Source organism: Pseudomonas palleroniana (assembly GCF_003031675.1).
Taxonomy (GTDB): domain Bacteria; phylum Pseudomonadota; class Gammaproteobacteria; order Pseudomonadales; family Pseudomonadaceae; genus Aquipseudomonas; species Aquipseudomonas palleroniana.
This window is the reverse complement of sequence record NZ_PYWX01000061.1, coordinates 167096-338243: the sequence shown is the minus strand read 5'-3', so window position 1 is coordinate 338243 and position 171148 is coordinate 167096. Positions and strand designations below refer to the sequence as shown.

General features: G+C 60.4%; 149 protein-coding genes, 3 tRNA genes and 2 pseudogenes (1 of these 154 only partly in view). 89 read left to right on the top strand and 65 right to left on the bottom strand.

Annotation, left to right across the window (positions count from 1 at the left end; genetic code table 11):
- The 3 genes from C9383_RS21480 to C9383_RS21470 form a co-directional block, all read left to right on the top strand.
- Nucleotides 1-215 (top strand): integrase core domain-containing protein (locus C9383_RS21480; protein WP_146164705.1); only part of this gene is annotated, 215 nt, incomplete at its 5' end.
- A gap of 597 nt (nt 216-812) precedes the next feature.
- Complete coding sequence (gene hyoA, locus C9383_RS21475; RefSeq protein WP_143038192.1) at nt 813-5198, top strand: NACHT domain-containing antiphage protein HyoA; 4386 nt, start codon at nt 813-815, stop codon at nt 5196-5198.
- Nucleotides 5199-5751: 553 nt separating this feature from the next.
- Entirely contained in the window at nt 5752-6060 is a 309-nt protein-coding gene (locus C9383_RS21470; protein ID WP_090368699.1) for a DUF3077 domain-containing protein, read from the top strand.
- 165 nt (nt 6061-6225) lie between these two features.
- On the opposite strand, the gene C9383_RS21465 is transcribed toward C9383_RS21470, so the two are convergent.
- Nucleotides 6226-6310 (bottom strand) — tRNA-Leu (locus tag C9383_RS21465).
- A 108-nt stretch (nt 6311-6418) separates the two neighbouring features.
- On the opposite strand from C9383_RS21465, the gene queA reads away from it, so the two are divergent.
- The 6 genes from queA (at nt 6419) to C9383_RS21435 (ending at nt 12508) form a co-directional block, all read left to right on the top strand.
- On the top strand, nt 6419-7483 hold the full coding sequence (gene queA, locus C9383_RS21460; protein ID WP_060754329.1) for a tRNA preQ1(34) S-adenosylmethionine ribosyltransferase-isomerase QueA: 1065 nt from the start codon (nt 6419-6421) through the stop codon (nt 7481-7483).
- Nucleotides 7484-7488: 5 nt separating this feature from the next.
- The gene (gene tgt / locus C9383_RS21455) at nt 7489-8604 is read left to right on the top strand and encodes a tRNA guanosine(34) transglycosylase Tgt (protein ID WP_162493821.1); all 1116 of its coding nucleotides are present in this window, start codon (nt 7489-7491) and stop codon (nt 8602-8604) included.
- A gap of 43 nt (nt 8605-8647) precedes the next feature.
- On the top strand, nt 8648-8986 hold the full coding sequence (gene yajC, locus C9383_RS21450; RefSeq protein WP_003175975.1) for a preprotein translocase subunit YajC: 339 nt from the start codon (nt 8648-8650) through the stop codon (nt 8984-8986).
- 62 nt (nt 8987-9048) lie between these two features.
- Nucleotides 9049-10917, top strand: coding sequence for a protein translocase subunit SecD (gene secD, locus C9383_RS21445; RefSeq protein WP_090368703.1), 1869 nt, complete (start codon nt 9049-9051; stop codon nt 10915-10917).
- A gap of 9 nt (nt 10918-10926) precedes the next feature.
- Nucleotides 10927-11841, top strand: a complete 915-nt coding sequence (secF, locus tag C9383_RS21440; RefSeq protein ID WP_090368705.1) for a protein translocase subunit SecF — start codon at nt 10927-10929, stop codon at nt 11839-11841.
- 124 nt (nt 11842-11965) lie between these two features.
- A complete protein-coding gene (locus tag C9383_RS21435) occupies nt 11966-12508 on the top strand; it encodes a glycine zipper 2TM domain-containing protein (RefSeq protein ID WP_090368706.1) in 543 nt (180 codons plus the stop codon).
- Between the two features lie 205 nt (nt 12509-12713).
- Here C9383_RS21435 and suhB read toward each other — a convergent pair whose 3' ends face one another.
- On the bottom strand, nt 12714-13529 hold the full coding sequence (gene suhB, locus C9383_RS21430) for a type III secretion system regulator SuhB (RefSeq protein WP_005791195.1): 816 nt from the start codon (nt 13527-13529) through the stop codon (nt 12714-12716).
- Between the two features lie 145 nt (nt 13530-13674).
- Between suhB and trmJ the strand changes: the two genes are divergently transcribed.
- From trmJ to C9383_RS21325, 21 genes are all read left to right on the top strand, one after another.
- The gene (gene trmJ / locus C9383_RS21425) at nt 13675-14445 is read left to right on the top strand and encodes a tRNA (cytosine(32)/uridine(32)-2'-O)-methyltransferase TrmJ (protein WP_090368708.1); all 771 of its coding nucleotides are present in this window, start codon (nt 13675-13677) and stop codon (nt 14443-14445) included.
- Nucleotides 14446-14447: 2 nt separating this feature from the next.
- Nucleotides 14448-15230, top strand: a complete 783-nt coding sequence (gene cysE, locus C9383_RS21420) for a serine O-acetyltransferase (protein ID WP_060754324.1) — start codon at nt 14448-14450, stop codon at nt 15228-15230.
- A 302-nt stretch (nt 15231-15532) separates the two neighbouring features.
- A complete protein-coding gene (gene iscR, locus C9383_RS21415) occupies nt 15533-16024 on the top strand; it encodes a Fe-S cluster assembly transcriptional regulator IscR (RefSeq protein WP_003194020.1) in 492 nt (163 codons plus the stop codon).
- Between the two features lie 50 nt (nt 16025-16074).
- Nucleotides 16075-17289: an IscS subfamily cysteine desulfurase gene (locus C9383_RS21410; protein ID WP_060754323.1), complete on the top strand. Its 1215-nt coding sequence runs from the start codon at nt 16075-16077 to the stop codon at nt 17287-17289.
- A gap of 99 nt (nt 17290-17388) precedes the next feature.
- Nucleotides 17389-17775 (top strand): Fe-S cluster assembly scaffold IscU, encoded by a 387-nt coding sequence (iscU, locus tag C9383_RS21405; RefSeq protein WP_007929523.1) that lies wholly within the window; start codon nt 17389-17391, stop codon nt 17773-17775.
- A gap of 28 nt (nt 17776-17803) precedes the next feature.
- On the top strand, nt 17804-18127 hold the full coding sequence (iscA, locus tag C9383_RS21400) for an iron-sulfur cluster assembly protein IscA (RefSeq protein ID WP_010565230.1): 324 nt from the start codon (nt 17804-17806) through the stop codon (nt 18125-18127).
- 8 nt (nt 18128-18135) lie between these two features.
- Nucleotides 18136-18657, top strand: a complete 522-nt coding sequence (gene hscB / locus C9383_RS21395) for a co-chaperone HscB (protein ID WP_090368710.1) — start codon at nt 18136-18138, stop codon at nt 18655-18657.
- Nucleotides 18658-18708: 51 nt separating this feature from the next.
- Nucleotides 18709-20571, top strand: a complete 1863-nt coding sequence (gene hscA / locus C9383_RS21390; protein ID WP_090368712.1) for a Fe-S protein assembly chaperone HscA — start codon at nt 18709-18711, stop codon at nt 20569-20571.
- 3 nt (nt 20572-20574) lie between these two features.
- Nucleotides 20575-20916, top strand: coding sequence for an ISC system 2Fe-2S type ferredoxin (fdx, locus tag C9383_RS21385; protein ID WP_032890689.1), 342 nt, complete (start codon nt 20575-20577; stop codon nt 20914-20916).
- Nucleotides 20917-20930: 14 nt separating this feature from the next.
- On the top strand, nt 20931-21131 hold the full coding sequence (iscX, locus tag C9383_RS21380) for a Fe-S cluster assembly protein IscX (protein WP_060754320.1): 201 nt from the start codon (nt 20931-20933) through the stop codon (nt 21129-21131).
- A gap of 91 nt (nt 21132-21222) precedes the next feature.
- On the top strand, nt 21223-21648 hold the full coding sequence (gene ndk / locus C9383_RS21375) for a nucleoside-diphosphate kinase (RefSeq protein ID WP_060754319.1): 426 nt from the start codon (nt 21223-21225) through the stop codon (nt 21646-21648).
- Nucleotides 21649-21677: 29 nt separating this feature from the next.
- Nucleotides 21678-22826 (top strand): dual-specificity RNA methyltransferase RlmN, encoded by a 1149-nt coding sequence (gene rlmN, locus C9383_RS21370; protein WP_060754318.1) that lies wholly within the window; start codon nt 21678-21680, stop codon nt 22824-22826.
- A gap of 12 nt (nt 22827-22838) precedes the next feature.
- Nucleotides 22839-23594, top strand: a complete 756-nt coding sequence (gene pilW / locus C9383_RS21365) for a type IV pilus biogenesis/stability protein PilW (protein WP_090368714.1) — start codon at nt 22839-22841, stop codon at nt 23592-23594.
- Nucleotides 23595-23596: 2 nt separating this feature from the next.
- Nucleotides 23597-24598 carry a RodZ domain-containing protein gene (locus tag C9383_RS21360; RefSeq protein ID WP_090368716.1) on the top strand — a complete coding sequence of 334 codons (1002 nt, stop codon included), beginning with the start codon at nt 23597-23599 and terminating at the stop codon, nt 24596-24598.
- A 2-nt stretch (nt 24599-24600) separates the two neighbouring features.
- Entirely contained in the window at nt 24601-25710 is a 1110-nt protein-coding gene (gene ispG, locus C9383_RS21355) for a flavodoxin-dependent (E)-4-hydroxy-3-methylbut-2-enyl-diphosphate synthase (protein ID WP_060754315.1), read from the top strand.
- Nucleotides 25711-25731: 21 nt separating this feature from the next.
- Entirely contained in the window at nt 25732-27021 is a 1290-nt protein-coding gene (hisS, locus tag C9383_RS21350) for a histidine--tRNA ligase (protein WP_090368718.1), read from the top strand.
- Between the two features lie 40 nt (nt 27022-27061).
- The gene (locus C9383_RS21345; protein ID WP_060754313.1) at nt 27062-27703 is read left to right on the top strand and encodes a YfgM family protein; all 642 of its coding nucleotides are present in this window, start codon (nt 27062-27064) and stop codon (nt 27701-27703) included.
- Nucleotides 27696-28847: an outer membrane protein assembly factor BamB gene (gene bamB, locus C9383_RS21340; protein ID WP_090368721.1), complete on the top strand. Its 1152-nt coding sequence runs from the start codon at nt 27696-27698 to the stop codon at nt 28845-28847. The genes C9383_RS21345 and bamB overlap by 8 nt, the downstream gene beginning before the upstream one ends.
- Nucleotides 28848-28979: 132 nt before the next feature.
- Entirely contained in the window at nt 28980-30449 is a 1470-nt protein-coding gene (gene der, locus C9383_RS21335; protein WP_090368723.1) for a ribosome biogenesis GTPase Der, read from the top strand.
- A gap of 115 nt (nt 30450-30564) precedes the next feature.
- Nucleotides 30565-31713: a pyridoxal phosphate-dependent aminotransferase gene (locus C9383_RS21330; protein ID WP_090368725.1), complete on the top strand. Its 1149-nt coding sequence runs from the start codon at nt 30565-30567 to the stop codon at nt 31711-31713.
- Nucleotides 31701-32492: an amidohydrolase gene (locus C9383_RS21325; protein WP_090372311.1), complete on the top strand. Its 792-nt coding sequence runs from the start codon at nt 31701-31703 to the stop codon at nt 32490-32492. The genes C9383_RS21330 and C9383_RS21325 overlap by 13 nt, the downstream gene beginning before the upstream one ends.
- Before the next feature lie 180 nt (nt 32493-32672).
- Here the strand turns inward: C9383_RS21325 and leuA are convergent, their stop codons facing one another.
- The 4 genes from leuA to C9383_RS21300 form a co-directional block, all read right to left on the bottom strand.
- Complete coding sequence (gene leuA, locus C9383_RS21320) at nt 32673-34352, bottom strand: 2-isopropylmalate synthase (RefSeq protein ID WP_090368728.1); 1680 nt, start codon at nt 34350-34352, stop codon at nt 32673-32675.
- A gap of 322 nt (nt 34353-34674) precedes the next feature.
- Entirely contained in the window at nt 34675-35496 is an 822-nt protein-coding gene (locus C9383_RS21310; protein ID WP_090368730.1) for a peptidoglycan DD-metalloendopeptidase family protein, read from the bottom strand.
- A gap of 3 nt (nt 35497-35499) precedes the next feature.
- Nucleotides 35500-36879: an exodeoxyribonuclease VII large subunit gene (xseA, locus tag C9383_RS21305; protein WP_090368733.1), complete on the bottom strand. Its 1380-nt coding sequence runs from the start codon at nt 36877-36879 to the stop codon at nt 35500-35502.
- Nucleotides 36880-36888: 9 nt separating this feature from the next.
- Complete coding sequence (locus C9383_RS21300) at nt 36889-37779, bottom strand: LysR family transcriptional regulator (RefSeq protein WP_090368735.1); 891 nt, start codon at nt 37777-37779, stop codon at nt 36889-36891.
- A gap of 99 nt (nt 37780-37878) precedes the next feature.
- On the opposite strand from C9383_RS21300, the gene C9383_RS21295 reads away from it, so the two are divergent.
- The 4 genes from C9383_RS21295 to guaA all read left to right on the top strand — a co-directional run bounded on the left by C9383_RS21295 (nt 37879) and on the right by guaA (nt 42543).
- Nucleotides 37879-38646, top strand: coding sequence for a sulfite exporter TauE/SafE family protein (locus C9383_RS21295; protein ID WP_090368737.1), 768 nt, complete (start codon nt 37879-37881; stop codon nt 38644-38646).
- Between the two features lie 91 nt (nt 38647-38737).
- Nucleotides 38738-39286, top strand: a complete 549-nt coding sequence (locus C9383_RS21290) for a hypothetical protein (RefSeq protein ID WP_060754303.1) — start codon at nt 38738-38740, stop codon at nt 39284-39286.
- 129 nt (nt 39287-39415) lie between these two features.
- Nucleotides 39416-40885, top strand: a complete 1470-nt coding sequence (gene guaB, locus C9383_RS21285) for an IMP dehydrogenase (protein WP_060754302.1) — start codon at nt 39416-39418, stop codon at nt 40883-40885.
- 80 nt (nt 40886-40965) lie between these two features.
- Nucleotides 40966-42543: a glutamine-hydrolyzing GMP synthase gene (gene guaA, locus C9383_RS21280; protein ID WP_060754301.1), complete on the top strand. Its 1578-nt coding sequence runs from the start codon at nt 40966-40968 to the stop codon at nt 42541-42543.
- Between the two features lie 79 nt (nt 42544-42622).
- On the opposite strand, the gene C9383_RS21275 is transcribed toward guaA, so the two are convergent.
- Together C9383_RS21275 and treR are read right to left on the bottom strand one after the other, a co-directional pair.
- A complete protein-coding gene (locus C9383_RS21275; RefSeq protein ID WP_090368739.1) occupies nt 42623-43393 on the bottom strand; it encodes an APH(3')-II family aminoglycoside O-phosphotransferase in 771 nt (256 codons plus the stop codon).
- 13 nt (nt 43394-43406) lie between these two features.
- Entirely contained in the window at nt 43407-44111 is a 705-nt protein-coding gene (gene treR / locus C9383_RS21270) for a trehalose operon repressor (protein WP_060754299.1), read from the bottom strand.
- 249 nt (nt 44112-44360) lie between these two features.
- On the opposite strand from treR, the gene treP reads away from it, so the two are divergent.
- From treP to C9383_RS21245, 5 genes are all read left to right on the top strand, one after another.
- Entirely contained in the window at nt 44361-45803 is a 1443-nt protein-coding gene (treP, locus tag C9383_RS21265; RefSeq protein WP_060754298.1) for a PTS system trehalose-specific EIIBC component, read from the top strand.
- 123 nt (nt 45804-45926) lie between these two features.
- Entirely contained in the window at nt 45927-47573 is a 1647-nt protein-coding gene (gene treC / locus C9383_RS21260; RefSeq protein ID WP_090368741.1) for an alpha,alpha-phosphotrehalase, read from the top strand.
- A 70-nt stretch (nt 47574-47643) separates the two neighbouring features.
- Nucleotides 47644-48864 carry a maltoporin gene (locus tag C9383_RS21255; protein WP_090372312.1) on the top strand — a complete coding sequence of 407 codons (1221 nt, stop codon included), beginning with the start codon at nt 47644-47646 and terminating at the stop codon, nt 48862-48864.
- A 109-nt stretch (nt 48865-48973) separates the two neighbouring features.
- Nucleotides 48974-51499 (top strand): phosphoenolpyruvate--protein phosphotransferase, encoded by a 2526-nt coding sequence (gene ptsP / locus C9383_RS21250; protein ID WP_090368743.1) that lies wholly within the window; start codon nt 48974-48976, stop codon nt 51497-51499.
- Between the two features lie 2 nt (nt 51500-51501).
- The gene (locus C9383_RS21245) at nt 51502-51780 is read left to right on the top strand and encodes a PTS sugar transporter subunit IIB (protein WP_090368745.1); all 279 of its coding nucleotides are present in this window, start codon (nt 51502-51504) and stop codon (nt 51778-51780) included.
- Nucleotides 51781-51903: 123 nt separating this feature from the next.
- Here the strand turns inward: C9383_RS21245 and mltF are convergent, their stop codons facing one another.
- On the bottom strand, nt 51904-53364 hold the full coding sequence (gene mltF / locus C9383_RS21240; protein WP_060754293.1) for a membrane-bound lytic murein transglycosylase MltF: 1461 nt from the start codon (nt 53362-53364) through the stop codon (nt 51904-51906).
- 287 nt (nt 53365-53651) lie between these two features.
- Between mltF and purL the strand changes: the two genes are divergently transcribed.
- The 3 genes from purL to C9383_RS28050 all read left to right on the top strand — a co-directional run bounded on the left by purL (nt 53652) and on the right by C9383_RS28050 (nt 58339).
- The gene (purL, locus tag C9383_RS21235; RefSeq protein ID WP_060754292.1) at nt 53652-57548 is read left to right on the top strand and encodes a phosphoribosylformylglycinamidine synthase; all 3897 of its coding nucleotides are present in this window, start codon (nt 53652-53654) and stop codon (nt 57546-57548) included.
- Between the two features lie 4 nt (nt 57549-57552).
- Nucleotides 57553-57864 carry a YqfO family protein gene (locus C9383_RS21230; RefSeq protein WP_090368747.1) on the top strand — a complete coding sequence of 104 codons (312 nt, stop codon included), beginning with the start codon at nt 57553-57555 and terminating at the stop codon, nt 57862-57864.
- A gap of 187 nt (nt 57865-58051) precedes the next feature.
- Entirely contained in the window at nt 58052-58339 is a 288-nt protein-coding gene (locus C9383_RS28050) for a hypothetical protein (RefSeq protein ID WP_143038193.1), read from the top strand.
- A 151-nt stretch (nt 58340-58490) separates the two neighbouring features.
- On the opposite strand, the gene nagE is transcribed toward C9383_RS28050, so the two are convergent.
- The 7 genes from nagE to C9383_RS21195 all read right to left on the bottom strand — a co-directional run bounded on the left by nagE (nt 58491) and on the right by C9383_RS21195 (nt 67004).
- Nucleotides 58491-60197, bottom strand: a complete 1707-nt coding sequence (gene nagE / locus C9383_RS21225; RefSeq protein WP_090368750.1) for an N-acetylglucosamine-specific PTS transporter subunit IIBC — start codon at nt 60195-60197, stop codon at nt 58491-58493.
- 27 nt (nt 60198-60224) lie between these two features.
- On the bottom strand, nt 60225-62735 hold the full coding sequence (gene ptsP / locus C9383_RS21220; protein WP_090368752.1) for a phosphoenolpyruvate--protein phosphotransferase: 2511 nt from the start codon (nt 62733-62735) through the stop codon (nt 60225-60227).
- A 36-nt stretch (nt 62736-62771) separates the two neighbouring features.
- Nucleotides 62772-63794, bottom strand: a complete 1023-nt coding sequence (locus C9383_RS21215) for an SIS domain-containing protein (protein WP_090368754.1) — start codon at nt 63792-63794, stop codon at nt 62772-62774.
- Nucleotides 63775-64881 carry an N-acetylglucosamine-6-phosphate deacetylase gene (gene nagA, locus C9383_RS21210; protein ID WP_060754286.1) on the bottom strand — a complete coding sequence of 369 codons (1107 nt, stop codon included), beginning with the start codon at nt 64879-64881 and terminating at the stop codon, nt 63775-63777. Before nagA ends, C9383_RS21215 begins: the two co-directional genes overlap by 20 nt.
- A gap of 10 nt (nt 64882-64891) precedes the next feature.
- Nucleotides 64892-65650 carry a GntR family transcriptional regulator gene (locus C9383_RS21205; protein ID WP_060754285.1) on the bottom strand — a complete coding sequence of 253 codons (759 nt, stop codon included), beginning with the start codon at nt 65648-65650 and terminating at the stop codon, nt 64892-64894.
- Between the two features lie 263 nt (nt 65651-65913).
- Nucleotides 65914-66417 carry a L,D-transpeptidase family protein gene (locus C9383_RS21200; protein ID WP_060754284.1) on the bottom strand — a complete coding sequence of 168 codons (504 nt, stop codon included), beginning with the start codon at nt 66415-66417 and terminating at the stop codon, nt 65914-65916.
- 38 nt (nt 66418-66455) lie between these two features.
- Nucleotides 66456-67004, bottom strand: coding sequence for an NUDIX hydrolase (locus C9383_RS21195; protein ID WP_090368756.1), 549 nt, complete (start codon nt 67002-67004; stop codon nt 66456-66458).
- Nucleotides 67005-67150: 146 nt separating this feature from the next.
- Between C9383_RS21195 and C9383_RS21190 the strand changes: the two genes are divergently transcribed.
- The 5 genes from C9383_RS21190 to purT all read left to right on the top strand — a co-directional run bounded on the left by C9383_RS21190 (nt 67151) and on the right by purT (nt 70406).
- The gene (locus C9383_RS21190) at nt 67151-67753 is read left to right on the top strand and encodes a CoA pyrophosphatase (RefSeq protein ID WP_090368758.1); all 603 of its coding nucleotides are present in this window, start codon (nt 67151-67153) and stop codon (nt 67751-67753) included.
- A gap of 36 nt (nt 67754-67789) precedes the next feature.
- The gene (locus C9383_RS21185; RefSeq protein WP_060754281.1) at nt 67790-68314 is read left to right on the top strand and encodes a gamma carbonic anhydrase family protein; all 525 of its coding nucleotides are present in this window, start codon (nt 67790-67792) and stop codon (nt 68312-68314) included.
- A complete protein-coding gene (locus C9383_RS21180; protein WP_090368760.1) occupies nt 68311-68526 on the top strand; it encodes a DUF1289 domain-containing protein in 216 nt (71 codons plus the stop codon). The genes C9383_RS21185 and C9383_RS21180 overlap by 4 nt, the downstream gene beginning before the upstream one ends.
- A 160-nt stretch (nt 68527-68686) precedes the next feature.
- The gene (locus C9383_RS21175; protein ID WP_090368762.1) at nt 68687-69154 is read left to right on the top strand and encodes a VUT family protein; all 468 of its coding nucleotides are present in this window, start codon (nt 68687-68689) and stop codon (nt 69152-69154) included.
- A gap of 70 nt (nt 69155-69224) precedes the next feature.
- Nucleotides 69225-70406, top strand: coding sequence for a formate-dependent phosphoribosylglycinamide formyltransferase (purT, locus tag C9383_RS21170; protein WP_019817237.1), 1182 nt, complete (start codon nt 69225-69227; stop codon nt 70404-70406).
- A 117-nt stretch (nt 70407-70523) separates the two neighbouring features.
- Here purT and C9383_RS21165 read toward each other — a convergent pair whose 3' ends face one another.
- The 3 genes from C9383_RS21165 to C9383_RS21155 form a co-directional block, all read right to left on the bottom strand.
- Nucleotides 70524-71834, bottom strand: a complete 1311-nt coding sequence (locus C9383_RS21165; protein ID WP_060754278.1) for an MFS transporter — start codon at nt 71832-71834, stop codon at nt 70524-70526.
- A gap of 221 nt (nt 71835-72055) precedes the next feature.
- Nucleotides 72056-73294, bottom strand: a complete 1239-nt coding sequence (locus C9383_RS21160) for a transporter associated domain-containing protein (RefSeq protein ID WP_090368765.1) — start codon at nt 73292-73294, stop codon at nt 72056-72058.
- A 12-nt stretch (nt 73295-73306) separates the two neighbouring features.
- Nucleotides 73307-74119 carry a cytochrome C assembly family protein gene (locus tag C9383_RS21155; RefSeq protein ID WP_060754276.1) on the bottom strand — a complete coding sequence of 271 codons (813 nt, stop codon included), beginning with the start codon at nt 74117-74119 and terminating at the stop codon, nt 73307-73309.
- 234 nt (nt 74120-74353) lie between these two features.
- Here C9383_RS21155 and ffh point away from each other — a divergent pair, with 234 nt between their 5' ends.
- The 6 genes from ffh to C9383_RS21125 all read left to right on the top strand — a co-directional run bounded on the left by ffh (nt 74354) and on the right by C9383_RS21125 (nt 78420).
- On the top strand, nt 74354-75730 hold the full coding sequence (ffh, locus tag C9383_RS21150) for a signal recognition particle protein (RefSeq protein ID WP_060754275.1): 1377 nt from the start codon (nt 74354-74356) through the stop codon (nt 75728-75730).
- A 250-nt stretch (nt 75731-75980) separates the two neighbouring features.
- Entirely contained in the window at nt 75981-76232 is a 252-nt protein-coding gene (gene rpsP / locus C9383_RS21145) for a 30S ribosomal protein S16 (protein ID WP_025854836.1), read from the top strand.
- Nucleotides 76233-76237: 5 nt separating this feature from the next.
- A complete protein-coding gene (gene rimM, locus C9383_RS21140) occupies nt 76238-76774 on the top strand; it encodes a ribosome maturation factor RimM (protein WP_060754274.1) in 537 nt (178 codons plus the stop codon).
- Nucleotides 76756-77529, top strand: coding sequence for a tRNA (guanosine(37)-N1)-methyltransferase TrmD (gene trmD / locus C9383_RS21135; protein ID WP_174554031.1), 774 nt, complete (start codon nt 76756-76758; stop codon nt 77527-77529). Before rimM ends, trmD begins: the two co-directional genes overlap by 19 nt.
- A 45-nt stretch (nt 77530-77574) precedes the next feature.
- Nucleotides 77575-77925 carry a 50S ribosomal protein L19 gene (gene rplS / locus C9383_RS21130; protein WP_003175895.1) on the top strand — a complete coding sequence of 117 codons (351 nt, stop codon included), beginning with the start codon at nt 77575-77577 and terminating at the stop codon, nt 77923-77925.
- A gap of 81 nt (nt 77926-78006) precedes the next feature.
- A complete protein-coding gene (locus C9383_RS21125; RefSeq protein WP_003193963.1) occupies nt 78007-78420 on the top strand; it encodes an acyl-CoA thioesterase in 414 nt (137 codons plus the stop codon).
- 1 nt (nt 78421) lies between these two features.
- Here C9383_RS21125 and C9383_RS21120 read toward each other — a convergent pair whose 3' ends face one another.
- Nucleotides 78422-80230, bottom strand: a complete 1809-nt coding sequence (locus tag C9383_RS21120) for a cation:proton antiporter (protein WP_090368767.1) — start codon at nt 80228-80230, stop codon at nt 78422-78424.
- A gap of 107 nt (nt 80231-80337) precedes the next feature.
- Between C9383_RS21120 and xerD the strand changes: the two genes are divergently transcribed.
- From xerD to C9383_RS21095, 5 genes are all read left to right on the top strand, one after another.
- Nucleotides 80338-81234: a site-specific tyrosine recombinase XerD gene (gene xerD / locus C9383_RS21115; RefSeq protein ID WP_090368769.1), complete on the top strand. Its 897-nt coding sequence runs from the start codon at nt 80338-80340 to the stop codon at nt 81232-81234.
- Between the two features lie 150 nt (nt 81235-81384).
- A complete protein-coding gene (locus tag C9383_RS21110; RefSeq protein ID WP_090368772.1) occupies nt 81385-82116 on the top strand; it encodes a thioredoxin fold domain-containing protein in 732 nt (243 codons plus the stop codon).
- 130 nt (nt 82117-82246) lie between these two features.
- On the top strand, nt 82247-83551 hold the full coding sequence (locus C9383_RS21105; RefSeq protein WP_060754270.1) for a homoserine dehydrogenase: 1305 nt from the start codon (nt 82247-82249) through the stop codon (nt 83549-83551).
- A 67-nt stretch (nt 83552-83618) separates the two neighbouring features.
- Entirely contained in the window at nt 83619-85028 is a 1410-nt protein-coding gene (gene thrC / locus C9383_RS21100; protein WP_090368774.1) for a threonine synthase, read from the top strand.
- A 281-nt stretch (nt 85029-85309) separates the two neighbouring features.
- Entirely contained in the window at nt 85310-85594 is a 285-nt protein-coding gene (locus C9383_RS21095; RefSeq protein WP_060754268.1) for a DUF3509 domain-containing protein, read from the top strand.
- Between the two features lie 170 nt (nt 85595-85764).
- Here C9383_RS21095 and C9383_RS21090 read toward each other — a convergent pair whose 3' ends face one another.
- Both C9383_RS21090 and C9383_RS21085 read right to left on the bottom strand, forming a co-directional pair.
- Nucleotides 85765-86649 (bottom strand): TIGR02285 family protein, encoded by an 885-nt coding sequence (locus C9383_RS21090; RefSeq protein WP_090368777.1) that lies wholly within the window; start codon nt 86647-86649, stop codon nt 85765-85767.
- Nucleotides 86649-87848: a CaiB/BaiF CoA transferase family protein gene (locus tag C9383_RS21085; RefSeq protein ID WP_090368779.1), complete on the bottom strand. Its 1200-nt coding sequence runs from the start codon at nt 87846-87848 to the stop codon at nt 86649-86651. The genes C9383_RS21090 and C9383_RS21085 overlap by 1 nt, the downstream gene beginning before the upstream one ends.
- A 149-nt stretch (nt 87849-87997) precedes the next feature.
- Between C9383_RS21085 and C9383_RS21080 the strand changes: the two genes are divergently transcribed.
- Nucleotides 87998-88540: a YaeQ family protein gene (locus C9383_RS21080; RefSeq protein WP_090368781.1), complete on the top strand. Its 543-nt coding sequence runs from the start codon at nt 87998-88000 to the stop codon at nt 88538-88540.
- 51 nt (nt 88541-88591) lie between these two features.
- Nucleotides 88592-90301 carry a single-stranded-DNA-specific exonuclease RecJ gene (recJ, locus tag C9383_RS21075; protein ID WP_060754264.1) on the top strand — a complete coding sequence of 570 codons (1710 nt, stop codon included), beginning with the start codon at nt 88592-88594 and terminating at the stop codon, nt 90299-90301.
- 131 nt (nt 90302-90432) lie between these two features.
- Here the strand turns inward: recJ and C9383_RS21070 are convergent, their stop codons facing one another.
- The 4 genes from C9383_RS21070 to C9383_RS21055 form a co-directional block, all read right to left on the bottom strand.
- The gene (locus C9383_RS21070) at nt 90433-91719 is read right to left on the bottom strand and encodes a virulence factor family protein (protein ID WP_060754263.1); all 1287 of its coding nucleotides are present in this window, start codon (nt 91717-91719) and stop codon (nt 90433-90435) included.
- The gene (mprF, locus tag C9383_RS21065; RefSeq protein ID WP_090368783.1) at nt 91719-94361 is read right to left on the bottom strand and encodes a bifunctional lysylphosphatidylglycerol flippase/synthetase MprF; all 2643 of its coding nucleotides are present in this window, start codon (nt 94359-94361) and stop codon (nt 91719-91721) included. Before mprF ends, C9383_RS21070 begins: the two co-directional genes overlap by 1 nt.
- 279 nt (nt 94362-94640) lie before the next feature.
- A tRNA-Met gene (locus C9383_RS21060) sits at nt 94641-94717 on the bottom strand.
- Between the two features lie 359 nt (nt 94718-95076).
- A tRNA-Met gene (locus C9383_RS21055) sits at nt 95077-95153 on the bottom strand.
- Between the two features lie 279 nt (nt 95154-95432).
- Here C9383_RS21055 and dinB point away from each other — a divergent pair.
- Nucleotides 95433-96491 (top strand): DNA polymerase IV, encoded by a 1059-nt coding sequence (dinB, locus tag C9383_RS21050; protein WP_090368785.1) that lies wholly within the window; start codon nt 95433-95435, stop codon nt 96489-96491.
- Nucleotides 96492-96621: 130 nt separating this feature from the next.
- On the opposite strand, the gene C9383_RS21045 is transcribed toward dinB, so the two are convergent.
- From C9383_RS21045 to C9383_RS21030, 4 genes are all read right to left on the bottom strand, one after another.
- A complete protein-coding gene (locus C9383_RS21045; RefSeq protein WP_060754260.1) occupies nt 96622-97575 on the bottom strand; it encodes a hypothetical protein in 954 nt (317 codons plus the stop codon).
- 20 nt (nt 97576-97595) lie between these two features.
- On the bottom strand, nt 97596-99311 hold the full coding sequence (locus C9383_RS21040) for a proline--tRNA ligase (protein WP_090368787.1): 1716 nt from the start codon (nt 99309-99311) through the stop codon (nt 97596-97598).
- Nucleotides 99312-99510: 199 nt separating this feature from the next.
- On the bottom strand, nt 99511-101043 hold the full coding sequence (locus C9383_RS21035; protein ID WP_060754258.1) for an AmpG family muropeptide MFS transporter: 1533 nt from the start codon (nt 101041-101043) through the stop codon (nt 99511-99513).
- Between the two features lie 43 nt (nt 101044-101086).
- A complete protein-coding gene (locus C9383_RS21030; RefSeq protein ID WP_232965689.1) occupies nt 101087-101401 on the bottom strand; it encodes an MGMT family protein in 315 nt (104 codons plus the stop codon).
- Between the two features lie 192 nt (nt 101402-101593).
- On the opposite strand from C9383_RS21030, the gene C9383_RS21025 reads away from it, so the two are divergent.
- From C9383_RS21025 to groL, 5 genes are all read left to right on the top strand, one after another.
- Nucleotides 101594-102601: a DUF481 domain-containing protein gene (locus tag C9383_RS21025; RefSeq protein ID WP_090368791.1), complete on the top strand. Its 1008-nt coding sequence runs from the start codon at nt 101594-101596 to the stop codon at nt 102599-102601.
- A gap of 115 nt (nt 102602-102716) precedes the next feature.
- A complete protein-coding gene (locus tag C9383_RS21020; RefSeq protein WP_090368793.1) occupies nt 102717-103448 on the top strand; it encodes a HugZ family pyridoxamine 5'-phosphate oxidase in 732 nt (243 codons plus the stop codon).
- Between the two features lie 66 nt (nt 103449-103514).
- On the top strand, nt 103515-103991 hold the full coding sequence (locus C9383_RS21015) for an FxsA family protein (protein WP_060754254.1): 477 nt from the start codon (nt 103515-103517) through the stop codon (nt 103989-103991).
- 247 nt (nt 103992-104238) lie between these two features.
- Nucleotides 104239-104532 (top strand): co-chaperone GroES, encoded by a 294-nt coding sequence (locus tag C9383_RS21010; RefSeq protein ID WP_003227685.1) that lies wholly within the window; start codon nt 104239-104241, stop codon nt 104530-104532.
- A gap of 50 nt (nt 104533-104582) precedes the next feature.
- A complete protein-coding gene (gene groL, locus C9383_RS21005) occupies nt 104583-106229 on the top strand; it encodes a chaperonin GroEL (RefSeq protein ID WP_060754252.1) in 1647 nt (548 codons plus the stop codon).
- 74 nt (nt 106230-106303) lie between these two features.
- Here the strand turns inward: groL and C9383_RS21000 are convergent, their stop codons facing one another.
- The 4 genes from C9383_RS21000 to C9383_RS20985 form a co-directional block, all read right to left on the bottom strand.
- Nucleotides 106304-107731 (bottom strand): family 8 glycosyl hydrolase, encoded by a 1428-nt coding sequence (locus C9383_RS21000; RefSeq protein ID WP_090368795.1) that lies wholly within the window; start codon nt 107729-107731, stop codon nt 106304-106306.
- Nucleotides 107732-107817: 86 nt separating this feature from the next.
- Entirely contained in the window at nt 107818-109119 is a 1302-nt protein-coding gene (locus C9383_RS20995) for a sensor histidine kinase (protein WP_090368797.1), read from the bottom strand.
- Nucleotides 109109-109807 (bottom strand): response regulator, encoded by a 699-nt coding sequence (locus tag C9383_RS20990; RefSeq protein WP_090368799.1) that lies wholly within the window; start codon nt 109805-109807, stop codon nt 109109-109111. The genes C9383_RS20995 and C9383_RS20990 overlap by 11 nt, the downstream gene beginning before the upstream one ends.
- An 88-nt stretch (nt 109808-109895) precedes the next feature.
- Entirely contained in the window at nt 109896-111845 is a 1950-nt protein-coding gene (locus C9383_RS20985; RefSeq protein WP_090372314.1) for an LTA synthase family protein, read from the bottom strand.
- A gap of 205 nt (nt 111846-112050) precedes the next feature.
- Between C9383_RS20985 and colR the strand changes: the two genes are divergently transcribed.
- The 5 genes from colR (at nt 112051) to C9383_RS20960 (ending at nt 115822) form a co-directional block, all read left to right on the top strand.
- Nucleotides 112051-112734, top strand: coding sequence for a two-component system response regulator ColR (gene colR, locus C9383_RS20980; RefSeq protein WP_060754248.1), 684 nt, complete (start codon nt 112051-112053; stop codon nt 112732-112734).
- Complete coding sequence (locus C9383_RS20975) at nt 112724-114004, top strand: sensor histidine kinase (RefSeq protein WP_060754247.1); 1281 nt, start codon at nt 112724-112726, stop codon at nt 114002-114004. The genes colR and C9383_RS20975 overlap by 11 nt, the downstream gene beginning before the upstream one ends.
- A 189-nt stretch (nt 114005-114193) precedes the next feature.
- Nucleotides 114194-114874 (top strand): class I SAM-dependent methyltransferase, encoded by a 681-nt coding sequence (locus C9383_RS20970; RefSeq protein WP_060754246.1) that lies wholly within the window; start codon nt 114194-114196, stop codon nt 114872-114874.
- Between the two features lie 4 nt (nt 114875-114878).
- Nucleotides 114879-115598 carry a lipopolysaccharide kinase InaA family protein gene (locus C9383_RS20965; RefSeq protein WP_060754245.1) on the top strand — a complete coding sequence of 240 codons (720 nt, stop codon included), beginning with the start codon at nt 114879-114881 and terminating at the stop codon, nt 115596-115598.
- Nucleotides 115595-115822, top strand: coding sequence for a hypothetical protein (locus C9383_RS20960; RefSeq protein WP_090368801.1), 228 nt, complete (start codon nt 115595-115597; stop codon nt 115820-115822). Before C9383_RS20965 ends, C9383_RS20960 begins: the two co-directional genes overlap by 4 nt.
- Nucleotides 115823-115888: 66 nt before the next feature.
- Here C9383_RS20960 and C9383_RS20955 read toward each other — a convergent pair whose 3' ends face one another.
- The 3 genes from C9383_RS20955 to C9383_RS20945 are packed head-to-tail and all read right to left on the bottom strand — an operon-like array spanning nt 115889 to nt 119512.
- Nucleotides 115889-116986, bottom strand: a complete 1098-nt coding sequence (locus C9383_RS20955; RefSeq protein WP_090368803.1) for a DUF1513 domain-containing protein — start codon at nt 116984-116986, stop codon at nt 115889-115891.
- Nucleotides 116987-116988: 2 nt separating this feature from the next.
- Entirely contained in the window at nt 116989-118053 is a 1065-nt protein-coding gene (locus C9383_RS20950; protein ID WP_060754242.1) for an imelysin family protein, read from the bottom strand.
- A 31-nt stretch (nt 118054-118084) separates the two neighbouring features.
- Nucleotides 118085-119512, bottom strand: coding sequence for a di-heme oxidoreductase family protein (locus tag C9383_RS20945; protein ID WP_090368805.1), 1428 nt, complete (start codon nt 119510-119512; stop codon nt 118085-118087).
- A 139-nt stretch (nt 119513-119651) separates the two neighbouring features.
- Between C9383_RS20945 and C9383_RS20940 the strand changes: the two genes are divergently transcribed.
- On the top strand, nt 119652-120215 hold the full coding sequence (locus C9383_RS20940; protein ID WP_090368808.1) for an NAD(P)H nitroreductase: 564 nt from the start codon (nt 119652-119654) through the stop codon (nt 120213-120215).
- A 111-nt stretch (nt 120216-120326) separates the two neighbouring features.
- On the opposite strand, the gene C9383_RS28795 is transcribed toward C9383_RS20940, so the two are convergent.
- The 8 genes and pseudogenes from C9383_RS28795 to gap form a co-directional block, all read right to left on the bottom strand.
- Nucleotides 120327-121082 (bottom strand): methyl-accepting chemotaxis protein, encoded by a 756-nt coding sequence (locus C9383_RS28795; RefSeq protein WP_413037844.1) that lies wholly within the window; start codon nt 121080-121082, stop codon nt 120327-120329.
- Nucleotides 121083-121184: 102 nt separating this feature from the next.
- A pseudogene (locus C9383_RS28790) lies at nt 121185-122324 on the bottom strand (methyl-accepting chemotaxis protein); the annotation flags it as partial.
- Nucleotides 122325-122604: 280 nt separating this feature from the next.
- Nucleotides 122605-123006 carry a YbaN family protein gene (locus C9383_RS20930; protein WP_060754238.1) on the bottom strand — a complete coding sequence of 134 codons (402 nt, stop codon included), beginning with the start codon at nt 123004-123006 and terminating at the stop codon, nt 122605-122607.
- Between the two features lie 95 nt (nt 123007-123101).
- Nucleotides 123102-123710, bottom strand: coding sequence for a biliverdin-producing heme oxygenase (locus tag C9383_RS20925; RefSeq protein ID WP_060754237.1), 609 nt, complete (start codon nt 123708-123710; stop codon nt 123102-123104).
- A gap of 135 nt (nt 123711-123845) precedes the next feature.
- On the bottom strand, nt 123846-126404 hold the full coding sequence (locus C9383_RS20920) for a TonB-dependent receptor (RefSeq protein ID WP_090368812.1): 2559 nt from the start codon (nt 126402-126404) through the stop codon (nt 123846-123848).
- Nucleotides 126405-126520: 116 nt separating this feature from the next.
- Nucleotides 126521-127489, bottom strand: a complete 969-nt coding sequence (locus tag C9383_RS20915; protein ID WP_090368814.1) for a FecR family protein — start codon at nt 127487-127489, stop codon at nt 126521-126523.
- 74 nt (nt 127490-127563) lie between these two features.
- Entirely contained in the window at nt 127564-128082 is a 519-nt protein-coding gene (locus tag C9383_RS20910) for an RNA polymerase sigma factor (RefSeq protein ID WP_060754234.1), read from the bottom strand.
- Nucleotides 128083-128246: 164 nt separating this feature from the next.
- The gene (gene gap, locus C9383_RS20905; protein ID WP_090368816.1) at nt 128247-129248 is read right to left on the bottom strand and encodes a type I glyceraldehyde-3-phosphate dehydrogenase; all 1002 of its coding nucleotides are present in this window, start codon (nt 129246-129248) and stop codon (nt 128247-128249) included.
- A 221-nt stretch (nt 129249-129469) separates the two neighbouring features.
- Here gap and edd point away from each other — a divergent pair, with 221 nt between their 5' ends.
- The 4 genes from edd to C9383_RS20885 all read left to right on the top strand — a co-directional run bounded on the left by edd (nt 129470) and on the right by C9383_RS20885 (nt 134585).
- Nucleotides 129470-131296, top strand: coding sequence for a phosphogluconate dehydratase (gene edd / locus C9383_RS20900; protein WP_090368818.1), 1827 nt, complete (start codon nt 129470-129472; stop codon nt 131294-131296).
- Nucleotides 131293-132249, top strand: coding sequence for a glucokinase (locus C9383_RS20895; RefSeq protein ID WP_060754231.1), 957 nt, complete (start codon nt 131293-131295; stop codon nt 132247-132249). Before edd ends, C9383_RS20895 begins: the two co-directional genes overlap by 4 nt.
- 142 nt (nt 132250-132391) lie before the next feature.
- Nucleotides 132392-133126 (top strand): response regulator, encoded by a 735-nt coding sequence (locus C9383_RS20890; RefSeq protein WP_060754230.1) that lies wholly within the window; start codon nt 132392-132394, stop codon nt 133124-133126.
- A 31-nt stretch (nt 133127-133157) separates the two neighbouring features.
- A complete protein-coding gene (locus tag C9383_RS20885; protein WP_199777944.1) occupies nt 133158-134585 on the top strand; it encodes an ATP-binding protein in 1428 nt (475 codons plus the stop codon).
- Between the two features lie 123 nt (nt 134586-134708).
- Here the strand turns inward: C9383_RS20885 and C9383_RS20880 are convergent, their stop codons facing one another.
- The gene (locus C9383_RS20880; RefSeq protein ID WP_060754228.1) at nt 134709-135638 is read right to left on the bottom strand and encodes an AraC family transcriptional regulator; all 930 of its coding nucleotides are present in this window, start codon (nt 135636-135638) and stop codon (nt 134709-134711) included.
- Nucleotides 135639-135966: 328 nt separating this feature from the next.
- Between C9383_RS20880 and C9383_RS20875 the strand changes: the two genes are divergently transcribed.
- Nucleotides 135967-136308, top strand: coding sequence for an antibiotic biosynthesis monooxygenase family protein (locus C9383_RS20875; protein WP_071484314.1), 342 nt, complete (start codon nt 135967-135969; stop codon nt 136306-136308).
- 8 nt (nt 136309-136316) lie between these two features.
- Nucleotides 136317-136595 carry a hypothetical protein gene (locus tag C9383_RS20870; protein WP_060754226.1) on the top strand — a complete coding sequence of 93 codons (279 nt, stop codon included), beginning with the start codon at nt 136317-136319 and terminating at the stop codon, nt 136593-136595.
- A gap of 115 nt (nt 136596-136710) precedes the next feature.
- On the opposite strand, the gene C9383_RS20865 is transcribed toward C9383_RS20870, so the two are convergent.
- Entirely contained in the window at nt 136711-137343 is a 633-nt protein-coding gene (locus tag C9383_RS20865) for a flavin reductase family protein (RefSeq protein ID WP_090368820.1), read from the bottom strand.
- Nucleotides 137344-137536: 193 nt separating this feature from the next.
- Here C9383_RS20865 and C9383_RS20860 point away from each other — a divergent pair, with 193 nt between their 5' ends.
- Nucleotides 137537-138292, top strand: a complete 756-nt coding sequence (locus tag C9383_RS20860; protein ID WP_060754224.1) for a COG4705 family protein — start codon at nt 137537-137539, stop codon at nt 138290-138292.
- Nucleotides 138293-138413: 121 nt separating this feature from the next.
- On the opposite strand, the gene C9383_RS20855 is transcribed toward C9383_RS20860, so the two are convergent.
- The 4 genes from C9383_RS20855 to C9383_RS20840 form a co-directional block, all read right to left on the bottom strand.
- On the bottom strand, nt 138414-139733 hold the full coding sequence (locus C9383_RS20855; protein WP_060754223.1) for an MFS transporter: 1320 nt from the start codon (nt 139731-139733) through the stop codon (nt 138414-138416).
- 284 nt (nt 139734-140017) lie between these two features.
- The gene (locus C9383_RS20850; protein ID WP_090368822.1) at nt 140018-141343 is read right to left on the bottom strand and encodes a sigma-54-dependent transcriptional regulator; all 1326 of its coding nucleotides are present in this window, start codon (nt 141341-141343) and stop codon (nt 140018-140020) included.
- Complete coding sequence (locus C9383_RS20845; protein WP_090368824.1) at nt 141337-143103, bottom strand: ATP-binding protein; 1767 nt, start codon at nt 143101-143103, stop codon at nt 141337-141339. Before C9383_RS20845 ends, C9383_RS20850 begins: the two co-directional genes overlap by 7 nt.
- A gap of 190 nt (nt 143104-143293) precedes the next feature.
- Nucleotides 143294-144817, bottom strand: coding sequence for a fumarate hydratase (locus C9383_RS20840; RefSeq protein WP_090368826.1), 1524 nt, complete (start codon nt 144815-144817; stop codon nt 143294-143296).
- 214 nt (nt 144818-145031) lie between these two features.
- On the opposite strand from C9383_RS20840, the gene C9383_RS20835 reads away from it, so the two are divergent.
- Complete coding sequence (locus C9383_RS20835; RefSeq protein ID WP_090368827.1) at nt 145032-145964, top strand: iron-sulfur-binding ferredoxin reductase; 933 nt, start codon at nt 145032-145034, stop codon at nt 145962-145964.
- 173 nt (nt 145965-146137) lie between these two features.
- Here the strand turns inward: C9383_RS20835 and pyk are convergent, their stop codons facing one another.
- Nucleotides 146138-147589, bottom strand: a complete 1452-nt coding sequence (gene pyk / locus C9383_RS20830) for a pyruvate kinase (RefSeq protein ID WP_060754218.1) — start codon at nt 147587-147589, stop codon at nt 146138-146140.
- A 175-nt stretch (nt 147590-147764) separates the two neighbouring features.
- On the opposite strand from pyk, the gene C9383_RS20825 reads away from it, so the two are divergent.
- Together C9383_RS20825 and C9383_RS20820 are read left to right on the top strand one after the other, a co-directional pair.
- Complete coding sequence (locus C9383_RS20825; protein WP_060754217.1) at nt 147765-148139, top strand: tetratricopeptide repeat protein; 375 nt, start codon at nt 147765-147767, stop codon at nt 148137-148139.
- A gap of 222 nt (nt 148140-148361) precedes the next feature.
- The gene (locus C9383_RS20820; RefSeq protein WP_090368830.1) at nt 148362-148721 is read left to right on the top strand and encodes a PilZ domain-containing protein; all 360 of its coding nucleotides are present in this window, start codon (nt 148362-148364) and stop codon (nt 148719-148721) included.
- A gap of 57 nt (nt 148722-148778) precedes the next feature.
- Here C9383_RS20820 and C9383_RS20815 read toward each other — a convergent pair whose 3' ends face one another.
- From C9383_RS20815 to C9383_RS20790, 6 genes are read right to left on the bottom strand one after another with little or no spacing between them, the layout of a single operon-like run.
- Nucleotides 148779-150110, bottom strand: coding sequence for a DUF58 domain-containing protein (locus tag C9383_RS20815; RefSeq protein ID WP_090368832.1), 1332 nt, complete (start codon nt 150108-150110; stop codon nt 148779-148781).
- 7 nt (nt 150111-150117) lie between these two features.
- Nucleotides 150118-151113 (bottom strand): AAA family ATPase, encoded by a 996-nt coding sequence (locus C9383_RS20810; protein WP_090368834.1) that lies wholly within the window; start codon nt 151111-151113, stop codon nt 150118-150120.
- A complete protein-coding gene (locus C9383_RS20805) occupies nt 151110-152267 on the bottom strand; it encodes a DUF4350 domain-containing protein (RefSeq protein WP_090368836.1) in 1158 nt (385 codons plus the stop codon). Before C9383_RS20805 ends, C9383_RS20810 begins: the two co-directional genes overlap by 4 nt.
- Nucleotides 152264-153793, bottom strand: a complete 1530-nt coding sequence (locus C9383_RS20800; protein WP_090368837.1) for a DUF4129 domain-containing protein — start codon at nt 153791-153793, stop codon at nt 152264-152266. Before C9383_RS20800 ends, C9383_RS20805 begins: the two co-directional genes overlap by 4 nt.
- Nucleotides 153780-154760, bottom strand: a complete 981-nt coding sequence (locus C9383_RS20795; protein WP_090368839.1) for a stage II sporulation protein M — start codon at nt 154758-154760, stop codon at nt 153780-153782. The genes C9383_RS20800 and C9383_RS20795 overlap by 14 nt, the downstream gene beginning before the upstream one ends.
- Nucleotides 154757-155449 carry an RDD family protein gene (locus C9383_RS20790; protein ID WP_060754210.1) on the bottom strand — a complete coding sequence of 231 codons (693 nt, stop codon included), beginning with the start codon at nt 155447-155449 and terminating at the stop codon, nt 154757-154759. The genes C9383_RS20795 and C9383_RS20790 overlap by 4 nt, the downstream gene beginning before the upstream one ends.
- A gap of 167 nt (nt 155450-155616) precedes the next feature.
- Between C9383_RS20790 and sbcB the strand changes: the two genes are divergently transcribed.
- Nucleotides 155617-157044, top strand: coding sequence for an exodeoxyribonuclease I (sbcB, locus tag C9383_RS20785; protein ID WP_090368841.1), 1428 nt, complete (start codon nt 155617-155619; stop codon nt 157042-157044).
- Nucleotides 157045-157132: 88 nt separating this feature from the next.
- Here the strand turns inward: sbcB and mvaT are convergent, their stop codons facing one another.
- Entirely contained in the window at nt 157133-157507 is a 375-nt protein-coding gene (gene mvaT, locus C9383_RS20780; protein ID WP_003175830.1) for a histone-like nucleoid-structuring protein MvaT, read from the bottom strand.
- Nucleotides 157508-157857: 350 nt separating this feature from the next.
- Between mvaT and purU the strand changes: the two genes are divergently transcribed.
- Together purU and C9383_RS28220 are read left to right on the top strand one after the other, a co-directional pair.
- Nucleotides 157858-158706, top strand: coding sequence for a formyltetrahydrofolate deformylase (purU, locus tag C9383_RS20775; RefSeq protein ID WP_005790961.1), 849 nt, complete (start codon nt 157858-157860; stop codon nt 158704-158706).
- An 80-nt stretch (nt 158707-158786) separates the two neighbouring features.
- Nucleotides 158787-158957 carry a hypothetical protein gene (locus tag C9383_RS28220; protein ID WP_162843520.1) on the top strand — a complete coding sequence of 57 codons (171 nt, stop codon included), beginning with the start codon at nt 158787-158789 and terminating at the stop codon, nt 158955-158957.
- Between the two features lie 34 nt (nt 158958-158991).
- Here C9383_RS28220 and C9383_RS28730 read toward each other — a convergent pair whose 3' ends face one another.
- Both C9383_RS28730 and C9383_RS28725 read right to left on the bottom strand, forming a co-directional pair.
- On the bottom strand, nt 158992-159756 hold the full coding sequence (locus tag C9383_RS28730; protein ID WP_372241681.1) for a methyl-accepting chemotaxis protein: 765 nt from the start codon (nt 159754-159756) through the stop codon (nt 158992-158994).
- Between the two features lie 93 nt (nt 159757-159849).
- Nucleotides 159850-160881 (bottom strand): annotated as a pseudogene (locus C9383_RS28725) (HAMP domain-containing protein); the annotation flags it as partial.
- 205 nt (nt 160882-161086) lie between these two features.
- Here C9383_RS28725 and C9383_RS20765 point away from each other — a divergent pair.
- Nucleotides 161087-162565: a helicase HerA-like domain-containing protein gene (locus C9383_RS20765; protein ID WP_090368843.1), complete on the top strand. Its 1479-nt coding sequence runs from the start codon at nt 161087-161089 to the stop codon at nt 162563-162565.
- 3 nt (nt 162566-162568) lie between these two features.
- On the opposite strand, the gene C9383_RS20760 is transcribed toward C9383_RS20765, so the two are convergent.
- Nucleotides 162569-163024, bottom strand: a complete 456-nt coding sequence (locus C9383_RS20760; protein WP_090368845.1) for a DUF721 domain-containing protein — start codon at nt 163022-163024, stop codon at nt 162569-162571.
- A gap of 304 nt (nt 163025-163328) precedes the next feature.
- Between C9383_RS20760 and secA the strand changes: the two genes are divergently transcribed.
- The 3 genes from secA to C9383_RS20745 all read left to right on the top strand — a co-directional run bounded on the left by secA (nt 163329) and on the right by C9383_RS20745 (nt 168370).
- The gene (secA, locus tag C9383_RS20755) at nt 163329-166064 is read left to right on the top strand and encodes a preprotein translocase subunit SecA (protein WP_090368847.1); all 2736 of its coding nucleotides are present in this window, start codon (nt 163329-163331) and stop codon (nt 166062-166064) included.
- A gap of 123 nt (nt 166065-166187) precedes the next feature.
- The gene (gene argJ / locus C9383_RS20750; RefSeq protein WP_060754204.1) at nt 166188-167405 is read left to right on the top strand and encodes a bifunctional glutamate N-acetyltransferase/amino-acid acetyltransferase ArgJ; all 1218 of its coding nucleotides are present in this window, start codon (nt 166188-166190) and stop codon (nt 167403-167405) included.
- 20 nt (nt 167406-167425) lie between these two features.
- A complete protein-coding gene (locus C9383_RS20745) occupies nt 167426-168370 on the top strand; it encodes a Nudix family hydrolase (protein ID WP_060754203.1) in 945 nt (314 codons plus the stop codon).
- 110 nt (nt 168371-168480) lie between these two features.
- Here C9383_RS20745 and C9383_RS20740 read toward each other — a convergent pair whose 3' ends face one another.
- The 3 genes in view from C9383_RS20740 to C9383_RS20730 are tightly spaced (at most 46 nt apart) and all read right to left on the bottom strand, a layout consistent with a single transcriptional unit that may run on beyond the window.
- The gene (locus C9383_RS20740) at nt 168481-169059 is read right to left on the bottom strand and encodes a cob(I)yrinic acid a,c-diamide adenosyltransferase (protein ID WP_060754202.1); all 579 of its coding nucleotides are present in this window, start codon (nt 169057-169059) and stop codon (nt 168481-168483) included.
- 2 nt (nt 169060-169061) lie between these two features.
- Nucleotides 169062-171095 (bottom strand): sensor histidine kinase, encoded by a 2034-nt coding sequence (locus tag C9383_RS20735; RefSeq protein ID WP_090368849.1) that lies wholly within the window; start codon nt 171093-171095, stop codon nt 169062-169064.
- Nucleotides 171096-171141: 46 nt separating this feature from the next.
- On the bottom strand, nt 171142-171148 hold the 3' portion of the coding sequence (locus tag C9383_RS20730) for a putative 2-dehydropantoate 2-reductase (RefSeq protein ID WP_090368851.1). 911 nt of this gene lie beyond the right edge of the window; only the last 7 of its 918 coding nucleotides appear in the window; its start codon lies off the right edge, out of view; the stop codon is at nt 171142-171144.

Below are 171148 nucleotides of genomic sequence, written 5' to 3'. Positions count from 1 at the left end.
AAAGTATGAGCCGTAAAGGCGAGTGCTGGGACAATGCCCCGATGGAGCGTTTCTTTGGTAGTTTGAAGTCCGAGTGGGTGCCTGAAGCGGGCTACCAACTGGAGCATGAGGCCCGGGCAGATGTGCAGCGCTATGTCTCGCGCTACAACATCAGCAGGCCTCACAGCTATAACGACTACAGGTCGCCGGTCGTGAAGGAAAGGTTGGCGGCGTGAACCGTAATCAGTGTCCAAGATTACTTGACCAGTTCACCCCGCTGTCTAATCAAAGCCAAGAACATGATCGATCTCCTATCGCTGGAGGAGCAATACTGATGGGGCTCGGGGGGATACCCTAATAAAACCGTGTTACGGGTGTGACGATATTTTTTAAGTATATGTTTTTAAATGATTTATTGTGCATCACACAGCTGTGTTTCGTTTGCCGATAGACGTGTTATAGGGCAAATAGGTGTTACATCAAGAACTGCTCTGCGAGGAGCGGCTTATGATGATCGGACTAGAGTCTTTAGCTTAGAAGGGCCGCTACCGGCCGAGGCTGTGTAAAAACGTTTTTGAGTAGGTCTCTCGGTGTGAACCGGAACAAAAACCGCACTCCTACTCAAATTTCAGGTCAGCTGACTAACCAAATGCGGGCAGATTTTGCGTAGCAACGCACACGTCAAAACGGAGTTTGCGTTTTTACACTGCCTCGGCCACAAGCGGTCATTTAGCCTATCTACCAAAACGATGGGGCGCTCAGTCTGCAATTTTGCAGACACCGTTTGAGAAATGAACTACAAAAGCCCTATTTCGTCCCTCGGCGTTCTCTCTATGAGCTCAATCACTACTCAGTCCTCACGTATTCGACGCGCCTTTGGCACCCTCTCTCAAGAAAAGGCCGCAGACATTGAGAATCTGATACTGCGCGACCAGCTTGGTTTGACTCCAACCATCGACTGGGACGAGCTACTGAAGTCCATGCGCGTGTTGATTGTTTCTGAGGCAGGGACGGGCAAAACATTTGAGTGTCGGGCTCAACACCAGCAGCTCTGGAAAGGAGGTGAGCCGACGTTTTTCCTAGAATTATCAGACCTGGCGCAGTCTCCATTCGAGGATCTCCTGTCTCAGGAGGAAGAAAGCCGGTTCCATGCTTGGCAGATAAGCCAGTCCGACGTCGCTACATTTTTTTTGGATTCAATCGATGAGCTACAGCTCACGCTGGGTTCATTCAAGGTCGTATTAAACAAGCTGAGCAAAAAGCTTCAGGGGAACCTGGACAGGGTTCGCATCGTCATTACGACCCGGCCGATTCCCGTGGATCAACATTTGATTCGTCGATATTTTCCGTGCCAGATCAGCCTCGAAGATACCGCTTCGCCAAGCGCAGAGCGATTTGCTGAGGTCGCATCAGGCCAAGGGAAACAAAAAGATACAGAAGAGGACGGGGATCGCGCAGCAGAGCTTCTTATCGTCATGCTACACCCATTGTCTGACACGCAAATTCGAGAAATGGCTGCCACTCAACTAGTGACGGATATCGATAGTTTTGTCGCCTCCATTCGTGAGAAGAACGCTCAGGATTTTGCCAGGCGCCCGCAAGACCTGATTGAGCTCTGCGCTGACTGGCGAGCCTCAAGAAGCATCCGAACCCATCGGGAGCAGGTTTCACAAAACGTCCAGGTGAAGCTCAAAGCACGCATTGATCGACCTGACGAGATATCTCCTGCGCGTGCGCTGGAGGGCGCTAGCCGACTTGCCCTCGCCGCTCTGCTGGCCCGTAAGTTGACGATCCGTCACAACACGGAATCCGATTTGGAGGCCAACCCGCAGTCAATCGCATTAGATCCTGGTCGGGTACTGAGCGACTGGAGTGCCAAAGATATCCAGATTCTTTTGGAACGTAGTATTTTTGGGTTTGCAAACTATGGGCGCGTCCGGTTCCACCATCGATCGGTAGCGGAGTACCTGGCGGCTTATCGCCTCAACAATCGCTTATCTGCTGGCATGTCGCTTAAAGCCGTCAAGCGCCTCTTGTTTGCTGAGACATCACACAACATCAAAGTCATCAAACCATCCATGCGACCAATAGCCGGGTGGTTAGCGGAGTCGAACCCCAGTATTTTCGAAGAAATTCGAGATCGAGAACCGGAGGTTCTGCTTTCTGAGGGTGATCCAGAGTCTCTGAGCCCAGAGCGGCGAGTCGAGGCGCTTCAAGCTTTTGTCTCTCGGTACGGCGATGGGGGCTGGCGCGGACTGAAAATACCGTCGTTGCAGGTTAGCCGTTTCGCTTCACAAGATTTGTCCTCAACGGTTAGGGAGATGCTGGAGCGGGGGATTGAGAATACTGAAGTTCGACAGCTACTGCTTCAGCTCGTTGCATACGCAGAGATGCGTGATTGCAGTGACCTTGTGTATGCGATCGCCACGGATCCGTCAGTAGAAGATGACGAGCGTCTGACTGCGATCGACGCCCTCGTGCAGTTGACTGATCCGCGCTTATCAACGCTCGCACGAGAAATGCAGGAGCCTTCTGAGCGTTGGTCAGAGCGACTCATTCGTGGGGCTATAAATGAGCTTTTCCCAGTCTATTTGGAACCCGAAGTGCTGGTGCAATTGCTAGCCAGCTTATCGGTGGTGACGAATCCGGCAAGCGGGCGAATGGGGTATTTAACACGAACGGTACGGGACGCCAACCTCAGCGCCGATGAGCTCCAGCGACTCTTTGACGCGCTCTCGATCCAGCTTAATGAAAACGTATCTTGGTCAGAAGATTGGCCGCATATCTGCGTATTACGTCCTGATTTTGTACCGTTGCTCGCTATCGCGGGGCTGCGGCTCTCTATACTGGGGCTGGCCACTCAGAGGGTAGTCGAAGGACTTGTTCTCGCCTTGGCGATAGCCTCATCACTTCACCTTCGCGGTGAACACTTCAAATCGATCAGGGCGATGTTTGCCAGTGCGCCTTCGCAGATAAGAGAGCTTGTGTTTTCCAGCGAGGATAACCTACGGCAACGACTTAAAGCTAAAAACGAACCCTGGCCACGGTTATACGCATCGAATTCTAGCGGAGCGATATACCTGAATCATGCCCAGGATTCTGAATGGATTCATGCGGCCCTGGCCGACCGTCAGAGCCCTCTCGACATGCGCCAACTTATGTTGGAAGCATCACTCATGCATGCGGCTGATCATTCTCAGGAATGGACGAGCTACGTTGAGACGCTCAGGCCTCTAGTTACTGACAATCCGACCTTACTGGCGAGGATAGATGCAGCGTTGCAGCCACCAAGCAAGTCTGCGCAGATGTTGGAATATGAGAGGCGTGATGCGGAGCGTGAGCTTGTAGCCGCGCGTCGTGCCAGCGACGAGAGCCAGTACTGGATGGACTTCTGGCAACAACTGATTGACGATCCAGAGGGGGTGCTGGATTCTCCTGTTGGCGAGCGTACGTTGGAAGAGCTGTGGGACATCATGGAAAGGGCACCTGGGTCGAACCAGGTATCTAGCTGGAACAGACGTTTTCTGGAGCAGCACTTTGGCACTTTGGTCACCAAACATTTGCGCGCCAGGATGCGTACGCTATGGCCGACACAATGCCCGACCTTACCCATGGATCGAACGCAAGACGAAGTCCATGTTGTTCAGGTTCGCTGGCAACTTGGACTGACGGCGCTATGGGCGGAAGCCGAAGATCCGCTTTGGGCAACAAAAATCAGCGAAGCACAGGCTTGGACTGCTGCACATTACATCCCACTGGAGTATCTGGGCTGCCCTGCGTGGATAGAGCAGCTCGCAAAAGCGTTTCCTGATGTCGTTCAGAGCGTCCTTGGCAGGCAATTGCGATGGGAGCTCGAAAAGGTTAGCGGACATGGTGATTATTTCAACGTATTAAACGTCGTCAAAAATTCCTCATCATTCGTCGCACAGCTTTTCATCGTCGATTTGCAAAGCTGGATGAGCTTTTTTATAGAGCCGGTTCAGACTGAAGACAGTGGCCCTGCTATATGGGAGCGGCCAAAGTCGGTCTTGGCAATACTCATGAGCCAAAACGTCGAGGGCGACCGAGTCTTACTTCGCGATACTGTATTGGAAAAATTGCGAGTGGCCGGCAAACCAACGTTCGTCCACCTGTGGCTGTCTGCGCTTTTCGCCTTGGACCCTGAAGCGGCTACCCTCGAGTTGGCACGACTTCTTCTACAAATAGTCCCAGCGGCCGAGGGGCCCGGAGTCGACTTTTTTTCCAGTGTATTTGGAGGCCGATGGAGCAGATGGTCTTTTGATCTGGGGGGCGAAAATTTCACTGTCAGCCAGCGCGTACGGCTCTTGCGACTCGCCTACCAGCATGTCCGTCCCAGAGATGATCTGCACAGGGAAGGGACGTTTACGCCTACAACGCGAGACCATGCAGAGCAGGCGCGTAATACTCTGTTAAGTGCTGTGCTCGCGCTGACGGGGCCCGAAGCCTGGGCTGCAAAGATGGAGTTGGTTGTCGATCCACTCTTTGCGCATTTCAGAGATAGACTCGCACTTTTGGCGAAGCAAAAAGCAGCGGAGGAAATGGATAAGGCCGAGATGACTGAGGACGAAATTTCTCTTCTGGACGACATCGGCGAAGCACCTCCCAAGACCCGCGATGAAATGTTTGGTTTGATGCAGGACAGGTTGGACGATATCGATGACCTGCTACTGCAGGATGTGTCCCCTCGTGAAAATTGGGCGAATATAAAATCAGAAAAACTCATGCGCCGGGAAATTGCTCGGCGGTTGAGGGATACAGCGAACGAACTTTACACCGTTGATCAAGAGGCTGTGACTGCCGATGAGAAAGAGACGGACGTACGAATGCGCTCTTCGTCCGGCCAGCAAGCGACAATTGAATTAAAAGTAGGTGAGAACGGCTGGTCTGGTGCAGTGTTGAAACGCACCTTGCGCGATCAGCTGTTGACTAAATATATGGCGGCTGACAGCTGCAAAACTGGCTGTTTGATGCTGACCGTAGCGTCCTCGCGACAATGGGAGCACCCTGATACTGGCGCAAGGATCGACCTTGGACAGTTAAGGACCATGTTAGAAGAAGAAGCCGGTCAAATTATGGAAGAGGTGGGCCACGAAGTCCGGATTCTTGTAAAAATACTGGATCTTCGACCTCGGCTTAATACCGAGTCGGCCACAGAGGTCAATGACGACGCCCCTGATCAACAGGGAATTGGTGATTAGTAGGCACCTTAGAGCGGTCGCGTCTAGCCGATAGCAGCCGCGCACGAATGAATGCTATTGGCCGATTGCTACTCGTCACAAACGGCAAAAAACGGCCAAAAGCTGCCACTCAGTCCTTCATGTAATCGGGGTCATACCACGTTTCTTCCTCCAAACCCTCGCAACCCTCAAGCAGTCCACCGGAAATCTCTAGCCACAGATACTAACTTTCATCTCCCGTCGTTCCCGCGCTACCTTCTCCCCGTCGCTACCAACCCAGCGACCGGACTTGAGAATCCGAGAAACAATAGGCGCATAGGCGCCACCATCCATTAGACTGTTGGCGCTTTTTTGTGCTCGCATGTCTGTGTCATGGCGGCTATGCGTGGGAGACCTTCGGGTCTGCCGGGTTCCTATTGTCCCGGTTTCTCAGCCCGCGCATAGCTGCCACCCATTCGCATGAGAAACGAACGTGGCAGCTCTCTACATTAGGAGCTCAAACAATGAACGTTTCTGACAGGTCGTACCCGCGCAGTACCGTAATCGACACCGCCGCTCAGGTCGGAGGTGGCCAATGATCAACCCACCCCCAAACAAAACTCTCGGCATCATCACCTTCTCCACCTGCGGCAAACACCCCAACCTCCACCGCCTATTCCGCGTCAATTCCGGTGTACCCATCCGCGATGCCCTGGAGCACGCTTCCGAACTGCTCCACTGTTCAAAAATGCTCGCCTTGGATGCCGCCATGGACACAGGCGCCGATCGCTTTGCCTGGGCGGCGCATTATTTGGGGGAGATGGCGAAGGCGGTGGTGGATGATTTGGCGAATGGGATGTTGCCGAATGGAGTGGCGGAGGAGGGGGATGCGGGTGGTGTGTAGACGGGGAATTTGAGGTGTTGGGGCGGGTGTCTTCGCAGGCAAGCCAGCTCCTACAAAGGGATTGTGTTTCAGGTTGATTGTGGGCGGTGAATAGTCATTCCGGTGGCCGCGCACTTTTCTGCAGACGAAAAAAAAGACCTTGAATTTCAAGGTCTTTTTTTAAGATGGTGCCCCGAGGGAGACTCGAACTCCCACTCCTTTCGAAAACGGATTTTGAATCCGCCGCGTCTACCAATTCCGCCATCAGGGCTCAATGGCGGCGAAGTATAGAGATGAGATTACCGTTGGTCAATCACGTTTCATGGTCTATTTTCACTATTTCCGCTAGACTTCCCGGCCCTGCTAGACGAACCCCATCATGCGCGTTGCTGACTTTACTTTTGAACTCCCGGATTCGCTGATTGCTCGCCACCCTTTGGCCGAGCGTCGCGCCAGCCGACTGCTGACCCTGGACGGGGTCAGTGGTGCCCTCGCACACCGTCAATTCACTGATTTGCTTGAGCATTTGCGCCCAGGCGATCTGATGGTGTTCAACAATACCCGGGTGATTCCGGCGCGGCTGTTTGGCCAGAAAGCTTCCGGCGGCAAGCTGGAAATTCTGGTGGAGCGGGTGCTGGACAGCCATCGCGTGCTGGCCCATGTGCGCTCCAGCAAGTCGCCGAAACCGGGCTCGGCCATCTTGATTGATGGCGGTGGCGAAGCCGAGATGGTGGCGCGTCATGATGCGCTGTTCGAACTCAAGTTCGCCGAGGAAGTGTTGCCGTTGCTGGAACGTGTCGGCCACATGCCGCTGCCTCCTTATATAGACCGCCCCGACGAAGACGCGGACCGCGAGCGCTATCAGACGGTTTACTCCCAGCGCCCGGGCGCGGTCGCCGCGCCCACGGCCGGGCTGCATTTCGACCAGCCGCTGCTGGAGGCGATTGCCGCCAAGGGCGTCGAGACCGCCTATGTGACCCTGCACGTGGGGGCCGGCACGTTTCAGCCGGTGCGTGTGGATAACATCGAAGACCACCATATGCACAGCGAGTGGCTGGAAGTCGGCCAGGATGTGGTGGATGCGGTCAACGCCTGCAAGGCCCGTGGCGGGCGCGTCGTGGCGGTGGGCACCACCAGTGTGCGGTCGCTGGAGAGCGCGGCGCGTGATGGCGTGCTCAAGCCGTTCAGCGGCGACACCGATATCTTTATCTACCCAGGCCGGCCGTTCCATGTGGTCGATTGCCTGGTCACCAACTTTCATTTGCCGGAATCCACGCTGTTGATGCTGGTGTCGGCATTTGCCGGTTACCCGGAAACCATGGCCGCTTATCAAGCCGCCATCGCCAACGAGTACCGTTTTTTCAGCTACGGTGATGCGATGTTCATCACCCGCAACCCGGCGCCGACTGCTCCTGGAGAAGCCGGCCCTGAGGAACAGCCATGAGTCGTATGTCGTTTGAATTGCTCGCCACCGACGGCAAGGCCCGTCGCGGGCGCCTGACCTTCCCGCTTGGCACGGTGGAGACCCCGGCCTTCATGCCGGTCGGCACCTACGGCACCGTCAAGGGCATGCTGCCGCGCGATATCGTCGCCACCGGCGCCGAGATTATCCTGGGCAACACCTTCCACCTATGGCTGCGCCCGGGCACGGAAGTGATCAAGAAGCATGGCGACCTGCACGATTTCATGAAGTGGCAAGGCCCGATCCTCACCGACTCCGGTGGTTTCCAGGTGTTCAGCCTGGGTGCCATGCGCAAGATCAAGGAGGAGGGCGTGACCTTCGCCTCGCCGGTGGATGGCTCCAAGGTGTTCATGGGCCCGGAAGAGTCGATGCAGGTGCAGCGTGACCTGGGCTCCGACATCGTGATGATTTTCGACGAATGCACGCCGTACCCGGCCGACGAAGACGTGGCGCGGGTGTCCATGGAGCTGTCGTTGCGTTGGGCCCAGCGCTCGAAGAATGCCCATGGCGACAACACTGCGGCGCTGTTCGGTATCGTGCAGGGCGGCATGCATGAAAACCTGCGCAAACGCTCGCTGGAAGGCCTGGACAAGATCGGCTTTGACGGCCTGGCCATCGGCGGTCTGTCGGTGGGCGAGCCCAAGCACGAGATGATCAAGGTGCTGGATTACCTGCCGGGCCTGATGCCGACTGACAAACCTCGTTACCTTATGGGCGTTGGCAAACCGGAGGATCTCGTAGAGGGTGTGCGCCGCGGGGTGGACATGTTCGATTGCGTGATGCCAACCCGTAATGCCCGCAATGGGCATCTGTTCATCGACACCGGCGTGCTGAAGATCCGTAACGCGTTCCATCGCCATGATGATTCGCCGCTGGATCCCACCTGTGATTGCTACACCTGCCAGAACTTCTCCCGTGCTTATCTGCACCATCTGGACAAGTGCGGAGAAATGCTGGGTAGCATGTTGAATACCATCCACAATTTGCGTCATTACCAAGTCCTGATGGCTGGTTTGCGCGAGGCTATTCAACAGGGTACATTGGCCGCCTTCGTCGATGCCTTCTATGCCAAGCGCGGGCTGCCTGTGCCGCCCTTGGACTGAGTTTTCCGACCCTAAGATTCACTATTTGCAACTGGAGTGCTAAATGAGCTTTTTTATCTCTAACGCCATGGCTGACGCCGCTGCGCCTGCCGCTGCCGGCCCTATGGGCGGTGGTTTCGAGTGGATTTTCCTGGTCGGCTTCCTGGTCATCTTCTACCTGATGATCTGGCGTCCACAGGCCAAGCGTGCCAAAGAGCAGAAAAACCTGCTGGGCAGCCTGCAGAAAGGTGACGAAGTGGTGACCACTGGCGGTATCGCCGGCAAGATCACCAAGGTTTCCGATGCTTTCGTGGTACTGGAAGTCTCCGACACCGTAGAAATGAAGTTCCAGAAGGGCGCTATCGCCGCCACGCTGCCAAAAGGCACGCTCAAAGCGATCTAAGTAACAACCTTTACCAATCGACGGGGCGCGCAAGGCGCCCCGCGTTATAAGCGGGCGGCGTGATGCTGAACAAATACCCTCTGTGGAAATACGTACTGATCCTGGCGGTGCTGGCGATCGGTTTTATTTATTCCGCTCCCAATCTCTATCCTGATGACCCGGCGATCCAGATCACCGGTGCCAGCACTTCGCTGCAAGTCAATCAGGCTGACCTGGAACGCGCGAGCAAAGCGCTCACCGACGCTGGTATCCAGGTCAAGGCGGCAACACTGTCGGCTGATGCGAAGGGCGGCTTGCTGCGCCTGACCAAGGCCGAAGACCAATTGCCGGCCAAAGACGTGGTGCGCAAGGCCATGGGTGACGACTACGTTGTCGCGCTCAACCTGGCACAGACCACGCCTACCTGGCTGCGCAAGATCGGCGCGCATCCGATGAAGCTGGGCCTGGACTTGTCCGGTGGGGTGCACTTCCTGCTGGAAGTCGACATGGACAAAGCCCTCGACGCTCGCCTGAAAGTCTACGAAGGCGACGTGAAGAGCCTGCTGCGCAAAGAGAAGTTGCGTTATCGCAGCCTGCCGCAGCTCAACGGTGCCATCCAGCTGGGCTTCTCTGACGAAGCTTCCCGCGAACAGGCCCGTGCGCTGATCCGCAAGAACTTCAACGATTTCGACATCGTACCGGCCGACCTGAACGGTCAACCTGTACTGCGTCTGGCGATGACCCCGGCCAAGCTGGCGGAAATCCGCGAATACTCCATCAAGCAGAACTTGACCACGGTACGTAACCGCGTCAACGAGCTGGGCGTGGCCGAGCCGATCGTTCAACGCCAGGGCGCCAACCGCATCGTGGTTGAGCTGCCGGGCGTACAGGACACCGCTGAAGCCAAGCGTATCCTGGGTAAAACTGCCAACCTGGAATTCCGTCTGGCCGCTGAGCCGGGGGCTTCCCGCGCCACTGCCGAGGAATTCGAGTTCCGTGAAGGCAACCGTCCTCCGGCTCTGATCGAGCGTAGCCTGATCATTACCGGTGACCAGGTGACCGACGCCAAGGCCGGTTTCGGCGAGCACGGTACTCCTGAAGTGAACATCCGCCTGGATGGCCACGGCGGCGAACTGATGAGTCGCGCCACGCGCAGCAACGTCGGTCGCAGCATGGCGGTGATCTTCATCGAGCAGCGCCCGGTGACCACCTACACCAAGCAAGTGGTCAACGGTGTCGAGAAAGACGTACCGGTGCAGAGCTTCAAGGAAGAGAAGAAGATCATCAGCCTGGCGACCATCCAGTCGCCGCTGGGTGCTCAATTCCGCATCACCGGCCTGAACGGCCAGGGCGAGTCGTCCGAACTGGCACTGCTGCTGCGTGCCGGTGGCCTGGCTGCACCGATGTACTTCGCTGAAGAGCGCACCATCGGCCCGAGCCTGGGTGCCGACAACATCACCAAAGGTATCGACGCCGCCTTGTGGGGCATGCTGTTCGTGTCGCTGTTCATCATCGCCATCTACCGCTTCTTCGGCATCATCGCCACCGTGGCCCTGGCGGGCAACATGGTGATGCTGCTGGCGCTGATGTCGTTGCTGGGCGCTACGCTGACCCTGCCGGGTATCGCCGGTATCGTGCTCACCATGGGTATGGCGGTAGACGCCAACGTGCTGATCTTCTCGCGGATTCGTGAAGAGATCGCGGCGGGCATGAGCGTACAGCGTGCAATCAACGAAGGCTTCGGCCGGGCATTTACCGCGATTCTCGACTCCAACCTGACCACCTTGCTGGTCGGCGGGATTCTCTTTGCCATGGGCACCGGCCCGGTCAAGGGTTTTGCGGTCACCATGTCCCTCGGTATCTTTACCTCGATGTTCACGGCCATCATGGTGACCCGCGCAATGGTCAACCTGATCTTTGGCGGGCGTGACTTCAAGAAGTTGTGGATTTAAGGGGCTGCCATGTTACGTACAATCAACTTCATGGGCGTTCGCAACGTTGCGTTCGGCTTCACCATGCTCCTTACCGTTCTGGCGTTGTTCAGCTGGTTCCATAAGGGCCTGAACTACGGTCTGGACTTCACCGGCGGTACGCTCATCGAGCTGACCTACGAGAAGCCGGCCGACGTCACCCTGGTGCGCAACGAGCTGGTCAAAGCCGGCTATCACGAAGCCATCGTGCAGAGCTTCGGTGCTACGACCGACCTGCTGGTGCGTATGCCGGGCGAAGACCCGCAACTGGGTCACCAGGTTGCCGATGCCTTGCAGAAGGTCGGTGGCGACAACCCGGCTTCGGTCAAGCGCGTCGAGTTCGTAGGCCCGCAGGTGGGTGAAGAGCTGCGCGACCAGGGCGGCCTCGGCATGCTGATGGCGCTGGTCGGCATCATGATCTACCTGGCCTTCCGCTTTCAGTGGAAGTTCGGTGTCGGCGCCATTGTGTCGCTGATCCACGACGTGATCGTGACCGTGGGTATCCTGGCGTACTTCCAGGTGACCTTCGACCTGACCGTACTGGCCGCCGTACTGGCGATCATCGGCTACTCGCTCAACGACACCATCGTGGTATTCGACCGGGTTCGTGAGAACTTCCGCGTACTGCGCAAGGCGTCGTTGATCGAGAACATCAACGTCTCCACCACCCAGACGCTGCTGCGGACCATGGCGACATCGATCTCCACCTTGCTGGCGATCGCTGCGCTGATGATCTTCGGTGGTGACAACCTGTGGGGCTTCTCCCTGGCGCTGTTCATCGGCGTCCTGGCGGGTACCTACTCGTCGATCTACATCGCCAACGTGGTGTTGATCTGGCTGAACCTCAACAGCGAAGACTTGATCCCTCCGGCCGCTACCGGCAAGGAGGTCGACGACCGCCCTTGATGGGTACTCGTTGATCTGCTGTTACAAAGAAGGCGTGAGTATTGAACTCGCGCCTTTTTTTTTGCTCCAAGGCTGGGTATAGCGCGGACGTTTCGGTCCGCTTGTGATGGTCAGGAGGTTCAACGTGAACAAGTCGTTGCTGGTTGGTGCGGTACTGGGTGCTGTCGGTGTGACTGCCGGGGGCGCTGTTGCCACCTACAGCCTGGTTAAAAGCGGCCCTGAGTATGCGCAAGTGTTGGCGGTGCAGCCGGTCAAAACCCAGATCAAAACGCCTCGCGAAGTGTGCAAGGACGTTGCAGTGACCCGGCAGCGGCCGGTACAGGATCAGCACCAGATCGTCGGTACCGTGGTCGGTGCCTTGGCCGGTGGCCTGTTGGGTAACCAGGTCGGTGGCGGTAATGGTAAGAAGCTGGCCACCGTGGCCGGTGCGGTCGGTGGCGGTTATGCCGGTAACAAGGTTCAGGAAGGCATGCAGAACCGTGATACCTACACGACTACGCAGACTCGCTGTAACACCGTCAACGACATCAGCGACAAGGTTGTCGGGTATGACGTGCGTTACAACCTGGATGGCAAGGAAGGCACCGTGCGTATGGATCGCGATCCAGGTGGCCAGATTCCGGTCGACAAAGAAGGTCGCCTGATCCTGGGTCAGAACCAGCAGTAATTCCAAGCCTGGTTCAATTCCAGTGTGGGAGGGGGCTTGCTCCCGATAGCGGTGCATCAGTCACAAATGTGGCAACTGGCACCCTGCTATCGGGAGCAAGCCCCCTCCCACATTTGCTATTTGGTTGTTGCTGGTCGTCAGGTGTGGGTCAAACGCAGTGCATAAAAAAAGCACCCCGAGGGGTGCTTTTTTTGTGCTCGCTCGCTTAGCGCTTCAGCGAAGCCGGCAGGTGCGGCTGGATCGCCGTCAGTACTGCCTTGAAGCATTTGGTGTTGCCGGCAACGACGTGGCCTTTTTCCAGGAAGTCGTGACCGCCGGTGAAGTCGCTCACCAGGCCGCCGGCCTCTTGGATCAGCAGGGCGCCTGCGGCCATGTCCCACTCGGACAGGCCCGATTCCCAGAATGCATCAAAACGACCGGCTGCGACGTATGCCAGGTCCAGGCTGGCGGCACCGGCGCGGCGGATGCCGGCGGTCTGGCCAACCAGGGCGCGGAACATGCCCAGGTAGTTTTCCAGGTTGTCCATCTGGTCATCGCGGAACGGGAAGCCGGTGCCCAGCAGAGCGCCTTCCAGGCTGGTGCGGCCGCTGACGCGCAGGCGACGACCGTTCAGTTGGGCGCCACGGCCACGGCTGGCGGTGAATTCTTCCTGGCGCACTGGGTCCAGCACAACGGCGTGTTCCAGGCGGCCACGGTATTTGCAGGCAATGCTCACGGCAAAGTGCGGGATGCCGCGCAGGAAGTTGGTGGTACCGTCCAGTGGGTCGATGATCCACAGGTAGTCTTCACCTTCGCCGCTACCTTTGTGCAGGCCGGTTTCTTCGCCGAGGATGCCGTGGGTAGGGTAGGCCTTGCGCAGAGCGTCGATGATTTTCTGTTCGGCGGCGCGATCCACCTCGGATACATAATCCTTGGCGTCTTTTTCGTCGACCTTGATGGTATCCAGGCGCTCGATGGAGCGGAAGATCAATTCACTGGCGCTGCGGGCGGCGCGCAGCGCGATATTCAGCATGGGCTGCATGGATGTGTCACCTAAGGTTGTTAAAGAAAGCCGCGCATTCTAGCAGAAACTTTCTTCAGGTGAAGGACGACGTTCGCTTTCGTGGCATAACCTTAGGCTGTTCTGTAAGATTTGCTCCCCTTTCCTGTGTCCGAGAGCGCCTCCCTTGCTGCAAAACATTCGTGTCGTCTTGGTCAATACCAGTCATCCCGGCAACATCGGCGGGGTGGCGCGAGCCATGAAAAACATGGGGCTGACGCGCCTGGTGCTGGTCGAACCGCGTGTGTTCCCGCACCACGAGGCCGATGCTCGCGCTTCGGGCGCCAATGACATTCTTGAGAAGGCCCAGGTTGTTGCCACCTTGGAAGACGCCTTGGTCGGCTGCAACCTGGTGCTCGGCACCAGTGCGCGTGACCGTCGTATCCCATGGCCACTGCTGGACCCGCGTGAATGCGGCACCAAAGTGGTGGAGGAGGCGGCCGGTGGCGCTGAAATTGCCTTGGTGTTCGGCCGTGAAGACTCCGGCCTGACCAATGAAGAGCTGCAGCGATGTCATTACCACGTGCACATTCCATCAGACCCCGGGTTCAGTTCGCTGAACCTTGGGGCGGCCGTGCAGGTGTTGACCTATGAAGTGCGCATGGCTTGGCTGGCGGCTGCCGGCCAGCCGAGCAAAGTGGAAAAGGAAGAGGTTGCCTCGACCAAAAGTGGCGAACTGGCCACCATGGACGAGCTGGAACGATTCTATGAGCACCTGGAGCAAACCCTGGTAGCCATCGAGTTCCTCGATCCTGAAAAACCACGGCACTTGATGGCGCGCCTGCGCCGCCTGTACGGGCGTAGCTCGGTGAGCCGGGCAGAAATGAATATATTGCGTGGCATCCTCACGGAAACCCAGAAAGCGGCCCGTGGTGAGCTTCTTAAGCGGAAGGATTAAAAATGTTCGAGCGTTTGCGAGAAGATATCCAGAGTGTTTTCCACCGTGACCCGGCGGCGCGCAACGCCTTTGAAGTGCTGACCTGCTATCCGGGCATGCACGCGATCTGGCTTCACCGCCTGTCCGGTGCCTTGTGGGGCGCGGGCTGGAAGTGGCTGGCGCGACTGGTCTCGAACTTCGGGCGCTGGCTGACCGGTATCGAGATTCACCCGGGGGCCAAGGTAGGGCGCCGCTTCTTCATCGACCATGGCATGGGCATCGTGATTGGCGAGACGGCCGAGATTGGTGATGACGTCACTCTCTATCAGGGCGTGACGCTCGGCGGTACCAGTTGGAATAAAGGCAAGCGCCACCCGACGCTGGGTGATGGCGTGGTGGTCGGGGCTGGGGCCAAGGTGCTCGGGCCGTTTACCGTCGGTGCCGGTGCCAAGGTCGGCTCCAACGCGGTGGTGACCAAGGCTGTCCCACCGGGGGCTACCGTTGTTGGCATTCCGGGCCGAATTATCGTCAAGCCGCAGGCTGACGACGAGCAGGAAGCCAAGCGCAAGGCCATGGCCGAGAAGATCGGCTTCGATGCCTACGGCGTCAGCGAAGACATGCCTGACCCGGTGGCGCGTGCCATTGGTCAGTTGCTCGACCACCTGCAGGCGGTCGATGGCAAGTTGGATGGCATGTGTGGTGCGCTGAAGGAGCTGGGTAGCAGCTACTGTGCGAAAGATCTTCCTGAGCTGCGCGAAGAAGACTTCGCCGAGATCAAGAGCGAAGCCGCTACCAAGGCCAGCTGAGGCTCTATGAGCCCCAAAAATCCAGTGTGGGAGGGGGCTTGCTCCCGATAGCGGAGTGTCAGTCACTACATTTATGACTGATGCATCGCTATCGGGAGCAAGCCCCCTCCCACATTTTGATCTCCATTGGTCCCTGGGTTTCTACGCGGCCTTGTTCGCGCTGTTCGTCCCCAGCCCATCCTGCTATGATTCGCGCGCCCTTTTTACGGGTAATCCTGACTAAAGTACTAGGTCTTATAGTTGACTTAAATACTCGGGAATCGCATACTTGCTCCCATTCTGAAACACCTTGGTACTTGTCCATGAGACTGACTACAAAAGGCCGATACGCGGTGACCGCCATGCTCGACTTGGCCTTGCACGCGCAAACTGGGCCGGTGTCCCTGGCCGATATCTCCGAGCGCCAAGGCATTTCCCTGTCCTACCTCGAGCAACTGTTCGCCAAATTGCGTCGCAGTAACTTGGTTTCCAGCGTGCGTGGGCCGGGTGGCGGCTACCAACTGTCCCGCGATATGCAGGGCATCCAGGTAGCCCAGGTGATCGATGCGGTCAACGAATCCGTCGACGCAACCAAATGCCAGGGCCTGGGTGATTGCCATGCCGGCGACACCTGCCTGACGCACCACCTGTGGTGCGACTTGAGCCTGCAGATCCATGAGTTTTTGAGTGGTATCAGCTTGGCTGATCTTGTGACTCGCCGTGAGGTGCAAGAAGTAGCCCAGCGTCAGGACCAGCGCCGTTGCAACACCAAGGCGCCGCGTCTGGACAAGATTGAAGCGTCCGCCGTCGAGTGACAGCCGAAGAGCTAACGGTGCGCCAGCCAGCCTGATTTAGGAGAAAGTCCATGAAATTGCCGATTTACCTTGATTATTCAGCGACCACCCCGGTTGATCCGCGTGTCGCGCAAAAGATGAGCGAATGCCTGCTGGTTGACGGAAACTTCGGCAACCCAGCCTCCCGTTCCCACGTTTTCGGCTGGAAAGCCGAGGAAGCGGTCGAGAACGCTCGTCGTCAGGTCGCGGACCTGGTTGGCGCCGACCCTCGTGAAATCGTCTGGACTTCCGGTGCTACCGAGTCCGACAACCTGGCAATCAAGGGCGCCGCGCATTTCTACGCGACCAAAGGCAAGCACCTGATCACCACCAAGATTGAGCACAAGGCTGTCCTGGACACCATGCGCCAACTGGAGCGTGAAGGTTTCGAGGTCACCTACCTTGAGCCAACCACCGACGGTATCGTCACCCCGGCCATGATCGAAGCCGCGCTGCGTGAAGACACCATCCTGGTTTCCGTGATCCACGTGAACAACGAAATCGGCACCATCAACGACATCGCGGCCATCGGCGAGCTCACCCGCTCCAAAGGTATCCTGCTGCACGTCGACGCTGCCCAGTCCACTGGCAAAGTCGATATCGACCTGTCGAAGCTGAAAGTCGACCTGATGTCGTTCTCTGCCCACAAGACCTACGGCCCTAAAGGCATCGGCGCGCTGTACGTGAGCCGCAAGCCCCGCGTGCGCATCGAAGCCACCATGCACGGTGGCGGTCACGAGCGCGGCATGCGTTCCGGTACCCTGGCGACCCACCAGATCGTCGGCATGGGCGAAGCGTTCCGTGTGGCCAAGGAAGACATGGCTGCCGAAAACGTGCGCATCAAGGCTTTGAGCGATCGCTTCTACAAGCAGGTCGAAAACCTTGAAGAGCTGTACATCAACGGCAGCATGACCGCTCGTGTACCGCATAACCTGAATTTGAGCTTCAACTACGTCGAAGGCGAGTCGCTGATTATGGCGCTCAAGGACCTGGCGGTTTCGTCCGGTTCGGCCTGCACCTCGGCCTCCCTTGAGCCGTCCTACGTGCTGCGCGCCCTGGGCCGCAACGACGAACTGGCACATAGCTCGATCCGCTTTACCTTCGGCCGCTTCACCACTGAAGAACAAGTCGACTACGCCGCGCAGAAAGTCTGCGAAGCCGTCAACAAGCTGCGCACCCTGTCGCCGCTGTGGGACATGTTCAAAGACGGTGTCGATATCTCCAAGATCGAGTGGGCGGCACACTAAATATAGAAGCCGCCACCCAAGCTCTGTAGGAACGTGGCGGAAAACGCAGGCGTTTCTACAGGGTTCCAGAGCGGCCCTGATGAGTGAGGATTCAGTACCATGGCTTACAGCGAAAAGGTCATCGACCACTACGAAAACCCGCGCAACGTCGGCAAGATGAACGCGGAAGACCCTGATGTCGGCACCGGCATGGTCGGCGCTCCGGCGTGCGGCGACGTGATGCGCCTGCAGATCAAGGTCAACGAGCAGGGCATCATCGAAGATGCCAAGTTCAAGACTTATGGCTGCGGTTCGGCCATCGCTTCCAGCTCCCTGGCGACCGAGTGGATGAAAGGCAAGACTCTGGATGAAGCAGAGACCATCAAGAACACTCAGCTGGCCGAAGAACTGGCCCTGCCGCCCGTGAAAATCCACTGCTCGGTACTCGCGGAAGACGCCATCAAGGCGGCCGTTCGCGACTACAAGCAGAAGAAAGGCTTGATCTAAGCATTTGGCGACGAGTAAGGAGTCAACGATGGCTATCAGCATGACAGAAGCGGCTGCACGGCACGTGCGACGCTCCCTGGATGGGCGCGGTAAAGGTGAGGGGATTCGTCTGGGTGTGCGCACCACGGGCTGTTCCGGCCTTGCCTATGTGCTGGAGTTTGTCGACGAGGTGGTTGCGGAAGACCAGGTGTTCGAAAGTCACGGCGAGAAAGTGATCATCGACCCTAAAAGCCTGACTTACCTGGACGGCACCGAACTCGATTTCGTCAAGGAAGGGTTGAACGAAGGCTTCAAGTTCAACAACCCCAACGTGCGCGGTGAGTGTGGCTGCGGCGAAAGCTTCAACATCTGAGGCTATTCGTGGGTACTCCTTGTCATTTCGCTTTATTCGAGCTGCAGCCGAGCTTTCGGCTGGACCTTGAGCAGCTTGCCACGCGCTACCGAGAATTGGCGCGCGGCGTACATCCGGACCGCTTCGCTGACGCTTCCGAGCGTGAGCAACGCCTGGCGCTGGAGCAGTCTGCCAGACTCAATGAAGCCTATCAGACGCTCAAGAGCCCGCCCAAGCGCGCGCGTTACCTGCTTGCGATGAAGGGGGGCGAGTTGCCTCTGGAAGTGACGGTGCACGATCCGGACTTCCTGATGCAGCAGATGCAGTGGCGCGAAGAGCTTGAAGACTTGCAGGACGAAGCCGATCTGGCTGGTGTCGCGGTCTTCAAGCGTCGTCTGAAAGCGGCCCAGGATGAGCTCAACGAAAGCTTCGCAGCCTGTTGGGATGATGCCGCGCAACGTGAGCAGGCCGAACGCCTGATGCGGCGCATGCAGTTCCTCGACAAGCTCACCTACGAAGTGCGCCAGCTAGAAGAGCGCCTCGACGATTAACCCAGTGCTGCCCGTGTCGCACGCCTGATAGACAGATAAGACCTGATTACCATGGCTCTACTGCAGATCGCCGAACCCGGCCAAAGCCCTCAACCGCACCAGCGTCGCCTGGCGGTCGGGATTGACCTGGGCACTACCAATTCCCTGGTCGCTGCCTTGCGCAGCGGCCTGTCCGAGCCGCTGCCCGACGCTGACGGCCAGGTTATCCTGCCGTCCGCCGTGCGCTACCACGTCGATCGCACCGAAGTCGGTGAGTCGGCCAAGTTGGCAGCGTCTACCGATCCTTTGAATACCGTACTGTCGGTCAAGCGCTTGATGGGTCGTGGTCTGTCCGACGTCAAGCAATTGGGCGACCAGCTGCCTTACCGCTTTGTCGGCGGCGAGTCGCACATGCCGTTCATCGACACCGTGCAGGGCCCGAAAAGTCCTGTGGAAGTGTCGGCCGATATCCTCAAGGTGCTGCGCCAGCGTGCGGAACACACCTTGGGCGGCGAACTGGTCGGTGCGGTGATCACGGTTCCCGCTTATTTCGATGATGCCCAGCGCCAGGCCACCAAGGATGCGGCCAAGCTCGCCGGCCTGAACGTGCTGCGCCTGCTCAACGAACCGACCGCTGCGGCTGTGGCCTATGGCCTGGACCAGCACGCCGAGGGCCTGGTTGCGATCTATGACCTGGGCGGCGGCACCTTTGATATCTCGATCCTGCGCCTGACCGGCGGTGTCTTCGAAGTGCTGGCCACCGGTGGCGACAGCGCCCTGGGCGGCGATGACTTCGATCACGCTATCGCTGGCTGGATCATCACCAGTGCCGGTTTGTCCGTCGATCTGGACCCGGGCGCGCAGCGCAACCTGCTGCAAGCTGCCTGCGCGGCCAAGGAAGCGCTGACGGATGCGGCCTCTGTGCAAGTGTCCTACGGCGACTGGTCGGCCGAGCTGACTCGCGAAGCCTTCGATGCGTTGATCGAGCCGATGGTGGCCCGTAGCTTGAAAGCCTGCCGTCGCGCGGTGCGTGACTCCGGTGTCGAGCTTGAAGACGTCGGTGCTGTGGTGATGGTCGGCGGTTCCACGCGCGTGCCGCGTGTCCGCGAGGCGGTGGCCGAAGCTTTTGGTCGTCAGCCGTTGACTGAAATCGACCCGGACCAGGTCGTCGCTATCGGCGCAGCGATCCAGGCCGACACGTTGGCGGGTAACAAGCGTGACGGCGGCGAACTGCTGTTGCTTGACGTGATTCCGCTGTCCCTGGGGCTGGAAACCATGGGTGGCCTGATGGAGAAGGTGATTCCACGCAACACCACCATCCCGGTCGCCCGCGCTCAAGACTTCACCACTTACAAAGATGGCCAGACGGCCATGATGATTCATGTGCTGCAAGGCGAGCGCGAGCTGATCAGCGACTGCCGCTCCCTGGCGCGCTTTGAATTGCGCGGCATCCCGGCGATGGTGGCGGGTGCGGCGAAGATTCGCGTGACCTTCCAGGTCGACGCCGACGGCTTGCTGAATGTGGCCGCGCGTGAGCTGGGGTCTGGGGTTGAAGCCAGTATCCAGGTCAAGCCGTCCTACGGCCTGACTGACGGCGAAATCGCCAAGATGCTCAAGGATTCGTTCCAATATGCCGGTGATGACAAGGTCGCCCGTGTCTTGCGTGAGCAGCAGGTGGATGCCCAACGTCTGCTCGAAGCGGTGCAGGGCGCCCTCGATGCGGATGGCGAACGCCTGCTGGATGCCGAAGAGCGCATGGTCATCGACCTGCAGATGCAGGAATTGGCCGAACTGATGAAAGGCTCCGATGGGTACGCCATCGAGCAACAGACCAAGCGCCTGTCGCAAGTGACCGATGCTTTTGCCGCCCGCCGCATGGATCAGACGGTGAAAGCCGCACTGGCCGGGCGCAACCTGAATGAAATCGAGGAATAATTAATGCCGCAGGTCATTTTTCTGCCACACGCCGAGCATTGCCCGGACGGTATGGTCGTGGAGGCTGAGACCGGCAAGTCCATCCTCGAAGTTGCCCATGACAACCACATCGAGATCGAGAGTGCCTGTGGCGGTGTCTGCGCCTGCACCACCTGCCACTGCATCATCCGCGAGGGTTTCAACTCCCTTGAAGAAGCCGATGAGCTGGAAGAAGACTTTCTTGATCGTGCGTGGGGCCTTGAGGCGCAATCGCGCCTAAGCTGTCAGGCAAAGGTCGGGACTGAAGACATCACTGTCGAAATTCCGAAGTATTCGCTCAACCATGCGGCCGAAGCGCCGCATTGATTCAAGGAAATGTCATGAGCCTGAAATGGGTTGATGTACAAGAAATCGCCATTCTGCTGGCTGATGGTTATCCGGATCTGGACCCTTATTCGCTGAACTTTGTCGCTTTGCGTGACATGGTCATGGCTTTGCCGGGGTTTGAGGATGAGCGGGACCGTGGCGGCGAAAAGGTCCTGGAAGCTATCCAGACCGCCTGGAAAGAAGAACAGGACTGACGCCTTCCTCACGCAGTTAGGCAATACCCAATAACCCGCGTATAATTCGCGGGTTTAATTTTTCGTAAATTACCGTTTCTGGAGTTACACCATGGCTGTTCAACGTACTTTCTCCATCATCAAGCCTGACGCTGTTGCAAAAAACGTCATCGGCGAGATCACCACTCGTTTCGAAAAAGCCGGCCTGAAGGTTGTAGCTTCGAAACTCAAGCAACTGTCCAAGGCTGAAGCTGAAGGCTTCTACGCTGAGCACAGTGCTCGTGGTTTCTTCGGCGACCTGGTTGCCTTCATGATCTCCGGTCCTGTTGTTGTTCAGGTTCTGGAAGGTGAAAACGCTATCGCTCTGAACCGTGAGCTGATGGGCGCTACCAACCCTAAAGAAGCCGCTGCCGGCACCATCCGTGCTGACTTCGCCGAGTCCATCGACGCCAACGCTGTTCACGGTTCGGACTCCGAAGCCGCTGCTGCTCGCGAAATCGCTTACTTTTTCGCTGCTACTGAAGTAACCGCTCGCTAAGCATCGGCTTAAAGAGTGAGGGTGAATCCATGACTACATCGACTGTTAAAACCAACCTGCTGGGGCTGACTCAACAGGAAATGGAAAAATTCTTCGACTCAATCGGGGAGAAGCGTTTCCGTGCCGGTCAGGTAATGAAGTGGATTCACCACTTTGGCGTCGACGATTTCGATGCCATGACGAACGTCAGCAAGGCCCTGCGCGACAAGCTCAAGGCCATTGCCGAAGTCCGTGGTCCTGAAGTGGTCAGCGAGGACATCTCCAGCGACGGCACCCGCAAGTGGGTGGTGCGCGTGGCGTCCGGCAGCTGCGTCGAGACCGTATACATTCCCCAGGGCAAGCGCGGCACCTTGTGCGTTTCGTCCCAGGCAGGCTGTGCCCTGGACTGCAGTTTCTGCTCCACCGGCAAGCAAGGCTTCAATAGCAACCTCACCGCCGCCGAAGTCATCGGCCAGGTGTGGATTGCCAACAAATCCTTTGGCAGCGTCCCGGCGACCGTCGACCGTGCCATCACCAACGTGGTGATGATGGGCATGGGTGAGCCGCTGCTGAACTTCGACAACGTTGTTTCGGCCATGCACCTGATGATGGACGACCTGGGCTACGGCATCTCCAAGCGCCGTGTGACCCTGTCGACCTCCGGCGTGGTACCGATGATCGATGAGCTGTCCAAGCACATCGACGTCTCCCTGGCGTTGTCGCTGCACGCACCCAATGACGCATTGCGTAACCAATTGGTGCCGATCAACAAGAAGTATCCGCTTAAGATGCTGCTCGAATCTTGCCAGCGCTACATGTCGTCCCTGGGCGAAAAGCGCGTGCTGACCATCGAGTACACCTTGCTCAAAGACATCAACGACAAGGTTGAACACGCGGTCGAGATGATCGAGTTGCTCAAGAACATTCCGTGCAAGATCAACCTGATTCCGTTTAACCCGTTTCCTCATTCTGGCTACGAACGGCCGAGCAATAACGCCATCCGTCGTTTCCAGGATCAACTGCACCAGGCCGGTTACAACGTCACCGTACGCACCACGCGTGGCGAGGACATCGACGCCGCCTGTGGCCAATTGGTAGGGCAGGTGATGGACCGCACCCGCCGCAGCGAGCGCTACATCGCGGTGCGTGAATTGAACGCCGCCGACGATTTGCCGCAAATTGCTGTGAATCGAATCTGAGAGAGGATCTCTATGCCCTTGCGCCTTGCGCTGCTCTTGCTTGTTGCCGGCCTGGTGGCCGGTTGTGTTTCATCGGGCCATGAGCGCCCGTTGCAGACCGGTAAAGGCCGTGATGAGGCGCGAGTTGCCTATGTGCAATTGGGCTTGGGTTACCTGCGCCAAGGCATGAGCGAGCAGGCCAAGGTGCCCTTGAAAAAGGCCCTTGAACTGGACGGTGGCGATGCCGACGCGAATGCCGCCCTGGCCCTGGTGTTCCAGGCCCAGGCCGAGCCTGAATTGGCCGAACAGTATTTTCTCAAGGCCCTGGCCTCCCGACCTGCTGACCCACGGTTGCTGAACAATTACGGCAGCTTCCTGTTCGAGCAGAAGCGCTATGACCAGGCCGCCCGTTATTTCCAGCAGGCATCCGCCGATACCCTTTACCCGGAGCGGTCGCGGGTATTCGAGAACCTGGGTGTCACTTCGGTGCGTCTCGGCCAGCGCGACAATGCCCGCCAGCAACTGGAAAAAGCCCTGCATTTGAATAGTCGCCAGCCACGGGCCTTGCTCGAAATGGCTGAGTTGTCTTACGAAGACAGGCATTATGTGCCGGCACGTGACTATTACGAGCGCTTTAGCCTGCTCAGCGGGCAAAATGCACGTAGTCTATTGCTCGGTGTGCGCTTGGCGACGGTTCATGACGAACCTGATACCGCCGCACGTTTTGGCCAGCAACTCGAACGACTCTATCCCGGTACGCCGGAATATCAGCAATACCTGTCGGAGTAATGATGAAAGCGGCGCCCCCGGAAGTTGTAGCAGCTAATCGCGTAAACCCAGGCGAGACCTTGCGTCAGGCCCGCGAAAGCAATGGCTGGTCGCTGGCAGAAGTGGCCCTCAAGCTCAATTTGACCAGCACGTCCCTGGCCAACCTGGAGGCCGGCGCGTTCGACAAGTTGCCGGGGCATACCTTCGCCCGCGGCTATATCCGTGCCTACGCCAAGTTGCTGGGCATCGACCAGGCCGTGCTGGTCCAGGAATTCGACCAGTTCACCGGTACCGACTCCCAGGGCAGCAATGTCCATGGCCTGGGGCGTATCGAAGAGCCCGTGCGTGTATCCCACACTATTTTGCGTATTGTCAGCCTGTTGCTGCTGGTCGCCGTGATCGGCGGTGGTTTCGTCTGGTGGCAGGACCAGACCTCCCAGCGCAACAAGGATTTGACCAGTAACGCCCTGGAGCACGTCGAAGTCGAAAGTGCTGACGGCACCACCCAGATTCATCCGTTGGATGAGCCGGAAGACCAGGCCGTTACCGAAGCCCAGGCTGCGCCTCAAGCGCCGGCTGTCGCCGATCAGCCGGCCCAGCAAGAGCAAACCCCGCCTGCTGCGACGGCGGCCGTACCGACGCCAGCCGTACCTGCTGCGCCTGCCGCTCCAGCTGCCCAGGCTCATGTGCCGGTCGCACCGGTGCCGGCCCCAGCCGCCTCCGTGCCGGTTACTCCATCTGCTCCGGCGATTTCCGCGCCGACCACGCCTGCGCTGATCGCCGGCGATGGCCACGTCCAGATTACCTTCATCGCTGACTGCTGGACGCAAGTCACCGATGGCAATGGCAAAGTGCTGTTTAGCGGTCTGAAGCGTAAGGGAGATACGCTCGACCAAGGCGGCAAGCCTCCTTTGACGCTGCGTCTGGGCTATGCCCGTGGCGCGCAAGTGGCCTACAACGGCCAGCCTGTGGACGTGGCGCCGTTCACCAGTGGCGAGACTGCTCGCCTCAAGTTGGGACAATAGTCATGCACGGCGAATCTCCAATCAAACGTCGCGTATCGCGCAAGATCTGGGTCGGCTCGGTGCCGGTGGGTGGTGATGCCCCCATCGCGGTACAAAGCATGACCAACAGCGACACCAACGATGTGGCTGCCACCGTTGCCCAGATCAACCGTCTGGAAGCCGCCGGCGTCGACATCGTGCGGGTTTCCGTGCCGGATATGGACGCTGCCGAAGCGTTCGGCCGCATCAAGCAGTTGGTCAAGGTGCCCTTGGTCGCCGACATTCACTTCGACTACAGGATCGCCTTGCGTGTCGCCGAGCTGGGCGTGGACTGCCTGCGCATCAACCCGGGCAACATCGGTCGCGAAGACCGGGTGCGTGCCGTGGTGGATGCGGCCCGTGACCGTGGCATTCCGATCCGTATCGGCGTCAACGCCGGTTCGCTGGAAAAAGACCTGCAAAAGAAATACGGCGAGCCTACCCCGGCGGCGCTGGTTGAATCGGCGTTGCGCCACGTTGAACACCTCGAGCGCCTGAATTTCCAGGACTTCAAGGTCAGCGTAAAGGCTTCCGACGTATTCATGGCGGTCGAAGCCTACCGCTTGCTGGCCAAGGAAATCGTGCAGCCGCTGCACCTGGGTATCACTGAAGCGGGCGGTTTGCGTTCAGGCACAGTGAAATCTGCGGTGGGTCTCGGTATGCTGCTCGCCGAAGGGATTGGCGATACTATCCGCATCTCCCTGGCGGCAGACCCGGTAGAGGAAGTGAAGGTCGGTTACGACATTCTCAAATCCCTGCATTTGCGTTCCCGTGGCATCAACTTCATTGCCTGCCCGAGCTGCTCGCGGCAGAACTTCGACGTGGTGAAAACCATGAACGATCTTGAAGGGCGCCTCGAAGACCTGCTGGTGCCGCTGGATGTTGCGGTGATCGGTTGTGTGGTCAACGGCCCCGGTGAAGCCAAAGAGGCGCACATCGGTTTGACCGGTGGCACACCGAACCTGATCTACATCGACGGCAAGCCGGCGCAGAAGTTGACGAATGACAATCTGGTGGATGAGCTTGAAAGGCTGATCCGCGAGAAAGCGGCCGAGAAGGTCGCGGCTGACGCAGCGCTGATCGCGCGCGGCTAAGAACGAATTTAAGGATTAGATGTGAGCAAGTCTCTGCAAGCCATCCGTGGCATGAACGACATCCTGCCGGAGCAGACGCCACTGTGGCGTTACTTCGAGAGCACGGTCGCGCGTCTGTTGGATAACTACGGTTACAAGCAGATCCGCATGCCGATCGTCGAGTTTACCGAGCTGTTCAAGCGCTCCATCGGTGAAGTAACCGACATCGTTGAAAAAGAGATGTACACCTTTGAAGACCGCAATGGCGACTCCCTGACCCTGCGTCCGGAAGGTACCGCCGCGTGCGTGCGCGCCGTGCTCGAACATGGCATCACCGGTGGTGGCCAGACCCAGAAGCTCTGGTACATCGGCCCGATGTTCCGCCACGAGCGTCCACAGAAAGGGCGTTATCGCCAGTTCCACCAGATCGGGTGCGAAGTCTTCAACCTGGACGGCCCGGACATCGACGCCGAGCTGATCGTGCTGACCTGGCGCCTGTGGGGCCAGTTGGGCATCCGCGATGCGGTCAAGCTCGAACTCAACAGCCTGGGCACCAGCGAATCCCGCGGCCGCTATCGCGAAGCCCTGGTCGAGTACCTGTCCGCTCACCTGGACAAGTTGGATGAAGACAGCCAGCGCCGCCTGAAAACCAACCCGTTGCGCGTACTGGATACCAAGAACGCCGACACCCAGGCCGTACTGGTCGACGCGCCGAAAATGGCCGACTACCTGGACGACGAGTCCCGTGCGCACTTCGAGGGCCTCAAGGCTCGCCTGGATGCCGCCGGTATTCCCTACGTGATCAACCCGAAACTGGTTCGCGGCCTCGATTACTACAGCAAGACCGTGTTTGAGTGGGTCACCGACAAGCTTGGCGCCCAAGGCACCGTGTGTGCCGGTGGTCGCTACGACGGCCTGGTTGAGCAGATGGGCGGCAAGCCGACTACGGGCGTGGGTTTCGCCATGGGTATCGAGCGGCTGATCCTGCTGCTGGAAACCCTGGAGCAGATCCCTGAAGAGATTTCCCGTCAGGTGGACGTGTACCTGTGCGCCTTTGGCGAGGCCGCCGAACTGGCGGCCCTGGCCTTGAGCGAAAAAGTACGCGACCAACTGCCGAACCTGCGCCTGCAGATCAATGCCGGTGCCGGCAGCTTCAAGAGCCAGTTCAAGAAGGCTGACAAGAGCGGTGCACTGTATGCGCTGATCCTCGGCGATGACGAGCTGGCCCAGCAAGTGATAGGTTTCAAACCCCTGCGTGGCCAGGGCGAACAACAAAACATTGCCTTTGATGCGCTCGCCGCGCACTTGGCCACCTGCGTCGTGCAGGGTTGAGCTGTCGAACAGCCGAATTTAGCGATTAAGGAGTATTGGGGTGTCGAGTACTGATGATGAGCAACTGGCCGAGTTCAAGGACTGGTGGCAGCGTAACGGCAAGCCCCTGGTTACTGGCGGTCTGCTGGCGTTAGTGGTGGTGTTCGGCTGGCAAGCCTGGCACAAGTATCAGGCCAACCAGTCCCAAGGCGCCTCGATCCTCTATCAGCAATTGCTGGAAACCACGCTGACCCCGAATGGCAAGCCTGACCCGGCGCAGGTTGCCGACCTGGCCGGCAAGCTGAAAAGCGAATTTGGCGGTAGCACCTACGCCCAGTACGGTAGCCTGTTCGTCGCGAAAGTCGCGGTCGACACCGGCAAGCTGGATGATGCAGCCGTTGAGCTGAAGGCTATCGCCGACAAGCCGACCAACCCGACCCTGGGTGAGATCGCACGTCAGCGCCTGGCACAGGTATTGGCGGCACAGAACAAGGCTGACGAAGCACTCAAACTGCTCGACGGCGATGCTGACAAGGCATTTGTGGCCACTCGTGAAGAGCTCAAGGGCGACCTGTTGGTCCAATTGGGTCGTACCGACGAAGCCCATGCTGCGTACCAAAAAGCCAAGGCGGCGCTGTCTGATGAAGCGGCGGTCGGTGGCTTACAAATCAAGCTGGACGACTTGGCCAAAGGGGATGCGTGACGTGATCCGTTGGAAACATGCAGCATTGCTGGCTCTGGCCGTTCTGGCCGCGGGTTGCAGCAGCAACAGCAAAAAAGAACTGCCTCCGGCCGAGCTGACCAGCTTCAAGGAAGAAGTGGTCCTGCAAAAGCAGTGGAGCCGCTCCGTCGGTGACGGCCAGGGTGATCTCTACAACCTGTTGCAGCCGGCAATCGACGGCGACAACATTGTGGCCACTGACTCCACTGGCGTCGTTATGTCCATGGACCGCATGAACGGCGACGTCAAATGGAAGAAAGACCTCGACCTGCCGGTTTCCGGTGGTGTGGGCGTCGGCTACGGCATGGTGTTGATCGGTACGCTCAAAGGCGAAGTGGTCGCCCTGGACTCGAGCAACGGTGAAGAGAAATGGCGCGCTCGCGTGACCAGTGAAGTCCTCGCCGCGCCTGCCACCAACGGCGATATCGTCGTGGTGCAGACCCAGGATGACCGTCTGATCGGCCTGGATGCCGCCACCGGCAACCAGCGCTGGTTGTATGACAGCACCCCGGCGGTGTTGACCTTGCGCGGTACCAGTGGTCCGATTGTGACCAATAACCTGGCCGTTGCGGGCCTGTCCACCGGTAAAGTGGTCGCCCTGGATACCCAGAACGGCGTGCCGGCCTGGGAAACCCGTGTTGCCATCCCGCAAGGTCGCTCCGAGCTGGATCGCGTGGTCGACATCGACGGCGGCTTGCTGCTGTCGGGCGAGACGATCTACGTGGCCACTTATCAGGGGCGCGTTGCTGCGCTGGACCTGCAAAGCGGCCGGATCAACTGGCAGCGTGATGCTTCCAGCTACGCCGGTGTCGCCCAAGGTTTTGGCAGCGTCTACGTAAGCCTGGCGTCCGGCACCGTTGAAAGTGTCGACGAGCGTTCCACTACTGCACTTTGGAGCAATGACTCGCTGGCTCGCCGTCAACTGTCGGCGCCGGAAGTGTTCTCCAGCTACGTGGCGGTAGGTGACTTCGAAGGTTACCTGCATCTGCTGAGCCAGGTGGATGGTCGTTTTGTCGGTCGCGAGCGTATCGACAGCGACGGCCTGCGTGTTCGTCCGCTGGTCGTGGGTAACATGCTTTATGTGTACGGCAACAGTGGCAAGCTGGAAGCCCTGACCATCAAGTAAGAACTATGCTTGGGGCTAGCCCCTCAAGCAGCTTCACCTGTAGGAGCTAGCAAGCTCGCCCCTACAGTCGAGCACCAGCCGCTGCCTTGCAGCGGCTTTTGTATTTTCTGAAATAACGAAGTGGAGAGCCGCATGGTTCCCGTAATCGCCCTGGTGGGCCGACCTAACGTCGGCAAGTCCACCTTGTTCAACCGCCTGACCAGGACTCGCGACGCCATCGTCGGCGACTTGTCCGGTCTGACCCGTGATCGCCAATACGGTGAGGCAAAGTGGCAAGGGCGCTCCTACATTATTGTCGACACCGGTGGTATTTCCGGTGACGAGCATGGCATGGACGAAAAAATGGCCGAGCAGTCGCTGCTGGCCATCGAAGAAGCCGATGTCGTGTTGTTCCTGGTGGATGCCCGTGCGGGCTATACCGCTGCCGACCAGATGATTGGCGAGCACCTGCGCAAGCGCAACAAGCGTTCCTATGTGGTCGCCAACAAGATCGACAACATCGATCCTGAGTTGGCCCGAGCCGAATTCAGCCCGATGGGCCTGGGTGATGCGATCCCGATCGCCGGTGCCCACGGTCGCGGCATCAGCCAGATGCTGGAAATTGCCCTGAGCAGTTTCCCCAAGGATGATGTCGAGGAAGAAGAGGGTGAGGAAGAGATCGTCGCCGAAGGTGAGGAAGCCAAGCGCATTCCAGGCCCGAGCGAGAAAGACGGTATCAAGATCGCCATCATCGGCCGTCCGAACGTCGGCAAGTCGACACTGGTCAACCGCATGCTCGGTGAAGACCGGGTTATCGTGTACGACCAACCCGGCACCACCCGCGACAGCATCTACATCCCGTTCGAACGTAACGAGGAAAAGTACACGCTGATCGACACCGCCGGTGTGCGCAAGCGCGGCAAGATCCACGAGGAAGTTGAAAAGTTCTCCGTGGTGAAAACCCTGCAGGCCATCAAGGACGCCAACGTGGTGATCTTTGTGATGGACGCCCGCGAAGGCGTGGTAGACCACGACCTCAACCTGCTGGGCTTTGCCCTGGAGGCCGGTCGCGCACTGGTCATCGCGATCAACAAGTGGGACGGCATGACGCCGAGCGAGCGCGATTTCGTCAAGACCGAGCTGCAGCGTCGCCTGTTCTTCGTCGAGTTCGCCGATATCCACTTTATTTCGGCATTGCACGGCACCGGCGTGGGTAACCTCTACGCGTCCGTACAGAACTCGTTCAGGTCTGCGGTTACCCGCTGGCCCACAAGTCGCCTGACCCAGATCCTGGAAGACGCCGTTGGCGAGCACGCGCCGCCGATGGTCAACAACCGCCGGATCAAACTGCGTTACGCCCACTTGGGCGGTGCCAACCCGCCGATTATCGTGATCCACGGCAACCAGATCGAGAAGGTGCCGAAGTCCTATGTGCGTTACCTGGAAAACACCTACCGTCGTGTCTTGAAGCTGGTCGGTACGCCGATCCGTATCGAGTTCAAAGGTGGCGAGAACCCATACGAAGGCAACAAGAACACCTTGACTGACCGTCAGGTGAACAAGAAGCGTCGTTTGATGAGCCACCATAAGAAGGCCGACAAGAAGCGCCGCGATAAGCGCTGATTTCGATCTTGCAAAAAGGGCTCTTGATGAGCCCTTTTTTGTGCGCGGTGGTTTGTGCCTTGACCCGATGCAACCAGCAGCTTAAAACTTGAGGCTTACCTGCAGGGGCCTTTCGATGATCACCAGCAAGCTGCCGAATGTCGGCACGACCATTTTCACCACCATGTCGCAACTCGCTGCCGAAACCGGCGCGCTCAACCTGTCCCAAGGGTTTCCGGACTTCAACGGCCCCCAGGGTTTGCTCGACGCGGTGGGCAAGCACATCGCCCTGGGCCACAACCAATATGCGCCAATGACCGGCCTGCCGGTGCTGCGTCAGCAGGTGGCCGCCAAGATCGCCCGCAGTTATGGCGCCACGGTCAATGCTGACACTGAGGTGACCATCACACCCGGCGCCACTGAGGCGATTTTCTGCGCGATCCAGGCGGTGATTCGCCAGGGTGATGAAGTCATCGTGTTCGACCCTTGCTATGACAGCTACGAGCCCTCCGTCGAACTCGCCGGCGGTCGGTGCATCCATGTGCAGTTGAGCCTGCAAGGTTTTGCCCTGGATTTTGAACAGATCAAGGCTGCACTTTCGCCGCGCACGCGCATGATTATCCTCAACACCCCGCACAACCCTACTGGCGCACTGATCAGCCGTGCCGAGCTGGACCAGTTGGCCGAACTGATCCGCGACCGTGATATTTATCTGGTCAGTGATGAGGTTTACGAACACCTGGTATTCGATGGCGTGCCCCACGTCAGCGTATTGGCCCATGCAGAGCTGTACTCGCGTGCGTTCGTGGTCAGTTCTTTTGGCAAGACCTACCACGTCACCGGCTGGAAAACCGGCTACGTCGTCGCGCCACCGGCCCTGACGACCGAACTGCGCAAGGTGCATCAATATGTCAACTTCTGCGGAGTGACCCCGCTGCAGTATGCTTTGGCCGACTTCATGGCCGAACATCCGGAGCACGTCGACGAACTGCCGGCGTTCTATCAAGCCAAGCGTGATCTGTTCTGCGACCTGCTGACCCCGTCGCGCTTGAGCTTTACCCGGGTGAGCGGTACTTACTTTCAACTGGTGGATTACTCGCAGATTCGCCCGGACCTGGATGACGTCGCCATGTCACTGTGGATGACCCGCGAACACGGTGTGGCGACCATCCCGGTCTCGGTGTTCTATCAGCAGCCACCCCAAGGCCAGCGCCTGGTGCGCCTGTGCTTTGCCAAACGCGAGGAGACGCTGCGACAAGCGGCCGAAAAACTATGCGTGATCTGAGTACATTGCCGAATCTGAATATTGCCCTGGTCCAGACCCACTTGGCCTGGCATGACCGCCAGGCCAACCTTGAACACTTCGAGCTGTTGCTGGAGCAGGTGACAGGGGCTGACCTGATCGTGTTACCGGAAATGTTCACCACCGGTTTTTCGATGGAGTCGGCCACGCTCGCCGAGCCGGAACAGGGGCCTACCCATCAATGGCTCCAGGCCCAGGCAGCGAAGCACAACGCGGTAATCACCGGCAGCGTCATCATCCAGGCGGCGGACGGCAGCCACCGCAACCGCCTGCTGTGGGCGCGCCCGGATGGCGAGGTGCTGCATTACGATAAACGCCACCTGTTCCGTATGGCGGGCGAGCATGACCATTACACGCCGGGCGAGCGCCAGGTACAGTTTGAATTGAAAGGCTGGCGTATTCGCCCGCTGATTTGCTACGACCTGCGCTTCCCGGTGTGGAGCCGCGACGCCCAGGACACCGATCTGCTGCTGTACACCGCCAACTGGCCGGGTGCCCGCCGTCTGCATTGGAACCGCCTGCTGCCGGCGCGAGCCATCGAAAACCTGTGTTACGTGGCTGCAGTGAACCGGGTGGGCACCGATGGCAAAGGCTTTGCCTATACCGGTGACAGCCAGGTGCTGGATTTCCAGGGCGAGACCTTGCTGAGTGCCGGCGAGGCGGATGGGGTGTTCCAGGTGTGCCTGGTCGCGGCGGAGCTGGCGGATTATCGCACTCGGTTCCCAGCGAACCTGGATGCCGATAGCTTTCAGTTTGTCTGATCGGTTCTTGCTGTGGGTAATGTCGCCATCGGGAGCAAGCCCCCTCCCACCATTTGGAATGCATTCCAAGTGTGGGAGGGGGCTTGCTCCCGATGAGGCCAGACCGAACGCCCTGATATCTCAAACAAAAAAGGCCCCTGGATTCTCACCCAGGGGCCTTTTGCATTGCAGCGATGAAGCTTACGCCGCTTTCGCTTCCAGCTGGCTCAACGAACGGTTCAGCGCACTGAACACCGCCTTGAAGCTCGCCGTAGTGATGTTTTCGTCAATGCCCACGCCGTGCACCGGGCGCTCGCCGTTCACACGCAGTTCAATGTAGGCCGCCGCCTTGGCATTGGTACCTGCACCGATGGCGTGTTCGTTGTAGTCCATGATCTCCACCTTGATCGGCAGGGCGGCGACCAGGGCTTCCAGGGTACCGTAGCCCTTGCCGTGCCAGCGCAGGTTGGTTTCACCCTGGCCCTTGCCCGAGACTTCGACTTCTACCGAACTGTTGCCGTTCTCTTCCTGCAGGCGGTGGCTGACCAGCGCGTACGGGGTGTTGGCTTGCAGGTACTCACGTTGCAGCAAGGCGTAGATCTGCTGTGCGGTCATCTCCAGGCCGATGCGGTCGGTTTCGGCCTGCACAACCTGGCTGAATTCGATCTGCATGCGGCGCGGCAAGCTGATGTCGTATTCCTGCTCCAGCAGGTAGGCGATACCGCCTTTGCCCGACTGGCTGTTCACCCGAATCACGGCCTCGTAGCTGCGGCCGATGTCGGCCGGGTCGATCGGCAAGTACGGCACTTCCCACAGCGCATCGTCCTTCTGCTGGGCGAAACCCTTGCGGATTGCGTCCTGGTGGGAGCCGGAGAAGGCGGTGTGCACCAGGTCGCCGACGTAGGGGTGACGTGGATGCACCTGGATCTGGTTGCACTCCTCGACCACTTTGCGCACGCCGTCGATGTCGGAGAAGTCCAACTGCGGGTCGAGGCCCTGGGTGTACATGTTCAGTGCCACGGTGACCAGGTCGACGTTACCGGTACGCTCGCCGTTGCCGAACAGGCAGCCTTCGACACGGTCGGCGCCGGCCATCAGGCCCAGCTCGGTGGCGGCAACGCCCGTGCCACGGTCGTTGTGGGTGTGCAGGCTGATGATCACGCTGTCACGACGGTTGATATGGCGACCGAACCACTCGATCTGGTCGGCATAGATGTTCGGCGTCGCGCATTCAACGGTGGCCGGCAGGTTGAGGATCATCTTGTGCTCAGGTGTCGGGTTCCACACCTCGATCACGGCATCACACACTTCCTTGGCGAACTCCAGCTCGGTGGCGCTGAAGGTCTCCGGCGAGTATTCGAAGGTCCAATGGGTTTCAGGCTGCTGGGCGGCGTATTTGACGAACAGCTTGGCGGCGTTGACCGCGATGGCCTTGATGCCTTCCTTATCCTGATTGAACACGATGCGACGGAACGACGGCGACGTGGCGTTATACAGGTGCACGATGGCCTTCTTGGCACCGCGCAGGGATTCGAAGGTCCGCGCAATCAGGTCTTCACGACCCTGGGTCAGCACCTGGATGGTGGTGTCCTCGGGGATGTGGTTGTCTTCGATCAGGGTGCGTACAAAGTCGAAGTCGGTTTGCGAGGCCGCCGGGAACGAAGCCTCGATTTCCTTCACGCCGACCGCCACCAGGGTCTTCCAGAAACGCAGCTTTTTAACCGCGTCCATTGGCTCGATCAGCGACTGGTTGCCATCACGCAGGTCGGAACTGCACCAGATCGGCGCGCTGGTGATGGTTTTCGAAGGCCAGGTGCGGTCCGGGATATCGATAGTCGGGAACGCACGGTACTTGGAAGACGGGTCTTTGAGCATGCTCATCAGAAAAATCCTTGTTGTAGGGCCGAGAAGAGGCGGCCTGCCGGAAAGCGTTTATTAGGGATAAAACCGGGGACGAGACAGATCGATTCAGCCTGGCAGTCGTGCGCTGACGAGGCACAGGCTGCGGTGCTGGCGGAGCTGAATGAGGGTGTGAGAGGTTTTCATAAGCTCAACCCTAACCGCCGAGGTGAAAGATGGCAAGCAGTCGAGAAAAATTGAGAGAAGTTCTGCTATTGCTGCAGAAAACGAGATTTTATAGTGGGTAATTATCTGCGCGCTGGTATTTATTGCGCGCCCTTTGGCGAGCGCGCAATCGAGCCGATCAAGGTTGGAAGGCGCCGATAAAGATCGCCGGGTCCACTCGCGCATCATTGAGACTGACGTTCCAATGCATATGCGGCCCGGTCGCGCGGCCTGTCGAGCCGACCTTGCCGACCACGGCGCCGCGTGCCAGCTGATCGCCGGTTTTCACGTCGATCTTCGACATATGGCAGAACATGCTGATAAAGCCCTGGCCATGGTCAACGAACACAGTGTTGCCGTTGAAGAAGTAGTTGCCGGTCAGGATCACTTTGCCCGCTGCCGGGGTTTTGATCGGGGTGCCGGCACCGACGGCGAAGTCCAGGCCGGAATGCGGGTTGCGTTCCTCGCCATTGAAGAAGCGGCGCACGCCGAACTTGCTCGACAGCGGCCCATTCACCGGTTTATCCAGTACGAGGTTGCTCGGCAGGTTGGGGCTGAAGGTGCGGTAGGCCTTGATCTGCACCGCCAGTTCGCCCTCGATGCGCTTGAGCTGGGCCGGGTCGGGGTTGACCTGGCTTTTGTTTTTCAAGGTGATGCGTTGTTCCGGGTATTTCTTGTAACCGACGATAAATGGCAGGTTGCGCCCGCCGCTGAGGATGCGCTCGTTGCCCGGCTTGACGGTCAGCGGGATACCCACAATCGCCAGCCAGTTGTCCTGCTCCTTGACCACCAGCACCGGTTTGCCTTGGTAAGTGGCTTTGGGCGCCGTCGCCGAAGGGCCGAGATCGACCACCGCAACGCCGCCGGGCACCGGTTTGTTCAGGGTGCGGGTGATGTAGCTGTCGGCGTGGGCATTAAAGGCAAGGCACAGCAGCATTAACAGGCTGAGTAAACGTGGCATCGATCAATCCAATAACGAAAGGGTGACGGGTGTCAGGTGGTTGTCTTCCACCCGCACCTGCAATTGGCCTTCACCAAGACGCGCGGTCAGCCGCTGGCCGGTGTGGGTCTGTGCGGCGTTGCGGATGGCCTGGCCGCGTTCGTCCAGCAGAATGCTGTAACCCCGGCCCAGGGTCGCCAGCGGGCTGACCACCTGCAGCGTCTGCACCTGGCTTTGCAGTTGCAGGCGGCGGGCCTTGAGGCCTTCGCGCATGGCGCGGGGCAGGCGTTCGGCGAGGCTGTCCAGGCGCTGGCGCAACAAGGCCAGTTGGCGCCCCGGGTGTTGGCCGGCGAGGCGGGTTTCCAGGCGGATCAGACGTTCGCGGCGGGTATTGAGGCTGCGTTCGAACGCACGACGCAGGCGCATGTCCAGGTCATCCAGGCGCTGGGCTTGCTGGCGCAGGCGTTCGCCGGGGTGGCGCAGGCGGCGGGCCATGCCTTCCAGGCGCAGGCGGTCGTGGGTGAGGCGGTTGCGCATCAGCATCACCAGCCTTCGGTGCAGGCTTTCGACCTGGCGCACCAGGTGGCTGGCATCCGGGGCCAGCAATTCAGCAGCGGCCGAGGGCGTTGGGGCGCGAACGTCCGCGACAAAGTCGCTGATCGATAAATCGGTTTCATGGCCGACGGCACTGACGATCGGTGTGACGCAGGCATCCACCGCCCGGGCCACCGCTTCTTCGTTGAAGCACCAGAGGTCTTCCAGTGAGCCGCCGCCACGGGCCAGGATCAACGCATCAAAGCCGCGGGCGTCGGCCAGTTTCAGCGCCCGCACGATCTGCGGGATCGCTTCGCGGCCTTGTACGGCAGTGGGGATCAACGTCAATTGCACCTGTGGTGCACGGCGGCGGAACACGCTGATGATGTCGCGGATCACCGCACCGGTTGGTGAGCTGATAATGCCAATACGCCGAGGGTGCGCCGGCAGCGGTACTTTGCGTTCGGCACTGAACAGGCCCTCGGCGCTGAGTTTTTCCTTCAGGGCATCGAAAGCCAGGCGCAGCGCACCATCACCGGCCGGCTCCACCGTGTCGAGGATCAACTGATAGTCACCGCGGCCCTCGAACAGTGAGACCTTGCCACGCACCTTGACCGCCAAGCCATCCTTCAACGCCTGGCGCACCCGTGCGGCATTGTTGCGAAACAGTGCGCAACGCACTTGGGCGCCACTGTCCTTGAGGGTGAAGTACACGTGGCCGGAGGCTGGGCGGGCGAGGTTGGAGATCTCGCCTTCCACCCAGATATTGGTGAACACGTCTTCCAGCAACACCCGCGCGCGGCCGTTGAGCTGGCTGACAGTCAGGACTTCGCGGTCCAGGCCCAGACGGGCAAAGGGATCTTTAATCATGGCGGCAGTTTATAGGCATTCGTGCAGGGTTTGGCAGAATTGCTCCACCAGCGCGCTGGGCGCCTGTGCTCGGGCCAGGGCTACGGTGCTCAGGCAATCCGGTTCGGCGAGGGGCAAAAAGTGCAGGTTGGGTGGCGCAATGTCCTGCATGGATTTTGGTAACAAGGCAATGCCGAAACCGGCCTGGATCAGTTGCAGTTGGGTGGTCTTGCGCGACATCACCCGCGCCGCCCTGGGGAAAAAACCAGCACGCATGCACAGTTCCGCCGACAGGTAACTCAGACCGCCACGCTGGGGATGAGGGATCGAGATAAACGCTTCATCCTTGAGCTGCGCCCAATCGATCGGCCCGTCTGTGCGGGCGAGTGGATGGTTCGGCGGCACCGCCAGCAGCAGTTGCTCACTATATAAAGGCTCCACCTGCACGCCTTCACGTTGGCGCAGCACCGGCAGGCGTAACAGGCCAACATCCAGGCGGCCGTTGGCGATTTCCTCCAACTGCGCTTCGGAGGAAAGTTTGGCGATATCCACCGACACGCCGGGGCAGCGCTCCAGCCAGGTGCTGATGCCCTGTAACAATGGGCCGCTCATCGGCACGGTACTTGAGTGGCTCAGGCGCAACGTGCCAAGTTGACCGTGACCCACTTGCGTCGCCATTTCGCTGGCTTTGAGTAGCTCATTCAGCAGGTTGCGCGCCCGTGGATAGAACGCTTCGCCGGCGGCGGTGAGTCGAGGTTGGCGTGCAGTGCGTTCGAACAGTGGCGTTTGCAGCTGGGTTTCCAGCTCCTTGATCTGTCGGCTCAGGGCCGATTGCGCTACAAACAGGCGTTCGGCAGCGGCGCTGAAGCTGCCGCTGTCGGCGATTTCGACGAAGTAGCGCAGTTGGCGGGTGGAGATCACACGTCATGCCTTTTAGAGATAGGTGAAGGGCTTTGAAGATATTAGTCGCATCTCTCAGCGATGGCTAAAGTGATGACCTTCTCTTTAAAGGAATAACCCATGAGCCCGGTCGAGTTGATGAGCCAGTGGTCGTTTGTTGGGATCGATTGGGCGGTGATCGGCCTGGGCGTGGTCGTGGCCTATATCGTGTTCGGTATTGCCGGTTTCGGTACGGCGCTGGTGGCGGGGCCGATCCTGATTGTGTTTATGCCGCTGTCGAAGATCATCCCGCTGCTGGTGCTGCTGGATTTCGTCGCGGCGTTTGGCAATCTGCTGCAGTCACGGCGTGATGTTAACCCGCCTGAGCTGTTGCGCTTGCTGCCGTGCATGGCCGTGGGCTGCACACTCGGGGTGGTGTTTCTGCTCAATCTGCATTCGGATCTGTTGCTGCTGTTGATGGGGCTGTTCATCAGCGCCTATGCGATCTACAGCCTGGCCGTGAAGGTCCGGCCCACTCAGTTGGCGGCGGGTTGGTCGGTGCCCATGGGCACTGTCGGCGGTCTGTTTGGCGCGCTGTTCGGCAGTGGCGGCTTTTTATACGCGATCTACTTGAACAGTCGTTTGCCCAAGGACGCGGCGCGCGCCACACAAAGCGCGTTGATCAGTTGCAGCACGGTGGTGCGCCTGAGCCTGTTCCTGATCGCCGGGGTGTACGCCGACGGGCCGTTGCTGATGTTGGCGCTGTGCTTGTTGCCGGCGATGGCCCTCGGGCTGTGGTGTGGGCGCAGGCTGACGATGCGCATGTCCCGCGAGGCTTTTGTGCGGTTGGTGACTTGGCTGGTGCTGGCCAGCGGTATTGCCTTGATCGGGCGGTATTTGAGTACTTGACCTGTGTGAGGCAGGGATTAAGCTGCCTGCCTTTAGAGCCTCATCGGGGGCAAGCCCCCGATGAGGCCAGTGGCCATACCGCAGGACTCCCATGAACTCCCAAAGCATCCTTGTCCCGAAAATCTCCACCTTGCCCGTCCACGAACCCCGCGCCCGGGCGATCGTGCGCTGGCTGGTGCGTAAGAACATCATCAAGGAAGAGCTGAGCACCTGCGGGCGTACCGGCAACCGCATGGCTTACGCGCTGGCCGATGGCGCCCGCGCCGTGGTGCTGCACCCCGAGGCGCTGCCGTTCAACGAGCCGGTCAACGGCCTGGAGATCATCTACAAGCGTTGCATCTATACGCCAGCCAAAGGTTTTCTCGAAGAAGCCGGCTGCCCGGAATGCCTTAAGGAGGTCGGCGAGGCATTGTTCGAAAGCCTGGAAGACTGGATGCCTGGCCACACTGACAACTTCACTTGCCCGCTGTGTGGGCATGAGGATGACATCAACGGTTTTCTGTTCCTGCAGGAATGCGGGTTTTCCAACCTGGGATTCATTTTCAACAATTGGGCGGAGGCCGGGTTCAAGCAAAGCTTTATCGACGAATTTGCCGACTGGCTGGACCAGAAGATCAGTTGGGTCAAAGTCGAGCTGTAACCCACCTGAAAAGCTGCAGGTTTTCTCCATCTATCAGTATTACCAAGTTTGTCAGAGTTTTACATTGAGCCCGGCAGGGTGCGTGTATATAATGGCGCGCTTCCATTTTCCCGCTCGGGAGCCCCCGCGATGCTGCGTATCAGCCAAGAAGCTCTGACATTCGACGACATTCTCCTAGTGCCTGGTTATTCCGAGGTGCTTCCTAACGAAGTCAGTCTCAAGACCCGCCTAACCCGTGGCATCGAGCTGAATATTCCTCTGATTTCCGCTGCCATGGACACCGTCACTGAAGCCCGTCTGGCCATCGCCATGGCTCAGGAAGGCGGCATTGGCATCATCCACAAGAACATGACCATCGAGCAGCAAGCTGCCGAAGTGCGCAAGGTCAAGCGTTACGAAGCCGGTGTGGTGAAAGATCCCATCACCATCGAAGCCGACGCTACCGTGCGTGACTTGTTCGACCTCACTCGCACGCACAACATCTCCGGTGTTCCGGTGCTGCACGATGGCGACCTGGTCGGCATCGTCACTTCCCGTGACGTGCGTTTCGAGAACCGTCTTGAAGTCACCGTGCGCGAAGTGATGACGCCTAAAGAGCGTCTGGTCACCGTCAAGGAAGGCGCCGACAAGAACGATGTGCGCGAACTGCTGCACAAGCACCGCATCGAGCGCGTGCTGATCGTCGACGACAAGTTCGCCCTCAAAGGCATGATGACCGTCAACGACATCGAAAAAGCCAAGGCTTACCCGCTGGCCAGCAAGGATGACCAAGGTCGTCTGCGCGTGGGCGCCGCCGTCGGTACCGGTAAAGATACCGGCGACCGCGTTTCGGCTCTGGTCGCCGCCGGTGTTGACGTGGTGGTGGTCGACACTGCCCACGGTCACTCCAAAGGTGTGATCGACCGCGTCCGCTGGGTCAAAGAGAATTTCCCGGAAGTGCAGGTGATCGGTGGCAACATCGCTACCGGTGCAGCCGCCAAGGCCCTGGCCGAAGCGGGCGCCGACGCCGTCAAGGTCGGTATCGGCCCTGGCTCGATCTGCACCACCCGTATCGTCGCCGGTGTCGGCGTGCCGCAAATCAGCGCCATCGCCAACGTCGCCGCCGCTCTTGAAGGCACTGGCGTGCCGTTGATCGCCGACGGCGGCATCCGCTTCTCCGGTGACCTGTCCAAGGCCATCGTTGCCGGTGCCTCCTGCGTGATGATGGGCTCGATGTTCGCCGGTACCGAAGAGGCCCCGGGTGAAGTCGAACTGTTCCAGGGCCGTTCGTACAAGGCTTACCGTGGCATGGGTTCGCTGGGCGCCATGTCCCAGGCACAAGGCTCTTCCGACCGTTACTTCCAGGACTCCTCGGCAGGCGCCGAGAAGCTCGTGCCGGAAGGGATCGAAGGCCGTGTACCGTACAAAGGCCCGCTGAGCGCCATCATCCATCAACTGATGGGCGGCCTGCGTTCCTCGATGGGCTACACCGGTAGCGCCAACATCGAAGAAATGCGCACCAAGCCAGAGTTCGTAAGGATCACCGGCGCCGGCATGGCTGAATCCCATGTCCACGACGTGCAGATCACCAAGGAAGCGCCAAACTACCGCGTAGGTTGAGGCTTCCAGCAAAACGTTAAGTAACCGGGGCTGTTCTTCAGCCCCGAGTTGTTTCTGATTCATTAGACGAGACTGACTTCATGGCCCTCGACATTCACGCCCACCGCATCCTGATCCTCGACTTCGGTTCCCAGTACACTCAGCTGATTGCCCGCCGCGTGCGTGAAATCGGCGTGTACTGCGAACTGCATCCGTTCGACATGGACGACGCAGCGATCCGCGAATTCGCCCCCAAGGGTGTCATCCTCGCCGGCGGCCCCGAGTCCGTGCACGAAGCCAACAGCCCGCGCTGCCCGCAAGCGGTATTTGACCTGGGCGTGCCGGTGTTCGGTATCTGCTACGGCATGCAGACCATGGCCGAGCAACTGGGCGGCAAGGTTGAAGGTTCCGAGCTGCGTGAATTCGGTTATGCCCGTGTGGACGTGGTCGGCAAGAGCCGCCTGCTGGACGGCATCGAAGATCACATCGACGCCGACGGCCTGTTCGGCCTCGATGTGTGGATGAGCCACGGTGACAAGGTCACCAAGATGCCGGAAGACTTCCACATCCTGGCCAGCACCCCGAGCTGCCCGATCGCCGGCATGTTCAACGACGAGCGTCGTTACTACGGCGTGCAGTTCCACCCGGAAGTGACCCACACCAAGCAGGGCGGTCGCATCCTGTCGCGCTTCATCCTCGACATCTGCGGCTGTGAAGCCCTGTGGACGCCGTCGAAGATCGCTGAAGACGCCATCGCCCAGGTTCGCGCCCAGGTCGGCACCGACAACGTGCTGCTCGGCCTGTCCGGCGGCGTAGACTCCTCCGTGGTTGCAGCACTGCTGCACAAGGCCATCGGCGACCAACTGACTTGCGTGTTCGTCGACAACGGGCTGCTGCGCTTGCATGAAGGCGAGCAAGTGATGGCCATGTTCGCCGAGAACATGGGCGTCAAGGTGATCCGCGCCAACGCCGAAGAGCAGTTCCTGAACAACCTGGCCGGCGAGTCCGACCCTGAGAAGAAGCGCAAGATCATCGGTCGCACCTTCATCGACGTGTTTGATGCCGAGTCCAACAAACTGGACAACATCAAGTACCTCGCCCAGGGCACCATCTACCCCGACGTGATCGAGTCGGCCGGCGCCAAGAGCGGCAAGGCCCACGTGATCAAGTCCCACCACAACGTGGGTGGCCTGCCTGAGGAAATGAACCTCAAGCTGGTAGAACCGTTGCGCGAACTGTTCAAGGACGAAGTCCGCCGTCTGGGCCTGGAGCTGGGCCTGCCGTACGACATGGTCTACCGCCACCCATTCCCGGGCCCGGGCCTGGGCGTGCGCATCCTGGGTGAAGTGAAGAAGGAATACGCCGACCTGCTGCGTCGCGCCGACCACATCTTCATCGAAGAACTGCGCAAGGCCGACTGGTATCACAAAGTCAGCCAGGCGTTCGTGGTGTTCCAGCCGGTGAAATCGGTGGGTGTTGTAGGCGATGGCCGCCGTTACGCGTGGGTCGTGGCCCTGCGTGCCGTGGAAACCATCGACTTCATGACCGCCCGTTGGGCACACCTGCCATACGAACTGCTGGAAACGGTCAGCGGCCGTATCATCAATGAAATCGAAGGCATCTCGCGCGTTACGTATGACGTGTCGAGCAAGCCGCCGGCGACGATTGAGTGGGAGTGATCCTGCAATAGCAGGTGAGTGCTGAATAACAAAACCCCGGCCATATGCCGGGGTTTTGTGTTTCAGGTGGCAGGCGAGGTCAGAAAAACTCGTCCAGCAAACAATAGAACTTCATGCGCTGTTCATCGGGTTCAACACCATAAAGCTCAAAAAAGGCTTTCACCCATGCCTGCCCCAGGTTGCGTTCAATACTTCGCGCTGCCAGGGCCAGGTCTTGATAACGGTCACTGATTCCCAGGCGGCCGCAGTCGATGAAGCCGCTGAAGCGAGCGTCTGCCGTCATGAAGTTCGGTAGGCAGGCATCGCCATGGGTGACAACCTGATCTTGGACCTTTGGCCGAGTCGACAGCAGTTCGGCAAACACGTCCTCTGCACTTCGTCCCAGTCGCTCATCGTCGAAGTCCGCCTCGTCCACGAGCCCGGCACTGACATGCTTCTGGGCGCGTGCGATACGTTGCTCAACTGAATGGTCGAAGGGGCAAAGCGCGACGGGGACTTGATGCAAAGTCCGCAGCGCCGTCGCCAGTATGTTGATGACCTGCGCGGCAGAAAGCCCGGTGGCACTGGCCAGGTCCTGTCCCGGCACGGCGGTCATCAGCAGCCAATGGCGATGGTCGTCTTGCACTTCATCCAGGACCACAGGTGCAGGCAGATCCATTTGCCGCAGCCAACGAAGCCGTTCGACTTCGTCTGCCAGCTCGCTGTGTTCATCGAGCCGCTCTGATTTCAGGAACAGATCCGTGCGGCCGTCCTGGCGCAGGCGAAAGACGTCTGCCCGCGACTCGCCGATGGCTTGCTGCTCGATGAGTGCATGGGGGTATTGTCTATGCCATTTGCTTGGGATTTTCATGTTTGTTTCCGGCTTATCGACGTGCAATATCCGAAAAATAAAACTTATCCAACGTATGCCGCGACTCGGTGTACTCGAACTGCCGCCCGTCCTGTAAAAACGTCTGGTTACTCACCACGATCACATGGCTCTGGCCTTCGAGGTCGAGGTGGGTCTGGTCGTCTTTGCCGCGCGGCAGGGCTTCGATGGTGCGTTGGGCGTAGGCAATCTGCAACTGCAGGGTCTGTTCGATAAACGCGTAGATCGATTGTTCGGCAATGTCGCGATCCAGCCCCGGGATCACGTCCGCGACGAAGTGGTTGATGTCCAGGATCACGCGTTTGCCGCCGATGCGCCGTACCCGTTTGATGCGGGTGATCAGGGTGCCGGGCTCTGCTTCGATGTGTTGCAGCAGTGTGCCTTCCAATGGGAACTGGGTGAACTCGACGACTTCGGTGCGTACGTCATCGCCCAGGTCGGCGTGGGTTTCGTGGAAGCTGACGATACCGCCCAGTTGGAACTCGATCGGGTTGGGCGACAGCACGAAGGTGCCTTTGCCGTGGATCTTTTGTGCAAAACCACGTTCCTGCAACTGCTCGATGGCCCGGCGCACGGTGCCTCGGCTGGCCTGGTAGCTGTCCATCAATTCGGTTTCGGAGGGAAGGCGCGTGCCGCGTTGCAGGCGTTCAGTGGTGATGCTGGCAAGCAGATCCGTATAGATCTGGTTGTATTTGCTCATGGAGATGGCTCTGTGCCCGACTGATGAAGGTGACTGCGCGTTCAGGCAGGAACCTTAGTGGCAGAGGTGGGGTTTGTCCATTGCAGGCCGGCGTAAGAGCTGAAATGTCTGACTCAAGGTTCGGAAAAGTAAACAATTTGTAACTCGTCTGTACGAGTTGTTGCTTTAACTCGTACAGACGAGTACTTTTGCTCTCGGCGTGCTGCCAATGACTGCCCTCCAATAAAAAAATCAAAGTGGAAACCAAGCATGAGCCACGACTATTCGACGATTGCCCGCGAGATTCTCGAAAACCTCGGGGGCAGCGAAAACCTTGAGCAAGCTGCCCACTGCGTGACCCGCCTGCGCCTGGCGCTCAAGGACCCAAGCCTGGTCAAGAGCAGCGCGTTGAACCAGGTCGATCTGGTCAAGGGCTCGTTCTTCACCGGCGGTCTGTTCCAGGTGGTGATCGGCCCCGGTGAAGTGGAAAAGGTCTACGCCGCCTTGCGCGAGCAGACCGGTCTTGCGGCCGCCACCATCGCCGACGTGAAGAAGAAGGGCGCCGACAAGACCAACGCCATGCAGCGCCTGGTGCGGGTGTTCTCCGACGTGTTCATGCCGATCCTGCCCGCGTTGATCATCGCCGGCCTGTTGATGGGCGTGAACAACCTGATGGGCGCCAAGGGCATGTTCATCGAGGGCAAGACGCTGCTGGAGGCCTATCCGAACCTGGATGGCTTGTGGAGCCTGATCAACCTGATGGCCAACACCTCGTTCGTGTTCCTGCCGGCGCTGGTGGGCTGGTCAGCGGCCAAGCGCTTTGGCGGCAGTGAAATCCTCGGCATCGTGCTCGGCCTGATGCTGGTACACCCGGACCTGCTCAATGCCTGGAACTACGGCAAGGCAGTGGCCGGGCTCGACGGCCAGAGCCTGCCGTACTTCGATATTTTCGGCTGGTTCAAGATTGAGAAGGTGGGCTACCAGGGGCAGATCCTGCCGATCCTGATGGCGGCGTATGTGATGAGCGTCATCGAGAAATGGCTGCGGGCGCGGGTGCCGAATGCGATTCAACTGCTCGTGGTGCCGATCACCACCATCGTCGTGACCGGTGTGCTGGCGCTGGCGATCATCGGCCCGGTGACCCGTCACCTGGGCATCCTGATCACTGAAGGCGTGGTGACGCTGTTTGATCTGGCACCGATGATCGGCGGGGCGATTTTCGGCCTGCTGTATGCGCCGTTGGTCATCACCGGCATGCATCACATGTTTCTCGCCGTGGACTTGCAACTGATCGCCACCCAGGGCGGCACCTTTATCTGGCCGATGATCGTCATGTCCAACCTGGCCCAGGGCAGCGCCGCACTCGCGGTGTTCTACACCACCCGCAATGCGCGGGACAAAAGCATGGCGTCCACCTCGGCGATTTCCGCGTACTTCGGCATCACCGAACCGGCGATGTTCGGGGTCAATCTGCGCTTCAAGTTTCCGTTCTATGCCGCCCTGGTGGGCTCGGCGCTGGGCAGCATTTTCCTGTCGCTGAACAAGGTGCAGGCGTCGGCCATTGGGGTAGGGGGATTGCCTGGTTTTATCTCGATCGTACCGAGCGCCATTCCGATGTTTGTGATCGGGATGGTCGTCGCGATCGTGGTGCCGTTTGTTTTGACCTGTGCGTTGAGCATGAAGATTGTTCGGCCCGGGTATCGCGTCGCCTGATCAACCGCTATCGGGGCAAGCCCCTCTCACTTTTTGATGTGTGAATGCATTCAAGTGTGGGAGGGGGCTTGCCCCCGATGAGGCCCGAGAGGCCAGTCCCCCAATCAACTGAAGGAACCCACCATGCAAGACTGGCAACACTCGGTGATCTACCAGGTCTACCCCAAAAGCTTCCACAGCCACGCGGGTAACGCCACCGGTGACCTGCTGGGCATCGTGGACAAACTCGACTACCTCCAATGGCTGGGCGTGGATTGCCTGTGGATCACTCCGTTCCTGCGTTCGCCGCAACGCGACAACGGCTACGACATCAGCGACTACTACGCCATCGACCCCAGCTACGGCACCATGGCCGACTGCGACCTGCTGATCAGCGAAGCGGCCAAGCGCGGCATCAAGCTGATGCTGGATATTGTGGTCAACCACACCTCCATCGAACATGAGTGGTTCCAGCAAGCGCGCAGCAGCCTCGACAATCCGTACCGCGACTTCTACATCTGGCGCGACCAGCCGAACAACTGGGAGTCCAAGTTCGGCGGCTCGGCCTGGGAATACGAAGCGCAAACCGGGCAGTACTTCCTGCACCTGTTCGACCACACCCAGGCCGATCTCAATTGGGATAACCCCCAGGTGCGCGCCGAGGTGTTCAAGTTGATGCGCTTCTGGCGCGACAAGGGCGTGGGCGGTTTCCGCCTGGACGTGATCAACCTGATCTCCAAGCCTGCCGATTTTCCCGAAGACAACAGCGATGGCCGGCGCTTCTACACCGACGGCCCGAACGTACACGAATACCTGCAGGAAATGCACCGCGAAGTCTTCGAAGGGCACGACCTGATCAATGTCGGCGAGATGTCCTCCACCAGCCTGGAGCACTGCGTGCGCTACTCACGGCCGGAGTCGAAAGAGCTGTCGATGACCTTCAACTTTCATCACCTGAAAGTCGATTATCCGAACTTGCAGAAGTGGGTGAAGGCCGACTTCGATTTCCTGCAACTCAAGCAGATCTTTTCCGACTGGCAACTGGGCATGCAGGCCGGTGGTGGCTGGAACGCATTGTTCTGGTGTAACCACGACCAGCCCCGTGTGGTCTCGCGCTTTGGCGATGACGGCGAGCACCGCGTGGTCTCGGCCAAGATGCTCGGTACTGCGTTGCACTTTCTGCAGGGCACGCCGTTTGTGTACCAGGGTGAAGAACTCGGCATGACCAATCCGGGTTTCGACAACATCTCGCAGTACCGCGATGTGGAGACCCTGAACATCTTCCGTCTCAAGCGCGATGCCGGAGAGTCCGAGGCTTCGAGCATGGCGGCGATCATGCAGAAGTCCCGCGACAACAGCCGCACACCGATGCAGTGGAGCAACGAAGCGAATGCCGGTTTCAGCACGGGTGAACCGTGGATCGGCATTCCGGCCAACGCGGCGCACATCAACGTTGCCAACCAGCTGGATGATCCGGATTCGGTGCTGCATCACTACCGTGCGCTGATCGCTCTGCGGCGCCACGAGCCGCTGATTCAGCAAGGCGTTTACCGCCAACTGCTGCAAGACCATCCGCAAGTCTGGGCCTATGTGCGCGAAGGCCATGGCGAGCGCTTGCTGGTGCTCAACAACTTCTACGGCGAGCGCTGCGAAATCCAGTTGCCGGAAACGCTCATCACCGCAGCGACTGAGCAACGCCTGCTGATCAGCAACTACCCGGACTGCCCGCGTCGTTCGAACCGGGTGGTGTTACGCCCCTATGAATCGTTCGTGCTGCACCTCAAGGATTGAGACCGGCTGGAACCCCTGTATGGGAGTGCAGGGGCGCTTCAAAAAACATAATAAAAAAGTGGAGTGCTTCATGAAAACAACAATCAAGCTGGGCCTTATTGCGTCGTGTCTCACTGCCCCCTTTGCCGCTCAGGCCCTGGAGTTCGCCGGCTACCTGCGCAGCGGCGCGGGCACTTCGACCGGCAGTGGTAAACAGCAGTGCTTTCAATTGCCGGGGGCGCAAACGAAATATCGTTTGGGCAATGAATGTGAGCAGTACGCCGAGTTGGAATTGCGCCAGGACCTGCTCACCCTGGATGACGGTTCGGTGTTGAGCGTCGATGCCATGGCGTCCCTCTACAACCGGTACGACCGTGCCCTGAAGTTCCAGGGCGAGGATAACGGCTCGGCACGTATGCCGCAGATGTATGCGCAGTGGTCCAAGCTGCCCAGCCTCAATGGCGGTTCGCTGTGGGCGGGGCGGCGTTACTACAAGCGTAACGATATCCATATCTCCGATTTCTACTACTGGAACCAGAGCGCTACGGGCGGTGGCGTCGAGGACGTATTGATCGGCGACCTCAAATACAGCTACGCGATTTCCCGCAAGGACAATCTGTACCAGAAGGAATACGCCACCCGTCACGACTTCAACGTGGCGGGCTTCAAGACCAACCCGGGCGGTGAGCTGGAGTTCGGCTTGAGCTACATCGACAAAGCGGGCGGCCGCGACGCTCACAGCGGATGGGCGATCACGGCGCAGCATGTGCAAAAACCTTTCCTGGGTGGCAAGAACAAATTCGCCCTGCAATACGGTGAAGGCCCCGGCACCGGCCTCGGTTATACCGGCGATACGGCGCTGGACAAAAGCAGCAAGAGCTACCGTGCCGTGGAGTTTTTCGACTGGCAGGTGACCCCGCGCTTCGGCGGGCAGGTCGAAGCGGTGTACCAGAAAGACATCCGTCCCGGCAGCCAGGACCAGACCTGGATGTCCATCGGCGTGCGCCCGGCGTATGCGATCAGCGAACAATTCAAACTGGTCACCGAGCTTGGCCATGATCAGGTCGAGGCCAGTGGTGGCACGCGCAAACTGAGCAAATTCACGTTTGCCCCGACCTGGTCGCCTAAAGGCCCGGACTTCTGGGCGCGACCGGAGGTGCGCTTGTACTACACCTATGCAAGCTGGAACGAGGCGGCCAAGCGTGCGGCGAATGAACTGGCGGCGGGTTCGGCGTTGTCCGACACCGGCGCCTACGGCACGGCACGGCATGGCTCGAATGTGGGTGTGCAAGTCGAATACTGGTGGAAATAGCGTGGCCCCATGTGAGAGGGGGCAAGCCCCCTCCCACATTTGATTCCTGTCACTGATGGGATTAGCTCCCACCTAATGATTTTTAAAGAACAAGACAGCAGGTGAAGTCATGACCACAACTCAACCCCTGGAACTGCTGGCGCCCTTGTCCGGTGTCCTGCTGGCGCTGGATCAGGTGCCCGATCCGGTGTTTGCCAGTCGCCTGATCGGCGACGGCCTGTGCATCGACCCGACCTCGCAGACCCTTTGCGCGCCGTTGGCCGGGGTGATCAGCAATATCCAGGACAGTGGGCATGCCGTCAGCGTGACCGACGACAATGGTGTCCAGGTGCTGCTGCATATTGGCCTGGATACCGTAAACCTGGCGGGGCAGGGCTTCACCCGACTGGTGCAGGAAGGCCAGCGGGTGCTGCTGGGGCAGCCGCTGATCGAATTCGATGCCGACTACTTGGCGCTCAATGCGCGTAGTTTGCTGACCCTGATGTTGGTGGTCAGCGGCGAACCCTTTACGCTCCTGGCTAACGGACAAGTGGAGGTGGGCCAGCCGCTGCTGCGGGTTTCAGCCTTTCAACCCGCTGATGAGGAGGTTGAAGAGGAGGGCGAGGCGCTGTTCTCCAAGCCGTTGACCTTGCCCAATGCCAACGGCCTGCACGCCCGCCCTGCGGCGGTGTTGGCCCAGGCGGCGAAAGGGTTCAAGGCGAGCATTTACTTGCACAAGCAAACCCAGAGCGCCAATGCCAAGTCATTGGTGGCGATCATGGCGCTGCAAACCGTACAGGGCGATACCTTGCAGGTGAGCGCCGCTGGCGAAGATGCCGAGGCAGCGATCAAGGCGCTGGTGACGTTGTTGAATGAGGGCTGTGGTGAGGCGGGCGTGGCGACGGTCGAGGTGGCTGAGCCGTCGGCGCCTGCGGCGTCATCGACAGTGCTGCGCGGCGTTTGTGCCTCGCCAGGGTCGGCGTTTGGCCAAGTGGTGCAGGTGGCCGAGCCTGAACTGACGATCACCGAAGCCGGCGCTGGCGACGCGCTCGAGCGCGCGGCCCTGGACCGTGGCCTGCTGGCGGCGACCGTCGCCCTGCAAAGGTTGCAAGACAACGCGACAGGCAGTGCCCAGGCCGAGATTTTCCGCGCCCACCAGGAGTTGCTCGAAGACCCGAGCTTGCTGGAACAAGCCCACGACCTGCTGGTGCAAGGCAAGAGCGCTGCGTTTGCCTGGCACAGTGCCACGGTGACCACCGGCAAATTATTCCAGGGCCTGGGCAGCACATTGCTCGCCGAGCGTGCGGCTGACCTGGCCGATGTCGGCCAGCGCGTCTTGAAGTTGATCCTCGGCATTCAGGACCGCGCCTGGGATTTACCCGAGCGCACGATCCTGATCGCCGAACAACTGACCCCCTCGCAAACCGCCAGCCTGGACACGCACAAGGTGCTCGGCTTTGTCACCGTCGGCGGTGGTGCGACCAGCCACGTCGCAATTCTTGCGCGGGCGTTGGGGTTGCCGGCGATCTGCGGCGTGCCGGTGCAGGTGCTGGCGCTGGCCAACGGCAAGCAGGTGCTGCTCGACGCCGACCAAGGCGAACTGCACCTGGAGCCGAACCTGGCTGAAATCGAACAGTTGGAAGCGGCGCGCCAGCAGCAAGTGCTCAGGCGTCAGCGTGACGTGGCGCAGGCGGCTTTGCCGGCCACTACCCGCGATGGCCATCACGTCGAAGTCACGGCTAACGTCGCCTCGTTGCAGGAGGTAGAACAATCCCTGGCCCTCGGTGGTGAGGGCGTCGGGCTGCTGCGTTCGGAGTTTCTGTACCTGGACCGCAACCGTGCACCTAGCCCGCACGAACAAGCCGGCACCTACGCCGCCATTGCCTGTGCCTTGGGCACCGAGCGCAATCTGGTGGTCCGCACTCTGGATGTGGGCGGCGACAAACCATTGGCCTATGTACCGATGGACAGCGAGGCCAACCCCTTTCTCGGCTTGCGCGGTATTCGCCTATGCCTGGAGCGCCCGCAGTTGTTGCGTGAACAGTTGCGCGCGATCCTTGCCAGTGCCGGTTTCGCACGCCTGCACATCATGTTGCCGATGGTCAGCCTGCTGTCGGAGTTGCACCTGGCCCGCACGATGCTTCAGGAAGAAGCGCTGGCGCTCGGGCTCACCGAGCTGCCGAAGCTGGGCATCATGATCGAAGTGCCGTCTGCCGCCTTGATGGCTGATGTGTTTGCGCCGCATGTGGATTTCTTCTCCATCGGCACCAACGACTTGACCCAATACACCCTGGCCATGGACCGTGACCACCCGCGCCTGGCCAGCCAGGCCGACAGCTTTCACCCAGCGGTATTGCGTTTGATCGCCACCACCGTCAAGGCCGCCCACGCCCACGGCAAGTGGGTAGGGGTGTGCGGCGCGTTGGCGTCCGAGGCGCTGGCGGTGCCGGTGTTGATTGGCCTGGGGGTGGATGAGCTGTCGGTCAGCGTGCCGTTGATCCCGACGATCAAGGCCACTGTGCGCGATCTGGACCTGGCTGACTGCCAGCTCATCGCCCGTCAGGTACTGGGCCTGGAAGAAGCCGCCCAAGTACGTGAAGCCCTGCGCCTGTACCACGCGGCTACCGTTGAAACCTCACCTGTTGTGGAGCACTGAGCATGTTCGAGAAAATACAGCGGGCGTTCTGGAAAGCCCTGACCCCGGATCTGGTTGCCGAGACGGCCACTGCGCCGACGCAGAGTCTGTTGTCGGCCGAAGTGCTGAGCGCATTGGGTGGGGCGGATAACCTCAAGTCGCAGCAGCGTGTGGCGCTGACGCGGGTGCGGGTACGGTTGCAGGATGTGGGACGCCTGGATGAGATGAGGTTGAAGGCGGCGGGTGTGCCCGCCGTGATGGTGTTGGCGGGTGGGGTGGTGCATCTGCTCACCGGCTTATAACCAAGTGAAGACCACCTGTGGGAGGGGGCTTGCTCCCGATAGCGGTGTGTCAGCCAGCCTATTCAAAGCTGATTCACCGCCATCGGGAGCAAGCCCCCTCCCACATGGCAGTTTGCAACGTTCTTATAGCTGCGGGGTGTCTTCCGGCGGCTTGGTTTTGTCGATACCCGGCACGTGCAGGTTGCCCTCGACCACCTGGTTGCCCTCCAACTGCGGCTGGGTTACCCAGGTCAGGATGTCGTAGTAACGGCGGATGTTCGCCACAAAATGCACGGGCTCACCGCCGCGGGCGTAGCCGTAGCGGGTCTTGCTGTACCACTGCTTCTGCGAGAGGCGCGGCAGCATCTTTTTCACATCCAGCCACTTGTTCGGGTTCAGGCCGTCGCGCTTGGCCAGGGTGCGCGCATCTTCCAGGTGGCCGGTGCCGACGTTGTAGGCGGCGAGGGCGAACCAGGTGCGATCGGGCTCGGCGATGCTGTCGTCCAATTCATCCTTGATTCTCGCCAGGTACTTGGCACCGCCCATGATGCTTTGCTTGGCGTCCAGCCGGTTGGACACGCCCATGGCCTGGGCGGTGTTCTGGGTCAGCATCATCAGGCCGCGCACGCCGGTCTTGGAGGTGACGGCCGGTTGCCACAGGGATTCCTGATAGCCGATGGCCGCCAACAGACGCCAATCGACTTTTTCTTCCTTGGCGTAGGTGCGAAAGTGTTTTTCGTACTTGGGCAGGCGCTGCTGCAGATGCTGCGCGAAGGTGTAGGCGCCGACATAGCCGAGCACATCGACATGCCCGTAGTAGCGGTCTTTCAGGCGCTGCAGGGTGCCGTTCTTCTCGACCTTGTCCAGGTAGCTGTTGATCTCGTTGAGCAGGCTGTTGTCATCACCCGCCGCCACGGCCCAGCTCTGGTTGCTGGCGTTGCCCAGGTCAAACGCCACGCGCACATTGGGGAAATACACCTGGTTCATCGCCACTTCGTTGGAGTCCACGAGGGTCAGGTCGATCTGACCCTCGTCCACCATGCGCAGCAGGTCGACCACTTCAACGGCGTCGGATTCTTCGTATTCGATTGCAGGATTTTGCTTTTTAAGCGCCGCCAGTTGTTCGGCGTGGGTGCTGCCCTTGAGCACCATGATCTTCTTGCCGACCAGGTCCGCCGCGTTGGTCGGGCGCGACTGGCCGTTGCGGTAGATGATCTGCGGGGTCACTTCGAGATAAGGATGGGAGAACCGCACCTGTCGCTGGCGCTGTTCACTGCTGACCAGGCCGGCGGCGGCGAGCACCGGGCCTTTGGGTTTGCCCAGCTGGCCGAACAGGTCGTCGAGATTGTCGGCGGTCTCGATTTCCAGCTTCACCCCCAGTTCGTCGGCAAAGCGCTTGACCAGTTCGTACTCGAAACCGGTTTCACCGTTGCGATCCTGGAAATAAGTCGCCGGGCTGTTTCGGGTAACCACCCGCAACACACCATCCTCCTTGATTCGCTCGAGCGTGCTGGGTTTATCAACACAGGCGCTGAGCAGCAGGAAGAGTCCGGTGACGAAGAGCCATTTGGCGCATCGCTGGCGCAAAGCAGTTGGGGAGAACATTGGCGCAGTATACGCAAACGGCCCTCGGCGCCATATCTCGACAGCAGGGGACTTGTCTGCTAGCGCCCGTAAAACCGGGCTGCAGCCCGCAGAAACGCGGGTTGGCAAAGGTTTATGACGGTTAAAATAACTGCATGCGCGGCCCGGCAAAACGCCCCGGGAGCGTGCATTACCTGCCAACTGACGTTCGGCAGCGGCCGGCCGTAGCGTTTCGGGTGCCGTTGGCGGCGGTTTACGCTAGAATGCACGGCCTCAAAGCACACCCCCTTCCCGAGGCTGTCCCGAAGATGTTGATCCTGCGCGGCGCTCCTGCCCTTTCTGCCTTTCGCCACAGCAAACTCCTTGAGCAACTGAGCCAGAAGGTTCCAGCTGTTACAGGCCTGTATGCTGAATTTGCTCACTTCGCCGACGTTACCGGCGTCTTGACCGCCGACGAACAGCAAGTGCTCGCACGCCTTCTGAAGTACGGCCCCAGCGTTCCCGTTCAAGAGCCGACCGGCCGCTTGTTCCTGGTTCTGCCACGGTTCGGCACCATCTCGCCCTGGTCGAGCAAGGCCAGCGATATCGCCCGCAACTGCGGCCTTTCGAACATCCAGCGCCTGGAGCGCGGTATCGCTTTCTACGTCGCCGGCCAGTTCAGCGAGGCCGAAGCCGAGCTGATCGCCAGCAGCCTGCACGACCGCATGACCCAGATCATCGTCAGCCAGCTGGAACAGGCTGCCGGCCTGTTCAGCCATGCCGAACCCAAGCCGCTGACCGCGATCGACGTGCTCGGCGGTGGCCGTGCCGCCCTCGAGAAGGCCAACACCGAACTGGGCCTGGCCCTGGCCGAAGACGAGATCGACTACCTGGTCAACGCCTTCAACGGCTTGAAGCGCAACCCGCACGACATCGAACTGATGATGTTTGCCCAGGCCAACTCCGAGCACTGCCGTCACAAGATCTTCAACGCCAGTTGGGACATCGACGGCGAAAGCCAGGAAAAAAGCCTGTTCGGCATGATCAAGAACACCTACGTGATGCACAGCGAAGGCGTTCTGTCGGCTTACAAGGACAACGCCTCGGTGATCGTCGGCTCCGTCGCCGGCCGTTTCTTCCCGGACCCTGAAACCCGCCAGTACGGCGCGGTGCAGGAGCCGGTGCACATCCTGATGAAGGTTGAAACCCACAACCACCCGACCGCGATTGCCCCGTTCCCGGGCGCAGCCACCGGTTCCGGCGGCGAGATCCGCGACGAAGGCGCCACCGGCCGTGGCGCCAAGCCAAAGGCGGGCCTCACCGGTTTCACCGTGTCGAACCTGCAGATCCCGGGCTTCGAACAGCCGTGGGAAGTGCCGTACGGCAAGCCTGAGCGCATCGTCAACGCACTGGACATCATGATCGAAGGCCCGCTGGGCGGCGCGGCGTTCAACAACGAGTTCGGGCGTCCGGCGCTGACCGGCTATTTCCGTACCTTCGAACAATCCATCACCACCCCGCGTGGCGATGAAGTGCGCGGTTACCACAAGCCGATCATGTTGGCCGGCGGCATGGGCAACATCCGTGAAGAACACGTCAAGAAAGGCGAGATCCTGGTCGGCTCCAAGCTGATCGTGCTCGGTGGCCCGGCGATGCTGATCGGCCTGGGCGGCGGCGCCGCTTCCTCCATGGCCACCGGCACCAGCTCGGCGGACCTGGACTTCGCTTCCGTACAGCGTGAAAACCCGGAGATGGAGCGCCGCTGCCAGGAAGTCATCGACCGTTGCTGGCAGTTGGGTGACAAGAACCCGATCAGCTTCATCCACGACGTCGGCGCGGGTGGTCTGTCCAACGCCTTCCCGGAACTGGTCAACGACGGCGACCGGGGTGGTCGTTTCGAATTGCGCAATATTCCAAACGACGAGCCGGGCATGGCCCCGCACGAAATCTGGAGCAACGAATCCCAGGAACGTTACGTGCTGGCCGTTGGCGCTGAAGACTTCGCGCGCTTCCAGGCCATCTGCGAACGCGAGCGTTGCCCGTTTGCCGTGGTCGGTGAAGCCACTGCCGAACCGCAGTTGACCGTGACTGATAGCCACTTCGGCAACAGCCCGGTGGACATGCCGCTGGAAGTGCTGCTGGGCAAGGCCCCGCGCATGCACCGTTCGGCCGTGCGTGAAACCGAGCTGGGCGACGATTTCGACCCAAGCCCCCTGGACCTGGCCGACAGCATCGAACGCGTGCTGCACCACCCGTCCGTGGCAAGCAAGAGCTTCCTGATCACCATCGGCGACCGCACCATCACCGGCCTGGTTGCGCGTGACCAGATGGTCGGCCCTTGGCAAGTTCCGGTGGCCGACGTTGCCGTCACTGCCACCAGCTTCGACGTCTACACCGGTGAAGCCATGGCCATGGGCGAGCGTACCCCGTTGGCCCTGCTGGACGCTCCGGCGTCGGGGCGCATGGCCATTGGCGAAACCCTGACCAACCTTGCCGCGTCGCGCATCGGCAAGCTGTCCGACATCAAATTGTCGGCCAACTGGATGTCCGCTGCCGGTCACCCGGGTGAAGATGCACGTCTGTACGACACGGTTAAAGCGGTCGGCATGGAACTGTGCCCTGAGCTGGGCATCACCATCCCGGTGGGCAAGGACTCCATGTCCATGGCCACCCGCTGGAACGAGAACGGTACGGACAAGAGCGTCACCTCGCCGTTGTCGCTGATTGTCACCGGTTTCGCACCCGTGACCGACATCCGCCAGACCCTGACCCCGCAACTGCGCATGGACAAGGGCACCACCGATCTGATCCTGATCGACCTGGGCCGTGGCCAGAACCGCATGGGTGCCTCCATCCTGGCACAAACCCATGGCAAACTCGGCAAGCAGGCCCCGGACGTCGATGACGCCGAAGACCTGAAAGCCTTCTTCGCCGTGATCCAGGGCCTCAACGCCGACGGCCACTTGCTGGCTTACCACGACCGTTCCGACGGTGGCCTGCTGACCAGCGTTGTCGAGATGGCCTTCGCCGGCCACTGCGGCCTGAACATCGTGCTCGACAGCGTTGCCGAGGCGGCGGCTGAAATCAACGGCATCCTGTTCAACGAAGAATTGGGCGCGGTGATCCAGGTTCGCCAGGACGCTACCCCGGATGTCCTCGCACAGTTCAGCGCCGCCGGCCTGGACGACTGCGTGGCGGTGATTGGCCAGCCGGTCAACAACGGCGAAATCAATATCTCCTTTGATGGCGACACGGTGTTCTCGGGTCAGCGCCGCTTGCTGCAGCGCCAGTGGGCCGAGACCAGCTACCAGATCCAGCGCCTGCGTGATAACGCCGACTGCGCCCAGCAGGAATTCGACGTGATCCTGGAAGAAGACAACCCGGGCCTGAGCACCAAGCTCAGCTTCGACGTCAACCAGGACATCGCCGCGCCTTACATCAAGAAAGGCATCCGCCCACAAGTTGCCGTACTGCGTGAGCAAGGCGTCAACGGCCAGGTGGAAATGGCGGCTGCGTTCGACCGTGCCGGCTTCAATGCGATCGACGTGCACATGAGCGACATCCTCGCCGGTCGCGTTGACCTCAATGAGTTCAAGGGTCTGGTCGCCTGCGGCGGTTTCTCCTACGGCGACGTGCTGGGTGCCGGTGAAGGCTGGGCCAAGTCGGCCTTGTTCAACAGCCGTGCCCGCGATGCGTTCCAGGGCTTCTTCGAACGCAACGACAGCTTCACCCTGGGTGTGTGCAACGGTTGCCAGATGATGTCCAACCTGCACGAACTGATCCCGGGCAGCGAGTTCTGGCCGCACTTCGTGCGCAACCGTTCCGAGCAGTTCGAAGCCCGTGTCGCCATGGTGCAGGTGCAGGAATCCAACTCGATCTTCCTGCAAGGCATGGCCGGTTCGCGTATGCCGATCGCCATCGCTCACGGTGAAGGCCATGCCGAGTTCGCCAGCGAAGAAGCCTTGCTTGAAGCCGACCTGTCCGGTTGCGTGGCCATGCGTTTCGTCGACAACCACGGCAAGGTCACCGAGGCCTACCCGGCCAACCCGAACGGCTCGCCGCGCGGGATCACCGGCCTCACCAGCCGCGACGGTCGCGTCACCATCATGATGCCGCACCCGGAGCGTGTGTTCCGCGCCGTGCAGAACTCGTGGCGTCCGGAAGAGTGGAACGAAGACGGCGCCTGGATGCGCATGTTCCGCAACGCCCGCGTGTGGGTGAACTAAGGCTGTGTACAAGCTCGCCTTCTTTGTGCCCGCCAGCCACGTGGAGACGGTAAAAACCGCCGTCTTCGCCGCGGGTGGCGGGCGCATCGGCAACTACGACAGCTGCGCCTGGCAAGTGCCGGGTCAGGGCCAGTTCCGCGCGTTGGACGGCAGCCAGCCGTTTATCGGGCAGGTGGGCCAGGTTGAAGTGGTTGAAGAGTGGAAGGTTGAGCTGGTGGTGGCGGATGAGTTGATCGTGGCTGTCGTGGCTGCGCTCAAACTCAGCCACCCGTACGAAACGCCGGCGTATGAGGTGTGGCAGTTAGCGGATTTTTGATTCGCACGCTGCATAAACAAGAAACCCGCTGGGCCAGTTTGGTCAGCGGGTTTTTTGTTGTGTAGGAGGGAGCTTGATCAGGCATCAGGACGGCGATTTTGTAGCGTCAACTGTCAATCTTCACAGTTACGGTAAACACAGGGGAGGTGTTTACTTGGAGTCCTACTTCGCTTCAGAGGGTAAAGTCATGGCACTGCAGATCACTAGCGTAGAGGATTCACAAGGAAATACGATTCCTGATCGCGGGCAAACCCGGGATGTAATACTGAAGTGCTTTGTTGAAACCAATTTTCCCAATCAGGCTTATCTGCTTCGGGTTTCAAAGCGAGTATTGGGCCAAGGAACGTCCGATTCAAATAGGGTGGGTTCGATCACTGTAGATGTTTCACACCTGGAGAAGGCGCAACACTCTTTTAACGTTGCTCTTTCGGACAGTGACGTGTCTAAAAGTTATGTCATTGAGCTTCTTTCATGAATGCACTCTGAATGAAGTGTCAGACCTCAAAACATCAGGCGCCCGTTAAGCCCATTCGCGAGCAAGCCCGCTCCCACACTTTGAATGTATTCACAGATCAAAATGTGGGAGCGGGCTTGCTCGCGAAGAGGTCTTTTCAAACGATGAAGCGTCAGGCGCTTGCCCCGATCTGCGGAGCTCCGACCAACCGCTCCAGTGCCTCACCCAACCTCGGCGCTTTGTCACCAATCAACAGGTGCCAGACACCACTGTCGAGTTGGCTCACACCCTGGCAACCCAGCGCAGTCAGGTCCACTTCGGACAACACTGAATCATCGCCCAACTCCACCCGCAACCGAGTCATCGCCACGGCTTGAAGCTGGCGCACATTCGCCCGGCCGCCCAAGGCGTTCAGCCATTGCTCGGCTTCTTGCACATTCACTGTCATCGGCTTATCCGCAGGCGCAACGCCCACCGGCGTACTGGGCACAAATGACGGCATGGCCAGGCGAATTTCATCGGCGATGCTGTCGGCCATCGGCCCGACCACCACCTGCAAACTCCCACCGTTACCTGGCCGCACCACGGCCATGGCACCCAGCGCTTTCAACTCTGCATCCACCGCCTTGTTGCGATCCACCATGTCCAAGCGCAGGCGCGTGGTGCAGGCACCGACGCTCAGCAGGTTCTCTGCACCGCCCAAGGCCTGGATGTAAGCCGTAGCACGTTGGTTGTCGCTCATGACCTCTGCCTGCGCCACCTGGATATCTTCACGCCCTGGCGTCTTCAGGTTGAACCGACGAATGCAGTAATTGAACACGCTGTAATAGATCAGCGCGTAGGCCAGGCCCACCGGGAACACCAACCAGCCGTTGGTGGACTTGCCCCAGCCCAGTACCATGTCGATAAACCCACCGGAGAAGGTAAACCCGAGGTGGATATTCAGCAGATTGGTGACCGCCATCGACAGGCCGGTCAGCACCGCATGGATCAGGTACAGGAACGGCGCCAGGAACATGAACGCGAATTCAATCGGCTCGGTCACCCCGGTCAAGAACGAGGTCAGTGCCATCGACAGGAAAATCCCGCCCATGACTTTACGGCGCTCCGGCAGTGCATTGCGGTACATCGCCAGGCAGGCGGCAGGCAGGCCGAACAGCATCACCGGGAACATGCCGGTCATGAACTGGCCACCTTTGGGGTCGCCGGCGAAATAGCGGGTAAGGTCGCCGGTCACGACCGCACCGGTGGCCGGGTCGGTAAAGCTGCCGAACACAAACCACGCCATATTGTTGAGGATGTGGTGCAGGCCGGTGACGATCAGCAGGCGGTTGAACACGCCGAACACAAACGCGCCGAGGCTGCCGCTTTCCATCAGCAGCACGCCAAAACTGTTGATGCCATGCTGGATGGGCGGCCAGATCAAGCCAAAGATCACGCCCAGGCCGACCGCACTGAACCCGGTCACAATCGGTACGAACCGTCGTCCACCGAAGAACGCGAGGTACTCCGGCAGCTTGATGTCCTTGAAGCGGTTGTACAGCCCGCCGGCCATCAAGCCGCTGGCGATCCCGGCGAGCATGCCCATGTTGATGCTGGTGTCCATCACCTTGAGGGTGGAGATCATCACCAGGTAACCAATCGCGCCGGCCAGACCCGCGGTGCCGTTGTTGTCACGGGCAAAGCCTACCGCGATGCCGATGGCGAAGATCAGCGCCAGGTTGGCGAAGATCGCCTGACCGGCGTCGTGCATCACCGCGATATTCAAAAGATCGGTGTCGCCCAGGCGCAGCAAGAGGCCGGCGATCGGCAAGATCGCAATCGGCAGCATCAGGGCGCGGCCCAGGCGTTGCAGACCTTCGATAAAGTGTTGGTACATGGCGTGTCTCCTTTTTTCTTGTTGTTGTCAGCTCAGCGGCCAGTGGTGTTGACAGGCTTGGCGAACCGCCCTGGCGCTGCTCAGGTCGAGCAGGCCCTGGCTCAGTTGCCGGCATTGCGCTGCGTCCAGGTGCCGGACGCGGTCCTTGATTTCGCCGATCTGCAGCGGGCTCACCGACAGCTCGCTGACCCCCAGGCCGACCAATACCGGCGTGGCCAGCGGGTCGGAAGCGAGGGCGCCACACACACCCACCCAACGCCCATGCCGGGCCGCGCCGGCACAGGTCTGGGCGATCAATCGCAGCAGGGCCGGGTGCAAGGCGTCGACCCGGGCGGCGAGGCCGGCGTGGTCGCGGTCCATGGCCAGGGTGTATTGGGACAGGTCGTTGGTGCCGATGGACAGGAAGTCCGCGTGCTCGGCCAGTTGTTCGGCCATCAGCGCAGCGGCCGGCACTTCGATCATCACCCCCAGTTCCGGGCGCGTGGTCAGTTCCAACGTTGTGCATAACTCATCGAGGCGCTGGCGAATCTGCAGCAGTTCGTCGACTTCGCTGACCATCGGCAACAGGATGCGGCAGCGCCCCAACGGGTTGACTTGCAGCAGGGCGCGCAATTGCTGGTCGAGCAATTCGGGGCGCGCCTGCGCCATGCGGATGCCGCGCAGGCCCAGCACCGGGTTGGCCTCCACAGGCAGCGGTAAATAGTCGAGCTGCTTGTCGCCGCCCACATCGATGGTGCGGATAATCACGGACTTATCGCCCATCGCGTCCAGCACGGCTTGATAGGCTTGGCGTTGTTCCTGCTCATCCGGCGCGGTACGGCGGTCGACGAAGAGGAATTCGGTGCGCAGCAGGCCGACACCGTCGGCGCCGTTGTCAAACGCCACCTGGGCCTCGGCGCTGGAGGCGACATTGGCGGCAATTTCAATGCGTACGCCATCGGTGGTGCATGCCGGTTCCCGGGCCTGTGCCTGTTGTTGCTGGCGGCGGCGTTTTTGTGCGTCGCGAATCTGGTGCACTTCGGCGTGGCGCGCTTCGCTGGGCGCCAGTTCCAGGCGGCCGTTAGCGGCGTCGAGCACGACGCGTTGGCCTTGCGGCACGTCGAGGACTTCACTGCCCAGCGCGACCACACACGGCAGCCCCTTGCCACGGGCCAGAATGGCGACGTGGGAGGTGGCGCCGCCTTCAGCCATGCAAATGCCGACGGCGTTCTGCGCAGTCAGTTGCAGCAGGTCGGATGGCGTCAGCTCATGGGCGCTGACAATCGCGCCGGCGGGCAGTTCGAAATGCCAGGCTTCGCCCAGCAGCGCACGCAGCACACGTTGCTGCAAATCGCGCAGGTCGTTGGCGCGCTCGGCAAACAGCGGCTTGCCCAGGGCCAGCAGTACGGCACATTGCGCCTGGATTGCGTCGCGCCAGGCGTGGGTGGCGGCGCTGCCCTGTTCGATGGCGGCAGTGGCGGCTTCCAGCAGGGCCGGGTCTTCGAGCAGGGCGAGGTGGGCGGCGAAGATGTCTTCTTCTTCGATGCTCTTGCGCTGGCGGGCGTGGTCCAGCGTACTGCGGATTTCACCGCGTACCTGCTCCAGCGCAGTGTCCAGCCGGCGCAGTTGTTCACTGGCGATGTGATTGCCGCTATCGTGCGGCAGTTCGATGCCGGCCAGGCGGAATAACGGCCCGCAGACCAGCCCCGGCGCGGCGCATACGCCTTGCAGTACGCCGGCTTCGGTGTTGGCCCGACGCGGCGCGGCGACGGCTGGAGCGTGGTGCTCCCCTTTAATGCTGGCGGATAGGGCGGCGACCAACGCTTGCACAGCCGCCTCGGCGTCCTTGCCACGACAGATCACCTGCACCTCATCGCCTTCGCCGATGCCCAGCCCCAACAAACCGATCAGGCTGTCACACGCGGCGTATTTCTCGCCGAAGCGCAGATGGGCGGTGCTGCTGAAACCCTGTGCGGTCTTGCGGATCAACGCGGCAGGGCGGGCATGCAAACCGCCACGGTGGGTAATGCGTACGCTGGCGCTGGCCTCCAAGGCGCAGTTATCCACAGCCGTTTCAAGCGCTGACGTCGAGCGCGCAGTGATCTGCAGCAACGGCTGGCCGACCTCAACGGTTTGCCCTGCGAGCGCGCGTAGTTCAAAACGCTCGCCATTGGTCAGAATGATCAGGCTGACCAGGCTTTTGCACTGGCGCGCGATGCGGTCCAGATCAAACTGCACCAGCGCCTGGCCCAGTTTCACCCGTGCGCCGTTCTCAACCAACAGCGCAAAGCCTTCGCCATTGAGTTCTACCGTGTCGATGCCCACATGCATCAAGATTTCGGCGCCGTTCTCGGCACGGATCGTCAGTGCATGCCCGGTGCGGGCCACATGGATAATCACCCCGTCACACGGCGCGTGCAGGCGATCATTCAGCGGGTCGATGGCAATCCCATCGCCCATGGCGTGGCTGGCGAACACTTCGTCGGGAACGTTGCCCAGGCTCAGCACCGGTCCGCTTAAGGGGGCGCTGAGGGTCAATGCATTATTGTTGTTGGACATGGACACGGTACTCATCAGGAAAACGGTGCACACCACTCAGTGGGTGCGGGTAACTTTGCTCAGGTGACGCGGTTGGTCCGGGTCCATGCCCCGTGCCACCGCCAGGCCGGCGGCCATCACGTAAAAGCTCTGGATCGCCAGGATCGGGTCCAGGCTCGGGTGTTCGGCGCGACTCAGGGTCAGGTCGCGTTCACCGATATCATCCGGCGCGGCCAGCAACACGCGGGCGCCGCGCTGGCGCATATCGGCGGCCAGGCTCAGCAGGCCGGCCTGTTCGGCGCCGCGGGGGGCAAACACCAGCAAGGGGTAGTTCTTGTCGATCAACGCCATCGGCCCGTGGCGCACTTCGGCGCTGCTGAAGGCTTCGGCCTGGATCGCCGAGGTTTCCTTGAGCTTGAGCGCGGCTTCCTGGGCGATGGCAAACCCGGCACCACGGCCGATCACCATCAGTTGCCGGCAGTCGCGCAGGGCCTCGATCGCCAGGCTCCAATCCTGCTGGGCGGCGGTACGCAGCTCGTCCGGCAAGGCGCGGCACGCTTGCAGCAAGGCCTCTTCCTGGTTCCAGTGGCCGATCAGCAGCGCGCTGGCGCTCAAGGTGGCGATAAAGCTTTTAGTCGCGGCAACGCTTTGTTCCGGCCCCGCGCACAGCGGCACGTGGAATTCGCAGGCGGCCTCCAGTGGCGAGCCCTCGGCGTTGACCAGCGAGATACTCAGGGCGCCGCGTTTGCGCAACAGGCGCAGGCTGTTGACCAGGTCCGGGCTTTGCCCCGACTGGGAGAAACCGAACGCCACCTGGCCGCTGACCTTCAATGGCGCCTGCAACAAGGTCACCACCGACATCGGCAACGACGCCACCGGGATACCCACGTGCTGCATGGCCAGGTAGGCAAAGTAACTGGCGGCGTGGTCCGAGCTGCCGCGGGCGATAGTCATCGCCACTTGCGGCGGCTGGCGGCGCAGGCGGCCGGCGATTTCTTCCAGCAGCGGATCCAGGCGCTGCAGTTGCGCCGCGACGGCGTCACATGAGGCCAGGGCCTCTTCAAGCATTTTTGAAGTCAATGGTTTCTCCTTCGACCATTACGTCGGTCAGATGCAGGGAGCGGTCCAGGCGCACGCAGTCGGCAAAACTGCCGGGTTGCAGGCGACCGCGTTCTTCCAGGCCCAGGTAGTCCGCGGGAAACTGCGACAGGCGTTGTGAGGCTTCGCTGATCGGCAGGCCGATTTTCACCAGGTTGCGCAGTGCCTGATCCATGGTCAGGGTGCTGCCGGCGAGAGTTCCGTCGGGCAGGCGCACACCGCCCAGGCATTTGGTCACGGTGTGGCTGCCCAGCTTGTATTCGCCATCGGGCATGCCGGCGGCGGCGGTGGAGTCGGTGACGCAGTACAGGCATGGGATCGCACGCAGCGCCACGTGCATGGCGCCGGGGTGGACATGCAGCAGGTCCGGGATCAATTCGGCGTACTTGGCGTGGGCCAGCGCGGCACCGACGATGCCCGGCTCGCGGTGATGCAGCGGGCTCATGGCGTTGTACAAATGGGTGAAGCTGGTGGCCCCGGCGGCGAGGGCGGCGACGCCTTCTTCGTAGCTGCCCAGGGTGTGGCCGATCTGCATGCGTACGCCGCGCTCGCTGAGTGCGCGGATCAGCGCGTCATGCCCGGCGATTTCCGGGGCGATGGTGATCACGCGGATCGGCGCCAGGCGCAGGTAGGCTTCCACTTCGGCCATCAGCGCGGTGTGGGCGAAATTGGGTTGGGCGCCGAGTTTTCCTGGATTGATGTAGGGGCCTTCCAGGTGTACGCCAAGCACTCGGGCGGCGCCTGTCGGGCGCTGCTCACAGAACGTGCCGAGCTGGCCCAGCACGCGAGAGATTTCGTCTACCGGCGCAGTCATGGTGGTGGCCAGCAGCGATGTCGTCCCAAATCGCACGTGGGTGCGGGTGATGGTCTCGAAGGCGTCGCTGCCTTCCATGATGTCAGCGCCGCCACCGCCGTGTACGTGCAGGTCGATAAAACCGGGTAGCAGGTACGGCAAATCGTTTTGCGCCGGGTCGCACGGCGTGCCTTCGACGGCGATCACCTTGCCGTGTGCGTGCACCAGGCGGCCGCGAATCCAGCCGCCGGGCGTGAGGATATTGTCTTCGGACATGGGCAGTTCTCTAAGGCCGCAACTCGGCGGCGAAGTCATACCTGCGCAGCTCGGCTACGAAGTCGTAGTAGTCGTTGCGGCAGTAGGTGTCGGTGATTTCAATCGGCGTGTTATCGGCGGTGTAGCCGACCCGAGTCATCAGCAGCATGGCGGTGCCGGGGGCAATGCCCACCAGCCTGGCGAACTCGTCGGAAGCGTTGATCGCCTGGATATGTTGCAGGGCACGCACGATGGGTTTGCCGATGCCTTCGAGGTATTCGTACAGCGAATTGCCGATGGCCTGCGGTTGCGGCAGCACCGAGGCGGGCATCGCGGTCATTTCAATTGCCATTACGGTGTCATCGGCTTTGCGCAAACGCTTGAGGCGCGCCACTTTGTCGGTGGGCGACAGGCCCAGGCGGATCAGCTCTTCGTGGGTCGGCGGGGTGATTTCGCGTTCCAGCCATTGGGAGCTGGGCACAAAGCCCTTGAGCCTTAACATTTCGCTGAAGCCCGACAGGCGTGACAGCGGCTGTTCCAGGCGCGGGGTAATAAAGGTGCCGGAGCCCTGGCTGCGGCGGATCAGGCCCTGGGCCAGCAGCACCTCCAGCGCTTTGCGGGCGGTGACCCGTGAGAGGCCCAATTGCTCGCTGAGGACGCGTTCCGATGGCAACGCCTGCTCGGATTTCCACTGGCCGGCATGGATCGCCGCTTCCAGGTTACGCGCCAGTTGCAGGTACAGCGGCGTGGATTGTTTGTCGTCGGGGCGCAGGGTCTGGATGGCATTCATCTGTCAGGTGTCCGATGCGGTTATTGGAGTGTTGTCGCCCGGTATTGGCCGGAAATTAATACCACTTAAATACCATGTCAATGCGCCAAAAACAGTGCAAACCACGGTTTTAAGGCCATGTAATAGGGCTTTGTATGAAGTGGTATTAGAGAGGTCTTTGCCGCGTGCAGAACGGGGCAGCGCGGCGCGGTGAACTGGTATTCACCGGCAGGCGCTGTAGGGGGGCAGGATTTTTTTCGAATTATTTTACGAACGGTGCGAGATTACGGACGAATCTCGATCAGGGTGCCATCTTTGACCAGGTTCCAGACTTCGCGCATGTCCACGTTGCGCATGCCGATACAACCGTCGGTCCAGTCCAGCGTGTGGAACAACTGCTCCGGGTAGTCCTCGCTGTCGGGAGTGCCGTGGATCATGATCATGCTGCCCGGTTTCACCCCTTCACGGCGGGCGCGGGCGGCGTCGCTGATGTTGGGGTAGGAAATGTGCATCGACAGGTTGAATTTGTCGCTGGTCTTGCGCCAGTCGATCCAGTAGAGGCCCTCCGGCGTGCGGCGGTCGCCCTCGATCAGCTTGGCGCCCTTGGGGTTGCGGCCCAGGGAAATGCGGTAGGTCTTGAGAGGCTTGCCGTCGTTGATCAACTGCAACTGACGGGCAGACTTGAGCACCAGGATTTTTTCGACCGGCTTGCCGCCGATGATTTCCACCGTGGAGGCCGAAGACAACGTAGCGAATGACAGGCAGATAACAGCGAGCAACCAACGCATTGAAACGGTTTCCATTGTGGACGATGCCGCCTTGAGTGTTATTTGGCCGGTGGCTTCATAGGCGGCACCGACTCGCTGCGCACCGGGAATACGTGTTGGCGGCGGTCAGCGAAGAAGCATTCTAAGGTACGCCCGACCGTGCGGAAAGCCAGCTCTGACCAAGGGATCTCGGCTTCATCGAACAGCTTCACTTCAAGGCTTTCGGGGCCTGCGGCAAAATCCAGGTCGAGCAGTTCGGCGCGGTAGAAGATATGCACCTGGCTGATGTGCGGCACATCGATCAGGGTATAGATGCACAGGTTGCGTACGCGGGCGCAGGCTTCCTCGAGGGTTTCACGCGTGGCCGCCTGCTCCACGGTCTCGCCGTTCTCCATGAAGCCTGCGGGCAGCGTCCAGTAACCCAGGCGCGGCTCGATGGCGCGGCGGCACAGCAGCACTTTGTCGCCCCACACCGGCACCGTGCCGGCGACGATATTGGGGTTCTGGTAGTGAATGGTCGAGCAGTGGTCGCATACATAGCGCAGGCGGCTGTCGCCTTCGGGAATGCGCTGGGTGACCGGTTTACCGCACTGGCTGCAGAAGTTCATGCTGGGGTTCCTGGAGAGTGGGCCTATCTTGGCTTGGCGGGCAGGGCCCTGCAAGTTGTCGTTTCGCGACATGCACCGGGTTTTGGGGTTGGGTGCCTGCCCGCTTTGGTGCATGATGCAAGGTAGCCAACAGACCGAGATGACTCATGCTGGACGAGCTACTTCGCCGGGTAAGCAATCACACTCCCCACACGCTTGAGACTGACGGGCGTTTCCCCGAGGCCGCCGTGCTGGTGCCGATTACCCGCAGTGACGAACCGGAGCTGATCCTGACCTTGCGCGCCAGCGGCCTGTCGACCCACGGCGGTGAAGTGGCTTTTCCCGGTGGGCGCCGCGATCCGGAAGACCCCGACCTGATTTTTACCGCGTTGCGCGAAGCCGAAGAAGAAATCGGCCTGCCACCTGGTCTGGTGGAGGTGATCGGGCCGTTGAGTCCATTGATTTCCCTGCATGGCATTCGGGTCACGCCCTACGTCGGGGTGATTCCGGATTACGTCGACTACCTGGCCAACGATGCCGAGATCGCCGCAGTCTTCAGCGTGCCCCTGGAGTTTTTCCGCCAGGACCCGCGCGAACACACCCACCGAATCGATTACCAGGGACGCAGTTGGTACGTGCCCAGTTATCGGTTTGGCGAATACAAGATCTGGGGCCTGACGGCGATCATGATTGTCGAACTGATCAACCTGCTGTACGACGACGCCCAGATCAGCCTGCACCAACCCCCCAAGAGTTTCATCAACACCTGAGCCACCGCTTGAGTGGCAACGCCGTGAGGACACACCATGAAATATCGCCTGGGCGAAGCCCGCGTCGAGACCCATCCCCACAGCTGGGTGGCGCCCAATGCCACGCTGGTGGGCAAGGTCAAGCTGGAGGAGGGCGCGAACGTGTGGTTCAACGCGGTATTGCGTGGCGACAACGAACTGATCCTGATCGGCAAGAACAGCAATGTGCAGGACGGCAGCGTAATGCACACCGACATGGGCTACCCGCTGACCCTGGGCACCGGCGTGACCATCGGCCACAACGCCATGCTGCATGGCTGCACCGTCGACGACTACAGCTTGATCGGCATCAACGCGGTGATCCTCAATGGCGCCAAAATCGGCAAGCATTGCATCATCGGGGCCAACTCGCTGATCGGTGAAGGCAAGGAAATTCCTGACGGCTCGCTGGTGATGGGGTCGCCGGGCAAGGTGGTGCGTGAGCTGACCGAAGCGCAGAAACGCATGCTCGAAGCCAGTGCCGCGCACTATGTGCATAACGCGCAACGCTATGCGCGTGACCTGGTCGAGCAGGCAGAATGAACCCCGTTGAACGCCCCGTCGCCTCACCGTGCGTGAGCATTTGTGCACTGGATGATGATGATATTTGCACCGGCTGCCAGCGCACCGTGGATGAAATCACCCGCTGGAGCCGCATGGACAATGCCGAGCGGCGGGTGGTACTCGGGCTGTGCCATGAACGGGCGAAAGCGAGTGGGTTGGTGTGGATGATGCCCGGCAAATCCGGTGCCTGATAGATCGCTTTCGCGAGCAAGCCCGCTCCCACATTTTGACCGCGTTCCTACAGGATGAACACAGTCAACTGTGGGAGCGGGCTTGCTCGCGAAGAGGCACTCCCAGACGATATGTCTTTATTTGTGTACCCTGTGTGGCATTACCCACAGGTCCCTTCCCATGCTTTTCCTGATCGCCTACATCAGCAGCGTCGTGCTGATCAATTTCGCCTTTTCCACCGCCCCGCACCTGGATGTCATCTGGTCCGCCTGGGGTGGCCTGGTGTTTATCCTGCGCGACATGGTGCAGACGCGCTTTGGTCATGGCGCGATCGTCGCCATGCTGGCGGCGCTGGTGCTGTCATATGTGACGTCCGACCCGGCGATTGCCCTGGCCAGTGCCACGGCGTTCGCGGTGTCCGAGTGTATTGACTGGCTGGTGTTCACCATCACCAAGCGCCCCCTCCACGATCGTCTGTGGATAAGTTCGGCGCTGAGCATTCCGCTCGATACCTTTATTTTCTTCGGCCTGATTGGTGCGCTCACACCGGCGGTGGTGGGGACGGCATTGGTGTCGAAATTTGCCGGGGTCACGGTGGTGTGGCTGGTCATGGCGTGGCGCCTGCGCAAGCGTGCCGTCGCCAACTGAGGCCAATTTTTACAGTTCATGTAAAATGCCGGCCTTTCTCCCCCATGATCCGCTCCCCTGAGGACCTGAGATGACCCGAATCGGAACTCCATTGTCGCCAACCGCGACCCGCGTTTTGCTGTGTGGCTGCGGTGAGCTGGGCAAGGAAGTGGTGATCGAGCTGCAACGCCTGGGCGTTGAAGTGATTGCCGTGGATCGCTACGCCAACGCGCCGGCCATGCAGGTCGCCCATCGCAGCCATGTGATCAACATGCTCGACGGCGCGGCCCTGCGCGCAGTGATCGAGGCCGAGAAACCGCACTTCATCGTGCCGGAAATCGAAGCCATCGCCACCGCCACCCTGGTGGAACTGGAGGCCGAAGGCTTCACCGTGATCCCTACCGCGCGTGCCACCTCGCTGACCATGAACCGCGAAGGCATCCGTCGCCTGGCCGCCGAAGAGCTGGACCTGCCGACCTCGCCGTACCACTTCGCCGATACCTTCGAAGACTACAGCAAGGCCGTCCAGGACCTGGGCTTCCCCTGCGTGGTCAAGCCGGTAATGAGTTCGTCGGGCAAGGGCCAGAGCCTGCTGCGCAGCACTGACGACGTGCAGAAAGCCTGGGATTACGCGCAAGAGGGCGGGCGCGCCGGCAAAGGCCGCGTGATCATCGAGGGTTTTATCGACTTCGACTACGAAATCACCTTGCTGACCGTGCGCCACATCGGCGGCACGACCTTCTGCGCGCCGGTTGGCCATCGCCAGGAGAAGGGCGATTACCAGGAATCCTGGCAGCCGCAAGCCATGAGCCCGATTGCCCTGGCGGAGTCCGAGCGTGTCGCCAAGGCGGTCACCGAGGCGCTGGGTGGGCGTGGCCTGTTTGGCGTGGAGTTGTTCATCAAGGGTGATCAGGTATGGTTCAGCGAAGTGTCGCCACGTCCCCATGACACTGGCCTGGTGACCCTGATCTCCCAGGACCTGTCGCAGTTCGCGCTGCACGCGCGCGCCATTCTGGGCCTGCCGATCCCGTTGATCCGTCAGTTCGGGCCTTCGGCTTCGGCGGTCATCCTGGTGGAAGGGCAGTCGACCCAGACCGCATTCGCCAACCTGGGCGCCGCACTGAGCGAGCCGGACACGGCGTTGCGACTGTTCGGCAAGCCAGAAGTGAATGGTCAGCGCCGCATGGGTGTGGCGTTGGCTCGGGATGAGTCGATTGAGGCGGCACGGGCCAAGGCGACCCGTGCTTCCCAGGCTGTCGTTGTAGAGCTGTAATCACGTACAGATCGTTCCCACGCTCTGCGTGGGAATGCCTCTTGTGACGCTCTGCGTCACGCTTTGGGACGCAGAGCGTCCCGGTCTGCATTCCCACGCGGAGCGTAGGAACGATCATCAGGCGACCTTGTTCAAGTCGTTATCCCGCGTCTCTTTCAGGCACAGCACCGCAATCAAGCTGAGCAGCGCCGCCGCCGAGACATACCCGCCGACATAACTCAGCCCGCCCATCGCGACCAGCTTGGTCGCGAAGAAGGGGGCGGCCGACGCGCCGACAATCCCACCCAGGTTATACGCCGCCGAAGCGCCGGTATAACGCACGCGGGTCGGGAACAATTCCGGCAACAGTGCGCCCATGGGGGCGAAGGTCACGCCCATCAGGAACAGCTCCAGCGCCAGGAACAGCGCCACGGCCCAGGTTGAGCCATGGGTCAGCAGCGGCTCCATGGTGAAACCCGACAAAATCGCCAGGATCGCCCCGGCAATCAGTACCGGCTTGCGCCCATAGCGGTCACTGGCCAGGGCCGCCAGTGGCGTCGCCAAGCCCATGAACAGCACGGCAAAGCACAACAGGGCGAGGAATGTTTCGCGGCTGTATCCCAGTGTCGACACGCCATAGCTCAGGGAAAAGGCGGTGGTGATATAGAACAGGGCATAACACACCACCATCGACGCGGCCCCCAGCAGCACTGGCGCCCAATGCTGGCTGAACAACTCCACCAACGGCACTTTCACCGGGGCCTCTTTGGCCACGGCGTTGGCGAACACCGGGGTTTCGTGCAGCTTCAAGCGTGCATACAGGCCGACCATCACCAACGCGGCGCTGAGGATGAACGGGATGCGCCAGCCCCAACTGCGAAATTGCTCGTCGCTCAGGCTCATGGCCAAAATCAGGAATAAGCCGTTGGCGGCCAGGAACCCAATCGAAGGCCCCAGTTGCGGAAACATGCCGAACCAGGCGCGTTTGCCTTTCGGCGCGTTCTCGGTGGCCAGCAACGCTGCGCCACCCCATTCCCCGCCAAGGCCAAGGCCCTGGCCGAAACGCAGCACGCACAACAGGATCGGCGCCCACGCTCCGATGCTGTCATAGCCGGGCAGCAAGCCAATCAGCGTGGTACACACCCCCATCAGCAACAAGGACGCGACCAGCGTGGATTTGCGGCCGATGCGGTCGCCAAAGTGGCCAAACAGCGCCGAACCCAGCGGGCGGGCGATAAAAGCGATACCGAAGGTCAGGAACGACGCCAGCATCTGTGCGGTGCCGGAGGTCTGTGGGAAGAACACCGGGCCGATCACCAGCGCCGCAGCGGTGGCATAGATGTAGAAATCGTAGAATTCGATGGCAGTGCCGACGATGCTCGCCGTGGCGACCCGTGCGGTCGAGTTGCTCGGGGCGGCGCTCGCGGCCTCGTTGTAGGTGGTGCTCATGGCAGTATCCCTGACAGTCATTGCGCGTTTGGACGCGGATTTTTATTGGTCGAACACCCAGGGTTCAGGGCAGTGCGCGGAGTGGCTCGGGATGGGAGCAAACACCGGTCAGACAGGATGGTGCGGTGCCTGGACGCGCTTCGTGCGGGTAGCACGCGGTCGGGCGGGGCTTGGATAAGCCGCCCGATTATAGGAAGGGGGGTGCAGTTCCAACAAGAGGGTCAGGCGGCGACCGGCACCCGGCTGGTGTGCCAGATCAGCACTTTGCTGACGCGGTTGTCCTCGGTCTCGAGGATTTCCAGGCGATAACGGCCGATTTTCAGGCACACCGCGCAGTCGGGAATGGTCTCCAGCGCTTCGGTCACCAGACCGTTGAGGGTCTTGGGGCCGTCGCTGGGCAGGTGCCAGCCCAGGCTCTTGTTCAGTTCGCGGATCGAGGCAGCGCCGTCGATGATATAGCGGCCGTCGGTCTGGGCTTCGATATGCGGGTTGTCTGAACTTTGCTCGCTTTCGAATTCGCCGACGATTTCTTCGAGGATATCTTCCAGGGTGACGATGCCCAGCACTTCGCCGTATTCGTCCACCACCATGCCCAGGCGGCGTTGCTGTTTGTGGAAGTTCAGCAGTTGCAGCTGCAGGGGCGTGCTTTCCGGTACGAAGTAAGGCTCATGGCAGGCGGCGAGCAACGCTTCCTTGGTCAGGCTGGCATCGGGCAACAAGTGCTGGATCTGCCGCGTGTTGAGCACGGCTTCGACCTGGTTGATGTCGCTGTGGAACACCGGCAGGCGGGTGTGCTGGGAGGTGCGCAGTTGTTCGATGATCTCTTCGGTCGAGTCGTCCAGGTTGATCCCGTCCACCTCGCTGCGAGGCACCAGGATGTCGTTGACCGTGATGTTGTCCAGCGCGTGGATACCCGGCAAGCCAGGCGTTCGGCCTTCGTCCGAGTCTGGTTGCGGCTCATCGTCATGCTCGGGCAACGGCTGGTCGCTGTTTTTTACCACGCCGGATTTACGCGCGAACGGGCGCAGCAGCAACAGGCTGATGCCATTGAGCAGCCAGGCCAGGGGGTAGAGGATTTTCAGGGGGATGCCCAGCAGCGCATTGCCAAACCCCAATACCGCCTGCGGGTGGCGGGTGGCCAGGGCGCGGGGCAGGTAGTCGGCGAGTATCAGCAACAGCGCGCAGGCAATCAGCCAGCCGAGCCAGGGGCCGTTCTGCGCCCAGGCGTAGATGGCCAGCAAGGTGCAGAGAATCACCACGCCAGCGCGGCACAGGCTGTTGCACAGGATCAGGCTGTTACGCGGGAAGCTCAGGCGGGCGGCGGCCTTGTCGCCCTGGCGTGTACCGGGGCGCAGGGCCAGCAGGTGCTGTTGTGCGGCTTCGATGGCGGTAAACAGCGCCGCCCATAAAATCAGCAGGGCGATCACCGCGAGCATCGGCCCCAGGGGCAAGTTGTCCATTTTTGCTGCCCGTCAGATATGCAGGATGTATTCGCGAACCAGCTTGCTGCCGAAATAGGCCAGCATCAGCAGGCAGAAACCGGCCAGGGTCCAGCGGATCGCCTTGTGCCCGCGCCAACCAAGGCGGTTGCGCCCCCACAGCAGCACGCTGAACACCACCCAGGCCAGGCACGCCAGCAGGGTTTTGTGCACCAGGTGCTGGGCGAACAGGTTTTCGACGAACAGCCAGCCCGAGATCAGTGACAGCGACAGCAGCGTCCAGCCGGCCCACAGGAAGCCGAACAACAGGCTTTCCATGGTTTGCAGCGGTGGGAAGTTCTTGATCAGCCCGGACGGATGTTTGTTTTTCAGCTGGTGGTCCTGCAACAGCAGGAGCAGAGCCTGGAACACCGCAATGGTGAACATGCCGTAGGCCAGGACCGACAGCAGGATGTGAGTCAGGATGCCGGGCCCTTCATCAATGACCTGCACGGTGCCGGTCGGCGTGAAGTGCGCCAGCAGTACCGTCAATGTTCCCAGCGGGAAGAGCAGGACCAGCAGGTTCTCGACGGGAATGCGGTAGCACGCCAGCAGGGTCAGCGCGATGACGGCGGCGGCGATCAGGCTGGCGGCGCTGAAAAAGTCCAGGCCCAGGCCGACCGGTGTCATCAGGTGGATGAACAGGCTCGTGGCATGGGCCAGCAGGGCCAGGACGCCAAGGCCGACGAGCAGACGTTTGTCCGCTTTAGTGCCTTGGGCCAGACGAGTGCCCTGATAGAGGGTCGCAGCGGCGTACAAGATGGCGGCGGCGAGGCTGGGTAGCAAGCTGGGTGACAAAGGGAGCATAAATCCTGATAGACAAGCCCGAAAGGCGTTGAGTTTGGCATACCCCCGCGTTCCACGAAAGACTCCCGGGCCAGACAGCGGGTGTGCATGGGCGCAGTCTTCGCTATAATCCGCGATCTGCCCACGCCGCAGGCTCGCCGAGCGCTGTTTTTAATAGCGATTTATCACAGCCTGGGCTGCCATTACCTCGGTCTACCAACGCACTTCGATGAATAGGGCCTGAAAGGATCGCGCATGTTTGAAAACTTGACTGACCGTCTCTCGCAGACGCTGCGCCACGTTACCGGCAAGGCCAAGCTGACCGAGGACAATATTAAAGACACCTTGCGTGAAGTACGCATGGCGTTGCTGGAAGCCGACGTGGCCTTGCCTGTGGTCAAGGACTTCGTCAACTCGGTCAAGGAGCGCGCGGTCGGCACCGAAGTGTCGCGCAGCCTGACGCCGGGCCAGGCTTTTGTGAAGATCGTCCAGGCTGAACTCGAAAGCCTGATGGGCGCGGCCAACGAAGATCTGAACCTCAGCGCCGTGCCTCCGGCCGTTGTGCTGATGGCCGGTCTGCAAGGTGCGGGCAAGACCACCACCGCCGGCAAGCTGGCGCGCTTCCTTAAAGAGCGCAAGAAGAAGTCGGTCATGGTGGTGTCGGCCGATGTATACCGTCCGGCGGCAATCAAGCAGTTGGAAATGCTGGCGGGCGAAGTGGGCGTGACCTTCTTCCCGTCCGACCTGAGCCAGAAGCCGGTCGACATTGCTAACGCTGCTATTAAAGAAGCAAAACTCAAATTCATCGACGTGGTCATCGTCGATACCGCCGGTCGCCTGCACGTCGACGAAGAGATGATGGGCGAGATCAAGGCGCTGCATGCCGCGATCAACCCGGTCGAGACCCTGTTCGTGGTCGACGCCATGACCGGCCAGGATGCGGCCAACACGGCCAAGGCCTTCGGTGACGCGCTGCCGCTGACCGGTGTGATCCTGACCAAGGTCGATGGTGATGCCCGTGGCGGTGCCGCGTTGTCGGTGCGTGCCATTACCGGCAAGCCGATCAAGTTCATCGGTATGGGCGAAAAGAGCGAAGCGCTCGAGCCGTTCCACCCTGAGCGTATTGCTTCGCGCATCCTCGGCATGGGCGACGTACTCAGCCTGATCGAACAGGCCGAAGCCACCCTCGACAAGGACAAGGCCGACAAGCTGGCCAAGAAGCTGAAGAAGGGCAAGGGCTTCGATCTCGAAGACTTCCGCGACCAGCTGCAACAGATGAAGAACATGGGCGGCCTTGGCGGCCTGATGGACAAGCTGCCGAACATCGGCGGTGTGAACCTGGCGCAGATGGGCAATGCCCAGGGTGCGGCAGAGAAGCAGTTCAAGCAGATGGAAGCCATCATCAACTCGATGACCCCGGCCGAGCGCCGCGACCCTGAGCTGATCAGCGGTTCGCGCAAGCGCCGGATCGCCATGGGTTCCGGCACCCAGGTGCAGGACATCGGTCGCTTGATCAAGCAGCACAAGCAGATGCAGAAGATGATGAAGAAGTTCTCCGCCAAAGGCGGCATGGCCAAGATGATGCGCGGCATGGGCGGTATGTTGCCCGGCGGCGGCATGCCAAAAATGTAAAAGTTTCGAGCGGGAGCGTGCTCCTGCTCCGCCCCACAAGGATGTGGGATCTCCAGCAAACCCGCCGTTGGCGGGGGCTGACTCGCCGTTTTAACCGACGGCCCTATAGCAGATCTGAATGGCACGCCGATAGGCGCCAGAAAAAGACATTTGCAAAAGTCCGGATATTCCTTAGAATATGCGGCCTTTCGGGCACCTATGCCCGCTGTGCATTTAGATTTGCAGCACCGACTACAGGAACGATGTTCACATGCTAACAATCCGTCTTGCCCTTGGCGGCTCCAAAAAGCGCCCGTTTTACCACTTGACCGTAACTGACAGCCGCAACCCACGTGACGGCTCTCACAAGGAACAAGTTGGCTTCTTCAACCCGATCGCTCGTGGTCAAGAAGTTCGTCTGTCCGTGAACCAAGAGCGCGTAGCCTACTGGCTGAGCGTTGGTGCACAACCATCTGAGCGTGTTGCTCAGCTGTTGAAGGACTCGGCTAAGGCCGCGGCCTGAGCAATATGAGCGCGACGCCAGCTGTTGCTGATGATTTGATCGTTATCGGCAAGATTTATTCTGTTCATGGCGTTCGCGGCGAAGTGAAGGTGTATTCCTTTACTGATCCGACTGAAAACCTGTTGCAGTACAAAACCTGGACGCTCAAGCGCGAAGGGAGTGTGAAACAGGTCGAGCTGGTCAGTGGACGCGGGAGCGATAAGTTCCTGGTCGCAAAGCTCAAGGGTCTTGATGATCGTGAAGAAGCTCGTCTTCTGGCCGGTTATGAGATCTGCGTGCCGCGCAACCTGTTCCCTGAATTGACCGACGGCGAGTACTACTGGTACCAGCTGGAAGGTCTGAAGGTTATTGATCAACTCGGGCAACTGCTCGGGAAAATCGATCATCTTCTGGAAACCGGCGCCAATGATGTAATGGTGGTCAAGCCTTGCGCTGGCAGCCTGGATGATCGCGAACGTCTGTTGCCCTATACGGAGCAATGCGTGTTGGCCGTCGACCTGGTCGCAGGCGAGATGAAGGTGGAATGGGACGCGGACTTCTAAGCGTGGCTAATTTGCGCATTGAAGTGATCAGTTTGTTTCCCGAGATGTTTTCTGCCATCAGCGAGTACGGCATCACCAGTCGGGCGGTGAAACAGGGGCTGTTGCAGCTTACCTGTTGGAACCCGCGAGACTACACGACGGATCGACATCACACTGTGGACGATCGCCCATTTGGCGGTGGCCCGGGCATGGTGATGAAGATCAAGCCCCTGGAAGACGCGTTGGTTCAGGCCAAGGCTGCAGCCGGGGAGAAGGCGAAGGTAATTTACCTGTCCCCTCAAGGCCGTCAGCTGAAACAGGCTGCGGTACGCGAACTGGCGAATGAGGAAGCATTGATCCTGATTGCCGGTCGCTATGAAGGCATTGACGAGCGGTTTATTGAAGCTCATGTCGATGAAGAGTGGTCGATTGGGGACTATGTCCTGTCTGGCGGCGAGCTGCCGGCGATGGTCCTGATAGATGCGGTTACACGACTGCTGCCTGGAGCTTTAGGGCATGTGGACTCTGCGGAGGAAGATTCCTTCACGGATGGTTTGCTGGATTGCCCGCACTACACCCGACCGGAGGTGTATGCGGATCAGCGTGTTCCCGACGTATTGCTAAGTGGCAATCACGCACACATCCGGCGTTGGCGTTTACAGCAGTCCCTTGGTCGGACCTATGAACGACGCGCCGATCTTCTGGAAAGCCGCTCGCTTTCTGGAGAAGAGAAGAAGCTGCTCGAGGAATACATCCTCGCGCGGGACGATAGTTAACAACGTATCGATGGTAGGTCCATTGACTTACCTTAGGAGCACAGCATGACTAACAAAATCATCCTTGCACTCGAAGCAGAGCAGATGACCAAAGAGATCCCTACCTTTGCCCCGGGCGACACCATTGTCGTTCAGGTGAAAGTGAAGGAAGGCGACCGTTCGCGTCTGCAAGCGTTCGAAGGCGTGGTAATCGCCAAGCGTAACCGTGGTGTGAACAGTGCTTTCACTGTTCGTAAAATCTCCAACGGTGTTGGCGTAGAGCGTACTTTCCAGACCTACAGCCCGCAAATCGACAGCATGGCCGTCAAGCGTCGCGGTGACGTACGTAAAGCCAAGCTGTACTACCTGCGTGACCTGTCCGGTAAAGCAGCTCGCATCAAGGAAAAACTGGCTTAAGTCCAGCTTCCCGATGCAGAAAAAAGCAGCCTACGGGCTGCTTTTTTGTGCCTGAAATTTGTCTATTTGCCGGTATTGTCCATGACCACCCGCCTCGAAGAAATCCAACGCCGCACCGACCTGTCCGTCACTCACGTCACCAAGGCGGTGTTTCCGCCGACCACCAATCACCACAACACCTTGTTCGGCGGCACTGCCTTGGCCTGGATGGACGAAGTGTCGTTCATCACCGCCACGCGTTTTTGCCGCCTGCCATTGGTGACGGTTTCCACTGATCGGATTGACTTCAACCATGCGATACCGGCCGGTTCCATCGTCGAGTTGATCGGCCGCGTGATCAAAGTGGGCAATACCAGTCTCAAGGTCGAAGTGGAAGTTTTCGTCGAGAGCATGAGTGCCGATGGCCGCGAGAAGGCGATCCAGGGCGTATTCAGCTTTGTGGCGATCGATGCCGACAAACGCCCGGTGCCGGTGTTGCCTGGGTTTGTTGACTGATTTATCCGGCTGCGCTGGGTTCAGGTTGGATCACTGCCAGCAAGGTCCAGCCGGCGGTGGGCTTCAAGCTGCTGTCCGGGGTGATGACGTGCACCCAGCCGCTGGTATCGCGGGCAAACAGCAGTGTCGCGCGATCACCATGCAGTGCCTGGTACTGCTCCAGCCCAAACCCCTCCGTGAGATGCGTGCTGTATAGCTCGGCGCCCTGGCCCAACAGGCTGGCGAGTTTGGTATAGCTCAAGGGTTGGCTGCCCAGCAGGTGGCCGCGGTGCTCGTGGCTGGCCTTGTGTTTATCGGTGCGGCGGCTTTCCTGGCTGCTGGCCAGGGCGAACAGGCGATGGCCGAAGTCGTGGCGGAAACGCATGGCGGCCAGGGTATTCAGCTCGCCGGAGGGGGAGAGTGCCAACAGGTGCCCCAGCCCAACCAGATCCAGATGCGATTCGGCGTGTTGTGAGGCAGGGTTGCCGAAGTAAGTGGGCAGTCCTTCCATGCGGCTGGCGCGGATGTTTTCCCAGCTCGAGTCGGTCAGCAACACGCGGCTGCCCAGTTGCTGCAGGGCCTTGCCCAGAATGCGCGCCGGGCCATTCGCACCGACGATCAGAAAACCGCTGGGCGCAGGCTCGGCGACTTTCAGCAGGCGGGCCAGCGGGCGTGCCGTGGCGCTTTGCAGGACCACGGTGCCGATGATCACGGCGAACGTCAGTGGAACCAGGAGTAATGCGCCGGCATGGCCTGCTTCATCCAGGCGAATGGCGAAGATCGCTGACACCGCCGCGGCCACGATCCCGCGTGGGGCGATCCATGACAGCAGCGCACGCTCGCGCCAATTCAGCCCGGAACCCCAGGTTGAAAGCGCGACGTTCAAGGGGCGTGCGATAAATTGAATGACCAGCAATAGAATCAGCACCAGCGGCCCCAAGGCGATCAAGGCATTCAGGTCCAGGCGCGCTGCCAGCAGAATGAATAGCCCGGAGATCAGCAGCACACTGAGGTTCTCCTTGAAGTGCAGGATGTGCCGTACATCCACGCCTTTCATATTGGCCATCCACATGCCCATGAGGGTCACCGCCAGCAGGCCGGACTCATGCATCACCCGGTTGGAGGCGATGAATATCCCCAACACCCCCGCCAGTGTGGCCAGGTTATGCAGGTATTCGGGCAGCCATTGGCGACGCATGATCTGCCCCAGCACCCAGCCGCCGGCAATGCCGAACAGGCTGCCGCACAGGATGACCCCGCCGAAGGTCAGCAGGCTGTGGCTGAGGCCGTCGCCCGATGCGCGGGCGATGATGAAGCTGTAGACCACCACGGCCAGCAGTGCGCCGATCGGGTCAATGACAATGCCCTCCCAGCGCAGGATATTGGCGATGGACGCCTTGGGGCGCACCACCCGCAGCATGGGCACAATCACGGTGGGCCCGGTGACCAGGGTCAGGGTGCCGAACAAGAGGGCGAGCAGCCAGTCGAACCCCAGCAGCCAATGGGTGGCAACGGTAATCACCGCCCATGTCGACAGGGCACCGAGCGTGACCAGGCGATGGACGACGCTGCCGATTTCCTTCCATTCCGAGAGGTGCAGGGTGAGGCTGCCTTCAAACAGAATCAGCGCCACGGCCAGGGATACCAGGGGCATCAGCAGCGGGCCGAACATTTCCTGGGGATTGAGCCAGCCCAGCACGGGGCCCGCCAGGATGCCGCTCAACAACAGAAACAGGATGGCTGGAAGTTTCAGGCGCCATGCCAGCCATTGGCAGGCCAGTGCGGCCACGCCAATGCCGCCCAGTGCCAGCAGGATCTGTTGTTCGTTCATTGAAGCTCCCTGTTCCTTGAAATAGCGGGCTATGAAAGACTAGTGGGCCTTGTCACAGTTCACTAAATAATTCGCGCAAAGCCCTGTGCTGCGCCGCTTGAGTGCCCATGCCTGCCATTGACCACCCGCTGATCGACCGCTTCCTTGACGCTTTATGGCTGGAGAAAGGCTTGTCGGACAACACCCGCCAGGCCTACCGCAGCGATTTGGCCCTGTTCAATGGCTGGTTGCAGGAGAAAAATCTCGAACTGATCAATGCCGGTCGCGAGTTGATCCTGGATCATCTGGCCTGGCGCCTGGAGCAAAACTACAAGCCGCGTTCCACTGCACGATTTCTCTCTGGTGTGCGTGGTTTTTATCGCTACTTGCTGCGGGAAAAGCTGATCGCTGTCGACCCGACCCTGCAGGTCGACATGCCGCAACTCGGTAGGCCTCTTCCCAAATCCTTGTCGGAAGCCGATGTGGATGCCTTGCTCGCCGCGCCCGACCTCAGTGAGGCCATCGGCCAGCGTGATCGTGCCATGCTCGAAGTGCTGTATGCCTGCGGCCTGCGGGTGACTGAACTGATCAGCCTGACCCTGGAGCAGGTCAATCTGCGCCAGGGGGTATTGCGGGTGATGGGCAAGGGGAGCAAGGAGCGCTTGGTGCCGATGGGCGAGGAAGCGATCGTGTGGGTCGAGCGCTATATGCGCGATGCCCGCAGCGAACTGCTCGGTGGGCGGCCCAGTGATGTACTGTTTCCCAGCCTGCGCGGCGAGCAGATGACCCGCCAGACCTTCTGGCACCGCATCAAGTACCAGGCCAAAGTGGCCGGGATTGGCAAGGCGTTGTCACCCCATACATTGCGCCACGCCTTTGCCACCCATTTGCTTAACCATGGGGCGGATTTGCGGGTCGTGCAGATGTTGCTGGGCCACAGCGACTTATCCACAACCCAGATCTACACCCACGTCGCGCGTGCGCGTTTGCAGGACATGCATGCCAAACATCACCCGCGTGGCTGAAAACCGCCAATTTATCCGGCTACGGGCTGCCCTGCGGCCCAACTGTGGTAGGCTTTGCCGGTTAGTAAGGGGGACGGCGCCTGTGTTTATAGCCCGGTGTCTTCAAGCGGTGCTCCGCACCCGTCCCTGCATCTGCCTTCAGGAGTTCCCATGCGCTTGACCCAGATTATTGCCGCCGCAGTCATTGCGTTGGTTTCCACCTTCGCATTCGCCGATGACGCCGCCGAGCAGACCATCCGCAAAAGCCTGGCCAACCTGCAACTCGACACCCCGATCGAAAGCATCAGCGCCAGCCCCATGGCCGGCCTGTATGAAGTCAAGCTCAAGGGCAGCCGTGTGCTGTATGCCAGTGCCGATGGCCAGTACATCGTCCAGGGCTACCTGTTCCAGCTCAAGGACGGCAAGCCGGTCAACCTGACCGAAAAAGCCGAGCGCCTGGGTGTGTCCAAGCTGATCAACGGTATCCCGGTGGCTGAAACCGTGGTCTACCCGGCCATTGGCGAGACCAAGACCCACATCACCGTATTCACCGACACCACCTGCCCGTACTGCCACAAGCTGCATGCCGAAGTGCCTGCGCTGAACAAGCTCGGCGTGGAAGTCCGCTACGTCGCGTTCCCGCGCCAGGGCCTGGGCTCGCCGGGTGACGAGCAATTGCAGGCGGTGTGGTGCTCGACCGACAAGAAGGCGGCCATGGACAAGATGGTCGATGGCAAGGAAATCAAGGCGGCCAAATGTGCCAATCCGGTTTCCAAGCAGTTCGCACTGGGCCAGTCAATCGGCGTGAACGGTACACCGGCCATCGTTTTGGCTGACGGTCAGGTAATTCCGGGCTACCAGCCGGCACCACAAGTTGCCAAACTGGCTCTGAGCGCCAAGTAAATCAGTGTCGTCGAACCTTTGACGACCATGGTCCGCCGACAGATCGACGGGCCATCAAATTGAAAGCCGCAGTCGTGCGGCTGTTTTCCACGGCCGACCTAGCGTCGGCCGTTTCATGGGGAGTTCTTCAGTGAAACCGGTCAAAGTAGGCATCTGTGGGTTAGGGACCGTCGGTGGCGGTACCTTCAACGTACTTCAGCGTAACGCCGAAGAAATTTCCCGCCGCGCAGGGCGTGGGATTGAAGTGGCGCAAATTGCCACGCGTTCGCCAAAGCCTCAGTTCCAAACGACCGGTATCGCGATTACCAACGATGTCTTCGAAGTGGCCACCAACCCTGAAATCGATATCGTCATCGAACTGGTCGGCGGCTACACCGTGGCGCGTGAGCTGGTGCTCAAGGCCATCGAGAATGGCAAGCACGTGGTCACCGCCAACAAGGCGCTGATAGCCGTACACGGCAACGAAATCTTCGCCAAGGCCCGCGAGAAGGGCGTGATCGTTGCGTTCGAAGCTGCCGTGGCGGGCGGTATCCCGGTGATCAAGGCGATCCGTGAGGGCCTTTCCGCCAACCGTATCAACTGGGTGGCCGGCATCATCAACGGCACCGGCAACTTCATCCTCACCGAAATGCGCGAGAAGGGCCGTACCTTCGAAGACGTGCTGGCCGAAGCCCAGGCCCTGGGTTATGCCGAGGCCGACCCGACGTTCGACGTCGAAGGTATCGACGCCGCCCACAAGCTGACCATCCTGGCGTCCATCGCCTTTGGTATCCCGCTGCAGTTCGACAAAGCCTACACCGAGGGGATCACCAAGCTGACCACCGCCGACGTGAACTACGCCGAAGCCCTGGGCTACCGCATCAAGCACCTGGGCGTGGCGCGCAGCACTGCGGCCGGTATCGAGTTGCGTGTACACCCCACCCTGATCCCGGCCGATCGCCTGATCGCTAACGTCAATGGCGTGATGAACGCGGTGATGGTCAACGGTGACGCGGCGGGCTCGACCCTGTTCTACGGCGCTGGCGCCGGCATGGAGCCGACCGCTTCGTCGGTGATCGCCGACCTGGTGGACGTGGTTCGCGCCATGACCAGCGACCCGGAAAACCGTGTACCGCACCTGGCCTTCCAGCCGGATTCGCTGTCGGCCCACCCGATCCTGCCGATCGAGGCTTGCGAAAGTGCCTACTATCTGCGCATCCAGGCCAAGGATCACCCGGGCGTATTGGCCCAGGTGGCGAGCATCCTGTCGGAGCGCGGTATCAACATCGAGTCGATCATGCAGAAGGAAGTCGAGGAACAGAACGGCCAGGTGCCGATGATCCTGCTGACCCATCGCGTGCTCGAGCAGCATATCAACGATGCCATCACCGCGCTGGAAGCCCTGCAGGGCGTGGTCGGCCCGGTGGTACGCATTCGTGTCGAACATTTGAGCTAACCGATTTGATCCAGAGGCCCCGTGTGTGCGGCGGCCTCTGTTCGAGAATGTTTTAGAGGAGCCAGTCATGCGTTATATCAGCACCCGCGGCCAGGCACCGGCCCTGAATTTCGAAGACGTTTTGCTGGCGGGCCTTGCCACTGACGGCGGCCTGTACGTGCCGGAAAACCTGCCACGTTTCACCCAGGAAGAAATCGCTTCGTGGGCCGGCCTGCCGTACCACGAACTGGCGTTCCGGGTGATGCGCCCGTTCGTTACCGGCAGCATTCCGGACGCGGATTTCAAGAAGATCCTGGAAGAGACGTACGGTGTGTTTTCCCACAACGCCATCGCGCCATTGCGTCAACTGAACGGCAACGAGTGGGTACTCGAGCTGTTCCACGGCCCGACCCTGGCGTTCAAGGACTTCGCCTTGCAATTGCTGGGTCGCCTGCTCGACTACGTGCTGGAGAAGCGCGGCGAGCGTGTGGTGATTATCGGCGCGACCTCCGGTGATACCGGCTCGGCGGCTATCGAGGGATGCAAGCACTGCGAAAACGTCGACATCTTCATCCTGCACCCGCACAAGCGCGTGTCGGAGGTGCAGCGTCGCCAGATGACCAGTATTTTGGGTGACAACATCCATAACATCGCCATCGAAGGCAATTTCGATGACTGCCAGGAAATGGTCAAGAACAGCTTCGCCGACCAGAGCTTCCTGAAAGGCACCCGCTTGGTGGCAGTGAACTCGATCAACTGGGCGCGCATCATGGCCCAGATCGTCTACTACTTCCACGCCTCGCTGCAGTTGGGCGGGCCGGCGCGTTCGGTGTCGTTCTCAGTGCCAACCGGCAACTTCGGCGATATCTTCGCCGGTTACCTGGCGCGCAATATGGGCTTGCCGATCAACCAGTTGATCGTTGCCACCAATCGCAACGACATCCTGCACCGCTTCATGAGCGGCAACCAGTACGTCAAGGAAACCCTGCACGCCACCTTGTCGCCTTCCATGGACATCATGGTGTCGTCGAACTTCGAACGCCTGCTGTTCGACATGCACGGGCGCAACGGCGCAGCCATTGCCGGCTTGATGGACAACTTCAAAAGCGGTGGTGGTTTCAGCGTTGAGCAAGAGCGCTGGACCGAGACCCGCAAACTGTTCGACTCCCTGGCCGTGGACGATGCGCAGACCTGCGAAACCATCGCTGAAGTCTATGCCCAGACTGGCGAACTGCTTGACCCGCACACCGCCATCGGCGTGAAGGCCGCCCGTGAATGCCGTCGCAGCCTGGACATCCCGATGGTGATCCTCGGCACTGCTCACCCGGTAAAATTCCCGGAAGCGGTGGAGAAGGCCGGGGTGGGCAAGGCGCTGGAACTGCCGGCGCACCTGACTGACCTGTTCGAGCGTGAAGAGCGTTGCACGGTGTTGGCCAACGACCTGAAGGCAGTGCAGGCGTTTGTCAGCCAGCATGGCAACCGCGGTAAGCCGCTGTAAGGCAAACCGCGTAGGCAAAAACGCCGCTTTCCCTTCCCTGGGTCAGCGGCGTTTTTTGTTTCTGGCGTCTTCGGAAACCCCGGGAAATAGCCACCCGTGCGTAAGCGCTTAGGTACGTCCGTTTTTTCGTTGTCATGTTGCAAGCGCATGCTGGTCCAAGTCACACCCTAACGGCCCCATAAAGACGAAAAAGCGAACTTTCCTACGTCACAACCAGTCACTTAGGATAGATGCAGCTCCCGTTGAAACGATTGTTCCCGAACTATTGAGTGGTGATCGAGATGGAAAGTATCAGCCTATTGCTCGAAGAAGCACTGAGCCCTTATCAGGTTACGTTGACCACCGCGGGTGTGCAGGACGAGTGCCTGGTCACTGTGAAGAACCCTGCCGGCGCCATCGTGGTGGAGCGTGAAGTCGATCGCGCACAATTGACCGATAAGCGCGTCCTGGTGGACGTTGTGGATTGCCTGCTGCGTGACCTGAAGATTGCTGAGGGGCGCCTGGAGCCGTCGGTGATCGCGGCCTTGCGCAACGCTGCCCAGACCCGCAGCACCGCCTGCGCATGAAGAATTGTTCATCTGTGGAAACTTCCCACAGCAAGCTCGGTCAGATTTTTTAACAGCAAGAGCAAACATTGTGCTCCGGTGTTTGTGGCTTGCTGTACTGGTCTTTGTAGGCCACGTTTAACCCCGAGTTGTCTCCCCACTGCTCGGGGTTTCTTTTTGCCTGAAATTTGTCAGGGCAGCGGCGAAACCTGGAAAAAGTGCGGGTTGTCCTTCAAATACCGCTCGCGCATGTGCGGGTCGAGCCATAGCGCATAGGCGTTCTGCGCATCGGCCTGTGGCAGGCCTTCCAGTGCCTGATTGATCCGCGCGATGGCCCGGCGCCCCTCGACGGTGTCCGAACATCCGATGTAGATGCGTTGGTAAGGCGCAGCGCCTTTTATCGCAAGGAACATCAGGTCATCAGGGGCTATGCCCTGTCGTGTGGCCTGGTAGCGGATTTCCGTCCAGTAACCAAGCACGGCTTCCAACCGGCCCAGGCGTTGCATTTGCAGCAGGCTGCCCAGGGCGTCATTACCGTAATGCAGGGCGAGCTTGTGCGAATCGGTTTGCTTGAGACGCTCATCGATCGCCGGTCCGTAGCTGCGCTCAGCGATGGCCCCAAGGCGGGCGTCGGGGGTTTGCAGGAATGCCTGCAGGTCAAACTTCCCATCGACGATAAACGGTGCCATCGCTTCCCGCTGGCTGCGACGGATCATCACCCCATTGCTGAGTACCACGAATGCCTGTTCGGAAAAGGCCACGTACGCTGCTCGCTCCTGGGTCCACAGCACTGAGGGGTCGCAGGTCAATGATGGGTTACGCAGCATCTGCATGCCGCGGGCACGATTCACGTGCAGCACCTGATGGTGATATTCCGGCAGCTGCGCTTCAAGCATCGGTATCAGGTGGTCCAGTGCCCCATGATCTTTTTGCGGTCCTTCGAAGATAGTCAGTGGCGGCAGGTCGCGCAGCAGCCAAGTCAGTGTGTCTTCGGCGCTGGCCGACAGGGGCCAGCCGAGGGTTATCACGCTGGCCAGGCACGCGTGCATGAACCTGCGCAGGGCGCGGCGAGTCATCAGATCGCGCCATCCTCACGTAGACGGGTAATGGCAGCGGCGTCGTAGCCCAGCTTATTGAGCACGGTGTTGTTGTGCTCGCCCAGCTGCGGCCCGACCCATTCACAACTGCCCGGTGTGTCCGAGAGCTTGGGCACGATCCCCGGCATCTTGAAGTCCTTGCCGTCCGGCAGCTGTGCCTTGAGGAACATCTCGCGGGCCAGAAATTGTGGGTCGCCCAGCATGTCTTCAGCGCTGTAGATGCGACTGGCGGGCACCTCGGCTTGGTTCAGGACCTCTATCACTTGAGCCAGCGGCAGCGAATTGACCCAGCGATCAATCACGCCGTAGAGCTCATCACGACGGCTGTCGCGCCCATCGTTGCCGGCCAGTTGCGGATCGTTGGCCAAGTCCTCACGGCCAATGGCGGCCATGAAACGTTTAAAGATCGCATCGCCATTGGCGCCGATCTGCACGTGCTTGCCATCGGCACTGGTATGGATCGAGGAGGGTGTGATGCCCGGCATGATGTTGCCGGTGCGCTCGCGGATGAACCCGAACACGTCGAACTCCGGAATCATGCTTTCCATCATCGCGAAAATGGCCTCGTACAACGCCACGTCCACCACCTGCCCCAGGCCACCGTTGACCTCCCGATGACGCAACGCCATCAACGCGCCGATGACCGCCCACAACGCGGCAATCGAATCACCGATGGAAATCCCGGTACGCACCGGCGGACGATCTTCGAAGCCGGTGATGTAGCGCAAGCCGCCCATGGACTCACCCACCGCGCCGAACCCCGGCTGGTCCTTCATCGGCCCTGTCTGGCCGAAGCCGGACAGACGCACCATCACCAGTTTTGGGTTCAGTGCGTGCAGGGTTTCCCAATTGAGGCCGAGTTTCTCCAGGACGCCGGGGCGGAAGTTTTCGATCAGGATGTCGGCGTCCGCCAACAGCTGCTTGAGGATCGCCAGGCCGTCCGGATGCTTGAGGTTCAGCGTCAGTGACTGCTTGTTGCGCGCCTGCACAAACCACCACAACGAGGTGCCTTCATACAGCTTGCGCCATTTGCGCAGCGGGTCGCCGCCGTCCGGAGATTCGACCTTGATGACCTCTGCACCAAATTCGGCACAGATACGCGACGCAAACGGGCCGGCGATCAGGGTGCCCAATTCGATGACTTTCAGGCCGGCGAGTGGTTTGGCATTAAACGACATGAGGTTCCTTGTCTGCTCAGGACGGTGGTGTGATGCCTTTTAACATAGGCGAGCGGCGCACGGATAAGGATGATGCAGCGCAGTATTCGTTGAATGCCCCTCGCATCGGGTAGACTGGCAACCTTTCCCAGTCTACTAGAAGCCCGTTCATGGCCCAGCCGTCCACGACCTACAAATTCGAACTCAACCTCACCGACCTTGACCGTTCGGTGTACGAAAACGTCAAGCAGACCATTGCCCGCCACCCTTCGGAAACCGAAGAACGCATGACTGTACGCCTGCTGGCCTATGCCCTCTGGTACAACGAACAGTTGACGTTTGGCCGCGGTCTGTCAGATGTAGACGAGCCGGCCCTGTGGGAAAAAAGTCTGGATGACCGTGTTCTGCACTGGATAGAAGTCGGCCAACCCGACGCCGACCGCCTGACCTGGTGTTCACGCCGTACCGAGCGCACCAGCCTTTTGGCCTATGGCAGCCTGCGTGTGTGGGAAGGCAAGGTGGTCCCGGTGGCGAACAACCTGAAGAACGTAAATATCGCGGCCGTGCCGCAGGACGTCCTCGAGACCCTGGCCAAGGACATGCCCCGCGTTATCAAGTGGGACGTGATGATCAGCGAAGGCACGATGTTCGTCACCGACGACCGTGGGCAGCACGAAGTGCAATTGCAATGGCTCGCCGGCGAGCGCGGTTGAAAACAAGCCAGCCAGTTCCTCATTTACCCAAAGAGATTTTCCAAGCGTCCCATGCGTATCGATCCTCGCCCGTTGCCTGCTGTCCTGCCGTTTCTCGGTGACTTGCCACCGTTGTTGACCCGTCTGTACGCCGCACGCGGGGTGCAGTCGCAAGCCGAGCTGGACAAGAGCCTGGCGCGGTTGATTCCCTACCAGCAGCTCAAGGGCATCGACGCGGCGGTAGACCTGTTGGTGACGGCCCTGGAGCAGCGCCAGCGCATCCTGATCGTCGGTGACTTCGATGCCGACGGCGCCACGGCCAGCACCGTGGGCACCCTGGGCCTGCGTCTGCTGGGGGCGGCCCATGTGGATTACCTGGTGCCGAACCGATTCGAGTATGGGTACGGTTTGACCCCGGAAATTGTCCAAGTGGCGCTGCAGCGTCAGCCGCAGTTGCTGATTACCGTGGACAACGGCATTTCCAGCGTCGAAGGTGTGGCGGCGGCGAAGGCGGCGGGTTTGAAGGTGCTGGTCACTGACCACCACTTGCCCGGGGATGAGTTGCCGGCGGCGGATGCCATCGTCAACCCGAACCAGCCGGGCTGCGAGTTTCCCAGCAAGGCGCTGGCCGGCGTAGGGGTGATCTTTTACGTATTGATGGCCCTGCGCGCCCGTTTGCGCAGCCTGGGCTGGTACGACAGCCAGCCGCAACCGAATATCGGTGAATTGCTCGACCTCGTGGCCCTGGGCAGTGTCGCCGACGTGGTGCCGTTGGATGCCAATAATCGCATCCTGGTGCATCAGGGGTTGGAGCGTATCCGTGCCGGTCGCGCCCGGCCGGGGATCAAGGCGATCCTCGAAGTCGCCAAGCGTGATCACGCGCGCATTACGTCCACCGACCTCGGTTTTATCCTGGGGCCACGGCTCAACGCTGCCGGGCGCCTGGATGACATGAGCCTGGGCATTGAGTGCCTGCTCACGAGCGACTTTGCCGCGGCACGGGAAATGGCTGCGCAACTCGATGGCATGAACCAGGACCGCAAATCCATTGAGCAAGGCATGCAGCGCGAGGCGCTGGCTCAGCTCAAGGACTTGCCGGTGGAGTCGATGCCTTATGGCTTGTGTCTGTTCGACCCGGAGTGGCACCAGGGGGTCATCGGCATTCTGGCGTCACGCATGAAAGAACGCTATTTCCGCCCGACCATCGCTTTTGCCGATGCCGGTGATGGGCTGCTCAAGGGCTCTGGGCGCTCCGTACAGGGTTTTCATATCCGTGATGCCTTGGCCGTCGTGGCGAGCCAGCATCCCAACCTGATCACCAAATACGGCGGCCACGCCATGGCGGCTGGCCTGACGTTGCCCGAGGCGAATTTCCCACTGTTTGCCCAAGCGTTTGATGCTGAAGTACGTCGGCAACTGCGTGAAGAAGACCTTACGGGGCGCCTGCTGTCTGACGGCACGCTGGCGGTGGAAGAATTTCATCTGGAGCTGGCACGCGCACTGCGACATGCCGGGCCTTGGGGGCAACACTTCCCGGAGCCGTTGTTTCACGGGGTGTTCCAGTTGGTGGAGCAGCGTGTGGTCGGTGAGCGGCACCTGAAAGTAGTGCTCAAGAGCGAATGTGGGTCGGTGAAGCTTGATGGCATTGCGTTTGGTGTGGACCGAGAGGTCTGGCCGAACCCGAGCGTGCGTTGGGTTGAGTTGGCCTACAAGCTGGATGTGAACGAGTTTCGAGGCAATGAAACTGTGCAGTTGATGATTGCACACATAGAACCGCGCTAGATCCGAGCCCCCCAAAAACAACTGTGGGAGGGGGCTTGCTCCCGATTACGGTATGTCAGTCAACGATGATGTGACTGACTTGCCGCTATCGGGAGCAAGCCCCCTCCCACAGTTTGTTGGGTGTAAAGAAGTTACTCGGTTTTGTCCTTGGCCTGGTGCTTCACGATGATATCCACCAGGCGCTTGGCCAGTGCCGGGTAGTTCTCATCAAAGTGATGCCCGCCTGGCAGCTTCACGGCTTCGCCCACGGCAGTCTTGTCGGTGCAGCCGCTCTCGTCGACTTCTTCGGCGCCGTAGATGCACACCACTTTGTCAGCCGGCAGCTTGGCCATTTCCGGGCCGGTAGCGGCTTCTTTGCCCGCGTTGCCCAGCCAGCCTTCCACTTCGATTTCAAAGCTGCCGGTACGTGCGAAGGCCAGCAGGATGATCGCGTCAACGCGTTGCTGTTCGTTTTCCGGCATGCGGTTATAGATGGCAGGCAGCACATCGGCACCGAACGAGTAGCCGGTCAGTACGAAGCGCTTGGTGCCCCACTTCTGCCGGTAGTGTTGCATCAGTTCGGTGAGGTCCTTGGCGCTTTGCTCAGGGGTCTTGTGCTGCCAGTAGTAGCGCAGGGTGTCGATACCGACCACCGGGTAGCCGATCTTGGCCATTTCACCGGCTACGTCGCGGTCCAGGTCGCGCCAGCCGCCATCACCGGAGAGGAACAGGGTGACGGTGTCCTTGGCTTGGCCGGCCGGCACTTCAACCACGGGAATCGCCAGGCCGCCGTTGTCCGAACCCACCAGTTGCTTGCGCAGTTCGTTGTTCAGCACTTGTGGGTAGTGAATGTCGTAGTCGCTGATGCTGGTGGTCGCGCGCGGGGTATCACGTACGAAACTGGCGCTCTCGTCGTCGGGGTTGTCGTTCCAGGCCACCAGCCAGTTGCCATGGGCGGCGGTTTTCGGCAGCGGGTCCTTGCAACCTTCCTGCACTAAAGCGAAACCGACGGAGATGGCGTTGGCCTTGTCATCGTTCTGTGTGGCGAGCCAGCGCCATGCCAGTGCCGCACCCGGGCCGATACCGCTGACCAGGGTCGCCGGGCCTTTAAGCTGGCCCAGAGCGCTTTGCAGCGCTTGTTCCTGCAACGTGCAGTCGCCCTTTGGCAGGATGACCTGAACGATTTGTGCCTTGCCGCCCTGGCTCAGGGCAATCAGCTGGCTGTCGCTCAGGACTTCATCGGCCAGTACGGCCACCGCCACGCGGGCTTTCGGTGTGCCGTTGGGGGTTACGCGGGTCATCACCGAACCATCGGCCTGAGGCAATTGTTCCAGGATCGGTTGCGGGGCAGGGCGGTTCCAGTACCAATAGCCACCGCCTGCAATCAGGACGAGCAGCACTACGATGGCCAATACATACCGCCAGGAGCGTCGAATCATCAGCGTTTCACCAATCCAGTCAAGCCGCCTGCAATCAGGGCGGCGGTATCGGCCAGTGCCACCAGCGGATCAAGTCCTGCGGGCACGGCCATGTAACGGGGTTCCCAGTCGGGCTGGAACTTGTCTTTGAAGCGGCGCAAACCTTGGAAGTTATACAGTTGCTCGCCACGACGGAACACCATCGAACCCAGACGCTGGGTCAGCGGGGCACCGCGGCGTGGTTGCAAGCCTGACAAGGGCACCATGCCGAGGCTGAAGCGGGCGTAGTCATGGTTCTTATAGTGTTGAATCAGGCCAACCATCATGAATTCCATGGTCAGCTTGGGCGCGTCGGGGTGGGCGCGCATCAGGTCGAGGCTGGCCAGGTCGTGGTTGTAAGTCTCGAGCAGGTTGGCGAAGGCCACCGGGCGCCCTTCGAAGCGGACGATCGCAATTCTGAAGTGCTTGAGGTAGTCGTCGCTGAAGCGTCCCAGGGAGAAGCCTTTTTCCCGTACGTTCTTGCCGGTCAGCCAGGCATCGGAGATGACTTTGAGTTCATCCATCGGGGCCTGGCCCTGATCGAAGATCTCCAGGGACAAGCCGTCCCGGGTGCCACGGTTCCAGGTGTAGCGCAGGTCCTTCATCTCTTTGCCCTTGGCTTCCAGGTCAAAGCGTTTCAGGTCGACGCGGGCCTCTTCGCCCAGCTTGATCGCGGTGAGGCCGATATCCATGTAGTACGGCAGGTTCTCGGCACGTACCTGATAGAACACCGGGCGGGCATGATGGATGTCGCACAGGTCGCGGAACTGCCAGATCATTTCGGCGCGCGGCTGGGTCGGCCCGATCGGATCATACAAGGCCACCAGGCTGCGTCCGCGACGGGCGTACATCAGGAAGGCTTCGTCGTTGGGGTGGAACAGCAACGCCTTGTCGCCGGTCAGCGCCAGGCCGCCGTCGGGCTGGGAGGAGGCCATCAGGATCCTGGTGGCGCGTTCCAGTTCATCCGGTGTCGGCAAGTGAATGATCGGGCGTGCGGTACGCAGCAACCAGGTCAGTGAGACGATCACCAGCAGCACCGCCGCGCCCAGCAGCGAGCGCAGGCCGCGTGGGGCGTTGGCATCCAGGGTGAATTGCCACCACAGCTGGTGGCTGTAAGGCACGTCTTGATAGGCGAACAGCAGCAGCCAGATCGAGGCCCCCAGCACGCACACGCTGGCCACCAGGTACAGCGGCGAGAACGGCAGTTCGGTCAAGCGGCTGGCGCGGTAGAACGAACGACGGAAGATCGCCAGCAGCACGGCGGTCATGATCATCAGGCTGGCTTCTTCCCAGTCGAAGCCTTTGAGCAGAGAGAGCAGGGCGCCGGTCAACAGCAGCACCATGGTCAGCATCCAGGCGGCGGACAAGCGTCGGCGCAAGCCCTGGGCGAGCAGCAGGCACAGTACGCCGATCAGGCTGGCACCAAAGTGCGAGGCGTCAATCAGACGGTGGGGAATCAGGAAGCCGATGTTTTCCAGGCGTGAGTCGATTTCCGGGGTTGCGCCGGAAAACAGCAGGACCACGCCGGACAAAAAAACCAGTACGGCCAGTACGGGAGCCGCGAGACCGGATGCCACCCGCAGGCTCTGCTGGGTCTGGAACAGGCGTTGGGCTTCGTTGACCAGCAGGAAGATACAGGCGATCAACAGCGGCAGTACCACGTAGATCATGCGGTACAAGAGCAAGGCTGCCGCCAGCGGTGCCGCGCCGAGTTTGTCGGCGAACGCGGCCAGCAGGATGGCTTCGAACACGCCGACACCACCCGGTACATGGCTGAGCACGCCTGCGGCCAGGGCCAGCAGGTACACCAGCAGGAACGGGCCAAACGGCGGAGCTTCCGGCAACAGCATATAAAGGACGGTCGCGGCAGCGGCGACGTCCAATGCGGTAATGATCAATTGCAGGAAGGTCAGGCGACGGCCTGGCAGGCGCAAGGTACGACGCCCGGCCTTGACCAGCAGATTGTCCGGGTAAGGCTGTTCGGGCAGGCGGCGGCGATAAATGCCGATGCACAGCACCGCCGACAGCACCAGTACCGCGCCAGCAATACCGCCCAGCAAGCTTTGCGGCAAATGCAGGTAGGTGGACGCCGCCGGCAAGTTGCTCAGCGTGGCCAATGCGGCCAGCGGTGGCAGGGCGGTGCCCAGGGCCAGGCTGGCGAACACGGTCATGTGGGCGACTTCAGTGGCCCCGATACCGTGGCGGGCATATAAACGATAGCGCACCGATCCGCCCGAGAGCATCGACAGGCCAATGGCATTGCCGATGGCAAAGGCGGTGAAGCCGCCCATGGCCAGGGTTTTGGCGGGCAGTGTCACGCCGGCATAGCGTGCGCCGGAAAATTCATAGCCCAATAGAATGATAAAGCCGGCGACCGCTGCGGCAAACGCACCCAGCAGCGCCGGCTTTGGCACTTCCAAGATCGAGTCGTGGAGGGCGTACAGGTCCAGTTCCAGCAACAGGTGTCGGCAGGCGATCAGGGCGATTGCGAACAGCAACAGGGTGACGGCCAGCCCGATGGGTTGGCGGTACTTGCTCAACAGATCTATCCAGCGCAAGCGGGTGGGTGGGATCGGTTGTTCTGCTGTGACGGTGTCTTGTGGTTCAGACGAGTTGGCGCGCATCAATCACCTCGTGGATCGTGCGCGACAGGATGGAGGTATCGAGCCAAGTTACCAATCCCTATGGACAAAATAATTACAAATATTAACGCGTATCGCCGGGAGCGGCGACTGCGGCCATTGGTCGTAGAGGGTCTTGCTTGAGTACTGAGCATAGCTTGCAATGACATGGACTCTGCAAACCGTGTACGGTTTCATGAAAGATGCCATGCCATTGTTTCAGAAGAACTTTTTCACAGGATACAAAAAAGGCCACTCTTTCGAGTGGCCTTTCTTGATATTTGGTTGCGGGAGCCGGATTTGAACCGACGACCTTCGGGTTATGAGCCCGACGAGCTACCAGGCTGCTCCATCCCGCGTCTGTGGGCGGCATTCTACAGTCCAGCGACGAGGTGTCAACCGTTAATGGGCTAATGAGTCAAATAAGTGTGAATCAGCCGCTCGGGCTGGCCTAAGTCCGCGATTGAAAACGCTTTGTAGTGAGCGGGCTTGCCCCGCGCTGGGTGGCGCAGCCGCCCTAGATCCAGCCACCTCGGTCTTTCTGAAATCGCGCGGCGTCCTTGTTGGGGCGGCTGCGCCACCCAGCGCGGGGCAAGCCCGCTCACTACAGGGGAGGCGTTTTGCCCTGGCAGCGCGTAGTGAAGTTCATGCGGGATTGAGAAGGAAAAATCAGCACGCACAAAAAAGGCCACTCTTTCGAGTAGCCTTTCTTGATGTTTGGTTGCGGGAGCCGGATTTGAACCGACGACCTTCGGGTTATGAGCCCGACGAGCTACCAGACTGCTCCATCCCGCGTCTGTGGGTCGGCATTCTACAGAGGAATGTCACCGTGTCAACCCGTGATTCTAAAAAAAGCGCTTGTGGTTCAATCGGTTAGCTCTGAAAAGTCAGCTCTGGATGGGCGCGGGGCCAGTCTGGCCGAGGCTTTCAGCTCTATTGGGGCGCTGGATTCGATTGAGAAAATAAATTCCTTTGTGAGATTTCCTACCGCTCAAACGGAAGTTTCAAACTACTGGTGCTATATACAGTAACGAATGCGATACTGACCACCCGTTGGGCCACACCCCCGTTTATATGACGCAGCGCAAAATCATCCACATCGACTGTGATTGCTTCTACGCCGCCATTGAGATGCGTGACGACCCGAGCCTGGCCCAAAAGCCCCTGGCCGTGGGGGGCTCCGCCGATCGCCGGGGCGTGATCGCTACCTGTAACTATGAAGCTCGGGCGTACGGGGTGCGTTCCGCGATGTCGTCACGCCACGCCCTGAAATTGTGCCCCGACCTGACCATCGTCAAGCCGCGTATGGATGCCTATAAGGAAGCGTCGAAGGAAATCCAGGCGATCTTTCGTGACTACACCGACCTGATCGAACCGCTGTCGCTGGACGAAGCCTACCTGGACGTCTCCGACAGCCCGCATTTTGGCGGCAGCGCCACACGTATAGCCCAGGACATTCGTCGCCGCGTCTCCAACCAATTGCACATCACTGTGTCGGCCGGCGTAGCGCCGAACAAGTTTCTGGCGAAGATCGCCAGCGATTGGAAGAAGCCCAACGGTCTGTTTGTGATCACCCCAGACCAGGTCGAAGATTTTGTTTCCCAGTTGCGGGTAAACAAGTTGCATGGTGTGGGCAAGGTGACGGCCGACAAATTGGCGCGCCTGGGCATTGAGGACTGCCTGCAACTACGCGAGTGGAACAAGCTGGCGCTGGTGCGCGAATTCGGCAGTTTTGGTGAGCGGCTTTGGAGCCTTGCGCGTGGGATCGATGACCGCGTGGTACACAACGACAGCCGTCGGCAATCCATCAGTGTGGAAAATACCTACGATGTGGACCTGCCGGATCTCTCAAGTTGTCTGGCAAAACTCCCTGAGCTGATGGAAACCCTGGCCGGGCGCATGGCGCGCATCGACAGCAGCTACCGTGCAGGCAAGCCGTTCGTTAAGGTGAAATTTCATGACTTTACCCAGACGACCTTGGAGCAGGCGGGGGCAGGGCGGGATCTGGAGAGTTATCAACAGCTGCTGACGCAGGCGTTCAATCGGGGTGGGAAACCGGTGCGCTTGCTCGGTATAGGTGTGCGCTTACTGGACTTGAGCGGTGGCAACGAGCAATTAGAGTTCTCCTGGTAAACACCGGGAGCAGCATGTGGAAGGGGGCTTGCTCCCGATTGCGGTCTATCAGTTAGCTTATGCATAGCTGACACACTGCTCTCGGGAGCAAGCCCCCTCCCACATTTGGATCTACATTGGCCCAGGAATATCAGCGAGTCCCAGGATCTGCGACAAGTCGCCCCGCATCCTTGGTCAGTGCCTGCAGGAATTCCTGCTGCAATTCAGGATCATTGCGGGTCAGCTCGATCAGGCTTTGCTCCAGCTCACTGGCTTCTTCTTCCAGGCCCAGCTCTGACAGACGCTTGACGCGATGCACCCACTGGTTGACTTCGTCGTCTTCCAGGTCGTCGTAAATCAGGCCATGGGCTTCGAGCAACTTGCTGCGCAGAGTGCTGCTGATCGCCAAGGTGGAGTCTGAGTGCACGTCGTCCTGGCCATCTTCGACGCTGATTTTCAGGGTGCTGATCCGGTTCAGGTCTTGCTCGGCAAACGGACTGTCCAACAGGTTCAGGCGCAAGACGCCGTTGCGGTCGGTGGTCAATTCATGGGTTTGCTTGCCGGCGGTGACTTGTACCGGGCGTTCGCTCCAGGGCAGGCTCGAATATTCCAGGCGCTTGTCGCGCTGGACTTCATCGATACCCGCCAGGTTCTGTTGCGCACGGCCATGGGATTGCACGTTCATGAACGGGTTGATGCCGTCCACGCCGTAGCTCAGCCAGTCGCGGGTCATGCTGGTGGGCAGGTTGCCGAGGGCGAAGATGTTCGCCACGTTGGCTCCCGCGCCCGCCACCAGGGCTACCGCGCCCAAAGGCATCTCGTAGACCTTGCGCCAGGGTTGATAGGGGGTATAGCGATCGTAACGGCGGGTCACTTCGAATTCGGTGACCTCAAAGGTCTTTTGCTCGTGAATCCGAACCCGGCGTTGCGGCAGTTCCAGCACTTTGGGCTCGCCTACATCGATCTGCAGGCTGTGGTCGAGCAACTTGCGCTCGATCCGCTCCTCGTGCTCACTGCGCTGCGACATATGGTTGGCACAGCCGCTGACCAGCAGGGCACCGCACAAGGCGGCGCCCCCCAGGGCTCTGGTGTTTCGCTTGAACATGACTTCTCTTGATCTGGTTTTCAGCGACGAATACGCGCCTGAAGGAAAGACAGCACGTCAGCCACCGGCAACGGTTGGGCTTCGGCTTCGGTCCGGCTCTTGTATTCCAGATTGCCATCAGCCAGGCCGCGGTCACTAACCACGATCCGGTGTGGGATGCCAATCAGCTCCATGTCGGCGAACTTGATGCCCGGGCTGGTCTTCTTGTCCCGGTCATCCAGCAGCACTTCGAAGCCGGCCGCCGTCAGTTCGGCGTACAGCTTGTCGGTGGCTTCGCGTACTTGCTCGGTTTCATAACGCAGCGGCACCAGGGCGATCTGGAACGGCGCAAGGGCGTCACTCCAGATGATGCCTTTCTCGTCGTTGTTCTGCTCGATGGCAGCGGCCACCACGCGCGAAACGCCAATGCCGTAGCAGCCCATTTCCAGGGTGATCGGCTTACCGTTCTCGCCCAGTACTTCGCACTTCATCGCCTTGCTGTACTTGTTGCCCAGCTGGAAGATGTGCCCGACTTCGATGCCGCGCTTGATTTCCAGGGTGCCCTTGCCGTCCGGGCTTGGGTCGCCGGCAACAACGTTGCGCAGGTCAGCCACGGTCGGAACCGGCAGGTCACGTTCCCAGTTCACGCCAAAGTAGTGCTTGTCGTCGATGTTCGCGCCAATACCGAAGTCGCTCATCAGCTCGACCGAGCGGTCGATGATGATCGGCAGCGGCAGGTTCAGCGGGCCGAGCGAGCCGGCGCCGGCGCCAATCGCGTCGCGCAGTTCGGCATCGGTGGCCATGACCAGTGGGCTGGCGACGCCAGGTTGCTGGGCCGCCTTGATTTCGTTGAGTTCGTGGTCACCACGGATCACCAGCGCAATCAGCTTGCCTTCTTCTTCGGCGCGCACGATCAGGGTCTTGATGGTCTTTTCAATCGGCAGATTGAATTTTTCCACCAGGGCCGCGATGGTCTTGGTGTCCGGGGTGTCCACCAGGCGCAGTTCTTCAGTCGGTGCCGGGCGCGAGGTTTCGCGTGGCACGGCTTCGGCTTTCTCGATGTTTGCCGCGTAGTCCGAACCGTTGCTGAATACGATATCGTCTTCGCCGGACTCGGCCAGCACATGGAACTCATGGGAGCCGGCACCGCCGATGGAGCCGTTGTCGGCTTCGACCGGGCGGAACTTCAGGCCCAGGCGCGTGAACACGTTGCAATAGGCCGTGTGCATGCGGTCGTAGGTGACCTGCAGGGACGCCTGGTCGGCGTGGAACGAATAGGCGTCCTTCATGATGAATTCGCGGCCGCGCATCAAACCGAAGCGTGGGCGGATTTCGTCACGGAATTTGGTCTGGATCTGATACAGGTTCAGCGGCAGCTGCTTGTAGCTGCTCAGCTCGTTGCGCATCAGGTCGGTGATCACTTCTTCGTGGGTCGGGCCGGCGCAGAAGTCGCGACCATGGCGATCCTTGAAGCGCAGCAACTCAGGGCCATACTCTTCCCAGCGCCCGGATTCCTGCCACAGCTCAGCCGGTTGGGTGCTCGGCATCAACACTTCCAGAGACCCGGCGGCGTTCATTTCTTCACGAACGATGGCTTCGACCTTGCGCATCACCTTCAAGCCCATGGGCAGCCAGGTATACAGGCCGGAGGCCAGTTTGCGGATCATGCCGGCGCGCAGCATCAACTGATGGCTGATCACAACCGCGTCGGAAGGCGTTTCTTTCTGTGTGGCGAGCAAATATTGACTGGTACGCATGGTAGGCCGTTGTCGGTTGCTTGGACTTGAAATGACTTGGGATTGTACGGGCGTGAGCCGCCGCCGTACAGGTATCAGAATAAAGGGCTGTCTGTAGTGAGGGAGCTTGCTCCCGTTCGACTGCGCAGCAGTCGCCCGCTTTTTTTTGAGGGCGCTGCGCACCCCACCGGGGGCAAGCGCCCTCGCCACGGAGTGCTTGTCAGTCTTCTACTGGAGGACTCAACCGCGCCCGTCGACTTTCCTGAAACCAGTGCAACGCAATCAGGAACAACGTCGGTACACCCAACAGGCAGGTGATGATAAAGAAGTTGTGATAACCGAACTTCTCCACCATCACGCCGGAGTACCCGCCAATCAGGCGCGGCAGCAACAGCATGATCGAACTGAGCAGCGCATATTGGGTGGCGGAGAACTTGAGGTTGGTCAGGCTCGACAGATAGGCGACAAACGCCGAAGTGGCCAGGCCCGAGCTGAAGTTATCCAGGGAAATGGTGAAGATCAGCATCTGCAGGTCCGGGCCCATATCGGCCAGCATCACGAACAGCAGGTTGGTCGCAGCCGAAGCCGCGCCGCCGATAAACAGGATCGGCAAGATACCGAAACGCACAATCAGCAGGCCGCCCATGCCGGCGCCGAGCAGGGTCATGATCAGGCCGAAGATCTTGCTGACCCCGGCAATCTGGTCCTTGGTGAAGCCCTGGTCGATATAGAACACGTTGGCCATCACGCCCATCACGGTGTCGGACATGCGATAGGTCGCGATCAGCCCGAGCAGCAGCAACGCCTGCCAACGGTAGCGCAGGATAAAGTCGTTGACCGGTGTCAGCACCGGCGCCAGGCCGCGGCGGCCCATGGTCGACAGGCACAGGGTGGTGAGCAGGATATAGAGGATGGCACGCAGGAAGGCGCGATCTTCCATCAACAGCTCCCACAGGGTGACGCCGTGGAACAACACGCTGGCGAAATCGGTGTTGTACAGCTGGGTGAACATCGCCGGGACCGACACCAGCAGCACGATCAAGACGAATACCGAGACCAGTTGGTGCGAGAAGCTGTAGCGGCCGGCCTGCAGTTGGGTACGCAGCGGCACATCGGGTTCGCGCATGAACAAGGTGGTCAGGAGTGCCGGGATCATCAGCACGCCGAACATGACATAGGTGCCGGTCCAGGCCGAATGCTTATAGTTGAAGCCGGTAGAGCCGAAACCTTCGGCAAAAAACAGCGCGCCGGCTGTGGCCAGCAACGCCGCAATGCGATAACCGGACATGTAGCTGGCGGCCAGTGCGGCCTGGCGGCTGTCGTCGGCGATTTCCAGGCGATAGGCATCTACGGCGATGTCCTGGGTGGCCGAGGCGAAGGCCACGATCACCGCAATGGCGATCAACCAGGACAGGTGTTTTTGCGGGTCGCAGAACCCCATGCCAATCAATCCGAGGATCACCAGCGACTGGGCAAGCACCAGCCACGAACGGCGGCGCCCCAGTTTTCCGAGGAGCGGCAGGCGCCATTGGTCGAGCAGCGGTGACCAGACCCATTTAAAGGCGTAGGCCAAGCCGATCAGGCTCGCATAACCGATGGTCTCGCGGGCCACACCGGCCTCGCGCAGCCATACGGAAAGCGTCGAGAACACCAACATGTAAGGCAAGCCGGCGGCGAAGCCGAGCAACAACAGCACCAACGTCGAAGGGCTGGCATAGGCGGCGAGCGCGGCGCGCCAGGTTTTACGGGGCATGGGCTGGAATCTGCCTCAGATTTGCGGAAACAAAGCGCGCACTCTAACCGCTGTGCTCTACCGGGCGCCAGCCATGACGCTGAATATCAACGCGATTGTTCAGGATGCTGACACCTTCGCTGCGTAAACGCGCACGTTGTTCGTCACCTGAAGCACTGCCCACCGGCAGACTTATCCGACCACCGGCGCCCAGCACGCGATGCCAGGGCAGTCGAGTGTCTTCGGGCAGTTGGCTGAGGGTGCGCCCCACCCAGCGTGCCGCCCGACCCAGGCCGGCCAGGCGCGCCAATTCGCCGTAACTCACGACACAACCTTGCGGGACTTGCGCCAGCGTCAGGTACAGCGCGGTACGGCGCATCTCGGCGGGGCTTTGTGGCGTATCGGCAGGTGGATTCACTGTGGATATATCCGTTGAGATCTTCGCGTATTTGTAAGAAACGTCTGTAAACATGGCGATGAGAATTGAACTCAATATAAATCCTTGAGTCAGTCGTAGCTATCTAACACGATAGCGCCCTTTTTTCGCCAACCTCGAGCCCCGAATCTGCTTATGTTGTCCAGAACCCTGCTGTGCCTTGCTGTTTTAAGCGCCTCCACCCCTTTGCTCGCCGACACCGTGTGGTTGAAGAACGGCGACCGGCTGACCGGCAAGATCAAAGTCTTCGACGGCGGCAAATTGCTGATCCAGACAGACTACGCCGGCTCGATCCCGGTGGACTGGAAGCAGGTGAAAACCCTGGAGAGCGATCAGGAATTGCTGGTCAAGCAGGACGCCTATACCGGTGAGAAAGCCAAGTCGCTGAAGGCCGCAGACGATGGAAAGGTGGTCCTGGCCAACGGTGAAGCGCCCAAGACCGTGGACCTGGCGAGCATCCAGCAGATCATCAAACCCAAGCCGGTGATCGAGGACCTGGTGTGGAAGGGCAATGTCGACCTGGCGCTGGACTACAAGCGTGCCGACAAAGACACTAACGATTACGACATTGACTTCAAGACCACCGCCCGGCACGGCCAGTGGCGTCATACCGGGAAGGGTGAGTACAACCGCGAGTTCCAGGACGACGTCACCACCACCGACAACTGGGCCCTGGAATATGACCTGGACCGCTTCATCACCGAACATTGGTTCTGGCAGGGCCGCCTTACCTACAAGCGCGACAAGGTGGAAGACCTGGCGCGGCAACGCACCGTGGGTACCGGCCCCGGCTACCAGTTCTGGGATGATGAGCTGGGTGCATTCTCCCTCGGCTCCCTGGTCAACCGTACCGATTACGAATATGCCGACGGCGGCAAGGACAACTTCTACTCCCTGGCCATGAAGTGGAACTACAACCGCTACTTGGTGGGCAAGACCGTTGAGTTCTTCACCAGCGGTGAATTGGGCAAGCCGCTGGCCGGGCCGTCCGAATACTCCGTGGATGCGCAAATGGGCCTGCGCTACAAAGTCACCGAGTGGGCTTCGCTCAATCTCAAGGCCGAGCGCGACATTATCAGTGGCGATTCGGAAAGCAGCTTGAGCAAGACGCGCTACACCGCGGGCTTTGGCGTGGCCTGGTAACCCACACGGCAAAAGCTGCCGGGGCGGCGCTGGCAACCTGCGCGGATATTGATTACCTTGTGTTGAGATCCATTCCCATGTGCCATGGGCGACCGAATACCCGAGGAGTCATACGTTGAGCGCGCACGTTGCCAAGAACGCCCGAGAGCTGTTGCTCAAGGAATACCGTGGGGCTCTCTCCACACTGTCCAAAGCCATGCCCGGCTTCCCTTTCGGTTCGGTCGTGCCTTATTGCCTGGACGAGCAGGGCCGCCCGCTGATCCTGATCAGCCGCATCGCCCAGCACACCCATAACCTGCACAAGGACCCGAAATGCTCGCTGCTGGTGGGTGAGCGCGAGGCCGATGACGTGCAGGCCGTCGGGCGCCTGACCTACCTGGCCGAAGCCGAGCAACTGGACGATCAGGCGGCGATCGACGCGGCGGCCGAACGTTATTACCGCTACTTCCCCGAATCGGCCAACTACCACAAGGCCCATGATTTTGATTTCTGGGTACTCAAGCCGGTACGCCACCGTTATATCGGTGGTTTTGGCGCGATTCACTGGGTCGACCAGTTGACCCTGGCCAACCCCTTCGCGGGCAAGGCTGAGCGCAGCATGATCGAGCACATGAACAGCGATCACACCAAGGCGATTGCCCATTACGTCGACCTGGCCGGTTTGCCGACGTCCGAGCCTGCGCAATTGGTCGGTATCGATAGTGAAGGCATGCACCTGCGCATCGGCCAAGCGTTGCATTGGTTGCCGTTTGCCGAGCCTTGTAATACTCCGACACAAGTGCGCGAGGCCTTGGTTTCATTGGCTCACGCCGAGGTCTGGCCGAAAAAAGCAGCGGCCGGCGCTTGAATTCACGAAATGGCGACGTCATCTAAGGTGGACTAGCAAGGCATTCTTGCGTTGAGGAACCATTTGATGCGCCCTTTTTTATTGCTCTTTCTGCTGTTCCCGGTGCTGGAGCTGTTCGTATTCGTTCAAGTCAGCAGCGCAATCGGGTTTTTCCCGGCGTTGTTGCTGATTATTGCCGGCTCGATGCTCGGCGTCCTGGTACTGCGCGTCGCGGGCCTGGCTACGGCCCTGCGTGCCCGTGAAAGCCTGAATCGCGGCGAGTTGCCGGCCCAGACCATGCTCGAAGGCTTGATGATGGCCCTGGCCGGTGGCCTGTTGATCCTGCCGGGCTTTGTCAGCGACGTGGTCGGCCTGGTCATGCTGCTGCCGTTCACCCGCAAGCTGCTGGCCGGCAAGATGCGCCAGCGCGCCGAAGAGGCTGCGATTCGCCAGCGTGCCTTCGCCGATGACCTGCAACCCCGTGGCGGTCCGGCTCCGCGCCAGCCCCTGGGGCGTGAAGGTGACGTGATCGAAGGCGAGTTCGAACACCGCGACTCCAAATAAGCGCTTTATCGGCACGGCACCTTCGGGTGCCGTGTTGCTTTTACCCGACCGTAGACACAAAAAATTTCATTCATGGCCCCTTGTAATAAGCCCAGGCGCCCTTATGTAACGGTCACCGCAAGGTTTCTGGTGGCGACACCAGACAGACTTCAGCGGTTTGCTTTGCGAACCGCGACCGGCTCCGCCGGAATTTAACCCGCCGGAATTGATACCGGCCGATGAAAAACACAATTAGGAGAGATCGACAATGAAGCTTCGTCCTCTGCACGACCGCGTCGTAATCCGTCGCAGCGAAGAAGAAAAGAAAACCGCTGGCGGTATCGTTCTGCCAGGTTCGGCTGCTGAAAAAGCCAACCACGGTGTAATCGTCGCTGCGGGCCCAGGCAAGACTCTGGAAAACGGTGAAGTACGTGCGCTGGCCGTTAAAGTCGGTGACAAGGTTGTTTTCGGCCCTTACTCCGGTAGCAACACTGTGAAAGTTGACGGCGAAGACCTGCTGGTGATGGCTGAGAACGAGATTCTTGCCGTACTGGAAGGCTGATTTCCCCGCTCATTTTTCCGTTACTCCAAAGAATTTAAGGAATATCGATCATGGCTGCTAAAGAAGTTAAATTCGGCGATTCCGCCCGCAAGAAAATGCTCACCGGTGTCAACGTCCTGGCTGACGCGGTAAAAGCGACCCTGGGCCCGAAAGGCCGTAACGTGATCATCGAGAAGAGCTTCGGCGCTCCGACCATCACCAAGGACGGCGTTTCCGTCGCCAAAGAAATCGAACTGGAAGACCGTTTCGAAAACATGGGCGCGCAGCTGGTCAAAGACGTTGCCTCCCGTGCCAACGATGACGCAGGCGACGGCACCACCACCGCCACCGTTCTGGCTCAGTCGATCGTCAACGAAGGCCTGAAAGCCGTCGCTGCCGGCATGAACCCGATGGACCTGAAGCGCGGTATCGACAAGGCGACCATCGCCATCGTCAAAGAGCTGAAGAACCTGTCCAAGCCTTGCGCTGACTCCAAGGCTATCGCTCAGGTAGGTACCATCTCCGCCAACTCCGACAGCTCCATCGGCGACATCATTGCCGAAGCCATGGAAAAAGTCGGTAAAGAAGGCGTGATCACCGTTGAAGAAGGCACCGGCCTGGAAAACGAACTGTCGGTTGTAGAAGGCATGCAGTTCGACCGTGGCTACCTGTCCCCGTACTTCGTCAACAAGCCGGACACCATGGTTGCCGAGCTGGACAGCCCGCTGATCCTGCTGGTCGACAAGAAGATCTCCAACATCCGCGAAATGCTGCCAGTGCTGGAAGCCGTTGCCAAAGCCGGCCGCCCACTGCTGATCATTTCCGAAGACGTTGAAGGCGAAGCCCTGGCGACGCTGGTTGTGAACAACATGCGTGGCATCGTCAAAGTCGCAGCCGTCAAGGCACCGGGCTTCGGCGACCGTCGCAAGGCCATGCTGCAGGACATCGCCGTCCTGACCGGCGGTACCGTTATCTCCGAAGAGATCGGCCTGAGCCTGGAAAGCGCCACCCTGGAAAACCTGGGTAGCGCCAAGCGCGTGACCATCTCCAAGGAAAACACCATCATCGTTGACGGTGCTGGCGTTGACGGCGACATCGAGTCCCGTATTGCTCAGATCCGTGCCCAGGTTGCTGAAACTTCCTCGGACTACGACCGTGAAAAACTGCAAGAGCGTCTGGCCAAGCTGTCCGGCGGCGTTGCAGTAATCAAGGTTGGCGCTGGTTCCGAAGTTGAAATGAAAGAGAAGAAAGCCCGCGTTGAAGACGCCCTGCACGCAACTCGCGCAGCCGTCGAAGAAGGCGTGGTACCTGGCGGTGGCGTTGCGCTGATCCGCGCGCTGGAAGCCCTGACTGGCCTGACCGGCGACAACGCTGACCAGAATGTCGGTATCGCTGTTCTGCGTCGCGCTGTTGAAGCTCCGATGCGTCAGATCGCTGCCAACTCCGGCGACGAGCCGAGCGTTGTGGTCAACGAAGTCAAGAACGGCAAAGGTAACTACGGTTACAACGCTGCTACTGGCGAATACGGCGACATGATCGAAATGGGCATCCTGGACCCAACCAAGGTAACCCGTTCCGCGCTGCAAGCGGCATCCTCCATCGGCGGTCTGATCCTGACTACCGAAGCGGCTATCGCTGATGCACCGAAGAAAGAAGGCGCAGCTGGCGGCGGTATGCCAGACATGGGCGGCATGGGTGGCATGGGCGGCATGATGTAAGCCAGCCTTACCCGGCACCTGAAAAACCCCGCCTGCAGTGATGCAGGCGGGGTTTTTTTATGCAGCGCCGGCGCTCAGCCTATTGAGCGGCGCCTCAGCAGTTTCTTGAACGTGAACCCCCGTGCCAAGGTCAGTCGGGTACTCGACATGAGGGCCATGGGTTGCGATAGAGCTTGGTCGAGCGGCTGATGAACAGGCAGGTGCGCGGTTCTTTCAGGGGGCGCAGGCCTGGGCCGTTCCCAGTGGCCGGACATGACCACCATCCCCAGCAACTTGAGGGTATTGGCGTAGTAGTCATGGGCCTTGAGTGGACGGTGTTGCAGGTTGTCCCAGATGTTATTGAGCCATGGCTGGTTGCCGGGGCTGATCATGGCGCTGACCCCCAAGGCGGAAATAAACACCGGGTCATCCTGGTCTTCGTCGAATACGCTGCCATCGACCCGGTAGCCGTTGTTGAAAGCGGCGGGCTGATCGCCGGTGATTGTGCGCGCCCAGTGGTTGAACGGAGTCAGGGCCTCCAGTGCGCGTGCGTCGCCGTACATCAGGTAATCCAGGCCGACCCGCCACGGGTAGCGGGCCGCATTCCACGCGTAATCGCCGTCGTGCTTGCCTTCCAGCAGGTCGGCGCGGGCGGGTGTGATTGAGGTGTCGAGGTGGCTGATGAAGTCCGGCAGCAGGGCGCTGCCTGCGCTGTAGCGCTCGGTGAAGGTGTGGATGATCGAGTAGGTTTTGTCACGAACAGCCAGCCAACGCCTGTCACCGGTCATCGCAAAAAAACTGTTGAGGTGCGACTGCATGAAGTCCGAGCTGCGGGTGGCGTATTCAAGCTCGGAATCGCCATCGGTGCCGGCCCAGTCGCCGAGCAGCAGATGATGGGTTCGCGGGTGTACCTCATGGTGCATGATCGCCGCCAGCACTTGGTTGGCTTGGCTGCGGTAGTCAATCGCACCTTGGCTGCCCCACGCCTGGTCAGCCAGCAGCAGGGCGTAGGCGATATCCAGGTCACCGTCGGTGGCGCTGGCGTTGCCGCGGAACCGGCCAGTGGAGTTGCCGCAGCCTTCGACCTGGTTCCAGGCCATCAACCCGGGATCGGATTTGGCCGGGTGGTCTTTGAAATAGCGCACCATGCCGTCAAAGATCTGCTGCGCGTCCGGGTCCTGCTCGGCCATCATCACGCTGAGCAGCATGCCATAGCCGTGGGCTTCGGATACGGTAATGGTGTGCGGGGCGGTGCCGCCGCCCACCGGCTTGCCGTCGGCATTGACCTTGATGAAATAGCGCCCGTTGCCGCATTCGGCGGACAGGTAAAGCGCCTTCCATTCTGTGTAGAACCGGGTCAGTTGCTGGTCCATGACCGCCTGGGGCAGGTGGTTCGGCTTGATCGAGCCGGCGTGGTAAGGCGCCGCTTGGGCAAAAGCCCAGGCATCGCTGACGAACAATGAGCTGGCGGCAATGCACAATGACCCCATCAGCCGGTAAAGGTGCTTTTTCGGGGGACGCATGGGCGGGCTCTCCAACCTGGAATTCAGGTGGCGAGGTTACGGGCGATACGAACTGTTCGCTGTCACAGGCTGTAACACGCGCTGCGCTACTGAGGTGGGCGCAGCGGCAGGACCAGACTCAAGCGTGCGCCCCCCCGTGGGCTGCGGGCCACCGATAGTTCACCGCGGTGCCACTGCGTCGCCCGTTTGGCCAGCGCCAGGCCAAGGCCGAAGCCGCCTGGAGCGTCACCGCCCATGGCCAGCCGTACGAAAGGCTCGAAGATTTTTTCACGGTTTTCCGCGACGACGCCAGGGCCGTCATCGTCGACGTGCAGTATCAGATGGTGTTGGCCATGGTAGGCCGCGCTGACACACACCTGGTCGCGGGCATAGGTGATGGCGTTGCTCAGCAGGTTGCGCACGATCAGGTGCAACAGCGCACGGTCGCCGATCAGCTCCAGCTCCGGTGGGTCGGTCTCCAGGCTCAGGTGGCGCTGATGTCCGTCCAGCAAGGCAAATTCCTGATGCAGCCACTCGCGAATGCGGATGGGCTCGTAATGCAGGTCTGACGCAGAACCGGCCATTCGTGCGAAAGCCAGGCTGGCCCGCACCAAGGCTTCCAGTTCTTCGACGTCGGTGAGCAAGCGCTCCTGAAGTCGGGTGCGTGTCGGCGGGTCGTCACTTTTGCCCAGCAGGGTCAGGGCAAAGCGCATGCGTGCCAGGGGCGTGCGCAGTTCATGCGACACCGCTTGGGAGACTTCGCGGTGGCGTTCGCCCATGGCGCTGATGGCCTGGGCATGTTGTTGCAGCGTCTGCAGCAACGGCGCCCATTCCTTGCCCATCGCGGGCAACATCACATTCGGCGTGTGCGCCAGTGTACCGAGGCAGGCATTGAGCTTGCCCAGTTCGCTGGTGCGCCGGCTGTGTGCGCGTAAGCCGAGCCAGAGCAGCAGTAACACCGGCAGGCCGGCGACGCCTGCTGTTATCCAGTAAATCGGAAATTTCAGCAGGTCATCGACCTCAGCCGTGCCCCACATGGGGCCGAACTGGATCACGGTGTCGTCGTCCAGCGGGAAGTAGGTGATGTCTTCGTCGCTATTGAGCGCCGGCTGTTGATGTTCCAACATCACCAAGGCTTCCGGCGGCAGCTCGACGTCATCCAGCGCGACCAGTGCCACCGGGTACTGGAAATGTGCGCGCAAGGTGTCCATGTGCGATTCGCGTTGGTCGGCCGGCAAGGCCTTGAGCTGCTCGGCCACCAGGTAGCCCGGCCCGGCCATCAAGCGTAGAAAGCTGTCTTCACCGACAAACACCGAAGCGTTGGCGCACAGCCACAACAGATAACACGTCAAGGCCGCCCAAGCGGTGCCCGCCACGACGGCCATCCAGGGGCGCACTTTAGACAGCATCTTGGCCGTCCTGTGGGATTTCGACAAAGAGATAGCCTTGGGCCGTGATCGTCTGGATGGTCACCGGGCAAGCCAGGTTCATCAGCTTTTTACGCAGGCGCGACACGCGCATATCGATGGAGCGGTTGACCCCGTCGTACTCCAGGCCCCGCAGGCTCTGGAGGAGTTTTTCGCGGGTCAGCAACACGCCGCAATGGCGGGCGAAAATCGCCAGCAATTCGAACTCGGCCACCGAAAACTGCAAAGGGGTTTCTTTGAGCCAAGCGAAATGGCTGTTCAAGTCCAATCGGAAACTGCCCCATTGGTAAGTGGCGCGGGGCGTTTGCGGGCGGCGGCGCAGCAGTGAGCGGATACGCGCCAGCAACAGCAGCGGGTCGACGGGCTTGACCACATAGTCGTCCGCGCCCACATCGAAGCCGGTCAATTGTTCGGCGTTTTCATCCAATGCCGTCATCATCAGGATCAGCCCGGGGTAGTGATCACGAATCTGTCGACACAGAGTGAAGCCGTCGATACCCGGCAACATCACGTCCAGGATCAACAGCGCCGGCTGTTCATCGAGAATGCGCTGGGCTGCATGATCGCCACGGTGCTCCACCGCAACGGTAAAACCTTCGGCGCGCAGGAACTCGGCCGTCAACGCGGCCAGTGGGCGGTCGTCTTCAATCAGCAGGAGGGTGTCGGACATGAAAAAGGGCCGTCGCCGAAGCAAGGCCGCAAGTGTTACGCCCTTGCCTGGGAGGAGGCAAGGGCGGGACGCGCACTTCGTGGGTTTATCAGTCGGCGGTGAGCGCCGGTGCCGCGTTCTTGGGGGCTTTCCAGCCGAGCAGTTGTTGTGTGTAACCGTAGCTGGCAGCTTGATAGTAGGTGATCGCCCGCTGGATCAACGGATCATCGCTGCCCACGCGTAACTCCTGGCTTTCACCCAGCGCCTGATCATGGCGACGCAACCCTTGGCGCGGGCTGAGGATCGCCAGGTCCTTGCCGTCGAACAACCCCAGGTGCTGGTAGTTGCCGACCACCACACGCGGTGGCAATGGACTGTCTTGCAACAGGTTGCGACCAAAGAAGGTGGACTCGTAGCTCAGGTTGAGCAGGCCCAGCAAGGTGGGCGCCAAGTCGATCTGGCTGGCCAGTTGCGCGGTTTCCCGTGCCTCGATCAATTTCGGGGCGTAGATGAACAGGGGGATCTGGTAGTTGGTGATCGGCAAGTCTTCCTTGCCCGCGCTGCCGGCCGTGTGGTCGGCGACGAACACGAAGATCGTGTTATCGAACCAGGGCTTCTGGCGTGCGGCCTCAAGGAACTGGCCGATGGCGTAGTCGGTGTATTTGACCGCACCGTCTCGGCCCTTGCCGGACTTGATATCAATACGCCCGTCCGGGTAGGTGTAGGGGCGATGGTTGGAGGTGGTCATCAATTGCAGTAGAAACGGCTGCTGCTTGGCGTAGTCGGCATCGGCCAGTTTCAGGGTCTGCCGGTAGAGGTCTTCGTCGGCCATGCCCCAGGCATTTTTAAACGAGATATCCGATTCGGCCACGCTGCTCTGGTCCACGACCCGATAACCGTTGCCGCTGAAGAACGCGTTCATGTTGTCGAAGTAACCACGCCCGCCATAGACAAACACACTGTCGTAGCCGATGGCGCTGAGTTGTTGACCCAGGCTGGCAAAGCCGCTTTCCCGCCCTATGCGCTTGACGATCGAGCGCCCTGGCGTTGGCGGAATGGCCAGGGTGATGGCTTCCAGGCCACGGTCGGTACGCGTACCGGTGGCATAGAAGTTATTGAAGTACAGGCTTTGCTTGCGCAGCGCATCGAGGTTGAGCGTAAGGTTGCGCCCATCACCGTTGCTGCCCATGTATTTGGCGCTGAAGCTTTCGATGGTCACCAGCACGATATTGGGCTTGCGCAAGGTGCCGGGGTTCTCGATGGCACGGCGGATATCCAGCGGGTCTTTGCCGATAAAGCGCGCGTTGGGCTCGCTGAGTTCGGTGCGTAGCTGCTGGGCGACCACCTCGGTTGGCAGGCTCTTGTAGAACTGCGTGTAGTCCAGCTCGTTATTGCGAAATGCCGCGAAAAACTGATACGGGCCATTGCTCGCCAGTTCGTTCTTGTAGGCGTTGCCGCCCTGGGTACGCGGGCTGTCCTGGCTGATCAGTTGCAGGCTGAGGCCGGCGGCGATCAACAGGCTCAAGGCGCTCAGCAAGCGGCCGCGCATCGGCGGCAGCGGTGCATTCAAGGCGGCGTTGAAGGGTTTGCGCAGTGCCACGCTCAGCACCACCGCCAGCATCGCCAACAGGCTGAGCAACTTGCCGATCGGATAAGACTCCAGCAGGTTGTTCAGCACCTCGTCGGAATACACCAGGTAATCCACGGCGATAAAGTTGAAGCGCACGCCGAACTCGTCCCAGAACAGCCATTCGGCCACCGAGGTAAACAACATGGCGAACAGGCTGACCGTCAACACCGCTTGCAGGAACCAGCGATGGCCGCGACGGCGCCACAGCCCCGGTGGGCAAAGCAGCAAATACAGGCCCAGCGGCAAGGCTGCATAGGTCAGGAAGCCCAAGTCGTACAGCAAGCCCACGCCAAACACCGGCAGTACGTTGCCTCCGACTTCACTCAGGTGAGTCAGTAGCAGGACGCTGCGGGTGAGCAGGAAAATAACCAACCATGCGCCGGTGACGAGCAGCAGGTAGCGCATAGGCGCGGTTTTGAGAAACCCCATGTCCAGCATAATCCTTCTATTAATGGGCGATGATCTTCGGCCAGGCCTTATTGGCGGCCTGTGAATCTATAGTGAAAAACTCATTAGATCATAAAGTTGGTTGAGAAGATTAATCGATAAGTCCGACAGGTCTATCCCTGAGCCACGCCAGGCCTTAAGCTGCGCGAGCCAGCACGGCTGGCACGACAGTACGGAGACACTGCTCATGCGAATTCTATTGGTTGAAGACAACCGCGATATTCTGGCCAACCTGGCAGACTACCTGGGGCTCAAGGGCTATACCGTTGACTGCGCGCAGGACGGTTTGTCGGGCCTGCACCTGGCGGCCACCGAGCATTACGACCTGATCGTGCTCGATATCATGCTGCCAGGCATTGATGGCTACACCTTGTGCAAACGCCTGCGCGAAGACGCGCGCCGTGACACACCGGTGATCATGCTCACTGCCCGCGATCAGTTGGATGACCGGTTGCAGGGCTTCAAGTCGGGTGCCGATGATTACCTGCTCAAGCCGTTCGCCTTGTCCGAATTGGCTGCGCGCATTGAAGCTGTGCTGCGCCGCGCCCAGGGCGGTGGTCGTCGCGCCTTGCAGGTGGGCGACTTGTACTACGATCTCGATACCCTGGAAGTCACCCGCGAAGGGCGCCTGCTCAAGCTCAACCCGGTGGGCCTGAAGTTGCTGGCGGTGCTGATGCAGAAGAGTCCGCATGTGTTGCGCCGCGAAGTGCTCGAAGAAGCCCTGTGGGGCGATGACTGCCCGGACAGCGACAGCCTGCGCAGCCACGTTCACCAGTTGCGCCAGGTGATCGATAAACCTTTCGCCAAGCCATTGCTGCAGACGGTGCACGGCGTCGGTTATCGCCTGGCCGAGGGGCGTGATGGAGTTTAAGCAAAGCCTTGCCCAGCGGATCATCATCGCCTTTGCCTTGATGAGCGCGCTGGTGGCGGGGGCTTTCGCCATGGGCATTGTTGCGACGGTGCACCTGGTGGAAGAGAAACTGATCTCGGCGGGCCTGGGTGGCGACCTGCAACGGTTGCTATTGATGGACAGCGTCGAAGACTGGAGCCACCGGCCGGAGCCGGACCAGTTGTTCTATTTCAGCGGTGGGCGCGGCGATTTCGAACTGCCCAAGGATTTGCGACACCTGGACCCAGGCTTTCATGAGGTGTTTCGCGAAGCGCTGTCGTACCACGCCATGGTCGAAGTGGTTGACGGTCGGCGCTATGTCCTGCTGCAAGACCAGAGCGACTTTGAAGAGCGTGAGCGCGTGTTGTTTGCGGTGGTGCTGGTGGGGTTCGTGCTCAGCCTGGCGCTGGCGGTGTTCCTGGGTTGGGTGTTGGCCCGCAAGGTGATGGCACCGGTGGTACGCCTGGCCCGCCAGGTACGCCATCGTGACCAGTTGCTGGGCCTGGCGCCGCCGTTGGCCCCGGATTATGCGGCTGATGAAGTGGGTGAACTGGCGGTGGCTTTCGATGCCACGCTCGGCCGCTTGCGTCAGGCGTTGTCCCGTGAGCAGTTGTTTACCAGCGACGTGAGCCATGAATTGCGCACACCCTTGATGGTGTTGGCGACTTCCTGCGAACTGTTGCTGGAGAACCCGGCGATTGATCAGCGCGGCCGTGCCCAGGTCGAGCGCATCGCCCGCGCCAGTGAGGAAATGCGCGAGCTGGTGCAAACCTTCCTGATGCTCGCCCGTGCCAAACATGATGATGCTGCCATGTCGCCGCAGGTCAATCTCAAACAGGTGGCCGATGACTTGCTCGGTATCTGGCGCGAGCCCATCGAGCAAAAAGGGCTTGAGTTGATCTACATTCCTGGCAACCCCTTGGCGACCCGCTACAACACCACGTTCTTGCATGCGGTGATGGGTAACTTGCTGCGCAACGCGCTGCATTACACCGAGCAAGGGTTTATCCGCCTCACCCTGGAGCCGAGCGGTTTTATCGTCGAAGACTCCGGCGTCGGTATACCGGAAGAAAAACGTGAAGCGATGTTCGAGCCTTTTGTGCGTGGCAGCGAGAAGCGCGGTGAGGGCCTGGGATTGGGTTTGTCGCTGGTGCAACGCATCTGCGAGAGCCAAGGCTGGAGCGTCAGCCTGAGCACCATGGAGCCCAACGGCTGCCGCTTTCATGTCGAGTTGAGCCAGGTCAAACCCTGACTCGCCAGCCTGCCGCTATGCTGCGGCAGTTAGCGTGCTTTTCGGCGAAGATGGCCCCAGGCCACCGTTTGTGTCTGTAAAGTCTTGAAATGTATGGGGTTGGACAGGACAAGTTTTTCACAACCAGTTGACCTGTCGCTCACAGTTTGCTGCTTAAGGTTGTAGGCATCAGCAACTGGAGATGTTTAGATGCCTTCCCCGATCAAGCTCGAATTTTCCGAAAAGTACGACGACCAACACGCGCAAAATTATTTGCTCAAGCATCAGGACAATCTGGCTCGCCGGTTGTCCCACAAACGCGACGAGCAATTGGCGCGCGGTGCGCTGGCCATGGCCGGTGAGCCTGGGCTGGTCCTGGACCTGCCCTGCGGCGCCGGGCGCTTCTGGCCATTACTGGCCGAAAAACCCAACCGTGTGATTATCGGCGCTGATAATTCGGCATCGATGTTGAAGGTCGCCACAGTCGCCCAACCGGCGGACGTGGTGAAACGGGTACGCACTTTGCAGACATCGGCCTTTGATATCGATTTGCCGGACAACTCGGTCGACAGCATTTTCTGCATGCGCTTGATGCACCACATTGGTGATCCGGAGCATAGGCTGGCGATATTGCAGGAGTTTCAGCGTGTGACGCGCGACAGCGTGATCCTCTCGCTGTGGGTCGATGGCAACTTCAAGGCCTGGAGACGCAAGCGCGCCGAGTCCCGGCGTCGCGAAAGAGGTGAGCAGGAAGGTTACCAAAATCGGTTTGTGTTACCGGCGGCTACTGTCGAGGCAGAATTTGAGCAGGCCGGTTTCCGTGTTCAGGAATCCCTGGACTTCATGCCGCTCTATGCCATGTGGCGAGTCTATGTATTGCGTAAGAGGTGACAGGATGGCAGTTGAGTGCGTAGCAGGTAGTCATGTAGCTCCCGAGGAGCGGTTTGATTATTTCTGGCGCCTGAAAGGGGAATGGGTCGAGGAACCCAATCGTCGGCGTGGCGGTGAAAGTGGTGTGCAGCGGGTCATCAGCCCCAATGGGCGCTTGCTCTACAGCAAACGCCAGACCGGGCACATCTACCGCAGTTGGCTTCACCCGTTCGGACGCCCGACCGTGCTACGTGAGCGTGACGCCCTCAAGGGCTTGCGTTTACTCGATGTACGCGTACCGGAGCTGGTGTTTTGCGAGGCACGTCGCGACCCGGAACACCGATGGAAAGCACTGCTGGTCACGGCGTCCCTGGACGGTTTCGACGAGATTGAAAACTGGTATGCCGCCGGCGGCCGCGAACAGTACGGCGAGCTTGTTCATGAGCGCCTGCTCAAGGAACTGGCCGGCACCCTGGCGCGCATGCACAAGGGCCGTTGGCAGCACGGTTGCCTGTATATCAAGCACATCTTCGTGCGGGTAACGGGCGAAGGTGATTCGGCCAATGTGGAAGTTGCGCTGCTGGACTTCGAGAAGTGTCGCCAGCGTTTGACCGCCTATCGGGCCGCTTCCCACGACATGCTGCAACTGCGTCGCCATTCGTCGTGGAGCGATGCCGACTGGAAAAAACTCAGCTACTTTTACGAGACGGCGTTTGGCAGCGCTATCAAGGGTTTAACCAGATGAAGCTAGAAATAGCACGAGGTTTGTTTCTGGTCGGCGCGTTGGGTGTTGCAGCCCTAGCCCTGGCTGCGTGGGAGCAACCTCGTACACAAGTGCTCAGTGCGGTGGACGGTAACGGGCAATGCCTGTTACCGCGTGTCGCCAAGGCGAACGTAAAGGCAAGGCCCGATCATGATCTGCTGTTGTTCATGTTCGGGATGTCTCAAGGGATGAGGCCACAGAGTTGAGATGAACCTTAAAAAATTCACCCCCCCGAAACAGGGCCTTGCGATGCGAGGCCCTTTTTTTTGCCTTCAAATCAGATGCAGGTGGTTATCCCAAAGCCCCGCCGGTAACTCCAAGGGGGTGGCGACCAATGAGTTCTGACGGCAATCGTAGAACCGGCAGCGTCCCTGGCCGGAGGTGACGACAAAGCCATCCGCCACTGCCCCCACGCCGGCACAGTCGGGCAAAGGGCCGTCCAGGCGCAGCTCACCGCTGTCGATATCCCAGATAAAAAACCGATTGCCCCGTGGCGCAGTCAGCGCCACCAGGCGCAATTGGCTGTGCACCGCGACGCTGGCGGTGTAGTGCCCCATGGCCTGCAATTGCTCATCGGCCACCGGGAACGCCACGAACGGTTGCCCCGGCCGCTTGATCGCCAGCAGTTCCGAGCGTTCGTGGGAAGGCCCCATGAATTGTTGCCCGGTGAGGACAGTGCCATCGTTGGCGATGCCCATATGGCGCACGCTGTTCATCTGCTGGCCGAGGGTTTCCTTGCTGATCAGCGTGCCATCGCGGCGCATCAGCACCAGGCTCGGCTCCATGGCGTTGAGGTTCATCTCCACCCGGCTTTCGGCTTCGGTGCGAATACCGCCGTTGGCCACCACCAGGGTTTCGCCGTCGGGCATCCACGACACCTGGTGCGGGCCGATGCCGTGGGTGGAGATCTCGCCGCTGTGCACCAGGCGCTCACCTTCGAACCGGTAGACGCCGAGCAGGCCACGGCCTGGATCGGAGGTGTCGTTCTCGGTGGCATACAGCCATTCGCCGCTCTGGTGAATCACCGCGTGGCCATAGAAGTGGCGGTTGGCGTTCGAGGTGATGGTTTGCAGCAACGCGCCATCACGCAGGTCGATCAGATAACTCTCGGTGCCCGGGCGGCGGGCCACAAACAGCGCAATCGGCAGCGCCGGGTGGTTGATGATGTCGTGGCAGCGTTGGCCGACCTGGGTGGCAAACACCTGCTTGCCATCCAGGCGGAAACCGACCGCGTAGTGCTTGCCCTCGGCATCATCGCGTGCCGAGAGCAGCAGTGGGCTTTTGCCCTTTTGCTTGAATAGCGTCCAGCCACCCAACGTGAGCGCGCTGAGCAGCACGCTGCCAATCGCCAAAGCCTGTCGCCTGAGCATCATCAGTCACCGTCGTTGGCGTTGAAGCCCAGCTGGATGCCCAACGCCTTGGCCAGCTCACCTTCGTGCAGGCGATGGACCACGTTGAGGCTGTCGTAGAGGTCATTGAGCTGCTGGCGCCCGGCGTCATCGTTCAACAACTCGCTGAGGGTGCGCTGGTTGCTGGCGAACAGTTTCAGGGCGGCGGCATAGGCGGCGTCGATCTTGTCGGCCAGCGGCTTTTGCTCCGACGGCAGCAGGTTGCGCAGGCCCTTGTTGTCGACCCCCACCCAGACGGTTTGCGCGGCGGCCAGGCTGGTTTCCAGGCTTTGCAGGGACGACTGGCTGCGCCATGCGTCAGCCTGGAACGGTTGCGGGATACCTTTGGCCTGGCGGCCCATCGGCGTACCGAGTTTCTTTTTCAGGGTGTCCAGCGCGGTCACCTGGGCACGCAGCAGGTCGGCGATGGCTTCGTGGGAATCGGCGTAGCGCTGGTTGGGAAACTTGGTCATCTGCGCGAGCATGCCGTCGGTGCTGTTCCAGCTGGCGAGAATCTCTTCGGCGAGGCTTTTCTGGCGCTCGCCGATCGCCACCAGCAGTGGGCAGTAGCGCGCCTTTTGCGCTGGATCGGCGACGTCGGTCTTGGCGTCGTAGAGGATGTATTCGTAGGCCGACAGGCCCTGTACCACGACGCTGGACTTGGCCAGGGCAGCGGCGTCGATCTGCGGCTGGGCGCTGACCAGTTGTTCGACCTGGCGGCCCACCAGGTTTTTCTTGTCCGGCCAGAACTGCACCTGCCACGAACGGTTGCCCTCGGCCAGCGGGCCGACCAGCAGCGGTTGCAACTCGGCCCAGGCTTTTTGTGCGTGGAGGAAGTCGGCGCGGGCGGTGTCCAGGCTTTCCTTGCCCTGGCAATAGGCGAGGGCGCTGACGGCCAGTTGGCGGTCGGCTTCAACCCAGCGGCTGTAGGTCGGCAGGATGACTTGCTTGGCGATGGCCGCCGAGGTCACTGCTTGCGGGTCCTGGGGCGAGCAGGCGCCGAGAGCGAGTGCGGCCAGGCTGGTGAACAACAACTTGGGACGGAACATGTAGAGCTCCCTTCTGTAATTGGGGCGAAGCTTATAGAGAATTCAGGAACGCCAGCAACGCGGCGCGCTGCTCGGCGTTGAAAGACAACACCTGTTGTTGCGCCGCCTGTGCTTCACCGCCATGCCACAGCACGGCTTCGAGCAGGTTGCGGGCGCGGCCGTCATGTAAAAACTGGGTGTGGCCACTCACGGTTTGCGTCAGGCCAATGCCCCACAACGGGGGTGTGCGCCAGTCGCGGCCCCCGGCCTTGAATTCGCTACGCTGGTCAGCCAGACCTTCGCCCATGTCGTGCAGCAGCAGGTCGCTGTAGGGACGGATCGTCTGGTTGGCCAGTTCGGGTTCGGACGCAGAGGCGGACGTGGTGAACGTCGGTTTATGGCACCCCTGGCAACCGGCCTGGTGAAACAGGTTTTTGCCGGCCAGCACCTGTGGCGTATTGATGTCACGGCGTGCGGGGACCGCAAGGTTGCGCGTGTAAAACAGCACCAGGCGCAGGATGTTATCGCTGACTTCCGGCTCGCCATCGGGGCCATTGCCGTTGGGGGCCTGTTTGCAGGCAATCTGGGCATCCGTGCAATCATCAAAGGGTCTCAGGGACGTGGTGAGGCCCATGTCACCAGAGAACGCGTGAACATTTTGTTGATTAAGGTTGGGTTGCCCGGCTTTCCAGCCGAAACGCCCGAGGACGGTCTTGCGCTGGGCATCGTCCCACACCCAGTTGGCGCGGCCGACGAGGGCTTCCTGGTCGGCGGTTTTCGCGTCGGTGTTGCGCAGGATGTCGGCGTCGCTGATGGCTTCGAGCAGGCCCAGGCCGATCATCGGCGGTGCGATTCGCGCTGAAAAAAGTGTATCTGGATGCATCGGCCCGTAGCCGAGCTGGGTGATTTGCAAGGTGGGCTTACGCAACTCAACCACCGTGCCGTCCTTGAAGCTGACGTTGACCGGTGTGTAGTCCACCCGCACCTTGCCTTCGGGGGGCACGCCCGGCACGGCCATGTCTTGCAACTGCCCGCCGTAGACAGGCTCGGGCACCACGCCGAGTTGCTCGATAAGCTTGGCATCGATCGGCGCAGGCGGAATCGACAGGCGCACCAGCATCGACACTGCATTCGGCGCGTCGGGCAGCGGCGGGTGCCCACGCCCGTCCTTGATATGGCAGTTCTGGCAGGCGTTGGTGTTGAACAAAGGCCCCAGGCCATCACGCGCGGTGGTGGTGGACGGTGCGATCACCCATGGGCTGCGGAAAAAGCTGTTGCCGACGCTGAAATCCAGACGACGGCTCGGCGCCAGGTTGGCTGAGGGCAGGGAAAACGCATTCTGGTCGCGCTTGTTCACCGTCGTCGCGCCGCCGGCCCGCGATTCCCCCGGCTCTGCCTGGGTAAACCTGGGAGGGGCATCGCAGGCGGTCAGGCTCAAGGCCATCAACGCTGCCGACAGGCGAAAAAACGAACGGAACATCGAGTTTCCTGGAACAAGGCGGAAAATGAGGCCGCAAAGTCTAACAGGGCAGGGCGGATTGAATAAGAGCAATTATCGTTTGGTGGAACCCGATTCATTCCCGCTAGAATGGCCGCACATTTATTTCTGGAGGTGGCCAATGCAGGCTCTCGACGCTTTGCTCAACCGTGTTTCCGTGCCGCGTTTGCTTGAGCCGGCACCGACCCAGGAGCAGCGCGATGTGCTGTTCGCCGCCGCCATGCGCGCGCCGGACCATGGCCAGTTGCGCCCATGGCGTTTCCTCACCGTGGAAGGCGCCGCCCGTGAGCAAATGGGCACGTTGTTGGCCGAAGCCGCCCGCTTGCAAGATGCCGATGCTCCGCAAGCCGTCATCGACAAAGCCCAGAACGGCCCGTTGCGTGCCCCGTTGGTCGTGGTGGTGATTGCGCGCTTGCAGGAACACTTCAAGGTGCCGAAGTCCGAACAGTTGCTGGCAGCCGCCTGTGCGGCTCATGGCATTCTGTTGGCGGCCTATGCCCAAGGGATTGGCGCCGTGTGGCGCACCGGCGAATTGTCCTACTCGGCCCACGTCGCCAAAGGCCTGGGGCTGACGGCGGATGAGCAAGTGATTGGCTTCCTCTACCTGGGCACCCCGCAGAACCCGCCGCGTACGGCGCCGAAAGAAGATGTGGCGCCGTTTGTCAGCGCCTGGACCGGTGTTTAGGTTGTCACAGATCTAAATGTGGGAGGGGGCTTGCTCCCGATAGCGATGTGTCAGCTATCAATAAGTTGACTGACACACCGCCATCGGGAGCAAGCCCCCTCCCACATGGGGTCAGACCTTGAACTGATCCATCAACTTCATCTGTTGGCCGGCCAGCGCATTGAGCTGGCTGCTGATGGCCGCCGATTCGGTCGCCTGGCCGGTGAGAGCTTCAGTCACGGTGCGGATCGCCGAGACGTTGCGATTGACCTCTTCGGCCACCGCGCTCTGCTCTTCGGCGGCGCTGGCGATCTGCAGGTTCATGTCGCTGATCACCGTCACCGCATCGCTGATCTTGCCCAGAGCCTGCACGGCTTGATGGATCTGCCCGGCGTTGCTCTGGGCCTGGTGCTGGCTGGAATGCATGGTCGCCACCACGCCACGGGTGCCACTCTGGATGCGCTCGATCACCTGGCGGATTTCCTCTACCGAGTCCTGGGTGCGTTTAGCCAGGTTGCGCACTTCGTCGGCCACCACCGCAAAACCACGGCCGCTTTCCCCGGCCCGCGCCGCTTCGATGGCGGCGTTGAGCGCCAGCAGGTTGGTCTGTTCGGCGATGCTGCGGATCACCTCGAGCACCGAACCGATCTGCTCGCTGTTCACCGCCAGGGCTTCCACTTCAGACACCGCCTTGCTGACCTCTTCGGCGAGTGTGGTGATGTCACGGGTGCTCTGCTCGATGATCGACATGCCTTCACGCGCCGACTGGTCAGCCCCGCGTGCCGCATTGGCGGCACTGGAGGCACTGTTGGCTACATCGTGGGCGGTGGCGCTCATTTCGTTGGACGCCGTCGCCACCTGGTCGATTTCGCGGAACTGCACTTGCATGCCTTCGCTGGTCTGGCGGGCAATCTCGGATGACTGATCTGCCGTACCACGGGCTTCGGCGATGCTTTGCTTGATCTGCGCGATGGTCGGTTGCAGCTTGTCGAGGAAGCGGTTGAACCAGTTCGCCAGTTCGCCCAGTTCATCTTTCTTGGCGTACGCCAGGCGCTGGGTCAGGTCACCCTCGCCGCTGGCGATATCCTTGAGCATGGCTGCCACGTTGTTGATCGGGCGGGTGACGCCGGTGGCGGTCAGCCAGATCAGCAGCAGGCCCAGCAGCGCGGCGGCGGCGGCGATCAGTAAGGTCTTGATCAGGCTGCTGGCCTGGGCTTCGTCGAGTACCGCTTGCAGCTTGATGTTATCGGCGAGCATCACGCTTTTGGGCAGTTTGATGAGTACGCCCCAGTTCTTGGCGTCGGCAATCGGTTTGAACGGGTAGACGGCGCGAATCGTGTCGTCCTGTTCGCGGATCATTGGGTTGCCGGTGGCCAGCAGTTGCACGATCTCCTTGCCTTCCGCACCCAGGGTATCGATCAGGTTCTTGCCGACCTTGGCGGGTTCACCGCTGTAGGCTGCGATCAAACCGGTGCTGGAGAGGTATTCCAGGTGCGCCGCGCCGTTGAACAGGCTTTTCTGCGCGGCGTCGGTGTTGGCTTGCAAGGCGTTGAGGGCGATGTCGACGCCGATCACGCCGATGACTTTGCCGTCTACGATCAGCGGCAGGGAAATGGTGGTCATCAGCACCGGCTTACCGGCCACGGTGTCCTCGTAGGGGTCAAGCAGGCAGGTGTTGCGGCTGTCTCGTGGGCAGGTGTACCAGCTGTTGTAGGGGATGCCACTGAGGTTGAGGGTGGTCTTGGTCAGATCCTCTTCGACCATGATGGTGTTCAAGCCTTCACCGCCGGCGCGGCTCCAATAGCTGGAAAAACGCCCTTTTTCGTTGGACACCCGCGCCTTGTCATCGATGAACTCGCTGTCTTTGCCATCCAGGGCATTGGGTTCGAACGAGAGCCAGACACCCAACACGCCACGGTTGCGCTCAAAGGCCGTCTTCAGGCTCTGATTGAGTTCTTCACGCAATGCCCCAGCCTCCAGCCCGCGCTTGGCGCCGGTGTTGCGCAGGTCCTTGATCTGGTCAGCCAGTGCGGTAATGGCCACCAGGCTGTCGCTGAAGGTTTTCTGCAATTGCGCGGCTTGTTCGCCGGCCTTGGCTTGCAGCAACTGCTCCACGCTGGAGGTGAGCATGCGCGAGCTTGAGTCGCTGACTAATTGGTCGTTTTGATGGGTGTTATAGAGGTTGAGGCTCACGACCAGCGCGATCACCCCCAACAGACACAGGCCGGACAGCAGCACGATTTTCAAGCGAATGGAGAGGGTGTCGAACATAGGTTCACTCGTGAATGAATGTGTTGGAATGCAAGCAAGGCAAGCCAAATCCATTCGGCGCTATATCCGGAGCATCGGCGCAGTCGGATGATTCATGAGGAGGAGGCGATGAGCGGTAGGAAAAACCCTACATGCAGCGTTAGACGGGGGTTGCGAGGCGTTCCGGACGCGACCAGATCCACAAGTTGCCTAGGCTCATTCCGGCAATCGCCAGGTAGATCGGCCAGCCGTGATCGAGCATCACCAGCATCAGGCCCGCGCACAACAGCATGCTCACCGTGGCGCTGACTTTGGCGCGACGCGCGATGATCTTGCCATTGCGCCAGTTGAACAGGATCGGCCCGAACAGCCGGTGGTTTTCCAGCCAGGCGCTGAGGCGTGGCGAGCTTTTGGTGGCGGCCCAGGCGGCGAGCAGGATGAATTCGGTGGTGGGCAAACCCGGTATGACAATCGCCACCAACCCGATGCCCAGGCTGACGTAGGCCAGCAGGCCGAACAGGATACGGGCGATTTTCGAGGGGGATTGGGTTTTGCCGGTCATGGATGGGATGGTCGCAGAAAATCAGGGCGCAATGAGATCTAGCTGTGGGAGGGAGCAAGCCCCTCCCACAGGTTGATGGCATTTCAATTCAGGCGTCAGGCCAGTTCGGGGGCGCTAGCGTACGCCTGTTCCAGCAGCACGGTGAAGCGCACGAATGCATCGATTGCACCTTTTTCTGCCGCGGCCTCTTCTTCGGCGTTCAATTCCAGGCCGTCGAGGGTGCGGGTAAAGCGCTTCCAGCCTTCGGCGCGGCCACCGGCCGGTTCACCCAGGTGACGGGCGCCGAAGGTTTCACTCAGGCCCAGGCCCACGGCGCGCTTGATCAGGAACGCGGCTCCCAGCTTGGAGCCTTCCGACACGAACAGCCAGCCCAAGGCTTGGGCTTTGCTGGGGTTCTTCACTGCGCCTGCGACCGGTGCCGGCACGTCGGTGTCCAGGTCGCCCAAGTCCAGCCTGGCGGCTTCGGCACGGCAGCGCTCGGCCAGGTCCGGGAAGATCTCGATCAGTTGCGGGTCGTTGTACAGGGCCACCAATTCCGACTGGAACAGGTATTGCGCCACTACGAAACGGGCGAAGTTGGCCTGGGTTTCGAATGGCGCGTGGGCTTTGACCAGCGCGTCGAGCTGGGCGTGTGGGGCGTGGGTGATCTGGTTCAGGCGCTGGGAGCGCAGGCTTGGGCGTTCTGCGGTAGGGGAAGCAGTCATCGAAAAAGTCCTTGAGAGGGGGAGCGCCTTGTGGCTCTAAAGAGAGCGGTTATCAACTAGACGAACAGGAAGACGCGGCACAGTAAAAAATCCTCACCTGCCGGCGACTGAAGCCGGCGAGGTGAGGTGCTTCGATCAGATGTCCCAGATCACATTGATCGCAAAGTTGCGGCCAGGCTGCGTCAGGCGGTCCAGGTTGGCCGGGCCGGTCACCGCGGCTTCGCCGACGCTGTCGTAGCTGCGTACGTCATCCCAGTTCCAGTACTTCTTGTCGGTCAGGTTGTAGAGGCCGGCGTTGAGGGTCACATCGCGGGTGACTTTGTAGTAGCCGGTCAGGTCGAGCACACCGAAGCCTGGTGTCTTGAACGGGCCGTTGCCATCCGGTGCGTGGAAGGTGCTGCTGTCGACGCGGTTCTGGCGTTTGACCAGGGTCCAGCTCAGCAGGCCACCGTAATTGTCCTGGTCGTAGCCCAGGCCGAACACGCCCTTGAGCGGGTTGACACTGTTGAGCGGCTCGCCGGTTTCGTCGTTACGACCGTAGGCATAGGACACCGAACCTTGGGTGTAAAGGCCGTGAGGCGCGCCGAAAGCATCCAGGTTCAGGCGACCCTTGGCTTCGGCGCCCTTGATGGTGGCACGCTTGATATTGACGGCCTGGAACTGTTCGACGGTGCCGCCGACCACGGCGTTGTCTTCGTCGATGAAGTTGCGGTACTTGTTGTAGAACACCGCGATGTCGAAGGAACCTGCGTCGAACTTGCCACGAATCCCGGTTTCAATGCCTTTGCTGGTTTCCGGCTTGAGGTCTGGGTTGGGCTCCACGGTGTAACCCAGGTTGAGGTTTTCAAAGCGGCCGTACAGCGCCTTGGCCGATGGCGTGCGGAAGCCCTCGGCGTACTGGCCGAACAAGGTGTATTGATCGGTGAGGGCGTAAGTCAGGCCGAACTTGGGCGTCACGCGGTGCCAGGTTTTGTCCTTGTCGTTGACCGTATCCTGGCCGGTCGGGTTGACGGTGTTGAGGAATTCCTGGGTCAGCTTGGGTTTGAGCTGGGTGTAGTCGTAGCGCAAGGCCGGCAGGAAGGTCCATTTGTCCCAGGAGATCTGGTCCTGGGCGAACAGCGAATAGGTGTTGATGGTCGGGTCCGGGAAATCACTGGACTTTTTCACGCTGTCGCCGGCGGAAGGGCTGGGCGCACCGATGGCGGTGCAGCCGGAGCCGACGGCCAGGCAGGTCGCCGAGCCTTCGCGCGAGCCGGTGACTTTCTGCTGCTTGAGCGTGGTGCCATAGGTCACCTGGTGATCGGTCTCGCCGAGGCTGAAAGCCTTGTCCAACTGGGCGTCGAACAACCACTGGCGTTCTTCGTAAAGGGTATCGCGGGTACGCAGGACGCGACGGCCGGACTGATAGATCTCAGCCGTGGTCTGGTCGGTCTTGGCGATCTGGTAATTGAGGCTGGTCTTGATGCGGTCGGCAATCGGCGATTGCAGGGCCAAGCTGTTTTCCAGGCCGAAGCGTTCACGGGTGATGGTGTCGTTGCCCCGGCGGTCACGGTACAGATTGAACCCCCGTCCGCCGATGAACGGGCCGCCTACGGCATTTTTCAGGTTGACGTCGCGGTCATCCTTGAACTTCTCGTAGGTCAGGCCCAGGCGGTTGTCATCGCCATAGTTCCAGCCCAGCTTGGCGAGGACATTGGTGGTGCGTGCCTCTTCCGGGTTGGCGCCGGTGCGGGCCAGGCCGGTGGCGTTGTTGCCGTCGTAGGACTCCATTTCATGCCCATTGCGCTGGCTCAGGTGCAGCAAGCCGTCGACGTCCTGCACGCGCCCGGCGACGGTGCCTGAGGTCAGCCAGCTATCGTCGGCGGAGCTGTAGCCGGTTTTCAGGCGGGCACCGACATCCTGGCCGGGCTTGATGATGTCGTCCGGGTCGAGGGTGAAATAGCTCACCGCGCCGCCAATCGCACTGCTGCCGTACAGGGCCGAGGCCGGGCCGCGGAGGATTTCCACACGCTTGACGATTTCCGGGTCGACATAATTGCGTCGCGTCTTGGCGTAGGGGCCGTTGAAGAAGTTGTCAGGGACTTCGACACCGTCCACCTGGGTGAGGATGCGGTCACCGTCGATACCGCGAATGTTGTAGCCGGCATTGCCGGAGCGGGTGCCCGCGCCGCCGACGGAGACGCCAGGTTCGTAACGCACCAGTTCGCGAATGGTGCTGACGTTCTGGCGGTCCAGTTCCTCGCGGTCATGCACCGTGACGGTGCTCGGCACACTGTTGACGTCCTGTTCATTACGGGTGGCGCTGATGGTCACCTGTTGCAAATTTAGCGTGCTGCCAGCTGCGCGCTTTTCCAGGACGATGGTGTTATTGCCCAGTTTGCGGTAGCTCAGGTTGGTCCCCACCAACAGCCGGTCCAGGGCTTTTTCCGCTGACAGCGGGCCGCGTACACCGGGGGACGATACGCCCTGGCCCAGTTCCGCCGGCAGGCCGACCTGCCAGCCGGTCACCGCGCTAAAGGCATTCAGCGCCGAGACCAGGGGTTGCTGCTCGATACTGAAAGTGTAATTGCCATGGCTGCGGGCGATGGGCTCGGCAGCCATGGCAACCGTCATGGGCGCGCCCGCCAGCAGGATGGCGGCGGTCAGCAAGGACAGGACGGGCGAGGAAGACCGGCGGTTGAAACGAGAGGACATCGAGAGCGCTCCGGAGGTACGAATCTTATAGTTGCGCACTGAACCAAATAGGAATCAGTTGCATTGGCTAAGACGAGACGTACCACTGCAGGCTATCGAGTAAAAATAATTCTCATTTAGTTCAGGATGACCAGTGCCGGGTACTCCGAGAGCTTGGCCGAGGTGATGTGCGCCAGGGAGCGCACCACGTCCAAGGGCTGGTCAAGCCGGTAATTGCCGGTGACGGCGACGCTGGCGAGCTTGTCGTTGTTGTTGACGATCCAGCCTGGGTAATAGCGGCGCAATTCAGCCAGTACTTCACCCATCGGGCAGTTTTCAAACACCAGTCGGCCCTGGACCCAGGCCAGGTCCTTGCTGGCATCCAGTTTGGCCGGTTGGCCAAAGCCCTGGGGGCCGATGCGGATGCTTTCACCGGCGCTCAGGCGCACCCGGGCATCGTTTGCGGTGGTGCTCAGGTCGACATCGCCGCGTTGCACCTGCACCTGCGCTTCGCCATTGAGGTAACGCACGGCGAAGTCGGTGTCGCGCACGCTGGCGCGCACCGGGCCGGCATCAATCTCCAGGGGCAGGCCGCGGCTGGGTACGACTTCGAAAAACGCCTCGCCTTGATACAGGCGTGCGACGCGCTGGTGATCCTTGATGCTGCTGGAAAGTGCCGAATTGGTATTCAGCAATACCTTCGAGCCATCGTCCAACTGCAGGCGCTGGCGTTCGCCCACGACGGTCAGGTGGTCGGCTTGCAGGCGCATGGGCAAATTGCTGAAGCTGAACAGTCCGAGCAGCAGCACGGCGGCGGTGGCCAAGGGTTTCCAATGCGGCTTGAGGCGGCGCCAGGCACTCGGCTTGCGGGGTGCGGCCAGGGCTACGGCGGCGCTGTGCACCGGCGCGCTACCCCACGCCGCCTCGGCTTTGGCGAAGGCGTGCGGGTGCGCCGGGTCGCTGGCCAACCAGGCGTCGAACTCGGCCTGTTGCCCGGGATGTGGGCACTGCAAGGCGACCAGCCAATCGAGCGCCTGGTTCATGGCCGCATCTTGCAGCACCTCATGAGCCAGCTCATGAGGGCGCAGTTTATTCGGGTCCGTCACGGTGTTCCTCGGGGCTTCGCCACGTTTTATTGGTCTTTCCTACAGCCTGGATCAACATTTCTGTCGGATGCAGCTTAAGGCTGATCCAGCCGGTCGGCCACACCTACACAGATGGCCATGATCAATTTCAGTTCCTTTTGCACGGTGCTCAAGGACACGTGGAGTTGGTCGGCAATCTCTTGATAGCTGCAACCGTGCAGGCGACTGAGGATAAAGATCTGCTGCTGGCGGGCGCTCAACTGGCCGAGGCTGACGCTCAGGTGTTCAAGCAATTGCTCGGCCTGGGTTGCATCTTCCGGGGTGCTGATGGGGGCGGCGACGCTTTGCAGGATATCCAGTGGGACATCTTCCTGCAGCGTACGGGCTTGAATCCTGCGCGCACGCAGATGATCCAGCGCCAGGTTGCGCGCCGTCTGATAAACGAAGGGTTCGAGGTGGTCGATCGGCCGCTCGCTGAGGGCACGGGTGACACGCAGGTAGGTTTCCTGCAACAGGTCTTCGGCGGTGCTGTGGTTATTCACCATCCGCTGCAAGGTGCGTAGCAGAATCACCCGTTGGGTGAGAAAGACTTGGTTGAAGCGAGATTGGCTCACAGTGATACCAGACCGATTTGCAGTTAATGATAATGCTTATCATCAACTGAAATGGCAAGTGCGGTATTTGATCGTTCCCACGCTCTGCGTGGGAATTCATCCTGTGACGCTTCGCGTCACGACCTTGGGACCGGGACGCAAAGCGTGGGAACCTGCAGGTCGCCTTATTCGGCGTTACACAGCGCCAGGCAGTTATCCAGCATACGGTTGGAGAAACCCCATTCGTTGTCATACCACGCCAGCACCTTCAGCAACTTGCCGCTGACCTTGGTGTGATTGGCATCGAAAATCGACGACAACGGGTTGTGGTTGAAGTCACTGGAAACCAGCGGCAAGGTGTTGTAGCCGAGGATTTTCGAGTGTTGGCTGGCTTCTTTGAGCAGTGCGTTGACTTCCTCGGCGGTGGCTTCTTTCTTCAACTGCACGGTGAGGTCGACCAGCGACACATTGATCACCGGTACACGGACCGCCATGCCGGTCAGCTTGCCTGCCAGTTCCGGCAGTACCAGGCCGACGGCTTCGGCCGCGCCGGTCTTGCTCGGAATCATGTTCTGGGTAGCCGAACGCGCGCGATACGGGTCGGTGTGGTAGACATCGGTCAGGTTCTGGTCGTTGGTGTAGGCATGAATGGTGGTCATCAAGCCGCTTTCGATCCCCAGCTCGCGATGCAGCACCTGGGCGACTGGTGCCAGGCAGTTGGTAGTGCACGAGGCGTTGGAGATGATCTGGTGGGATTGACGCAAAATGTCGTGGTTCACACCGTAGACCACGGTGGCGTCCGCGCCTTTGGCCGGTGCGGAGATGATCACCTTGCGCGCACCGGCGGTAACATGGGCGGCAGCCTTGGCACGGTCGGTGAACAGGCCGGTGCATTCGAACACCACATCGATTTTCAGCGCGGCCCATGGCAGTTCGGCCGGGTTGCGAATGGCACTGACGGCAATCCGGTCGCCGTTGACGGTCAGGCTTTCCTGATCGTGGGCGACCTCTGCTTCAAAAGTGCCATGCACGGTGTCGTATTTGAGCAGGTGGGCATTGATCGCGCTGTCGCCCAGATCATTGATGGCGACGATCTGCAAATCCTGGCGGTAGCCTTGGGTATACAGTGCGCGCAGGACATTACGGCCGATGCGGCCAAAACCATTGATTGCGATGCGAAGAGTCATTGGAAAGTGCCTGTCGTCGATTTGTTGTAAGAATTACAAGATTATTCGCATAAAAATAGAAAACAAGCCTTTTTAGTGGCAATATTTTGTTCAATCTACAACGAGTGACCTGAATCAACTGGTCCGATGATCCGAACGACACCCTGCCATCCCATGAGCTGCGGGCGTTTGGTCAACATAGGAACGAGGGTCGCCACATCCGTTAGCCTGGAGTTCTACACATGCATCCCCGCGTTCTTGAGGTCACCGAACGGCTTATCGCCCGCAGCCGCGCCACCCGCGAGGCCTACCTTGCGCTCATTCGCGGCGCCGCCAGCGACGGTCCGATGCGCGGTAAGCTGCAATGCGCCAACTTTGCCCATGGCGTGGCCGGCTGCGGTGCTGAAGATAAAAATAGTCTGCGTATGATGAATGCCGCCAACGTGGCAATTGTTTCCTCATATAACGACATGCTCTCGGCACACCAGCCGTACGAACATTTCCCTGAACAGATCAAGCAAGCCCTGCGTGAGGTCGGCTCGGTCGGCCAGTTCGCCGGCGGCACCCCCGCCATGTGCGACGGTGTGACCCAAGGTGAGCCCGGCATGGAGCTGAGCCTGCTCAGCCGCGAAGTGATTGCCATGTCCACGGCGGTAGCGCTGTCCCACAACATGTTCGACGCCGCCTTGATGCTGGGCATCTGCGACAAAATCGTCCCTGGCCTGATGATGGGCGCGCTGCGCTATGGTCACCTGCCGATGATCTTCGTCCCGGGCGGGCCGATGCCGTCGGGCATTTCCAACAAACAGAAGGCCGATGTGCGCCAGCGCTATGCCGAAGGCAAGGCCACCCGCGAAGAGCTGCTGGAATCGGAGATGAAGTCCTACCACAGCCCCGGCACCTGCACCTTCTACGGCACCGCCAACACCAACCAATTGCTGATGGAAGTGATGGGCCTGCACTTGCCGGGCGCTTCGTTCGTCAACCCGTACACGCCGCTGCGTGACGCACTGACCCGTGAAGCGGCGCATCAAGTCACGCGCCTGACCAAGGCCAACGGCAATTTCATGCCGATCGGCGAGATCGTCGACGAGAAGTCGATCGTCAACTCCATCGTCGCCCTCAACGCTACCGGCGGTTCGACCAACCACACCTTGCACATGCCGGCCATCGCCATGTCGGCGGGCATCATCCTCACCTGGCAGGACATGGCCGATCTCTCCGAGGTGGTGCCGACCCTGTCCCACGTGTATCCAAACGGCAAGGCCGATATCAACCACTTCCAGGCGGCGGGCGGCATGTCGTTCCTGATTCGCGAGCTGCTTGAGGCCGGCCTGCTCCACGAAGACGTCAACACCGTGGCCGGCAAGGGCTTGAGCCGCTACACCCAGGAGCCGTTCCTGGTCGACGGTGAGTTGATCTGGCGCGACGGCCCGATCGAGAGCCTCGATGAAACCATCCTGCGTCCCGTGGCCCGTGCATTCTCGGCCGAGGGCGGTTTGCGCGTGATGGAAGGCAACCTCGGTCGTGGGGTGATGAAAGTCTCGGCCGTGGCCCTGGAGCATCAAATCGTCGAAGCGCCGGCCGTGGTGTTCCAGGACCAACAGGACCTGGCCGACGCATTCAAGGCCGGCGAGTTGGAAAAGGACTTTGTCGCGGTGATGCGATTCCAGGGCCCACGCTCCAACGGCATGCCGGAATTGCATAAAATGACCCCGTTCCTCGGCGTGCTGCAAGACCGAGGCTTCAAAGTGGCATTGGTCACGGACGGGCGTATGTCCGGCGCCTCGGGTAAGATCCCCGCCGCGATCCACGTCAACCCCGAAGCACAGAGCGGCGGGCCGCTGGCGCGGGTGCAGAATGGCGATATCATTCGCGTGGATGGCGTGAAGGGCACCTTGGAGCTTAAGGTGGACGCCGAAGAATTCGCAGCGCGCACACCTGCCACGGGCCTGCTGGGCAATAACGTGGGGGCCGGTCGCGAACTGTTTGCATTTATGCGCTTGGCCGCAAGCTCCGCAGAGCAGGGCGCCAGCGCCTTTACCTCTGCCTTGGAGACGCTTAAGTGAAGCTTGCGCTGGTCGGTGACATCGGGGGAACCAACGCCCGTTTTGCGTTGTGGCAGGATCAGGAGCTGCATTCGATCCGGGTGCACGCCACGGCGGATCACTCAAGCCCTGAGGCGGCCATCATGGTCTACCTCAAGGAAGAGGGCCTGCAAATCGGCGACATCGGCGCGGTGTGCCTGTCGGTCGCCGGGCCGGTGAGCGGTGATGAATTTAAATTCACCAACAATCACTGGCGCCTGAGCAAGACTGCATTCTGTAAAACCCTGCAGGTGGATAACCTGCTGCTGGTCAATGATTTCACGGCCATGGCCCTGGGCATGACACGGCTCAAGCCCGACGAATTTCGCGTGGTCTGCGAAGGCACGCCGGAAGCGTTTCGCCCTGCGGTGGTGATCGGCCCGGGCACTGGCCTTGGCGTCGGTACGTTGCTGGATCTGGGTGGCGGCCGTTGGGCGGCGTTGCCGGGGGAGGGCGGCCATGTCGACCTGCCCCTGAGCAGCCCGCGTGAAACCCAGCTGTGGCAGCACATCCACAATGAGATCGGCCACGTCAGCGCCGAGACCGCCCTGAGCGGTGCGGGCCTGCCGCGTGTCTATCGCGCAATCTGTGCGGTGGATGGCCATACGCCGGTGCTGGACACGCCCGAAGCCATTACGGCGGCGGGGTTGGCCGGTGACCCGGTGGCCGTGGAAGTCTTGAACCAGTTCAGCATCTGGTTGGGCCGCGTAGCGGGCAACAACGTGCTGACCACCGGCGCGCGCGGCGGTGTGTATATCGTGGGCGGAGTGATACCGAGGTTTGCCGACTTCTTCATCAACAGTGGTTTTACCAAGAGCTTCAGTGACAAAGGCTGCATGAGCGACTACTTCAAAGGTATTCCGGTGTGGTTGGTGACCGCGCCGTATTCCGGGTTGACCGGGGCGGGTGTGGCGCTTGAGCAGGCTTTTGCATAGACCTTGATGGCCTCATCGGGAGCAAGCCCCCTCCCACACTTTGATGTGTGAATACATTCAAAATGTGGGAGGGGGCTTGCTCCCGATGGTGGCCCTAAGCAACACATGACTCAAGCTTGGCCATAACTACAAGGAGGACCCCGTGAGCGTAATCAGTAAATCGATTCTCCTCGTCGACGACGACCAGGAAATCCGCGAATTGCTGCAAACCTACCTCAGCCGCGCCGGGTTCCAAGTCCGTGGCGTGTCGGATGGTGCGGGGTTCCGCCAGGCCATGAGTGAGGCGCCGTGCGACCTGGTGATTCTTGATGTGATGCTGCCCGACGAAGACGGTTTCAGCCTGTGTCGTTGGGTTCGTCAGCACCCACGTCAGGCCCAGGTGCCGATCATCATGCTGACCGCCAGTTCCGACGAAGCCGACCGGGTGATCGGCCTGGAGCTGGGCGCCGACGATTACATCGGCAAGCCCTTCAGCCCCCGTGAGTTGCAAGCGCGGATCAAGGCCCTGTTGCGTCGTGCCCAGTTTGGCCAGGAGCGCAGCGGCGCGGGTGACGTGCTGGCGTTTGACGAGTGGCGGCTGGACATGATCAGCCACCGCCTGTTCCATGTGGATGGCGAGGAGGTGATCCTCTCCGGCGCCGACTTTGCCCTGCTCAAGCTGTTCCTTGACCACCCCCAACAGATTCTCGACCGCGACACCATCGGCAACGCCACCCGTGGCCGCGACCTGATGCCGCTGGACCGTATCGTCGACATGGCGGTCAGCCGCTTGCGCCAGCGCCTGCGCGATACCGAGAAACCCCCGCGGCTGATCCGCACCGTGCGTGGCAGCGGTTATCAACTGGCAGCCAGCGTGGTTGCCGGCAATGCCCACTGAGCGTCTGACCGAGCGCCGCATCCGCTTTCCCGTGCCCCGTTCGCTGCTGGGGCGCATGTTGCTGCTGACCCTGCTCGTGGTGCTGTTTGCCCAGGCACTGTCCAGCGTGATCTGGGTCTCGCAATTGCGCGCTACCCAGCTTGAAGGCCTGGTCACCAGTGCCCGTAGCCTGGCGCATTCGATGACCGCCAGCGTCAGTTACTTCCGCTCATTGCCGGTGGCCTATCGCCCGTTGGTGCTCGACCAACTGCGCAGCATGGGCGGCACCCGTTTCGTGGTGACCCTCAATGACCGGCCGCTGGACATGGCGATATTGCCGCAGACGCCGCGCAAGCAGGCCGTGCTTGAGGCCGTGGATGAAGTGCTGCGCCAGACCCTGGGTGCCGATGTGCATATCTCGGTGGAGTTCGTCAGTGCCGAAGACCTGCGGATTTTCAACGCCGGTTTGAAGCTCGATGAACTGCCGCGCTCCTGGGCGCATTACGCGCTGACCCTGGAACCGGTGAACCCGCCAGTACTGGTGACCCAGATCCAGCTTGCGCCCGGTGAGTGGCTGTACATCGCCTCGCTGCTGCCCGAGCCTTACACCAGCCTGGAAGAGCAGGGGCTGCCGGCCCAGCAGGTGTGGTTTATCGTGCTGACCAGCGGCTTGCTGTTGCTGTTCATCGGCCTGCTGGTGCACTGGCAGAGCCGGCCGCTCAAGCGCCTGGCGCGGGCGGCGCGGGACATGTCCCTGGGCGCCGATGTGGAGCCGGTAGCCGAGGGCGGCGGCAGCGAAGTGGTGGAGGTCGGGCGTGCCTTCAACGCCATGCGTGAGCGCATCAGCCGTTACTTGACCGAACGCAGCCAATTGTTCAGCGCGATCTCCCATGACCTGCGCACGCCGATTACCCGCTTGCGCCTGCGCGTGGAGCTGCTGGAAGACGAGAACCTGCAAACCAAATTCGGCCGCGACCTGGATGAGTTGGAGCTGCTGGTAAAGGGCGCGCTGCAATGTGTGAAAGACACTGACATCCACGAAAACATCGAACCGGTGGATTTGAATCACGTGCTCGACTGCCTGGTGGAGCCGTACCTGGCGCCCAATGGCAATGGCCGCATCACCCAGGACGGCCGTGCCCTGGCGCCTTATCCGGGCAAGCCGCTGGCGCTCAAGCGCTGCATCGGCAACCTGATCGACAACGCCTTGAAGTACGGGCAGAAAGCTCACTTGCATATCGAGGACGATGGCGTGGACTTTATCCTGCACGTCGACGACGAAGGCCCCGGCGTACCGGAGCAGCGCCTGGAGCAAGTCTTCGAACCGCATTTCCGCCTGGCCGGGCAGCAACAGGGCTACGGCCTGGGCCTGGGGATTGCGCGCAACATCGCGCACAGCCATGGCGGGGAAGTGAGCCTGCAGAACCTGCGTGAGGGGGGCCTGCGGGTGACCTTGCAACTGCCTCGTGGATTGGACTGAATACATGAGGTCAAAATGTGGGAGGGGGCTTGCTCCCGATTGCGCTGGGTCAGCTAGAGATAAGCTGACTGTCACACCGCTATCGGGAGCAAGCCCCCTCCCACATTTTTGATCTGCATGGGCTCAGATACTCTGGCGCAATCGGGCCAGGTCTCTTAAAGGCGGTGCCCCAAACAACCGGCTGTACTCGCGGCTGAACTGCGACGGGCTTTCATACCCGACTCGATACCCTGCTGCCGACGCTTCCAGCCCTTCGGCGATCATCAGCCGCCGCGCTTCCTGCAAACGCAACTGCTTCTGATATTGCAGCGGGCTCATCGCGGTGATCGCCTTGAAGCGATGGTGCAAGGTCGAAACGCTCAGGTTCACTTCCTTGGCCAGGTCATCGATACGCAGCGGTTGTTCGTAGTTGCCGTTTAACCAGGTGATTGCCTGGCTGACCCGATGGCTCTGGCTGTTGGCGACGGCGATTTCATACAGCCGATAGCCCTGCGGGCCACGCAATAGCCGATAGAGGATCTCGCGGTTGATCAATGGCGCGAGCATGGCGATGTCTTTGGGCGAGTCCAGCAGGCGCGTCAAGCGCAGCACCGCGTCGAGCAGTTGGCTGTCGATGCGGTCGACGTACATGCCACGGGAGGTGGGACGCGAGGGCACGCCCATCGGCCCGGCCTCGGCGATCAGGGCGGTGAGCTGCGCCGGGTCGATATTGATGCGTACTGACAGGTTGGGATCGTGCGGCGTGGCGTCGATGATCCGTCCCGCCACGGGCATAGCAACCGAGAACACCAGGTAGTTGAGTGGGTCGTAGGCAAAGATTTCGTCGGCCAGGCGGACTTCCTTGCTGCCACTGGCGAGGATGCACAAGGCCGGCTCCACCAGCACCGGCATGAAATCGCGCGGTGTGTTGTGGCGGTTCAGGTACAGCGAAGTGATAGCCGTGCCATAGGAACCGTCTTCCCAGGTATGGCGTTGCACGATGCTGGCCAGTTCGGCGCGCTGCTTTTCCATCTCGGCATCGAGGGGAATCAGCGGATGTTCAGGCGACGACATGGAGTGACCTCTACACGCTTCTTCGATGGGCTCAGCTTAGTGGGCGCTTTTCAAAAAGTGTTACGTCGATTCTGCACAATCCTTGCCTGATCCTGCGATATGGCGTGAATCAGGCAAGCGCAAGGCCCGTCATCTCCCTGAAACACTGAGCGTGTGCCTGGAACACGACCTGCTGGCCGAGTGGCTTATCTACGCTTCTCGCAGGATTGTGCAATAAGCCTGCAGGAATTGACTAACCGCGTTTGCACCCGCGCCGTTATCTTTGATCCTGTGGCAACCCGCCCTCAGCGTGTTTGCCGAGTATCACTTCTCAACGGGAGAGTCGAACATGTCCACCCCCATTCCCGCGAGCCATATGGCCTTTATCCGTGCCCGTACCGGGTGCAGCACCGAACTCGGTGCACGCTTGAGCAGTTTGATCGAACCGGGCCGTCAGGCTCAGGGTTGCCTGCAGTTTTCGTTGCAGCATTCCCAGGTCGACCCCGATGTGTGGCTGGTCTCGGGTTTCTGGAGTAGCGAGCAGGCGATGAGTGCCTACTTCAACTCGCCGGCCCTGATGATCTTTACCGAGTTGTTGAACGACATGGTAGTGCGCAGCATGGACTTCCAGACCTTCACCGATGCATCTGCCGTGCATGCCTACGGCGAGTACCTGCAACTCGCCGGTTGAGGGTTAGAATGGCCGACTTTCCATTGGCCAGGACCTGCAACATGGCACGTAAACAATTTGCCCACCACGAAGCCGTTTCCGCCGTAGTACCGGGGGAAGGGGGCTACAGCGCCGCCGTCGCCGTCAAGGCACTCGATGGCATGGGCGCACCCAGGTTTCACAAGATCCTTGATGGCCAGAAGTTCAAGACCGCCTCCGACGCCGACGATGCAGCCGCGCTGCAGCTTGAATACCTGGTCGACGTAGACGAAGACGGCCAACTGGCTTGGGCAACTGCCGCAAACTAGAAAGCGCCGTCGATCAGGGAGGGGGCTCCTGATAGCAGAGAGTCAGTCGATGCTGTGTTGACTTCACCAATGCTATCGGGAGCAAGCCCCCTCCCACAGGTTCAATTGCATGCTATCAGCGGCTATTGGCACCAGGGCGATACATCTTGAACAGCGCCTCTGGCCCCAACTGGAAGTAATCCGCCGGGCCGCCACCGCGCAGGATCGGTTCGGCGGCGGCGGTGTCGTAGATGCCATCCTTGAGCAACCACTTGGCGATGTGCACCGCGACCACTTCGCCCAGTACCAGCCAGCTCGGCACCAGTTGCTTGTCGGCGCGCTGCAGTTGAATGATCTGGGTCACCTTGCATTCAAACGAGACCGTGCTCTCGCCCACCCGCGGTACGCCAACGATTTTCGAGGCCACCGGCGTCAGGCCGGATAACTCGAATTCGTTCACCTCCGGCGCTACGGCGGCGCAACTCTGGTTCATCTGCTCGGCCAACGGGCGAGTGGCCAGGTTCCAGACAAACTCGCCGGTCTGTTCGATGTTGTTAAGGCTGTCTTTACGCCCGACGCTGGAAAACCCAATGATCGGCGGAATGTAGTTGAACGCATTGAAGAAGCTGTAGGGCGCCAGGTTCAGGCGGCCTTCGCGATCGTGGGAAGAAATCCAGCCGATCGGCCTTGGCCCGACGATGGCGTTGAACGGGTCATGGGGCAGGCCGTGACCGTTGGCAGGCTCGTAGAAATGGATATCGTCAGACATGACCGGGGGTTCCTGCTATTGGCTTCGGGAAGGAGGCCATACTGCAAGGCATGGCGCTGAATTTCCATCAACCGTATGGAATTTTCATTGATTGCCCACCGAATTTTCACAGCTCTGCATTCAGTCTGCGCGCCAGGCCGACACCCCTCTAAGTCGGCGCGTTGAAAGACTGAGCTTCGGAGCCTTCTGTACCATGAACAAACTTCCTCAGATCACCCTGGCGTTCTGGGTCATGAAAATCTGCGCAACCACCCTGGGCGAAACCGCCGGGGATTTGTTGTCGATGACCCTCAACGTTGGCTACGCCATCAGCTCGATGATCTTGATCAGCGTGTTCCTCGTCACCTTGCTGACGCAACTCTGGTCGAAAACCTACAACCCTGTGCTGTACTGGATCGTGATTTTGTCCACCAGCACCGCGGGCACCACCATGTCTGACTTCATGGACCGCACCCTGGGGCTGGGCTACGCCACGGGCTCCATGATCCTGATCGCGATCCTGATGATCATCTTCGCGTTGTGGCATGTCAGCGGCGACTCGCTGAACGTGAACAAAGTGCAAACCTTCCGGGGCGAGTTGTTCTACTGGATGGCCATCCTGTTCTCCAACACCTTGGGTACCGCGCTGGGCGACTTCCTGGCCGATGACTCGGGGCTCGGCTTTGCCGGTGGCGCCTTGTTGATCGGCTCGGCGATTGCCGGGGTAGTGGCGCTCAAGTACTTCACCCGGATCTCGTCGGTGCTGTTGTTCTGGGTGGCGTTTGTCTTGACCCGGCCGTTTGGTGCGACGCTGGGTGACTTCCTCACCAAACCCTATGAAAAGGGTGGGCTGGATTTCGGCACCATCGGTTCGTCGGCGGTATTGGCGGGTGTGCTGGTGGTGATGATTGCCGGGGCGTCGTATGCGCAGCGGCGATATGGGCGTCAGCCGGCAGCAGAGCTGTCCTGATCCGACTATCCAGGCAAGATAAAACTCAATGTGGGAGGGGGCTTGCTCCCGATAGCAGTGGTTCAGTCAACCGATTTATGGCTGACACACCGCCATCGGGAGCAAGCCCCCTCGCACCGTTTTAGTCGGTGGTGATGCGCGAGTGCTTGCGGGTGTCTTTCATGGTCACATAGACCAACAACGACACCGCGATACACGCAGTCACGTACCAGTAGTAGCCGGTTTCCATACCGATACTCTTGAACCACAGCGCGATGTATTCAGCGGTACCGCCGAAGATCGACACGGTCAACGCATACGGCAGGCCCACGCCCAAGGCACGAATCTCGGTGGGGAACAGCTCGGCTTTCACCACGGCATTGATCGAGGTGTAGCCGCTGACGATGATCAACGCCGCCATGATCAGGAAGAACGCACCCCACCAGGTCTGGATGGTGTGCAAGGTGGTGAGGATCGGTACGGTGCAGAGCGTGCCGAGGATGCCGAAGGCAATCAGGATCGGCCGACGGCCAACCTTGTCCGACAGCCCGCCGACCAGAGGTTGCAGGCACATGAACAGGAACAGCGTCGCCGCCGAGATGGTGGTGGAGTCGGAGATGCTCATGCCGACGGTGTTCACCAGGTATTTCTGCATGTAGGTGGTGTAGGTGTAGAACGCCAGGGTGCCGCCCATGGTCAGGCCGACGACGGTCATCAGTTCCTTGGGATGGCGCAGCAACGTGCGCATCGCGCTTTCCTTGGCTTTCTCCTTCTTGGTGAACGACTCGGTTTCTTCCATGCCTCGACGCAGGTACAGCGCGACAACCGCGCACAGGGCGCCGATGGCGAACGGGATGCGCCAGCCCCAGGCATACAGTTGCTCGGTGGTCAGTACTTGTTGCAGCACGATCAATACCGCCAGCGCGATGAGCTGGCCGGAGATCAGGGTCACGTACTGGAAGCTGGAGAAGAAACCGCGACGCTCCTTGGTCGCCATTTCACTCAGGTAAGTGGCCGAAGTGCCGTATTCGCCACCGACCGACAAACCTTGCAGCAGGCGGGCGAAGACCAGCAGGATCGGCGCGCCGATGCCGATGGTGTCGTAGCCAGGGCTCAGGGCGATCAGCAGCGAGCCGAAGCACATCAGCAATACCGAGGCCATCAGTGCAGCCTTGCGGCCCTTGTAGTCGGCGTACATGCCCATCAGCCAGCCGCCGATAGGGCGCATCAGGAAGCCCACGGCGAAGATCGCAGCGGTGTTCATCAATTGCGCGGTGGAGGAGCCTGCCGGGAAGAAGGTCTTGGCGAAGTACAGCGAGAAGGCGGCGTAGACGTACCAGTCGTACCACTCGACCATGTTGCCGACGGAGCCGCTGAAAATCGATTTGATCCGGCTGGAGGTGGTGCGCTCTTTTGCCGGCACGGCCGCCGACCCCAGAGGCAGGGTGTTGGAGTTATCCATTGAAGGATCCTTCATCTAGTTGTTTTTATGGAGCAGCGCGTGCGCAGCCTGGTTCGGCTATAGCAGGAGCTGTGCCAAGGGGATGAAGGCCCGATCTAGAAGGGTTGCAGGATTATTTTGAGCGGAAAGTCGCCGATGATTCTTTATGGTTGAGCGGAAATCCGCTTATGGCGGCAGGCCTCATCGGGAGCAAGCCCCCTGCCACATTGTGATTTGTGAACACATTCAAGTGCGGGAGGGGGCTTGCCCCCGATGACGGCCTGAAAGGCACCGCAAAGCCTGGCTTAGAGAAACATCTCCCGCACCAACCCATGACGCTGCATCTTTTCATTGAAAGTCCGGCGCGGCAGTTGCAGTTCCGCCAGGACCGCCTTGATATCGCCCTTGTGCCGGGTCAATGCGGCCTTCAAGCAATGAGCCTCGAAGGCTTCTTGCTGCGCGGCCAGCGATTGCCCGGCCTCGATACCCTCAGGCTCAGGTTCGCCAAGCCCCAGCACCTGGCGTTCGGCAACGTTGGCCAGTTCGCGCACGTTGCCCGGCCAGTCATGGCTGAGCAGGCGTCCCAATTGCGCGCCGCCGAGCGGCTCGGCGCTGCGGCCAAGGCGCTCGGCGGCATTTTGGGCAAAGTGATCGAACAGCAGTGGAATATCTTCACGGCGCTCACGCAAGGGCGGCAGGCGCAACTGTGCGACGTTCAGGCGATAAGCCAGGTCTTCGCGAAAGCGCCCGGCGCGGGCCTCTTCCAGCAGGTCGGGTTTGGTGGCGGCGATGATGCGCAGGTCGACGTGGATACTCTGGTTGGAGCCCAGCCGCTCCAGTTTCTGCTCCTGCAACACACGCAGCAGTTTCACCTGCTGGGCCAGGGGCATGCTTTCGATTTCATCCAGGAACAGTGTGCCGCCGTGAGCGTATTCCAACTTGCCGATACGCTTGCCCTGGGCGCCGGTGAAGGCGCCGCTTTCGTGGCCGAACAGCTCGGCTTCAAACAGCTGCTCGGGGATCGCTGCACAGTTGAGCGCCACAAATGGCTTCTTCGCCCGCGGGCCGAAATCATGCAGGCAACGGGCAACCAGTTCCTTGCCGCTGCCGGTCTCGCCACGGATCAGCACATTGACCGGCAAGCTGGCCAGGTCCAGCACCTGCCGGCGCAAGGTCTGCAAGCCCCGGGATACGCCGAGCAGGCTGGATTCAAGCTGTGCCCGTTGATCGGCCTGCTGGTGCAGGCGGCGGTTCTCCAGGATCAGCCCGCGTTTGTCCAGGGCGCGACGCAGGCTATTGAGCAGGGTATCGGGGCTGAAGGGTTTCTCGAGGAAATCGTAGGCACCGTCACGCATGGCTTCTACCGCCATCGGCACGTCGCCGTGGCCCGTCAGCAGGATCACCGGCAGGTCGGTATCGCGGCGCTGCACTTCGGCCAGCAGCTCCAGGCCGCTGAGCCCGGGCATGCGCACGTCGCTCAAGATGACACCGGGAAAGTCCCTGGGCAGTTGCGCCAGGCAGGCCTCGGCGCGGCTGAACAACTGCACGTCAAACCCCGACAGGCTCAGCCATTGCTCGACGGCCGTGCGGATGCTGGCTTCGTCATCGACCACAATCACCGCGTTCAACATAGGTCGGGTGTCTCCAGTGCGATAGGCAAGGTCAGGGTGAACACGGCGCCGTCGCCACGGTTGCCGGCGATCAGGCGCCCGCCCAGTTCGTGCACGATAGCGTAAGACACCGCCAGCCCCAGGCCCAGCCCGTCACCTACCGGCTTGGTGGTGAAGAAGGGGTCGAACACGCAGCTCAAATGCTCTTCGTCAATCCCGCCGCCACTGTCGCTGACGGTCAGTTGCCACAGCTGCTGATCGGCCTGCAGACGGATTTCCAGGCGCTTGCGCGGTTTATCGGCCATGGCGTCAAGGGCGTTGCGCAACAGGTTGATCAGTACCTGTTCCAGGCGGATCGCATCGCCGCGTACCCAGGCGGGGCGGGTCAGGTCCAGCACCACGCCGATGGCCTCATTACGCAGGCGCGCATCGAGCAGGTGCAGGGACTGGTCAACCACCGTGGCCAGGTCCAGGCGTTCACGCAGGCCACTGGGGCTTTTACGGGCGAACGTCTTGAGGTGGCCGGTCAGCGCGGCCATGCGCGTGAGCATGTCGTCCAGCGGAGTGAGCGCTTGGTAGGCGTCGTCCACGCGGCCATGATCCAGCAGCAGGCGCAGGGTTGCCAATTGCATGCGCTGGGCGGTCAGGGGCTGGTTGATTTCATGGGCGAGGGCGGCGGACATCTGGCCCAACGCCGCCAGCTTGGCCGATTGCACCAAACCGTCCTGGGCCATGCGCAAGGCTTGGGTGCGTTGCGCCACAAGCTGTTCGAGCTCTTCGCGGCTGCGCTGGCGCAAACGGGCCAGGCGCCAGCGCTGGGTCAGAAACAGCGTCAGGAACACCAATGCCAGCCAGGAGCCGGCAGCGGCGAGGCCGGCATTACGCTGGTCTTCAAGGGCGGGCTGGGGTTTGCGCAGCAGGTGCAGCGTCCAGCCTTCGGCCTTGAGCGGCAGCGATTCCCAGATGTAATCGGCGCTGCCGTCGGGGCCATTGACGCGCATCAGGTGGCTGTTGTCGTCGAAACGCTGCAGGGCTTGGGTCTCCAGTGGCTGCAAGCGCTTTTTGTCGTATTGGCGTGTGGCCTTGAGCTCGGCGAGGTCACCGTCCGACAACGGGCGCAGGTTGCGATAACGCCAGCCCGGCTGGTTGGCGATAAATACGATGCCGCGCGCGTCGCTGACCAGCAGCAGGTCATTGCCCTGGGCCCATTCGCGCTCAAGCTCGGGGAACTCCAACTTCACCACCATGGCACCGAGAAACTGCTCGTGTTCGTCCACTACCGCGCTGGAGAGAAAATAGCCGGGAATACCGGTGGTCACGCCCACCGCATAAAAGCGCCCGGCGCCCTGGCTCAGGGTCTGGCTGAAATAGGGTCGAAACGCGTAGTTATGCCCGACATAGCTGCTGGGCAGGTTCCAGTTACTGGCGGCGACAGCAAGGCCGGTGCGGTCCATCAGTTCCAGGGTAGAGGATTGCGCCGCACTGTTGATACGCTCCAGCTTGCGGTTGAGCACAGCCTGGGTGGTGGCATCCAGCGGGCCCTTCAATGCGTTGATCATTTCCGAGTCCAGCGCCAGCACGGCGGGCAGGGCACGGTAACGTTCGATCAGGGTGTGCAGGGAATTGCCATACAGCGTGAGCTGTTGTTTGGCGCGTGAAGCGTCGTCCACCAGGGCCTGGCGTTCGGCATGGCGGGTGGCGAAGGTCGCGGCGAGCAGCGCACCGGCGATGATCAACAGGCAGTAGAAAGTCAGGCGCAGGGGGCGAGGGATCGCAATCATACGGTGATGGGCAGGCACGGTAAGGGGTGAGCACCATACCATGCGCCATCGGGTGTAGTGAGCGGGCTTGCCCCGCGCTGGGTGGCAAAGCCGCCCCAAACCCAGGCCCCTCGGTATTCCTGAAACACCGTGGCGCCCTGGTTGGGGCGGCTGCGCCACCCAGCGCGGGGCAAGCCCGCTCACTACGGGCTTACTGGACTTCTACCGCCAGGCTGTCATTGATCTTTTTCTGCCAGATGGCAGGACCGGTGATGTGGACGGACTCGCCCTTGCTGTCCACCGCGACGGTGACCGGCATGTCTTTGACCTCGAACTCGTAGATCGCTTCCATGCCCAGTTCGGCGAAAGCCACGACGCGCGACTTCTTGATGGCCTGGGCCACCAGGTAAGCGGCGCCGCCGACGGCCATCAGGTACACGGCTTTGTGGTCCTTGATCGCTTCGATGGCGGTTGGGCCGCGCTCGGATTTGCCGATCATGCCCAGCAGGCCGGTTTGTTCGAGGATCTGACGGGTGAACTTGTCCATCCGCGTCGCGGTGGTCGGGCCTGCCGGGCCAACCACTTCTTCGCGCACCGGATCAACCGGGCCGACGTAGTAGATGAAGCGGCCCTTGAGGTCCACCGGCAGGGTTTCGCCCTTGTTCAGCATCTCGACCATGCGCTTGTGCGCCGCGTCGCGTCCGGTGAGCATCTTGCCGTTGAGCAATACGGTTTCGCCCGGCTTCCAGCTCTGTACTTCTTCTGGGGTCAGGGTATCGAGGTTGACGCGGCGGGCTGACGGGCCGGCTTCCCAGACGATTTCCGGGTAGGCGTCCAACGGTGGCGCTTCCAGCGATGCCGGGCCGGAACCGTCGAGCACGAAGTGGGCGTGACGGGTGGCGGCGCAGTTGGGGATCATGCACACCGGCAAGGACGCGGCGTGGGTCGGGTAGTCCATGATCTTCACATCGAGCACGGTGGTCAGGCCGCCGAGGCCCTGGGCGCCGATGCCCAGTTGGTTGACCTTCTCGAACAGCTCCAGGCGCATCTCTTCGATACGGTTCTGCGGGCCGCGCTTTTTCAGCTCGTGGATGTCGATGGATTCCATCAACACTTCCTTGGCCATGACGGCGGCTTTTTCGGCGGTGCCGCCGATGCCAATGCCCAGCATGCCCGGTGGGCACCAGCCGGCGCCCATGGTCGGAACGGTCTTCAGTACCCAGTCGACGATCGAGTCGGACGGGTTGAGCATCGCCATCTTCGACTTGTTCTCGGAACCGCCGCCCTTGGCTGCCACATCCACTTCCACGGTGTTACCCGGGACGATGGAGTAGTGGATCACGGCCGGGGTGTTGTCCTTGGTGTTCTTGCGCGCGCCTGCCGGGTCGGCAAGGATCGATGCACGCAGGACGTTTTCCGGCAGGTTGTAGGCGCGACGCACGCCTTCGTTGATCATGTCGTCCAGGCCCATGGTGGCGCCATCCCAACGTACGTCCATGCCCACGCGCACGAACACGGTGACGATACCGGTGTCCTGGCAGATCGGGCGGTGGCCGGTGGCGCACATGCGCGAGTTGATCAGGATCTGGGCGATGGAGTCACGGGCCGCTGGCGATTCTTCGCGCAGGTAGGCTTCGTGCATGGCCTGGATGAAGTCAACGGGGTGGTAGTAGGAAATGAATTGCAGGGCGTCGGCAACGCTCTGAATCAGGTCGTCTTGCTTGATCACGGTCATGAGTCGCGCTCCTCTATAAGGGAACATTCAATAAAGGTGGCTTCAGTGTTGCATCGGTCGGCTGAAGCCACCTTTCCAAGGCACGCCAAAGTGGTGCAGGCGCGACGCTAAAAAGGCGCGGCAGTATAACCCGGCACGGTGGCCGATACACCCGACTATGGTCAAACTGTCGCAGGCGTGATTCCCTGTGTGCCCCTTATGATTGAGTCCTCCCATGCCTGAACTGTACGTCGGTGAGCGCCACTGGTCGGTCACCACCGGCAGCAACCTGCTGGATGCCCTGAACCAGGCGGGTGTGGGCGTGCCCTACAGTTGTCGGGCGGGCAGTTGCCATGCGTGCCTGGTGCGATGCCTGGGACAGGTCGACGACCAGCAGCCAGACGCCTTGAGCCCGGCGCAACGCCAGGACGGCTGGCGTCTGGCGTGTCAGTGCCAGGTTATCGGCGATCTTGAGGTTGAGACCTTTGATCCGCTGCGTGACGGTTTGGCGGCCCGGGTGGTCGGTGCCGACTGGTTGAACACAAACGTGCTGCGCCTGCGCCTGCAACCGGAACATGGCCTGCGTTATCGGGCCGGGCAACATCTGGTGTTGTGGGCGGGGCAGGTAGCGCGCCCCTATTCCCTGGCCAGCTTGCCCCAGGAAGATCCGTTCCTGGAGTTTCACCTCGATTGCCGCCAGCCGGGTGAGTTCAGCGATATTGCCCGGCAGTTGCAGGTGGGCGATGCGCTGCGATTGGGCGAGTTGCGCGGGGGAGCACTGCAATACGATCCCGACTGGCACACCCGGCCGTTGTGGCTGCTGGCTTCCGGCACCGGCTTGGGGCCTTTGTGGGGTGTGCTGCGTGAGGCGTTGCGCCAGGATCATCAAGGCGCCATCCGCGTGATTCACCTGGCCCATGATGCGCAGGCTCATTACTTGGCCGGTCCCCTGGCGGAGCTGGCCGCGCAGCATCCCAACTTGACTGTGGAACTATGGACGGCGGCTGAGCTGGCCCAGGCATTGGCGCAACTGCGGCTTGGTTCGCGGCAAACCCTGGCTCTACTCTGCGGGCATCCTGCCAGTGTCGAGGCGTTTTCCAAGCGGCTGTTCCTGGCCGGCTTGCCGCGTAATCAACTGCTGGCCGATGTGTTTGTGCCCCGTGGTTGAGGGCTGAATTGAATCCATTAAGACAGTTGCTCCCACATTGTGATTTGTGAACACATTCAAGTGTGGGAGGGGGCTTGCTCCCGATAGGGCTATGAAGCCAATACAAAATCCGATCTGCAAAGCAAAAAGCCCCGCCATTCACATGGCGGGGCTTTTGTTTTTCTGCGTGTCACTCAGACCTGCGGGTCGCCCACATGCAGGATCTTCATGCCATTGGTGCCACCGGTGGTGTGGTAGCTGTCGCCCTTGGTCAGGATGACCCAGTCGCCTTTCTCGACGACGCCGCGCTTGACCAGTTCGTCGATCGCCTTCTGGCTGACTTCGTTAGGTGCCAGCGAGGCCGGATCGAACGGAATGGTGTATACGCCACGGAACATCGCCGCGCGGGCCTGGGCTTCGCGGTGGGGGGTGAACGCGTAGATCGGCACCGAGGAGCGGATGCGCGACATGATCAACGGCGTGTAGCCACTTTCGGTCAAGGCGATGATCGCTTTCACGCCCGGGAAGTGGTTGGCGGTGTACATGGCGGCCAGGGCGATGCTCTGGTCGCAGCTTTCGAACACTTTGCCGATACGGTGGCTGGAGGTCTTGCTGGTCGGGTGCTTTTCGGCACCGACGCAGATACGCGCCATGGCTTGAACGGCTTCCAGCGGGTACGGGCCGGCGGCGCTTTCAGCCGAGAGCATCACGGCGTCGGTGTAGTCGAGCACGGCGTTGGCCACGTCGGACACTTCGGCACGGGTCGGCATTGGGTTCTGGATCATCGACTCCATCATCTGGGTCGCCACGATCACCGCTTTGTTGTGGCGACGGGCGTGCAGGATGATTTTCTTCTGGATACCGATCAGCTCGGCGTCGCCGATTTCCACGCCCAGGTCGCCACGGGCAACCATCACTGCGTCGGAGGCATTGATCAGGCCGTCGAGGGTTTCGTCATCGGCCACGGCTTCGGCGCGTTCGATCTTCGCCACCAGCCAGGCGGTGCCGCCGGCTTCGTCACGCAGTTTACGCGCGTATTCCATATCAGCGGCGTCGCGCGGGAAGGACACGGCGAGGTAGTCCACTTCCATTTCGGCGGCGAGCTTGATGTCGGCCTTGTCTTTGTCAGTCAGCGCCGGCGCCGTCAGGCCACCACCGCGACGGTTGATGCCTTTGTGGTCGGACAGCGGGCCGCCGATGATCACGGTGCAGTGCAGTTCAGTCGGGGTCGCGGTTTCGACGCGCATCACTACGCGACCGTCGTCCAGCAGCAGCTCGTCACCGACGCCGCAGTCCTTGACCAGGTCCGGGTAATCGATACCCACGACTTGCTGGTTGCCTTCGGTCAGCGGATGGCTGGTGGAAAAGGTGAAGGTGTCACCGATCTTCAGCTCGATACGCTTATTGGTGAATTTGGCGATACGGATTTTCGGGCCTTGCAGGTCACCCAGCAATGCAACGAAGCGACCGTGCTTGGCGGCCAGGTCACGCACCAGTTTGGCGCGAGCCTTGTGCTCGTCCGGGGTGCCGTGGGAGAAGTTCAGACGGGCGACGTCCAAACCAGCCAGAATCAGCTGTTCGAGGACTTCCGGCGAGTTGCTGGCCGGGCCAAGGGTGGCGACGATTTTGGTACGACGGACGGACATGCACAGACTCCTGAGTTCAAGCGCTGGAGAAGGCTACTATGCTCTTTCGTTGTAGTCATTGTTCGTTTGCACTACTTATCGGCGATTGACTTGTTTTCGTTGCGGCTGAATAGGCGAACGCCCTTGAAGATTTTCGACAAGGGGTCGATACACTGCACAAGACAGGAGAACCCCCATGCGAATTTTGCTCGTTGCCGCCTTGGCCGTCAGTGTAGTCGGCTGTACCCGTTGGTCGATGGACCATCATTTGAACAATGCCTACCGTGCCTACGGGGTGGGTGATTGCGAGCGTGTCACCCTTGAGCTGTCCCAGGTCGACCGTGAAAGCCGTACCCGCCGCTATGTGCAACCGGAGGTCTCGATGTTGCGCGGGCAATGCCTGGAGCGGCAGAAACTGTTCGTCGATGCGGCACAAACCTACCAGTTCATCATCAGCCAATACCCATCGAGTGAGTACGCCTATCGTGCCCGAGCCCGGCTCGATACCTTGCAGCAGCTGGGGCACTACTCGGGAGCCAGCGTGGCACAGCCACGTCCCGCATCGTTGTAATGATATTTGTGATTTGATTGCTGGCCTGTTGCCAGGCGTGGGCTATCCTTTCAATGTCCGTTTGTACAAGTTTCCATTCAAACGGATGAGGCGCCCGGATTTGGCAGTTGTTTTGGCAATGCAATAGCTATTGCCACACCGATATCCAGGCAGAGCGGGCAATGGGCTCGTTCCGAATCACTGGCACGGTCAGATACATGGCCACTGGATGGCGATTTCATCATGATTACCGAACGAAGGATCGAACGGCATCAGTTACCTTGTTTTTTGCAGGTGTTCAATCGTCTTACCGACAAGCCTATCGGCTTTCTGGGCAATCTCTCTGAAGAAGGGCTGATGTTGATCAGCCAATTACCCATGATGGTCGATGCGGATTTTGAGTTGCGCTTGAAGATCCCCGGATCTGACGGCGAGTTTCAGTACGTTGACCTGACGGCCACCTGTTTGTGGAGTTATGAGGACATCAACCCACAGCATTATGATTCCGGCTTCTGCATACGTCAGGCGTCCGAAGAGTATCGGCAGTTGATCACTGCGTTGTTGCATTATTTCAGTTTCGATCCTCTGCAGGCCTCTGCTTGAACACTGCGTGTTGTCGGCTCGGTCAGGCGCTTGTCCTCGACCGGGCCGTACGTTTTTTTAGAAAGCCCCGGCTTTTTTCCAGCTCTGATAGCGCGTGACCAACTTGGCTCCCAACTCGGACGGCAGGGCATCGAGCACCGATAGCCCATGGGCGTTCAAACGATCATGCAGTTCATTGCGGGTGTTGAGGTAATCAATCGCGCCACTGTAGGCCAATGCTTCCGACAGGGTCTGCACGGGGACTTGGCGCAGTTCATCGAGGACATGTTCTCGCAGGCTGGCCACCATCACCCGGTGCTGCCGACTGATACGGTTGACGGCAGTCATGAGTGCCTCATCGTCTTCATCCCTTAGGTTGGTCACCACGATCACCAGCGCCCGACGCTTTTGTCGAGCCAGCAGATGGCTTGCGGCGGCCTCATAGTCGGCTGTTTTACGGGTGGTATCCAGGTCGTAAACCGTATTGAGCAATACGTTCAGTTGGCCACTACCCTTGACCGGTGCCAGGTAACGCGGCTGGTCACTGGCAACGGTGCACAGACCCACGGCATCGCCCTGTCGCAACGCGACGTAGCTGAGCAACAGGCAGGCGTTGAGGGCGTGATCGAAATGGGAGAGCTCGTCGTCCTGGCTGCGCATGCGCCGACCGCAGTCGAGCATGAACACGATTTGCTGGTCGCGCTCATCCTGGTATTCGCGGGCGATTGGCGTGCGTTGCCGTGCCGTCGCTTTCCAATCGATCTGGCGCAGGCTGTCACCCTCGCGAAACTCGCGCAGCTGATGAAACTCAAGCCCCAACCCTCGTCGCGGGCGTTGACGTACACCGAGTTGGCTCAGCCAGTTATCCACACCCTGCAACTGTGCGCCGTACAATCGGGCGAAATCCGGGTAAACGCGGGTAGCGTCCCGAGCGTCGATCAAGCGTCGAGCCGACCATAGCCCTAAGTGACTGGGCAGGTGGATTTCGCAACGACTGAAGCTGAAATGCCCTCGTCGCAAGGGGCGAACGCGATAGCCCAGCTCGCTGCGCTCGCCAGGTCGCAACTCGATGGACTGCGGCAGGTTCTCCAGGCTCAAGCCATCCGGTACGTGATCGAACACCGTCAAGGTGATGGGTTGTGGATAACTGTGCTGCACTGCCAGCCTGATTTCCCCCCAGCGTCCCAGCGCCAGGCTGCCGGGTAATTGCCGTTCTACTCGCGGCGAAGGGCGGCGGCGCAGGCGTAAAGCGTCCAGCAGTGAGAGCAGCAACAATGCCAGCAACAAGCCCCAGGCCACCGAATGCAACGTGCCGGGCACCTTGAGCTGCAAGGCTGCCGCAGCACCCAGCACAATATTCAAGCCCAGCAGCACGCCAAGCCAGGTCAGAAGCAGACGGGTTGGTTTCATTGCCGGGTCATTGCCTTGGTGCCGCAATTTGATCAAGCAACTGCTTGAGTACCTGGTCCACTTCCAATCCTTCTATGTCCAGCTCAGGCGCAATACGTACCCGGTGACGCAGTACCGCCAGGGCGCAGCCCTTGATGTCGTCTGGCGTGACGAATTCCCCGCCGCGCAACAGGGCCCGGGCACGAGCTCCACGTACCAGAGCGATCGAGGCCCGTGGGCCGGCGCCGATGGTCAGCCCTGGCCAGCTGCGAGTGGCGCGCGCTATCCGTACCGCATAATCGAGGACTTGTTCATCCAGGGGCATCTCACTGGCTATCTGTTGCAGCTGCACCACATCGTCTGCCTGCAGCACAGTGCGTAATGGTTGCACGTCCAGCATGTCGGCCCTGGATGACCGGGTCACTTCGCGCACCATATCCAGCTCTTGTCGAGCGTCGGGATAATCCATGCGCACCTTGAGCATAAAGCGATCCAGCTCGGCTTCCGGTAGCGGGTAAGTACCTTCCTGTTCGATGGGGTTCTGGGTCGCCAGCACCATGAACGGTTGGCCGATGGGCAAGGCTTCCCCTTCAAGCGTGACTTGGCGCTCCTGCATGGCCTCAAGCAGCGCCGCTTGCGTCTTGGCCGGAGCTCGGTTGATTTCATCGGCCAGTAGCAGGTGCGTAAACAACGGCCCCTTGCGCAACTTGAACTGTTGGCTTTGCAGGTCGTACACGGCATGCCCGGTGACGTCGCTGGGCATCAGGTCGGGGGTGAACTGGATGCGTGCGAAATCGCCACCAAAGCAGCGGGCCAGTGCCCGGACCAGCAGGGTCTTACCCAGGCCAGGCACCCCTTCGAGCAATACATGGCCTCCCGCGATCAATGCCGTGAGCACGTCATCAATGACCTGATCCTGGCCGATCACGGCTTTGCGCAATTCAACGCGCAAAGCCTGGGCTTGCTGGCTGGCCTGCTGCAGGGTTGTGGTGTTCAGGACGGTGGACGGTGGGTATTCGCTCATAAGGCATTCCTGAGAGTTTGCAGGCTGGTCACCTGGCGGCTGAAATCGGCGCTGGAGAGCCGTTTCAACGGGAGTGGGCCGAGTGCCTGGCGGATGGCATCGGAGGGTTGTCGAGTCAGGTTTTCCAGTACCTGCCATTGTGCTGCCGTGTCCAGGTGTTCAAAGCCTGGATGGCGCTTGCGGGCGGTGCGCAGGATGTCGCGTTGCAGCGCTTGCAACAGTGCGGCCTGCCCGCCGCGACGCAGCAGGAAATCGGCGCTGGCCTTCAAGTGTTCCTGCAACTGCCGGCGCGCTCGGGGGACGGGCGCCTGTATCGGGCCTTGGCGCATGCCGACGTGCCAGAGCGCCAGGCTTATCAGTGCGACGAGCGCTACCAATGCCTGTGGGAAATAACGCATCAACAGGGTCAGCAAGTTTTCCACGTCGCTGTTGAACAGCAAGGTGACGTCGGTGTTCTGGTTGAGGTACCACAGCAGCCAGGCGTTATCGTGCTTGCCGATATTCGGGGTTTTCCACAGGTCGCTGTCGGTGACCACCGTTACATGGCCTTGCCCCAGGTCAAGTTGCATCAGGTGGCTGGACTTGGCGCTATTGGCTGAAAACTGGGCAAGGTGTCTCGGGTCAGTGAGGTTGAAGTCGGTATCGAAACTGAAGTAGGCCGGGGCGGTTTCGTTGTCGACGTAAAGCTTGGTCAGGTCCGGTGCTTTCTTTTTACGCGGTGATGCCGGCTCGTCGAACGCATCACTCAGGGCCTGATGGATATTCAGGCGATCGAGCAGCAGGTCGCCGCTTTTGCCCGTTTCCTCATCCCATAACGCCTCGGCCACCACCAGCAGGTGGCCACCGGCTTTTGCCCAATCCAGCAGTTGTTCAACCTGGCGCGGGGTCATGTTGCTACGCTCACCCAGCAGTAACAGGCTTTGGCCTTTAGCTGGGCGATCGGTTAGCCGTTCGATGCCATAGGCATGTTCCACTGCCAGGCCTTGGCTGCGTAGAAAGTACTCGGCTGCCAGGTAGGGATTGGCCAGCGCTTGCGCAGACGGACCGTGGTCCACCACTTCGTCATAAGGGATCGCCTTGTGCCAGGCGTACAAAGCACCGGCTCCCAGCAGCCCAGCCAGCAGCAGCGTCACCCACAGTAATGGCCTGTTCATGGGCGCACTCCCGAACTGAAGAGTGCGCGCCAATCGTTGCAAAGCTGTTGTTGGGCAGCGGCGGGAGGCAGGCGGTGACCGTACGCAAGGTTTTGCCAGTGGCGCGTCAGCTCATCACTGAAGGCCAGCAATTGCGGTTGCCTCAAATGATGAATGTGTTCCAGTACCTGGCCTTCGGTATCGGCGCTTTTCAGCGGCAAATTGAATTCATGCAGTAATCGGCTGAGCAGGCCGCGATACAACAAGCCCAGTGCTTCCCGTGGTTGGCTGGCCCATAGCTGTTCGGCAGCGCCGGCGATGTCTTCCGGCAAGGTTTCAACTCCCAGTTCCAACCCGAACAACTGAGCGGGAACCGGTTTGAGCGTTTTGGGTAAAGGCTGCCGGATACGGCTGACGAATGTGCGCAGCCATTCACGGTAGCGCCACAGCAGCAGGGCGACTGCGCCGAGCATCAGGCTCCACAGCAGTATCTCCAAGCCTTGGGCAACGTGTTTGAAGGCATTGCTGTTGAGGTTATCCAAGAGTGCCTGCAACCAGGCTGGCAATTTACCATCGCCTTTTGTTTTGCTTTTGACGGCTGTTTTTTCTTCACCAAAGCGATAACGGGTGACGGTTTCAGGGTTCTTGAAGGGAGGGTTTTCCAGCACCGACTGAATGGATTGGCTGGCCGAGTGAGTGCTGAGCGGTTTGGAAACAACCGGTTCGCTCGCCATGGCGGGTGGGGTGAAGGGTGTGAGCATCAACCCGACCACCAGCAGCAGTAGCGGTACGATGCTACTCAGGCGTTGGCGCAGGTTGCGGAATATCAGCTCCAGGTCCCAGGCTTCCAGGACGGTACGGCGATTGAGGTACAGGCTGAAGCCGCAGGCGACGTAGATGGGCTCCCAGAACACCAGGATCAGGGCATAGAAGGCGTTGCCCAGATGGTCCAGCCACAGTTCGTTGGCGTCTGCTGCCAATGCCATTCGTTGCCAGTCCCAATCCATTTCTATTTGTTTTGGAATGAACAGGTAGAACAGGGCCATGCAACCCAGCCATAGGCCGATTTCCAGGTGCATCCCTATGAGGGTCAGCCAGCGTGCGGCTCCAGCGTTATGTTGCAGCAATACCCCCAGGCGCTTCTGACGTGCCGGGCCGTCCAGGCCCTCAAGCTGGCTGACCGGCAGCACAAAGCTGCGGCTCAGGCTCAGTCGGCGCCAGGTCAGGCTGGCCAGCAGTTGGCCCTTGAGCAGGCGCGGCCAATGGCGTACGGCCTGCCTGATGCCTGGTATTTCACCAAATAGCGCCTTGGAAAGGATGTACAGCGGGAGGCGGTCGAAGGCCGGCTTGAGCCACCAGAACAGCAACAGGGAGAAAGACGGATACTCCCAGAGCAACACCGTGAGCAAGGTAAATATCGGCAAAGTGACCATCGCCCAACTGCTCATCAGCAGGCGACGATGTTCTCTGGCCATCAATCCACCAAGGTCCATGGCTTCCCAGGAGGTACGCGGGCGAATGGCCACGCTGGCGTCAGTCAGGCGCATGACGGGTCCGTCCAGCCAGGCTCAGATAAGCGACCACCAAACACCAGAATGTGGTGCCCACGAGGTATTTGATCCAGGGGGCAATCGTGGCGATGGATGACCAGTACGCTTCGATGAACGCCGCGATCAACAGGAATATCATCACGCCACAGAGCATCTGCACGCTTTTGCGCGCTGCCAGGCGCAGGGATTCGCTGCGCGTCAAATGCCCGGGGGCTATCAACGACCAGCCCAGTTGCAAGCCTGCCGCACCGGCCAGTGCGATGCCACTGAGTTCGAATGCACCGTGACCGATCACAAATGACCAGAACGTCTGGCCGTAACCGATTTCGGTCAGGTGTCCGGATATCGCCCCGATGATCAGCCCGTTGAAAATCAGGAGGAACACGCTGCCCACGCCGAACAGCAAGCCGGCGGCAAATGTCTGGAAGGCAATGCCGATGTTGTGCATCACGTAGTAGCCGAACATCATCCAGTCTTCGCTGGAGGCCCGTTCGGCCGCACGGCCCAGGTGGCTGGCATCAGGGTCGTACATGCCTTGCATTTCAGCGACCTGTTGGGGGCTGACGATGCTGTAGATCAGGTCAGGGAACAGATAGACCAGCAGGGCTATAGCCACCAGGCTGCCGAAGAACAACAGGCCGGCGATCAGCACAAAACGCCACTGTTCGCGTACCAGGCGGGGGAAGTCGGCCAGGATGAAGGCCAGTACGTTCGCCGCCAATTGGCTGCGATGACGATAGAGTTGTTGGTGGCCACGCAGCGCAAGTTGCTGCAGCGGGTCCACCAGGTAACTGCTATAGCCGCGCTCCTGGGCCAGGGCCAGGTGTTGGCACAACCGCCGGTACTGATAGGGGAAGTCGGTGACATCAGCGGCCTTGGCTTTACCTTGTTCCAACTGCTCCAGTTGTTTGGCGAAGGCTTGCCATTGCTGCTGGTGGCGGCTTTCAAATTGGCTCTGCTTCATGTCGGCCCCAACAGGCCACGGGCCACGCCATTGAGTTGTTCGGCAGCACGAGCCGGGGACACGTGCAGGGGCACGGCAAGGATTGCGGCCAGTTCATGCACGCGCTCGGCCGACAGTTCGCCCTGGCGTTCGGCGAAAGCGAGGATTGCACGTTGTTCGTTCAGGTCCAGTGCAAAGGGCAGGCGCAGGGGGGCGGCTTGAGGTATGCGGGGCCGAACCAGCGGCTGCTCGCGATAGACCACCAGCGTCCCGGCGGCCAGGTCGCCGAGCCGTTTGAAATGGGGATGTTGCAGGCAACTGATGGCGCCGAGGAAGTAGCCGAAAGGCAGCATGTCGACAAAGCGCAACAGGTTGCGGATCAGGGAGGACGACCAGCCGATGGGAGTACCGTCGTCCTGTACGACACGCAGGCCCATGACCTGCTTGCCTGGGGAGCTGCCTTGGTTGAGGACTTCAAACAGCACCATGTACCACCAACTGACCAGGAACAGGAGCAACGAGCCCAGGCCGATGCCGATGTTGCCGAGCAGCGCCAGTGGCACGAGCAGGAGGCCCATGAGCAGCCCACGCAAACCCAGGTCAAAAGCAAAGGCTAATACACGTACCAGCAAGCCGGCGGGACGCAGGGGCAGGTCGATACCCTCCGGGGTCTCGATCTGGTAGCGGGTGTCCAGCGGGGCTGATGACATTGCGATCCTTGGCAGTGCTGAGCGGTTCAGAGACACGGATGCTAGCAGTGTCGACGCCGGAAGCAACCATTCAAGGTTTTGCTGGATATTTGTACAGTGCATGTAGCGCTGGCCCCGGACGCCTCGCTGCGCCTAGACTTTGTCGATCTTCAGTACAGGAATAGCCCGTGACCTCCATTTTCTGGTACGACTATGAAACCACCGGCATCAACCCGCGCAGCGATCGTCCGCTCCAGGTGGCCGGCATTCGTACCGACCTCGAACTCAACGAGATCGGCCCGCCGCTCAATCTTTATTGTCAGCCCAGCGACGATATCCTGCCCCATCCGGCGGCATGCGCGATCACGGGTATTACTCCGGGCGTACTGGCGGAGAAGGGCCTGGCCGAAGCCGATTTCATGACACGGGTGCATACCGAGCTGGCTGCGCCCGGTACGTGCGGTGCAGGCTATAACACCCTGCGGTTCGACGATGAAATGACGCGCTACAGCTTGTATCGAAATTTTTTCGACCCTTACGCACGCGAGTGGCAGGGGGGGAACAGTCGCTGGGATCTGATTGATGTGGTTCGCACCGCCTACGCCCTGCGTCCCGAGGGGATTGTCTGGCCGGAGCAGGATGGGCGGGTCACCCTCAAGCTTGAGCGGCTGACCCAGGCCAATGGGATCGATCACGGGCAGGCCCATGATGCGCTGTCCGATGTGCGTGCGACCATCGCCTTGGCGCGGTTGGTTCGAGAAAAACAGCCCAAGCTGTACGAATGGCTGTTTCAATTGCGCAGTAAGCAGCGGGTGATGGACCAGGTGCGTCTGTTGCAACCGATGGTGCATATCTCCGGGCGCTTTTCCGCCGAGCGCCACTACGTGGGGGTGGTGCTGCCGCTGGCCTGGCACCCGCGCAATCGCAATGCATTGATCGTCTGTGACCTTGGGCTCGACCCCCAGGCCTTGCTGGACCTGGATGCCGATGTGTTGCGTCAGCGCCTCTATACACGCCGTGATGACTTGAAGGAAGGTGAGCTACCGGTTCCGCTCAAGTTGTTGCATATCAACCGTTGCCCGGTCGTTGCTCCACTGAATGTATTGCGGGCGCAGGATCGTGAGCGGCTTCAGTTAGATATGGACACCTGTCAGGCGCGGGCGCTGCGACTAACTGACGCACAGGAAGTTTGGCGTGACAAGTTGGCCGCCATTTACAGCGAGGAGGATTTTGCACCGAGTGCCGACCCTGAGCAGCAGCTCTACGATGGTTTTATTGGCGACCGCGATCGCCGCTTATGTGAACAAGTCCGTGCGGCAGAGCCTGCACAACTAGCACGCCAGCAGTGGCCTTTCGATGATCATCGTTTGCCGGAATTATTATTTCGCTACCGTGCCCGTAACTTTCCTGAAACCCTGGACAGGGACGAGCAACAACGTTGGAAACTTTTCTGTCAGCAGCGTTTGTCAAATCCGCAATGGGGGGCACCCAATACTCTGCTGGCATTTAAACAGGCGTGCGAGGAGTTGGCTGTTAGTGCTACACCGTTTCAGTGCCAGGTACTGGGCCAATGGCAGGAGTATGCCGATTCGCTGGCAGCGCGTTTGAACTCGTAGTCAGAAATTGCAGAATATTCAGACATAAAAAACGCCAGCAAGCTGGCGTTTTTTATGTATCGCGTATCAGGCGAGAGCCCGGCTCGGCTTAGCCCAGCAGAGTAGCCCAGCCTTCAACCACGTCGCCGCCCCACTTGGCTTTCCACTCTTTCAGCGTCTTGTGGTTGCCGCCTTTGGTTTCAATCACTTCGCCGTTGTGCGGGTTCTTGTATTGCTTGACCTTGCGCGCACGCTTGGTACCGGTGGTTTTCACGGCGCCACGCGGTGCTTTAACTTTCGACTCTGGATCCAGCAGGGCGATGATGTCGCGCAGGGACTTGGAGTATTCGCCCATCAGAGTGCGCAGTTTGCCTTCGAATTCCAGCTCGGTTTTCAGCTTGTCGTCTTGGGACAGGTTTTTCAAACGCGCTTGCAGCTCTTTGATAGCTTCTTCGGTGGCGCGGTATTCGTTGATCAGTGACATGGGGACTACCTTATGTAGAGCGCTGATTGACAGGGACAGTGAGCTAATAATAGTCAGGCAATTTCATCAAGTAAACATTTAAGCAGGCATTTATGTGAATTACTTTGAATGTTTGTGGTAAAGCTGCGCAGTCGAGTTAATTAGTCGGTCGCCGACCTAAAGATAATCCTGTTTGTTTTTTGATAATTCCTTGAGCTGGCCGTTGTACGGTCATATAGACGAGGTAAAACCTTACGCTATTAAGGGGTGTCCTCTCGGTCTGGATTCAGAATAAGGTGCAAGGAATACTGCAGTTTTTCTGCGCAATCGCTAGAATGGCGGCCTTTGCGAAGTTCTGGAGTTTCCCCCTAATGCGCACTTTTCGGCTGGTGATTGCTTGCCCGGACCGGGTTGGCATCGTTGCCAAAGTCAGTAACTTTCTGGCCTCCCATAATGGCTGGATCACCGAAGCGAGCCATCACTCGGACGATCTCAGCGGTTGGTTTTTCATGCGGCACGAAATCCGTGCCGACACGCTGCCCTTTGGTCTTGAGGCCTTCCGCGAGGCGTTTGCGCCGATCGCCGAAGAGTTCTCGATGACCTGGCACATCACCGACACCGAACAGAAAAAGCGTGTCGTGCTGATGGCCAGTCGTGAGTCCCACTGCCTCGCCGACCTGCTGCACCGCTGGCACAGCGATGAGCTCGATTGCGAGATCGCCTGTGTGATCTCCAACCATGACGACCTGCGCAGCATGGTCGAATGGCATGGCATCCCGTACTACCACGTACCGGTCAATCCGCAGGACAAGGAGCCCGCGTTCGCCGAGGTCTCGCGTCTGGTCAAGCAGCACGAGGCCGACGTGGTGGTGCTGGCGCGCTACATGCAGATCCTGCCGCCGGAACTGTGCCGCGAATACGCCGGCAAGGTGATCAACATTCACCACAGTTTCCTGCCGTCGTTCGTCGGGGCCAAGCCGTATCACCAGGCATCCCTGCGTGGCGTGAAGTTGATTGGCGCAACTTGCCACTACGTTACCGAAGAGCTGGACGCAGGTCCGATCATCGAGCAGGACGTGGTGCGTGTCAGCCACAGTGACAGTATTGAAGACATGGTGCGTTTCGGCCGTGACGTCGAGAAGATGGTGCTGGCGCGTGGCCTGCGTTATCACCTGGAAGATCGCGTACTGGTACACGGCAACAAGACCGTCGTGTTCTGATCCAGCGTTGTGATTGAAGTCAGAAGGGCTTGGGCGTTAAATCGACCCAGGCCCTTTTTACATCTGCGCAGGACTGAGTGATGAGCGACCCGCTGGATAAAGCCACGTCAAAAGCCCCGGCAACATTGGGGGAGGGGTGTTTGAGCCGGTATGACCCGGACGCGCTGGACGCAGAAGACGGCACCGAGTTTCCTGGCGCCGCCGAGTTGTGGGAGCAGGAGCGGCGTAAAGACGAGCCTCTGGAAAAATAGCGGCCCGCCGCTGTATCAGCGACGGGCCTGGGCGTCAGATCCGGAAACTGCCCACCAGTTGCTTCAAGCGCGATGCCTGTTGCTCCAGGTCGGTACAGGCGCGCAGGGTTGATTGCAGGTTTTCCACACCTTCCTGGTTGAGGGTGTTGATTTCGGTGATGTCCATGTTGATCGACTCCACCACGGAGGTCTGCTCTTCGGTGGCGGTAGCGACTGACTGGTTCATACCGTCTATCTCGCCAATGCGCTGGGTCACGCTGCTCAACCGTTCGCCGGCCAGGTTGGCGATCTCCACGCTGTCCTGGCTGTGGCGCTGGCTTTCACTCATGGTGCTGACGGAATCCCGAGCGCCGACCTGAAGCTCCTCAATCATTTTCTGCACTTGTTGCGCCGATTCCTGGGTGCGATGAGCCAGGTTGCGCACTTCGTCGGCCACGACCGCAAACCCTCGGCCGGCCTCCCCGGCCCGCGCCGCTTCGATGGCGGCGTTGAGCGCCAACAGGTTGGTCTGCTGGGAGATGCTGGTGATCACCTCGAGGATCTGGCCGATATTGACCGTCTTGCTGTTGAGCGCTTCGATATTGTTGCCGGAAGCGCTGATCATCTCGGACAGTTGGTTCATCGCCTTGATGTTGCTTTCCACCACTTGCTGACCGTCTTCGGCCAAACTCCGCGCGTCACTGGCTTGCTGCGAAGCCTGTGCCGCGTTGCGCGCGATTTCCTGGGCGGCGGCGCCCAGTTGGTTGATGGCGGCGGCGACGCTGTTGGTGCGATTAGCCTGTTCGTCCGAGTTGACCATCGACGAGTTGGAGGCGCTGACCACCCGCAAGGCCACTTCGTTGACCTGTTCGGTGGCCGAGGACACTTCGCGAATCGAAGTGTGGATACGCTCCACGAACCGGTTGAACGCCTCGCCCAGGGTGCCGAATTCGTCATGATTCTGGATGGTCAGGCGTCGGGTCAGGTCGCCCTCGCCATCGGCGATGTCCTGCATGGCCCGGGTCATCACATTCAACGGTTGCAGCAAGACGCGGATCAGCATGCCCAGAAGGGCGATGATGATCACCACGGCGATGATCGTGGCGATCACCGCCGACGTGCGGAACTGGCTGAGCATCGCGAAGGATTTGTCTTTATCTACCGAAACGCCCAGGTACCAGTTCACCGATGGCAAACCCTTGATCGGTGTAAAGGTCACGATATTGGTTTTGCCGTTGGCCTCGACTTCGCTGAAGTCGGCGCTGATCTTGGGGGTGTTCTTCGGGTACACCTCTGCCAGAGTCTTCATGACCAGGTTTTTGTCCGGGTGCACCAGCACTTTACCGTCGGCACTGACCAGGAACGCGTAGCCCATGCCGCCGAAGTTCAGCGCGCTGATGTTATCTACCAGGGTTTGCAGGCTCAGGTCTCCGCCCACCACACCAATACTCTGGCCGCCCTTGGCGCTGGGGGTGGCGATGGAAATGATCAACTGCCCGGTGGCCGCATCGATATAGGGTTCGGTCAGGGTCGAACCGTTGCTGCTCTGGGCGCCTTTGTACCAGGGACGGACGCGCGGATCGAAACCGTCCGGCATCTTGGCATCGGGGCGGATGGTAAAGGCCCCTTTACTGTCGCCGACGTAGGTCGCCATAAAGGAAGAGGTCAGCGCTTTCTGTTCCAGCAAGTTGGCGACGGCGGACGGTTCGGGATTGATGGCGATGTTTTGTGCGGCGTTTTCCACCAGCACGATACGCCCGGCAAGCCAGGTTTGAATGTTGCTGGCGGTGACACCGCCCATTTCATGCAGGTAGTTATTCAGGTCGTCGCGTATCGCGTTGCGTTGCAGATAGTCGTTATAGAGGGTAAACAACGCGAAGGCGGCGATGACGATAAGGGCGGCTGCAAGCAGGATTTTGTGGCTGAAGCGCAGGTTTTTATTCATGGCTTGTAGGGTCCGCTAAGGTCTTAAATATCCAAAGCGCGTCCTTTTGGGAGGCGCAAAATGGCAGCGTCAAAAAAGGTGTGGTACTTCTGGTGATAGCTCTGTGGGTTTTTGTAGGAACCCTCCGACCTATTTTTAGACTTTGTGGGTCTCACATTGGCCTGTATCGGCTTGGCTGCACTAAAGATTAACCATAGGTGACGAAATGCCTGACTCCACACAACTTCTTATCGGTGCCGGCCCTGACGGCCAGCCCATTGCTCAGGCCATGCGCCTGGCCAACCGCCATGGCCTGATTGCCGGTGCCACAGGCACGGGCAAGACCGTCACCCTGCAACGCCTCGCGGAAGCCTTCAGCGATGCGGGCGTGGCGGTATTCGCCGCCGACATCAAGGGGGATCTCTGCGGCCTGGGTGCCGCAGCCTTCCCTCAGGGTAAAGTCGCCGAGCGTATTGCAGACATGCCTTTCCTCAATTACACCGCGCAGCCTTACCCGGTCACGCTGTGGGATATCCACGGGCAATCCGGCCATCCGTTGCGTACGACCATCAGCGAAATGGGGCCGTTGTTGCTCGGCAGCCTGCTGGAACTCACTGACAGCCAACAGTCGGCGCTCTATGCCACTTTCAAGGTAGCGGATCGTGAGGGCTTGCTGCTGTTGGATCTCAAGGACCTCAAGGCACTGCTCAACCACCTGCGCTATCACCCGGAACTGCTGGGCGACGATGCGGCGTTGATGACCACCGGCTCCAGCCAGGCGCTGTTGCGGCGCCTGGCGGTGCTGGAGCAGCAGGGTGCCGAAGCCTTGTTTGGCGAGCCGGCCCTGCAGCTCGAAGATATTTTGCAGCCCGACGGCGACGGGCGTGGGCGGATCCACCTGCTGGACGCCAGCCGCCTTGTACATGAGGCGCCGAAGGTCTACGCGACCTTCCTGTTGTGGCTTCTGGCTGAGTTGTTCGAGCAGCTGCCTGAGCGTGGCGATGCCGACAAGCCCCTCTTGGCGTTGTTTTTCGACGAAGCGCATTTGTTGTTCGCGGACACGCCCAAGGCCCTGCAGGACCGTTTGGAGCAAGTGGTGCGCCTGATTCGCTCCAAAGGGGTGGGCGTGTACTTTGTCACGCAATCCCCGGGTGACTTGCCTGACACGGTGCTCGCGCAACTGGGGCTGCGCATACAACACGGTTTGCGAGCCTTCACCACCAAGGAACAGAAATCCCTGCGGGCGGTGGCCGAGGGTTTTCGTCCCAACCCGGCGTTCGATACCTTGGCGGTGCTGACCGAACTGGGCACCGGCGAGGCGCTGGTGGGCACCTTGCAGGAAAAAGGCACACCGGAAGTTGTCCAGCGGGTACTAGTCGCGCCGCCACAATCGCGGATCGGGCCGCTCACTGAGACCGAACGGGCTGCGTTGATCGCCCGTTCATCTTTGCTCGGGCGCTACGACAAACCGATAGATCGTGAGTCGGCCTATGAAGTGCTGATGGCTCGCAAGGACCTGGGGCCCGAGGAACCAAGCAAGCCGGCGGCCGAAGAGCCGAGCTTTACCGACAAGGCCGGCGCATTTCTGGGCACGACGGCAGGCAAGGCGCTGAAATCAGCGATGCAGCAGGCCGCCAATCAGATGGGCCGCCAGTTGGTGCGTGGGTTGTTGGGGTCGCTGTTGGGCGGCGGCAAGCGCAAATAGCGGTCAGGGTTTGCGCCTGGCGTGGGCGGCCAGCCGCTGCAGCGCCGCGCGCAGGCCCGGATCATTGATCTCATCGGCCGTAGCCTGAATGGTTTCGGCCGCATTTTCCGAGAGGTCCACCGTATGCCCCACTGCGCGTGGCTGCACGGCTGGGGGCTGCACTTTGAACTGGATGCGCGTCAGGCCGGCAAACTCGTCAAAGGCCATCAGTTGTCGTTGCAGGCGTTTTTGTTGATAGCGCAACCGGGTGGCCCAATGGCCATCGGTGACAATCAGCAGCAAATGGCCTTCTCGCCACGACGCTACATGACAATGTTCACGCGCGGCCGGTTGCAACTGGCTTTCGAGCAGGCGTTGCAGAAGGCCCAGGCGTTGCGCATGGCCAAAGATGGCTTTCAGCGGCTTGGCTTCGCGAAGCAACGCGCCGGGCGCGCGGGCTGGTTGATGGCGTAACGCCATATCTAGACACCTGAGGTAACAGAGTGGTCATCTTAACAGAAAGCGCCCGTAAGCCCCCTGGCCATGCGTCCGCGTAGTTTTCCCGTAAAATCAATCGGTAACTTCTGCCTTCCATGGGTTGAAGTTCCAGTAAAAGCCCTTATTTTAAAAAGGGCCTCTCACAGTGCCATGCCTGCCTCGTGCAATAACGCCACTTTCCTCACCCACGATTCCGGGTAGAATGCGCGTTCGCATGCGGCCGTGAGGGCTGCTCGGGCCACTCACGGTGCGCCCTCCATCCCTATGTGTGGAAGAACCTGCCGATATGTTTGCGCCTTTGTTAAAGAAACTTTTTGGAAGCAAGAATGAGCGCGAAGTCAAACGCATGCTCAAGACGGTGCAACTGGTCAATGCCCTCGAAGAGCAGATGGTTGCCCTTTCGGACGACCAATTGCGCGCCAAGACCCAAGAGTTCAAGGCCCGCATAGCCAAAGGTGAAACCCTCGACAAACTGCTTCCCGAAGCCTTTGCGGTCGCCCGTGAAGCCGGTAAGCGTGTCATGGGCATGCGCCACTTCGACGTTCAGTTGATCGGCGGCATGACCTTGCATGAAGGCATGATTGCCGAAATGCGTACCGGTGAAGGCAAGACCCTGGTGGCAACCCTGGGCGTTTACCTCAACGCACTGTCCGGCAAGGGCGTGCACGTGGTGACGGTGAACGACTACCTGGCTCGCCGGGACGCCAACTGGATGCGCCCGCTCTATGAATTCCTCGGCCTGACCGTCGGCGTGGTAACGCCTTTCCAGCCGCCGGAAGAGAAGCGTGCCGCCTACGCTGCCGACATCACCTACGGTACCAACAACGAATTCGGTTTCGACTATCTGCGCGACAACATGGCGTTCAGCATGGAAGAAAAATTCCAGCGTGAACTCAACTTTGCCGTGATCGACGAAGTCGACTCCATCCTGATCGACGAAGCCCGTACTCCGCTGATCATCTCCGGCCAGGCCGAAGACAGCTCGCGCCTGTACACCGAAATCAACAAACTGATTCCGCGTCTGACCCAGCACATCGAAGAAGTGGAAGGCGTCGTGACCAAAGAAGGTCACTTCACGATCGACGAGAAGACCCGTCAGGTCGAACTCAACGAAGCCGGTCACCAGTTCGTCGAAGAAATGCTGACCCAGATCGGGGAACTGGCCGAGGGCGAAAGCCTGTACTCGGCACACAACCTGGGCCTCTTGACCCACGTTTACGCAGGCCTGCGTGCCCACAAGCTGTTCCATCGCAATGTTGAATACATCGTGCAGGACGGCCAGGTCGTGCTGGTCGACGAACACACCGGGCGTACCATGCCGGGTCGCCGTCTGTCCGAAGGCCTGCACCAGGCCATCGAAGCCAAGGAAAACCTCAACATCCAGGCTGAAAGCCAGACGTTGGCGTCGACGACCTTCCAGAACTACTTCCGTCTGTACAACAAGCTGTCCGGCATGACCGGTACGGCCGACACCGAAGCGTTCGAATTCCACCAGATCTACAACCTGGCCGTGATGGTGATTCCGCCAAACAAGCCGCTGGCGCGTAAGGATTTCAACGACCTGGTATTCCTGACTGCCGAAGAGAAATACGCGGCAATCATCAACGATATCAAGGACGGCATGGCCAAAGGCCGCCCGATCCTGGTGGGTACCGCTACCATCGAGACTTCCGAGCACGTGTCCAACCTGCTCAACAAGGAAGGTATCGAGCACAAGGTCCTCAACGCCAAGTTCCACGAAAAAGAAGCCGAGATCATCGCCCAGGCCGGTCGCCCAGGCGCGCTGACCATTGCCACCAACATGGCCGGTCGTGGTACCGACATCCTGTTGGGCGGTAACTGGGAAGTGGAAGTCGCGGCACTGGAAAACCCGAGCCCCGAGCAGATCGCCCAGATCAAGGCCGACTGGCAGAAACGCCATCAGGCCGTGCTGGAATCCGGTGGCCTGCAGGTGATTGCGTCCGAGCGTCATGAATCGCGTCGTATCGACAACCAGCTGCGTGGCCGTGCCGGTCGCCAGGGTGACGCCGGTTCCAGCCGTTTCTACCTGTCCCTGGAAGACAGCCTGATGCGTATCTTCGCCTCGGACCGGGTGAAGAACTTCATGAAAGCCCTGGGGATGCAGTCCGGCGAGGCGATCGAGCACCGCATGGTGACCAACGCCATCGAGAAGGCGCAGCGCAAGGTCGAAGGCCGCAACTTCGACATTCGTAAGCAACTGCTCGAGTTCGACGACGTCAACAACGAACAGCGTAAGGTGATCTATCACATGCGTAACACGTTGCTGGCCGCCGACAACATTGGCGAGACCATCGCCGATTTCCGTCAGGACGTGCTCAACGCCACCGTCAGCGCCCATATCCCGCCACAGTCCCTGCCTGAGCAGTGGGATGTCGCCGGCCTGGAAGCGGCCTTGAAGAGCGACTTCGGTGTTGACCTGCCGGTTCAGCAGTGGCTGGACGAAGACGATCACCTGTACGAAGAGACGCTGCGCGAGAAGCTGATGACCGAGCTGCTGGCCGCGTACAACGAAAAAGAAGAGCAGGCGAGTGCCGAAGCACTGCGCACCTTCGAAAAACAAATCGTACTGCGCGTGCTGGACGACCTGTGGAAAGACCACCTGTCGACCATGGATCACCTGCGTCACGGCATCCACTTGCGTGGCTACGCCCAGAAGAACCCGAAGCAGGAGTACAAGCGCGAGTCGTTCACGCTGTTCTCCGAACTGCTGGACTCGATCAAGCGCGATTCGATTCGTGTGCTGTCCCACGTTCAGGTGCGTCGCGAAGACCCGGCCGAGGAAGAGGCTCGTCTGCGTCAGGAAGCCGAAGCGCTGGCCGCCCGCATGCAGTTCCAGCATGACGAGGCACCGGGCCTGGAAGCGCCTGAAGTCTTGGGCGAAGAGGTGGATGTGGCGCTGGCTCAAACGCCGGTTCGCAACGATCAGAAGCTGGGCCGCAACGAACTGTGCTACTGCGGTTCGGGCAAGAAATTCAAACACTGCCACGGCCAGATCGAATAAGATTTTCGCCCGACGCTGCAATACTCCGCGCCGCGACCGGCTTTTGCCGTCGCGGCGTTTTGCCATTAATTTCACCGTCGCTTACGACGGCACAGACACCCCCTATTTTTGAGGAGCGCATTCATGGCTGTTGGTCTTGGTCCTTTGCCCACATTGCACCCGGTTGCCGGTTTCGAACTTGGTATCGCTTCGGCCGGCATCAAGCGTCCGGGGCGCAAGGATGTGGTGGTGATGCGCTGTGCCGAAGGCTCGACCGTGGCGGGTGTGTTCACCCTCAACGCGTTCTGCGCGGCACCGGTGATCCTGGCCAAGCAGCGCGTTGCCGGTTCGATTCGTTATCTGCTGACCAACACCGGTAATGCCAACGCCGGTACCGGCGAGCCAGGCCTGGTTGCCGCTGCGCGCACGTGTGCCAAGCTGGCCCAATTGGCGGGCGTAGACGCCAGCCAAGTGCTGCCGTACTCCACCGGTGTGATCGGTGAGCCACTGCCGGTGGAAAAAATCGAAGGCGCCTTGCAAGCCGCCCTGGACGACCTGTCTGTGGATAACTGGGCCGCCGCCGCCACTGGCATCATGACCACTGACACTCTGCCCAAGGGCGCGAGCCGTCAGTTCGTGCACGAAGGCGTGACCGTCACGGTGACCGGCATCAGCAAGGGCGCCGGCATGATCCGTCCGAACATGGCCACCATGCTCGGCTACATCGCCACCGATGCCAAGGTTTCCCGCGAGGTACTGCACAAGCTGATGCTGGATGGCGCCAACAAGTCGTTCAACCGCATCACCATCGACGGTGACACCTCCACCAACGATTGCTGCATGTTGATCGCAACCGGCAAGGCCAACCTGCCGGAAATCACTACCACCGAAGGCCCTTTGTTCGACGCGCTGAAAAAGGCGGTGTTTGAAGTGTGCATGGACGTGGCCCAGGCCATCGTGCGCGACGGCGAGGGCGCTACCAAGTTCGTCACCGTTGAAGTCAACGGCGGCGGCAACCACCAGGAATGCCTGGATGTGGGCTATACCGTGGCCCACTCGCCACTGATCAAAACCGCACTGTTCGCCTCTGACCCGAACTGGGGGCGCATCCTGGCGGCCGTTGGCCGTGCCGGTGTGCCGGACCTGGACGTGAGCAAGATCGACGTGTTCCTGGGCGATGTGTGCATTGCCAGCCGCGGTGCCCGTGCTGAAACTTACACCGAAGCCCAGGGCTCGGCGGTGATGCAGCAGGAAGAAATCACCATCCGTATCGAGCTGGGTCGTGGCGAGTGCAGCGAAACCATCTGGACCACCGACCTGTCCCACGAGTACGTGAAGATCAACGCGGAATACCGTACCTGATAGCCAAGAGGATAAACGCGGTGAAACGAGTGCATGTAGCAGCAGCGGTGATCCGCGGTGCCGACGGCAGGATTCTGCTGGCGCGCCGTGCCGATACCCAGCATCAGGGCGGCCTCTGGGAGTTTCCTGGGGGCAAGGTGGAGGCCGATGAGTCGGTGGCAACCGCCTTGTCGCGCGAGCTGCACGAAGAGCTGGGCATCCGGGTCACCACGGCCCGGCCGCTGATCAAGGTGCAACACGACTACCCGGACAAGCAGGTGTTACTGGATGTCTGGGAGGTCTCGGCGTTTACCGGCGAGCCTCATGGTGCCGAAGGGCAACCGCTGGAATGGGTAGCGCCTCGGGACTTGATCAACTATGAGTTCCCGGCGGCCAATGCTCCGATCGTTGCCGCTGCGCGCTTGCCTGCCGAGTACCTGATCACCCCGGGTGAGCTGGAAACCCCCACGCTGCTGCGCGGCCTTCAGAAAGCCATTGCCGGTGGTATCAAGCTGGTTCAACTGCGTGCGCCCAACGGTTACGACCCCAAGTATCGTGACCTGGCGGTGGATGCGGTTGGCCTGTGTGCCGGCAAGGCCCAGTTGATGCTCAAGGGGCCGTTCGAGTGGCTGGGGGACTTTCCTTCGGCCGGTTGGCACATGACTTCGGCGCAACTGCGTAAATACGCGAGCAAGGGGCGGCCGTTGCCGAAGGACCGCTGGCTGGCGGCCTCGTGCCACAACGCCGAAGAACTGGCCCTGGCGCAAATGATGGATGTGGATTTCGTCACGCTGTCACCGGTGCAGCCGACCCTGACGCATCCCGATGCACAACCTTTGGGCTGGGAACAGGCGGCGCAGTTGATCAGTGGGTTCAGCAAGCCGGTGTTTCTGTTGGGTGGGCTTGGGCCCGCCGAGCGGGAGCAGGCCTGGGAAGCCGGGGCTCAGGGTGTGGCAGGGATCCGGGCGTTCTGGCCTGAAGTCTGATCAGCCATTGATAGCCTCATCGGGAGCAAGCTCCCTCCCACAAGGGCAACTTGTTCAACTGTGGGAGGGGGCTTGCTCCCGATAGGGCCCGATCAGTCACTACACAACCCTCAGTGTGGTTTAGCCGCCGCCTGCCACAAAACCTCCGCAACACCTTGGCGCCTGGCAATCACCCGCGCCGCCACAAACAGCAGATCCGATAACCGATTGATATAGGCCAGCCCCACGCCTTCCAGCGGCTCAAGCGCATTCAACTGCTGACAGCGCCGTTCTGCACTGCGCGCCAGGCTGCGGCATACATGAGCTTGCGCGATCAGCGCCGAACCACCCGGCAGGATGAAGTTCTCCAGCGGCCCGACTTCTTCATTCCAGCGGTCAATCGCCGCTTCCAGCCGATCCACTTCCGCTGCATTCAAGGCTTTGTACACCGGCATTGCCAGTTCACCGCCCAGGTCGAACAACCGATGCTGACAAGGCGTCAGCACCTCGATCACATCCTTGAGTTCAGGGTGCTTGCCGCTCTGTTCCTCAAGATTGGCCAGCAGCAGGCCCAATTGACTGTTCAAAGTGTCGACCTCGCCAATAGCCTCCACCCGCGGATGGTCCTTGGGCACGCGACGGCCGTCGCCGAGGCCGGTCTCGCCTTGGTCGCCGGTACGGGTGTAGATCTTCGACAGGCGAAAGCCCATGGTCATTGCTCCGGTTGGGTGAGTTCGTAAGGTAATTGGCTGCCAGCCAAGGGCAGGCGCAGCGTGAAGCAGGTACCTTGGCCGAGGGTCGACTGTACTTCCATCTGGCCCTTGTGGTTGTTGGTGATGATGAAGTACGAGACCGACAGCCCGAGCCCGGTGCCCTGGCCGATTTCCTTGGTGGTGAAGAACGGTTCGAAGGTGCGCTTGCGCACGCTTTCGCTCATGCCGATGCCATTGTCTTCCACCTGGATTTCGGCCCACGGCGGGTTGAGGCGGGTGCGCAAGATAATGCGCCCCGGCTCGCTGTCGTCTTCACGCAGGTGAATGGCCTGGGCGGCGTTTTTCAGCAAGTTGAGCAACACCTGTTCCAGCTCGTTGGCGGTGCCCGGTACCGGGCCTAACAGTGGATCGAATTGGCGGATGATCGCCTGGCCTTTGAAGTCGAAGCCGATGGTCAGGTCAAAGTCGTTACCGGCGATTTCCACTGCCTGGTCGATCAGCGCCGGCAGATCGCAGGGCGCCATTTGCCGATTGCTACGGCGGCTGAAACTGAGCATGTGGGTGACGATCTTCGCAGCCCGAGCGCCGGCTTGTTGGATGCCGTCGAGCAACTGCGGCACTTCGCGGCTTTGCAGGTAGCGGTTGACGGTGTCCAGCTCGATGCCTGCCTGTTCGGCGTGTTCCAGGTTCTTGGGCAGGTCGGGAGACAGGCGGCGGCGAATGTTCTGGACGTTGTGCAGGATGGCTCCCAGCGGGTTGTTGATCTCATGGGCCATGCCTGCGGCAAGCCCGCCGACGGAGAGCATTTTTTCCGACTGCACCATCATTTCCTCAAGCGACAGGCGCTGGGTGATGTCGTCGATCCGGATTACCACGCCGCGCCCGGCACCGCCCATCAACGGGTAAAACGTCAGGGCGTAATGCTTGGGCTCGTCATCCTTGACCCAGGTGACGCGCTCGATGCGTTCCACGCTGTGCTGCTCGACCGCGGCCTTGAGTTGCCTCAGGTAGGGTTTGAGCGGCTGGAAGGCGAGAAAGATCGGTTGATTCAGCGCTTCATCCAGGCGTGTCCCGGAAAGGGCGCTGGCTTCCTGGTTCCACTGGGTGACGTAGAGCTGTTCGTCCAAGGCGATCAGCGCCGACGGCATCGAGTCGATGATGCTGTTCAGGTAGTTCTGGAAACCGGTGAGTTTTTTCTCGATCTTGCTGCGAACCTGTACTTCCAGCTCGAGTTTGCGGTTGGTATGACGGGTTTCCTCGGCCAGGCCCTGGGCTTGGTCGTAAGCGGCTTGGGAGTCATCACGGGCGCGTTTGAGCTGCTGCTCGCGGGCTTCGATGCGCGACAACATGGTGTTGAAGGCTTCCGCCAGGCTGCCGATCTCGTCATGGTTGCCGCGCCCGGCGCGCAAGGAATAGTTCTCTTCGCGAGTCACTTGACGCGACAGCTCTTCCAGTTCGTGGATGGGGCGAGTGATCAGGCGCTTGATCTGTCGGGCAATGACCAGCCACAGCAGCACGCTGAAAATCAGGATGCCCAGGCTGGCCGTCAGCGTGCCGGTATAAAAGGCCATCGGCAGTTCGCTGCTGGCCACCAGCAGCAGATGCCCGGGAGGCTGGCCGGGACGGGGCAGGGTGATGACCTGGTTGCTGCGAAACTCAGTGAGGCGCCAAGCCTCGATATGCCGGTAATTATCCGGCAGGTGCAGGCGATTGGCGTGCTGCATCTGCGCCAGGCGAGTGCCTTCGCCGTCATACAGTGCGGCGGCGCGCAGCGGTGAATAGCTGGTCAGTTCATTGAGCAGGGCTTCGGCCTTGGTGGACGATTCGAGGGCTTCAGCGGCCAGTGACGGGTTGGACACCAACCGCCCGATAGCCTGTAGCGCCTGGGGCGCCATGCTTTCCTGGGAGATCCAGTAAGCCGCGCTGATGAACGTCAGGTTGGCCACCAACAATACGGTGGTCAACAACACCAGCAAGGCGGCCAGCAGTTTCTGCCCTACCGGTAGATTTTCAAGACGCTGGCGCAATGGCATCAGGGTTTTCCCAGGTGATAGACAGGTAGGCAGGGTAGCGCGTGCCTCAGTCG

Bases quoted from the DNA above. Each gene is read 5' to 3' on its own strand.
- rpsP (WP_025854836.1), top strand. From the start codon at position 75,981: ATGCTAACAATCCGTCTTGCCCTTGGCGGCTCCAAAAAGCGCCCGTTT.
- C9383_RS20960 (WP_090368801.1), top strand. From the start codon at position 115,595: ATGAAGCTAGAAATAGCACGAGGTTTGTTTCTGGTCGGCGCGTTGGGT.
- treC (WP_090368741.1), top strand. From the start codon at position 45,927: ATGCAAGACTGGCAACACTCGGTGATCTACCAGGTCTACCCCAAAAGC.
- C9383_RS28730 (WP_372241681.1), bottom strand. From the start codon at position 159,756: ATGGTCAACTCGGACGAACAGGCTAATCGCACCAACAGCGTCGCCGCC.
- C9383_RS21125 (WP_003193963.1), top strand. From the start codon at position 78,007: ATGACCACCCGCCTCGAAGAAATCCAACGCCGCACCGACCTGTCCGTC.
- mprF (WP_090368783.1), bottom strand. From the start codon at position 94,361: ATGCGCGCCAACTCGTCTGAACCACAAGACACCGTCACAGCAGAACAA.
- xerD (WP_090368769.1), top strand. From the start codon at position 80,338: ATGCCTGCCATTGACCACCCGCTGATCGACCGCTTCCTTGACGCTTTA.
- ndk (WP_060754319.1), top strand. From the start codon at position 21,223: ATGGCTGTTCAACGTACTTTCTCCATCATCAAGCCTGACGCTGTTGCA.
- secF (WP_090368705.1), top strand. From the start codon at position 10,927: ATGTTACGTACAATCAACTTCATGGGCGTTCGCAACGTTGCGTTCGGC.
- C9383_RS20920 (WP_090368812.1), bottom strand. From the start codon at position 126,404: ATGTCCTCTCGTTTCAACCGCCGGTCTTCCTCGCCCGTCCTGTCCTTG.
- C9383_RS21175 (WP_090368762.1), top strand. From the start codon at position 68,687: ATGCTTTTCCTGATCGCCTACATCAGCAGCGTCGTGCTGATCAATTTC.
- bamB (WP_090368721.1), top strand. From the start codon at position 27,696: ATGCGTGACGTGATCCGTTGGAAACATGCAGCATTGCTGGCTCTGGCC.
- C9383_RS21015 (WP_060754254.1), top strand. From the start codon at position 103,515: ATGCGCCCTTTTTTATTGCTCTTTCTGCTGTTCCCGGTGCTGGAGCTG.
- C9383_RS20820 (WP_090368830.1), top strand. From the start codon at position 148,362: ATGATTACCGAACGAAGGATCGAACGGCATCAGTTACCTTGTTTTTTG.
- C9383_RS20870 (WP_060754226.1), top strand. From the start codon at position 136,317: ATGGCCGACTTTCCATTGGCCAGGACCTGCAACATGGCACGTAAACAA.
- C9383_RS21275 (WP_090368739.1), bottom strand. From the start codon at position 43,393: ATGAAAATCCCAAGCAAATGGCATAGACAATACCCCCATGCACTCATC.
- yajC (WP_003175975.1), top strand. From the start codon at position 8,648: ATGAGCTTTTTTATCTCTAACGCCATGGCTGACGCCGCTGCGCCTGCC.
- pyk (WP_060754218.1), bottom strand. From the start codon at position 147,589: ATGTCCGTCCGTCGTACCAAAATCGTCGCCACCCTTGGCCCGGCCAGC.
- queA (WP_060754329.1), top strand. From the start codon at position 6,419: ATGCGCGTTGCTGACTTTACTTTTGAACTCCCGGATTCGCTGATTGCT.
- treP (WP_060754298.1), top strand. From the start codon at position 44,361: ATGAGCCACGACTATTCGACGATTGCCCGCGAGATTCTCGAAAACCTC.
- rplS (WP_003175895.1), top strand. From the start codon at position 77,575: ATGACTAACAAAATCATCCTTGCACTCGAAGCAGAGCAGATGACCAAA.
- C9383_RS21360 (WP_090368716.1), top strand. From the start codon at position 23,597: ATGAAAGCGGCGCCCCCGGAAGTTGTAGCAGCTAATCGCGTAAACCCA.
- gap (WP_090368816.1), bottom strand. From the start codon at position 129,248: ATGACTCTTCGCATCGCAATCAATGGTTTTGGCCGCATCGGCCGTAAT.
- C9383_RS20990 (WP_090368799.1), bottom strand. From the start codon at position 109,807: ATGTCCGACACCCTCCTGCTGATTGAAGACGACCGCCCACTGGCCGCG.
- C9383_RS21200 (WP_060754284.1), bottom strand. From the start codon at position 66,417: ATGCGTTGGTTGCTCGCTGTTATCTGCCTGTCATTCGCTACGTTGTCT.
- C9383_RS21090 (WP_090368777.1), bottom strand. From the start codon at position 86,649: ATGACTCGCCGCGCCCTGCGCAGGTTCATGCACGCGTGCCTGGCCAGC.
- C9383_RS21195 (WP_090368756.1), bottom strand. From the start codon at position 67,004: ATGAACTTCTGCAGCCAGTGCGGTAAACCGGTCACCCAGCGCATTCCC.
- iscU (WP_007929523.1), top strand. From the start codon at position 17,389: ATGGCTTACAGCGAAAAGGTCATCGACCACTACGAAAACCCGCGCAAC.
- C9383_RS20845 (WP_090368824.1), bottom strand. From the start codon at position 143,103: ATGATTGCGATCCCTCGCCCCCTGCGCCTGACTTTCTACTGCCTGTTG.
- C9383_RS20925 (WP_060754237.1), bottom strand. From the start codon at position 123,710: ATGACTGCTTCCCCTACCGCAGAACGCCCAAGCCTGCGCTCCCAGCGC.
- C9383_RS21330 (WP_090368725.1), top strand. From the start codon at position 30,565: ATGATCACCAGCAAGCTGCCGAATGTCGGCACGACCATTTTCACCACC.
- C9383_RS20795 (WP_090368839.1), bottom strand. From the start codon at position 154,760: ATGAAGCAGAGCCAATTTGAAAGCCGCCACCAGCAGCAATGGCAAGCC.
- C9383_RS21000 (WP_090368795.1), bottom strand. From the start codon at position 107,731: ATGCGTCCCCCGAAAAAGCACCTTTACCGGCTGATGGGGTCATTGTGC.
- C9383_RS20865 (WP_090368820.1), bottom strand. From the start codon at position 137,343: ATGTCTGACGATATCCATTTCTACGAGCCTGCCAACGGTCACGGCCTG.
- ffh (WP_060754275.1), top strand. From the start codon at position 74,354: ATGTTTGAAAACTTGACTGACCGTCTCTCGCAGACGCTGCGCCACGTT.
- C9383_RS20790 (WP_060754210.1), bottom strand. From the start codon at position 155,449: ATGTCATCAGCCCCGCTGGACACCCGCTACCAGATCGAGACCCCGGAG.
- C9383_RS21110 (WP_090368772.1), top strand. From the start codon at position 81,385: ATGCGCTTGACCCAGATTATTGCCGCCGCAGTCATTGCGTTGGTTTCC.
- C9383_RS20805 (WP_090368836.1), bottom strand. From the start codon at position 152,267: ATGAACAGGCCATTACTGTGGGTGACGCTGCTGCTGGCTGGGCTGCTG.
- C9383_RS21205 (WP_060754285.1), bottom strand. From the start codon at position 65,650: ATGAATGCCATCCAGACCCTGCGCCCCGACGACAAACAATCCACGCCG.
- C9383_RS21245 (WP_090368745.1), top strand. From the start codon at position 51,502: ATGTTCGAGAAAATACAGCGGGCGTTCTGGAAAGCCCTGACCCCGGAT.
- C9383_RS21025 (WP_090368791.1), top strand. From the start codon at position 101,594: ATGTTGTCCAGAACCCTGCTGTGCCTTGCTGTTTTAAGCGCCTCCACC.
- C9383_RS20855 (WP_060754223.1), bottom strand. From the start codon at position 139,733: ATGGATAACTCCAACACCCTGCCTCTGGGGTCGGCGGCCGTGCCGGCA.
- C9383_RS20940 (WP_090368808.1), top strand. From the start codon at position 119,652: ATGCAGGCTCTCGACGCTTTGCTCAACCGTGTTTCCGTGCCGCGTTTG.
- xseA (WP_090368733.1), bottom strand. From the start codon at position 36,879: ATGATTAAAGATCCCTTTGCCCGTCTGGGCCTGGACCGCGAAGTCCTG.
- C9383_RS21255 (WP_090372312.1), top strand. From the start codon at position 47,644: ATGAAAACAACAATCAAGCTGGGCCTTATTGCGTCGTGTCTCACTGCC.
- C9383_RS20815 (WP_090368832.1), bottom strand. From the start codon at position 150,110: ATGAAACCAACCCGTCTGCTTCTGACCTGGCTTGGCGTGCTGCTGGGC.
- ptsP (WP_090368743.1), top strand. From the start codon at position 48,974: ATGACCACAACTCAACCCCTGGAACTGCTGGCGCCCTTGTCCGGTGTC.
- pilW (WP_090368714.1), top strand. From the start codon at position 22,839: ATGCCCTTGCGCCTTGCGCTGCTCTTGCTTGTTGCCGGCCTGGTGGCC.
- C9383_RS20835 (WP_090368827.1), top strand. From the start codon at position 145,032: ATGCCTGAACTGTACGTCGGTGAGCGCCACTGGTCGGTCACCACCGGC.
- C9383_RS20860 (WP_060754224.1), top strand. From the start codon at position 137,537: ATGAACAAACTTCCTCAGATCACCCTGGCGTTCTGGGTCATGAAAATC.
- C9383_RS21160 (WP_090368765.1), bottom strand. From the start codon at position 73,294: ATGGACAACTTGCCCCTGGGGCCGATGCTCGCGGTGATCGCCCTGCTG.
- mltF (WP_060754293.1), bottom strand. From the start codon at position 53,364: ATGTTCTCCCCAACTGCTTTGCGCCAGCGATGCGCCAAATGGCTCTTC.
- rlmN (WP_060754318.1), top strand. From the start codon at position 21,678: ATGACTACATCGACTGTTAAAACCAACCTGCTGGGGCTGACTCAACAG.
- hscA (WP_090368712.1), top strand. From the start codon at position 18,709: ATGGCTCTACTGCAGATCGCCGAACCCGGCCAAAGCCCTCAACCGCAC.
- C9383_RS21095 (WP_060754268.1), top strand. From the start codon at position 85,310: ATGGAAAGTATCAGCCTATTGCTCGAAGAAGCACTGAGCCCTTATCAG.
- dinB (WP_090368785.1), top strand. From the start codon at position 95,433: ATGACGCAGCGCAAAATCATCCACATCGACTGTGATTGCTTCTACGCC.
- tgt (WP_162493821.1), top strand. From the start codon at position 7,489: ATGTCGTTTGAATTGCTCGCCACCGACGGCAAGGCCCGTCGCGGGCGC.
- C9383_RS28795 (WP_413037844.1), bottom strand. From the start codon at position 121,082: ATGCAAGTGCAGTTCCGCGAAATCGACCAGGTGGCGACGGCGTCCAAC.
- C9383_RS21190 (WP_090368758.1), top strand. From the start codon at position 67,151: ATGCTGGACGAGCTACTTCGCCGGGTAAGCAATCACACTCCCCACACG.
- C9383_RS21040 (WP_090368787.1), bottom strand. From the start codon at position 99,311: ATGCGTACCAGTCAATATTTGCTCGCCACACAGAAAGAAACGCCTTCC.
- purL (WP_060754292.1), top strand. From the start codon at position 53,652: ATGTTGATCCTGCGCGGCGCTCCTGCCCTTTCTGCCTTTCGCCACAGC.
- iscR (WP_003194020.1), top strand. From the start codon at position 15,533: ATGAGACTGACTACAAAAGGCCGATACGCGGTGACCGCCATGCTCGAC.
- C9383_RS28050 (WP_143038193.1), top strand. From the start codon at position 58,052: ATGGCACTGCAGATCACTAGCGTAGAGGATTCACAAGGAAATACGATT.
- C9383_RS20875 (WP_071484314.1), top strand. From the start codon at position 135,967: ATGTCCACCCCCATTCCCGCGAGCCATATGGCCTTTATCCGTGCCCGT.
- purT (WP_019817237.1), top strand. From the start codon at position 69,225: ATGACCCGAATCGGAACTCCATTGTCGCCAACCGCGACCCGCGTTTTG.
- C9383_RS21325 (WP_090372311.1), top strand. From the start codon at position 31,701: ATGCGTGATCTGAGTACATTGCCGAATCTGAATATTGCCCTGGTCCAG.
- edd (WP_090368818.1), top strand. From the start codon at position 129,470: ATGCATCCCCGCGTTCTTGAGGTCACCGAACGGCTTATCGCCCGCAGC.
- C9383_RS21085 (WP_090368779.1), bottom strand. From the start codon at position 87,848: ATGTCGTTTAATGCCAAACCACTCGCCGGCCTGAAAGTCATCGAATTG.
- C9383_RS20825 (WP_060754217.1), top strand. From the start codon at position 147,765: ATGCGAATTTTGCTCGTTGCCGCCTTGGCCGTCAGTGTAGTCGGCTGT.
- C9383_RS20945 (WP_090368805.1), bottom strand. From the start codon at position 119,512: ATGTTCCGTTCGTTTTTTCGCCTGTCGGCAGCGTTGATGGCCTTGAGC.
- suhB (WP_005791195.1), bottom strand. From the start codon at position 13,529: ATGCAGCCCATGCTGAATATCGCGCTGCGCGCCGCCCGCAGCGCCAGT.
- C9383_RS20985 (WP_090372314.1), bottom strand. From the start codon at position 111,845: ATGGGGTTTCTCAAAACCGCGCCTATGCGCTACCTGCTGCTCGTCACC.
- der (WP_090368723.1), top strand. From the start codon at position 28,980: ATGGTTCCCGTAATCGCCCTGGTGGGCCGACCTAACGTCGGCAAGTCC.
- groL (WP_060754252.1), top strand. From the start codon at position 104,583: ATGGCTGCTAAAGAAGTTAAATTCGGCGATTCCGCCCGCAAGAAAATG.
- C9383_RS21155 (WP_060754276.1), bottom strand. From the start codon at position 74,119: ATGCTCCCTTTGTCACCCAGCTTGCTACCCAGCCTCGCCGCCGCCATC.
- trmD (WP_174554031.1), top strand. From the start codon at position 76,756: ATGGGACGCGGACTTCTAAGCGTGGCTAATTTGCGCATTGAAGTGATC.
- C9383_RS21295 (WP_090368737.1), top strand. From the start codon at position 37,879: ATGAGCCCGGTCGAGTTGATGAGCCAGTGGTCGTTTGTTGGGATCGAT.
- leuA (WP_090368728.1), bottom strand. From the start codon at position 34,352: ATGAGCATGCTCAAAGACCCGTCTTCCAAGTACCGTGCGTTCCCGACT.
- C9383_RS21030 (WP_232965689.1), bottom strand. From the start codon at position 101,401: ATGCGCCGTACCGCGCTGTACCTGACGCTGGCGCAAGTCCCGCAAGGT.
- C9383_RS21185 (WP_060754281.1), top strand. From the start codon at position 67,790: ATGAAATATCGCCTGGGCGAAGCCCGCGTCGAGACCCATCCCCACAGC.
- C9383_RS20950 (WP_060754242.1), bottom strand. From the start codon at position 118,053: ATGTTCCGTCCCAAGTTGTTGTTCACCAGCCTGGCCGCACTCGCTCTC.
- guaA (WP_060754301.1), top strand. From the start codon at position 40,966: ATGGCCCTCGACATTCACGCCCACCGCATCCTGATCCTCGACTTCGGT.
- C9383_RS20970 (WP_060754246.1), top strand. From the start codon at position 114,194: ATGCCTTCCCCGATCAAGCTCGAATTTTCCGAAAAGTACGACGACCAA.
- colR (WP_060754248.1), top strand. From the start codon at position 112,051: ATGCGAATTCTATTGGTTGAAGACAACCGCGATATTCTGGCCAACCTG.
- C9383_RS20965 (WP_060754245.1), top strand. From the start codon at position 114,879: ATGGCAGTTGAGTGCGTAGCAGGTAGTCATGTAGCTCCCGAGGAGCGG.
- rimM (WP_060754274.1), top strand. From the start codon at position 76,238: ATGAGCGCGACGCCAGCTGTTGCTGATGATTTGATCGTTATCGGCAAG.
- C9383_RS20735 (WP_090368849.1), bottom strand. From the start codon at position 171,095: ATGCCATTGCGCCAGCGTCTTGAAAATCTACCGGTAGGGCAGAAACTG.
- C9383_RS20975 (WP_060754247.1), top strand. From the start codon at position 112,724: ATGGAGTTTAAGCAAAGCCTTGCCCAGCGGATCATCATCGCCTTTGCC.
- C9383_RS21035 (WP_060754258.1), bottom strand. From the start codon at position 101,043: ATGCCCCGTAAAACCTGGCGCGCCGCGCTCGCCGCCTATGCCAGCCCT.
- C9383_RS21310 (WP_090368730.1), bottom strand. From the start codon at position 35,496: ATGCCACGTTTACTCAGCCTGTTAATGCTGCTGTGCCTTGCCTTTAAT.
- C9383_RS28220 (WP_162843520.1), top strand. From the start codon at position 158,787: ATGAGCGACCCGCTGGATAAAGCCACGTCAAAAGCCCCGGCAACATTG.
- C9383_RS21045 (WP_060754260.1), bottom strand. From the start codon at position 97,575: ATGTTCAAGCGAAACACCAGAGCCCTGGGGGGCGCCGCCTTGTGCGGT.
- C9383_RS20760 (WP_090368845.1), bottom strand. From the start codon at position 163,024: ATGGCGTTACGCCATCAACCAGCCCGCGCGCCCGGCGCGTTGCTTCGC.
- nagA (WP_060754286.1), bottom strand. From the start codon at position 64,881: ATGTCCGAAGACAATATCCTCACGCCCGGCGGCTGGATTCGCGGCCGC.
- recJ (WP_060754264.1), top strand. From the start codon at position 88,592: ATGCGTATCGATCCTCGCCCGTTGCCTGCTGTCCTGCCGTTTCTCGGT.
- C9383_RS20800 (WP_090368837.1), bottom strand. From the start codon at position 153,793: ATGCGCCTGACTGACGCCAGCGTGGCCATTCGCCCGCGTACCTCCTGG.
- C9383_RS21410 (WP_060754323.1), top strand. From the start codon at position 16,075: ATGAAATTGCCGATTTACCTTGATTATTCAGCGACCACCCCGGTTGAT.
- C9383_RS20765 (WP_090368843.1), top strand. From the start codon at position 161,087: ATGCCTGACTCCACACAACTTCTTATCGGTGCCGGCCCTGACGGCCAG.
- C9383_RS20955 (WP_090368803.1), bottom strand. From the start codon at position 116,986: ATGCTCAGGCGACAGGCTTTGGCGATTGGCAGCGTGCTGCTCAGCGCG.
- C9383_RS20810 (WP_090368834.1), bottom strand. From the start codon at position 151,113: ATGAGCGAATACCCACCGTCCACCGTCCTGAACACCACAACCCTGCAG.
- C9383_RS20930 (WP_060754238.1), bottom strand. From the start codon at position 123,006: ATGACCGGCAAAACCCAATCCCCCTCGAAAATCGCCCGTATCCTGTTC.
- argJ (WP_060754204.1), top strand. From the start codon at position 166,188: ATGGCTGTTGGTCTTGGTCCTTTGCCCACATTGCACCCGGTTGCCGGT.
- guaB (WP_060754302.1), top strand. From the start codon at position 39,416: ATGCTGCGTATCAGCCAAGAAGCTCTGACATTCGACGACATTCTCCTA.
- C9383_RS20840 (WP_090368826.1), bottom strand. From the start codon at position 144,817: ATGACCGTGATCAAGCAAGACGACCTGATTCAGAGCGTTGCCGACGCC.
- C9383_RS20850 (WP_090368822.1), bottom strand. From the start codon at position 141,343: ATGTTGAACGCGGTGATTGTGGTCGATGACGAAGCCAGCATCCGCACG.
- C9383_RS20995 (WP_090368797.1), bottom strand. From the start codon at position 109,119: ATGCTGTCTAAAGTGCGCCCCTGGATGGCCGTCGTGGCGGGCACCGCT.
- C9383_RS20880 (WP_060754228.1), bottom strand. From the start codon at position 135,638: ATGTCGTCGCCTGAACATCCGCTGATTCCCCTCGATGCCGAGATGGAA.
- treR (WP_060754299.1), bottom strand. From the start codon at position 44,111: ATGAGCAAATACAACCAGATCTATACGGATCTGCTTGCCAGCATCACC.
- secA (WP_090368847.1), top strand. From the start codon at position 163,329: ATGTTTGCGCCTTTGTTAAAGAAACTTTTTGGAAGCAAGAATGAGCGC.
- secD (WP_090368703.1), top strand. From the start codon at position 9,049: ATGCTGAACAAATACCCTCTGTGGAAATACGTACTGATCCTGGCGGTG.
- C9383_RS21470 (WP_090368699.1), top strand. From the start codon at position 5,752: ATGATCAACCCACCCCCAAACAAAACTCTCGGCATCATCACCTTCTCC.
- fdx (WP_032890689.1), top strand. From the start codon at position 20,575: ATGCCGCAGGTCATTTTTCTGCCACACGCCGAGCATTGCCCGGACGGT.
- C9383_RS21120 (WP_090368767.1), bottom strand. From the start codon at position 80,230: ATGAACGAACAACAGATCCTGCTGGCACTGGGCGGCATTGGCGTGGCC.
- mvaT (WP_003175830.1), bottom strand. From the start codon at position 157,507: ATGTCACTGATCAACGAATACCGCGCCACCGAAGAAGCTATCAAAGAG.
- purU (WP_005790961.1), top strand. From the start codon at position 157,858: ATGCGCACTTTTCGGCTGGTGATTGCTTGCCCGGACCGGGTTGGCATC.
- C9383_RS21070 (WP_060754263.1), bottom strand. From the start codon at position 91,719: ATGATTCGACGCTCCTGGCGGTATGTATTGGCCATCGTAGTGCTGCTC.
- thrC (WP_090368774.1), top strand. From the start codon at position 83,619: ATGCGTTATATCAGCACCCGCGGCCAGGCACCGGCCCTGAATTTCGAA.
- ispG (WP_060754315.1), top strand. From the start codon at position 24,601: ATGCACGGCGAATCTCCAATCAAACGTCGCGTATCGCGCAAGATCTGG.
- C9383_RS21180 (WP_090368760.1), top strand. From the start codon at position 68,311: ATGAACCCCGTTGAACGCCCCGTCGCCTCACCGTGCGTGAGCATTTGT.
- C9383_RS21165 (WP_060754278.1), bottom strand. From the start codon at position 71,834: ATGAGCACCACCTACAACGAGGCCGCGAGCGCCGCCCCGAGCAACTCG.
- iscX (WP_060754320.1), top strand. From the start codon at position 20,931: ATGAGCCTGAAATGGGTTGATGTACAAGAAATCGCCATTCTGCTGGCT.
- C9383_RS21080 (WP_090368781.1), top strand. From the start codon at position 87,998: ATGGCCCAGCCGTCCACGACCTACAAATTCGAACTCAACCTCACCGAC.
- hyoA (WP_143038192.1), top strand. From the start codon at position 813: ATGAGCTCAATCACTACTCAGTCCTCACGTATTCGACGCGCCTTTGGC.
- C9383_RS20740 (WP_060754202.1), bottom strand. From the start codon at position 169,059: ATGGGCTTTCGCCTGTCGAAGATCTACACCCGTACCGGCGACCAAGGC.
- nagE (WP_090368750.1), bottom strand. From the start codon at position 60,197: ATGTACCAACACTTTATCGAAGGTCTGCAACGCCTGGGCCGCGCCCTG.
- cysE (WP_060754324.1), top strand. From the start codon at position 14,448: ATGTTCGAGCGTTTGCGAGAAGATATCCAGAGTGTTTTCCACCGTGAC.
- C9383_RS21010 (WP_003227685.1), top strand. From the start codon at position 104,239: ATGAAGCTTCGTCCTCTGCACGACCGCGTCGTAATCCGTCGCAGCGAA.
- ptsP (WP_090368752.1), bottom strand. From the start codon at position 62,735: ATGTCCAACAACAATAATGCATTGACCCTCAGCGCCCCCTTAAGCGGA.
- C9383_RS21290 (WP_060754303.1), top strand. From the start codon at position 38,738: ATGAACTCCCAAAGCATCCTTGTCCCGAAAATCTCCACCTTGCCCGTC.
- iscA (WP_010565230.1), top strand. From the start codon at position 17,804: ATGGCTATCAGCATGACAGAAGCGGCTGCACGGCACGTGCGACGCTCC.